Origin of the sequence: Petroclostridium sp. X23, from assembly GCF_030013905.1 — a bacterium.
Taxonomy (GTDB): Bacteria; Bacillota; Clostridia; order SK-Y3; family SK-Y3; genus X23.
In genome coordinates this window covers 3,114,257-3,344,942 of sequence record NZ_CP124862.1, presented here as the reverse complement: position 1 = coordinate 3,344,942, position 230,686 = coordinate 3,114,257, and the positions used below count along the sequence as shown (strand labels likewise).

The following is a 230,686-nucleotide window of genomic DNA, read 5'->3' as shown; positions in this document are numbered from 1 at the left end:
ACCCGCTCATGTGTCAAGCCATGCGGAAGCTTTAATGTTAATCTAAGTAGTATCTCACTCTCATCTGCCGCATCATCACTTATAAACTCAATATTTTTAATATAAATATCATATTTGCCAAGCAGCAATCCGATCTCTCCAATTTTCCCAGGCGTATTTTCCATCTCGACGATAAGGTTTAACTGCGATGCTTTACTTTGCAGCATTTTCCCGAATCTGCTAAGAAAAATTAATGTCAGATATATTATAATTGCACCTGCGATAGCACCTTCATAAAAACCTATCCCCGCTGCCAGTCCTACACATGCAATTGCCCACAAACTCGCGGCTGTCGTAAGGCCTTTTACATTTAACCCCTGTCTGATGATTGTACCTGCTCCCAGAAACCCGATACCGCTAACAACCTGCGATCCCATCCTCCCCGGGTCCATATTGGTAATACCTCTATATTTATAAAAAATGAATTCAGAAGTGATCATGACAAGGGCAGAACCGACGCATACCAAGATATGTGTCCTAAAACCGGCCGGACGGTTTTTATCTTCCCGCTCTATGCCTATTAGTCCACTTAATACTACCGCTAATAAAAGTCTCATAATCACTGTTTGTATATCCAAGCTTATGCCTCCCATAGATCATCTTATTATTCTTATTTTGTTTTTATCCTTTTTATGCTTATACAGTCTATTATATCTTATTCCGGGACTTTTAAATAGATATTTGGGCAATAAAAAAGTGCCCTTATTTAGAGCACTTCTATTTTGTTCTATTAAATGCTGTTTGTACTTTTATTTTGGACTTCTGCCATAATTCCACGACCTTAAACTTGATTTGAACCGGAATCTGATCATCTCCATCTGCAGTAGTAATAATTTTATACTCTTCTTCAGAAAGTACGTTTTTTAATCTTTGTTTTGCGCTATCCGGCATTACACCATGGGTAGCATCTACAAAACATAATGGCGGAAAGAGAACACACCACCAATTTTCTCCTTGCCCTTCACCGATCACCACCCTAAGTGCTTCATAATTCCCTGCCGGCAATGTTACATCCCCGTAAACTTTCGTAGGAAATGGATATATATTCAGTGTAGCTTTCACATCGTATTCTTTATTCCACTTTTTTATCTCATCTTTAGCAATCTCTTCTATATGTGGTATACTGGCTTGAATCAATTCTTTCGTCACATCGATATTTGCCGATTCATCAAATTGTTCTTCCATTTCATTAATAATTCTATCTCTGACACGATACTTTAATTCTTGGTCTTCTTTCGAATCACTATTCGCGATCACATGAAACCGTACAAGACTATTCGCTAAATCAGCCTGTACCGTATTTGAATAATTGCTGACAATCATTGTGAATATCATACCTATAAATACCGCTAATATTACTTTCTTCATAAAAAAATTCCCCCTATTCTTGTCTCTACTAAAAGTATTAACATAAATAAGGGAAATCATACATGTATTTCAATACATATTCATTATTAGTAACAATCGATAAACGTGAACAAGTAATTCATTCATAATTTTCCAATAAATACTTTTGAACGAAAAGCAGGTCTGAGGGCTTGTCAACATCATTCGCCAACTCGGGATAATTACTTATAATTGCTTTTGCTCTAATACCGAAAATTTCTGAAAACCGCTGTTCAGCTTGTCGAACGCTCAATCTCCTTGTAAACAGCAATAGCAGTGTTTTCCAACCCAATATTTTTGCCATTTTCAAAGCATTTTTTCTATTATCAATGAGCTGCTGCGCTTTATCACAGCATTTGTTTACTATCAATGGATTAATATAAAAAAGGTTCCCTCCGGTAAATGTACCTTCTTTTATGACTGTATATGTGCGTTCTATTCCCATGAATTTCAATTCATTTACTTTTTTATCTACAATAGGATAACATAAATCTGCATTGGATTGCTGCGCTTGCTTGATAAAATCACATATGCATTCTACCGTCAGCATAGGAATATCCGAAGTACTTACAATCACTTCTTTCTTTGCTCCCAAATACTGTATACCTTCTAAAACATTATCTATTATGGAATGTTCTCCATCAACAATATAGTCTACCTCTTCATGAAATAACTCATATAATTTTTCCTGAGGACCTACCATTGCTATTTTATCTATTATATCACTTTTCTTAAGAGCATCAATAATATATTTTACCATTGGCTTTCCATGTATATCTATAAGTGCCTTTACACTAGTTCCCAGTTTATCTGTGTCATGGTCTTCCCCCGCAAGAATAAGTGCATTCACCAATACGTCATTCCTCCGTCTTTAATGAGCTAATCATTGCTTTCTCCTGGTGTCTGATATGAATAAGAGCTAACTCTTCGGCAAGCTTCTCATCGCCGCTTTCAATCGCATGATAGATTTCATTATGTTCTCTCATAAGCTCCTTTGGACTGCTGTAATCTTTAAGGTAAACTACTCTGAATCGATGAATCTGCTCTTTCAGATTCGTAGCAATTTGACCCAATTTCTCATTTCTTGAAGCCTTATAGATCAGTTCATGGAACTCTACGTCTTTTTTAATCAGTCCTTGTACATTATTTTTCTCCAGATACTGTGCAAATTGATCCACAATGTTCCCCAGTTCTCTTAATTCGTCTTTATTGATTCTCTTGGCGGCGAGAGCTGATGCCAAGCCATCCAAAGAACTTCTTACCTCAAGAACATCTTTAATATCTTTTACGGAAAGTTCTGCAACATGGGCTCCTTTGCGTGGAATCATTACAACCAGACCCTCCAGCTCCAACTTTCTTATTGCTTCCCGTACCGGCGTTCTGCTTACACCCATTTTTTCCGCAAGCTGTATTTCCATCAAACGTTCGCCTGGCTTCAATTCACCCATAATAATTGCTTCTCTTAGAGAATCAAATATTACTTCTCTCAGGGGTTTATAATCGTTTAGGTTTATTTTTGACAATTTACCTGCCATAGCAATTTACCTCTCTCCATAATTACTATTATATGTATTTACTACGAAAATATCACTAACAATTGTGCGTAACTTATTGACTGCTTTTCTGGCACTAACTTCATGATCAAAAACACCAAATACCGTAGGTCCGCTACCGCTCATCATCGCATTGAGTGCACCGCTTCCCAACATGATATTTTTAATCCGATTTATAATTCGATGTTCTTTTGTAGTAACAGCTTCCAGCACATTATACATTCCTTTTGTAATTCCCATGAGATCTTTATTATATATTGCATTAATAACCGCTTCAGTATCAGGCCGTATAGTGATACCCTCTACATTTAACTTACCGTATACATACGCAGTCGAAACACTGACAGGAGGTTTAGCCAGTACAATAATTGTATTTGGCATAGGGGGAAGAAGTGTAATGACGTCCCCTATTCCCTCGGCTAATGCGGTACCGCCCAGTATGCAGTAGGGAACATCCGCTCCAAGTCTTCCACCCAAAACTTTCAACTCATCGGTTGTGAGCTCGGTTTTAAAGATCTTATTCAAACCGATTAATACTGCCGCCGCATCCGTACTCCCTCCTGCAAGTCCTGCCGCTACCGGTATTCTCTTATGAATATTAATTTTAATCCCCGCAGTATCAATATTTAAAGTACTAAAAAAAAGCTGCGCCGCTTTATAAGCAATATTCCTTTTATCAGTAGGCAAGTAGGGCAGATTTGTACTTACAGTTATTCCGCTGTCTGTCTTCTCCAAATGCAGCGTGTCATATAAATCTACTGTCTGCATAATCATTTTAACATTATGATAACCATCTTCTCTTTTACTAAGTACATCCAACGTAATATTGATTTTTGCCCTGGCTTTTATCTCCATTTTATTCATTTTTTCACCGCCCTATCTGAAGAATATTATATACAAAATACTGTATACTTTCAAATACTTTTTATAGATTAAGGGTTTGAACATAAAGGAAGGTTGGAATATCTATCCTCCAAGCCATTTCAAAATTTCTTCCATTAAGCAGTTAATGTGAAATTCAGGAGATGTATTCCAACCCTTTGTACATCATGAACTTATCAAAACATATTCATCTCTTTTTCAGGAGAGTTTTTGAGCCAGTTTTACAGCACTGTGCGCATCTTCCGAATATCCATCCGCTCCTATCTCCTGCGCAAACTGTTCATTTACAACGGCTCCCCCAATCATAAATTTAGAGCGCAATCCTTCTTTTTTTGCGAGCTGGATGACTTCCTTCATTTCCACCATGGTTGTCGTCATTAATGCTGATAAGCCAATAATCTGCGCATCTATTTCCCTCGCTTTATCTATAATATCTTGAGCGCTTACATCCTTCCCCAAGTCATGTACTTCAAACCCGTAGTTTTTTAGCATGAGTCCTACGATATTTTTCCCTATGTCATGAATATCTCCACGTACTGTAGCCAATACCAACTTTGTTTTGTTTTTTGGTGCCGTGTCCTGCTGGGTTTTCAATAACGGCTCTACACGTTCAAACGCCTTTTTCATTGCCTCCGCACTCTGGATTAACTGGGGAAGAAAGTATTTCTTTTGATCATATAATTCACCTACATGTGTAATTGCCGGTATAAGTACTTCATTCACCAATTTGTCAGGTGCAGCATTTTGTTTTAATGCTGTATTAATAAGTTCACTGACACTGTCCTTACTTCCTTTTACAACAGCATCATAGATTTGCTCTAATATGTTGACAGAAGCTTTTTTATTTTTCTCATCCGATCGTTCCGATGTACCACCGGCAAAATGTGTGATATAATTGGCTGCATTCGCATCCCTTGAAGTAAGTACATCACATGCCTTCTTCATATTCATAATTAGATTAACGGAAGGATTTGCTATAGCGGAAGTTAAACCCTTTCCCATCGCCATTGCCAAAAACGCTCCATTGACCCAGCTCCGTTCCGGCAATCCAAAAGAAACATTGGATAATCCCATCACAGTACCACATCCGAAATGGTTTGTACACCAATCCACCACTTTTAATGTTTCGGCTGCAGCTTTCTGGTCGGCTGATACCGTCATCACCAAGCCGTCTACAATAATATCTTTCTTTTCAAATCCATATTTTTGTGCTTCACTATATACTCTCTCTATAACCTTATACCTTTCTTCTGCTGTTTCGGGAATTCCCGTATCATCTAACGGCAATAGTATAAACATCGCACCATATTTTGCTGCGATAGGCAATAATCTTTCAAGTTTCTCTTTTTCGGCAGAAATAGAGTTTATCAATGCCCTCCCCGGATAAATACGCAATGCCGCCTCAATTACTTCGTGAGAAGAGGAATCAATACATAGTGGTGCATGAACCCTGGTACATAATGATTGAATCACCTCAATCATCGTCTCTTTTTCGTTAATTCCCGGCATACCGACATTCACATCTAAAACTTCCGCTCCTTGGTCCAACTGATTCATTGCGAGGTCAAGTACTTCCTCCATCTTCCCTTCTTTTAGCTGCTGTTGAAGTACTTTTTTCCCGGTGGGGTTGATTCTTTCACCGATCACTACCAAGGGCCTATTTCCTCCCATATAAACGGTTTTCCCGGATGAAGCCAGTACACTGATATTGTTGTTTTTTTGAATGATCGGTTTCACACCTGAAATATTGGTTTGGATTTGCTCAATATATGATGGGGAAGTCCCACAACAACCGCCAATTAAACCTACTCCCAATTCTATAAAACTTTTTACATAGGTGCCGAATTCTCCGGCATTCATCGTAAATACCGTTTCACCATCTACCAATTTAGGCAACCCGGCATTGGGTTTGGCGAGAAGAGGCACGGCAGCATGTGAGCTCATGGCTGCGATGATATCCAGCATCTGCTCGGGACCGGTGGAGCAATTGCATCCCACCGCATCGGCACCAAGGCTCTGCAATGTAATTAATGCAGTTGTAGGATCGGTACCGGTTAAGGTTCTTCCATCCTCATTAAAAGTCATACTTATGCAAACCGGCAAATCACAGGATTCTTTCACTGCCAGCAATGCAGCCCTTGCTTCCTGAATATCCATCATTGTTTCCACAATAAAAAAATCTACTCCGCCTTCCAGCAACCCCCGAACCTGTTCTTTGTAAACACCCACCATCTCTTCAAAGGATAATTCACCTATAGGATGTATAAACTGTCCGGTAGGCGCTAAATCCCCCGCTACAAAAGCCTTATCCACAACAGCTTGTCTTGAAAGCTGCGCAAGCTTCTTATTTATTTCAAATACTTGATCGCCTAATCCGAATTCCTCAAGCTTAATCCGATTCCCTCCGAATGTACAGGTATATACGGCGGTAGACCCTGCCTCAACATATTCTCTCTGTACTTCCATAATGACTTCCGGGTGCTCTACTACCCATTGTTCCGGACATACTCCCCGGGGCATTCCTTTTTTCTGAAGCTGTGTTCCGGTAGCTCCATCCAGTATCATAATATTATTTTTGAGATATTCTCTGAATTCTCCTCTATTCATATGCTTCAATCCTTTCTATCCCTGCGATGGCCAATACTGACTTTTCAGGTACCAGCATGTATTTTTCCGTAAGCTCGACACCATACTTGCTTAGTTCGAGCATATCATATATGATTTTCTGATTGATGAGCAGGAGATCACCATAACCGGGACTGTATCTATGCTTTGTTAATTTACATCCTTCTCTGCGAATGGTTTTATTGATAAACTCCATCAACCAACCTAATGCCGCATCTGCTGCTTGGGATGCTGTGGAATCCATAATAACTCCTAATGCTGCATTCCCTGTACTTACTTCTGAACGTATCCTGTCTACGATGGTCTTTCCTGCGGTAGAAGCCATCAGCATCACTTCATCACTGTTAGACAAAAGCTTTGCAAGGCTGGCGCTCTCAAACTTTTTACCATTCTCCAGCTTTATATGGCTTTCGCTTCGCTCAACGATTGCAAACCGCCCATATACCCCGCTGAGTCTGCACAAGGATAACGCTGATCTTATACCGCTTTCCAAAAATTTTTCCTGCTCTTCACTGAGTGTGGTAGTATTCTTTTTATATCCTAATCTTAAAAGAATCATCTCTCGTTTCGGTACCGACGGAATTGATCCTATATAATGAATATTTTTAATGATCATCACACCTTGCTTTTTTGTATAAATAGTATTATATCAATTATAATATTATTTTGATAGTAGTCAATAATGTTTAGGATGCGGCTTTTCTTTGCCTTCTCTATCAAATGCCAATGTGGCGTTAAATTCTCCCCCTATAAGCATCACTTCGGCACTGAGAAACAGCCATATCAAAAGTACAATTACTCCTCCGATACTTCCATAGATCCTGGAGTAATTCACAAAATGATTTACATAATACGCAAATCCTAATGATATGAGAATCCAGCTCGCTGTGGTAAAAACTGCGCCGGGCATAACCTCCCGCCACAGAAGCCTTCGATTGGGTATACTGCGATATAATACCGCAAAGACAATCGTCATAATAAACAGCATAAAACCATATCTTATCCAATCCCATAAAGCATGAAAAACATTCGGCATTCCCAGCCAAACAGATAGATAGAAGCCCGCCTGTTCGCCGAAAATCAATAAGATAAAAGAAAGTAAAATAATGATTGCAAGTATGATAGTAAATAGAATAGCCATACCTTTTATCATCCAAAAAGGCCGCTTTTCCTCTTCATCGTAAGCTCTATTAAGACCTCTTACCAGAGAGCCTACACCATTGGACGCTGCCCATAACGTCGTAATGATACCAAAAGACAATAGGCCTTTATTCTTGCTTCCCGCAACCACAGGTATGATTTGCTGAATCAATACATACGCATTTTCAGGCAAAATATTTAACAACTCTTTCAATACCTCTCTACTGGATAGAGGAGTATATCCAATCAATGTAATAAGGAAAATAAGAAAAGGAAAAAATGATAACAGAAAATAATACGCAAGCTGTGCCCCTAATGCAGGTATATCATCTTCATAAAAACGAATATATAATTTTTTCAAGCAACCTGCCGCTTTACTGACCTTCATAATCGTACTCCTATATAAATAATTTCTAAAATAGTTCACGGCTAACAATGTATATTGCTAACCGTGAACTTAAAATTCGTTATATAGTCTGAACATTATTCACTATAATCATGCATGACCTACCATCTTATCGGCAAAGCTAGTTTTTAGCCGGCACCAGAATCGTTTGCCCTGATTTTAAATCACTCGGACTGCTAAACCCATTGATCTGCATAAGTTCATTACTTTTCTGTCCATTTCCGAAAAACTTTACACTAAGACTCCACAGCGTATCACCTTTTTGAACGGTATACTTCATGTATTTCCCGCCTTGCGAAGATGTGCCGGTTGTAGTACTTGATACTGCCGGGGTAGTACTTGATACTGCAGGGGTAGTATTTGACGAGCTTACATCTCCCCAATCAAACTGTTCTATCACTGTATCAACCTTTTCCTCTACCTGTGACAGCTTGTTTTCCAGTGCTGCGATTCTGGTATCCTGCTGCTTGACACTGCCGCTTGCAGGTATACTTTCCTGTGATAGCGACTCGATAATCTTCTGATATTTACTATGCATCTGAAACTGAGAAATAATTAAACCAATAATTAATACTGACATTATCCCCAAAACGCTTAGAAGAACGGTCATGCTCCGAGAGAAATTAATGTTTGGTACAGATGCAGCACTGGGATCTTTTTCACGTTTCCTTCTAGAATGGTGCTTCATTTCATCCTGCTTTTGCTTCATCAATTCCTCCATCACCCGAGTATGCAGTGATGCCCCTGAGCGCCTGTTATGGACTCCCTTTATATCTTCGTCCACAAATCTTCCTGCATCATCAGGCTGGTTCATTTCTCTTTCCATCTTGTCGTCCATGTCCATACACCTCCTGAGATTCCGTATATTTACCTATACTGTTATTATTCGACTTTTACTAGTAAAATCCTGCAAAAAAGTATAAACTTTAACGAAATCTTTGATGCAGCAGGGCAAAACTTAACGCTGTAATAGGAATAGCAAACAGCAGCCCGATGCTTCCTGCAACCGATCTTATGATTTCAGTTGCCACAAAATCGAAATTAAGTACTTCATGCCAAGATGTTTGATATGCGGCAAACAGCATAATCATGCTCAAGGCCCCTCCGGTATAAGCAAGAATAAGTGTATTGGACATAGTACCCATAATATCTTTGCCAATATTCATTCCGTGCTTAAACAATTGGCCAAAAGGAATTTCTTCATCTTTACTCACCAATTCTGTAAGAGCAGATGCGATGGAAATGGAGACGTCCATCGCTGCCCCAAGAGCCCCTATCAGGATTCCGGCAAATAGCAGCCCTTGAAAATTAAATGCTACTTTTTGGGGAATAAACATCAGCATCTGAGCATCTTCAGTGCCTAATCCTGTTAACCTGGCAACAACACTATATATGTATGCGATCATTCCACCGGCAGTGATTCCCCCTACAGTTCCTATGATCGCTGAAACGGCTTTTCTATTCCAACCTGCTATAATCAGCATGGTTGCTATGGTAGATACCCCACACACACCTACTGCCAGTAAAATCGGGTTTGTTCCTTTTAACAGCAATGGAATCATTACATATAAAACCAGAAAAACCGTAATTCCTAATGAAACGATAGATTTAAATCCTTTCCATCCTCCAAACAGAATAAGCAATACAAGAAAGATTCCGATAATTTGAAAAATATAGTTTATCCTTTCATAACTGCTTACATAAAAGACAGGTTCTTCTCCTTCATACTTTTCCATATGCACCGCAACAACCACTTCGGGTTCTAAATTTATATCATGCGCCGGATTTCCCATTAAAGTGTTTTCTACTTCTACAATCTTACCTTTTAAATCTTTATTAAGAATCCGTAAGCTTGCGATTTGGGTAATTACCTTCATATTCCCTTCTTGAAATTCTTCTTCAATGGTATCTTTTATCTCTACTACTTTTGCCTTATATATTGCTGTTTGCGGTTCTTCTATCCCCTCTTCGGCAGTACCTATACCAGGTATAAGCGTAAATATAAATATTGCTGTCAAGAACATACATATATTTTTTGATATACAACTTACCACATGATTATATCGCTTTAAACATCCCATTCTCATCATTTAAATCCTTTCTATATCTTTTTTTTGCATAACTAAAGGAACGTTATAATAACGTTCCTATTTTATCATATCCTTTTGCATGGTAAAAGGACCAATTAAATAAATAGCAAAAGACTAACCGCCATTACCATCATTCCTGCAATGACACCATAAATGGATAAATGATGTTCTTCATACTCCCTCGCCGTAGGCAGAAGCTCATCCAGAGAAATAAATACCATAATGCCTGCCACTGAAGCAAATAATAATCCGAATACTACGTCATTAAAAAACGGAAGCAATATCAAATATCCTACCAGAGCGCCCACCGGTTCGGAAAATCCCGAAATGAAAGATAGTAAGAATGCTTTCTTTCTATCACCGGTTGCATAATAAACGGGCACTGATACCGCAATTCCTTCAGGGATATTATGTATGGCAATGGCGACCGCAATGGCAATACCTAGCGAAGGGTCCTTTAATGCAGCCGTAAACGTTGCAAGTCCTTCCGGAAAGTTATGAATACCAATGGCCAAGGCAGTTAAAAAACCCATTCTTAATAACTTCTTATTATGTTCTTGGCGGTCATCAGCCCTCATCTCTTCAACTTTTTTAACCTCATGAGGATTTTCATCCGAAGGAATAAGTTTATCAATACCTGCAATCAAAAACATCCCTGCAAAGAAAGCCCCAACAGTAGCCCATGACCCTCCTACCGTTCCAAGTTCTTCCACAAGTGCGTCTTTTGCCTTAAAAAAGATTTCAATCATAGAGACATAAATCATTACCCCTCCGGAGAAACCCAGAGCGATTGATAAAAACTTGGTATTGGTTCGTTTAGTGAAAAAAGCTAGAACACTTCCGACACCTGTAGCCAATCCTGCAAATAACGTTAATCCGAAAGCAAATAATACCGTGTTCCATTCCATTTACAACACTCCTTAGTCAGGCTTAAATAAATCCAAAATAATATTTACCCAATATAAATATTTGTAAACATTATACCGTTTATTAATTCACGAAAAATCACTTTAAGCATGTGGAATTTGACAAATATTTTAAAAAAAGTTATTATTTCTATAAACCATTTTATAAAACAAGAGAGATGGGAGGAAATTTTATAAATACGAAACATAACGCCTTGATTAAAAATACCGTTCATAAATCAATCATCCCAATAATAATATTTTTACTCATCACCGCCCTCTTTACTACTATTTTGATATCGCTAAACAGAAAAACAATTTCTGTTAATGTTGACGGGCAGCATATACAGTTTGTCACAAATAGAAGTACGGTAGAGGAAGCATTAAATGAGCAAAATATAGAATTAGGTCCTAAAGATAAAACACAGCCAACTTTAGATACAAGCTTAAAGAATCATGATATAATCACTATTAAACGTGCTGTCAATGTTACAATTGACTTGTATGGCAAAAAACTCGTTGTACAATCTGCAGAGAATGATATTAAATCTATGCTTACCTCAGAGGAAATCGTATTAAACCCGACAGATAAGATCAACCCAGGTATGGAAACCCTACTATATGATGGTATACATATTGATATTATTAATGTTGAAAAAAAGACGGTTATAGAATCGGTGCCTCTAAAATATAATACCATTGTAAAAAAAGATCGCAGCCTGGCAAATACTAAGAAAAAAACTGTCCAAGAGGGTAAGGCGGGCGAAAAACAGATCAGCATGAATGTTGTTTATGAAAATAACAAAGAAGTTTCCAGAAAAGTGATTGAAGAGAAAGTCATTAAAAGTCCTGTTGATGAAATCATTACACAAGGCACGTATCCCGTAAAGCCTGTTTCAGAAAGCGGCGAAGCGCTAGCTTACAGCAGAAAGTTTACAGCAAAGGCTACCGCATACTGGGCTATACGAGGTGTAGGTAAAACTTATACTGCTTCGGGTAGAAAAGCCGTATATAATCCTGATGGGTATAGTACCATTGCAGTTGACCCCAAAGTAATTCCTTATGGAACAAAGTTGTTTGTTGAAGGTTATGGATTTGCCATCGCAGCCGATACCGGCACCAGTATAAAAGGAGATACCGTTGATGTTTATTTTAATACTTATAAGGAAGCCTGCAATTGGGGATTAAAGTACGTAGATGTATACGTATTAAAATAATGTTTATGGCAAAGGGCTGGTTCATCTGTTTGCTCAGCACAAGCAAAACGGAAGAATCAGCCCTATATTTCACATCTGTTTGGCTGTTTTAGCAATTGAGATTTACCCTTTTTTCTTCTTTATGGCTTCCTCTATTTGTTGTGATGTAGTCACTTTTTCTTTTTTAAAATCCAATCCTACCCCTACCGGGCCTCCCTTTTCAATAGAATCTGTTCCTTTTCCCACAACACCTTTCATATTCTTTCTGGTCATCTAAAACATCTCCTGCCACGCTAATATTTTTTACTTTGCTTTCTATTTGGTAGTATAGAGATATTGTGAGCTTTTTATGCATTCCGCCCATTTAAAAGATTATATGCTAGCTGTATTTCTTTTTATTTCAACACATAAAAAGGATGCAGTCTAATTGTCACTACATCCTTTTATTACTTTAATACAATGTATTAATAAGTTTCTACAAACACCTCAAAGTATGCTTTTGGATGGATGCATGCCGGGCATTTATCCGGTGCGCTTGTTCCTTCATGAACGTATCCGCAATTCCCGCATTTCCAAAGAATTTTTTCGTCTTTTTTGAATACTTTATCATTTTCAATATTCTCTGCCAGCTTTTTATATCTTGTTTCATGTCTTTTTTCTGCTGAAGCGATAAATCTGTATGCCGCCGCTATCTCCGGGAATCCTTCTTCATCTGCCACATCTGCGAAAGCAGGATACAAATCGGTCCATTCTTCATTCTCGCCTTCAGCTGCTGCTTTTAAGTTATCAAGGGTAGTTCCTTGTGCTACAGGATATGATGCTGTAATTTCAATCATTGCCGGCAGTTCTTCCGCTAGTCCTTCTAATAAAAATTTATAGAACCTTTTTGCATGCTCCTTTTCATTATCCGCAGTTTCAATAAAAATACTTTTAATTTGCTTATAGCCTTCTTTATCCGCTATCGAAGCATAATAAGTGTATCGATTACGTGCCTGTGATTCTCCTGCAAAGGATTTCAATAAATTTTCTGCTGTTTTGGTTCCTTTTAAAGATTTCATTTTTTATAACCCCCGTGTTTAATTTTTTATATTTGTATATATACCATGATCTGTTACTCTTAAACAATTTAATAACTCATATATAAATATTGAGTAGACGAAATACTTATAAAAATTTTTCCTTTTATATATATAACTTATTCTACATTTTCAGAAGTTTACATATTTCCTTTTCAGCCTGATCAATATTGATGGGTATATTGATATCTATACCTTTTTCCTTTAAATTATTAAATAATTGCGTTAATATTGGCGGTTCAAGGTTTGCTTCTTCGAGCAATCCCACTTGTTTAAATATCTCTTGAGGTGTTCCCATACTCACAATGTTGCCTTTATTAAGAATATAAATTGTATCTGCAATATGAGGGACAATATTGATATCGTGGGTAGTAATAATGGTAGTAACCCCCATATCCCTATTAAGGTTATTTATAAGCTCAATCATTTCTCTTTTTGACTTTGGATCTAATCCATCAAAAGGCTCGTCCAATATTAAAAGCTCGGGTGACATGGTCATCGCCCCTGCTAATGCAACTTTCTTCTTTTGGCCTCCGCTCAAATAATGAGGAATTTTATCTAATATATCACTAATTCCAAGAACATCAGCAATTTCTTGCACCTTTAAAGCTGCTGCTTCTTTTCTTATTCCTTCATTTTTTAATGAAAAAGCAATATCATCATAAACCGTCGGTCCAATGATTTGCTCATCTACGTTTTGAAATACTACACCTATTTTCTTTCGTATTTGCTTGAATTCCTTAAATGGACTTACGCCAAAAACCTCAATTTCTCCGTCTACCGGCTTGAGCAGCCCGAGAATATGAGATAATAGCGTTGTCTTTCCGGTCCCATTTGGTCCTAATATGACAACCCGGTCTCCTTTACGTACTACAAAATCCAACCCACAGATACTAACCTCTGTTTTGTCCGGATAAATGTGCTTGATGCACTTTACTCTTACAATTTCACTCAAAAAAACACCACCATTGCTATTATAATCACGCTTATCCCGATAGGAATATAATCTAATCTCTTAAACTTAAACCATTTATTATCTGAAATTATTTTTCCCTCATAGCCTCTTAATGAATATATATTATACATTCTCTCAGACATATCAAAAGCATTTATGAATAATACCCCTATAACACCAGCTAAATTTTTTATATTAAATATGATATTATAAGGTCTAAGTCCTCCTCGGAGTTTAATAATGGTTAGAGATCTCTGAATTTTTTCTAAAAGAATAAAAAATATTCTATAAGTAAAAAACATTCCATCTACGACAATACCAGGCAAAAGCAAGCGGAAAAACGCAAATATTTCCGTATACGGAGTCGTAGTGACTAAAAGAAGCATTGTCATTGCTGCATCTACCGCTTTTAATATCACTATAAATCCTGCTTCCACAGAATACACAAATCTTGTGAACCCAAATACTAAACTGAAGAAAACCGGATATAGCGCAAAGTGCAAAATTCGCCGCAACGGAAGCTTATTGACTATATTTAATAAGATAAGTAACATCAATATAGATATAAGCTTTAATAAATTATCCGATACTATGATGGATACTATCATACTAATAGTTAGCAGAATTTTAGAGAGGACCGATGATCTATGCAGGTATCCTTCTCCATTATTAGATAATTGATCAATATAGGCTATGTCCATGCTATCCTCCAACACTAATTTTGAATGGTCCCATGCCCAGTCTGCATTATCATTTCCGGACGGACTTTCATGAAAAATGCAATAATTAAAGAAGTAATAAACGCTTCAAGCGCAATACCTAACAGCAATATAACTCCTATCGCACCCCATCCTGATAGTGCAAAAATACGCACTTCCGATAATATATCTTCAAAGTCTTCATCATCATGGTGCCGGTCTACATGATCTTCTTCAACGGCCTCATGTTCATCAGCATGCTCTTGTATACTCCCATGATGACTATGGGGAAGTGCATATGCTAATCCCGCATTTGCTGCTGATACGACACCCACCATCAAGCCCGTTGAAATCAACAGTGTGATAATAACCGTTATTGATACTGCTGCTACCGGCTTCATATATTTCTTTACTATCTTAAATAAAGCATAACCCAAAAGAACTTCCGTACCTATAATCAGCGTATTCAGCCCTACAACTGTAATACCACCATGACCAATGATTGCAAGAATGAGATTTACAATAAACACTGCGATAAATCCTAACCATGGTCCCGCAAGAATCCCTGCTAATACAGTTAAATTAAGATGAAACGGTAAAAATCCAACCGGTACTGACATCGTAATAAGCATCAATGCGCTTATCACGCCAATAAACGGTACCTTTTTAGATAAGTCTTCTTTTTTTACTCTTGTTGCGGCAATTCCTACGATTCCCAAAGTCGCTACATACCCCGCAATCCACCATAATGGTGCAATAATTCCATCTACTAAATGCAAATGGCTCACCAAAAAACACCTCCTAGTTGTCATCCATGTACACGTATTTTCTTCTTCTGATATTATCTACTGGCACTGTGGACAGTATCCATACATCTCCAATCTATGCCCAGTGATTTTAAACTGAGTTTGATTTCTGACATTCTTCTCAAAATCTGATACCGGACATCCTTCTATTTCTATCATCTTTTTGCATCCTATGCAAATAATATGATGCCTGTGAGAATTGGTATTTATTTCATATCTATATTTATTATCACCAAAATCTATCTTTCTTAACATATTTTTAGAAGATAGCAACTCTATTGTCCTGTATACTGTAGTCAGACATGTTGTCGGATTTATTCTTTTTACTTCCATGAATATTTCCTCTGCTGTAAGGCATTTTTTATTTTGTGAAAGTATTTCTAATATGGCCTTTCTCTGCTTTGTAAGTTTGCATTTCTGAGATATTAGAAGTTTTGCTATCCCTCTATCCAAGACTATCCCTCCACCCTATTTGCAAATTATTTGCATTTGCATTAACATTATATTTCTATTCCAAATAAATGTCAATAAAAAAACACTCTAGACTATTCTACAAGCCAGAGTATTTTTTATCGCACATTTGAAAACTGTTTTTTGCTACTGATTATACTAATCCTAGAAGCACTAGCAAGTTATTTTATCTATAAATACATAACAACTAGACATAATTATTTCAAGGACTTTACCGGAGACCCTTATGCGATAATTTCCGTCTCCCAGTATAATCTCTTAAATTATGCTCGTAAAGTTCTCTTGATTACAACTGCTCTTTACGTATTTTATAAATTGCTTCTTGATTACGGTATGACTTTGATACTGTTCTTCAGTAATTTTCCCATCTTCTTTTAGCTTGTCTAATCTCTCAATTACTTTATGACAGAGCTCAGCTAGTTCACTTTCGATGTTCTTTGAATGATTAATCATAGCACCCTCCGTAACTAAACAGAATTAGTTGTGGAATTATATAATAAAATTAAAACTGATTACTAATTGGTTATTATTAACATATTCTATATAAATTAAAAAATTCCTGCTACATATAATAAATTTACAAGGTGTTAAATTATGGAATACGAATACATATATTTATATTATATACCCAAAACAACTGAATATAAACATTATTTTTAAATTAACTTATTTTTTTATAATATTAAATGAGTTAATTTCATAATTTCTAATCCTTGAAAACACAAGGTTAGAAAAAAGCATAAAAAATAGTTTACCCCAATCCGATAAATAATTCGTCCAAACAATCCACAGAAAGGAGTAAACGTTGTACGAATTATGAATCGGCAAACAACATTATTTACTTTAGAGCAAATTATAGAAATTCAACCATTAACAAAATTACAAGCTGTTTTAACATTTATTGATTATTCAATTATGCTTGAAACTTTTAAAATTGATGTCAGCAAACGTGGTCCTAAAGGATTTGCGTATACCAGCTTGCTCAATGCTTTACTTGCAATGCAAATAGATCAAATACCTACTATTAAAGCATTAGTTAAAAGGTTGAAAACAGACCCCGTTTTAAGAGTAACCTGCGGGTTTGATACTATTGGCAAAACGCCTAGTGCTTCAACTTTCTCTAGGTTTATAGAAAAGCTCTCTAAAACCGATGTACTTGAAAAAACTTTTCAGAGAATGGTTCGTAGAGCCAAAACCTTGGGACTTATTAATGGTTCCCATGTCTCAATAGATGCATCGAAAATTGATGCCTTTGAGCATGCTGTACCAAAATCAAAAATACCAGAAAACAATCCAGAGTTTCCTCACTGGGGTGCCAAGCAAGATACCAATGGCAATATGATAAAATGGTTTGGTTGGAAGATGCATGCTGTAGTAGATACAACAAGCGGAATCCCATTAGGGTACATCATAACCCCTGCAAATGTTGCAGATATGGTAATGGCAATACCACTAATGAATAAGCTTAAGGCAGATTATGAAGACTTATTCAAACCATCTTACTACATTATGGATACAGGCTATGATATACCATCTATCTATCAACATGCTGTATCATTTGGTGCTCAAGCTATTATGCCAATTAACTGGAGAAATACGAAAACTCCACCTGAAGGCATTAACTGGGAAGGTCAACTTGTTTGCACCATGAATTATCCGTATGTGAATGGTGGAAATGATAATGGAACCATTCGGTTATTATGTCCCCACGCTTGCGGAAAAGCCAATTGTCCTATGGGTTCAAGTTGGTGTACGAGTACAAAATCAGGATACATTGGCAAAGTTAAAATTAAGGATAATCCACGGTTTATATCTTATCCATTACGAGGAACAGAAGCATGGGACAATCTATATGATGAAAGAACATCCGTTGAACGCTTTTTTGGTGATGGAAAAGAAAACTATGCTTTAAACAATCTGCGTGTAGCAGGGCTAAAAAAAGCAAAAGTATTCATGGATTTAGCCTGCATTGCAATTATTGCTACAAGAATTACAAAAGCAGAACAATCAAAAAATATTGCAGCTTAGTATTTTAATTATCAAGGAACAGGAGATGATATTTCTTAATTTCAAAACTATATAGTTGTGGATAACTATCTATTGTAAGGATAGTCTAACCTTTTTTTGCACAATTTCAAAAATATCAGTAGGAATTATCCACATTCTTGATTTTTGAATTATGAAATATCCTCAAATATATTTTTTAGTAAATATTTACTTATATTATTTTTATATCTGCTTTTTTAAATTGGTTTATTACTACCAAAGTACCTCCAAAGAAAACCATAACCGAAAATAAGGGTTACAACCTAAACAGCTGTAACCCTTTATTTTTGGCGGAGAGAGTGAGATTTGAACTCACGGAACTGTCTCCAGTTCACTCGATTTCGAGTTTCAAGCAGACCATATTATCATTTATTAGGATATTCCAAAAGTCTTTGTATATTTGAACTTGATAGTGTTAATGCATTATTACATATTTATACAAATGAGATGGTTTTAAAATGCTTGTTAGAAGAATGTTAGATATATTAATTCATTGTACCTCAATTATAATATGCTGCAGCTCACGATCAGTGTCTATATACTAAATCAATGAGTTAGAATTATAATATTAACAAATTTCGAATAATTGAATGCCATTATAAAATAAAAAGTAAAACTTTGGGGGCAACCCGACCATGGCGGAGCTGGTCGGGGGACCCCAAAGCTTTATTTATATGAAATGGATTTTTATAATTTTGTCGTGAACTGGCGTACTTTACCAAGAATTTTTATATCGTTTAATTTATATATTAATGGTTCAAATTCGTAGTTATCTGCCGATAAAATAAGCAGATCATTTTTTTTATATAATCTTCTTACTAATACTTCTTTATCAATAATAAATCCGACTATATCGCCATTAGAATAAGTTTCTTTCTTATCAAATGTTACTATGCTGTCTTTATTTATGAAGGGTTTCATAGCATTGTCTTTAACTGTAAATCCAACTGGTTGATTAGTTGAGATGTTTACATTATACATATCATCAATCATTGTAAAATTACATTCATCAAATGACATATCCGATTGGACAAAATTGGTGTTGTTCGCTTCTAGAATAAAACTTGATAACGGTTGTTTATTTGATTGATTAATTATTTCTGTCTCGTATATCTCAAATTGGTCTTTTTCCATTTGTGATTTTATAAATTGTAAAGTTGTGAACAATACTATTTCTTTCATATTATTGATAAAAGTAATTAGTGAGTTCGGAGCTTTATCAAGATAGGCTTCTAATATAAGCTCATTCCCATTTCCATTACATACTTCTGCTATTGCTTTGGAAACTTCGTCTGATGGTGCAGGTATTTTACCAGATTTTAATTGACTGATATATGATGGAGAAATTGAAACCCCTAGTAGTTTACATTTATCAGAAATATCTTTATGAGATAGTCCGCTATTTTCTATAAGATTAGAAAACAATTCATAATAAGCCATATTATCACCTCCAATCACATTATACATTCAATAATTATTAATGTAAAGATAAATAATTATTGAAATACATATTGACAAATGGCGCCAATATGTTAATATAAATTTATCAATTATTATTTAACTATAATAACAATTAATATTAAATTACGTACGGAGGGTATCATGAATCATATTAAACGCTCACGTGTGAATATTAGAATGGAACCATCTTTATGTGACTTCTTCGATGAAATGTCTGCAAAATTAAATGTTCCACGAAACTACCTAATGATTGTAGCTTTAAAAAATTTCCAACAAACGTACTCAAATGTTAATGTCTCTGGCAAAGGGTTAGTCGATTATCTAGATAATCTAAGTCGGAGCACTGAAGAGTATGGTTAAGGCTTTATGCCGCGAAAGCCTATTGATAGTCGAGGGGCCCTGTGTGATAGGCTGATGTTGCCGGCTGGCAATCCGGGGCGGTTTTCCCCGGGTGGCCTGCCGGTGACAGCAGAATATCACATGGGGAGGTGCGACTGTCAATAGGATCGTGGAATAAACCTTAATCATACGAACGATTACTTCTATCTATCGAAAGGTGGTGATTATAGCATGAATAAATTATTAATTTACTTGTAACTCAAATTTTCGTCCGGATCCCTGGCAGCTGCCGGCAAAATGAGTTACATTTGTTCCTGGATTCATCATCCGGGTGCTACTCCTTACTATATGTAGCACCCCATAACACCACTAACAAACCAAAGAAGGGGGTTTAAAAGTGCTTATTCCAATGATTGACACCTTATGTGCTGTAATTGATATTGTAGATTACGAAAAATCAACATATGAACTGCTAAAACTTTTAGAGCAAAAAAAAGAAGAAGCTAAACTAGTTGCAGCTAGTAGCGCTTCCGAAAAGGAAATTATTAAAATTGGAAATCTAAACTTTGAAATTTTGCCTAATGGTTCTAGGCGCTATGCTTTTATTCTACACAATGACGGTTATGAAGTCAAGCTGGCTCAATTCAGAGCAACAAAAGAATGTTTTTACCCTGTATTTATAAAAATAAAATCTGAATATTTATGGTCAAATGGCCCTGAAAACTCGTGGAAGATTATTATTGATTGGGTAAACAATCACGTTGGAAAAGTTAAAGCCAATAAAATTAGCAGACTTGACCCATGCTGTCATACGGATGAATTTAAGCTTAATATTGAAGATCTATATTCATTTAAAGGTCATTTTCAACAGGATTCTATTCATAGAGACAATAGAGAAATAAATGCTATTACTTTTGGATCCAGGAGTGGACGTAATATTTATTCTCGAATATACAATAAAGTACTTGAAGTAAATACGAAAAATCAAAAGCTTTGGTTTTATGATGTTTGGTCTCAAAAAGGATTAGACATTGACAATGTATGGAATATCGAATTTGAGATAAAAAGAGATTTTTTTAGAAATAGAGAAATTGAAACTGTCGAAGATGTTTTTCAAAGAATAAGAGATATTTGGCAGCATTGTACAGGTGAATGGCTTGTAAAAGTAAACTATAACCGATCAAGGATAGAACGGTGCGAAGTTGATGAAAACTGGAGGAAAGTTCAGCAAGCTTTTAATCAATATAATGGCACTGGATTAATATCTAGAGTAAAACAAATTGAAGCTGATGCGTCCATACTTATTCCAGGTGCTATTGGATATATTACTTCTTTCGCTGCTCGCAACGGCATTACAAATATTGATGATGTTTTCAATACTGTATATCAGCAAGGCGTTCAATATTTATCCCATAAGCAACAAGATTTTCAATCAGCAATAACGAAAAAAATGTCTTTATTACATAAGGAGTGTGAAGTTTAGATGGAAAAACTGGTTTATACTGTTCAAGATATTGCTAAAATTCTGGACATTGGAATGAATAAAGCATACGATTTAATACATGAGAAGAAAATCCCATTCATTAAGCTTGGAAGAAAAATACGAATACCTAAGAAAGCTTTTCAAGAATGGCTTGAAAGGTCAGCATGATACGGTGATGTTATGCGTGGATGTATAACGAAAAAAGGAAGCAACTATTCAATAGTTGTAGATATCGGAAGGGTAGATGGCAAACGAAAGCAAAAGTGGTTTAATGGATATCGTACAAAGCGGGAAGCACAAAACGCTTTAACAAAAATACTAAGTCAGTTACAAGATAACACTTTTGTAGATACTGATAAAATCACTGTTAAAGAATACTTACTTCAATGGCTAGAAAATTATGTAGATACAAACCTTTCACCTACTACGGCATATGGTTATAGAGTCAATGTTGAGAAACATATTATTCCTAATCTCGGTAATATACAATTACAAAAGCTGCAGCCACTTCATATACAGCAGCTATACAATGAAAAGTTAAAGAACGGCCGTGTAGATGGTAAAGGTGGTTTATCTGCAAAATCAGTAATTTATATTCATAGGGTATTTAGGAAAGCACTTGCACAGGCTGTTAAATTGCAGATCATAAGCAGAAATGTTGCTGACTTGGTAGAAGTTCCTAAAAAGAAGCCATTTAATGCTAAAATATTAGATAGTGATGAAGTCCCTTCATTACTGGAAGCTTTTAAAAATACTAATCTATATATACCAGTGCTTTTAGGTGTTGCTGTTGGTCTAAGACGAGGCGAAGCTCTCGGCCTGCGCTGGCAGGATATTGATTATAAAAATAAAACTATCACGATAAGTCAGACTATTTTACATTCAAAGGCTGGAATTATAATCAATACACCTAAAACCATTAAAAGCCATAGAACGATTGTAATATCAGATACAATAATTGCAGCGCTAAAGTATCAACAGGAAAGACAACAAGAAAATAAAGATCTACTCGGCGAAGCGTACCAGGATAATGATTTAGTTACCTGCGGAGCTGACGGATCACCTATTAATCCTTCCACTTTTAGCCGTAACTTTTCTGATACATTAGAACGAAATGATCTGACACATATTAGGTTTCATGATCTTAGACATACTAATGCTACATTAATGCTTAAAAGTGATATTCCGGCCAAAATTGCTTCTGAAAGACTAGGTCATTCTACTATAGGTATTACACTAGATTTATACTCTCATGTATTAAAGGAAATGCAGCAGGATGCTGCAAGTCGCTTAGAATCTCTATTATTTGTAAATAAGAGTGAGATATAAATATAAAAGGAGGTATTTTCATAATGAATCAAAAAACTGCATACTACAGGGCTCTATTGGCACTTAATCACTTATTAAGCGATATGAGGTTTAATCAAGATGAAAAAGAGAAACTTCTTGATCGATATTATTACTATTATCAAGGGTTTGAAACATTTAGCCATGAAGTAGTTCAAGAGCTGGGTGAAGAATATGAAAAAATGACGTGTGTAGAAAATTGTAACTCATAGTGCAACTACAGCCGTCACGGATCCGGAGCAACCACTTTGAAATATGAGTTACAAATTAAAATACTAGAGGAGGTTTAAGTCAATGATTGATGACGAATTATATCAAGATTGCAATTGTAAACGCTGCAAGAAAGAACAAAAATGCTGGAAGAAAGATGAAGGTACAGGAGAATTTAAAGCAGAGCTGTTTGATTTCGCTGTATATGGTGATGAAGATAATCTCGAATTCGGCTGTGCAAATTTTAAAGATTTAAATGATAACAGTAAAGATGATGATATTAAGATAATAATGGATGTTTCAACTGGAGAATTCAAAGTGGTTAGAAAAAGGTTAGAAGATTAATCAAAAAAATATTTAAAGGGTTACGGCGTAATCGCTGTAACCCTTTGTTCATGGCGGAGAGAGTGAGATTTGAACTCACGGAACTGTCTCCAGTTCACTCGATTTCGAGTCGAGCGCATTCGACCGGGCTCTGCCATCTCTCCATGTATTAACGATTATTAAATTAATTTCTTTGCCTCAGCTCTCGAAAGAATCGTTTTAATAAATCGGCACATTCTTGTTGAAGAACACCTTGTATTACATCTACCTTGTGATTGAATTGTTCAATACCAAACAAGTTAACTACTGAACCTCCAGCCCCTGCCTTTGGATCCATAGTGCCAATAATCAGTTGTCCTATTCTAGATTGAATAATAGCGCCGGCACACATAGCGCAGGGTTCAAGGGTAACGTACAGATCACAACCGCTCAATCTCCAGCTATGAAGCTTTTTGCAAGCCTTCCGAATAGCTAGTACTTCAGCATGAGCTATCGCATCCTGACTTTTTTCTCTGAGATTATGTGCTTTTGCAATAATTTTATCATTCTTGACAATCACTGCACCAATAGGCACTTCATCTTTTTGATATGCTTTCTCTGCCTCTTTTAATGCATATCTCATATAATATTCGTAACTTCTAATGGTGAATTCCCCATTCTCAATCAAATAGTGGTACGCCCGATTGGAATCGAACCAACGGCACGCAGTTTAGGAAACTACTGCTCTATCCTACTGAGCTACGGGCGCACATTTGATAAATGCTGCTTAAATATTTTACAATAAAGTAATGTTTTTGTCAAATGGAATTTATAGTAAATTTATTGATAGTTATTCACTTCTTTAGGAACGTAATAATATTGTCGTGTATCGTTTGTCTTTCAGGTCCAATGGTACAAACATGTTTTGAATGCTCTAACCAAAGCAATTCTTTATGGGTAGAAGAAATACTATTAAAAATAATTTCCGCACTTTCCGGTTTAACGATTCGATCCATCCGCGACTGTATGATAAATGTCGAACAAGTAATTTTCGATAGATGTTTCTCTGCCATTTTCATTAAATTGTATAGGCTGGCAGCACCATTTACTGGAAGACCTGAGTATGTAATATCGTATTCTGCTGCTTCACCTTTCATTGGCTCAGATTTTTCCCAGCTATTAAATCTTTTAAAATACTTCATAACACGTGCAAAAGGCAATAACTTATCGTATACATGCATAGGAGAAGCTATAGATACCATTTTATCTACCGGATAATTTTCTGCTAAAATTAAAGATAGTATTCCTCCCATAGATAGACCTATTACATAAACTTTACTGCATTTTCTACAAAGCCGGTCATACTCTTCTTTAGTATCATTCAACCAATCTTTCCAATCTGTTTTAGCCATATCTTCTAAACATGTACCATGACCCTTTAATAGTATTCCGCTTACTGTATATTTTTGCTTATGCAATACTTCTCCTAGCAAGCGCATATGAGCAGGAGAACCTGTGAATCCATGGATCAGCAAGCAGCCCTCATCATCTCCTTCTAAGAAGAAAGGCTGTGCATATTCATGTAAGTAGTTCATATTTCCCCTCCTAATCCATATAGATACATCGTTACATAGTATTTCCTTTGCCAATAAAACTATATGTATTCTATTTCATCAATAATAAAATACTATCGCATTCTTCATTTGTATCTGTATTAATATGAGGAAAAGTCATCTCATCATCAGGATTGAATGATACCCAATAGGCCGGAACAATATGAATAAATCCACAAATTGGGCACTTATAAAAATAATTCTCCATTTTTTATTCCTCCATTTAAATTCCACAATATTATTTGTGATTACCTTAATAATTCTTCAGTTTATATATAAGGGGTAAATCTGCCGGAAGAAAATCATACTGATCTAATAGATTAAAAGGAACCCATTTTACTTCCTCATGAACTATTGGATAAATATCCCCCTTCTGCCAGCTAACCCAATAAGCCAATAAATGAATAGTACCAAATTCATACTCATATATACTTTCATCAAAAAATTCTCCCACATTGACTTGTATACCTAATTCTTCATCCATTTCTCTTCTAAGGGACTGCTGAGGTGTTTCACCGTCTTCAATTTTTCCCCCAGGAAACTCCCACTTATTTATAGAAGGATTATCAGATTTTCTTTTAGCTATAAGGATTCGATCATTTTGGGTCAATAGCGCTGCTACTACTTTCTTCATGTATTCTGCTCTCCTTTTACAGTATAGATATTCTACATTTTTCAATGTATGAAGATTACAGTATATTTTATTCTAATGATTAAATTATATCATATTACATTTGAAGTCAACCTTTAAACTATATGGATATAAATACAGATAATTATAAATTGTACTAGAAAAACAATTCTATTCTCTCCCAACTATAGGCTACACAGCGATTGTAATGTAATATTAACCATATGTTAACACTTTGTTCACATATTTTTCGGTGTTTTGTGGTATTATAATAGTACCACAACCAATAGATAAGTTTTTTTCATTATTTCCTCCTTTTTCCAAAAGGCTTTGGCCTTAATAGATGTAAAAGTCGACCTGTAAAAACAGGTCGACTTTTTGTTGCTATATTTAAACTACTCAATTCTTTTGTCTTTGATGCACATTGCTTAACAAAACTGTTAAAAGGGTAATTACGCCGGTAACCGTTCCGCTCCAAAATGCATTGATCCCAAGAAGGTTAATACCGTTTCTTATGCTTTCAACAATCACAGTACCTATTAATGCTCCTAATGCCGTACCGGTACCGCCAAAAAGGCTAGCGCCACCAATAATCGCTGCTGCAATTATATTTAGTTCCAAGCCTTGTCCTGCCGAGCATTCTACAGTCATTAAAAATGATGCATTCATTATTGCTGCAATAGCTGTGAGAAAACCGCAGCATATATAAGCTGAAAATTTTATTTTTCCAGTTGGAATACCTACAAGACGCGCAGCCTCTTCATTGCTTCCGGTTGCGTAAATTTGTCTTCCGAATATTGTTTTTTTCAAAACAAAATGAAACAACACTACTGCAATTATAATATACGTGATGTAGTTAGGTATACCATAAATAAAATGTCCGCGGTCAAACAAAGAAAAAGCCTCATGCTTTAGTGTGATAGAATTTCCATTTGTCGTAACAAAAGCTAAGCTGGCAGCGATAACATACATGGCAAATGTTGCAATAAAAGGTGCTATCCTAACCTTTACAACCAAAAAACCGTTTATAGCACCACAAGCCGCTCCAACAACAAGCGCCGCAATAACAGCCGGAAATATACCATAATGCACCATTACAATTGCACAAACCATACCAGCAAAGGAAAAAACAGATCCTACTGAAAAATCTATTCCACCCGCTATCATCACAAGCAGTTGACCTAAGACAATAAAAAACAGTGGTGCTACCGATTGAAGCACATTTCTTATATTTGCAGCAGAAATAGCTGTTCCTGTAATATTTTCCAAAATTACAAACAAAATGCATAGTATTGCAAATCTCCCTAGTTCCAGCCGATAACGATGTATTATTTTGCGTAAACTCAGCCGTTCATCAGCTGATAGAGTAGTCTTTTTCAGTTTAGAACCTGAACTCATAATATTAAGATGATCGGATGCCGTATCTATATCTTTCTTTCTTTTAATTGTTTCTCTGGTATCTTTCATATTATTTTCCTCCTGGCCTCACTATAAGCGCAGCGATAAGCAGCAACATCATCTTGTCATGTTGCCAATCCCAGTTTTTCAATAGTAAAACTCAGCATATCTCTCCATTTTTAAGTTGTGCCAATCTCCGAGCTTTTCTTTTTAACTATATCTATTATTTTCAAATATAACTTTAATCAACAAGAATATTATAATTTAGTAAGAACCGGCAGACGGAGGATATGCAAGTTGTAATATTTGTTGAATATAAGGTTCATCTATATTCTCTTTGGTTACTAAAGGTTCTTTTAAGACAATTTCTTTTTCAACTTCTTCGCCATTTATCGCTTTAATTAATTGCTCTGTTGCAACTTTACCTTGCCCTACTGCCGGTTGAACAGCGATTCCATTGATATAACCTTTTCTAACATAATTGATAGATTCGGGACTTCCATCAGAAGATACTATCGCAACTTTACCCGTTCTTCCTTGAGTCTCTAAAACACGTACTGCACCAATTCCAGCTTGCTCATACATCCCATATATTCCTTTAATATTTGGGTGAGCAGTGAGCATATCTGCCGCTTGAGTAACAGCTTCCCCTACAGTCAGTCCACGGCTTTGAAGAATCTGCACTATTTTTACCCCTTCCTCTTCGCATGCTTTCTCAAACCCTGCTTTTTTATTAATGGCATTAGTACGGTCTAGCGGTAACGAAAGAACCCCTATTTCAGTTCCTCCTAGTTCTTTTGCACTTTGGGCAAGATATTTTCCGGCTTCATATCCCGCCGTATAATCCTCAGCAGTAATTAAACTTGTATAATTCTCCACATTCGGATCCGGGCCTATTGTAGCAAAAGTCACAGGTATGTTATTTTCTTCAAATAAATTCAGTACAGTTGGGCAGCTTGCCGAGCTAAAGGGCGTTAGTACCACACCTGATACTCCAACAGTAATAGCTGTTTGTGCATTTGCAGCTTGTTGACTCGCAGAATTATGTGAATCATAAGTCACTACTTTATACCCTGCTTGTTGCGCTGCCTGTTCAATTCCATACTTTATCCATTGAAAAAAAAGTATTTCCTGGCTTGGTGCGATAAAGGCAATGATCTTTTTATCTTTCACAACTGCAACGCTGTCACTATCCGGTGTATTATTTTTATTCGAAATGGACGTACAGCCTATGCTTCCAATAACCAATAGCAGGATTACTATTCCTATGACAAATCTCTTCATTTCTTTCCTCCATATAGCCAACTAATATAAACATATTCTATCTATCTAAATATATTCGACAGCAATACGTCATTCTCCTTTGGGTAAGTACTGGAATTGAAACCAAAAATCTAAATCCTCAATATATCGGTATATAATAAAAACCTCCGCTTCCAGTTGTTATTTCTGACAGCGAAGGTTTTCGCAAAAAAACCATCTCAATATCTTTTAATTCTCAATCATAATACCCTTCGGTAGACTTTTTAAGCCCTTCAAACTGCTTAGCATCATGGCCGAACCAAACCCGTGAATTGGTTTGACTTACTAAAGATTTAATTCGTTTAGCGGCTGCTCTCCACCCTACTGTATCATATACAACTCCCGGCTCGCGTAAAGGCTCTCCAAAGTTATCACTTGAATATATCGCATCAGATGTTATAATCACTCCACCGGTGTTTTGAAGCTCGATGTGCAACCCTAGTACTCCCCGGGCATGACCGGAACCCAGATTGAGTATTGTTAATCCCGGTAATAAAGAAATATCTCCATCACTATTGGTTATAAAATTCCAATCCATCTTCTGTCTTGTCCAAGCATCAATATCATGCCAAATATATGAACTCATATAATCATGGGTAGCATATGCATGAACAGCAGCATCAAATTCATCTTTATGAACGATAAACTTAGACTTAGGAAAATATTCTACACAACCCGCATGATCATTATGCATATGGGATAGTATCACCCATTTAATATCGTCAGGAGCAACTCCCAGCTGTTTAAGTCTGTTTAATGTTGAGCATTCCTCGTTGCCGTAGTAAGGTACCTTTTGTTGGAACTCAAGCGGCCAACGTCCATTTGGTCCCATTGACGCAGGATTACATCCTGTATCATAAAGCACATATCCCTCCGAGCTTTCAATAAGAAATGCCTGAACAGGAAATTCGGTATGTTGGGTAACCTTGTTTGGGTTAACGCTGTCAGCAATAATAGACTGACTGACGATCAGGTTTTGGTCCATTCGCATCCGGCCTAAATCCAGCACGTATAACTTCAAATTTTTCATAGCGTCACTCCTCATAACAATGATTAGTAAACTGAATCCATAATTTCAGAGGAAGTTTTTTACCCTTAAGGTAAATCCTCCCCCTAAAACTTGAAAATCTTCTATCCGGAGGCTAATCGTAGCAATTAGCCTTCATATCGTTTTTTGAAAAGATCTATTTGTCGACTTAGAAATCAAATTGATCTACATTATCCTTAGTGAACTCTTTAATCGGAAGCGCTATTTGTAAGCTAATATCATCTTTTGCCGGCGTAAATTCCCCTAGACTTCCTGCTTTAAAAGGCTTATCTGCTTCTACACCTTCAGTAAGCAACTGTAATGCAGAATATACTGTTAAATATCCATGGTCCGGAGCGTTCCAAAGTAAAACATTTTTAATTAATCCTTCTTTTAGATAGTTTTTCATCATATTTGGTGTTGCATTACCAACTACAGCAATCTTATCTGTCATCCCTGCTTGTTTTACTGCATCAACAGCACCTGGAAGATTTGGAGCTCCTAATGCGATGATTCCTTTAAGTGTTGGCATAGTTTTTAGATAGTCCTGAGTAATCTGAAAGGCTTTTTGGGTATCTTCACCGGCAGGGCGTGTATCAAGTATTTTTACTTCAGGATACTTGTCAGCTAGGGTCTTTTTGATTGCTTCAATCCATAATACCTGGTTAGGTGCGGTAAAAGTTGTGGTTACGATCGCGATATCCGCTTTTTCACCTACTTGAGCTACCATTGATTCTGCTAAAGCACTACCAAAGGCATCATAATCTACAAGGTTAACGAAGAAATCACGGGTTTTTGCATCTCCATCCCAGCTAATAACCTTTATACCTTTTTCTTTTGCTTTCTTTAATACAGGCTCAATCGCATCCGGGTCATTGGCAGCAACTGCAATTACATCCGGTTTTGTAGGGATTACAGTCTCAAGCATTTCAATCTGCTTTTCAACCTTAGCTTCTGTTGGACCCATCCAGGTTACTTCAACATTATCTAACTCTTGGTCTGCAAGGTCAACACCTTTTTTTACGGCATTGTAATAATCAATCCCCACTACTTTAGGCATTACCACTACACGAAATTTTTTATCCTTTGCTGTCTCTGCAGCTTGACCATTTTCTGAAGTTTTCTGACCCTTTGGTGCTTTTTCGCTTTCCGGCGCTTTTCCACACGCTGTTGCAGCAAATAACATTGTGCAAGCAAGCATTCCCGCTACTAGGCTTTTTCTGATGTTCATAATAAGTTCCCCCTTTAAAAATTAAAATGTTTTAGAAGTAATAAATTCTTGCTTTATGTATTTTTGAGCTATCACCCCCTATAGATGCTTGGGTTTTAAAACTTTTTTTACTTTGATCTACATTCTCGATGTGATAAAAATAGTCGTTATATTTTTTAATTACACCTCTTTTACTCCGCTTTTCTTACGCATTGCCATTATACTATTGATACTTACTGAACCAATCAGTATTGCGCCAATAAGGATAGACTGTACTTCTGAAGGTACTACCGCTGTTGTCAATCCTAAGCGTAATAATATGACAATGGTAGCGCCAAGAAACGTTCCTACGATACTAACTTTTCCCCCTGCAAGAGAGGCACCCCCAAGTACAGACATGGTGATTGCATCTAGTTCATAACCTGTCCCAAAGTCTGCTTTGGCACTGGTAACACGGCTGGCGAAAATGATTCCTGCTACGGCACTAAAGAATGCTGATAGAATATATACTGTAATCTTTTCTTTATTAATATTTAAGCCGGAAAATTTAGAGGCTTCTTCGTTATAGCCAATGGCTATTAGATTTAATCCTAAATTTGTTTTATGCAAGAGCAGCATAACAAATATAAGTGCAGCAATTAACAGTAGAAATTGCACCGGTAATCCCAGAACATATCCTTGTCCAATAAAAAACAATTTCTCAGAAATCCGGAAAGAGTGTCCGGAAGACATTCCTATAGCGATTCCTCGATATACAGCCATAGTTGCCAAAGTTACTATAATTGGTGGAATTTTCATTTTGCTTACAATAAGACCATTTGCTAATCCCGCCAAAATACTAATTACTAAAGCCATGACAACAGCCATAACTTCATTCATTCCGCTCTGCAAAAACATTCCAAGAGAAACGGCGGATAAAGCGACTACTGACCCTACCGAAAGGTCTATTCCTCCTATAAGTATTACAAGGGTCATTCCCAACGCGATAAAACCTACCTCCGCAATAAACCTTGTCGCATTGACTAAATACGATACAGAGAAAAAGTATGGTGTAATTATCGACATTGCAGCAATAACGACTACTAAAACGAAAAGTAAAGCAAGAATATGGCTATGCTTTATTATTTTGTTTATCATTCCCACTCACCCCTTTTTTAGAAGATAACATTGGTATTTTCATTCCTTTATAACCAAATGCATATAATGACACTGATAATAGAATAATGAGACCTTGTACAGCCTGCTCCCAAAAAGCGCTGATATTAAAGAAGATCAATATTGTCCCGATAGTACTAACAAGCAAAGAACCCAGCAATGTACCTAACGCTGTGCCGGAACCGCCCAAAGTACTAGCTCCTCCAACCACAACTGCTGCGATTACCGTCATTTCAAATCCTTGTCCGGTATTTGACTGAATTCCGCCGAAACGGGTCGCATAGATCAATGCGGCAACACCTACAAGTGCTCCATTTATCATAAATGCGTTTATTTGCGTCCTGCGAACATTTATCCCGCTAAGACGAGCTGCTTTTGAATTTGAGCCTACAGCATAAAAATTTCTGCCAAAGCTTGCATATTTTAATACCAAATACATGATGATAAATACTAGACCTGCAATAATGACCGGAATAGGAATGCCGAAAACTTTCCCCTGCCCGATTGCAAGTATTTCCTGAGGCAGTCCGCTAATCCATTTTCCATTTGTCCATAGTATTAGAAGACCTCGATAGATACTTAGTGTACCTAAAGTTACCACAATAGCATCAAGACCCAAAAGGGCAACAAAACTTCCGTTAATAAGCCCCAGTAGTGCTCCAACAGCTATTGATGCCACTACAACTACCGGAACGGGCAATCCCGCTTTTGCAAGCATACCTGTTACCGCGCAGCAAATCGCAAGAATAGCACCAACGGATACATCAATCTGGCCAATCAGTATTACTGTAATCATACCTAAAGCAACAATCGCAACGGTTGATGAATTAAGTACAATATCAGATAAATTTTGAAGAGTGAAGAATGCAGGAGCTTTAATACTTAATGTAATCAAAATTACTGCAAAAAAAACTAGGAGTGATATAATATTCTTATTTTCTTTATACATTTTCTCACCTCTTTCCAATCGCCGCGCAAAAAATGTCATCAGAGTTTGCTCCGCCATTTAATTCCGCAACAATACGACCATGCTGCATAACAATGATCCTATCAGCAATATGCTCAACTTCAGGCAAATCCGAAGATATCAAAAGAATACCCATTCCTTGACTTACCAGCTCGCTCATAATGCGGTAAATCTCTGATTTAGCGCCTACATCCACACCACACGTAGGCTCATCCAGAATAAGCAGCCGCGGTTCCACAGCCAAGCATCTCCCAATTACTACTTTTTGCTGGTTTCCACCTGAAAAAGCATTTGCAGGCAGCTCCGGATCTGCCGGATGAAGCACAAGATCTTTTGTAAGCTTGCTAATAAGCGTTTTCTCTGTACTCATGTTTCGAACCCCATAATTGGATATTTGAGGCAATGCAGACAAACAAAAGTTATTAGCAGCAGTCATATTCAATATTAAACCCTGTCTTCCACGATCCTCAGGCACCATAGCGATTCCACACTCGATTGCCTCCAATGTGTTTGATTGTAACTCTTTGCCGTCCATGATGATCTTTCCTTCATCATATTGATCAATACCAAAAATCGCTCTAGCTATTTCTGTTCGGCCTGATCCTACTAAACCGGCGAGAGCTACAATTTCTCCCTTATGTACTGTAAAACTGATATTCTCATATGCACCCGTACAAGTAATGTTCTTAACCTGTAATAACGGTTCCCCGGATTGATGGCTTTTTCTTGAGTATAACTGTTCTACACGCCGACCGATCATTGCTTCAACAACCCAATCGTGATCAACTTCTTTTGTATTTACAGTACCGGCAATGATACCATCACGTAAAACGGTAATGCGGTCAGTAATTTCAAATACTTCTTCCAAACGATGTGAGATATAAATAATAGAAGTACCATCGAATTTTAGTTTTTCAATAACTTGAAACAATCGCTCTGTCTCACTTGCTGAAAGTGATGCAGTAGGTTCATCCATAATGAGAATTTTAGCATCGCAAGAAAGCGCTTTTCCGATTTCTATAAGCTGTGCTGTGGCCTTACCCAAATCACCTAATTTAGCGAATGGCGAAATTTTTACTCCCAGCCTTTCAAAAATTTCTTCAGCTCTTTTAATGGTTGTCTTCCAATCTATAAAGCCATATTTATTTCTAATCTCTCTTCCTACAAAAAGATTTTCAGCTACAGACAGGTCCGGGTAAAGACTCGTTTCTTGATAAATAGTCGCTATTCCAAGGTCAAATGCTTCATTAGGGGAAAGCTCGGATAATTCTTTACCACCAAAAGATATTTTCCCAGCGTCAGGTGTAAGCGCTCCTGATAAAATCTTTATAAAGGTGCTCTTTCCTGCACCATTTCCTCCAAGAATCGCATGTACTTCTCCAGCTTGTAATGCAAAGTCTACACCTTTGAGAACATGATTGCCGCCAAAACTTTTCCGTATCCCGGATACTTTAAGTAATTGCGAGCTTTTCTCTGAACAATCTGCTACCGAGTTTTTTTTCATCTATCGTCACCTCTCTTAGACTATGGTCCTTTTTAAAATCAAAAACCTATAATTGTAAAATATAATTTTTTCTAGATCTTTTTATATATTTTAAACATAACCACCACCTTTTAAAAAATGAAATTGTCAATTATTTAACGAAATATTTTGTCATATATCCGCTTAAATTATGAAACATGTTTCATTGATGCTATTATAGAATTGCTTTTTAAAATTTATGATATATATGCACTATATTCCGGGACATAAAAATTTATACTAGCAATGCCTTTTGCTTGTTGCCTTTTCTATGACCAATATAGCTATAATGACCGAACCAATGACTGTTCCTTGCCAAAATGGATTTACTTCTATCAGATTAAGACTGTTCCGAAGAAAGCCCAAGAGTATAACGCCGATAGCTGTCCCAAGAAGAGTACCTCGGCCTCCCATAAAGCTGGTGCCACCAATTACCACAGCAGCAATAGTATCTAGCTCCAACCCATTTCCAAATGTAGGGTCAATCACCATCAATCGCGAAGATTGTACCAATGAAGCAATTCCAACTAAAAAACCAACAACCACATACGGAATAGCTTTATACAAAGAGACGTTTATTCCTGACAGTCTTGTTGCTTCTTCATCACTTCCAATGGCATAGGTATATCTACCAAGCGTCGTATTATTCGTGACCCAAGACCAGATAAAGAATAGAAAGACGACCAAAGTCAAATAATAAGGAATTCCAAATATCTTACCTTTACTTAACATTTCAAATGAACTTGGTAACCCTGTAACAGCATTACCATTTGAAACCACATAAGTCATACTTCTCCCAATAGACAACGTGCTTAATGTCACAATAAATGCGGGTAGCTTCAAATATCCAATCAGTATACCGTTAAGAATGCCAAATACTATTCCTGACAATAAAGCAACCACTACTCCTGCAGCTATTCCATACCTCACCATCGTCATACCCATTAGCATTGAAGTCAATCCTAATAAAGAACCAACGGACAAATCGACTCCGGAAGTGATAATTACGTAAGTTTGGCCAATTGCAATAATCCCTAACACTGCTATTTGAGAAATAACATTCGAGATATTGCTTTTAGTAAAAAAGAATGGAGAAGCTAAGCTCATAACTATAAAAAAAACAATTAAGATGCTTGACATAGCCAGTTCTGAACGATAGTCCCTCCCAACCCCTGAAAACCCAGATAAAAACTTTTTTATATTAAACCAGTTATCTTCTCCTACTATTTTTTCCATATAGAAAATCTCCTTTGCAATACAATGCAACAGATAATAAAACAAAAGCTTATTTCGTTTATTTTCTATTAGTTTCGTTTTGATATTTACAATAATATCACCTATGGTCTTTTTTGTCAATATTCCTATAAATATTTAATCCGTATAATCAATTATTGTAGAAACTATATAACAACCGCCCATGTTAGCCAAATATACATTACTCTTTATTACGTTTCTTATTTTTATACACATTCGTAACGAAAGCTACTTTTGTTTGCTTTCGTTATATGATTAATAAAATAGTCTTTGGATAATAAAATTAGATATACAGCCCATAATTAAAATGATTGTGCAGTTTATACGCTTTGATGACCGTGATTGTATAAGAATAGAAGTATAAGAGTTGCTTAGAATGTAATATTTATGTTAATGAATTTTATTGCGCACCGCATGCGTAATATAAAATTTTTTCTTTTGTTGCTTCTTCTCTAGATAATTGCTTGATAAAGCCTCCGTCATGCATAATCAAAATCCTATCGCACATCCCCATAATCTCTGAAAAATCTGAAGAAATTAAAATAATTCCTTTCCCCTCCCTGGTTAGCTCATTAATGATGTTATAAACTTCCACTTTCCCTGCAATATCTATACTTTTTGTAGGCTCATCGAGCAATAGAATATCTGCATCGGCAAAAACGCACCTTGCAAATAGTACTTTTTGTTGATTTCCACTGCTTAGTGATTTTACTTCCTGCATAATAGAATTTCTTTTAATAGCAAGCCTATTCGCATAGCTTTCTACTCTACTAAATTCATACTTTTCATCAATTACCCATTTTAGAATTTCATTTTCTACTCCTTTAAGACGCGCTATTGTAATATTATTAATGATACTCTCATTTGGAAAAATAGCGGATTTCATACGATTTTCAGGTATAAATGAGATTCTGTTGTTAGAAGCATCTATTGGACCTTTTATACATACCGGCTTACCTTTTATAAAAAATTCACCGGTCTTTATCATTTTCTCTCCAGCTAATGCACTTGAAATTGAAGATTTCCCGGATTTCATTAAACCGGTTACACCTAACACCTCTCCACTCTTTAATGTAAACGATATATCTTTTAATTGATCATCTTTACTGGTAAGGCCTTCTACTTTCAATAACTCTTTACTTTTTGAAGATATTAGCTTCGGATATCTATTCTTAATATCTTTCCCTGCCATACACCTAATAATATCATTAGCTTGAGTATTAATTACCAATTCATCTTTTACAATTTCTCCATCATTAATAATTAATACTCTATCCGCAATTCTATAAACATCGTCAATATTATGCGTGGTAAATATAATAGAAACTCCACTTTTTCTCATTTCCCGAATAATATTAAAAAGTTTTACGATATCGTTTTCAGTCATACCTGAAGTGGGCTCATCCATTATCAATATTTTTGAGTTTTGCGATACCGCTTTTAGAATCTCAACAATGTGTTTCTCGCCAATTCCAATATCCCTAACTTTTGTTTTAACATCAATATTATAGTCATATTGCTCACACAATAAATTTGCACGATGGTATATTTCACGCCAGTTTATTCTTCCCAGCCTCTGAAATACTTTGTTTCTCATCTTTGGATAGCTTCCAAAAAATATGTTTTCTGCTACACTCAAAGATTCAATAAGATTTGGTGTTTCGTGGATCACGCTAATCTCATGTTTCTTTGCCTCTATTGGATTTGTAATAGCCACTCTCCTATCTTCAATAAATATTTCTCCTGAATCTCTTTGAACAGCGCCGGAAATAATATTTACGAGCAAAGTCTTTCCTGTGCCATTTTTGCCGAGAAGCCCAAGAACTTCACCTTTTTCTAACGAAAGGCTAATATTTTTTAGAATAGGAATATCATTATATGATTTGCAAATATTCATTAGTCTTAGATATGAACTCACTCTATTATCCTCCTTTGCTGATATATACTATAAGTTCTTATACATCAAGCTTATACGTAGTGAAAATCTGGACATTATTTTTAAAATAGTACTCCATATATTCTTCAGGCACTAATTCATCAGATATCACTTTATGAGCCATACATAGATCACCTGCTTGGCAAAATGCAATCTTTTCAAATTTAGTATGATCGGCAACAACGATTAATTCATTCGTACATTTAGAAACTCTTGTCGCAGCCAATAAATCGTCCGAATCATGTATGGTATATCCTCTTCTAAAGCTTATTCCATCTACTCCGATGAATGCTTTATCTACATATATGTCAGGAAACGATTCCGTAACTCCGGAACCAACTGTAGCGTGAGTATGTTCTCTTTTTTTTATATCTCCTCCAATGAGTAGTGTTCGTATGCCTTGTATGTTGGAAAGTTCAAGCGCCGCTGTTACATTATTGGTTACTATAGTAATGTTTTTCTTGTCCTTTATATTCTTTGCGATTTGCAAGCATGTAGTCCCTACGCCAATATACACAGCTTCATTATCATTAATCATTTGAGCGGCAATTAACCCGATCATTTTCTTATGTTCAAGCTCGGTAATATCGAGTACATTATAGTTTTCTGTAAGCACATTCTTTTCATTTAAAATGGCTCCGCCATGTGTTCTGGTTAGAAAACCTTCTTGCTCTAACCGCTCAAGATCCTTTCTTATAGTGACCTCTGATACTGTTAATAAGCTGCTGAGGCTATTCACTTCTGCTTTTTTATATTCTGTTAATATTTGTCTTATTTTTTTTAGTCTCTCTGCCGCAAACATTAGTATCCCCTTATTTTTTATAATGAAACGAAACCATACGAATCTCTCCAGAGAAGATAACAATACCTTAATTATAGTATATTTTTCATAGATTGTATACAACATATATAAATAGTTTTAGATGCCTTTATGAATACTCTACACTAATTCTTTCTATCCTTTCTTTTTTCTTTCATAGAATAACAAAAAAGCTAAATTTTTATCATAAGGTTCTGATGTTAAAATTCACTGTTCCGTGATAAAATTATAGCAGTACTCACCCTTTGGATGTTGAGAAGGTGAGCTATTAGTCTTTCTTTTTTACTAAAACCTCTAATCTTAAGATATAAATAAAAATATTCTTAAGTAAGTGAACTTTTTTAGTCATACCCATCCCTTATATTAATGAAAGGTGCACCTTTGGAGAGGAGAATGATATACAAGATGGTCAATTATGACTTGATAAAATGCTGTCAACAAGGACACGAAGATGCTTTTGACGAACTCTTTAGAGTTTATTCTACCAAAGCAAAACGGACAGCTTATTTGCTGGCAGGCCGTATGGGTATCGCCGAAGATATTCTACAGGAAGCTTTTTTGGAATGCTTTAAGGATATTCATAAGCTGCGTAAGCCGGAATTGTTTGAAATATGGTTTCACCGCTTACTGGTTAGAATATGTTGGCGCATGGCCAAAAAGGAAAGGAAATCAGCTTCGGAAAGCCTTGAAGATAATCTAGGAGACATTATCGATGATAGAATCGACACACAAACAACGGTCGAATCCAAAGAGTTGAACACTATGCTCCGTAAAGCTATTGACGGACTTAGACCGCATCTACGTACTACCATAATACTTTATTATTATAATGATATGTCCATCAAGGAAGTTGCCCAAATTTTAAACTGCTTTGAAGGTACAGTCAAATCACGTCTGCATAATGCAAAAAAAATATTGGCAAAACATCTGGAAAAAGAACTGCCTGACCAGCATTTTAATCTAAGAGGCTATTCAAGAAAGGAGTGGATTGTAGATGAATCTTGAAAACCCGTTAGATAAATCTATAAAAGCGGCTCTGGAGCAAAAAGCGCAAGAGGTTGAAATCGGTACTGATTCATTGAAAAAAATAAAATCAAGATTACAGATGGATAAAGAGAGGATTGGATTTGATATGAAAAATTTATTTATGAGAAAATCTGTCGCTGTTTTATGCAGCATTGCGGCTGTCGCTTTAATAATGGGTGTCTATCAGCCGGCAAGGGTCTGGGCACAAGAGGGAGTAAGCAAAGCCGTAGAAATGATTTATATAGTGGTTAAAGGAGATGATGGAAAATATAAGACAGAGCAACTTGCCGCAGATGAGGTGAAAGTGGCAACGACAGCAGTTGTTTCTCAAGAAGAAAGTATGTCAGACGAAGAGATTGCAAAAGAATTCGGTTCAGATGTGAAAACTCCTGTTACACTTAAAGGAGGTTTTAATCTGGACTCACAGACAGTTTTAAATCTCTCCGGCCTTGATGGAAAATCAACAATCAGTCAGGTAACTAAATGGTATTCAAATAAAGACCAAAATCTATTTTTGGAAATAGCATATGAAGACTATGCTTTAATATATAATAGGGAGCAAGCGGATAACCGAAAAGTAATTAAAGTGGGAGAAAAAACCGTATATTATGGTGAATCAGCTTTACCTATCTATCCAATAATTGAAACCGAAGTTAATGGTGAAACCGTTCGAAAGAATGATATCACCCAAAAGCCTGAAAAAATTCAAATAATTCATCAATTTGCCTGGGAACATAATGGCGTATATTATTCATTACAAGATCTCAAGACAGAAGTTCCCTATGATACTCTGAAGAATGCGTTAGACTCTATTATAGAATCTCTCAAATAGCGGAAAGCGTGGATTTTAAGCATAAGAATAAAATATAATAACTGTTATAAAAATCATTGAAATAATAGATAAAATTTGATCCACAAAATATTAGAAGAGTATTTTGTGGATTTTTTTATAGATATAATGCATAGCTCATATCACTTATTTTTTATGTAATAAAATGTAAATATCATAAAAATTTAGGGAACAGAGTTATGACTCCACCAAAAAACTCAGTTTTATTTAACATGGTGGCTAATTTTAAAAACTGAACAATAAAAACCATTCAGAAATTAATAAACTATAATGATAAAGAAACCGTTAATAGAATTTTTATTTTTCTGCGGTTTCTTTTTTATGTATAAATTATTGACGTAACTTTTAAACTAAAGAAATCGCAGTCATTAACTATGCATAAAAAAATAGAAACCCTGATAATTCAAAGCTTCTATTTTTGGCGCGCCGTATAGGAGTCGAACCCATAACCTTATGATCCGTAGTCATACGCTCTATCCAATTGAGCTAACGGCGCATATTTTCTTTTCAAACCGCCCACTATTTTTTTGATAGTCAATTATTTTCAACTACAAAAACCAAGCACGCTTACGGGCAAATATTATATTAACACATATTATAATAAAAATCAAATGTTTTTTCCTTCCATTCTATATTTTATTTTTCTTATTCCATCTCGCCTTATATATAATTCATTTTTATGCTATAATATTAGATACAATAGTTTACCTATTTTTACCGGAGGTATCAGTATGGCTACATATAAATTTTCTAATAATAACCAAATACAGTCTTTTCCCGTTGCAAATATTTTTATTGATAAATATTTGCCCTCAGCCAATGCTACCTTCGTAAAGGTGTATTTGTATGGGCTTCGGCAATGTTTTCAAAACAATAATCAGCTTGCAAACAAAGATATTGCTGCTGCTCTTAATATTTTGGAATCGGATGTAGTAAATGCATGGAGGTATTGGGAATCTGTTGGTGTAGTAAAATTAAATAAACAAATTGAAGGTCATCTGACTGAATTTGATATAGATTTTATTGACCTAACCTCTGAGCCACAGTCAAATACAAATAAAGTGTCTCATATAGAAATCGACTCAAGACCTAATTATACGCCTGAAGAAATATCCATTTATATAGAGCAAGACAAAAATATTCGCTTTTTATATCAGGCTGCTCAAGCTAAATTAGGAAAAATGCTAAGTTCTGCAGATATTAAGACGCTTTATAGTTTTTATGATTGGCTTCGCCTGCCGGTTGAAGTCATCATCATGCTGCTGGAATATTGTGCTTCTTTAAATAAAAAAAGTATGCGATATATTGAAAAAGTGGCTATCAGCTGGGCAGATCAGGGTATTATCAGTATGGACAAGGCTGAGCAATATCTGATGAAAGTTGAGCATAAAAACACCATCCTTTATGATATAAAAAAACAGTTGGGTATTGTAGACCGGGCATTAACTGAAGCAGAAGAAGGATATATTGTAGACTGGACCGATAGAATGAATCTTACAGTTGAACTAATAAAACTTGCGTATGAAATCACTGTGTTAAACACCGGAAAGCTTACATTTCCTTATATGAACTCAATCCTTCAATCTTGGTATGAGCGCGGAATTAGAACCGTAGAAGCAGCTGAAAATGATATAAAGCAGCATAGGGAAAATACTAAAGATAAATATGCTAAAAAGTCCACTAACAGCTCCGGTGCTAAAAATAATAAATTTATTAACTTTACGCAAAGAAAGCATAATTTTAATGAAATTGAACGTCTTTTGCTTGAAAAAAGACTTAACAATCTTAAGGAAGAAAGTAGGTAGTCTTATACATGGCTTACGATAAACAAATATATAGTCAAATCATAAAAAGCTATGAAGTTTTGCAGGACGCACAAAGAGCTGAATTGGAACATAAAAAACAAGAAATTTATAATAAAATTCCACGTATACAGGAAATTGACCGTGAATTATATGAAACCGGCCTTTCACTTACACGGCAATTATTCCATAATGCATCGCAAACTGATGATATTGTGGAAGAAATCCGTCAGAAGAATATTGATTTGAATATGGAAAAAGGTGAGCTGCTTAGTATTAACGGTTACCCTGTTAACTACTTGACTATTAAACATAAATGTAAAGCATGTAAAGACAGCGGATATGTAAATAATCAAATCTGCAGATGCTTTAAACAAAAGCTTATAGATGCTGCCTATGCTCAGTCTAATATGGCCGCTATCTTAGATAGTCAAAATTTCGATAACTTTGATTTTAGCTATTACTCTACTTCTATAGATAGTGAAAATGGAATCTCGCCCAGGCAGAACATCCAGGATATTTTTCAAAAATGTATCGACTTTGTCAATAACTTTGACAAGTATGATCAGAATCTTTTACTTTATGGCGGTACAGGTCTTGGTAAAACTTTTCTATCCAGTTGCATAGCTAAAGATTTGCTCGATAAAGGTAAAACTGTTTTTTATCAAACCGCTTATAAAACATTTAATCTATTGGAAGACTATAAGTTCAACAGATTGGATTCTTCTGCCGGCAAGCGTCAAGTGGACAGATTGTTCGATGTTGACCTTATGATTATTGATGATTTAGGCTCAGAATTTATAAATACCTATACAAGTTCTGCCTTTTTTAATGTTTTGAATACTCGATTGATGGATAAACGTAAAACGATCATAAGTACGAACCTTAATATTAAGGAACTTACTGACCTTTACTCTGAAAGAGTTGTTTCCCGATTACTGGGTCACTATCTCCCTCTGAAATTCTTTGGTGAAGATATACGTCAAATTAAAATGTATAAATAAGATCAGGAGGTACCTCACTAAGGCTACCTCCCTTTTATCTTTTATATTAGTTCAATTTTAATTCTATGTTTGTTTTAATATAATCCCCTTGCAGTTTAAGCTTATAATCATTATTTCTTATTTATCTACTTCTTAATCTTTCTCATTATTTCTACTATCATATTTACTCTATTAAATGGTGCTATAAAATAAAATCCATCTACGAAGTTCTTAATCCTATTTACTATATCTACAGCAATCTCTATACCTTCTTTTTCTGCTTCTTCTCTCGTCATATTTTCATTAAAACGGTTAATATATTTATCCGGAACTACTATTCCCGGAATCTCATTATTTAAAAACTGCGCATTTTTATAGCTAACCATAGGCATGATACCGCCTAGAATTTTTATCCCTTCATCTTTTTTAAGATTAGATAAATATGTTATAGCTTCATCCTCAAAAATAGGCTGAGTAAGAAAGAAACCGGCGCCCGCCTCCGCTTTCTTATACATTCTTAATATCTCAATATCTTTATTTCTGGCATTCAGGTTTAAGGCCCCGCCTATATATAAGATATCATCAGCAAACTGCTCGGTATTCATCTCATTTGCTAACTTCATTAATTTTATTGAATTGAGGTTAAAAACGCTCTTTATTTCATTTTTTTCCGATCCTGCTATTGGATCGCCGGTTACCATTAAAACATTCCTTATACCTTCCATATGTGCCGCTAACAGGTCAGCCTTAAGAGCGATAATATTTCGGTCTCTACAGCAGATATGAGGAATGGTATCTACCCCGACTTCTCTTTTTATTTTTGAAGCCACTACCAATGGATTAATTCTTGCCCGTGCTAACGGTGAGTCTGATATTGTAATAATATCAACACCGCTAGCTTTTAATACTTTAGCGCCTGATATTACTTTATCAATATTACTTCCAAAAGGCGGGTCTAATTCAACTGCTATAGTGAATTGACCGCTGCTCAATTTTTCACGAAAGACATTCCCCTGAATCTTTTTTTGATTGCCTTCTATTAATGTTTTCTTTCTATTAATTTCTTCTTTTTTATTATGAACATTCAATCTCTCAATGATCCTGCTAATATGAACCGGAGTCGTACCACAGCAACCTCCTATTACTTTTACACCAAGATTTTTAATGCCCATCATTACGCTGGCAAAATACTCTTCATTTTGAGGATACACGGTCCTCTCATTAATAATTTCAGGGAATCCCGCGTTTGGCAATATAGAGATAACATCATCTGAAAAATCTATAGATTTTATGGTATTATACAGATGAGTCGGGCCTGTACCGCAATTAAAACCATATACGTCGATATCTTTTATCTTCCTTACTTCTTCAATTATTCTATGCGCACTAATCCCCTTTCTTGTATAACCATCACCCATTACTACAAATTGAGCAATTATAAACGCATTTTTATTCTTTTGTTTTATATATTCTGTTACTTGCTCTAAGTGCTCTACACTGCTAAATGTTTCAAAGACAAAAACATCTGCACCTAGTTCTAAAAAGGTGTCTGCAATAAATATATACTCCTCTATAATATTAGAGTTTTCTACTTCAGCGCTGCTTTTTACTACTTCAGGAATAGGACCTATATCGGCTGCCACAAAAATATTTTGATCATGGGCAGCGTTCTTCGCAATTTCATATCCATTAATAAGAATGCTCTTTAATTCATCTCTTGATATATCTAAAGTCTTCGTATTCGCTGAAAAAGTATTCGTTCTGATAAGCTTGGCACCTGCTTGTATATATTGTTCATGGATCTGTCTGATTATGTCCGGATTATTGATATTTGCCAATTCTGAAAAGGGCGCATTACTCCCGGATACCTGAGCATAATATGTACCCATAGCACCATCTGTAACCAAAATATTATTTTTTAAATATTCTCTAATCATATTACCTCACTCTTTTTTTATTTATCCTAACACAATGCAATATTTTTTTCAATAAAAAAACCTCAGGTATCATTACCTGAGGTTTTTGGCGGAGAAGGAGGGATTCGAACCCTCGCGCCGCTTTCACGACCTACACCCTTAGCAGGGGCGCCTCTTCGGCCAACTTGAGTACTTCTCCATATAGCCAAATTACAAAATCACTTATATTAAATTAATGGCGGAGAGGGTGAGATTCGAACTCACGGCTCTTTCGAGTCACTGGTTTTCAAGACCAGCTCCTTAAACCGCTCGGACACCTCTCCGTCTGAGTGACATATAATAATATAACAAAAATTTGCGACTATGTCAACTATTTTTATCATGTTATTTTATGGATATTTTTCAAAGCGCCCACACGGTTAAAATTTAGTGAGCGCTTTCACCATTTTTTACTTAATCATATCTGTATTTCCCATATATGATCTAAGTATTTCTGGTATAGTAACAGAGCCATCATTATTTTGATAGTTTTCTAGTATACATGCTACTGTTCTTCCTACAGCAACACCCGAGCCATTAAGGGTATGAACAAACTGCGCCTTATCCTTTGCTGTTTTCTTATATTTTATATTTGCTCTTCTTGCCTGGAAATCCTCGAAATTACTACAAGATGAAATCTCAACATATCGATTGTAGCTTGGCATCCATACCTCTATATCGTATTTCATAGCAGCGGTAAATCCTAGATCACCTGTACAAATCTTTACCACTCTATAGGGTATACCTAACAATTGAAGTACAGACTCCGCATCTCTTGTAAGTTTTTCTAATTCTTCGTAGGAGTTTTCAGGTTCTACAAATTTTACAAGTTCGACTTTATTAAACTGATGTTGACGTATCAATCCTCTAGTATCTCTCCCTGCAGATCCAGCTTCAGCCCTGAAGCATGCTGAATACGCTACATGCTGAATAGGCAGTTGATTGGCTTCTAATATCTGCTCTCTGTACATATTGGTAACAGGTACCTCCGCGGTAGGGATTAAGAAATAGTCCGTATCTTTTACTTTAAAAGCATCTTCTTCAAACTTCGGCAGTTGACCGGTACCTACCATACTATTTCTATGTGCCATAAATGGTGGAAATATTTCCATATATCCATTTTTACCAGTGTGGGTGTCTAAAAAGAAATTTATTAGTGCTCTCTCTAATCGTGCTCCTAATCCTTTATAAAAAGTGAATCTGGCTCCGGTTACTTTTGCAGCCGTAGAAAAGTCAAGTATTCCTAAATTTTCCCCAATATCCCAATGTGCTTTAGGTTCAAATTCAAAGTTCCTTGGTTCTCCCCATTTTCTTACTTCTATATTATCCTCATCAGTATCACCTACCGGTACACTTTCATGGGGAATATTAGGAATTGTCAGCATTACTTTCTCAATTTCTTCATCTACTATTCTTATTTCATTATCTAATTCTTTAATTGTATCAGATAATTTTTTCATTTCTTCTAACAGTTCAGTAACGTCTTTTCCTTCCTTCTTCATCGCTGGAATCTGCTTTGATGCTGCATTCTGTTCGCTTTTTAGCTGTTCGGTCTTATAAAGAAGTTCCCTTCTTTTTTCATCAAGTTTTAAAAATTCATTTAAATCAAAATTTTCTTTTCTCTTTTCTAACGCTTTTAGTACTTTTTCAGGTTCATTTCTAAGTAATTTGATATCTAACATATTTATCCCTCTCATTACTATTATTATTTAACACTATATAAAGTATACTAAATCTGTTACAATCAAAGAGCCAGTATAAGCATGCTAACTGACACTTTAATGATGTAAGTTATTTTAGTATGATTTATATGTTATACGCCACAAAAGCTAAAATACTTATTATTATGTAATTATTATACTATAATTTTCTAATTATTCAACCTATTTAACTGCATTGCTTTCTTAACTTGATACTTTTATTTTTATTGTATATTTGCCTACATATTTGGAAAATATTTAAATATACTTATATATTAAGGAGAACGGCTATGAATGATGATATTAAAATTTACAGTCATATTGCAGATTTGAAAGAAACCGACTATAAAAACACACTTGCTATTGCTTCAATTATAGAGATTTTAATTGAGAAAGGGATCATAAGTAAAGAGGACCTTTCTAAAAAGGTCCTCGAGCTAGATAGTTAATTCTTTTCACTCATAGCTTCCAAAAAATATTTGATATCTTTTTTATATGTATTATTTGGATACTTATCTCTAAGTTGTATAAGCATCTCTTTTGCTTCCGCATACTTCTCTAATTTGTAATAACTCCTAAACAAAAAATACGTTGCATCATCAGAACAATACACATTGGGATTGTATTGCAGTGAGAATTTAAATGATTCAATCCCTTCATCTAATTCATTTGCTAAATATTTTTTCTTGCCTTCTAAATAATGTGACACTGCGGCTTTCTCAAACGCCACCGAACTAAGCTTATTATATGCTTCTTTACTGCTTTCAGGTAACAAACTCTGATCAACACTATATAAATGAGCTGCGCTTTCTTTATAATTTCCTTCTTCAGAATATCTTTTGCCTTCAAAAAAATGATCGATACTTTGTTTAAGTTTATAGTTTTGCATATCTATCTGATTTAATTGCTCTTTGGTTTTTTTTAGTTCCTCTTCTAATTCTTTATTCCTGACACTAGCTACTTGGAGGTTTTCTTTTAGTTTTTCATTTTCAGAAGACAAACTACTAAGATTTTGCTGTACGCCTTGAAACATACCTTTTTGCTTATTTAATTGCTCTTTGTAGGTTTCTATATCTTGACTTAATCTACTTTGGCTTACTGCAGACATAAGTATTAAAACAAATGCAGCAGTAAATAGCACTGTAGAATATAACCATAAAAATTTTGATTTATTTTTCACCTGCTATCCAACCCTCTTTTCTTATGTTTTTACAAATAAAATTATCATCTTAGTTAATTTTTAACTAGTCTCATATTTTCTTTCATTGTAATTTCTTTTTGCTAAATCTAATGCCTGCATCTCTTCTGCAGATAGAGTATATTTCGCCTTTCCGCTTATTACAGGTTTTGCGTAAGTGGTAGAGCTGTCTCTTGTATACACACCGTTAATAATAAATCCATTATCATTAGAATCGAGCATTGCAATGGCAAAACTTAAATTACTTCCCACATTATCAAATGCATTATACCGGATGACTCCTATCTTTTGTGCACACAACTGAAGCTTTCCTTCAACAATTTTCATCTGTTTTTCAATATCACTATTCTTTTTAACTATTTCTTTTACCATACTATAATAGTCTATAATCACATTTTCTAAATCTTTATCTTTTATTTCATCCGTTAATTTATTATATCTTTTTTTCAATTGTCCAATCCTAGTACTATTTATCATATTCATTATCAATAATAATATATTAATGATTATTAAAGACAAAATAATGTAAACCGAATATGTACTTATCAGATTACTAATTCCATCCATAAAACTGCTCCTTCTATATTGTTTCACGTGAAACATTTTGTATAATCGCTATACCCAGAAAAATTATTAAAAAATTATTTTTTAGTAGTTATATAAATATTGAACTATCCACAAGACCTATATTAGTCTATTTTTTTGTTTTATCTATAAATTTCATTTATCAGGCGCGTTTATTTTCCCTGTATTCAAAATATCACCCTTACCTATATCTGTATATTGCTTTCTGTGTAAAAATTGAATATAACTAAAATATTAAAGAGGATATTTTCGTATGATTATAATAATTTTCTCTTTACGTTAATTTTAGTAGACCGATTAGCCTTTCTAAGTCATCATCAGAATAATATTCAATTTCTATTTTGCTCTTACTTTTACCAGGACATATCTTAACTTTTGTACCTAAATCTTTTGATAATCGCTCTTGCAAATCAATATAGATATGTGACAGTTCATTTTTTTTATCACTTATATTTTTCTTTCTTTTATTAGAAATATAGTCTTTCACCAATTTCTCTGTTTGCCTGACACTTAGTCCTTCTTCTATTACTTTCTGAGCTATTTTTTCCTGTTCACTATTATCTTCAACACTTAATATTGCCCTTGCATGTCCATTTGATAATTTATCTTCAATCACAAATTGTTTTAATAAGTCCGGAAGATTAAGCAATCTTAGGGCATTAGCAATCGCCGATCGACTTTTGCCTACTCTTTGACTGATTTCTTCCTGTTTAATGTGAAACTCTTCTATCAGGTTTTTATATGCCTCTGCTTCTTCGATCGGATTCAAATCTTCTCTTTGAAGATTTTCGATCAATGCTATTTCCATTGTTTCTTTCTTTTCATAATCTCTAACAATGACAGGGATAGTTTTTAGTCCAGCTAATTTTGCGGCACGCCATCTTCTCTCCCCTGCTATAATTTGATAGAAACCGTTATCAAGTTTTTTAACAATAATAGGCTGTATCACACCATGTATCTTAATGGACTCAGAAAGTACTTCCAGCTTTTCTAAGTCAAAATCTTTTCTTGGTTGTTTTTTATTTGGCTCAATTTCTATTAATTTTATTTCCTTTACAGAATTATCTTCATCTGTTTCAACACCAGGTAGTAGAGCTCCCAAACCTTTTCCTAGTCCTCTTTTCACCAACTATATCACCTCTTTAGTGTACTCAATCACTTCATTAGCAAGCTCTAAGTAACATTCAGCACCTCTTGACTTTGGATCATAAAAAATGATCGGTTGGCCAAAGCTAGGGGCCTCACTTAATCTGATATTTCTAGGTATCACCGTTTTATAAACTTTTTTAGGAAAATACTTTTTCACTTCTTCAACAACTTGTATAGAAAGATTTGTTCTAGCATCAAACATAGTAAGTAGCACACCTTCAATATCAAGATTTGAATTCAGATACTTTTTCACCTGCTTTACTGTATTTGTTAACTGACTAAGTCCTTCTAATGCATAATATTCACATTGTATAGGAACAAGTATTGAATGCGCGCATGTCAGTGCATTAATTGTTAATAAACCAAGCGAAGGAGGACAATCCATGATAATATAATCATATGTATCTTCAATTGATTCAACTGATTTTTTTAATCGATATTCTCTAGACATGATTGCAACAAGTTCAATCTCAGCCCCTGCCAATTCAATATTTGATGGGCATATGTATAAATTTTCATATGCGGTCTTTAAAATCACCTGATTGATGTCATCATCATTGATTAATACATCATATATAGACTTTTTCAGCAGCTTTTTATTTATACCTACACCACTAGTACTATTACCCTGCGGATCTATATCTATCATCAAAACTCTTTCACCTTTTGCAGCAAGGCATGCACTCAAATTAACGGAGGTTGTAGTTTTCCCTACGCCCCCTTTCTGGTTGGCAACTGCTATCACCTTACTCAAAACACCACCATCTCTCTATACATTCATTATTTTCATATATACCTTCATATTATAGCATAGATTATTCTGTTTTTAAAACAAGAAAATGTTTCACGTGAAACATTTTCTTGTACTTTTTATAATAACTATACTATTTTATATTCCATCCAACTTTCTAAAAAAATAATATCAGCAAGTGCTTCTTTAAATACTCTTCGACATTTACCATAATCCAGTAATGTGAACACAATTGTGTAATTGTTGTAGAATATATAACATTTTCGTGAATATAATATAATAAATTGCGAGGTGAATTTAATGAAATTTGAAAAATTTATACGTTCAAAGATGGTATGTCTTAGTATAATATGTTGTTATTGTTCATGGGCCGTTTATCTTAATTTCTATGGTAATTCAAAATTGATTGATTCATTATCTTTCATACCATCTTTGGCAATGAATATCGGTTATAATATTTCAGATATAAGTGTTAAGACATTTTCAGATATGAATAATAATTATCCAAATATTGAAACTACTGCATTTATTCTTAGTTTACTCCTATGTATAACTACTGCTTTAATTATTTCGAGTTTTATCCATATTTTAATAAAAAAAATACTAATAAAAAAAAATTCTTATTAATATAATTATTATGATATTTTTCAGGAGGATTATTAATATATGTGGAAAATAATTTTTACTACATTTTGGATTGTTTTTCTTGCCGAGCTGGGAGATAAAACCCAGCTCTCCACCATGCTGCTTGCTTCAAAAACAAAAAGTGGACTATCTGTATTTATTGGTGCAGCTTCAGCACTAATTCTATCATCGGTAATTGGAGTGTTATGTGGAGAAATTTTAAGCAGATATATACCCCAAAATTATATACAAATTGGTGCAGGAATTTCTTTTATAGCCATAGGTCTATTACTATTGTTCGGAAAATTTTAATCAAAATCACATGCTAGACATATAAAAAATCGATATATCCTTTATATCGATTTTTTCTCCTAACAATTTATAATTTTTTACTACTCTTTTGGAATTCTCACAATATATTCTACATAATCTTCATTATCACTCTGTGTAACTTTAGCATTTACGCCTGATTGCTTCATCATATCAACGGCCTGTTTTAATGTATTAATGAATATTCTAACATCTCTAAACGCTCTAATTTGCTTTTTAACAGTCGGTTTTTCTGCATTATTCGTATATTTTTCTATAGTTTTCTGAATTAATTCTTCAGTTTTCTTTACATTTAAACCCTTTTCACATACTTGCTTTAAAATTTTCAACTGCAGCTGTTCATCAGGTAATTTTAATAAAGCTCTAGCATGTCTTTCAGTCAAATTGTTGTCACCAATCATTTTTTTTACTAACGGAGGCAATTTTAACAATCTAAGCTTATTAGCAACGGTAGATTGATTTTTTCCAACCTTTATTGCCAGCTCCTCTTGTGTAAATCCATGCTCAGATATTAAATGAAAATATCCTTCAGCTTCTTCCATAAAACTAAGATCTTCTCTTTGTAAATTCTCTATTAATGCCACAACTGCAGAATCATTATCATTCATTTCCACAACAATAGCAGGTATCTCTTTTATATCCGCAATTTTGGATGCTCTTAGTCTTCTTTCACCCGCCACTAGTTCATAGCTTCCCGACCCTAGTTTTCGAACATTTATTGGTTGCAATATACCATATTGCTTTATAGATATACTAAGCTCTTCTAGTGCTGCTTTATCAAAATGTTTCCGGGGCTGGTATGGGTTAGGCTTTATTTTATCAATAGGTATGTTTACTACCTTCCCTTTTTCATCATTATTATTCTTAAACATTGACATAACCTCCATCATACACAATGCCTCCTTTTTTACCCTCAGCTTGTCCATATCATATAAATATATATTTATATGACTTTTTTATTTTTATATCTAGTATTATAACATAATCTTATAAATTTTGGTAAAAAATCGTTCGTCACATTACTACACCAATTATCAAAATAATATTTATTTTATCGGATCCTTTGAGGGTTTTCCAGCCTTTCTGGGATATTTTGTCGGACATTGTCTTACCTTTTTTATAACAATAATCGAATGTTGTATTTGCGTGTGGGGCAATAGGATTTTCTTAATATCTACAATTTCTCCGCCTAACACATGAATAGCATTTTTTGACTCATTCATTTCTTCTGTTACATCCGGACCTTTCATACTTATAAAATATCCGCCAACTTTTGAAAGAGGGAGACAGTACTCTGCCAGCACCGATAGATTTGCTACCGCGCGTGATATTGAAACATCGAATTCTTCTCGATATTGCTTATTATTACCTATATCTTCTGCTCTACCGTGCATAGTAACAATATTATCGAATTTTAACTCTTTAATAACTTCATCCAAAAAATTTAGTCTTTTATTTAAAGAATCCAATAATGTAATATTTAAATTACAATTCACAATTTTTAATGGAATTGCGGGAAACCCAGCTCCTGTACCCACATCAATAATCTTAGAGCCTGTTTCAAATACATTAGTAAAAATACATGAAATAGAATCTAGAAAATGCTTTATGATAATCTCTTTTTCATCCTCAATGGCAGTAAGATTCATTTTCTTATTCCACTCTAAAAGCATATTCTTATATATAACAAACTTTTCTATTTTTTCATCAGTAAGATCAATATTAAATTGTCTGGCACCCTCCCTTAATAGATCAACAGATTCCATTTTTTCACCTCTACTCAATTAAGAATCTTTATTGGTATTTCCTCTCCGTATTTGTTCCAAATAAATCATAAGAACAGATATATCAGCAGGTGACACACCTGAAATTCTTGAAGCTTGACCCATTGATTCAGGCTTGATATTGGTAAGTTTTTGTCTTGCTTCTATTCTCAATCCTTGAATAGCATTGTAATCGAGATCTTTGGGTAGCTTTTTATTCTCTAACTTTTTGAATTGCTCTATCTGCATCAGCTGTCTTTTTATATATCCTTCATATTTTATCTGAATAGATACCTGTTCTGCAACATCAAAAGATAATCCAGGACGGCTTTTATCAATAGCACCTAAAGCATCGTAGCTCAGTTCCGGTCTTTTCAACAGTTCAATCATGCGGATTCCTGATTTTATTCTTGTGCTATTGTGATGATCTAAAAATGTATTTACTTCGTCGGTTGGGGTTATAATGGTTTCTTCCAGTCTTTTGATTTCTTGTTCTATCTGTAACTTTTTATTCAAAAACTTTTGATATCTTTCTTCAGAGATTAATCCTACCTTATATCCTATCGGAGTCAATCTCAAATCAGCATTGTCCTGACGCAGCAACAGTCTGTACTCGGAACGTGATGTCATCATTCTATATGGCTCCGATGTACCCTTTGTTACTAAGTCATCTATTAAAGTACCTATATATGCCTCAGAACGGTCCAATACTAATGGCTCCTTGTCCAAAATTTTCAAAGAAGCATTTGTACCCGCTATCAATCCCTGTGCAGCAGCCTCTTCATATCCTGAACTACCATTAAATTGACCTGCGCCGTATAATCCGTTTATATTTTTAAATTCTAATGTTAATTTCAATTGTGTAGGATTAACACAATCATATTCTATCGCATATGCCGTTCTCATCATTTTGACATTTTCTAATCCTTTAATGGTCCTTAACATCTCTAATTGAACATCTTCCGGCAAACTACTTGACATACCCTGAACATACATTTCTTCCGTATTTAGACCCATCGGCTCTATAAACAACTGATGTCTTTCTTTATCTGCAAAACGGACTACCTTATCTTCAATAGACGGGCAGTATCTTGGACCGACACCTTCAATGACTCCACCGTATAATGGAGAACGATGCAAATTATCTTTAATCACTTGATGTGTTTTTTCATTTGTATATGTAAGCCAGCACGATACCTTATTTTTTCCCACATCTTCTGTCTCAAAAGAAAATGGCGTAATAAGGTCATCACCATTCTGTTCTTCCATCTTGGAGAAATCTACGGACCTTGAGTTTATTCTTGCAGGAGTCCCAGTTTTGAATCTCATTAATTCTACTCCCTGCTCTTTCAATGCATCAGAAAGCTTATTTGCCGGAAACAAACCATCTGGTCCGCCACTATAGTTCACATCGCCAACTATAATTCTTCCTTTTAAAAATGTTCCTGTTGCCAGAATTACAGCTTTTACATGATATATTGCGCCGGTATGTGTTTTAATGCATTTTACCGTTTTATTTTCAACTAATATATCTACTACTTCTGCCTGTTTTATATCAAGATTTTCCTGCTTTTCAAGAGTATGTTTCATTTCCATTTGATATGCTCTGCGGTCTGACTGAGCACGTAACGAATAAACGGCAGGGCCTTTTCCTTTATTCAATATTCTGGATTGTATAAATGTTTTATCCGCATTTTTACCCATTTCTCCGCCTAAAGCGTCTATTTCCCTCACGAGATGTCCTTTAGCCGTCCCACCTATACTGGGATTACAAGGCATATTCGCAATACTATCAAGATTTATAGCGAACATAATGGTTGAACATCCCAGACGCGCTGACGCTAAAGCAGCTTCACAACCGGCATGTCCGCCTCCAATTACAGCAACATCATATTCACCGGCATAATACTCCATTCTATCACCTCATTTTCCCAAACAAAATTCTCTAAAAATCTGATCAACAATCTCTTCAGAAACAGTAAATCCTATAATTTCACCTAAACTCTCAATAGCGTTACTTAAATCTATAAAGATCATATCTAACGGCATCCCGTTATCTATTGCTTCAATACATTCACTAATACTCTTTTTTGCTCTTACCAATGAATCTTTATGTCTTACATTAGTAATCATAACATCACTGTTAATATTTATATTTCCGCTCATAAAAAGGTGATGAATGGTGTTTTCAAGTTCTTGAACTCCTATTCCTTTTTTTGCAGATACATTTATTATAGGATGACCCTCAAATAAATTCCTTATATACTCCATATCAATTCTAATATCTAAATCCACTTTATTAACCAATACGATAAGCTTTTTATTTTTTACAAGATCAATGATCTTTTTATCATTCTCATTTATGATTTCGCTGCCATCTAATATTAAAATTACTAAGTCAGCCTTATTTATAAATTCTCTGGATTTTTCCACACCTATTCTTTCCACAATATCATCGGTTTCTCTAATGCCGGCAGTATCAATAACCTTTAATGGGATACCTTTTAAATTGATATATTCTTCAATAATATCTCGTGTAGTTCCCGGGACCTCAGTAACAATTGCTCTATTTTCTTTTAAAAGGTTATTTAAAAGAGAAGATTTACCTACATTTGGTTTTCCAATAATCACTGTACTTAACCCATCTCTTATGATTTTACCCATATCAGCAGTCTCGAGTAAATTTTTCATCTCATCCTTTATATTTTTTAAAAAAGCAATTAAATTCTCTTCACTCAATTCTTCAATATCATCTTCAGGAAAATCGACTGCAGCTTGCAGATGAGCAGCTATTCTAAGCATTTTACTTCGTATATCGAATATTCTACTTGATAAACTTCCTTCAAGCTGATCTACCGCAGATTGCAAGCCAACATTTGTTTTTGAATTTATAATATCAATAATCGCTTCTGCTTGTACTAAATCTATTCTACCATTCAGAAAAGCACGTTTTGTGAACTCACCTGCATCAGCAATTCTCGCTCCGGCGTAAATCACTTCTTCCAATATTCTTTTTGTGGATATAACGCCGCCATGACAATTGATTTCAACGATATCTTCCTTTGTAAAAGTGTGGGGTTTTTTCATCACAGATACTAAAACTTCATCTATGGTCTGTTTTTTTTCTAAGTCAATGATAAAACCATAGTGTATGGTATGCGACTTTACATCAACCAGCTTTTTATTTTTATGGCTCCTAAATATGCGTTCTACAATATTTACCGCATCTTTCCCACTCACTCTTATGATAGCGATTCCGCCTATACCGGGAGGAGTAGAAATAGCAGCAATGGTATCTTCCAGGTACATCCTTCTCCATCTCCTTAAAAACTATACGGTCTTTCTGTGTTATTGCACAAAAAAAGCTGCGCTGTAGACTGTATTATATTACAAGCCTTCAGCTACAGCTTGATATATTGCATCAAAAACTATAAACTAAACTTCTATTTTTTTCCGGCTATTTAAAGCAATAACAACTTTTCTGTTTGGTTCGTCACCGACACTATATGTGGTAACCATTTTATTATTCTGCAAAGTAGAATGAATTATTCTTCTTTCATATGGATTCATTGGCTCAAGCGTAATACTTCTTCTATACTTCAATACCCTGTCCGCTAATCTTTTTGCAAGTCTGATCAATGTCTCTTCACGTTTTTTACGATAATTCTCTGTATCCATTGAAACCCGAATATATTCGTGGTCGCCTCTATTTACCACAAGACTTGTTAAATATTGAAGTGAGTCAAGAGTTTCTCCTCTTCTGCCAATAAGAATTCCCATATCATCTCCCTCAAGAATAATCTTAAGAGAACTTTCCTTTTCTAGAAAATGAATAGTGACTTTCAAGTTCATTTTCTCAAATACATTTTCTAAGAATTCTTTTGCTCTGGATTGAGCAGTATCTTTCTCAGTGACTACCACTTTTGCAACTTTTGAACCAATAATACCAAAAAGACCTTTTGCACCCTCATCAATGATTTGTATCTCTGCTTTCTCACGTTCCAAACCCAATTCTTCAAGGGCAAGATTAATAGCCTCTTCAACAGTTTTTCCTGATTTTTCTACTGATTTTCTCATTGACTACGCTTTTCCCTCCTTTATTGCCGGGGCAAATAATTTATTTAATGCTACTTGCTGCAGCATCTGTATCAAATTACTGATAACCCAATATAACCCTACCCCTGCCGGTAACGAAAAACATATAAACCCTGTCATAAATGGAAAAATTGTCATCATACTGCTCGTCATCTGCGCAGCTTGGGCATTTTGAGATCCGGAAGTTGCTGTAGAAGTCAACTTACTTGATAAATATGTAGTCAATGCAGCTAGAACAGGAATAATCCATATCACACTAGGTGCATTAAACTGAGGTGTTTGCGCCAAATTAAGTCCTAAAAATTCTAAATTTATATTTTTCATTTGCTCTGCAATTTTTATCTCATCACGTACATTAATACTCAGTTCCGCTGCTATTTTTGCAATTTCTTCTTTACTCATTTTAAGAATGTATGTAAGTGGTTGATAAATAACCCTATATAGCCCGAAAATAATAGGAAGCTGTATAAGCAAAGGTAAGCAACTTCCCGCAGGATTCACCTTATGCTCCTGATATATTTTCATCGTTTCAACCTGTAGTTTTTCTTTATCATTTTTGTACTTCTTTTGTATATCAGTAAGAAGTGGCTGAATCTTTTGCATTTCCGCCATGGATTTCTGCTGCTTAATAGCAAGAGGGAGCAAAATAAGCTTAATAAAGATTGTAAATAACACTATAGCAAAACCATAACTATTAGTAAACGAATAAATAAAACTTAATACCGAGCCAAGAGGACCAGTAATAAGCAGTCCAAAAATATCTCCCATCGTTTTTTAACCTCCTTTTACTCTACCGGGTCATACCCTCCAGGGTTAAATGGATTACATCTTAATATCCTTTTTATTGATAAATATCCACCTTTAAATACGCCGTATTTCATAACAGCATCTAACGCATACCTGGAACAGGTAGGGTAAAAACGACAGCTTGGCCTTTTTAAAGGTGAAATGAGTTTTCGATATATCATAATACATACTATAACTATTTTACACAAAATAAATTGTACTACCTTAACGACTCCCCAGATTGTTTTCTTTATCATTTTATTAAATCAACTCTTTTCAAGAGATTATGCATTGCACCACTAACTTCTCTATATGACGCTTCTCTTGATCTCACCCTGGCTACAAATATAATATCATAACCTTCTTTTATAGTACTTTCTTTTAATCTGTAGCTTTCTTTAATTAATCTTCTGACTCTATTTCTTGCCACTGCTTTTCCAATCTTCTTATTTACAGTAATCCCCAATCTATTGATATTTAAACCATTTGCTATAAAATAAATAACCAGAAGATTATTTGCTATAGAATTTCCTTTTGCATAAATTCTTTTAAATGTTCTATTTTCATTTAACGAAATAGTTGTCTGCATATAATCTATCCTTTTGTCATAAAGCAAAAAAGATACCCTATCACACATCAAAAAATTAATACAAAAAGACCACTTTAAAGTGGCCCTTATGCTGACAGTCTTTTTCTGCCTTTTAGTCTTCTTCTAGCCAATACTTTCCGTCCATTTTTAGTGCTCATTCTTTTTCTGAACCCATGTTCTTTTTTTCTTTGTCTCTTTTTCGGTTGATATGTTCTCAGCACAGTTTACACCCCCTTCTCAAGCTACAGATGAATACTGGTTCATTATCACTGTTACGATTGATAATACACCACTATTCACCTAAAGTAAAATAATAATTTATTTAATTTTTCAATTCAATCGCTGCAATTTTTAAGACACTGTTTCAATTATATCCTAATCAATAAACAAATGTCAAGAAAGAACAAATAAAAATCATTATTTACCTTGTGGATAATTCTTTAGTACTATTTTGCATTTTTTGATTGAATATTCACAATAATTTTGATATATTATAAATTGCCTGTTGATAACTTTGAAATTTTACATAACAACTTGCTATTTACTCACAACTTGTGGATAATATTGTGAATAACCTTTATTTTTTTTTAAAAGCTATGTATTTTATCGCCTTAAAGCTGTTAATAATTTTATTAATACGATGTTAACAACTTAAAATATTGCTATTTTTTATTATTAGCACATAAATTTATTTTATACTCATTAACATTATCAACATCTAGTTATAATTTTATCCACAGTTGTTAATAATTTTGTTGATAACATATTATTTTATGTATATATTTTTTTTATTATTCATTTTAGGAGGAACACGATGAGCAATTATTTAACTGAGATATGGAATAAAACTCAAAACATGATCAAATCGGAAATTACAGAGGTAGGATTTAATACTTGGATTAAAACCATCGTGCCTATTTCTATATCAGATCGTGAAATTACATTAGGTGTTCCCAATGACTTCAACAAAAATATTATTATGGGGAGATACTACCCCCTTATTCAGAATGCTCTAACAGCAGCAGCATCTAAAGAATACAATATAATCGTTACTATTATAGGAGAAAATGATGATAAAAAGAATAATGATAACAATGATAATTCTATAAATAATCCTATAATTACTGAAAAAATCCAACCTGATGAACCTAATAATCCGCTAAATCCAAAATACACATTTGATACCTTTGTTGTCGGTAATAGCAACCGTTTCGCGCACGCTGCGTCACTTGCAGTCGCAGAATCCCCCGCTAAAGCTTATAACCCGCTGTTTTTATATGGTGGCGTTGGTCTTGGAAAAACACATTTAATGCATGCAATCGGCCACTATATATTAAATCAAACACCATCAACAAAAGTTGTATATGTTTCATCAGAAAAGTTTACAAATGAACTTATTAATTCTATAAAAGATGATAGGAATGAAGAATTTAGAAGTAAGTATAGACATATAGATGTGTTAATGGTAGATGATATTCAGTTCATTGCAGGTAAAGAACGGACCCAGGAAGAGTTTTTCCATACCTTTAATGCTTTACACGAGGCAAACAAACAAATTATCCTAACAAGTGACAGACCACCGAAAGAGATTAATACTTTGGAAGAAAGGCTTCGTTCCAGGTTTGAATGGGGATTGATCGGAGATATCCAGCCTCCTGACTTTGAAACAAGAATAGCGATATTAAAAAAGAAAGCTCAACTTGAAAAGCTAACAGTTCCGGATGAAATATTAGTGCATATCGCAAGTAAAGTGAAATCAAATATTAGAGAATTGGAAGGAGCACTTAACCGCATTATCGCGTTTAGCGCTTTAGTCAAACAAGAAATCAATCAAGAGCTGGCTGATGAAGCTTTAAAAGATTATCTATCAACCAATAGCACCAGAATTATCACTCCATCGGTTATCCAAGAAATTGTAGGGAAATATTTTAATATAAGATTAGAAGATTTTAAGTCATCTAAGAGAACAAAGAATGTTGCGTATCCGAGACAAATAGCGATGTATCTCTCCAGAGAATTAACAGAGTTATCCTTACCTAAAATCGGAGAAGAATTTGGAGGAAGAGACCATACTACTGTTATACATGCTGTAAGTAAAATAGATGATGATATAAAAAAAGATTCTGAAATAAAAAGAATCATTACAGAATTAACTAAAAATATTAAAGGAAAATAATCCACATTCTATTGTTTATTGTATGTTATCTTTCTGTGGATAATTTTTTTCTCTGAAATACTTGTGAACTGTGTGAATAAAAAGAGAAATATTGTCAACATGATATGAACACGCTCTAAAACAGCTTGCCACTAATATTTAAGGCTTATCCACAGAAATAACAGTACTTATTACTAATACTACTAAAATTTTTATATTTATTTATATATAAATAAGAAAAGGAGTTATTCACAGATGAAGCTATCTTGCCAAAAAAATACTTTGCTTGATGCAATAAGTGTTGCACAAAAAGCAGTTTCCACAAAATCTACTTTGCAAATTTTAGAAGGAATTTTGCTGGAAGCTTCGGATAATATTCTAAAACTGACAGGTAACGATCTTGAACTTGGGATAGAGTGCAGCATACAAGCAGATATTCAACAAACGGGCGCTATTGTTTTAAACTCAAGGATATTTGGGGATATCGTAAGAAAACTTCCCAATGATACAGTTTTTCTTGAAGTGCAGGATAACAATAATGTATATATAAAATGCGGAAATTCGGAATTTAATATTATGGGAATATCATCAGTGGAATTTCCTGAACTTCCTTCGGTACAAAAGGAAAACCCATTTACTATATCACAGGAAAAACTAAGAAGTATGATTAAACAAACAATTTTCGCAGTAGGAACAAATGAGAATAAAATTATTCTAACAGGATCCTGTCTTGAAGTTGATGAAGGCTATTTAAATATGGTTTCAGTAGATGGATATCGGCTCGCAATGAGAAAAGAACCTATTCATTCATTAGAAAATAAACTATCATTTGTCATTCCGGGAAAAACTTTAAATGAATTATCTAAGATTATTAAAGAAGAAGAACAAGATATAAATATATACATCACAGCTAAACATGTATTGTTCGAATTTGATAACTGCCGGATGGTATCACGATTGCTGGAAGGAGAATTTTTGAATTATAAACAAATAATACCTAAAGAGAATCATTTACGATTAAAAACTTCCGTAAAGCCATTAATAGAAAGTATTGAGAGAGCCGCACTTTTAATCGTATCAGATAATCAGAAATATCCTGTAAGGCTGAATATAAAGACAGATAAAATCATTATTAGCTGTATGACACAAACAGGAAAAGTTCAAGATTCCGTAAAGGTAGAAACTGAAGGTAATGACTTGGAAATAGGTTTTAATCATAAATACTTGTTAGATGCGCTTAAAGCATGTGAATGTGATGAAGTTTATATGGAGTTTAATACCGCATTAAGCCCATGTATTATTAAAGCGGTTGATAATGAAAAGTTCATTTATTTAGTACTTCCGGTAAGATTAAGAAGCGAATAATATATATAAAATCACTAAGATGTAAAAAATAAGCCTGAGAATGATGACTCAGGCTTATTAAAAGTTATTTGATAATTATTTTAATAATGATATAATATTAACAACTAATTTATAAAGGTTAGGCGGACATACTTATGGATAGAATAAAGATAGACACTGAATACATTAAACTTGACCAATTACTCAAGTGGGCTGGTATTATTGGGTCAGGCTCAGATGCCAAAATGTTGATATATGATGGATTGGTGGAAGTAAACGGAATAGTCGTAGAGCAAAGGGGTAAAAAAGTGTTTCCAGGAGACCGTATCATCATACATATGGAGAAAGATATTGAATTTATTGTAGAATAGAGGATATTTTCATGTATGTTGGAAATTTAAAACTCTATAATTATAGGAACTATACCAGCGTTGATATAGATTTTTCTAAAAGTATTAATATTATCTACGGTAATAACGCACAAGGTAAAACAAATATCCTTGAGGCTATATATTTATTTGCTACAGGAAGGTCTCACCGAACCAGCAAAGAAAAAGAACTGATACGATTTGGCCAAGATTTTGCAAATATAAAACTGAGTTTTTTAAATGAAGATCAATTGAATTGTGGTGAAATGATTCTTTCTCAAAATCAAAAAAAGAAAATAAAAATAAATGAGGTACCCATTAATAAAATAGGAGAATTAATGGGATTTTTCAATGCAGTTATGTTCTCACCTGAAGATCTGAATTTAATAAAAGAGGGTCCCTCACAAAGAAGAAGGTTTTTAGATATATGTATCAGCCAAATGCGGCCGGCTTATTTTTATAATTTACAACAATATATTAAAGTACTGGACCAAAGGAATAACTTACTAAAAAAAATTAATAAAAATAAATCACTATACGAAACGCTATTTATTTGGGATGAAAAATTAATTGAGTATGGCTCAAAGATTATATTATATAGAGTATCTTTTATAAACAAGCTTAAAGAAGTAGCACGTAAAATCCATGAAAACATTACCAGGGATATGGAAGATTTAGATATTGAGTATATGCCTAATGTTAGGATTGAAAACGCTGCCCAGATTAGTGATATCAAGAAAATATTTAAAGAATCCCTTAATAAAAATATAAGTAGGGAAATAGATATGGGAATAACGCTGACAGGTCCTCATAGAGATGATATAAATTTTAAAATTAATAGTGTTACGGTTAAAAATTTTGGATCGCAGGGCCAGCAAAGGACGGTAGTGCTTTCATTGAAAATGGCGGAAATGGAGTTTATGAAAGAGGATAAAGGTGAATACCCGGTCCTTTTATTAGATGATATCATGTCAGAATTGGATATTCATAGACAAGATTATATTATTCGTAATATTTCAGATAAGCAGGTTATCATAACGTGTACAGATATAGATAGATTTAATATCAATAATCATACGGCAGTTTATAAAATTGAAAATGGTAATGTGTTGAAAGGAGAGCATTGAAATGTTTTTACATTTGGGTGGAGACGTAGTGGTAAGACTAAAAAATGTTATAGCCATTATGGATTTGGAAACTACTACAATTTCAAAAATAAGTAAAGAATTCTTAACAATTGCTGAGGAAGAAGGTTTTATTGAAAATATTTCTGATGATTTACCAAAATCTTTTATCATTACAGAAGTGGATAAAAAAAGTAAAATATATCTTTCTCCCATTTCATCAGTAACTCTTTTTAAAAGAGCAGGTTATATTGATGATATCGCAAATGTGTAAATTACTATTTAATGTTTCAAAAATTTTGGATAACAGACGGAGGGAGTTATGGCTGTAAATAGAATAGAAAATAACTATGATGAAAATCAGATTCAGGTATTGGAAGGGTTAGAGGCCGTAAGGAAAAGGCCGGGTATGTATATTGGCACCACATCATCACGAGGTTTGCACCACTTGGTATATGAAATTGTTGATAACAGTATTGATGAAGCCTTAGCAGGATATTGTGATAATATATATATTTTCATAAACGAAGATAATTCTATCACTGTTGAAGATGATGGAAGAGGTATCCCGGTTGGTATACATCCTAAGATGGGAATACCTGCGGTAGAAGTAGTTTTTACAGTACTTCATGCAGGTGGAAAATTCGGTGGTGAAGGATATAAAGTATCCGGAGGATTACATGGAGTAGGTGCATCAGTAGTAAACGCACTTTCAGAATGGTTGGAAGTAGAAGTATATGATGGTAAAAATATTCACTATCAAAGATATGAAAGAGGTAAAACGCTGGCGCCTCTTAAAATTGTAGGGGAGACTGAAAAAAGAGGAACAAAAATTTCTTTTAAACCCGATCACGAAATATTTGAAGATTTGGTCTATGAATACGATATACTTCTTAATAGATTAAGAGAACTGGCGTTTTTAAATGGCGGTATCAGTATTATTTTAACTGATAAAAGAGAAGAAGAAAAGCAGAAAGTTCTCAAATATGATGGTGGAATTAAATCATTTGTCGAGTATATCAATAAAAATAAAGAAGTGATCCATAGACAAGTGGTTTTTATTGAGGGTGAAAAAGATGGATCGCAGGTTGAAGTCGCTATGCAGTACAGCGATAATTATGTAGAGAATATATATAGTTTTGCCAATAACATTCATACTACAGAGGGCGGCACACATGAAACAGGATTTAAAGCATCGTTGACCAAAGTTTTAAACGATTATGCGAGAAAGTATAATATATTAAAAGAAAACGATAAAAATCTTTCAGGAGAAGATGTAAGGGAAGGACTTACTGCTGTAATCAGCGTAAAATTAAGGGAGCCGCAGTTCGAAGGTCAGACAAAAACAAAATTAGGAAACAGTGAGGTCAGAGGACTGGTTGAAGGTGCAATGAATGAGAAGTTATCATCATTCTTAGAAGAAAATCCTTCTATCGGAAAATCTATTTTAGAAAAGAGTCTCACTGCGGCAAGAGCCAGAGAAGCTGCTCGTAAAGCAAGAGAGCTGACCAGAAGGAAAAGTGCGCTTGAGAGTACATCATTACCGGGAAAACTTGCCGATTGCTCTGAGAGAGATCCGGCAGTTACTGAAATATATATTGTTGAAGGTGACTCTGCGGGAGGATCAGCAAAGCAAGGCAGAGACAGAAGGTTTCAGGCTATTCTTCCATTATGGGGAAAAATGCTGAATGTTGAAAAAGCGCGAATAGATAAAGTATACGGAAATGATAAGCTTATGCCGGTGATTACTGCATTAGGTGCAGGAATAGGTGATGAGTTTGATACATCAAAATTAAGATATGGTAAAGTGATTATTATGGCCGATGCAGATGTAGACGGATCACATATTAGAACACTATTATTAACTTTCTTCTTTAGGTTTATGAAGCCTCTTGTAGAAAAGGGGCATGTCTATATTGCCCAGCCTCCGCTGTATAAGATCGCTAAAGGAAAAAATGTTACATATGCTTATACTGATAGAGAATTGGACAAGGCATTATCAGAAATAGGAAGAGACGCGAATATTCAAAGATATAAGGGTTTGGGTGAAATGAATCCTAATCAGTTATGGGACACTACTATGAATCCTGAAACAAGAACCATTCTTAGGGTTGAGCTTGAGGATGCCGTAGCTGCAGATGAGATTTTTACTATCTTAATGGGAGACAAGGTAGAACCTAGAAGAGAATTTATTGAAGCACATGCTAAAATGGTAAGTAATTTAGATGTTTAGTCAGTAGGGAGTGAATAGTGGGGAGCGGGGAGAGATCCTACATAAACCACTATTAAATCCTATTTATGATAAATTTGTTCAAATATTATAGAATGATTCATCAATATCTAAATATACAAATTTTAATACCATATATATTTGTTTAAGGAATTATATTGAATGTGGGAACTAGCTGATGGCAGTAGGTTTTTGATATACGGAGAACTTCTCCCCACTCCTCACTTTCCACTCCCCACTATTCAAATAAGGGAGGACAGTAAGAAATGATAGATAATTCAGCACAGAAGATTATACCGGTTGATATTCAAGCGGAAATGAAAAAGTCATATATAGACTATGCAATGAGCGTTATTGTTGGAAGAGCATTGCCTGATGTAAGGGATGGTCTTAAGCCTGTTCATAGAAGAATATTATATACGATGTATGAAGCCGGGTTTACTCCGGATAAACCCCATAGAAAGTGTGCAACCACTGTCGGCGATGTTCTAGGTAAATATCATCCCCATGGAGATGCTGCCGTATATGATAGTTTGGTTCGAATGGCACAGGACTTTTCTCTAAGATATCCGCTTATTGATGGTCATGGTAATTTTGGATCTGTAGACGGTGATCCGGCAGCTGCATATCGTTATACAGAAGCCAGAATGTCTAAGCTTGCAATGGAAATGCTTACTGATATAGAGAAAGAAACAGTAGATTTCGTTCCTAACTATGATGACCGTTTAAAAGAGCCATCAGTACTTCCGTCAAAATTTCCAAACTTATTGGTAAATGGTTCATCAGGGATAGCAGTAGGAATGGCAACCAATATTCCTCCGCATAATTTAACAGAAGTAATAAATGGAGTTGTTGCACTCATTGATGATCCAAATATGACAATAGAAGATCTCTTAGCTTATATTAAGGGTCCGGACTTTCCTACTGCCGGTATTATTATGGGGCGGCAGGGAATCAAAGACGCTTATATGACAGGAAGAGGCAGGGTTATTGTCAGGTCAAAAGCGGATATTGAGCAAGTTAGCAGTAATAAGCAAAGAATTATTGTCACTGAAATACCCTATCAGGTTAATAAAGCAAGATTAATAGAAAAGATCGCTGAATTGGTAAGAGATAAAAGGATTGAAGGTATTTCCGATTTAAGAGATGAATCTGATAGAGATGGTATGAGAATAGTCATTGAGCTTAAAAGAGATGCCAATGCAAATGTGGTTTTAAATCAACTCTATAAATATACTCAAATGCAGGATACTTTTAGTATCAACATGTTGGCATTGGTTGATAATGAGCCTAAAGTACTTAATTTAAGAGAAATACTGGACCATTATATAAACTTTCAAAAGCAGGTTATTGTCAGAAGGACAAAATATGACCTTAATAAAGCAGAAGCTAGGGCACATATTCTTGAAGGATTACGAATCGCTTTAGATCATATTGATGAAATTATTAATATTATTCGAGGCTCTAGAACAACAGCTATGGCCAAAGAGAGATTGATGGAAGAATTCAGTCTGAGTGATGTTCAGTCTCAAGCTATATTAGATATGAGACTTGCGAGATTAACAGGACTGGAAAGAGATAAAATAGAAGAAGAATATAAACAGCTGTTAGAAACAATAAAATATTTAAAAGATATTTTGGCAAGTGAAAGTATGGTGCTTGGTATTATTAAAGAAGAACTATTAGTGATAAAAGAAAAATTCGGAGATGAAAGAAGATCGGCTATTACTATTGCGGAAGATGAAATTAATATAGAAGATCTAATAGAAGAAGAGGATAATGTAATTACTTTAACACATTTCGGTTATATTAAGAGACTGCCTGTACATACGTATAAAAGTCAGCGTAGAGGCGGTAAGGGGATTATAGGGTTAAGTACAAGAGAAGAAGATTTTGTTGAAACACTCTTCGTAACTTCTACGCATCATCATATATTGTTCTTCACCGATAAAGGAAAGATGTATAGATTAAAGACTTATGAGATACCTGAAGCCGGAAGACAGGCAAAGGGAACCGCCATTGTTAATTTATTGGAGGTCCAGCCTGATGAAAAAGTCACCGCAGTGATTCCGGTAAAAGAATTTAAAGAAGGGCAATACCTGCTGATGACCACAAGAAATGGAGTCATCAAGAAGACTGACTTAATGGAATATGATACGGCAAGAAAGAGTGGTTTAGCTGCGATTACATTAAGGGAAGATGATGAATTAATCAGAGTAAAGCTTACCGATGGTAATCAGCAGGTTATATTAGGTACACGACATGGTCAATCTATCAGATTTAATGAATCGGATGTAAGACCAATGGGAAGAACAGCACAAGGAGTAAAAGCAATAGAACTAAATGAAGAAGATTATGTAGTAGGAATGTCTTTGATAAGAGAAAATGCAGACCTTCTTGTAGTGACTGAAAATGGATTTGGTAAAAGAACCGATTTGGAAGAATACCGAATGCAGTCAAGGGGAGGAAAGGGAATATTCACATATAGATTAACAGAAAAAACAGGGTGTGTTGCAGGAATAAAAGTTGTTGGTGATACAGATGATATAATACTGATCACTTCGGATGGAACAATTATCAGATTATCCACTAAAGATATCAGTAAAATGGGTAGAACCACACAAGGTGTTACCTTAATAAGAATGGAACAAGATGTAAAGGTGGTTGCAATAGCAAGAATTGAAGAAGAAGTGGAAGAAGAAATTAAAGAAGAAGTAGAAGAAGAAGTAGAAGAAGAGAAATAGGGGCTGAGAGCCCCTATTTCTCTTCTTCATTATTATCACTATTTCCTTGTTCACTAATGTCAGATTGAAAACTTTTACTTAATACATCAGTTGGTGTAACACTATAAAGATTGCCATCACCAAGAACATTGGCTTCTAAAATTCTTTGGACTAATGGCTTTTTAATATTCTTTTGTACCATGATAAATCCTCTTTTCCAAGTTTATTTATTATATTTTCTCGCTCGATGAATAAAATATACACCTTAATTTAGTGAATAGTGAATAGTGAATAATGAATAATGAATAATGAATAATGAATAGCTTAAAAGCTATCAAATGAAACTATTGACGAGGGCTAAATTGATACAGAAAAGTTACATTGATTATATGGATAAAACTTCCCTAAAAAAGGTGTTGACAGACATAAGAGATTATGTTAAGATAGCTCTTGTCGCTTTAAAATAGTTCACAGTTGACGGTTCACAGTTCACAGCGGTGGATGGTGAAAGTTAAGGAAGTGAGCTGATATGAGAAAACTTTTGTTGTATAGAGCGATAAAGTAATTACCAGTAAAAAGTTGTTGACAGGTAAGCTTGATTATGTTAAGATACTTTTTGTCGCTTCGAAAGAGCGATGAAGAAATTACCAAAGAAAAAGCTATTGACAAACACAGTTGATCATGGTAAGATAGCTTTTGTCGCTTCACAGAGGCGATGAAGAAATTACCAAGAAAAAAGCTGTTGACAAACGAACTAAAGTTTGATATAATAGCAAAGCTGCTTCAGTCAGCAGCACTGATAAAGACTTCGGTCTTTAGAATTGGTCTTTGAAAATTGGATAGCGTAAGAGGTTCTCGTTTAATATAGTTAATAATTAATAACGAATAGTTAATAATTATTGATGATTTGAGAAAACTTTAGCGTACTTTATAACAAAGTAAAGCTAGTGATAATTTTGAGCTAATTAAACGTTCAATAAATTTTTATTGAGAGTTTGATCCTGGCTCAGGACGAACGCTGGCGGCGTGCCTAACACATGCAAGTCGAGCGGAGATTGGTTGAAGATTTATCGGATGCCAATTTTAGCGGCGGACGGGTGAGTAACGCGTGAGTAACCTGCCTTATACAGGGGGATAACACATCGAAAGATGTGCTAATACCGCATGATATCAGATAGTCGCATGGCTGTTTGATCAAAGGAGCAATCCGGTATAAGATGGACTCGCGTCTGATTAGCTGGTTGGTGAGGTAAAAGCTCACCAAGGCGACGATCAGTAGCCGACCTGAGAGGGTGATCGGCCACATTGGGACTGAGACACGGCCCAGACTCCTACGGGAGGCAGCAGTGGGGAATATTGCGCAATGGGGGAAACCCTGACGCAGCAACGCCGCGTGAAGGAAGAAGGCTTTCGGGTCGTAAACTTTTGTCTTCTGGGAAGAAACATGACGGTACCAGAGGAGGAAGCCACGGCTAACTACGTGCCAGCAGCCGCGGTAATACGTAGGTGGCGAGCGTTGTCCGGAATTACTGGGTGTAAAGGGCGTGTAGGCGGGACTGCAAGTCAGATGTGAAATACCGGGGCTCAACCCCGGGGCTGCATTTGAAACTGTAGTTCTTGAGTGCAGGAGAGGAAAGCGGAATTCCTAGTGTAGCGGTGAAATGCGTAGATATTAGGAGGAACACCAGTGGCGAAGGCGGCTTTCTGGACTGTAACTGACGCTGAGGCGCGAAAGCGTGGGGAGCGAACAGGATTAGATACCCTGGTAGTCCACGCCGTAAACGATGGATACTAGGTGTTGGGGGTATCGACCCCTCCAGTGCCGGAGTTAACACAATAAGTATCCCACCTGGGGAGTACGGCCGCAAGGTTGAAACTCAAAGGAATTGACGGGGGCCCGCACAAGCAGTGGAGTATGTGGTTTAATTCGAAGCAACGCGAAGAACCTTACCAGGGCTTGACATCTACAGAATCCCAAAGAGATTTGGGAGTGCCTTCGGGAACTGTAAGACAGGTGGTGCATGGTTGTCGTCAGCTCGTGTCGTGAGATGTTGGGTTAAGTCCCGCAACGAGCGCAACCCCTATTGTTAGTTGCCATCATTAAGTTGGGCACTCTAGCGAGACTGCCGGTGACAAATCGGAGGAAGGTGGGGACGACGTCAAATCATCATGCCCCTTATGTCCTGGGCTACACACGTACTACAATGGCCATTAACAGAGCGAAGCAAGACGGTGACGTGGAGCAAATCGCCAAAAATGGTCCCAGTTCAGATTGTAGGCTGAAACTCGCCTACATGAAGTCGGAATTGCTAGTAATCGCGGATCAGCATGCCGCGGTGAATACGTTCCCGGGCCTTGTACACACCGCCCGTCACACCATGAGAGTCGGTAACACCCGAAGCCTGTGAGCTAACCGTAAGGAGGCAGCAGTCGAAGGTGGGGCTGATGATTGGGGTGAAGTCGTAACAAGGTAGCCGTATCGGAAGGTGCGGCTGGATCACCTCCTTTCTAAGGAGCAGAGCTCCAGTTAATAGTGAATAACGAATAGTTAATAATTATTAACGGATGGAGCCAATCCTATGGTCGATAGATCATATTAGTATGATCTTCACGAGAACTCTTACGCTATTTAATTTTGAAAGACCAAGTTCTTTTTAGTGAATAGTTAATAGTGAATAATGAATAGTTTAAAAGCTATGAATGGAAGCTGTTAGCAGTCACTAAGAAAATGATCTTTCAAAAGTTAATAGAAGATAACTGTTCATTATTAGTTATTCACTATTAACTAAACCTGATGTGGGGGTGTAGCTCAGTTGGGAGAGCACCTGCCTTGCAAGCAGGGGGTCAGGAGTTCGACTCTCCTCATCTCCACCATATATGGGCTTATAGCTCAGCCGGTTAGAGCGCACGCCTGATAAGCGTGAGGTCGGTGGTTCGAGTCCACTTAAGCCCACCATTTAATTAATGTACAATGGACAATGATCCAATGTACAATTAGTTAAGTACAAATGTACCTTGAAAACTAAACAATGTAAAGACATGAGGAAAAGATTAAAAAAGGGTAATCGCAGTGGAACCACTGTATTACACTACAATTTTAAAGGAAAACTTTACTCATATAATTCTTAAGGAGAACACCAGACTGTTGAGGTGAAAAGCAGTAGGAAGATGAATAACACTATTCATTATTCACTACTAACTATTCACTAAACAAAGGTCAAGCTAATAAGAGCACAGGGTGGATGCCTTGGCATTAGGAGCCGAAGAAGGACGCGATAAGCTGCGAAAAGCTGCGGTAAGGCGCAAATAGCCATTGACCCGCAGATATCCGAATGGGGAAACCCGGCTGGAGCAATATCCAGTCACCATGCAGTGAATTCATAGCTGTATGGAGGAATACCCGCTGAACTGAAACATCTAAGTAGGCGGAGGAAGAGAAAGAAACATCGATTCCCTAAGTAGTGGCGAGCGAACGGGGAAGAGGCCAAACCTGAAGTAGCAATACTTTAGGGGTTGCGGACTGCAATATGTATCATGAAGGTTAGCAAAACTACCTGGAAAGGTAGACCATAGAGGGTAAGAGTCCCGTATGTGAAAACCGAAGTGAGCTAGCAGGATCCAGAGTACCATGGGACACGAGAAATCCTGTGGGAAGCAGGAGGGACCACCCTCCAAGCCTAAATACTACCTAATGACCGATAGCGCATAGTACCGTGAGGGAAAGGTGAAAAGAACCCCGGGAGGGGAGTGAAATAGAACCTGAAACCCTGTGTTTACAAGCAGACAAAGCACATTAAGGTGCGATGTCGTACTTTTTGTAGAACGGTCCGGCGAGTGTATGTAACGAGCAAGGTTAAGGTGTTAAGCACCGCAGCCGAAGGGAAACCGAGTCTTAAAAGGGCGCGCAGTTCGTTGTATACGACCCGAAACCGGGTGACCTACCCATGGACAGGTTGAAGCGGAAGTAAAATTTCGTGGAGGACCGAACCCACCAATGTTGAAAAATTGGGGGATGAGCTGTGGGTAGCGGAGAAATTCCAATCGAACTCGGAGATAGCTGGTTCTCCCCGAAATAGCTTTAGGGCTAGCCTCGGATTAATTTAGCGGAGGTAAAGCACTGAATGGGCTAGGGGCCTTATCCGGTTACCGAACCCTATCAAACTCTGAATGCCGCATAAATGATGTCCGGGAGTCAGACTATGGGAGATAAGTTTCATAGTCAAAAGGGAAACAGCCCAGATCAACAGCTAAGGTCCCTAAATAGATTTAAGTGGAAAAGGATGTGGAGTTGCTAAAACAACCAGGATGTTGGCTTAGAAGCAGCCACTCATTTAAAGAGTGCGTAATAGCTCACTGGTCGAGTGATTCTGCGCCGAAAATGTAACGGGGCTAAAATCTATACCGAAGCTTTGGCAGTAGCAATACTGGGTAGGGGAGCTTTCTATGACAGGTTGAAGCATGACCGCAAGGACATGTGGACGAGATAGAAGAGAGAATGCCGGAATGAGTAGCGAGAATTATGTGAGAATCATAATCGTCGAAAACCTAAGGTTTCCTGAGGAAGGTTCGTCCGCTCAGGGTTAGTCGGGAGCTAAGGCGAGGCCGAGAGGCGTAGTCGATGCACATACGGTTGAAATTCCGTAACCACCGAAGCCGATAAGTATATAAGGGACGCAGGAAGATAGTCTGACCGCACCGTTGGTTGAGTGCGGCGAAAGGGAGCGAAAACAAGTAGCGAAGCAGACGATTCTACACTGACGAGAAAAGCTTATATATTGGTTAGGTGCCCGTACCGCAAACCGACACAGGTGGGTGAGGAGAGAATCCTAAGACGAACGGGAGAAGCGTTGTTAAGGAACTCGGCAAATTGACCCCGTAACTTCGGGAGAAGGGGTGCCAGGGTGACCTGGCCGCAGAGAATAGGCCCAAGCGACTGTTTAGCAAAAACACAGGTCTCTGCTAAGTCGAAAGACGACGTATAGGGGCTGACGCCTGCCCGGTGCTGGAAGGTTAAGGGGAATGCTTAGCGCAAGCGAAGGTGTGAACTTAAGCCCCAGTAAACGGCGGCCGTAACTATAACGGTCCTAAGGTAGCGAAATTCCTTGTCAGGTAAGTTCTGACCCGCACGAATGGCGTAACGACTTGGGCACTGTCTCAACAACGTACCCGGCGAAATTGTAGTACCGGTGAAGATGCCGGTTACCCGCGACAAGACGGAAAGACCCCATGGAGCTTTACTGTAGCCTGATATTGGATTTTGGTATTTCATGTACAGGATAGGTGGGAGACTGAGAAGATAGCACGCCAGTGTTGTCGGAGTCGACGTTGGGATACCACTCTTGAGATACTGAAATTCTAACCAGTACCCGTAATCCGGGTATGGGACACTGTCAGGTGGGCAGTTTGACTGGGGCGGTCGCCTCCAAAAGAGTAACGGAGGCGCTCAAAGGTTAGCTCAGCGCGGTCGGAAATCGCGCAAAGAGTGCAAACGCATAAGCTAGCCTAACTGTGAGAGAGACACCTCGAACAGTAACGAAAGTTGGAGTTAGTGATCCGGCGGTATGAGAGTGGAATTGCCGTCGCTCAACGGATAAAAGCTACCCTGGGGATAACAGGCTTATCTCCCCCAAGAGTCCACATCGACGGGGAGGTTTGGCACCTCGATGTCGGCTCATCGCATCCTGGAGCTGTAGTAGGTTCCAAGGGTTGGGCTGTTCGCCCATTAAAGCGGTACGCGAGCTGGGTTCAGAACGTCGTGAGACAGTTCGGTCCCTATCTGTCGCGGGCGCAGGAGATTTGAAGGGAGCTGTCCTTAGTACGAGAGGACCGGGATGGACGCACCTCTGGTGCACCAGTTGTCATGCCAATGGCACAGCTGGGTAGCTAAGTGCGGAAGGGATAAACGCTGAAGGCATCTAAGCGTGAAGCCCCCCCTAAGATAAGATTTCCCATAGCGTAAGCTAGTAAGGTCCCACGTAGACTATGTGGTAGATAGGTCGGAGGTGGAAGTGCAGTAATGTATGGAGCTAACCGATACTAATAGACCGAGGGCTTGACCAAAAGGAATTTACAATGGACAATGTACAATGTACAATGACCATTAGTAAACAAAGAGAGATATATATGAAGTAGGTTTTTCCAAAGAAGTACTCATGATTTACATTGTATAGTTTTGAAGGTACATTAAAAAATGTACAATGGACAATGATCCAATGTACAATGAAGTACCAGAAAAGAGCAATAAAATTGTACATTGTTCATTGAAACATTGTACAATCATTCAAACAAAGTTTGAATGGCATTCCGGTGATTTTAACGTGGAGGCTACACCCGTTCCCATTCCGAACACGGTAGTTAAGCTCCACAGTGCCGATGATACTTGGAGGGTGACTTCCTGGGAAAGTAGGTCGTTGCCGGAACTGATGAGGGACATTTCTATATAGAAGTGTCCTTTTTACATGCATCTATGCATTTTATAGAGAATGAGAAGCTAAAAAAACAAACATAAAGTGTTCGAAACATCTTTGTTAATTGAAATTAACAAAGATGTTGAATATGAGATAAAAGCATATGGGTATTTTGTTTAAAAAGTTGATTTATATTTATTCTATTGTCTTTTTGTTGACAATTTATACTATAAGGGTTAATATAAATACATAAATAAATTCGGGTAATGGGTGTGTAAAAGGGTATGAGACTTATAAGTTCTATAGCATATAAATGGGCACTAGCCGTAGCAGATAGATTTAACGCTAATCATGATTGGAAAAGGTTTTATTACTACTGGATACGTTTAATATTAGGCACTTTATTTAAAATGACGATTATATTTGGAATAGCATATTTACTTGATGTTTTTTTACCTACATTTTATTGTGCAGTGACATATGGGTTTGTAAAACTGATTTCAGGAGGAATGCATTACAGGTCTTTTGGAAGGTCGATATTGCTTTCGGTAATGTTATTTATAACCATGGGAGTTGTAGCTGATACATTTAATTATATCTATAAGCCATTTGATGATACTTTGACGAAGGGTCCTTTTATTTATTCTTGGGTAATGTTTATATTCTCAATGGTATGTGCTATAACATTTGTTCCGGTAAAAGTCAAGCATAAAGTAAAATTGTGGGGTTTTAGAAAAATTTTATATAAGGTATTGACTATTGCTTTTATTGGATATGCAATGTATTATTCATTAGGTTTATTGAACTCACCAAATGTAGAAGAAGTAATAAATGTTTATATGCCTGGCGTTATATCGGTTTGGACAGCTGTTGCATTCGAGCTTGCCGCATCTATACCATTTATTTATTACGGTGTAACGAGATTAAATCAAATATTGAATTATAAATAGAAAACAATATAAATTAAAAAGAATGCAGTTTTAAAGCTGCATTCTTTTTAATTTATTATAAAATGGATAAAATAGAAAAGGAGAGTGAATATATATGGAGCCTATATCAAGAAGAGAAAAAATTGTAGAGATATTAATAAAAAATAAGAATGCGGTGAGTGGATCGGATTTAGCGTCTATGCTAAATGTGAGCCGTCAAGTCATTGTACAGGATATAGCTTTATTAAGAGCAGCAGGAACTGGAGTTATAGCAACCCCGCAGGGATATGTTCTAATATCTCCTTTTAGTCATAAGCTGAGAAAAACTATTGCATGCAGACATAGGAAGGAAAATATTAGGGATGAGTTAACAACGATTGTAGATGAAGGCGGTACTATTTTAGATGTTATTGTAGAACACAGTATATATGGACAAATATCCGGTAATATTATGGTAAGCTCAAGGAGAGATATAGATGAATTTATAAAAAAAATTGATAATAGAAATATAAAGCCTCTCAGTGACCTAACCAGTGGAATTCATTTGCATACTATAGAATATAGGAATGAAGAAGACATTAATAGAATAGAGAAAGCGCTTTTAGAGAAAAGATACTTGTTAATCGAATAAAAATATGATATATTTTTACTGGATATGACAAGACAGATATCAAGACATGGAGGATGCATATGAATGTAAACAACAATGACAGCCAGCAAAAAATCGGATTTTTAAAAAGGAAAAACATAGAGTTTTCAGTAAAACGATATGGTATTGAAGCATTGGGTGCGATGGCGCTAGGCTTATTTGCGTCATTAATCGTTGGATTAATATTGGAGCAGATAGGGAAAGCATTTAATATTACAATGCTGATTTCATTAGCAAAGATTGCAAAAATAATGATGGGTCCTGCGATTGGTGCAGCAGTTGCTGCAGGGCTAAAAGCGCCGAACCTGGTTATTTATTCATCTATCATTACTGGCGCAATAGGGGCTCAGGCGACATATTTACTTACGGGTAACCCTGCTTTATTTACACTGCCCGGAGAACCTGTAAGCGCTTTTATTGCTGCTGCAGTAGGAGCTGAATTTGGAAAATTGATTGCCGGTGAAACAAAAGTAGATATTGTGCTGGTGCCATCTACTACCATTATTACAGGGGGTATGGCAGGAATTTTTATTGGACCTTTTATGGCTTCACTTATGGCTCAAATAGGAAGTTTTATCAATTTTGCCACTACTCAAGAACCGTTTATCATGGGTATATTAGTATCTACAGTGATGGGGATCATTCTAACTTTGCCTATCAGCAGTGCTGCGTTGGCCATTTCACTTAAAATTACAGGATTGGCAGCTGGAGCCGCTACAGCAGGATGCGCGTCACACATGATCGGTTTTGCGGTAGCAAGTTTCCGGGAGAATGGATTTGGAGGATTAATTGCACAAGGATTAGGAACCTCAATGCTTCAAGTTCCCAACACTATTAGAAATCCAAGAATATGGCTGCCGGCTGTGCTTACCAGTATAGTTCTAGGGCCAATTAGTACAATGATATTTAAAATGAAAAACGTTCCTGCCGGAGCTGGGATGGGAACATCCGGTCTAGTGGGGCAGATTACAACATTAAGTAGTGAGGCTATGGGTGGAGGAGCAGATGTATTAATAAAAATTGCTCTAATGCATTTTATTTTACCTTCCATATTGTCTCTAATTTTTTCTGAAGCACTTCGAAAAATGAATTGGATAAAGTCTGGAGATATGAAGTTGGACTTATAAGGGTTGTGAATTGTTGTGGAAAACTTAATAAGTTATCCACAAGCCTGTTGATATTGTTGATAATAGAAATGTATGCTAAGCTTAAAAGAGTTATGTATCAACAAGTTAAGCATTATGTTACTCTAATAAAAATATTTTGAGTTATCCACAAACAATCCTTAATTATAATAAAAACTATGATGATAAGACTGCAGTGTTTTTAAAACAGCTGCAGTTTTTAATTTCATAAAATATAGATTAAAATGTTGAAAGTTAGGTATATATACAATATAATCATTTAAGTGACAAACATAGAAGGAGAATATGTGTGAAAAATATATTTGATCAGAGAGAGTTTGAAATATTAAAGGATCATTATGGAATAAATGCAGTAGAAAAAGAAGTAACTTTACATATTACAAACCGGAAGTTTTTTGAAGAGATTAAGTATAATGTTATAAATGACAGAAGAGGAGAAGTTGCTTTTGCGGTTGAGCGAATGAATCAAAAAATTATCGTGATAAGAACAGATTCTTATCCTGAAGGTATTTATAGAGTCCCTACAGGAGGTATTAATTATGGTGAAGATATTATTGATGCATTGAATAGGGAAATCAAGGAAGAATTAGGACTGGTCACTGACAGACCTCAATTCTTAGGTGTTATTAAATATTGTTTCTGTTGTGAGGGTGAAGAAATAAATTTTTATTCTTATATATTCCGGTTAAAAGAAACAGGAGGTAACATACTTGAGGACGCATTAGAAGATGAAATAAGCGAGTATATGGAAGCGGATAAAAATCAAATGAAGGATGTTGTTAAAAAACTAAGAGGTTTTCAAGGAGAATGGAAAGATTGGTGTGTTTTTAGAGCGTGTACGACAGAGTTTTATAATACAATGGATGTAAGCTATTATTATAAGACCTGATAAAAAAAGCTCCTTATTGCGTAGAATAAGGAGGCTTAGTATGAAAAAAGTATTAAAAGTAGTTTCGTGAATATTTTAACATACATTAATATGTTTATCAACTTTAAAAATATATAAAGATACGTATTAAATTTGATAATTTTATATACACACTGATGGATTTACGTAATTATTCATTTAATATTTCTTTTTAATAAGAATAAGAATAAGATGAAATCAATTATCGTATAGATATAATAAAACCTATGGAAATAATTTCTTATAGATATTTAATATTTTAGAAACATTTTTATAGTATTCTAGAGCTAATAGAATATAACATTATAGTTACAATTCTAAATAAATCTTGTATACTATGCATATTTAACGTTAGAATGGTAGTATGCATGTCTAATGAAAGGGGCAAGGCTATGGACGAACATATAAAAGAGAAACCAATACAACAGCAAGATAGCCGGCAAACAAATTCGAATATTATAAAATATGGACTGATATATTTTGTTGTAATTTTTTCTATAACTTCCATATTGATAAGCATTGGGGCATATAACTTGCTTAATTATCCAAAGGTATATACAGGAGTTCATGTTAATGATATTTATGTAGGCGGTGAAAGTAAAGAATCTGCTATTAATAAACTTACAGAAAAATATCAATCAGCATTGGATGAACAAAATATAACAATATCAAGCAAAGGAAAGAGTCTAGAGATAAAATATAAGGACATTGATGCAGAGTATGATATAGAAGATGCTGTATTAAAAGCATTTAATGTTGGCAGAGAAGGCAGTTTTATTAATAAATTAATTACAATAGTGACTGCTAAAAAAAATAGCATTATCATACCATTAGAAATACAAGTCGATTTAGTAAAATTAGAAAAAAAAATTAAAGAGCTAGCAAATGAAACAGATATACCTGTAAAAGAAAATGATATATCTGTTGTTGATGACCGTCTAATTATAAAAAATGGAATGCAGGGTCAAATGATAAATATAGATGAAGCAGTAAATCAGGTTAATGAAGCAATTCAGGTTAATCATACTGAAGTTGTAGAAATAGACCCACGGGTAGTATATCCTAAACAGATGAGCGTAGAAGAGTTGTATAATAAGGTTTATTCTAAACCGGTTAACGCAGACTATGAAATAAAAGATTATCGTATACACATCCGCGAGCATAAAGCAGGTATATCGTTTGATAAAGAGAAAGCAAAGGAAATCATGTCAAGTGATAATCAACAAGGAAAAGAATATGAGATTCCACTTAAAATTGCCCAGCCGGAAATAACAAAGGAAGCATTGGAACGACTGCTATTTAGAGATAAATTAGCTTCATATACTACGACATTTAATGTAAATCAGATACAAAGAAGTCATAACGTAATATTGGCAGCATCAAAAATAAATGAAGTGGCATTAGGACCAGGAGATATTTTCTCTTATAATGATATTGTAGGAGTACGGTCTGAAGATACAGGTTTTCAGAATGCTAAAGTATATGAAAACGGCAGGATTGTAGACGGTATTGGAGGAGGTATTTGTCAGATATCTTCTACATTGTATAATGCTGTACTTTATTCTGATTTGGAAGTGCTAGACCGTTTAAATCATTCGATGACGGTATCTTATGTTCCAATGGGGCAGGATGCGACAGTAGTGTACGGATTGATAGATTTTAAATTTAAGAATAATACGGCATGGCCTATAAAGGTGATGTCCACATTAAAAAACGGTCATGTAACATTTGATATACTAGGTACGAATGACCATCCTGGTAGAACTATAGAGATTGAAAATCAAGTGATTCAGACCATACCATTTACAACAAAGGCTATTGAAGACCCTAATCTAGAAGAGGGGAAAACCGTGATAGAGCAAAAAGGTGGCAACGGATATGTCGTTGACACATACAAGATTGTAAAACAAGATGGAAAAGTAATTAAAAAAGAGTTAATAACAAGGAGCACGTACAGACCTATTGAAAATATAGAAAAAATAGGCACGAAAAAGGCTGCAGTACAGCTCGGCAAAGAAACTGAGCAGACAGTACAGCAAAAACAAGAAGGAGTTGTTGTCCCTGCAGCAGAGCCAGAGAAGGAGGTAGTAGTGCCTGACGTAACAGTAGGGGAACAAGAATCGGGGGTACCTGTAGAAACAACAGAACCAGTTCCCGCTGCGCCTGTTGAGCAAACAGAGAATACGCCGCCGGCAGCGATATAAATGTTAAATTCATATAAAAGGATCCTTGGACTTTAGAGTTTGAAGGATCTTTTTTATTTTGTCCCCATGTATTGCCTCTGGAATAATAGTTTACATAATGTTAATATATAAATAGTGTGTCTCTTACACTTGGAAATCAAAAAAATAAGGGGGATGGCAGTGAAGAGACAAATAATGCAGAAAAGTATCATGGCTTTATCTATTATAGTTATTGTATTCTTATTTATACCAATGAGCGTTTTAGCTTTTCAGATCAGTGATAGTTTTTTTATGAAAGATATTTCAGGGCACTGGGCAGAAGAGGATATAAAAAATCTATCTTATATGGGAATTATTAAAGGAAATAGTGGACAAGCAAATCCCGATAGCTTGATTAGTCGAGCTGAGTTTATAGCACTACTGGTTAGAGCATTAGGTTATGATAGCCAGGTATCTGAAGGTTTATCTCCATTTAAAGATGTCAAAACCGATGATTGGTATTATAATGTGCTGATAGTTGCAAAAGAGACAGGTATTACTAAAGGAAATCCGGATGGTACTTTTTCACCAAATAGATTCATTAGTAGGGAAGAAATAGTCCTTTTACTGGTCAGAGCGATGGATTTGGAGAAAGAAGCTGTGTCAACAACAAGAAGTTTTAAGGATATTAAAAGTGGATATAAATATAAGTCGGAGTTGAATGCAGCGATAAATACCGGTATTATCAACGGATATGCGGATAATACGTTTAGGCCCGGAAGCAATGCGTTAAGAGCAGAAGCAGCAGTAATGATAAAGAGAATGTTGAGTGCCAAGGAGGGTATCGGTGAAGAGGTCAAAGCAAAAAATGCTGTACAAAATCTTTTGAGAGAATATATGGATAAGTATATAGAGAAAAAAAATAATAAAGATAGCAATATTGAATTTAATTTAAGTCATTCCATGGGCAAGGAAAATGACAGTAATAAGACAAAGGCGGAAATCATTAAATTATACAAACAAAAAAAAATCAATGTAAAAGAATACTTGAATAATATCAATATAAAAGTTATTGAGATAAGAAAAAATACAGCTACAGCCGTGATCACATATGACGTTAGATATTCCAGATCCTATCAAGACGGGTCTAATAGAACAAAAACATATAAGGCTGAAAAGAAATTCAGTCTAAGAAAGATGAAGGATGGCTGGAAAGTTTATAATGTGGATGAAAGACTATTACAGGATAAAAAAATCAATCTTGTGTGGGAACAAATAGCGGTAAAAACACCGGATATGTCAAATGTTGATGCTATGGAAGGACTAAATGTAACTGCTCCTACATGGTTTGAACTTCGTAAGGATACGCATAAACTCGGCGTAAAACCGAGTGACCCTGTTGTCTATAAGAACTGGCAAGGCAGCATTCATATGATGGACATGGGTGATAATAAGTTTATCGAGTGGGCTCATAATAAAGGTTATGATGTGTGGGGGCTTTTTAGAAATGAGTTTGATTTGGATGCTTCCAATAAGGTTCTGAACAGTGAGCAGGCACGCAAAAAAAGTATAGAGCTTTTACTTGAATACACTAATAAATATAAGCTGGATGGAATTAATGTGGATTTTGAAAATGTTAACTATAGTGATAGACACGTATTGTCTCAGTTTGTGAGGGAGCTTGCAATGGTTTTAAGAGAGCAGGGTCTCATTACTTCAGTGGATGTTACAAAGATTGAGCCTACCAGCTGGACATGGTCAATGTGTTATGATAGGAATGCGCTCGGTGAAGCTGCAGACTATATTGTTTTGATGGCATACGATCAGAATGGAAGTTGGAGCAAAAAAAGCGGCTCGGTTGCTCAATACAGCTGGGTTGAAAAAGGTTTGCAAGGAGTGTTGGAACAAGTTCCTGCCGATAAAATGCTGCTAGGATTGCCGTTTTATACACGACTATGGGAGGAGCAAAATGGAAGAGTGTTAAATACTTTTCCGATTTCCATGCAAAAGGCGAATGATCTAATTAATGATAATCACGGAAAGGTTATATGGGATCAGCCGAGTGGGCAGCGTCTTGCAACTTATATAAAAGGAAATAAGACTTATAAGATCTGGATAGAGGATACGGATTCAATAAATCTTAAAACTTCGTTGGTGCATAAATATGGATTAGCAGGAGTGGCGTCATGGAGAAGAGGATATGAAACGCCGGATATTTGGCCGGCACTTAATAAAGCTTTAAACGATTACAGCAGCTATCAAGAATGGTTAATTGCAAATCAAGGCAAATATATATATTGAAAAGTCGATAATAAAAAAACGTGTTTATGAATAAGCACGTTTTTTTATGTCATTATGAAAATTGTCACTGAATTAACATAAGTCCATATAATGATAATAAGAGACAAATCAATGATCATTAGAAAGGAGATATAAGTATGAATTATGGTTGTTATCAGGACTATATGCATCAGTGTTATCCCGATATGATGGACTATGAGCCAATGAAATATCCGGATATATACTACATCGTTTATCCTGTGGTAAAGAGGAAATGTGATATGATGGATACTCATTACAATCCGTCGATGTGTATGTATCCAAGCTATGAAGCTATAGAAAAAATGACAGATGAAATAATGGAAGAATGCAGTATGGACCATCCGGAGATGTATAAGGAATATGGCATACGTTCTGACAGTGAAACAAATCAGTATTATGGCCCCAGGGGATTGCTTAGAGGGTTAGCCGGGATACTTTTGATTCGTGAATTACTAAGAAGAAGAGGATATGGCTATGGTCGGGGATATGGATACGGTCCGGGATACGGATACGGCCCGGGCTATGGTCCTTATGGAGGATATGGATTGTTTTAATCATAAATAAAGCCGGTTTCTTAGATTCAAAGCAGGAGTTCTCCCTTTAAGAGATCTCTCCTGCTTTTTATTTCTAGCAATATTAGAATCTATCATAAAATGTTCTCATCAACACTTCTTGCTGCTGGCATCGGCTTAGCTTGTTAAAGTGAACCGCGTATCCGGATACTCTGATAGTAAGTTGCGGATACTTTTCGGGATGATCCATTGCATCTGTTAACATTTCCTTATCCAGTATATTAATATTGATATGATGGCCTTTGTTAAAGAAATACCCGTCAATTATGGCGCTCAGATTATTCATTTTTATGTCGGATGTATGACCCAATGCTTTAGGAACGATGGTGGCAGTGACTGAAATCCCATCACGACAGTTTTCATACGGTAATTTGCTGCAGCTGTTCAGAACCGCAAGCAATCCTTTTCGGTCTCTGCCATGTAACGGGTTGGCACCAGGTGCAAATGGTTCACCTTTTTTTCTACCATCGGGCGTAGATCCGGTTTTTTTTCCATATACCACGTTAGAGGTAATGGTAAGAATGGAAAGCGTATGTTTTGCATTTCTATAGGCAGCATACTGTTTAAGATTATGATAAAAACCTTGAACTGCTTCAACAGCAATCTTATCTACATCACTATCATTATTTCCGTATTTGGGGAAATCACCTTCTATTAAAAAATCGGTAATAAGTCCATTTTCATTTCTAACCGGTTTTACCTTAGCATACTTTATGGCACTAAGAGAATCGGCAATAACCGATAGACCGGCAATTCCGAAGGCCATATTTCTGTTAATCTGCGTATCAATGAGTGCCATTTGCAGTTTTTCGTAAGCATACTTATCATGCATATAATGAATGGTATTCATTATATTTACATACAGTTCACACAACCATTGTTGATAGCTGCCGAAAATGTTAATAACTTTATCATAATCAAGTGTCTCATGGGGATAAATTTCGCTCACCGGGCCGACTTGTTTGCCGGTAAGTTCATCTTTTCCTCCGTTTAACGCTAAAAGAAGCAGTTTGGGGAGATTACAACGGGCCCCAAAAAACTGCATATCTTTGCCTAATCTTGTAGCAGATACACAACATGCAATACCATAGTCATCCCCATATTCAGGACGCATTAAATCATCATTTTCATATTGAATAGAACTGGTTTCCATAGAAACTTTTGCACAGTATTTTTTAAAGTTTGGTGGTAGAGAAACCGACCAAAGTATAGTTAGGTTAGGCTCAGGGGAAGGCCCTAGGTTATATAGTGTGTGCAGTATGCGGTAAGCAGTTTTGGTAATGAGGTGCTTACCGTCACAATTTATGCCGCCAATGGCCTCGGTAATCCAAACCGGGTCTCCGGCAAATAATTCGTTATATTCAGGTGTTCTTAGATGTCTTACCATCCTGAGCTTTATTACGAATTGGTCAATCAATTCCTGGGCCTCTTGTTCAGTAAGTATTCCTTTTGAAAGGTCACGTTCTATATAGATATCAAAAAAAGTATTGACTCTACCTAGTGACATTGCTGCGCCATTTTGCTCCTTGACTGCGCCCAGATAAGCAAAATAAGTCCATTGTACGGCTTCAAGCGCGTTGGAGGCAGGTAATGAAATATCATATCCGTAATCCAGAGCCATTTGTTTGAGTTCCTTAAGGGACATGATTTGAAAGAGTACTTCTTCACGGATACGGATACGTTCATCATTGGCAGGTTTTTGTTCTAATTGCTTCAAATCCAGTATTTTATGTTGTATCAGATAATCTACACCGTATAATGCTACCCGGCGATAGTCACCTATAATTCTGCCTCGTCCGTATGCATCGGGTAATCCTGTAATGATTCCTGATTTTCTTGCTTTCCTCATTTCATCGGTATAAGCGTGAAAGACACCTTCATTATGTGTTGTACGGTATTGTGTAAAAATTTCTTCAATTTGCGGTGAAAGTGTATACCCATAAGACTCACATGCTTGTTTGGCCATACGTATCCCCCCATAAGGATTAATGGCTCTCTTTAAAGGTGCATTTGTCTGGAGACCTACAATTGTTTCAAGACCTTTAGCAATATATCCGGATTTATGAGATACAATAGAGGTTACAGTATTTGTGTCTATATCCAATACGCCACCCTTTTGTTGCTCAAGCTCCATTAGCCGCAGGCATTCTGTCCAGAGCTGTTTTGTCTTTTCGGTAGCAGGTTGTAGGAACGTTTCATCTCCGTTATAAGGTGTGTAATTGGGTTGAATAAAATTTGATACATCGATAGAATGCTGCCATGCTCCTGCGTAGAACCCTTTCCATGCGTCAAATAACATAGAAATCCCTCCTAAACAATTATTTTAGTATGATCAGGAGGGGCAGTTTCAAAGTATAGAAAAGAATTGCCGACCGCCTGAACAGAACAATTGTTGTGCCCAGGCGGTCGGCAATTCTTTTAAAATCATACTCCCTGTGGTTAACTCCACTTCCGCCAGTCGTATGATTTAGTATTTTATTGTTAATTTTATTATATCTCTCAAGCGGATAGCTGTCAATGTTAAGATTTTAATATTTTAAAAAGTCTTGAACGGCAAAAGATATTGTGATACCATAAGAATGTAACGAATATATGGAGAGTGTTTTATGATAGTAGGAGTTCTTAACTAACCTAAATGAATATTGGTGTTTAAGAGAAGGATGAAATTTTGGCAGATTTCAGGTGTGTTCGTCATGTTCTTCTTTTAGGCCTTATTTAGTTAAGAACACTGGAAAAATTTAACCTTTTTATAGTCTTTAAATCCATGCTTCTTAAGCGTGGTTTTTTTATTTAAACTTAGCAGATCGATCATGCTATATATGATTCTACGCATATATCAGTATGGCTTCGAGTTTAAATGAATAGTAATAGTTAAGGGTTGCAGATGGACTTGTGTTCATTTGCAGCCCTTTTTTGTTGTAAATTAAAAAACGTATAGGAGGTAAACACATTGAATCAAACAGCTATTGAATTACTGGAATATCAAAAAATAAAAGAGGACATAATGGAATATGCGATCTCAGAGGAGGGAAAGGCACAAATAAAAAATTTATGCCCGTCTATTGATATTAATATCATAGAGGGATGGCTCAATGAAACAACAGAAGCAAGGGCAGTGATTGATAAAAGTGCAAGTATCCCATTGCATAATCTTGAAGGTACTTCAAAGATACTAGGCAAACTTGGCAAAGGTATGCCTTTGCTTCCTGAAGAATTAACTATTATAGCGCGGCTGCTAAAAGATGTTGGCAAAATGATAAGGTTTATGGATGACAAAAAAAACATTGCGCCACGGATCAGTAGTTATATATTATCCACTCATCCGTTGGAAGATTTGATGTCTGAAATCCAACGATGCATTGAGAACGGAAGAATATGTGACCAATCAAGTGCCGGACTTCTAAAAATCAGAAAAAAGATAGCTACCATAGAAGAAAGAATTAAGTCAAAACTGGATAGCATCCTGAAATCTTCGGCTTATCGTGAGTGTTTGCAAGACAATTTGGTAAGTATAAAAGATGGAAGATATGTAATACCTATAAAAAATGAGTATAGAAAAAATATAGAGGGTACCATAGTGGGCAGCTCTGCGACAGGGTCTACCGTATTCATTCAACCTATGGCAGTTAAGAAGCTTCAAGATGAGCTATATGAGTTAAAGGCAGAAGAGGAAAAGGAAGAATATAAGATTCTTTATTTCTTAACCGGATTAGTAGAAACTTATCAGCAAGAGCTTTCAATAGATATTGAGACGATGATTCACTATGACTTTTTATTTGCGAAAGCCAAATACAGTAAAGTCATAGGGGGGATGACCGTCAGTTTTAATACAGATAACTATATTGATATTCAAGGAGGAAAGCATCCGTTGATCGGCAAGGCAGCCGTACCGTTGTATTTTACAATCGGTAAAGGGTATAAAGCTCTGGCTGTTACAGGACCTAATACCGGAGGGAAAACAGTGGTGTTAAAGACGGTAGGCCTGTTGACTATGATGGCTCAATCAGGATTACATGTTCCGGTTGAAAAAGAAAGTGAACTGGCTGTTTTTGTTGATATTCTTGCTGATATTGGTGATGGCCAGAGCATACAACAATCTCTCAGCACATTTTCATCCCACATCCGCAATATTATTAGTATTATGGAGTGTGCAGGACCGCATACGCTGGTAATATTGGATGAGCTGGGCGCAGGTACCGACCCTGGGGAAGGTATGGGACTCGCAATTGCCGTATTGGAGGAGATATATCGGAAAGGATCGACCATCATTGCTACTACGCACTACAGCGAAATAAAAAGCTTTGCCGATGAAAGTGAGGGATTTGAAAATGGATGTATGGAGTTTGATATCCAAACACTAAAGCCCTTGTATCGTCTGACTATTGGGAAAGCAGGTCAGAGTAACGCATTTTTGATTGCGTTACGATTGGGAATGGACTTAAATATTATTCAAAGAGCGCATGAAGTCACGTATTATGAGAAGAAAGATTATACTTATATTGTAGCGGATATGAAAAAAGAAAATCTAAAGAATATAGAAGTCATTCAATCCCATGGGGAGCAATTGAGACAGCACCAAGAAAGGGAGCATATAAGAAAAACAGCAGCAAACCAAAAAAAACAATATACTTTCAAAATCGGTGACTGCGTTTTTGTTAGCAGTATGAATCGTAGGGGGATCGTTTGCGAGGTGGAGAACTCTCGAGGTGAGATTGGAATAATGATTGAAAAGAAGAAGTTTAGAGTAAATCGAAAGAGACTGTCATTATATATTGACGGCAAAGAACTTTATCCTGAGGATTATGATATGGATACCATATTTGAGAGCAAAGAGAACAGAAAAAAAAGAAAGCTGATAAGCAGGAAATATGTGAAAGATGTTGAAATAGAAATATAAATTGACTGAAAGAATTTTGACATATTTAATATCGTTTTAGTGAAAAATGATAATCTAAAAGGGAAAAACTAAAAATTTTATAGGTTTTATCCCTTTTTTAATGTATAATAATGAGTTGTTAGATTATTACAACCAGACGAAGAATAAAAACTTGACACAAACATATGTTTGGTGTATTGTTTTAGTGTTACGTAAAGTAAATAATATGTACCATATGTAGATGACAGAAGGTGGAATATAAAATGCCAAAGAATATAAAAGGCAATGAATACGGAAATGAAAGTATATCGTCATTGAAAGGTGCTGACAGGGTTAGGCTGCGGCCGGGTGTAATTTTTGGTTCTGATGGTATTGAAGGATGCCAGCATTCTGTATTTGAGATATTATCAAATTCTATAGATGAAGCAAGAGAAGGTTACGGCAGTATTATTGAAGTGGTAAGGTATAAAGACCGGTCCATTCAGGTAATTGACAGAGGAAGAGGTATTCCTCTGGATTATAATGCGAAGGAAGAAAGATATAATTGGGAACTGGTTTTCTGTGAGCTTTATGCCGGAGGTAAGTATAAAAATAATACGGGAGAAAACTATGAATTCAGTTTAGGGTTAAATGGCTTAGGCAGCTGTGCTACCCAGTATAGTTCTGAGTATATGGATGTCATGGTATACCGTGATGGTTTTAAATATGAACTTCACTTTGAAAAGGGAGAAAATATCGGAGGACTAAAAAAAGAAGCTTGTAAATATGAGCGAACCGGAACCATTATAAAATGGAGACCGGATATTGAAGTGTTTACGGATATAGATATTCCTCTTGAATATTTTCAAAACATACTGAAAAAGCAGGCTGTTGTTAATGCAGGACTGCTGTTCAGCTTATACGACGAAGAAACCGATACAACTTATGAGTACAAATATGATAATGGTATTATTGATTATATAAAAGAAGTGAGTGCAGATAAATCTTTTACGGATATACAATGTTATGAAGCGGAAAAAAAAGGTAAAGACCGGGAAGACAAGCAGGAATATAAAGTAAAGATGCAGACCGGATTTTGTTTTAATAATGAGATAAATTTACTGGAGTATTATCATAATTCCAGCTTTTTGGAATACGGCGGTTCTCCTGATAAAGCAGTTAAAAACGCATTTATCTATGTAATAGATCAATATCTTAAGAGCAACGGTAAATATAATAAGAATGAAGGAAAAGTAACATTTACTGATATCCAAGACAGTTTGATTTTAGTCAGTAATTCTTTTTCAACCGTAACAAGCTATGAGAACCAAACCAAAAAAGCGATCACCAATAAGTTTATTCAAGAAGCCATGACAGATTTTTTAAAACAGCAGTTGGAGATATATTTTATCGAAAATAAGGTAGAAGCGGATAAAATCGCAGAGCAGATTTTAATCAATAAAAGAAGCAGAGAGACCGCTGAAAAAGCTAGAATTAATATTAAGAAGAAGTTGGGCGGAAGTCTGGATATGACAAATAGAGTACAAAAATTTGTTGACTGCCGTACCAAGGATCTTGAAAGAAGAGAGTTGTATATTGTGGAAGGAGATTCTGCATTGGGAGCATGTAAACTAGCCCGGGATGGGGAATTTCAAGCGATTATACCCGTACGGGGCAAGATTCTTAACTGTTTAAAAGCGGACTATGATAAGATCTTTAAGAATGATATTATTATAGATCTTTTAAAGGTTCTAGGATGCGGGGTAGAGATTAAATCCAAGCATAATAAAGACTTGCACTCTTTTGAGTATGATAACCTAAGATGGAATAAGATTATTATATGCACTGATGCCGATGTGGATGGATTTCAAATTAGGACGTTAATATTGACCATGCTGTATAGACTGGTTCCTACCCTTATTGATAAAGGCAAGGTATATATTGCTGAATCTCCTTTGTATGAAATTAGTACGAAAAACAAGACATATTTTGCATATACCGATAGAGAAAAGGATGCCGTAATATCAAAATTGAAAGACAAATATACCATTCAACGTTCGAAGGGACTAGGGGAAAATGAACCTGAAATGATGTGGCAGACCACCATGTGCCCTGATACAAGGAAGTTAATCCAAGTATTGCCTGAGAATATTGAAAAGACGCAGGATGTCTTCGAACTGCTTTTAGGTGATAATTTGCAGGGAAGAAAAGATTTTATTGCGGAGCATGGATATAAATATATCGATCTGGCAGATGTAAGTTAATGGTTCATAGTTCATATAGATATAGATAACGAACTCTAGACTTTAATTTTCCAAGGTATATATGGTAATATCAATTAGGATTTCGTAGGGGCGGACGACTCTGTCCACCCGAAAATATTACAGTAAGGCACCGGGCGGACAGGGTCGTCCGCCCCTAATATAAAAAATACCTAGGTATATTTTAAAGGATAAATTACCACATTGGTTAAACATAACTTTAAAGTTTTTTATCTATAGTTCACCGATTTCTTTCTGTGAACTATGAACTTCTCTTAAATTATTAGAAGGGTGAACGATCATGGCAGCTAAAAACTTACTTGAACAAAAAATTACAGAAACACTTGAAAATAATTATATGCCTTATGCAATGAGCGTAATTATTTCCCGGGCAATCCCGGAGATTGATGGTTTCAAGCCTTCACACCGGAAGCTTCTTTACACAATGTATAAGATGGGTTTATTAACCGGTAATAGGACAAAATCAGCGAATATTGTAGGTCAAACCATGAAGTTGAACCCTCATGGAGATATGGCCATTTATCAGACGATGGTAAGAATGACGCGAGGAAATGATGCCTTGCTGCATCCTTTTGTTGATTCAAAAGGGAACTTTGGAAAACATTATTCCAGAGATATGGCTTTTGCAGCACCCAGATATACCGAAGCAAAGCTTGATAAGATTTGTGGTGAGTTATTTACGGATATCGATAAAAATACCGTTGATTTTATAGATAATTATGATGGTTCTTTAAAAGAGCCAACGTTATTACCTACCACATATCCCAATGTACTGGTCAACAGCAATCAGGGTATAGCTGTAGGGATGGCAAGCAGCATATGCAGCTTTAATCTTAAAGAAGTATGCGATTCGGCCATTGCATACTTGAAAAATGAAAATGCGGATATTGCTAAAACGCTTATAGCACCGGATGTATCTTCAGGAGGGCAGTTAATTTATAATGAGAAGGAAATACAGACTATATATAATACAGGAAGAGGAAGCTTCAAGCTGCGTGCCAAATACAGGTATGATAAAAAGAATAGCTGTATAGAAATATATGAGACCCCATACACTACCACCACTGAAGCGGTGATTGATAAAGTCATCGAATTAGTGAAGAGTGGCAAGATTAGAGATATCACGGATATTCGGGATGAAACTGATTTAAGCGGACTAAAGATTACACTGGACATCAAGCGTAACACCGAACCGGATAAGTTGATGAACAAGCTTTTTCAATTGACACCGTTGCAGGATACTTATAGCTGCAATTTCAATATTTTGGTTAATGGTCATCCGCAAGTACTCGGAGTAAAAGCTATCCTTAGAGAATGGACAATATTTAGGATTAACTGTATTAAGAGGCGGATTTCGTTTGATATAGATAAAAAGACCGATAAGCTTCATTTGTTGAAAGGTTTAAAGAGAATCCTGCTGGATATTGATAAAGCCATAAAAATCATTAGAGAGACAGAGCATGATGCTAATGTTATCCCTAATTTGATGAGCGGTTTTGGTATTGATGAAAGACAAGCGGAATATATTGCCGAAATAAAGTTGAGAAATTTAAATAAGGAATATATTCTTAAGCGTACCAATGAGATTGATAATCTTGAAAAAGAGCTGGAAGAGTTAAAGTTTACACTTGAAGATGAAGATAAAATTAAAAAAATCATTATAAAAGAGCTTAAGGAGATTTCTAAGAAATATGGTCAGCCAAGAAGGACAGAAATCATTCATGAGCAGCATATAGAAGAAATTAAAGAAGAACACTTGATTGAAGATTATAATCTGAAAGTATTTATTACTCAGGAGAATTATTTAAAGAAGATCTCACTGATTTCATTGCGGTCAAGCGGTGAGCATAAGTTAAAGGATGATGATGCCATCGCACAGGAGATTGAGACAAATAATAAAGCGGACTTATTGTTATTTAGTAATAAGCAAACTGTTTACAAGCTTAAGATCCATGAGATTGCAGATTGCAAGGCCAGCAGTCTTGGTGAATATTTACCAAATCTTCTCGGGTTGGATCAAGATGAGAACATTATATTTATCGCTGCCACCAATGATTATACAGGGTGTATGCTTTTTGGTTATGAAAGCGGAAAAATGGCTAAAGTGGACTTGAGCAGTTATGCCACAAAAACAAATAGGAAAAAGCTTGCGAATGCGTATTCAAGCTCATCAAAGCTGATATATATTGACTATCTTGAACAGGGAACAGATAAGGAATTGGTTGCTTTTAGCAGCATTAATAAGGTTTTAATATTTGATACTTCAAATATCAGTCCTAAGACCACGAGAGATTCACAGGGAGTTCAAGTGTTGAATGCTAAGAAAGGGAGCTCGACGGTTAAAATTGTTTCTATAAAACATGTGGACTTTGGAGATTTAAACTATTATAGAACAAAGAATATCCCGGCAACAGGAAGATATTTAAAGTCGGAAGACGGCATGGATAAGCAAATGACATTGCTGGATTAAGAAAAACCATATAGGAAACAGAGCTTCCTATATGGTTTTTCAATAGAATGTCTATAGTTTATTTAATTTCTTTTGTAACTTTAAGCCGTGTTAATGCTCTTCTTACTGCTGCTTGCGTATGAAGATGCTCCATGCGGCTTTCTTTTTGTCTTGATCTTTCTTCTGCACGTTCTTTCGCAGCTTTAGCCCTATTGATGTCGATTTCTTCCGGCCATTCAACAGAGTCGGCTAGAATGATTACATAGGAAGGCATGACTTCCATAAATCCGTTAGAAATTGCAGCCATCTTCCATTCATCATTTACTTTGATCTTTAATTCACCAATACCGATGGCAGTAACCAGAGCGTCGTGTCCCGGCAGGATACCAAGACTTCCGTCAACACCGGGTACGGTAATCATTTGAGCATTACCACCAAAGAATATTCTTTCAGGTGTAACGACCTCAAGATAAAAAGTAGAAGGCATGATTAACCCTCTCCTTTCATGGCCTTTGCTTTTTCTATAACTTCATCGATAGTACCTGCCATATAGAATGCAGCCTCAGGATATTCATCCATATTTCCGTTGATGATTTCGCTAAAGCCTCTAATGGTCTCAGCAAGAGGGACATATTTACCTTTCATGCCGGTAAAGGTTTCAGCCACAAAGAATGGCTGAGACAGAAATCTTTGTATTTTTCTTGCTCTATATACAGTAAGCTTATCATCTTCGGACAACTCTTCCATTCCTAGAATGGCAATGATATCTTGGAGTTCCTTGTATCGCTGCAGCAATTCCTGTGTATTTCTGGCAACACGGTAATGTTCTTCACCGACAATAGAGGGCTCAAGAATCCTTGATGTGGAATCAAGCGGGTCAACAGCCGGGTAAATTCCGAGCTCCACAATTCTTCTTGAAAGTACCGTTGTGGCATCCAAATGGGCGAAGGTTGTCGCAGGAGCAGGATCAGTCAAATCATCAGCCGGTACATAAACAGCCTGTACGGATGTAATAGACCCTTTCTTAGTAGAGGTAATACGCTCTTGCAGCATACCTACTTCCGTTGCCAGGGTAGGTTGATAGCCAACAGCGGAAGGCATTCTTCCTAACAAAGCGGAAATCTCCGAGCCTGCCTGAATATAGCGGAAGATGTTATCTATAAATAAGAGAACATCCTGGCCTTCGCTGTCACGGAAATATTCTGCCATGGTTAAACCGGTAAGTGCGACTCTCATTCTGGAACCCGGAGGCTCATTCATTTGTCCGAAAACAAGGGCGGTCTTATCAATAACCCCTGATTCCTGCATTTCATTCCACAGGTCATTACCTTCCCTTGTTCTTTCTCCTACACCTGTAAAGATGGAGTACCCTCCGTGTTCGGTAGCAATATTTCTGATTAATTCCATGATCAGTACGGTTTTACCAACACCTGCGCCGCCGAAAAGACCGATCTTACCTCCCTTAGCATAAGGGGCAAGCAGGTCAACGACTTTAATGCCTGTTTCAAGCACTTCTGTTACCGGGCTCTGTTGATCAAAGCCAGGCGCTTCACGATGTATTTCCCACTTTTCACTTGTGTTTACATCGCCTTTATTATCAATAGGTTCACCTAATACATTAAACAATCTTCCTAAAGTCTCCTTGCCCACAGGGACTTTAATAGGTGCGCCGGTATCAACTACTTTCATGCCTCTTACCAAACCTTCACTTGAGCTGAGGGAGATACAGCGAATGGTATCGTTACCCAAATGCTGTGCAGCCTCAACAACGATATTCTTATCTTCTGCAGTGATGATGAGAGCATTATTAATAGAAGGAAGATGGCCTTTTTCAAACTGAACATCGATGACCGGCCCAATAATCTGCGTAATCTTTCCTTTATTTTGTTCGTTCATTTCATTACACCTCCAAATTCACGATAATTTATATTCCGAACCATTCAGCTTTAAATCACAATCGTGAATTGCAACTTATTTCAGTGCTTCCGCCCCGCCTACAATCTCAGACAATTCCTGTGTGATTGCAGCTTGCCGTGCTTGATTATATTGTAGCGTTAATTGTTTAATCAGATCTTTAGCACTATTTGTAGCAGCATCCATTGCCGTCATTCTAGAAGTCTGCTCACTGCAGAACGCTTCTACCAAACCGCCAAAGATAAGTCCTTTTACATAGTTAGGTACCAAAATATCCATAACTTTTTTAGGAGATGGTTCGTACACCATATACTCTTTGTACCGTTCTCCCGGGTTGGTTGGCACATCAAATTCCGATTTTTCAAGAGGTAGAAGCTTTAACACTTCCGGTTCTTGTTTAACGGCAGAATGCATTTTAGTATATACCACATAGATTTCATCCAACAAAGTGTTTTCATACAAGGAAATCAGTGCTTCCGCGATTTCTCTTGCACGGATAACATTAGGATTTTGAGCGGTATATAAGAATTCAATGTCGATCTTATAGCCTTTCTGCCGGAAATAGTCCCTCCCCATATGGCCGATTACCAAAAGATACTTCTCTTGTTTATCTTTCATATGTTCTTCCGCAAGTTTTATCACGTTATGGTTATATGATCCGCATAATCCTTTATCTGCTGTGATGACGACATAACCCGTTCTTTTTACGCCGGCATCTTTCCGTTGATCAAAATATTTATGCTCAATATCCGGACTATGCGCAATAATATCATTGAGTGTTGATTGAATTTTCTCGAAGTAAGGGAGGGCATCGTTTAACTGCTTGCGTGCCTTTTTCAGCTTGGCTGAAGCAATTAAATTCATCGCGTTGGTAATTTGCATGGTTTCCCTTACACTTTTAATTCTGGTGCGAATATCTCTCATACTGGGCATAACTAATCACCTGTTCCGTTATACTGGCGTTTAAATTCCTCAATAGCAGTTTTTAAATCTTCTTGCGTTTTATCATCAAAGTTCTTTGTAGTTTCAATGGTTTCGGAAATCTGAGGATACTGGCTATCAATAAAGTTTAATAGTTGTTCTTCAAAATCCTTTACCTTTGCTACGGGAATATCGGTTAGATATTTATTAGTAACAGTAAATATAATCATTACCTGGTGATGCATTGGGATAGGATTATAAAGAGGCTGTTTTAGAGTCTGTACGATCCTTACACCTTGTTCCAGCATTTCTTTAGTGGACTTATCCAACTCAGAGCTGAACTGTGTGAATACTTCAAGTTCTCTATACTGTGCCAAATCCAATCTTAATCTTCCGGACACCTTTTTCATCGCTTTGGTTTGTGCTGCGCCGCCTACCCTCGAAACCGACAAACCGACATTTACCGCCGGACGGATCCCGGAGAAAAAGAGTTCGCTTTCAAGGTAAATCTGTCCATCGGTTATAGAAATAACATTGGTTGGTATATAAGCAGAAACATCACCGGCAAGCGTTTCTATGATAGGTAAAGCTGTCATGGAACCTCCGCCCAACTCATCGCTCAACCGGGCAGAGCGTTCCAATAATCTGGAATGCAAGTAGAAAACATCGCCCGGATACGCTTCTCTGCCCGGGGGTCTGCGAAGAAGCAGTGACATGGCTCTGTAAGCCACTGCGTGTTTGGATAAATCATCATATACAATTAACGTGTCCCGTCCGTTATACATAAAATATTCAGCCATTGCGCAGCCGGCATAAGGTGCTATATACTGCAATGGGGCCGGTTCACTGGCAGTTGCGGAAACAATGATCGTATAGTCCATCGCGCCATGCTGTTCCAATACCGAAACAAGTTTGGCGAGAGAAGATGATTTCTGACCGATGGCTACATAGACGCAGATCACATCTTTCCCCTTCTGATTAATAATCGTATCCAGAGCAATGGACGATTTTCCTGTCTGACGGTCACCTATGATCAGCTCTCTTTGTCCACGGCCAATAGGAAACATGGAGTCAATGGACATAATGCCGGTCTGCAGCGGTACATTAACAGATTTTCTTCCGGAAACCCCCGGTGCTTCATACTCAATGGGGCGGGTCTGGGTCGCATTTGCAGAACCTTTGCCGTCCACCGGTTCACCTAATGCATTTACAACTCTTCCGATAAGTCCTTCACCTACCGGAACGTCTGCTTGTTTATGTGTTCTTTTAACGATATCACCTTCATGAATGCCGCTTTCCGAGCCGAGCAAAACACAACCGACATTGTCCTCTTCCAGATTGAGTGCGATTCCCATCGTGCCATTGGAGAATTCAAGCAATTCACCATACATACAATGATCGAGACCGTATATTCTTGCGATACCATCACCAACTTGGGTGATATATCCGGTCTCGTTAATCTCTGTCTTTATGTTATAAGTCTCTATCTGTTGCTTAATAATAGAGGTAATTTCGTCCGGTCTTAAGTTCATATTATTATCACCTCGATATCACCTGATTTTTAATCTTATCCATCATTGCTTTTATGCTGCTGTCAATTACCGTATTGCCAATCAGAAGTTGAAAACCTCCAAGGAGGTTTTTATCTATTTCAAAAGATAGGCTGACTTCTTCAACGCTATACATCTTTTTTAGTTTTGATTTAATACCGGTTACCTCATCTTCTGAAAGAGGAAAGGCTGACACAACAATAGCTTGTAATGACTTCAATAGGGTTTGCATTTCGTTTTGATATTCAATAAGTATATCTTTAAGTAGATCTAATCTGTGTTTTTCAATCAACAGCGTAAGGAAGTGTAGAACTTCTTTATTTACACTCGTACTAAACAAGCGGTCTATAAGATTTGCCTTCACTTTAAAGCTGTTTTCAGGGTTGATTAATATTGCGTATATAGTTTGATTACTATGAATAATATCTGCACATGCTTTTAATTGCTGCTCAAATAAAGCCACATGATTCATTTCTATGGCAATCTGAACGAGTGCTTGTGCATATCTTGAAGCAATACGTCTCATCAAGCAACACCCTTTTCATTTAAAAAGTTTTCTACAACTTTTCTATTTTCATCAGTATCCATATTTTTTTGTATGAGTTTCGATGCTGCTGAGAATGCGAGACTGCTAATCTCATTTCTCAGTTCTTTCATCACTCTTTGGCGTTCTAATTCAATGGAATGGTTAGCGCGGTCAGTGATTGCTTGCGCATCACTGTGTGCTTGTGAAATTATATTTTCATATTCCTTATTTGCCCGATCTTTAGCTGCTTTAACGATTTCATCAGCTTTCGCATGAGCGGATTTAAGCAGTTCTTCATATTGTTTTTTTGTATCTTCCGCTTCTTTTAATTTATTTTCCGCATTATCGATTTGTTCTTTAATACTATTGGTTCTGTTTTCCATAAATTCTGTCACCGGTTTAAAGAGAAACTTTTTAAGCAGAAAATAAAGTATTAAGATATTTCCTATCGTAAATAGAAATCCAGCGTTAAGTTCTACCACTTTTTATCACTCCCTATTATTTAAAGAAGAGTATAATCAATATTGCAATAACCAGACCGTAAATAGCAGTTGCTTCAGCTAGTGCACTACCTAACAAGAGTGTCTTATTAATTTCACCGCTTGCTTCCGGTTGTCTGGCTACAGCCTCTGTTGCTTTTGATGTTGCTATTCCGATACCGATTCCGGCGCCAATTCCTGTTAATACAGCAATACCTGCTGCCAATGCTACAATTCCCATATAAATACCTCCTAAATTATTTTTAAATTATAGTGATTAAATTGATGATAAAAATTAATTATTCAATGCCTTCTTTGATGAATAAAGCCGATAAGAATACAAATATAATCATCTGTATCAAGCCGTCAAAAATATCAAAATAAAGGCTCAATATGGCCGGTATACCAAGTGGAATCACTTCCATTAGTAACTCCATGATGACATAACTCCCTAATACATTTCCAAATAACCGCATGGATAGCGATAGCGGCCTGATAAATAATTCAAGTATATTCATAGGCATTATCAATAGTAAGGGTTCTTTAAAACCTTTCAGCCATCCCTTAAAGCCTTTGAAACGTACTCCGGCACCCACTACAAGGGCAATGGTCATAACCGATAGTGCGGCAGTAACATTAAGATCCTTGGTTGGCGGAGTGAAGCCAAAGACAGCAGCAATATTGGCAATACTCAGGAATAAGGCTACAGTACCTAAATAGGGCGCAAATATTTTCCATTCATGTCCTATTATTCCTTTAATAAAGCTATTTATGCCATCTACCAATGCTTCAATAATATTCTGTTTACCTGTGGGTATTGCTTTAAGACTGCCAGTCATTAAAATGGATGCAAAGACTAAAATAAACATGATAATCCATGTTACTACAACTGAAGACGTTACGGGTATACCACCAAAGATAGGTAGGGTAAACACCACTTCCGGCTGGAGCTTTTCCATAAGTGCTTCTTGCAGATTATGCTCCATAATAAGTCACTTCCTTTTTACTAAAGTAGAAGCTGCTAAACTGTAATAGAACATGTTGGAGATAGTTAGTTTCTAACTAGTAGGTGGACTCCAATGTGTAAATCATGTTGCTACAGCTATTTGGTATTTATTATGCTCCCCCTGTTAATTTGATATTACTACAAAAAGAGTAATAAACTAATTATATATTTCAAACAATCATGCGATTGTGAATTTTTATAGTAATTTTTTATGATTAACGTATATAAGGGTGCCCATGTGACACCCTTACAGGATTAGTTGGTCGATATTCAAAACGATATAATTACATCTTACAACTTTGTGAACAGTATGTCAAAATGAATTATTGACAAATACGTATATGGAAAAGATTTTTTTTTGTGAATTATTCACAAATGCATTGGCTTATAACATAAGAAATTTTTTACTATTATGGGTAATAAAATTATATTCTTGTTATCTATATAGTGTAAGGCATAATGTAAGGAAGGAGGTGAAAAAAATGCCGGTATCAGCCAATTCGCTGGATAGTCGTGTACAAATCAAATTTAATACAGGAACTGATGAGAATGGAAATCCAATTATAAGAACTAAAACATTAAGCAGCGTTAAATCCTCAGCTGCCAATCAGGATGTGATGGATGTTGTGCAGGGATTAACTACTCTCCAACAGCATCCCATATCTACAATTATAAGAATAAATGAGGAAGAATTACGAAACGTATAAAAGCTATTTTTATAAGGAACGGTATCAAACCGCGCCTAGAAGAAAGGAGGTGGGAATGTGGCACAAGCATTGGAAATGGTTTTTAAAAATGAAGGGCAGAAAAACTTTAGTATTTCTTTAAACGATCCTAGAGCAGATTTAACGCCTGAGGAAGTAAAAACCGCAATGGAAATGATTTTGACGAAAAATATTTTTAAGACCGGCGGAGGAGATGTAATAGAAGTAACCAGTGCCAGAATTGTAGATAAGACAATTACCGAATTGGAATTAGTGTAACACCTTAGAAGCTTCTCTCATATAATATTTATGTATGGCTCTAATTGCATAATTAGTCCGGATGCTGCCACAAAGATGTTGTAGTGTCCGGATGTGAGGGGAGATGTTATAATGCATGTACCAAAAAAATACATTAAAATGACAGATTTAGGTGCTAAGCCACAATATGATGCCGCAATGATGGAAGAAGGGTTATACGAGTCACTTATTTTAAATAACTACCAATTTAGAAGAAACAGCCTTCTGAAAATACTGCTGGTGAAAGTAAATCTTGGTTGTAAAGAAGCTGAACTTCACTATAATACAGGCCAACGGTATGAATTTGTGATAAAAGACCGGATGAATACAGAAAAGTGGAAATGGTCGGTAGGTAAGGAGTTTGTTCCTATTGATGAGAGCCTGGCGTTAGAAGTAGGAAAAAGCAAAGTATATTCTGCATTATGGCGTATTCCAAAAGACTCTGAGCCGGGGATTTATATGCTGGAAGGATGGAACACTGCTGAACAGTTAAAAGACAAAAAACTTAAAGTAAGGTTTAATGTAATACCCTAGTGTTTAACGACATTAGGGTATTATTTACATGACTTATAAATAGAAATTGAAAATATTAGGTGATCTAAGGCTATAATTATGTTTAAACTTGTAGCAGTTTGGCTTTTTTTGTTGATAATACGCGTATAAAATGGTAAAGTAAAAGGAGGACAACCATAGCAGCAAATCGAAAGGAGAATAATATTGAAAAAGGTTTTTGAAATACTGAAAAAACATATTATTATTGTTTTTCTTCATATGATCTATTCTTCTGCTGTGTTCATTGCTCTGTTTAAAGGACGAAAACCCATCAAACTTGATATAAATAATTTGACAGATGTTTCATTCTTAAAGAGTGTTGTTTTCAGCGAATCCCAAAGATTAGTCATCGTTTGTATTATTAGTGCCTTGTTCCTATCTATAACTTATTACTTTATTGCCGCAGGCGTCCGGAAAAATAAAATATACATAAAGGATTTTGTGAGAGGAGTTATGCAGTATAGTATAATAAATATTTTTAGTTATATGTTATCCGCAGTATACTATTTTATTTTTGCAGTGTGTATGGGGATCATATCGATACCTTCGGGGTTAATCATTTTTCCATTATTGGATGGAAAAGAAGATTTTTTCATTCCTGCAATTATATTATGGCTCATAACATTTCTTCTTATTATGTTTGGGTTCTTGCTTTTTAATTTATATATGACCTTCTGGTATCCCGGTATTTTTTTGACTACTAAAAATTTACTTTCCGCCTTTAAGCGTTCTAAAAAGATGGTGAATGATAACTTCTGGAGATTACTGCTGTTTTCAATTATATCTATACTGAACATCGGGTCATTTTTATTTCTTATCGGCTTTGGGCTTAGCCTCCTATACAAATCCCAGAATCCTATTACACATGTTGGTCTATGGATTGGTGTTATAATGGTTAGTCTATTTGGCATATTTATTAAAACTTATGCATTTTCATTCTTATATAACAATCTCATGAGTTTGAACCGGGTTAAATCAGTTGAGCAAGGAATCGCTATATAAGATAAAAAAATAAGATTCAGATTTGGGGCATATTGTTAATCTGAATCTTATTTTTGTTTATGCTGACACTTTGCTTCCTATTAAAATAGGGAGATTGATTTCCCCGCGTATGTATCTGCCTTTGCTTAAAGTAACCTCATTATCAAGGATCGCATTTGAAATGATTGTGTCTTGAGATATTACAGAATCATGTATTACGATACTGTTTTTAATCACAGCGCCTTTTTCTACAATTACTCTACCGAATATAATGCTGTTTTCAACTGTTCCTTTGATGATACTGCCGTTTCCGATAAGACTATTATATATTTTTGCCCCTTTATGGTATTGCGCAGGCGGTTCATCTGTCTTTCTTGTATATACCCATCCATTTTGCATGAAAAGTTCATGCTGGATATGGGGATTTAAAAAATCCATATTGCATTTATAATATGTATCTACAGAATTTAGACACTGCCAATATTCCTTAAACTGATAACCGTAGATATTTAAGTAATTTACTTTTTTAATGATAATATCTTTTATTAAATCATGACTTTCCGTTTCGGCAGACTCTTCTAAGAATTGAGTGAGCAAAGTTTTATTGATAATATAGATGCCTATCGTAGCATTAGAGGTTTTTGGCTTAAACGGTTTTTGCTGATAGTCTAAAACTCTCCTGTCTGATTGCGTTTCAATCACGCCCAAATGCGATAGCTGGTGAGAAGGACAAGTATTCATTTCCTTGTAGGCTACAGTAATGTCGGCATTCTTTTCTATATGATACTTCAACATATCCTGGTACTGCATTTTATAAATAGCATTGCCCTCACATATTAATATGTGCTCATGATCACTTTTCTTGATGGATTCCAAATTTTGAAAAAGGGCATCTGCGCTTCCTTTATAGTGTTTAGGTCCGGTTGTACCAATATCGGGTGTAAGGATATGAAAGTTAGCATTTTTTTTGTTGAGGTTCCAATCATTTCCTGATTTAACATGTTTAATGAGGGAGTGAGGGTTATGCTGGGTAATGATGCTGACATTGCTAATTCCACTATTGACCATATTGGAAAGTATGAAATCCACTATACGATATTTTGCACCTATTGGAAGGGCTGATATACATCGATATTGTGTCAGTTCTTTTAACATAGGATATTGGTGATCTGCTAAAATAATTCCTGTCATGCTGCTCATAATATTTCTCCTTTTTTACTTTATTAACTAACAATTGAAGTGGATAAAGTGTAGTTCATGGTTTTTTTAGACAGACTAGTATATTCAACATAATCATAAATATTTACATGATTATCTAATATTAATAATTTTCATGAAAATTATACATACGACGGTTTAAATGCAAAAAGAATATTATCTATTTTTTTAGCAGTTAATTGCAATAAAAATTTATTAAATGCGTATGAAAGATAGAGTGAGTATGATATACTTTATTTGTAAATAAAATCCATTACATTAGCTGATAATAGTGTGATGTAATCAATAAAGCTAAGACAAATCATTGATGGGGAGTGAACAGTATGGGATATACGACAGATAAAAATGATATTTATCAGATAATAAGTGCTAATCATAGTAATCCGTTCGGTGTACTTGGTATGCATCGTATAGAAAAAGGAATGGTTGTCAGAGCATTTTTACCTTGTGTAAAATCAGTAAGTGTAATAGATTTTCAGGATCAGGAAAAAAAGTATGTAATGGAACGAGTGCATGAAGATGGCTTTTATGAAACAGTCATAGAGGATAGACAGAAGTTTTTTGAATACCAGCTAGAGATTTCCGATTATGATGATCACCAACGGGTCATCCATGACCCTTATAGCTTTTTGCCTATATTGAGCGATTATGATCTTTATCTTTTCAATAAAGGAGATCATCGGCATGTTTATAATAAGTTAGGTGCACATTCTAACGTGATTAATAACGTACAGGGGATTTTTTTCGCAGTTTGGGCACCTTGCGCAGCAAGAGTAAGTGTGATAGGGGACTTTAACCAATGGGATGGACGGCGGAATCCTATGCGCAGCTTAGGGAGTTCGGGAGTATGGGAAATTTTTATTCCCAGTGTCAGGGAAGGTGCTTTATATAAGTATGAGATTAAGGCGCAGAATGGAGATATATTGAAAAAAGCAGATCCCTACGCCTTTTATTCAGAGCTGCGGCCGAATACGGCATCCATTGTTTATAATATCGATCAGTATGACTGGAAAGATGAGCAATGGATGGAAAAAAGGAAGAATACGAATCAAATGGAAGAGCCTATTGCGATTTATGAAGTACATATGGGTTCGTGGATGAGGGTATCACAGGATGAGAACGGATTCATATCCTATAGGGACGCTGCCGATCTGCTGGTGGAATACGTAAAAGAAATGGGTTATACGCACATAGAGTTTCTGCCTCTATCGGAGCACCCGTTTGACGGTTCATGGGGGTATCAGGTAACAGGATATTATGCTGTAACTCCACGGTATGGAAGTCCTGAGGATTTTATGTATCTAATAGACGTTTGTCACCAAAATAATATAGGTATCATCATGGATTGGGTACCTGCTCATTTTCCGAAAGATGAGCATGGTTTGCGGTATTTTGATGGAAGTGCGGTATATGAGCATGAAGACCCCAGACAAGGTGAACAGCCTGACTGGGGTACGATGGTATTCAATTACGGACGCAATGAAGTAAAGAATTTTTTGCTATCTAACGCGTTTTTTTGGTTTGATAAATATCATATAGATGGTCTTAGGGTAGATGCAGTAGCCTCAATGCTGTATTTAGACTATGGAAAAGAAAGCGGGCAATGGATTCGGAACCGTTACGGAGGAAGGGAGAATATTGAAGCCATTGAGTTTTTAAAACATCTGAACAGCGCAGTATATGGGCAGTATCCTGGGATTATCATAAGTGCGGAAGAGTCAACTTCATGGCCGCTGGTCACAAAACCTCCTTATTTAGGGGGATTAGGTTTCGGAATGAAATGGAATATGGGATGGATGAATGATTTTCTAAAATATATGAGTATGGACTCTATATATAGAAAATATCATCATAGCCTGATTACATTCAGTTTGATGTACGCGTTCTCAGAGAACTTTATTCTACCGCTATCTCATGATGAGGTGGTACATGGGAAGCATTCTATGCTTGATAAAATGCCAGGAGATTACTGGCAGAAGTTTGCAGGATTAAGAGCCGCGTATGGATATCAGTATGGTCATCCCGGCAAGAAGCTGCTGTTTATGGGAGGAGAATTCGGACAGTTTATAGAGTGGAAATATTATGATAGCTTGGATTGGAATCTGTTGGATTATGAACTGCATAAAAAGATGCAGGATTACGTAAAAGACCTAAATAATTTATATCGCTCAGAAAAAGCACTATATGAAGTGGATTTCAGCTATGAAGGATTTGAATGGATTAGCTGCGATGATGCGGACCATAGTATTGTTTCTTTTATCCGCAAAGGCAAGGAACGGGAGGATATGCTCATCTTCGTATGCAACTTTACACCGGTGGTACATGAACACTACAGGATAGGAGCTCCCTTCAATTTATATTATAAAGAAATATTCAATAGCGACTCAGAACTTTATGGTGGAAGCAATGTAGGAAACTGCGGAGGTCTCCACGCGGAAGATATTACTTGCAACAACAGACCCTATTCGCTTGCAATTCGTATTCCTCCGTTAGCGGTGATGGTGTTTAAGCCTATCTTTGAAGAAAAGGCCGAAAGGGTTGACATTGAAAGCCCGCAGAAATAATATTATAGTAAAAACTAAAAAAAGATCATGGAGGAATATATGGAAATAGCGGTGATAGATGGACAAGGTGGAGGATTAGGTAAAGCTATTATAGAAAAATTGAGCAGGGAAATAGGAGATAGCGCAACCATTATAGCATTAGGGACTAATTCTATGGCGACGACCTCCATGCTTAAAGCCGGTGCGCATATTGGGGCTACCGGTGAAAATGCGATTGTAGTAACTGCACATAAAGTAGATGTGATTATAGGTTCGGTGGGTATATTAGCTGCAAACTCGATGTTGGGAGAATGCACACCACGTATCGCAGAAGCCATTGGCAGCAGCAGCGCGAAAAAAATACTGGTGCCGCTAAATAGATGCGGACTGGAGATTATAGGAACAAATGGGCAGCCGTTACCCGTTTTGATTGATGCATTGGTTACAAAAATAAGAGATATGATAAAAGAATAAAAGAGTAGTTTAAAGTTTAAATATTAGACGTTAGGATTGTCTGAGAAGCACCTAAGTAAGAATCTAAAATAATGATGAGCCGTCAAGTTTATAATTTGATGGTTTTTTTTCAATTTTTAGATTTTTTATCTATACATAGCAGTAGATGTTGATTATGCAATGGCGGTTAAGGATTTATTTGTTCCGGTTTGAAATTTAGTCTCTAGGGTAAAGATAAGCTAAGGAACAGTGAAATAATAAATTCCGAAATTTTTAGGAGTGATAACAATGGCAAACATACAGCCTTTTACATTTGTCATATTTGGTGGTACCGGAGATCTGGCAGCCAGAAAATTGATACCTGCACTTTATAATCATTTTATCGAAAAGAATTTGGAAGTACCGTTTTCTGTTGTAGGTATCTCCAGGAAGCCTATGACACATCGTCAATTTGGTGAATTTTTCATAGAAAGTGTAAAAAAGTATTCCAGGAATCAATATGATGAGAAGCTCTTTGATAAAATGATAAGTTCTTTTTATTATATTTCCGGTGATCTGCAGCAGGACAGCACTTATGAGAATTTGACAGGCATTTTGAACAATATAGAAGGGGAACAAAAAAACCGGCTTTTCTATCTTGCAACCACACCGGAATATTTCCCTATTGTGTTGGAGAATCTTACCCATTACCGTATTCTTGAGAAAGGAGCGGAAAATCCCTGGCACCGCGTTATTATTGAAAAACCTTTTGGTTCCGATTTAGCGACGGCAAGGATGCTCAACAAGCGGTTGGAGCGCTTGGTAAATCAACAGCAGATGTATAGAATAGATCATTATCTTGGAAAGGAAGCGGTACAAAATTTTATGGTACTGCGGTTTGCCAACGGTATTTTTGAACCTCTCTGGAATAATAAGCATATAGATCATATTCAAATTACTGTTTCCGAGACAGTGGGGGTAGGAACCCGGGGGCGCTATTATGAACACGCCGGAGCGGTAAAGGATATGCTTCAAAACCATATTATCCAGCTTTTATCCCTCATTGCGATGGAACCTCCCGTGGACTTTGATGCTGATTCTATTTCTACGGAAAAAGTAAAAGTAATCAGATCGTTGAGATTATTTAATGATGAAGCCATAGTAAGAGGCCAATATGAAGGATATACATCTGAAAAAGAAGTCCATCCTCAATCTAAAGTAGAGACATTTATAGCTGCAAAGTTGGAGATACATAATTGGAGATGGGCGGGGGTTCCGATGTATGTTCGGACAGGAAAATATCTGAAAGAGAAGAAAACAGAAGTAGTGATTCAATTTAAAAATACTCCATATAATTTATATAAAAATAATGATATAGATGCAAATCGCCTGGTCATATCAGTTGATCCTAAAACAGGATTTGATCTGCAGTTTAATGTGAAGGAACCGCATGGGGCAAATGTTAAAATCAGAGGTGTAAAAATGAATTTCTGCCATGAATGTGAGTTCGGAGACAATACTCCTGAAGCATATGAACGGCTCCTAATGGACGGAATCATAGGAGATGCTACGTTATTTACAAGTTGGAGAGAAATTGAATATTCATGGAAATTGGCAGAAGAAGTGTTGAGGGTACATGCGGGTGAACAACCGGAGCTCTATCAGAAAGGGGCATGGGGGCCGCAGAAAGCAGATAAACTATTAAAAAGTGAGGGAAGGAAGTGGTATCATGAAGATATACGACGTAACAATGCCAATCCGTGTGGGGATGGTTGCATACAAAAATAGACAGGAACATCAGCCGTGTATTGAAAAAGTGAGGACTATCAAAGAGGGAAGCAATGAAACAAGGGTATGCCTGTATTCGCATGCCGGTACCCATGTGGATGCGCCATATCACATACTGGAGAAAGGATATACGTTAGAGGATATCCCTCTTGACAAGATGTATGGGAAGTGTAAAGTTCTAGATCTAACCGATGTGGAAGACTGCATTCAATTAGCACATATACAGAAATATGAGATACACCCGGGGGACTTTATCTTCTTAAAAACAAAAAATTCTTTGGAAGATACTTTTAACGCCCAATTTATATATTTATCAGCTGAAGCGGCTCAGTATCTTGTGGAAAGAGATGTGGAGGTCGTTGGAGCAGACGCGCTCAGCATAGAGAGAAATAGTCCCGGTCATGCTACCCACCATGTTTTGCTGGAAAATGGTATTCTTGTTGTGGAAGGGCTTCGCTTAAAGGAAGTCCCGGAAGGTGAATACACTTCTGTGATAGCACCTCTGCCCATTGTAGGCGGTGATGGAAGCCCTGCGAGAGTATTGCTGATAGAAGAGGAGAAAAGTAGTTCACGGTTCACGGTTCACAGTTCACAGACTTTATAAAGACAGAATATATAGTATCTTAATATATTGTAAAAGCAGATATGTTTACTAAATTTTGTTTTGGGGTAGATTATTTACTTATCGTAATAATAATTGTGGAAAGCACATAAAAGCGATGACAATAAAACGGATTTATTGTATAATATATCCATATAATTAAGGTGAGGAAGTGAAAGCGATGGGGGGAGCACAGACGCCGTTATATGATGTAAGAAAGATTACCGATTTGAAAGATATGCTATGTCAAAGCGTAGAGATCTACCAGGATAAGCCGGCATTTCTTGTAAAGACAAAGGATGGAGGAGAATACTATCCGAAAAGCTACCGGCAGTATAAAAGCGATGTAGATGCGCTAGGGACAGCACTTGTTAGCCTCGGATTAAAAGATAAGCGCATTGCGATAATAGGTGAAAACAGATATGAATGGGCTGTAACGTATCTTGCGGTATTATGCGGGGTAGGAACCATTGTGCCTTTAGATAAGGATCTCCCGGTTCACGAGATTGAAAACCTTCTGAATACTTCCCAAGCAAGCGGCATTATCTACTCAGGAAAGTTTGAAAAAAATATTACGGATATCAGGCCAGAGCTACAGGGAGTAGAAATATATATCAACATGAGTGCAGATGCAGATAGTAATGACATATTTTCATTTTCTGCACTGATAGAGAAGGGAAGAAAAATGATAGAACAGGGGGATATGACATATATCAATCAAAATATTGATGCAGCAGAAATGCGTATCCTTCTATTTACATCCGGAACCACAGGGTTGGCAAAAGGAGTGGTGCTTTCACATAAGAATATATGTACTAATTTAATGGCAATGTGCTCAATGCTTTATATCGGAGACAAGGACATATTCCTTTCGGTCCTCCCGCTTCATCATACGTATGAATGCACCTGCGGATTTTTATGCCCTATTTATCGTGGAAGTACGATTGCATACTGTGAAGGACTGCGTCATATTACTAAAAACATGCAGGAAGCAAAAGCTACAATGATGTTGGCGGTACCTTTACTGTATGAATCAATGTATAAAAAGATATGGCAGCAGGCGGAGAAAAGCGGGATGACAGCAAAATTAAGAACTGCAATTAAAGTAAACAATCTTCTTAAGCATGTCGGTATAGATTTGTCAAAAAAGTTATTCAAGAAGATTCATGATAATTTAGGAGGACACATACGTATATTTATCAGTGGAGGTGCAGGGATAGACCCGGAGGTTTCAAAAGGTTTTCGTGATCTCGGGCTGCTAACGGTTCAAGGCTATGGACTCACTGAATGCGCTCCTATTGTCGCGTTAAATAGGGATTGCTATTATAAAGATGATGCAGCAGGACTGCCGCTTCCTGGGATAGAGGTAAAGATTGATAATCCGGGAGAGGAAGGTGTAGGAGAAATCATATGCAAAAGCGAAAGTATAATGCTTGGTTATTTCCAAAATGAGCTCGCCACCGAAAAAGTATTAAAAGATGGATGGTTTTATACCGGAGATTTGGGCTTTGTTGACCAGGAAGGGTTTGTGCATATTACGGGAAGGCAAAAAAATGTCATTGTCACCAAGAATGGCAAAAATATATTCCCTGAAGAAGTGGAAGCATATTTAAATAGAAGTGAGTATATTATGGAAAGTCTGGTTTGGGGTAAATATGATGAGGAAAGTGGAGAAACCTATGTGAATGTTCAAATTATACCGAATTTAGAGGCGGCAGAAGAGAAGCTGGGGAAAGAATATAACGACGAACAGCTAAAAGAACTTATTCATATGCAGGTAAAAGAAGTAAATCATAAGATGCCATTATATAAGAGAATTAGTGATTTTACAGTTAGGAAAGAAGAGTTTGCAAAGACTACAACAAAAAAGATAAAGAGGTTTGTAGAAAATCCAAATGAATAACATAAAAAATGCCGGGGATTGACCGGCATTATATTTTTTTAATGTACTTCTACATTTGAAGCACCACAGGTTCTCAATATATTAGAGATTCTGTCGACATTGTCCTCTTCAGTTCTCATACTCCAAAGGATTTTTCCCCGTCTTACTTCACGTTCATATTCACGCCCTGCTTCTTCAGGTATACCCAGATCAACCAAGCCGCCTACGATGCCGCCTGTTAAGGCGCCCGAAAGAAGGCCCGCGATAGGTCCCGCAGCTGCAATTACACCTAAGCCGGGAATTACCATTGTACCCATGCCGAGCAGCAATCCCGCCAATCCTCCCAGGACGCCCCCGGTGACAGTTCCATCTGAAACATTATCATTTACGGAACGATTATCATTTGTAAATGTTCCTGTTGTTGCCCCATCCTGCTGATTACCATCTTTTGCTACAATGGATATGTCATCAGTCCGTAAGCCTTCATCTTTCACTTGTCTTGCTGCTTTTTCAGCAAGATCATGAGAATCAAAAATACCTACTATAGTTTTTGGCATAAAAATACACTCCTTTACAGATATTCATATTAAGGAATGACGAAATAATAATTTCCCATTTTTCAAGCGGTTATTTTTCGATATTGCTTCGTTGTCGTCGGCTAGATATTTAAGCCTTCTCCGCCTTGCACTATCAAAAAATCCCTCGCTTGAAAATCGGACATTATTATTCCGCCATTCCTTAATATTTCAAATATATTAAATTTTTATTCAATATCCGTACAACAGCTCATTTAAGGTTTACAAACAGATGGTATAATGATAACATATTTAGTATATCGGGTTATTTTTCTAAAGGGGAGAAATATTTTGAAAAATTTTAGAATAAGAATGTTTATAACAGCAATAATTTTTATATCAATCATGTTTTCAGTTTCACTAGCTCAGACAGGCGAAGCGGCACAATCTTCTAGTTTACAGACACAAGCAGCGGAGAAATTGGTGGCACTTAATCTGCTAAAAGGTTATGACGATGGAACCCTAGGGTTGGAAAGACCTATCAGAAGAGTTGAATTTAGTGCCATTGTAACGCGGATGCTGGGATATGAAGGCAATGTTCTACTTACTGAAGAAGTACCCTTCAAGGATGTTACAAAAGAGTATTGGGGCTATCCGTATATAGCCAATGCGTATAGCTTGAAGATTATATCGGGTTTTCCCGAAGACGGCACTTTTAAGCCGGATAACCAAATAACCTACGGGCAGGCAGTTACAATACTTTTGAATGCAATGGGATATGCGAAAGATGTGCAAGGGAAAAAATGGCCGGACAATTATATGGAGGTTGGAATGAATTTGGGAATCACCAAGAACTTGGCGGTAGATTTTAATAAACCTCTTACAAGAGGTGAAATTGCCATTCTGGTAAGTGATTCATTGGAAGTTGAACTCAAGTAGATTGGATGTGAGGTCATGTCAGTAAAAAACCTTTTTATGATGATTTTCATGGTTATCCTTTTTCCAATCATGATTATCTTTTGCAATATAGATGCGTTTTTTCTAATAATGTCTATCATATTGGTGTTCATATCTCTAGGAAGTCTGCATACATTAGTTATTTCAAGCAATGTTGATGAGGAAGATGAAGATGAAGAAGAGCTGGAAAATGAAGAAGTTGAGGAATCTTTTTTGGAGATAGGAGATACTTTAGGGATTAATGCGCGAAAGTTGAATTATGGTTTTATCATCTCTATGGATTTAATGATTATTGTATACTTTATTTTTACATTTTTTATTTTAGATGTATTACTTTTAAAAGTTTTAGCAATAATCCTTATTGCTAATTGGGTATATGATATTATTGGTGTCATTGATAATATGATAAATACTGGGGCTACCGGTACCGTTGATGAAGAAGATGAATTTACATGGAAAGATAGATTATATGAGTTGTATTTATGGCTGCATAATATTACAACCATAGGTTTTATTGCAGTTACATTTTTCGTTATATATTTGACGTAAATTATACATTTATTACTTTTATCATAAGGGAGTTGATATAGTGGGCAGTATTGATTGGGGACAAGTTAAAAAGGAAGTTACTAGTTTTGTTATAGATCATCAGGACCAGGTTCTTTCTGTTGCGGGGAGAATAATGAAAACAGCAATAATCGTGGTATTGTCTTTAATGGTAATAAAATTCGGTACTTTGCTCATCCAGAAATTCTTTGATAAGCAAAAAGAATTTAAATATAAGTTAGATACAAAGAGAACCGATACGTTGGCTACATTATGTATCAGTATCCTTCGTTATTCAGTATATTTTGTGGCATTTGTGACCATACTGCAAGCGGCTTTTGACATCGTGCCTACAACCATTATTACTGCTGCCGGAGTCGGAGGATTGGCTATCGGGTTCGGAGCACAAAATCTGGTGAAGGATGTAATCACAGGGTTTTTTATTTTATTGGAAGATCAGTTCTCTGTAGGTGATATGATTACTGTAGATGGTATGATGGGAACTGTAGAAGAAATGGGACTGCGGATTACCAAGGTTCGGCATTATGCCGGTGATCTCTATATCATACCCAATAGTCAGATTCAAAGCTTAACCAATCATACAAGGGGTAGCAAGGGTGCAATTGTAGATGTGGCTATCGCGTATGAAGAGAAGATTGATAAGGCTTTAGATGCTTTAAACATTATTTCTGAACGTGCGGCAAAAGAAATCGATTCAATTGTAGAAGGCCCTACTGTGCTGGGGGTTAAAGATCTTGGTGACTCAGGTGTAGTCATTAGGGTATTTGCAAAAACAATTGCCGGAATGCAATGGGAAGTTGAGCGCCAGTTGAGGAAAAGAATCAAAGATGGATTTGATGAGAGGGGTATCGAAATTCCATATAACAGGCTTGTTGTAATTAACAAAGGTGAAGGTGATAGTTGATGCCGATAAACTTAAAAGTAGGGGATATTGTAGAATTAAAAAAGCAGCATCCCTGTGGAAGCAAGCAGTGGGAAATTCTCCGAGCGGGTATGGATTTTCGTATTAAATGTGTGGGGTGCGGTCACCAAGTCATGTTGGCTCGACCTAAATTAGAAAAAAGCATAAAAAAAGTCTTTTACTCAGCCCAAGATGCTACAGGGTCAAATGGTGGCAATGATTAGACTGCAATATGAAGATGATTTCTATCGGTGGTAAAAGTTTGAATTTTCATGGATAAAAAAATGAAATTTATATAGTTGTTACTCATGATTTCTATTTAGATTAATATTTATTGGATGCAATCAATGTTTAAGCAGTTTGCAGTTAAATATACCGATGGACAAAACCAGCTTTTAAATAATAAAACAGAGAACGTGAAAAAATCACTGTTGACAAATGCCTAATGGCTTGGTAAAATGTTAAACAATTATACTTAAATACGTTATTAAAAGCGATGAAAGAGAGAAAAATATACTGTACCCTATAAGAGAGCCGATGGTTGGTGTGAATCGGTGGGAAGGTATATATAATAGACTCACTCTTGAGCTGTATGTCTGAAATTTAGTAGGATATACCGGACTGCACCGTTATTGTATGAGTATTTTATACTCACTGAGGCTGTTGCTGAGAAGTAACAGTGAAGTAGGGTGGTAAAGCGATGAAGCATTCCTCGCCCCTTGTACTTATTGTACTAGGTGCGGGGTTTTTTTATACCCAAATGGGTATAAATATCATAATACGGCATGAAAAAGAGATAATATCATTATAAACCATAAATTGTTTTGGAGGTGATCGATATGAAGATGACTGGGGCTGAAGCAGTCATTAAGGCACTGGAAGAAGAGAAGGTTACTGTAATATTCGGATATCCCGGTGCTGCTAATGCACCTATCTATGAGGCATTAAGTAAATCGCACATAAAACATATCCTTACCCGTCATGAACAGGGAGCCGCCCATGCAGCAAGCGGGTATGCCAGAGTAACAAAAAAAGTAGGGGTATGTATGGCTACTTCCGGGCCTGGGGCTACTAATCTGATCACCGGTATTGCTACAGCGTATATGGATTCTATTCCGATTGTAGCTATTACAGGCCAGGTTTCATCTGAGATGATTGGCAGAGATGTGTTTCAGGAAGTAGATATTACAGGTGCCACAGCGCCATTTTGTAAGCATAGCTATTTAGTTAAAAATGAAAAAGATCTTCCGAGAATATTGAGTGAAGCTTTTCATATTGCAGCAACCGGCAGACCCGGGCCGGTTCTCATAGATGTACCTATTGATGTACAGATACGGGAATTGGATTTTAAATACCCAAAGAACCCGGATATCCGAGGGTATAAACCTACTTATAAGGGTAACGGATTGCAGTTAAAGAAAATTGCAGAAGCGATAGAGAAATCAGAACATCCGGTAATTTGTGCAGGCGGGGGTATCATTCATTCAGGAGCCTCTGAAGAGTTAATAACAATTGTTGAGGAGTTAGGAATACCGGTAGTGACGACTTTAATGGGAATAGGTGCAATCCCTTCCTCACATCCTTTAAATTTAGGGATGTTAGGGTCCCATGGTGTGTATGCGGCGAATCAGGCAGTTAGCAACTCGGATTTGCTGATTGTGATGGGAGCAAGGGCAGGAGATAGAGCAATCGGAAAAACCGATAAATTTGCCCGGCATGCACAAGTTATTCATATAGATATTGATCCTGCGGAGATTGGTAAAAACCTGGGAACTAAGATTCCTATCGTAGGAGACGTAAAACTTATTTTGCAGCACCTAATGAAGTATCTGCATTCCGGTTATAAGCAGGAATGGGTGAATACCGTCACCCAATGGAAAGATTCCCGAATGCAAAAAACGGTAAAAGAATATGAAGATAGTGACTATGTCAATCCCAAGTATGTGCTGAAAGAATTATCGGAGCTTACGGAAGGGAATGCTGTTGTGGCTACAGAAGTAGGACAGAACCAGATATGGGCCGCAAATCACTACAAGACAGTATATCCCGGAACTTTTCTGACTTCAGGCGGGTTAGGTACCATGGGATATGGACTTCCGGCAGCTATTGGTGCTAAGGTTGGAACCCCTGATAAGACGGTATTTGTTATTGCCGGAGACGGAAGCTTCCAGATGTCTATGCAAGAGCTGGGCACGATGAAACAATGGGATATTGATGTAAAAATAATATTGTTTAATAACCAGCGGTTGGGAATGGTGCGAGAACTGCAAAAAATGCATTATAAGAGCAATTATTTTTCAGTCACGCTGGATAAGAACCCTGATTTTATAAAAATTGCAGCTGCTTATGACATACCGGGAGAAAAAGTTCTGCTGAATAGTAAGGTGAAAGCAGCGCTGGAGAATGCATTGAAGTACGAAGGGGCTTATATCTTAGAATTTCAAGTAGATCCTGAAGAAAGTACACTGTAGTCAACAGGGAATGAAAACAGAGGATGTAGAATTAATAGATTTCATTCTATTAATCATTCTCTATTAAAAAATGGGGAGGGTTTTAGATGGCAAAACATACGCTATCAGTTCTAGTGGAGAACCATGCAGGAGTATTGTCTAGGGTAGCGGGACTGTTCAGTCGCAGAGGATTCAATATAGATAGCCTGGCGGTTGGAGTGACAGAAGATCCCAACGTATCGAGGATGACCATAGTGGTTGACGGGGATGAGTATACTGTTGAACAGGTGACAAAACAGTTGAATAAACTGATTGATGTTATAAAAATAAGAGAGCTCGATCCGAATGACTCGGTTACCAGAGAGTTAGCACTTATTAAGGTAAATGCAAACTCATCTACGAGATCAGAAATCATTCAGATTGTAGATATATTTAGAGCTAAAATAGTAGATGTATCAAAAAATACACTTACAATTGAGATGACAGGTTCAGCGGATAAGATCGCTGCCTTCGAAGAAATGCTGAGGCAGTTTGGTATTAAAGAAATGGTTAGAACCGGGGTTGTTGCAATTGAAAGAGGGAATCAAGTAATTAAAGTAACCAGTACTGAAGAGAATGAAGAATAAACTAGGAGGTTGTTAACATGGCAAAAATGTATTATGACAGTGATTGTAATTTAGATCTATTGAAAGGAAAGACTGTTGCAATAATAGGTTATGGAAGTCAGGGACATGCGCATGCATTGAACTTGCACGAAAGCGGCGTAGATGTAGTCGTTGGTTTGTATGTTGGAAGTAAATCATGGAAGCTGGCAGAGGAAGCAGGTCTTAAAGTAGCTACAGCCTATGATGCTGCAGCACAAGCTGATATCATCATGATCCTCATTAATGATGAAACGCAGGCAAAGCTTTACCAAGAAAGCATAAAGCCAAACCTGAAAGCTGGAAAGGCAATGGTTTTTGCTCATGGATTTAATATTCATTTTGGCCAGATTGTACCACCGGCAGATGTGGATGTATTCATGGTTGCACCAAAAGGTCCGGGACATACCGTAAGAAGCCAGTACCAAGAAGGAAAAGGAGTTCCATGCCTTATCGCAGTACATCAGGATGCTACAGGAAAAGCAAAAGATCTGGCATTGGCTTATGCAAAAGGAATCGGCGGTGCCAGAGCAGGTATTCTTGAAACAACTTTCAAAGAAGAAACCGAAACAGATTTATTCGGTGAACAGGCTGTATTATGCGGCGGTGTATCTGAGTTAATGAAAGCAGGCTTTGAAGTATTAGTTGAAGCAGGATACCAGCCGGAAAGCGCATACTTTGAATGTATGCATGAAATGAAGCTGATTGTAGATATGGTTAATCAGGGTGGACTAAACTATATGAGATATTCCATCAGTGATACTGCGGAATATGGTGATTACTGTATAGGAAAGAGAATTATTACAGAGCAGACAAAAGAAGAAATGAGAAAAGTACTTCGTGAAGTACAGGAAGGAACTTTCGCTAAGAATTGGATTTTGGAAAATCAGGCGAATAAAGCATCTTTCTATGCCAGAAGAAGAATAGAACAAGAGCATCAAATTGAAGTCGTAGGTAAAGAGTTAAGAAAAATGATGAGTTGGTTGAAGAAATAATATAGCTGAAGTTAGATATGGGAGCGCGCACCTATCTACCTTTCAATAACAGGAAATGAGGAGATTGAAGTAAAAAGCGAATACCCTTTACTGCAATACGCTCTTCTATCCGCTTTATTAGCCAATATATTATCGTTTAGAAGAAATCTATACAAATGATAGATTGATAAATGTTTTTGTCTAATAAAAAGTCAGAATAATAGTCAGCAGGTGAGTGGATGATGGATTCAAGTATGGATATTCACTTCCGCTGCCCACTGTTTTCTAAATTTGAAAGGGGATTTATATGTCAAAAATTATTAAAATATTCGATACGACATTAAGAGATGGGGAGCAAACTCCGGGAGTAAATCTTAATATACAAGAAAAGCTGGAAATTGCACGACAGTTGGAAAAGTTGGGGGTAGACGTCATTGAAGCAGGCTTTGCTATTGCGTCTCCCGGTGACTTTGAAGCAGTGCAGGCAGTTGCGACAGAACTGAAAAATGTAACAGTAGCTAGTCTTTGCCGTGCAGTTGAAAAAGATATCGATAGAGCATGGGAAGCAGTTAAGAATGCTGTAAGCCCAAGGATTCACACATTTATTGCGACTTCCGATATTCATATGCAGCATAAGCTGAAGATGAGTGAGGATGCAGTATTGGAGCGAGCTGTAGCCATGGTGAAATATGCGAAAAGGTATTGCAGCGATATAGAATTCTCTGCTGAAGATGCAGGAAGAAGCAGGCCGGAATTCTTGTACAAAATATTTGAAGCAGTGATTGCGGCTGGAGCAACGTGTATTAATATTCCTGACACTGTTGGATATACCGCTCCGAAGGAATTCGGCGGTCTTATCAAAGGTGTGATGGAGAATGTTAAAAATATTGAAAATACAGACGTTAGCGTACACTGTCATAATGACCTTGGGATGGCTGTTGCGAATACACTTGCAGCCATAGAGAACGGAGCTACTCAAGTAGAATGTACCATCAATGGCTTGGGTGAGAGAGCCGGAAATGCTGCCTTAGAAGAAATCGTTATGGCATTAACCACCCGTAAAAATTACTATAACGTTCAGCATAATATTGATACAACGCAAATATCCAGAACCAGCAAGCTGGTAACAAGCTTAACCGGTGTGCAAGTACAACCCAATAAAGCAGTTGTAGGTGCAAATGCATTTGCTCATGAATCAGGTATTCATCAGCATGGTGTATTAAGTGAAAAAAGTACTTATGAGATCATGACACCGGAGTCAGTAGGCTTATCGCAGAATAAAATGGTGTTGGGTAAGCTCTCAGGACGCCATGCTTTTGAAGATAAATTAAAAGATATGGGCTATACACTGGAACAGGACGCTATTAATAAAGCGTTTGAAAAATTTAAAGAATTAGCGGATAAGAAAAAAGTTGTACTGGATGATGATATTCATGTATTGGTGGAAGAAAGAGTTTCGCAGATACCTGAGATATATCAACTGAAAAGTTTCCAGACTAATAGTGGGAACAAGGTAATAGCTACTGCAATGGTAGAGCTAACTAAAGAAGATCAAACGGTAACAGAAGCTGCTACAGGAGATGGACCCATTGATGCCGCATTTAACGCGATAGAAAGAGCAGTAGGTATAGAAATTAAACTGGCAGACTATAACCTTAGGGCAGTTACCGGTGGCAAAGATGCTTTAGGTGAAGTATCCGTAAAGATTGCAAAGGAAGATAAAACCTTCATGGGCAGAGGCGTGAGTACCGATATCATTGAAGCCAGTGTGAAAGCATATTTGAATGCGATAAACAGGATGTTGAGCGAAATTGCTTAATCAGCTTTGCAATAAAACGAAATTTTAGAACAGATCCTTTGAGTTCACAGTATAGTATTGTCCGTACGGGGTATAAACTGTGGACTCATTTTATATCAACATGTCTAGTGAAAGGAGGTTTTTGAATGAATAAAGTATATATTTATGATTCAACATTGCGTGATGGAGCGCAAGCAGAAGGAATATCCTTTTCCGTGGAGGATAAGCTTAAAATTGTGGAAAGACTGGATAAATTAGGTGTGGATTATATTGAAGCAGGTAATCCTGGCTCTAACCCTAAAGATCTGGAGTTTTTTGAAAGAGTCAAAAAGATGAAGCTTTCCAATATAAAGCTGGCTGCATTTGGAAGTACACGCAGAGTAGGAATAAAGGTTGAAGATGATAATAATGTACAGTCTATGCTCCAGGCCGATACTCCTGCTGTCGCAATATTCGGAAAGAGTTGGGACTTGCATGTCATAGATATCTTGAAAACTTCTCCGGAAGAAAATCTTCACATGATTAGAGATACCGTTGCGTTTTTCAAGGATAACGGAAAAGAAATTATTTATGACGCTGAACATTTCTTTGACGGATACAAGGCAAACAGTAAATATGCGATGCAGACGCTAAGTGCGGCAGTAGAAGGAGGCGCCCATTGCCTGGTACTGTGTGATACTAACGGAGGTTGTTTTCCACTTGAGATTTACGAGATCACAAAGAAAGTATGTGAAATGTTTGAAGGGGTGCAGGTAGGCATTCACTGTCATAATGATACCGGAATGGCTATTGCAAACTCTATACTGGCGGTACAGGCAGGTGCTGTTCATGTTCAGGGGACATTTAACGGTTTTGGAGAAAGATGCGGCAACGCTAATCTTTGTACGATTATCCCTGATTTGCAGGTGAAACTGGGAATAGAATGTATTCCGGCAGATAATATGTCAAAACTAACTCCTGTTGCGAGGTTCGTCAGTGAGATCGCAAATGTCGCGCATGATGAGAGAGCTCCATATGTTGGAAATGCAGCTTTCGCTCATAAAGGAGGCATGCATATCGATGGAGTCACAAAAAACCCTAAAACCTTCGAGCATATTAATCCCGAGGTAGTGGGAAATGAGAGAAGATTTCTTATGTCTGAGGTGGCGGGCAGATCCAGTATCCTCTCAAAAATTAATCAGGTTGCACCGGAGCTTACTAAGGATTCTCCTGAAACCAAACAGATTATTGATAGATTGAAGGCACTAGAGCATGAAGGATATCAATTTGAAGGTGCTGAAAGCTCTTTCGAATTGGTTATTCGAAAAGAATTAGGAAAATATACACCTTTCTTTGAGCTTGAACACTTTAAAGCCATTGTTAACGAGCCTAGTGGGGACACCCATAGTTCATCTGCGCTGATTAAGATTGTGGTAGATGGAGAAGAAGAAATCACAGCGGCAGAAGGGGACGGTCCGGTTAATGCATTGGATAAAGCATTGAGAAAAGCATTGGAAAGATTTTACCCGCAGCTTAAGGATATGCATCTTACCGACTTTAAGGTTAGGGTATTAGATTCCAAGACAGCAACAGCTGCAAAGGTAAGGGTATTAATTGAATCTACAGATGGAGAACGTATATGGAGTACTGTTGGAGTTTCAACCGACATTATTGAGGCAAGCTGGAAAGCGTTGGTTGACTCACTAGTATATAAACTTCAGAAAGATAAAGATAGCAGCCTTTCATAATGATTTTGACTCCTATTGAAAACTCAATAGGGGTTTCATTTGTCCTAGAACAAATTCACTATAGTGAATTTGTTCTTTTTTCTTTCAAAATCGGACAAAAAATGATACTATTATTATAAAGTTTAGTTAAAGAAATATATGGAAAAAATCATAATATAGATAATAGAATTTAAGGGGTTGGTTCTCATTAATAAAATAGGAATTTTTGTGGGATTGGTTTTCTTCTTGGTACCGTTTACAATTGCATGGTCAGCAGGTACAACGAAGGTTGATGCTGTTGACGATACATCTTCATATATAGAAAGCGTAGAAAAATCTGCTTGGCAGCAGCCGAGTATCGATACGTCTAATGGCAGCATAGATGAAATAAACCAGCAAGAGGTTGAAATACCCGCGCATAAGATACTAGGGATATTAGATGCTAGTGCCCATGCTGAACAAAGTTCGTATATACAAGATCATCAGAAGATAGGTTACATAAATAAAGATACTAGCAGTAACAGCGGGGATCTTATTTTAGTCAATAAGTGGACAAGTCTTCCTGAAAATTTTACGCCTAACGGACTAGTGAGGGTAGATGATAAAAGCAATGAAATAAAGCTTGAATGTACATATTCAGGACTTACCATAAAGAAAGAAGTGCGTTCTGCGGTTATTAACATGTTTAAAGCGGCGAGGGACAGCAATGTAAGCAGCATTATTATTTCAAGTACTTATCGCTCCTATGACTTTCAAAATACATTATTTAAAAAGAAGGTTAAGTCTCTGATAAAGGAGTTTGGGAAGCAAGCAGCATATGAACAAGCATCCGAAATTGTTGCACCGCCAGGAACCAGTGAGCATCAAACAGGTTTAGCGATAGATATTACCACACCGGAGTTACTAAAAACTGCTGATCCATTGGTGACTGCGTTTGGTAACACTATACAAGGGAAATGGATCTATGAAAATTCGTGGAAATACGGATTTATCATAAGGTATCAGCCGGATAAAAAGGATATTACCGGAATAGTATATGAACCATGGCATCTAAGATATGTGGGGACCCCTCATGCAGAGATCATGTATAAAAACAACTGGTGCCTTGAAGAATATCACCGACAATTAAAGAATTCAAAGCATATGACGTTCAATGGTGAAGATAAAAGCTATGATATTTTCTATACCTCTTTACCATTCAGCCAACAAGTTTTTGATGAAGTGTATGAAGATCAGATAGGATATCGGATATCAGGTGATGGGAAAGACGGGTATATTATTACTGTTGAGAAGAATAAAGATAGTAAATAACTAGATCTGAATAGGTATTAATATATACCTGATAACATAAATATACAACTGGATGTCAATAATTACTTGAATAAATTTTAAAATATCTCTTGCTTTTTTGTAATACCCATTGTATACTATATAGGTGTCACACGACATAATTAAATAATTATATGGAGAGATGGCTGAGCTGGTCTAAGGCGCACGATTGGAAATCGTGTGAACTCTAACAGGTTCCGAGGGTTCGAATCCCTCTCTCTCCGCCAATATCAAGGGTTTAGAAGGACTGTATGATATCAAAATCATACAGTCCTTTCACTGTTTTTAACTAATTTGATAACATTTTGATAACTTTTTTCTGTGATATAGGGTTTGATAACATGATATACGATGAAAAGATGTTTTGTAGTTATATTTCTAATAAAGCGGTAAATGTAACTGCTTCCCTTCGATTTTATTCTAGTATTTGCCTTAATAGCAATAGTTAAGGTGCTTTATATATTACTGGATAAAATAAAAGGAAGCTTTTAAGATATTAAAAACTCCCACTAAAAATATTTGTCAGTTCTTTGATGTTTTATTATCTATTTCATTAAGTAAGTTCGCATCATATTCTCCAAACCAGTCTTTTAATTTAGCTTTAGCCTTTGCTTTTACTTCCTCATCTATATACATGGCAACAGCTCCAAGTGCAAGCATAATAGCACCAAAATCATCAGAATACCCAACAACAGGCGCTATATCTGCGATTGCATCTAATGGAACTATAAAGTATCCTAATGCCCCAACAATAGTACCTTTTGCCCATAGAGGAGTAGCAGCTTTTTCTAAAGTAAAATACAAAAGTAGCCCAGCGTAAATTACAGAAATTCCAGCACTTGACGCAACATCTTTTATTTTTTCAAATAACGACTTTTCAGAATACTCCTTTGAATATTTATTTTGGGTTTCGGTATTTTGTTGTTTTTCAGTAGTTTCTTTATTGTCGATTGACATAGTCATCAGCTCCTTTGTGAAATAGTTGTTACATACATAAATATTCTATATAAGAAGAGAAATTCCTTCAAATCTTTATAAAATAAAATGTATATTTTAGCTTATTTATTTAATATTGTAGTAATTTTTTGTAATCCTATAAGATACTCACTGATAACTCTTTGAATTGGATACTAAAATTGCTATGCTACAAAATATAATAAAGCTTCTTCTTTTATCATATTGTTATTAGAATCATTAGCGTATATAGTCGTTTTTGACATATATTTTTCAATATCTGCGTCAAGTTTTTCAACAGCTTCTACTTGCATCTCATCCATGACATGAGAATAAATATCAAGTGTAATAGTAACAGAAGAATGCCCTAGCATTTTTGAAACAGTATTAATTGGTACGCCCAAACGGATCATATTTGTTGCAAATGAGTGCCTCATATCATGGAACCTGATAGGTTCAATACCTTGGTGTTTGATGATGCTTTCAAACCTTTTACTAAAGTTGGAAGGAGGTATAATACTTCCGTCCTCTTCACAGCATATAAAACCATTGTCGTGATACTCATCGTCGAGTAGGTCCTTCTGTTTATCCTGGAGCTCTTTGTGACGTTTCAGGATATCCAATAGAGTTTGAGTTATTCGGATACATCGCAAGCTGTCAATGGTCTTTACTTCGCTTCGCTTTGTGCTGTTTTTACTCCCGGTTCGTTGTTTCCTTATAGAGATGATTCCCTGATCAAAATCACAATCTGACCATTTTAAACCAGCTACTTCCCCTCTGCGGAGCCCTGAAAGCCCAGCAAGAGCGATTGGAAGCTCCATAGTAGTATCTTTTACTGAAGCAAGAAGTTTCATTATTGTTTTCTGATCATACACATTTCCTAGGTACTTCTTTACTGAAGGAAGCTCAACATCTTTGGCTGGGTTTCTTAATATTAGTCTATCCTTCACTGCCCAGTCTAATGCTTTACTTAGATTACGATGAATATAGATAATTGTCTTAGCAGAAAGACCAGTACTTTCTTCATCATCCTCATCTTTAAGTATATCGTCATAGAAGTTCTGAATATTTCTGGTTGTCAGCTGTTGTAAAGGAATCCATCCTATATTTGGATTGATATGCTTCTGAATATTTACTTTGTAACCTCGGATAGTATTTTCAGCTAATCTACCTTCAACAAACTTGCTGTACCACTCATTCATAAGTTCACGGAGAGTTATTTTCTTGGCATCAACATAGTTGTTGTTTTCAATTTGTCCAAGTACTTCATTAAGAAACTTCTGGGCATCACCTTTCTTTGTGAAGCCACGTTTAATCCTTTGCTTCTTCTTTCCTGTCTTCAGGTCTAGAACCCGATACATTACATCATATACCTTTTTGCTTTTGGCATTAAGTCTTTCTTGAATTGATCCATCCATAATCTAATCTCCTTTGATTATTTGATTTGCTTACTAGTTTCATCAGTCGGACTAAGTAGATGACCTTATTTTTAATACTAGGTCATGCAGTGTTTATTAGGGAGGTTCTCTTTTCTTGTTATGCTGGAGTAAAATTAAAATGCTGGTATTCATAACATATTAGTTCCTTTCATGAGTTTCTAATGTATTAAATTGACTTATGCTTATGTTAGTTTATCGTAACGTGCTAGAGTCTTTATTTACTACTTGGTCTTTTAAATAATCTTCGAAGAGGCTGGTTATTACTCTGATCGATCTGCCAATGCGAATAACGGGTATGGAACCATTTTTCGCTAATTCATAGGCTTTGGTGCGGCTTATGTTCATCTGATCAGCAAATTCAGAAATTGTTAGTGTTAACTTTGACATAAATATTATCATCCTTTCAATTAGAAATTCAAATTATTGACACTAGCCTACAAAAGAGATATAATTAGTTTGTGGACTAATTAGGTCAACGGCAATATCATTATATATCTGTGGACTAAATAAGTCAACAAAAATTTGAAGAAAAATAATACCGGAGGAATTCTTATGGCAGAGAAGTTGGGTGAATATCTTCAAGGATATAGGATGCAAGCCGATTATACGTTACGAAGGTTAGGTGAGATAATAGGGGTTGATCATTCATATCTTGGGAAGATTGAAACAGGTAAGAAGAAACCATCTAAAGAGGTATTAGATAAACTTATTAGCATACTTGGGATAGATGAAACAGAAGTTCTAAGATTGATGGGCCAACATGTTGAGACTACAGGAGTGAAGTTAGAAAAGGAAAATCCAGAGGGAGTTGATATTCTTTATAAACTTACCAAATCTCTTGATGATGAAGGAAGAACGATATTGAACAATATTTTGATTCAAGTAAAGTTAGGACTTGATGGCGATAATGTTGATGCACAAAAGATTGCTGAAAGTTTAGCTAAATTAAAAAACAACACTAAGATGGTAGATGAAGGATAGAGATTATTCTTATAACATGTCGAAGTTAGAGTAAATTTTTCGTTAGAAAAATGACCTCTAACGTAGTTATTATAAGGCTTACGGTGTAATTGAATATGATGAATATTTTAGCGGATAGCACCTTGAAATTATAAGTACGCATGAAGCACAGCAGATTGATGATTGGGAAGGAGGTGAAATAGTGGCGTTTGATCGTGTTGTACTCTCTACACATGTAAAACATACAGATATTAATATTACTGACTGGAGATATATTGATGTTAAAGATATTCCAGTGCTTAAAGGAGCTAAGTCAATTAAGGTAGATGACTGCTTGCATTTGAGTTATTATCCTTACCTACCTTACGGTGGCTCGTATCCATATTTATTGCGAGGGACTTTGTTCTTAAGTTTTAGCATTCCAAAGCTACTTAAGGGTGATAATATCGCATCTATCTGGGCTTTCAATTTTCAGGTGTTATGGGAAATACTTTGCATGCGATTATCTAATATATTACCAAAGATATATGAACTTTCTCATATTAGATTCTGGTCTATATCAAAGATTGAGATCAACTTTGATTTAATTGATAGTGCAGAAAATATCAAGAGATATTACGAAGTGATAGGAAAGATGAATGTTCCAAGATATAACAAACTCGATGAATATGAAGAAGATGGTACAGTTTATAATGTTAGCGGAAAAGATATCGGTGCTAGCAACGCTATTGAGAGAATATACCTTAAGAAGAAGGAACGTTTAGATAGAAAGTATATACAACGACCGTCTGCATATTGTTGGCGTAGAGATCTGGTGAATATAGATCTTGGGGATGCGATGCTTAGGTTTGAAATGGAATTGCATAGGCCTAAGATTAAATATGATTTGATACATTCAAAAGGGCTACCACGTTATAATCCTTATACGTGTATATCAGTTCCTGATGATCGTAAAAAGCCAACGCATATATTAGAGCAAATGTTCGAAGAGAGCAAAAAACAGCGATTCATGAAACGGAAGGATCCGAGTATCCTATTTGAGAAATATAATCCGGACAATAATGTGGCGTATATCCCTTACGATTCGCCATTAATGCCTTCGGGGATTGGTACTTTTCAGGATGTATGTAATTATGAGATAGGTATTTATTATGTGAAAAGTTTCATCTCTAAGTATCATTTTGATAAAATTATTACCACCAGGAAGAAGTTGTTTTCATTTATTAATAATAGTACGGAGTTTTCAATGACAGAAAAGAATAGGCTCAAAATGGTTATCGACCACTTAAATGACAGAGAAAAAGCTAATTGTATTCTAAGCGATAAGAGCATCAATAAATACAAACACAAGATACTGGCTATGGGATATCACTACATATATAGCGATGAAGAACTTAAGCCTATAACCATTGAGCGTATTCTTGATAGTCTTCCAGATGAGCAGAAAAGAGCGATTGAAGTAAACATAGACTCAGACTTTTTCAAAGATTTGCAGTACAAAATTTAATTAGATAATAATGCGGTGATTGAACATAGGATAAACAAATAGCTAATTACAAACAAATAAACTTGGTCGGTATATATTTATACGGTAGCAAATAGTTTCTTTACAAACTTAATGAGGATTATAACTTGATAGAATCACTAAACACCATCAATTTTGCTACAAACTTATACATTCCACATAGAGAATTCATCATTCTTATACTATAGACCGGGTACTGCCTGCAACGCTTGCATACAATGGAAGTAAGTCTAATACGGATTGCTCCTCACGGCTTAACTTCTTCGAGAAGATGAATTCGTAGTCATCAGACAGCCCTTCTTCATCTGTTTTAATACCTCCCTGCCGTAGTATCCGACCTATATTGTGACCAACACTAATCGGTAGAAAGCCAAGGGCTTCTGCTTCTCTTGCCGCGATGTCATTGGTAAACAATCTAGAATTCTCTCCATACAATTCAGTGAAAGCTCTTGCCCAGACATATGGATTGTTGCTGTACATCGAAGCATAGAACTCAATATGCCTATCACGCTCCTGATGCGGTTTTATGGCTTGCTGGAGAAAGATTTTTATGAGTTCAATGTTGTTTATATCCTCCCAGATATCTCTGACCTTGTAACCGATGCCAGAATAAGAGATAGCGTCACGATCCTGGTTTATATTTTCTAGACATAAACTATAAGAGAACATACCGTGCAGGTCTTTGACATATACACCCTTATTGTAAAGTTTTGATATTCCATTATTTATGAATATGCCGCCTCAGATTTGACACTTTGACCGCATAGATTGAACAGTGCAATCGTTCCGATTGGACACCCAATTCTGTTTGTAAGAATATGAATCTCAAGATATGAAATATGAGGGCTCTGCCCTCAAACTCCCGAGGTTTAACGCATTAGTTTTCTAAGGTGGCAATATGTATCATATGTTTCATAAACTTCCGAAGAATTGCTGTGTACAGTCATAGCGGGCACGCTGTTCATTTTAAGCGGTTAAGGTGTTCAACTTATAATGGTCAAGGTGTTTTTTCGAAACGTTATATTCAATTTAAAGGGTAAATGCCGTTAGACTGATTTCCGGACAGGCATTGCTCCTTGGAGTAATGGAGGAAATAGTCATGAAGATTATTAATAACCTCAGTGATGGCTTCTATTGTTTCTATTATAACCAGACTGCCATTCATAGGTTGTCCAGTGCAATAAATATCATAAAATAGTACTTGATGACCTTCTGATTCAACTAATTTAGGAACAATTAGCCAATCCATGCTGGCAAGCATGACTTTGATGTTTTTACGGATACAGGTTAGTAGGCTCATTTTAAAACCTTCACCAAACATTCCGATAGTAGAGGAGTCATCTTTTTTGCTCGTAGCTCCGATACGTTTGGCATACACCAGTGGATAACCATCTCCATCATCTTTGATATGGATAGATTTATTATAATTTGTGATTTGGACCTTATCGATATCCATATTTACACAGTCTAAAGCGTTGGATACAAACTCTCGGATGATGTGCCATTCACTCGAGGAGTTATTTTCATATGCAAGAGTAAGATTCACATCAAATTCTTCTTGCCATTTATAAACTAATCCATTAATTGTAATATCATTTATCATAGTAATTCTCCTCTCAAAACATAAGGATTGTTAGATATCTAACAATCCTCGAAGTTAATCTGTACACATAATTATTTTTTTGTGGATAACAGTTGAAATAATAAGCATGTCTGTGGATATCATTGTGTGTGTTGACATACAATCGTTGATATCAAACTTAATCAATATCTACCAGTGCAGAATCCTTATTCAATGAGTATATGCTTGAGTTTATAGCTGTTTATTTATTAATTGGTAAGAGAGATAGGGCATAAAACTACTATCTCTCTTACTGAACTGCCATCTATGGCACTAATATAGATATCTTTGATATTTAATAATTCGTCTTTAAAATTATTGATAGATAAGATATAATTAATCTAGAGAAAAGGTTGGTGGAAGTGGTTTTTCATAACCAAACTTTGTATTGGCTGCTTAGCAATAGGCAGCTTTTTTATATAATCAGAAATCTGAAATTGCAGCCAAGATAACTATTTCGGCCTATGCCTGTAATGCAGTCAAACTTTACAACTGCCATTTTCCCAGCATCTAATAGTGGTGCAAGCTCTGCAGCGAGTTGCTTTGACAAATAACCAATACAGACTTTACCTCTGTTCTGTACACTTGCCCATACCTGTACAGCAGAAGCGTCAGCGGGATTATTTGGTTCTCTTACAAAAGATAAGATTATGTCTTTAGCATCATACATAGATAATCGTTTTAGCAATGTTTGCCGGTTTCCAAAAGTAGTTCCACGTACTTTGGAATAATGATATCTCATATAACTTCGAACTGTATTCCAGGCTATCTTCAAGGCAGTTCCGATACCATAGATAAATATGACTGTTTGTTTCTTAAGATACCATGCTTCTACAAACACAGCACGGGCAATTTTACGTCTTTTAATTTCTTTATCAGACATCATGAATATCCTCCTTTCATTTGAGTTGCTTGATTGAATAGTAATATTTACAGCTGTTCTCCATAAAGCGGTGTAGAATACTGATAACTTTTGTATCATCTTTACTTGACGCAGTATTAAGATAGTTGCAGTTAAATGGATAATAGACACAACTAAAGCATTTGAAATTCTTTTCCTCAAGCATAATAAAACCTCCTATAGACAATTGAGTCGAATGAAGTGATTAATTAACTACATTCCATTGTTGAATGGAATATTAAGAATGTCAGATAAGGATGCCCAATTTCTGGAGGCGTCCTTAAATTGGTTAAGGATGTGATGAAAAGTTGCCAAAATGATATGGCATTCTTTTGGAATTTAGATTACTTTCTTTGATATTTGTAAATAGATGCACCATTATTACTTTCAGATAAAGTGTTTTCTTTCTTCAAATTGGAAATATCTTTATACTTTTGCTTTAAATTTTCAATAACAGCAGCGTCATTTGACTGTAATCTGAGGACAACTTCATTAGATCCTTTCTTATATACAGTGACACATACAAGCTTATTTGTATCATCATAAACTGCCCAATACCGAGCATCATATTTCTCAATCCTCATTGTAAGCACTCTCCTTCCTATATCAATCCTTTTTCGGCAAAACTTATATACTGCCCATCTGCCACTATAACATGGTCGATGATTTTGATATTAATGGGATCTAGGGCCTGTTTAATCTTTTGTGTAACATCAATATCAGCCTTCGATGGAGATTGACTACCACCGGGATGGTTGTGGGAAAGGATAACACTATTTGCCCGGTATGCAAGGGCATGTTCAACAATCAGTCTTGGATACACAGGAGCTTCATTGATGGTGCCTTCATGAACAAGAGTCGCTTTGTTGACCCGGTTTTGAGAGTCAAGACATATAATGTAAAAGCACTCATATACTTTGTCTGTAAATAGTGTAAGTGCAAACTCGCCAGCTTTAATTGAGCTGTTTAAAATTGGCTTCTCTTTATGAGTAGATGTGAGCATACGCTTATGATAAAGATACAGAAGTTCTAGTTTCCTTCGTTGTGCCTTACTCAAGTTCATGGAATTTAGGTATTTCATGAGGTCAAGCATCCCAAAATCGTCAAGAGCTTTCTTTATGATTTCAATGCTGATTCCGGTGAGTAAACTCAATATTTCAGCATCCATTAGTCCATCAACACCATATTCCTCCATACGTTCTTTCAAGATGTAGGAGTAGGATTTCTCAAACTCTTTTACAGCATTGAAATTGGTTTCTATAAGGCATATTTGTCCCTTTACATGAGTTGACTTCATTAGTAATTCCTCCAATCAATTTAATGTTTTGGATTATAGGTTGATACATTGGCTGAAAACGCAATCGTAATGGGTACAGGACTCGCACAAATATGCAGCACAGTCGCCGTTAGAAAATCCATCCCAAGCGGCAATTGGCGTACAAGTCTCAAGAAAGAGAGAGCACTGCCAGCACATAGATATGTCCATAGGTGTGCAATCTTTGTAAAAGCAAGTTTGGCACATGATAAACACCTCCTTTCAATGTGAAAATGACAATAGGAAAAGGGTCAGAAGACTAACCTTCTAACCCTTGTCTACAGATTTTAATTAGCAGTTTTTAGGGATCGAAACAATTACTACTTGGTAACTTCAGAATTAGATTTTTATAAATGAAAGTTCTCCGCAGCATTGCAGAGACATCTGTGTAAGCGACTGATTGATTTACACGAGATGTACTATTCTGGTATCTATACAGCAGTTTTTTGGCTACTGCTACTGCAATGTAATCTTTTGCGTGTTCCAGAATTCTTTGTAATCTATGTTTTATAATAAGTTGCTCAACTTGTTTCTCTGATTTTGAACAAAAAATAAGAAGCAGTTTAATGTCATGCTAAGGACAGGAAATGCTCTTACATTAATTAACGGTATTGCACTGAATTAATAAAGTAAATGTAGTATTAATTTTACCGTAGAAGTATAATTGACACAATCAATTATAAGCTTATTAAGTAAAATTATGAAAATAAAGGTACTGGGGATACGATTGTACTTCTACCATTATTAGTGCATCTAAAAATAAAGTATACGGGTAAATAAGTGTCGTCTATATTATTCTCAGGCACTAGTCCAATATATATGCCAAACAGACCATCACTCACTAATGATTCAGCGATGTCTATAGTTGCGTTTAATGCATTGATTAGCTCTCTAACATATGAAAATTCGCTGCCAAAAAGAAAAGTTTCAAACTCAGATGATATTCCTCTTTTCCACGTCATGATGAGATTGTTAAAATTACTTTCGCCAATTTCATCTTTTACATTTTTTAATACATTATAGTTATCAATAGTATTTGAATCATAAACGTACATAGTAGTTAACCTCCTTTCCTAAAATAATTGTTAGTAATGATTAATATATATGTTACTAATATTTAACATAATGAATTACCAGCAGTAAAACCTATAGTTTTAGCGTTTAGATTTTTAGAATAGATTTTACGGAGGCAGTATATTTCGCTTGTGACATACTTGAGTAATCAACTATATATTGTTTTAATTGATTATGATTGTCATCACTAGTATTCATTCTATGTACTATATTTCCAGCAAAATTTGTAATTATATGTTTAGATATATTTAAAATTTCATTTGCAATCATTGTATATTGCTCTTGATGTTCCTTTTGTAGATTGTTTACGGTTCTATTAATCTCCCTTTCAAATTCCAATGCAATACATGAAATAAAGTCTTTATTATCTAACGGTAGTCTATCATATTCATTGATGCTATTGGGATGAAGGTCTCTAATATTAAGTGGCTTTGAAAATTTCTCTTTTCCCTCAATGCCAGTAACTAATTCATTATCTTCATATATTAGATGATGAATGGGTACATTTAATACTTTTGAAATTTTAAACAGTAACTTCAAATCAACAGAATCTTTGCTTTCGACTCTTGAGATTGCCCCTCTTGTCATATTTAAAGGTTTTGCAATATCATCAAGAGTTTTGTTTTTTCGTAGTCTTATTTCTCTAATTCTGTTACCTACGTTCATAATTATACCTCCTTACTTTTAGTATTACCTAACAAGTTGAAATTTATACAACTAAAACGTATATTTTATTTACAATATAGCAACAATAGATAATGATACGGATGCATTTATTTTATATGTATCGTATAATAATTGTTTATTGCGGAGGGAAACGGAATGAAAAAACGCTCAATTATGAAGAATGTAGCGAAGAAATTCTTTAGTCTTGCTAGAAAGGAGGGAAGAGGCCTATATGCAGAATTCAGTAGATTGCCGAATGAATCGGACAAAGACTATGGAAAAGCAGTCCAGTTAGGAGCTGCGGTTTTTGATACTCTAAGAATATTGAATGAACTAGAGTGCCGATTTTCCAAACATGAGGTTTGTGATTTATTTAATATTGATTATGAAGTAATAGAGCAATGTTATTCTAAAGAATATCAGATTGATCTATTAGATGCACTTTTTGTAAAACAATTATCTGCAGAACCTGAAGTGAAATGTATTAGCCTCTATATGCTTGAAATGTACAGATACAATCAAAATGTGAAGAATGAAATGGATTCCTTTATAAATATGTTGCAGGATTGTACATATAGTGAATATGTTCATTAAATAAAACATAATCCTTATTGGATAGTCCATATAATATGATCAGATAGAAGGATTTTTTGTAGAAAATAGCTTTCTATCTGGGTCGTATCAATATATTCATTTCTCATTAGCTCCTTATCACTCATATTTTTAAAATTGATCATTTTACATGCATAATATCAACGCCTCTCTAAAAATAAACAATGACATGATTTTTATCTGGCAACAATTCATAATACTTTATTTTTATGGTTTTCAATAACAAGGGCAATTCTGTTATATCTTCTATTGATGTTTTAATAATGAGTGAACCTTTTAACTCTTTAATTTCAACAATCATACATTCACTTCCTTAAATAAAATGAGCTGGATAGCGTAGAACCAGCCATCCAGCATTAGTGATTAATAGTCTCCGGGTAATAAAACAGTCACAATGTGGACATCATCAATCATCCAGAACTTTATGCATTCATATGTTAATACTTGAAGATAATCAGCACCGTTATCACTTTTTACACGCTCATTTATAATTCTTTCAAGAGCATTTATTGCAATAATAGTGGCTTGTTTTCCAAATTCTGCAGCGAACCCTGCTGTTATGACCAATTGTGAATCAAATTTGAACAGACCTCCGCACTCTTGAGGAAGCAGGTTCAAGTGTTTTAGGTCAAAGCTATTCATATATGATAACCTCCATTCTTTTGGTATTGGACATAAAGAAAGCCCAACACACTATTCAGCATGTTAGGCTGATCATGGGCAGGAATTTATATTCTTTGTAGTGAAATACTAAAGTAGATGGTTTATAATAGACCTCATGTATGGGTTCAAAAAGAATAGTTAGCAGCTGGGATTCACAATATCCTACATAGGGATTACCGAAGAATAAGGTATGGGCGTTTGAAGCTTCAATATATTGCTTGAGCTCCATATTTACGAATGGATCAACGCTATTATAGATTTTACCATTACAAAGCAAATAAAACGTTAAGTTATTTAAATCAATTTGCTTTTTTACGTCCTTACATCGTAATCGGACATCAAACACGGCATATTTACTTAAGGGGGATGGGTACTCTGCTGGATTCATTAAAGTTACATCAATAGTCAATAATTCATCCGAATATCTTCCGAATGAATACGAACAACAAGTCATAGTTATCAAACTCCTTTCGAATTGTGATGTGATTGTACTAGTACGCAAATAGAACCTAATATCCGTGTGGAATCCAATAATTGAGCATAAAGTCGACCTCCTTTTAGGAATAAAAAATAGGCAGTTTATAACGTCATACCAAGGACGGAAAGCAGCTTAGAATTAGGGAAGGGAATAATAGAGTCGATTGTATAGAACGTGAATATTAGGCGGTTAAAAGTACCCTGGGGCATTAAACGGCGAATCATTTTAGAATATGTAACGGTGGAGCTTTCAGAAAATATATATGAATTTTTACAGCATATTGACTTCCAATTTATTCCTTTATCTATGGGGGAGTGAGGTAGTAGTTTTAAAGATTAAAATGAATGGTTGAATCCAAAAAATATATATGTATAATTTTTTGCATATATACCGCATGAATATTTTTCAAATAACGTAAAAATAAGCACCTACATGAATAACATGTTAAGTGCTTATAAACATAAACTAGTATGATATTACTCCTCAAATTTATAATTACAGAATCTACAGATTTTGGCTTTTGCTTTAACAGTTTCTGCACATTGAGGACATTCTTTCGTATCTTTTGCTTCGTTTGAATAATTACTTATTGCATGTACTTCCTTTTCCAGCAGCTCTTGTTGATTGGTCATATGAGTAAAATATTTTTCTTTTTCTACATTCATATCCTGCTCTTTTTGAAAGATAGTAGCCTTTAGCTCATTTATCTCTCTAGTAAGCTTTTGTATATGAGAAGATAATTTGCGTCTTCTTTCTTCTGCTTCTAGTCTTTCAGTCTGAGCCACACCAAATAAGTATGTAGACTTCTTTTTACATTTAATGCTTAAAAACAGAAGTCCTAGCATAGCAGCAGTTAAAGGAATAATCTCAGGCAGGAATCCCATATTCCTATATACAACCCATAAGGAAAGAAAACATACCACAGAACCAAATAAGCATAGACGTCCGAATAGCTTATAAGTTTTGGCAGAAAGTTCTTCATTATTTCCGGAATATTTAATGGACTCATATTCTTTTACAGTATTATTAAGATACTTTGTTTTATCTTCAAGTTTGTCATTACAATTTTTTAACTCATTTTCCATAACAGAGATTTTAAATTTAAATGCTTCAATTGTATCAACTGTTCTGATGAATTCCTGCATATATACCCCCCATATTATCTTAAAATACACCTATAACAATTGATTAAGATTTGATTGCTGCAGAACATAGTTAGCGCCATAAGATTTTTGTTGTTTTGTATCGATTGCTTATCATCAGTAAATCTATAATAGCTTATATAACCCAACTATTGCTTTCTTAAAATTACCTGTCAACTTCATTTTTTCTACCATTGCTTGAAAACAATGACTGCCTGCAGAATAGTAATTACATAGCATTAAAAATGTTATTCCGGCTACAACATGGACATTGCCGGGGTTATTAGGACTCAGTCCATTTTCTTTTATAATACTATTAGCAATTGCATCATACTTTTGCATAAACACTTGTTTGCTATCACCTATAAATCTATGGGCATGTTTAGCAAGTCTGTCGGCTTCTTCTATAAAGATATTTGCATCATTACTGTTAAGAGAGAAACAATGCATAAGATATTCTCTTAATAGCTTGGTATTTAGTAATGATGGAATGTTCACACTATCATTACGCATTGCAGACATTATCGTGTCCCAATTTTTTTTCATATCGCTCACTTTAAATCTCCCCTTTATTTTTAATTAAAGCTAATGAAATGGATTAGTATATTACCATTAGTAAGGATTTAACATTTACTATATATGAAAGCCGGCCTCCTTTCTTTGCAATGGATCTTGCCCATACTTATTAGATCCATGTGTTCCTCTCTTAAACAATAGAACCAATGTCAAATAAATATTGTAAATAGGAATGAGCAGTAACCAATAGTGTTTACCTGGTCTATCCAAGTCATGTAGCCGTTTAACCGTTTGAAATATCTGAAAAATACCCACAGAAATTAATAGTATCCATACAAGAGTAGTACTTATTGATTCAAGAATTTCTCCACCTACGATAATTACAAGGATACTTATTATGTAATTTAACAAGAAGTACTTTGCTCGATTCATCCTTCCTTTCATAGAAAAAAGTGCTGAAGAAGTATTAATTCTGTCAATATATCCACTGTTTGAATTCGCAGCACAAAAATGTGTTTCTCCAACTAGTTTTGAACCACATTTTGAACAGAAAGTGGCTGAATTAGAATTATCTTGGCCACAATTAGTACAAGATTTTACAAGAGATGTTCCGCAGATTGAGCAGAATTTAGATGCATGGTCGTGCTCCTGACCACATTTAGCACATGTTATCATGTTGTAACCTCACCTTTCTATACAGAATTTGATTATTTATATGTATATCTGTGTCAATAATAAATCTAAGGATTTTACTGAATATAGCTTATTTAATAGCTTGGTTATCGCTGCCATCAGATTTTATTTTATATAGTTTATAATTGTCACTGCCGTTAATATAATAAATCCAATTGTCTACCACATTGATTGATTCTGAATAATCGTTATTTAACTTAGCACGATTGCTACCGTTAATATCAGCTTTATAAAGAGTATAGTTGTCACTAGCATTAACATAATAAATCCAATTATCTGATACATTTATAGATTCGACGATATCATTACTTAACTTTATTTTATTAGAGCCATCTGTTTGTGCCTTATAGAGTTTATTACTGTCACTCTCATTAATATAATAAATCCACCCATCATTTACATTAAGGTACTTTGCACTATCGTCAATTAACCTAATACGCTTGCTACCATCCGTTTTCATTTTATATGATTTGTTCTCATCATCTGTATTCGTATAATAAATCCATTCTTCAATAATATTGATGTACTGAATATTTCCATCACCCAGGTCGATAGGTAGCTCTGTATTACCCAGTTCTCCTTTTCTAAGTGTGTCGCCTTCAATGCCGTAGTATGTACTGTTTACTATAGAAAAATAACGTGGAGCTTTATTATTTATTTCGGTTCTATTAGAACCGTCAGTCTTCATCATATAAAAAGCAGAGTTACCTCTTCTGCCGGAATAGGCTGTATAGTAAATCCAGTCCCCTGCCACATTTATAAATTCCGCCCAATCATCGCTTAACTTAACTCTATTCGTCCCATCAATCCTTTCTTTGTAGAGTCCCTCTCCATCACTGCAGTAATAAATCCAATCCCCCTGTTTTGCAACTAATCCATTATTCATTATATTCCCAGGAGTATTTCCGGTTTGGGTATTAGCTGTGACTTCTAATTCCTGAACACCTAATTGAAGTGAAAGATCTTCTGATTGTTTTCGTGTAGAGTCTTTATCTACAGCTTGCTGTTCATTTCCTTCTGATAAAAAAAGTACTGTATCTATCCAGGATTCCAGTTGTTTTTGCTTATTAGGAAATGTCAATACATTCTTGCTATGAATGTCCAAAAACGCTTTATCGGACTTTATTTTATTTACCTTCCACCTTCCACTCATTTCTTTAATAGCCCCATAATTCCTAAGGATACGATAAGTGCCTCCGAGTATTTGATTACCACTAGATAGATTCCCTATAAGTTCAATATAAGTATTTCCAGCATCCTCTAGAGTTGTTGATAATTTAATAATAGTTTCATGTGTACTAATTTCAATCTTTTTAGATCTAAAGCCTTCCAAAAAAGTGTCAGAGTAGAAGGTAAGCGTTTCATCATCATTTATCACAAACACAAAAGGGAATTCTATAGGATTATTTTTGTTTGTCAATACGGAAGTACTACACTCTTCAAGCTCTTTTTCATTTAATTCAATTTTTTCAATAGCCCGTATTCCAGCCCAATACCCCTTAAGGTTATTAGTCAACTTGTTCATTTCTCTTGCTTTGCGTTGTTCTGGTGAAGTTATAAATATACTACGGTTGGTATCGTTATAACCCAGCTTGTCTACTACAAGTACAAAGATAGTTGCCAGGATAATACTTACTACTACAACAACACCAGCAATAATTACCATAGAATCAATAATACGGTTATTTGTTATTGAGATTTTACTTCTAAGATTTGGTAGTTGTTTGCTGGTACTAGCTGTTTGAGGTGCGTTTAATAGCTCTATGTGGCTTTCATTATGCTGTTGAGCTGATTCATCATCTGCAAGGGTTTTACTATTTGGATCTTGCTGACTGGTACTTGCCGAACCTTCTAGAATATCCAGCAGTTGAATGCCACATCTAGTACAGAATTTATATGAATCAGGATTGGACTCACCACAGATACTGCATATTTTTGAACTCATGTTTATGTCTCCTTTGCTGCGATTACTGCTTTAGAGCAGATATTAATATAATGGTTTTTAAGAATAATGAGCGAATAAGAGTAGATTTATCTAATATTCAGCTTTTCTGTATATTGCCAATATTTTTTCAATAATTTCGGCCTTGTAAAGACAGAAACATCTGATTCTGTAGCAACAGATATTTCTTCTCCAAAGTTATATACAGCTATTTTGTTATTATCCGTTTCTTTAAGATAGAACATGGTAGGGTCTACCTTGTAGTTAAGCCCCTCATCCTTTGCTATTTTTTCAAAGAAACCAAAGGTAGTATAGAATTGTTCCTTAAAGACTTGCTTTCCAAGATGTTTTGCAGCAAGATTATATTCAAATACAGTAATATGCCGTTCTTTCACCGTACTCTTTAAATCTTCCAGCAAAAAGTACGCGGTATTACTTTTAAAGTTACTCATTATTAATCTTGGATGTACAGCTTTAGCTGCATAATTATAGAGAGTTTCGTAAGTATAGGCTTCTCCGTTATCAAATGCTTCAGCATCTTCACTAAACTCTGACTTAAATACTGCATCATATCTATCACCTGCCGGACAATACGCTTCAATCAGCCCCTCTTGATTAAACGTATTGTATGAAAGAACAACTGTATAGGGCATACCTACCTTTATAGCCTGGTTTTTATAGCTTGAGGTATCATCCGGGTCTCCCTGATCCACTTTAAACACTAATCCAACAGCGTAGATCATTGTATTTCCATTCACATCTGCATTTGCCAGATCAGTTATTATAAGAGTCTTGGCAAGTTCTTTATTAAAGGTAAATTTCTCACCTGTGTATTCTAAATACGAAAAGTTACATACTGCTTTATCGTCTCTATATAGTACGGCTCCTTTCATATAATACCGTTTCCCGTCAACGGTCGTATAAACCTTAGAATTATCATAGTATTGCGTTTCTTGATTGCTTGATTCTCCTGAATTTATAGCCTCATCTTGTATAACTTGTTGGTCGGAGGTAGCCGGAGCACCAGATGGAGGGATATTCTTAGCTTGTTCTTTATGCTCTTTGATAGGCTCAACATCTAGTGGTTCTAAATCATCATTATAAATAAATGCCCTCCAGAGTATTGCAGCAGCTTCTGCACGAGTAACAGAGGCTGTAGGCTTAAAGGAACCATCAGGAAATCCTGACATCAAGCCATTCTTTACTGCTATAGTAACATACTCTCTCGAAGCTTCTGGTATAAACTCATAGTCAATAAACATATCTTGGATAAGACTTTTATCTGAAAGACTCGTATCATATCCTTTTATTTTAACAATTGCAGTAGCAACATCTACTCGTTGGATATCCATCTTAGGAAGATATGTGCTAATCTCATCATCAATTTTGTAGCCTTCAAGATAGTCTTTTGAAGCCTCTATATAGGGGCAGTACCAATCTGTAGTTTGTACATCTACAAATGAAGAAGAGGCGACTTTCTTAGGTTGAAGTCCTGCTGCACTAACAATAAGCTTTGCAAATTCCCCTCTTGAGATAACATCATTTGGTTTAAAAGTACCATCAGCGTATCCGGTAATAATATTTCTTCTAACCATTTCAGAGACAGAATGAAAAGCCCAATGGTCTATACCAAGATCACTAAAAACTATGGTAGGTGATGAGGTGTTCTCTGAGTAATTAGAGTTATTGTTACCAGGGGTAGCGGCATATGTAATACTTACTGAATTTAATAGCAGAAGAGCAATAATTACTATACTGCAAAATCTTTTGTCCATAAATTTGACCTCCTGTTTTTACGACATCTTTTTCCATAATTGTATTTCTATTTTATATTACATAAACTATAATTACAATATGTAATTATAGTTTATGTAAATTTTTATTATAACCTGTTAGATTATAGTCAGGTGATAATATGGATTATAGTGTGAATTATAAAAAGCTAGGTAAGAGAATTAAAGAAGAACGGCTGAAGAGCAAGATGACACAAGAAGAACTTGCCGAAAAAATAGCCCTATCTTCAGTTTATATCAGTCATATGGAATGTGGAACAGCAAAACCAAGTCTTGAAACCTTGGTGAAGGTTTGCAACGCTTTAGATGTGACAATTGACTATGTGCTAATGGACTCTCTCCATCAAGCTAAGGAATATATACATGATGAGATAGCAGGACTCATTAAGGATTGTTCAGATGAACAGTTACGTGTGATTGCACGGCTTATAAAAGCTTATATTCAATAAAATTAGTATATAACGCATTAAAGTTTTTACATTGGTAAATGGTTTTGAGGTAGAGTATGTGTCCTTCAGAGACGCGCCCAAACCCACTTTGTTCAAACAGTGGACGGTCTCTTATGGAAACATACACCACCCCAAACCTACTGTTACTGTAATTTCTTTAATGCGTTATATAGATAGAAATAATATATTATAAATCTGCGTTTAATATAATCAGAAAAATAGGCCGTTCCTAGCATTCATCATGTTTTTATCTATACTCATCAATATATTATACTTTCATAATTTTCCAAAAACAATTTGTATAGCCTTTTTAATTATTAACATCATAATTACATTTTTTGTAAATTATCATATACATTTTTCATTAACAATAAAAAGTACTTCAACCGAAAGTTAAGAAATAACTCTTTATTAAAACCTTCATTAAGGATTCATAGGACTTATGAGATATTTTTTATGAAACATAGAATAAACAAGAAAAGATTAGACTACTTATGTTCGATTTATTAGAGAAATAGTTAATAATAGTATTCGCATATGAATCAAGTATTGAATTCCTCTTTTTTCTTATTATAACATTTTTACATAATATGTAAGGAAGCCTGTTTTATATTCTCTTTAGGATTATAAAGGGTGTATTTATTCCATGGAAACGCACTTTCCCCATATTCTTCATATTCACTTATCCAGCGGTATAGGCTATTGAAGTGGATAGATAATTCTTTCTCCACTTTAGAAACGGATATATTATCTTCAGAGACTAATTTTACTGTAGACATCTTTAAATTAACAGTCATAACTTCTTGTACTCATAAACGGTCACTTTTTTCTCTTAACTTAGTGTCCAGTTTATTATTAAAACTGCTTACTATAAGGGGAGTATATCATAAACTATGTACTTTATTTTCCTAAACTATTTAAAATAATGTGAATTTTAACTTTGCGTTCAAATAATTGGATAATGGAAGACATTAGTTATATATGATATACTATTATCACGTGGTGCAATGCATATGTGAGAATAATCAAAAAGCATATTTAAAAGCTTTATGGAGGATTTCAATGAGAATAAGTTATAAAAAACTATAGAAATTACTAATTGATCGTGACATGATTAAAAAGATTTACGTGAAAAGGCTCAAATTAGTTCTGCTTCTATAGCAAAACTTTGGCGTAATGAAAATTTCAATACAGAAATGTTAGTGAAAATCTGTAATGCCTTAGAATATGACGTATCAGATATTATGGAACAGGTAGACAAGTGAGTACTGATCAAGGGATTAATTTAAAGTTATAGTAAAGTCACGAAACGCAAGTTAAAAGGTGGAGATAGTTAAATGAGTGCAATAACAGAATTTGAGTCATTGCCAAATGCAAAAATGCTATTGGCTTCTTTAAGATCGGTAGGATATACTGAAGAAACTGCAATTGCGGATATTATTGATAACAGCATTTCGGCGGACGCTTCAAAAATTAAAATGTTTTTTGATTGGGATGAAAAGAGAATATTAATTGCTGATAATGGTAAAGGAATGTCAAAAGAAGAACTTCTGGAATCTATGAAAATTGGTTCTACTGATCCCAATGATTATCGTAGTGAAAAAGATTTAGGTCGATTTGGAATGGGTATGAAAACGGCTTCGTTTTCGCTAGCTAAGAAGTTATTAGTAATAACAAAAAATGGAGACTGCTACTATAATGCAGAATGGGATTTGGAATATGTTGAGAATGAAGATAAATGGAATATTCTGATAAAAAACGAGTCGGAAATAAAAGAATTGATTGAAGATACCAAAGATAAGCTGGCTTTTGATGAATATGATACAGGGACTTTAATTGTTATTAGTAATCTAGATAGAATGATTGACTCAAATAATATACAAAAATCTAAAGATAGATTTTATAAAACAATCAAGAAAGTAAAGAGACATCTATCTATGATTTTTCATAGATTTATGGAAGAAGATGATTTGGAAATATATGTTAATAGTAATTTTTTAACTCCTTGGAACCCATATGTAAGATATAATGTTGCAACACAAGAATTGCTTGTGGAAGAATGTTTTGATGGTAAGCGCCAGGTGATAATTGAACCATATATACTTCCTCATAAAACAAAATTTGCTAACGAAGATGAATTTGGACTGGCATCAGGTCCAAAAGGTTGGCTAAACCATCAAGGATTTTATGTATATAGAAATAGACGGTTAATTGTTTATGGAACTTGGTTTGGAAAATTTAGGAAAGAACCAGCCTATAATTTGGCTAGAATTAAGTTGGACATGTATTCAGATAGCGATTTTGAATGGGGAATTGATATAAAAAAATCTAAGGCTATTCCACCAGTTGGAATAGAAGAGACTATAACACAAATTGCATATTTGGCGATAGAAAGGTCTGTTGCTGTTTATAATTCTAGAGGAACTTATAATAAGAAAAATGCAGATAGCAATGCGAGCCTGAAATATGTATGGGAGCAAAGAAAAAATGCATGTGGTAATTATATGTTTTATTTAAATAAAAAACATCCAATGTTAATGAGAATCATGCAGGAGATTAGCCAGGAATTAAGAGCGGAGTTGAAAACTTATTTATCATTAATTGAAAACTATTCGCCATCTATGTTGAGTGGAGTTATTGACAATGGAAATTTACGGATAGCTGTGGATGAAGATCAAGAACAAAAAGATATTCTTTTAATAAAGGAAAAAATAGCTATACTGAAAAAATTGCATTATGAAAATGAAGAGATATATGATGTTTTAACTGAATCGCCAGAGTATGCGTATTTAAAAGAAAAACTAATGGGCATTGTCGAGGAGGCATAAGAGTGGACGATAACAAAGAACTTGAAATGTACCAAATAGCTTATATGCTATGCGATAAAAAAATAAAAAAATCTTTTTTAGAAGATGCAAATGAAGCAATTAAAAATGCAATACACGATACCGTAGAAAGATTTAAAGAAGAAGTTGATAATATAGAGGGTTTAATTGCTTATTTAAATGAACGAATAAGTATAGAAAGAGAAGAGGAAGATCCAGTTATATTGCTTGGTGAAGATGCTGAAAATGATACATGGTGGAAAGAGTTTAGAAAGGAAAATGATCCCAAATTAAAGTTTTGGCAAAGATATTTTAAATATTTATACGAGAATAAGCATTGGGAAAGAAGTGCCATAAAAAAAAGTATTGATAACACAACAGACACATTGTTAAATTCAATAGCTAATCCGCAGGCAGGTATAGCAATTGAAAGAAGAGCTATGGTGGTTGGTTATGTTCAATCGGGTAAAACAGCTAATTACATAGGATTAATTAATAAAGCGCTTGATGCAGGATATAAATATATAATAGTTTTAGCAGGCCTTCACAACAATCTTCGTAGCCAAACACAGTCGAGAATTGATGAGGAAGTATTGGGTTACGAAACAGATTCAGCAGCTAGGCAGAAACAAAGAGAACGAGCAGAAAAGAATAAAATTGGGGTAGGTATGCTTATAAATGCAGGTTTTGTTCAAACCTTAACATTTAGAGATGAAAAAGGTGATTTTTCAAAGGCAAGATCTGGGATATCAACATCCCCAGATGTTTCTACCATTATCGTAACAAAGAAAACAAAATCTACACTTACTAATCTTATTGAAAATATAGAGAGTAATAGTGAAATATCTGAAGATTCAGAAACTAGTAGACTGTATATGCGTGCAAAGTATCCATTATTACTTATTGATGATGAAGCCGATCAAGCATCAGTTAATACAGGATATGATTATGATGAGAACGGAAATGTTACTGATGAGTATGATGTAAAAACTATTAATAAGTTAATTAGGTCTTTATTGAACCATTTTGACTGTAAGTCATATGTGGGATATACTGCAACTCCGTATGCTAATATATTTATCCCCAATGACATAGAACACGATGAATTAGGAAATGATTTATTTCCAGCTGATTGTATTATAAGTCTTCCGAAACCATACAGGTATATTGGAGCAAATGAATTTTTTGGATATGGAAGTGGGGATGATTATATTGAGCCAATGCCATTAACTAGAAAAATTAAAGAGATAAACTTTATTGATGTAAGGAATAAGAAGGTTGGAGAGTTACCTATAAGCTTGAGGGAAGCAATACTTTGCTTTATTATTACAGTTGCAATTCGAAATTGTAGAGGCGATAAATATAAGCCTAATACTATGTTAATTCATGTAGCTCGTATTAAGAATATGCATGCATCGTTGCAAAGAAAGGTCAAAGAATATTTTGATGTTTTGCAAAGTATGATTATTGATAGAGATACAGAGACAATAAAAGAAATTGGAAGAATTTGGGATGAGGATTATTTACCGACGACATGTAAGATGAATAAGAAATTTTCCAAATATATGGAAGGTGTTGAAGATGTTGAGTTTAAAAAAGTCTTTTCTGAAATAGTACGCTTAATGGATGAGGATAAGGTAAAAATACATGTGATCAATGGTGATAGCAAGGACGTTTTATGCTATAAAGAAAATGAGGGGAAAGAATATAATGTTATTGCAATTGGTGGAGATAAATTTTCAAGAGGGTTAACACTGGAAGGGTTATCTATTAGCTATTTTACGCGTGAATCTAAATATTACGATTCATTAATGCAGATGGGAAGGTGGTTTGGATTTAGGCATAAATATGCTGATTTATGTAGAGTGTATATACCTAATACTCTATATAACTGGTTTGCAAGAATAGCATTTGCTACAGATAATCTGCGGGATCAAATAGCGTATATGTGTGAAGAAAATGCGAAGCCCAAGGATTTTGGATTGAGAGTTGCTACACATCCCGATTTAAAAATATCAAGTCCGAAAAAAGTTAAATCAGGAAATATTCAAAAGCTTGATTTTAGTAATACGTTAACTGTAACAAGAGATATTGATGTTGACTCGTTACAGTATGAGAAAAATTTTAAGGCAGTTGAAAACTTATTGTTGTCAGCAGGTAAAATGTATACGTCAGAAGAACATTTTTTAAGATTAAATAGAGAAACAATGAGCAACAATCATTATTTCTGGGAAAATGTATCGGGAGCTTTAGTAGCAGAATTTTTCGAGCAATATCAAACATCTAAATATGCAAGTAAAGTGAATGGACATAATATTTCTTTATACATTAAAGAACAGATGAAAGATAATTTATTAATTGACTGGACAGTTTGCTTAATTAATGTAGGAAAGGCTCATCCAGGGATTGATATTGCTGGGGTGAAGATAGGACATGGGATTATTAGAACTGGTCAAAATAGTGTAGTTCCTTTTCCGGAAGATAACCCTAAAGTATGTTCAATCCATATGTTAAAGTCCAAAAGGCATGAATATTTTGGATTAAATAGTGTTGATTATAAGAAAGCATTGAGCGTTGAAAAAAAATCTGAAAAAGGAAATGAAGCAACAGTAGCTGCAAACATTAGGTCAAAAATGGACCCTAAACATGCTTTATTATTAATTTATCCTATAAATTTTAGAGATGAAAATTCAGAAACTAGATATTTCAAGATTTCAGGAATTGATCATAAGACTCCATTAGGATTGGTAGTTGTTTTTCCTAAGGGTAATGGGAAATCAATATCATACCAACTTAATCCTGTAGCAACAAGGGAGGAAGATTATGCTTTTGACTAATATTTTTGAAGATATTTCTCAAGACTTTGATAAACTGCAATATCAAAATGCAAAAGTATTGTCTAGGCGTTTTGTATTTCAAAACGGCTGTGCCATATTAGTTAATCTTCATAAAGAAAGTAAATTGGGAGAAGTCGGATATCTTTTACCAGATTCTTATAATATAACTGAGTTAAAAGAAATGCCAAAATGGAAAGGTATGGAACAAAGAATAAGTACAATCGCAGAGAATGGTAATAGCAAACAATATTTATTTTTTTCCCAGCTTCAAGGTTATGAACCACGTATTTTTTTAATATTAATGCAGGATATAATTGATATAATTGATGAATGCGAAGACTTTAGTAAACTTGTATTGAGTATGCGTTTAGTACTAAATAAGTGGAATAGCTTTTTTCAAGATAAAAAAGAGCTTGTATTATCAGAAAATAAGCAACAAGGGCTATATGGTGAATTGTATGTATTAGAAAAACTTATTGCTTTAAAAGGTAATGGGGCGCTGAAATGTTGGACAGGGTTTAATGCTGAGGCACATGATTTTTACATAAAATCAAATGCATTAGAAGTAAAGAGTTCTAGTGCAAAAGGCCCTGATAACATATCTATAAGTAGTGAATATCAATTAGATGATAGTGGATTGTTAGGAAGACTTTTTTTAATATATTTAAAGCTTAAGAAAAGTACTCAGGATGGTGAAACTCTACCAGTAATAGTAGAGCGTATTGTTAGTAGGTTAGGCATAACGGATAAGACAGATTTGATTGATAAATTATTTAAAGTTGGTTACATATATCAATTTCCTGAATTATACAATTTCCACTTTGTGCTGAGAGATGAAAGTTGTTATGAGGTTAAAGAAGGATTCCCTAGAATCATACCTAAGACATTAAGTAAAGGTATCGGATGCGTAGATTACGTAGTAAGTCTAGATGCATGTAGTCAATATCAAATTGCAATAGAATCATTTTACAAGGAGGTGAAATAAAATGATAACAGAGCAAATGAAACAGTTTAATGAAGAACTGTTAGAGGAGATTAGAGAATACAAAGAGGCTGCTAAATGTGGAACAGAAGATGCTTTTACGAATGTTTTTGCCTCATATGTAATTGATGCAGGTGAATCGTTTATGGCTAATTGCAATATTCTAAGTTATAAAAAGGATTTTGAAAAAGCAAAAGTAAATGGATATGTATATGATGAATATTTTCAAACATTAACGCTTCTTGTTAGTGTATTTGAAAATCGAGTTGAAGTATCACGCATGGGTAAGGGAGATATAATTAAATACTTGAGACAAGCAACTAAGTTTTATAGGATGTGCAAATTAGGGTATTTCGATGATGTTGAAGAAATTGACCCAGGATATATTATTTGTGACTATATAAAGCAGTATGAAAGAAGTATAGAGAATTTAAAGATTATTCTTTTGACTAATAAGGAGACAGCACCAGATATACCACAAAGTATAAAAATTGATAATATATCAGTTAAGTTTGATGTTTGGGATTTAGAGCGGTTATGTCAATATTTGTATCAGAAAAAAACACATGAGGACTTAGTTATTAGATTTCAAAATAAATATAATTACCCATTAAAGATGATAAAGGTTAAGCCAGATAATAGTATATATGATTGTTATATTGGAGTAATTTCAGGTCAGTGTTTGGCAGAAATATATCGTGATGAAGGCCAAAAACTTATTGAGAAAAATGTTAGATCTTATTTACAAGCAACAGGTAAGATTAATAAAGGACTTAAAAGTACCTTAGCCAATGAATCAGAAATGTTTATGACATATAATAACGGAATATCAACAACTGCAAAAAGTATTTTGATTGATGAAGAAACGAGTGATGACACATTTGTTACAATTAATGAGATTGTTGATTGGCAAATAGTTAATGGTGGACAAACAACTGCTTCAATTTATAATGCCCTTCAGTCTAATATCGATATTAGTAATGTAAATGTTCAAATGAAGTTGACAGTCATCAGAAATCAGGACAAAGCTGAAGAAATGATAGGATATATTTCAAAATATGCTAACAGCCAAAATAAGATAAATATGTCTGACTTTAGTGCAAATGATTCATATCATATAGAGATGGAACGGCTTTCAAGAAAAATATATGTACCATCAGAAGAAGGAAAATCAACTTTAAGATGGTATTATGAGAGAGCTAGAGGTCAGTATATGGTTGATGTTAACAGACAGCCAACACCAGCAACTAAGAAAAAGTTTAAAGAGCAAAATCCAAAATCTATGTGTATATCAAAAACGGTAGCTGCAAAATGTATTATGGCGTGGATGAAATATCCGGACATTGTAAGTAAGGGCTTGGAGACTAATTTTATTGAATTCTCATCTATGATTAGAAAAAGAGATATAGACAAGCCTAAAGAAGAAGCATATATTAGTATGATTTCAAAGGTTATACTATTTAAAGAATGCGATAAAATAGTTTCAAAACAAAATTTTGGTGGATACAAGGCTCAATTAAATTATTATACAATAGCACTCTTATCAGAATTTTATCATGATAAAGTTGACGATAATGAGATATGGAAAAGACAAGCAATTACACCAGAGTTAGCAGTACTACTTGAGGATTTGGTGTTTAAAGTTTGGAATCATTTTATGAATCCAGAAGTCAAAGGTATTAATATAACACAATGGTGTAAAAAAGTAGATTGTTGGAATCTCCTAAAGACAAGATATAAGAACAAGTTAATATAATTACAAAATAGAAGAGGTAACTATGTATAAAATCGTTGATTTATTCGCAGGAGCAGGTGGTTTAAGTCTTGGTTTTGAAATGACAAAACAATTTGATATTGTTGCAATTGTAGAAAATAATAAAAATGCAACACAAACATACATAAAAAACCATCCTGGCCTTAAGAATTATGATGATATAATGCAAATTAATTTTAAAGATATTTTAAAGGAACACGGCAAGATAGATGTTGTAATAGGTGGACCACCTTGTCAGGGATTTTCAAATGCAAATAGACAGAAAAGAAGACTGATCAATGAAAGTAATGAGTTAGTAAAGAGATATGTTGTTGCTATCAAGGAATTGGAACCAGATGTATTTGTTATGGAGAATGTTAAAACTATTGCTTCAAACAAGCATTCTTTTTGTTTAACATATAATGACCAACATCATATACGAAATCGATTGGGATGCAAAATATACAACAGAGATGTGATTCTTTACGAAGGAATGAGAGTAAGAGAGCTTACACAATTAATCAAGAGCAATGAGTTTGTAAATATGGTGTTGTTAAATGAAGAACAATTATATTATTTATATAATATTTACAAAAAGAAAAATAAAATTGGCAAGTATTTAGAGAAATCTATAAATGAAAGAATTGCGAAGGAAATATTGAATTGTATTGGTAAAAATGTGATATTTCCAGACTGGTATAATAATATTATTCGAAATACTAGCGAGGCGTTGCAAGGACTTATTAACACTAAAGAGTGTAATTCAGATATGAGCAATAGGCTTAAATTGTTTTGGGATGTACAGAGGCTATTTCAAGGAATATTGGAGTTGAACGCACAAGCAGCGGTGTATGAAGTATTGCCTGGTAATGATCAGATACAAGTACGGATGCAGTCATATATAGTAATAGATTTTATTAAGAAGTCTTTTGAACACCTAGGATATAAAATTAACGGAAATATTTTAAATGCAGCTGATTTCGGAGTCCCACAATGTAGAGAAAGATATATAATGATTGGAATCAAAAAATCTAGCATTAAAAATAAAAACGTTGATTTACCGAGTCCTTTGATAGCAAACCCTAAGAATTATGTAACTGTAAAAAAAGCTATTGCTGATTTGGAAAGATATCCACCATCTGTAGGAAGTATGGATGAGGTAATAAAAAAGAATTATATTCCTGTGATAAATAGTTTTTACAGAGAACTTGTAATTGAGGAAAATAGCAAGATTATTAGAAATCATGTCTGTACTGATACAAGTGAGACTGCATTAAAAAGGTTTGAAGTTATTAAACAGGGAGAAAATTTCCACTCATTGCCAAATAAATATAAAACAAACTATGAGGATCCAGGAAGGACACAGAACACAATATATAAAAGATTGATGTATGATCAACCTTCAGATACTGTTGTTAATGTGCGTAAGTCAATGTGGATTCATCCGACATTAGATAGAGCAATAAGTGCTAGAGAGGCAGCTAGATTACAGAGTTTTCCTGATAAATATGAATTTGTTGGAACTAAAGATTCGGTATATCAACAAATTGGAAATGCTGTACCGCCAATTCTAGGAAGAGCTGTAGCTGAAGTTGTGTTAGATTTATTGGATTGTAAGCAAGATTTTACTAGACTTGCTGAAATTTATGATAAGTATGACAAGAAAAAGTAAATATGATTGTGAAGTGGTTGAATGGATAATTTAACAAAAGAACAACGTCGTAAGAATATGCAAAATATTACATACAAGGACACTAATATTGAACTAAAATTGCGTAAGGTATTATGGAATAAAGGGTATCGTTATAGAAAAAATTATAGTAAATTGCCAGGAAAGCCTGATATAGTCCTTACGAAGTATAAAATAGCGATTTTTTGTGACAGTGAATTTTTTCATGGTAAAAATTGGGGTGAACTGAAGCTTAGATTGGAAAAAGGAAATAATCCACAGTATTGGATTAAGAAAATTGAAAAAAATATCGAACGAGATAATGAAATTAATAAACAACTTATATTTATAGGATGGACTGTTATTCGTTTCTGGGGGAAGGATATTCTAAAAAATACTGATGAATGCATCAAGGTAATAGAAAAGGTAATATTTGATATGAAGATTCAGGATTGCAATGAAATATGCATAGATCCTATTATAGTAAAAAAATAGAAAGTTTTATTGATAAAGATAGGATGAAGTTTATTGAGATATATATTATAAAATCCAGTGAAAGCAAGGTTAACTGGTAATGCTACTATAAAAGCAGGGGAAATGCTGGAGTAAAATTAGGGTAACTTAATTAAGTTATCCTGTATTAAGATGTTTCGCAGACAATTTCATACAGGACGAAGGGTATGGTGAGGGTAAGATGGCTCAATTAGAGTATATAGGAAAAATATACTTTTTAGATGGGTTAACAAATTTAAATAGGTAAGTAAGTTATCAGTTTATAAAAAATAAAATTATACTCTTACAGATAGATTACTTACATATTATGTTATAGCATCACATAAAACGCTGAAAAACTGATAACATTTTGATAACTTTACTGCAAAATATCCCATGATAACAGGTTGTACAGAATAACACTAAAAAGCATATTAAGCCATTGATATAAGCGGATTTGAGAGTATTATATGATACTCTGTGATATACTGTGAAATAACCAAATTTCAATTGGAAATCGTGTGAACTCTAACAGGTTCCGAGGGTTCGAATCCCTCTCTCTCCGCCAAAATAAAGGGTTTCAGAGATAGTCTCTGAAACCCTTTATTTTCGAAATGCTTCGTGGTACCCAAAAGGTACCAAACTAATTAGAAATAGATAATACAGAGCAATATTATCTATAAAAAAGTGTGGTTAAAAAAATAATGCCATATGTACGCACTATGAGTAAAACAAGGGCCAAAGTGCTAAAATAAAATTTTAAAGAGAAGATCTATATACTATCTCATCTCTAAAGTATAGTACTAAGGTTCTATATTGTCTTTAGATAAGACATATTCAATTAATGCTTATATCTTATTTATGTCTACTCTCAGACGATATATAATAAAAATAGTCAGATAGAATAAATATCATTCTTTTAATAGCGATATGTCATCGAGGGTCAGGAAAATGATGATTCAAGAGGTATCGGAATAGTAGTCTGATTTACTATTAGATTGTATTTTATCAAATAAGATTATAAGGATGAGATAGAATACGGTGGTAACTTTAGAAGTTTTAGATTTTAAAATACAAAAAGTAAGAATATTAAGGTGGGCATCAGGAACAGGTACTTACTATATACCGCAATTGTTATTTCTTTATTATTTGTATTTCTAGAGCTAAAATACCCATACTATTTTTTACAAGATGACAACAGGGATTTCTTCTTACCAGCGTATATTCATGTTTATAGGAGTCTTTTAGGCGGTGAATTTGCACTCTATAATTTTCATCAATACTTAGGATATTCAATGTTTTCCGGCGGACAGTCGGGGGCGTTATATCCATTGACCTATTTAGCGGTTTTTTTTAGCAAAATTCTTTTAGGGCATTATTTTGCAGCGATTGATATATATGTATTTTTGCACTTGATTATTGGAAGTATTAGCTTTATGCTTTTTCTAAAAAATTGAAAGTAAATAAACTCAGTGCTTTTGGGGGTTCAATTACATGGTCAATGAGCAGTTTTATTATATATATGAGCAATTCTTGGGTAATTATATCAAGTGTCTCTGCAATATATCCATGGATTGCAGGTTACAGTATAAATTTGTTCCGAAATCATTGCTCTAAGGACTTTATTATTCTGTTTATTGCAAAAATATTATTGGTTTATACAGGATTTTATCAATATTTCATATATATAATGATTTTTGATTTTTTAATGCTGCTGTTACTTGCACATAAAAATACTATTATAAAAAGGGAAGAAGTAATAAAAGCAGTAAAAGTATATGTACTTAATATAATTACTGTATTTCTTTTAATTTTACCTTTGTTCCTTCCGGTATGGCATAGTACAAAAGTATCAGCTGCAAGATCATCAAAATTAAATTTTAATCAGTTTTTCCAGTATAGAAATAAAAAACACCTTCTAGCCTACATTATCATAGGCTTAAAGGCGTTGTCAATAACCCCGTCCAAAGCCGCTGAAAAAGTGGTTGTCGTTCAGAAATCGGTCTTTTTTAGTAGTCTCACCCCGTTCCGTTGACACTTCGTCACAGCATTCCGTATAGCTTGGAGGCAGTAAACTATATACTCTATCTGATAAAAATGGCCTCCCATATCCAAAAGGACCAAAGTCTTTAGGAGTTGTCTCTTCTAAACATTGAAATTTGTACAGAATTAATTAAAATATAAGATATAAATCATGATAATGGTTTTACATAGTAAAACTACTTGTCAGAGGTAGGTGGCCTTACTGCACACACTATTAAAACATATATTAGAAAGTATTAACAGCAAGGTTTCAATGAATTGGTCAGGAGACATAGCTCTGGGACACCAAAACGGTTGTCTGATGAACAAGAGCAACAATTATTTACTGTGATTTGAACCCAAACACTCGATGAAGTTGCTTTTCCATATTCCTTTTCAAGATGAATCAATGATTCGTGATTATCAAGCAATTACAAAAACTTAGTTCCCTAAGGTGCAACAGCGCATTATCCCTACTTGCGGCAAATACTATGATGTAAAACTATTGCGCAGATTAGGCTATGAAACTGGTAAGATATACTATATGAAAGCAGAAAGATACGATGAAAAATATTCTTAAAATCCCTACATAAAGTGCTGGAAGTATGCCCTACAGGTAAAATTGTACTTATCTTGGATAGTGCCCGTGTTCACCATACTAAGCTATTAAAACTATTTTTGCAAGAATAAGCTGATACATTTCAATTAGTGCTCTTATTATCTTACAAAACAGACCTTAAGTTGATTGATGGGCTTTGGGTATAGTTAAAACATTTAATTATATACAACTCTTTTTTTAGATACCGTGCAAGAAATTCGTGAAGTAGTTAGCGGCTCCATCGAAAGCATTAATGCAACGACTTCGATGGTTCGAATCCATCTCCCTACCTGAGAAAGTAATTGATTGCTTTTGTGTGTGGATGTAAAATCTTTATCATGATTTATATAATAAGAAGTTAATTGTATAAAATGCATATAGAAAGAGAGGATTTCTATGCAGCTATGTTATAATGTGCAAACATGCTCAGAAACTTCCACATTGGAACAAGACATTGAGATTTGTGCAAAGACAGGATTTCAATACATTGAAATCAATTTCGCCAAAGCCAAAGCTTATCTAAAAAACCGATCCATGGATGAACTTGCATCTCTGCTTGCCGGCAGCGGACTTATCTGCGCCACGATCAATGCTATTTTCGATCTTAGTTTTTGTACACCCAAGCGTTGGAAACAAATCTGTTCACAATTTGACTTTGCCTGTGAGCTCGGAAAAGCCTGCAACACAGACAAGATAATTGTGCTTTCCAGTGAACGTGCTGACCTGCCGAAAGGCGTAACGGACAAAGAAATTTTTTGCGATACCGTTGCGATTTTGAACAAGCTTGCCGACAGAGGGAGCCCCTTCAGCATGAAGATTGCCTTTGAGCCCGTCGGTACGATGGCGGTAGGAGATATTCGTACCGGCTGGGAAATCGTCCGCACAGTCAACCGTTCGGAAGTCGGTCTTGTGGTGGACGATTTCAACATGTTTCTGTGGGACCTATGCTCCGACTTAGATGACATTTGCCAGATCGATCCCGATAAAATTTTTATGGCGCATATCAACGACGCAGAAAAACTGCCATTCGCTCGTATCGACCAAATGCATCGCTGCATGCCGGGCGATGGCCGGATTGATGTGGTCCGGTACATTGAATGCCTTCGTAGTGCAGGCTATGACGGGCTAGTATCTGTAGAAGTGCTCAATCCAACCATCTGGGCCAAGGGCCCGGAAATTGTTATTCCAGAAGCCTACGAGAAAACCCAAAAAATTGTCGGCTGAAAAGAGAAAATTCGATTCGGCCGTCCAATAGGGAAAACAGAATTGTAAAAAGGGGGGATCTTCATAACGAAGTCAAGCAGTGCTCCACAAGCGGTCATGTTCCATCTGTAAGAAGATTATAAAGATGAAGGGAGTAATTGTAACATGAGTACATTGCAAGAAGAGAGTAGTTGTAACATGAGCACATTGCAAGATGAGAGTAAACGGTATTATGTAAAAATCGGTATGGGTGAGAGACTGGCCTATGGTTTCTGGGGTTTTGGCAGTGACCTTGTGTTTCAGACTATCACTATCTATCTGACCTTCTTCTACACAGACATTTTTGGCATTTCGCCGGTACAAGTTACGGCGCTGTTCCTGGCTGCCCGTGTATGGGATGCCATCAACGATCCGCTGATGGGTGCTATCGTAGAAAAATGTCACTTCAAACGCGGCAAATACATCCCCTGGTTTGTCGGCCTGTGTATCCCCTACGGAATTTCAACAATCCTTGTATTTACCACACCAGAAAGTATCTCAAAGGTTGCCTATGCCTGGTTTACATATATCCTCTTTGGAATGCTGTTTACCGGGATCATCATTCCAGTTACTTCCCTTTCCTCTTCGATGACGCAGGATCCCATTGAGCGCGCCAAACTCAATTCCTTCCGAATGTTTTGTTCCGGTATCGGCGGCGTTGTGTGCGCAGTCATGGTTCCAAAGCTATCAGAGTTGATGGGCACTTCTCCTCAAAACGGCTATCAGCGCGCAATGATCGTGTTGTCTGCCGTTATGGTAATCTCGTTCCTGGTTGCCGGTAAGGTCTGCAAGGAGCGGGTCCCTGAGTCCGCGCACGATAAAGAAGAGCCTTTCCATTGGCGTGACATCGGCTCGCAGTTTACCACCAACAAGCCATTGCTTATCTTGTTCGTGATGTACCTAGCTGCTTATACTTACAACATTTTGGTTTCTTCTGTAGGAACCTACTTTGTTACTTATAACATCGGCGGCACTATTTCAATGGCAGACTGGTCACTGCTGCAGACACTGCCATCCATCATACCAATGCTCTTTGTTCCTGCCATTGCAAAGAAAGTCGGCAAGAAGATGACCGTTATCTATGGCTGCCTCATCTCTACAATCGGTATGCTGCTGTTTTTCTTTATGCCGGATGGAGCGATTGTCGGCTTCTGCATGGGTAAGGCGCTAGGCTCCTTTGGTTATGGCATAACGCTGGCGATGATCTGGTCTACGCTACCTGACTGTGTGGAATACGGCGAGTATGTCACAGGAAGACGTTGCGGCGGATTGGTTTTCTCGCTGGCATCTTTCTCCATTAAAATCTCGCTGACTATTGCCGGAATCCTGCCTACTATTGTTTTCAGCTTCGTGGACTATGTTCCCAACGGCGTGCAAAACGCAGCCTGCCTGACCGCTATCAAGGCCATGAACTCGCTGATCCCTGCTATTGTACTGATTATCGGTATTCTGGTTTTTTCTCGATACAGTCTGACCGAGCAAAAGTTCGAGTCCATCGTGAAAGAACTAACCAAGCGTCGGCTGGGTGCGCAATCCTCGTCTGTCTAATAAAGAGTTCGCTGTCCGGTTTGATGCAAAAAAATTTGTTATTTCATTCGGATTTATGGAATTACATCCGAATGAATCCCTTCAAGGAGGTTTTTTAAATGAAAGTTGTATGTGGTGTAAAAGTTGGTAATATGAAGGACCGCGATGAAGAAAAGCGCGGCAAAGTGGATATCGTTGATTTCCCGGTTAAGCAGGTCGGCCCGGAAGATGTAAAGATTAAGGTGGGTTACTGTTCCATTTGCGGGTCCGACCCCCACATTGTAGGTGGCGCATTCGGCCTGGAGCCACCGTTCGGATTGGGTCACGAAATGTCGGGCGTTATTGTAGAATTGGGCGAGCGTGCCAAGATCCGCGGTCTGAAAGTTGGTGACCGTGTGGGTGGAAACTTTCTGCGTTACTGTGGCACGTGCTATAACTGCGTTACGGGCAATCAGCAATTTTGCGAACATGTCGGAAACGAGCCCTGCATGGCAGAATATGTCGTTTGGCATGAATCCCAGGTTGTGAAACTGCCGGAAGGAATCAGCCTGCTTAGGGGCTGTATGCTTGAGCCATTATCCATCGGCGTACGCGTCATGGATAAAGCAAACATGAAGGTGGGCAGCCGTGTACTAGTTTCAGGAGGTGGTCCAATCGGTCTGATTATTTGTCAGCTGTTCAAGAAGTTTGGTGCCACCGTGCTGACATTGAGCGAGCCTAACGAAGAGCGCTGTAAAATCGCAGAGAGTCTGGGCGTGGATTACACTATCAATCCCATCACTGAGGATCTTGTTCAGCGAGGCATGGAAATTACGCGCGGTCTTGGTTACGATGTCATCATTGAGGTCTCCGGTGTGCCGAGCGCAGCGGAATCAGTAATTAAGCTAGCCGCTAAATATGCAACGGTTTTATATACTGCTATGTTTCCCACCGGTTATAATCTACCTCTGAACCTGTACGAATATTGCTACAGCAAGGAAGTGACAATCACCGGTACTTATTGTTCGCATTATAATTTTGAGCGTGCGGCACAGTTGCTGCCCGAGATGGATTTTGGCGCATTCATCGGAGAGGAACAAATTTTTGACATTGATGACTGCGAAGCTGCGTTTGCCGCACATCTGAGCGGCAAATATCCAAAGATCGTCATTCGCTGTAACAGGATTGAGGGCGAGTAAGTTTCGCTTTGAAGAAAGGAGTTCAATTATGAGCCAAAATAAACTTCAGACGATAGCAGAACTGGAAGAGAAATGCGTTGATATCCGCACTAATCTTCTCAGTTTTATCTATCGAATCGGTATGGGTCATCTAGGTGGTGAGCTATCCATTGTTGAGATGACTGTAAGCCTGTACTATAAGTATTTGAATTTCGACGTAATGAATCCGCACAAGGAGGGTCGAGACCGTTTCATCCTATCCAAAGGGCACTGTTCTGAAACCTTGTACACGATTTTTTCGGATCAGGGAGCGTATACGCAGGACTACATGGTTCAGTATTTTGAGTCGCTGGATACTTATAAATTTGGGATGCACTCAAATCGTAAAAAATGTCCGCAGATCGAAGTTTCCACCGGCTCTTTGGGCCACGGTTTGCCCATCTCCGTAGGGTATGCGTTAGGTGCCCGCTATCTTGGAAAAAACTATCGTATCTTCTGCATGATTGGCGATGGCGAGTTTGACGAAGGCAGCAACTGGGAGGCGCTGATGTCCGGCGGACACTACAAGCTGAACAATCTGGTGTGCATTCTGGACAAAAACCGGCTTCAGATGACCGGCACCACGGAACAGGTCATGGACATCGACCCTGTAGCTGACAAGGTAAAGGCTTTTGGCTGGAATGTCATTGAAATTGAGAATGGAAACGATATGGCACAGGTATGTGCTGTGCTTGACCAGTTGCCTGAACGGGATTGCAAAAAGCTTTCCAAGCCCACCTTTATCATTAGCAACACGGTCAAGGGTAAAGGCGTAAGCTTTATGGAAGGTAACTGCAAGTGGCACGGCGGTGGCATCAGCGAAGAAGACCTAAAGGTGGCGCTCGCCGACGTGGCACAGATGAGAAAGGGATGATAGATTTATGGCAGTGAAAACAACTTACAACTTCGATCAGATGCTCTCCAATGCCCGCGAGGCATACGGAGAGGAATTGTACAAAATGGCCAAGGAAGGGCTGGATTTTGTATTTACCTTTAGTGACAATGTAGCGCCCTCTTCCTCTGCCGGCAAGTTGCTGAAGGAATTTCCCGAACGCTGCTTTAACTTTGGTATCGCAGAGCCTAACCAGGTCGGGGCTTCCGCCGGTCTGGCGCTATCCGGCTGTACGGTGTTCTCACAGGTATTCGGTCCCTTCCTGCCGCTGCGCGCCGCCGATCAAATTCATACCGACATCGCCTATAATGATGTCAAGGTGCGGCTCATCGGTACGCATTCGGGTGTTACTGCCGGTGGCGGACCCACTCATAACGACATCGCTGATCTGGCGCTGTACCGCGCAATTCCCAACTTGATGGTGGTGGTGCCTGCGGATGCTAACCAGTGCTGCAAATTTATCCGCGCTTCTATGGATTATGAGGGGCCGATGATTATCCGCATAGACCGTGCCGGTTCGCCCAATGTTTATGCGGAGGATTATGACCTTGAGATCGGAAAGGCTATTGAGACTCTCGAAGGTACCGACGCTTACATCGTCTCCTGCGGCTCGAATATCTATGAATGCCTGATGGCAGCCAAGATGCTCATGGAGGAACAGGGGTTAAGCATTGGCGTTTTGGATATGCACACCATCAAGCCGCTGGATAGCGACGCGATCCTGCGCGTGGCTCAAAAGACCGGGGTAGTTGTCACTGTAGAGGACCACTCCATCAATGGGGGACTCGGCGGTGCGGTGGCCGAAGTGCTCTGCGAAGCTGAATACAAGGGTAAGTTTAAGCGTATCGGCATGCCGGATGAATTTGCCGTGCTTGGCTCTCCCGACGATATTTACCACTATTATGGAATGGACCGTCATGGTATCGTAACCAAACTGAAACAATTGTTGGGCAGATAGAGACGGTCTTGATGAGAAAGTGAGTGAAAAAGCGATGAAAACACAGATTCTGGGTTGCTGCGGACGCTATATCCAAGGGTATGGTGAAATCCGCAACCTGAAAAAATATGTAGACTGGATGGGAGAAAACTTTCTGGTGATTGCCAGCAAAAACCGGCTGCGTGATCTTCAGGGTCGTATCACCATAGCGCTTGAGGGAAAGAACGTAACCTTCGTGCAGTTTGATAAACAGATCACTTGGGAACAGATTCACCACATTGAGGATGTGGCAAGGAAAGCCAAAGCCTGCACCATCCTCGGCGTCGGCGGGGGTAAAATTGCCGACACCGCTAAGGTCGTAGCGCATGATATCGGTGCCCATGTGGTCATTATTCCTACCGTTTCTGCAAGTGATGCTTCCACCAGCGCTACTTCGCTAGTATATAATGACGATGGCACGATCGCTGATGTGATCTGTTTTCCAAAGAGTCCGGACATTGTTCTGGCAGATACAGAGATTTTAATCAACGCGCCGGTTCGTCTGTTCGTATCCGGTATGGGTGATGCTCTTTCTACTTACGTTGGCGGTGCGGTATGCCAGGCGCACTATTTTGACAACCATTTCGGCGGTGTCGGTACAGCGACTGCGCTTGCCGTTGCCAAGCTGTCATACGATATGCTGTTTCAGTATGGCCGGCAAGCTAAAAAGGCCGCTGAGCAAAAGGTCTTGACCGATGCGTTTAACATCATAACGGAGGTCAATATCCTAATGAGCGGAATGGGCTTTGAAAATAACGGCTCAGCCTCTGACCACTGCTTCTATTTCGGTACGTTGGCATTGACAAACCGCCCGGAGTATGTATACCATGGTGAGGGGGTTGCTTTTTCAACCTGCTGCCAGTTAGTGATGCAGGGCGCATCAAATGAGCAACTCGATCAGGTATACCGCTTTTGTCGGGATGTGGGATTGCCCATCACCTTTGACGATATGCACCTAAGGGGTCTGACCGATGAAGAATATGACACGATGACAAGAGCAGTTTTGAAGGAAGCATTCATTCACCATCACCCGTTTCCAGTTACCTATGAACTGGTCCTGGGAGCATATAAAACCGCGGACGCGATCGGACATATGTATCACGAAGGCGGTACGCTTCTTTGATCTTGCTTTTCATGGATACTTAGTTAGTATTTTCACAGGGAAGCGCCTTTTAAGGCGCTTCCCTGCAACTGTTTCGAAGGGAGATATAGCATGCATAGTCAAGAACGATATTATATGAAAAATATTACGGCACTGAATTTTTCTGGATATAAATTCATTCTATATTATGCTGAAATCTTGGATGAGCGGATTGCAGAGTTCCCACATAACCATGCGATGTATGAGATCTATTATGTGTTGGATGGTAGTATCAAGATAAATCTGGCAGGTAAGGTGGAGTGTATCGGCAAGGAGCAGGCCTGCTTTCTGGCTAAGGATATCAAGCATCACCTGTTTTATGAACCAGATGTACAGAAAAGCTATTTTGCAATCATTTTCGATGTGGTCCCCTGCAACCAGGATAACCTAAACGGGCCGGACGGTCTACTCGAATGCCAAGATATCTTTGATGCGATGGAGCTGTTCAACTCGTGCGGTTACTATGTTTCCGAGCTTTATGAGAGGCAGGAAATCCCAAAGGCATTGATGAGGGAAATCAAAGAGCGTAAGCTGGGCTGGAACACTCAGGCCATAATGCTTTGCTACCAATTCTTTATCTATTTGCTGCGCCATATCAGTGAAAAACCGGTAACAGATACCCAATTCTCCGGCAAGGAGAACCTTGCCATGTCAGTCTCTAAATATATACATAAACACTATTCGGACGATATGTCAGTGGAAAGCGTGGCAGAAGCGTTAAATGTTTCTCCTCGCCATATCAATCGGGCTTATAAGGCTATGTTTTCCACCACATTCATGAAAAATGCCAACCTGCTTCGTATTGCTTATGCGAAATACTACCTATGTACTACAGATCAGTCTATTGAAGAGATTGCAGAAAAGGTTGGATTTAGCTCGCCGCGAATATTATATAAATTGTTCCAACAGTATGAAGGCCTCTCTATTTCACAGTATCGGGAGCGCCACAGGCAGAAGCAACCCGATTGATCATTAGGATGAGTTAACCTCGGTACTGACGGACGATTAGTTTACCTGTATCAAAAACATTTTACAAAATCAAATTAGGAAAAACATTGTTACTACTGTTAGTAGTTTTTTGTAGCAGCATGTTGATATTCAAAGTAATATAGGGGCATTTTTAAGGTATATAAATTATTTTATAGTTGACACGCCTGGAAAAATCATGTAAGATATAATTGTTAATTGAATATTTCGGATGAAGAATTTGAGAGAGAATGTAGTCGTGAGGTTAGAAAAGACATACATCGCCGAAGGGGAAGCGCGGAAACTCTCAGGCAAAAGTATCAAATTCGGATGAAACTCTGGAGAACAGTAATGTACCGAAGAAGTAACATGTAGATTGTTTACATGGAATCTTTCAGGTTAAAGGACAGAGGCGCAGACAGGATAGATAATTATATTATCTAGTACATGTTTGCGTCTTTTTTTGTTGTCTAAAAACAGAAAAGTATGGGGGGATGTTGAGCAAGTAGATGATCGGAACTTAATAAAAAATAGGGGAAGAGAAAGGAATGGGAGTATGGTACAGCAAGTAATGGAGTACATATTAAAGTATGATCCTGAAGTGGGCAAAGCACTTTTAGCAGAAAGTGAAAGGCAGAAACGGAATTTGGAGCTGATTGCATCTGAAAATATAATCTCACCGGCGGTGATGCTGGCGATGGCGACGGTTCCGACCAATAAATACGCGGAAGGCTATCCTGGGAAACGGTATTATGGTGGATGTGAAGAAGTAGATGTACTAGAACAGATTGCAATCGACAGAACTAAATTATTATTCCAATGTGATCATGCGTGTGTGCAGCCGCATTCGGGTGCAAGTGCAAATATGGCAGTATATATGGCGACGTTGAAGCCGGGCGATACTGTACTTGGTTTGAATCTTGCGCATGGAGGCCATTTGACCCATGGAAGTCCGGTAAATATGTCGGGTATGCTGTATAATTTTGTACCCTATAGCATTGATGCGGCTAAAGGAACCATTGATTATGATGCCGTACGTGAATTAGCTAAAATACATAAACCCAAGATGATTGTGGCTGGAGCATCAGCATATCCCAGAGAGATCAGATTTGATATATTCGCAGATATTGCTAAAGAGGTGGGCGCTCTCTTGTTTGTGGATATGGCGCATATCGCGGGTTTGGTAGCAGCCAATCTTCATCAAAGTCCCATTCCATATGCGGATATTGTAACAACCACTACCCATAAAACCTTGAGAGGACCCAGAGGCGGAATTATTATGTGCAAAGAGGAGTATGCAGCACAGATTAACAAATCCATCTTTCCGGGGACGCAGGGAGGGCCGTTAATGCATATTATCGGTGCAAAGGCGGTGTGCTTGGGGGAAGCGTTAAAACCGGAATTCAAAACATATCAGCAGCAGGTTGTAAAAAATGCAAAAGTATTGGCGGATACTTTGATGGAGGAAGGCTTTGACTTGATCAGCGGAGGCACCGATAACCATTTGATGTTGGTAGACTTGAGAAACATGGATCTAACCGGAAAGGAGCTTCAAATCAGGTTAGATGAGGTTTATATCACCGTTAATAAGAATGCGGTGCCTAATGACCCTAAGAGTCCGTTTGTAACAAGTGGTGTCAGAATCGGCACTCCTGCGGTAACCACCAGGGGGTTGCTGGAGGACGATATGAAGGTAATTGCAAAGTTGATTAAGCTTGCTGCAGCGGATTTCGAAAACCAAGCAGACTTTATCAGAAAGTCCGTGACAGAGATCTGTTCGAAGTATCCTCTGTATGAATAAATCATGATAGGAGATAGTAACATGTCATTAAAAACATCATTGTATGATACGCATATTAAATACAAAGGAAAGATGGTACCGTTTGCCGGATATATGCTGCCGGTTCAGTATGAACACGGTGTTGCAGAGGAGCATATGGCGGTACGTACCAGGGCAGGACTTTTTGATGTTTCGCATATGGGAGAGATCCTATGTAAAGGGAAAGATGCATTAGCAAATTTACAAATGATGCTTACAAATGATTTTACCAATATGGTAGATGGTCAGGCAAGGTACAGTCCCATGTGCAACGAGCAAGGAGGTACGGTAGATGACCTGATTGTTTATAAGTATAAGGAAAATGAGTACTTTATCGTGGTGAATGCAGCCAATAAGGATAAAGACTACGCGTGGATGAAAACATATCAGTTTGGAGAAGTCACTTTTGAGGATATCTCTTCCACAGTATCCCAGATTGCATTGCAAGGTCCGAAAGCTCCCGAAATTTTAAAGGAGCTGGCAAAAAAAGAATATATTCCCCAAAAATACTATCACTGTATCTTTGATGCCGAGGTAGACGGTATAAAATGCATGGTCTCCCAAACAGGTTATACCGGAGAAGACGGTTATGAAATTTATATGAGCAACGAAGATGCGCCTAATATGTGGGAGAAGCTCATGGAAGCAGGTAAAGAATTCGGTTTGATTCCATGTGGATTGGGCGCACGGGATACGCTTCGGTTGGAAGCATCCATGCCCCTTTACGGACATGAGATGGACGATACGGTGGATCCGCTGGAAACAGGCTTGGGCTTCGCAGTAAAGATGCAAAAAGATGATTTTATTGGAAAAAAGGCCATTGAAGCCAAGGGGGATTTTACCAGAAAGAGAATAGGATTAAAGGTGACGGGCAGAGGCATTATCCGTGAACATGAAGATGTATTTTCAGGGGAACAGCTTATTGGACATACCACTTCAGGTACTTACTGTCCGTATCTTGGATATCCCGTTGCGATGGCATTATTAGACATAGCTTATACCGGGATAGGCACAAAGGTAGAGGTTGTGGTCCGGGGAAGAAAAGTGGAAGCGGAAGTTGTAAAAATGCCGTTTTATAAAAAAGGGCAGGTAAAATAAGATAAGTGAATAAGTTATATTAGTCAATTATTGTTTGAGTATTTTTAAACTAACACAATCTATGGTAAAGCAATTAGGATGTGATTCCCCAACAAAGCATTAATAATAAAATTATTTTTAGGAGGCATTTATCATGAATTATCCGGAAAATATTATGTATGCAAAATCTCACGAGTGGATCAAGTTTGAAGATGATACAACAGCCATTGTAGGATTGACAGATTATGCGCAGAGTGAACTTGGAAGTATTGTATTCGTAAATCTTCCGCAGGTTGGCGACGAGGTCAATGCGGGCACCATCTTTGCAGATGTAGAGTCCATCAAAGCTGTTTCGGACATTTATTGCCCGGTAAGCGGGGTAGTGAGTGAGATCAATGAAGCATTGCTGGATGCACCTGAGTCTATCAATGATTCGCCCTATGACTCATGGCTTGTTAAAATCGCAGATATTACCGAAAAAAGCGAACTGTTAGATGTAGAAGCATATAAAGCATTTATAGAAGAAGAGGAAAAAAACAAATAAGAAAGCAGTATATTTGTAGAAGGGGGATACCTTATGGGTACTTATATACCGACAACAGCGCAAGAGCAGAAAGAAATGTTATCTGCCATCGGATGTGAAACCTTAGATGATCTTTTTGGCTGTATTCCCGAGAATGTAAAACTCAAGGGAGAGCTTAATCTGCCTAAAGGGATGTCAGAACTGGAAGTACGCAGAAAAATAGAAGGAATTGCAGAAAAGAATACTATCTTTTCCTCCATATTCAGAGGAGCCGGCGCGTATCACCACTTTATTCCGGCTATTGTAAGAAGTGTTGTTTCCAAAGAGGAGTTTTTAACAGCATACACCCCATATCAAGCAGAAATAAGCCAAGGTATTTTACAGTCCATATTTGAATATCAGTCTATGGTTTGTGCATTGACCGGAATGGATTGTTCCAATGCGTCTGTTTATGATGGAGCAACGGCAGCCACCGAAGCCATCTTTATGTGCAAAGAGCGAAAACGCGAGAAAGTGTATGTTTCAAGTGCTGCCAACCCTCAGGTGATAGAAACCATCAAGACCTATTGTTTTGGAAACGGAATGGAAGTGGTGATGGTGCCTGAAAAAGAAGGAGTGACGGACCTGAATTATCTGACCGGCCATTTGGGTGCAGAAGCGGCTTGTTTATATATTCAGCAGCCAAACTTTTATGGCATTATAGAAGATGCGGAGGCTTTGGGAGAAGCAATTCACAAAGTAGGCGGCAAATATGTGATGGGAGTCAATCCTATTTCACTTGGATTGTTAAAGACACCCAGGGAATGCGGGGCTGATATTGCAGTAGGAGAAGGGCAGCCGCTTGGAATGCCGTTAGCCTTTGGCGGACCTTATCTCGGATTTATGGCATGTGTAACGTCTATGACCAGAAAAATGCCGGGCAGAATTGTGGGTGAGACCACCGATTTAGATGGAAAGAGAGCCTACGCATTAACCCTTCAGGCAAGAGAGCAGCATATCCGTAGGGAAAAAGCCTCCAGCAATATATGCTCCAATCAGGCACTCTGTGCTACCACTGCTGCTGTTTACATGGCAGCGATGGGTAGTGAGGGAATCCGGCAAGCCGCAGTACAAAGCATGTCAAAAGCAAAATACATGGCGGAGCAGCTGGACGGAATAGGTTATAAGCTGGTATATCATAAAGACTTCTTCCATGAGTTTATTACAATATCTAAGGCACCTATAGCAAAAGTGCTGAAAACTCTAGAAAAAGAAGGAATTCTCGGAGGATATCCGCTTAGTGGGGATAAAGAAGGAATGATCTTATGGTGCTGTACCGAAATGAATACAAAAGAAGAAATTGACAAGGTGATCAATATACTGAGGGAGGCGTAAAAGCGATGGAGTTAATATTTGAAAAAAGCCGCAGTGGCAGAGGATGCAGTATATTGCCGGAGTGTGACGTGCCGGTTGCTTCCTTAAATAACCAGTATAAAAGAGAGATTCCTTTAAACCTTCCTGAAATGTCCGAAAATGATTTGAGCAGGCATTATACCGAATTGATCAAAAGAACGCACGGGGTGAATGATGGATTTTATCCTTTAGGTTCATGTACGATGAAATACAATCCTAAAATCAACGAGGAAATGGCGTCTTTGCCGGGGTTTGCAAAGATACATCCGCTTCAGTCGGAAGAGAGTGTTCAGGGTTGTCTTGAAGTATTAAAACTATCAGAACAATATTTGTGTGAAATCACCGGGATGGATGCGATGTCCTTTCAACCGGCAGCCGGAGCCCACGGGGAATTAACAGGTTTGCTGCTGATGAAAGCATACCATGAAAGCAGAGGAGAAAAAAACAGAACGAAAGTCATCGTACCTGATTCAGCGCATGGTACCAATCCGGCCAGCGCAACCATGGTAGGCTATGAAGTCGTTACCATTCCGTCAACAGAGGATGGATGCGTTGATCTGGAAAAGCTGAAAGAAGCAGTGGGAGACGATACCGCGGGACTCATGCTGACCAATCCCAATACCGTGGGTCTATTTGATAAAAATATCTTGGAAATTACCGAAATCATTCATCAAAGCGGAGGACTGGCATACTATGACGGGGCAAATCTCAATGCGGTAATGGGTGTGGTAAGACCTGGAGATATGGGATTTGATATTATTCATATTAATCTGCATAAAACATTTTCAACACCCCATGGAGGAGGCGGACCGGGAAGCGGGCCTGTAGGCTGCAAGAAAATACTGGCGAAATTCTTGCCTGCACCCACCGTTTGTATCGGCGATAAACTTTCTTTCGAGACAAACCCCGAAAGCATCGGTCGGGTAAAGAGCTTTTATGGTAATTTTTTGGTTGTTGTGCGGGCGTTGACTTACATATGTACGCTGGGAAAAGAAGGCATACCACAAGCAAGCAAAAATGCAGTATTAAATGCTAATTATATGATGGCAAAATTATCGGATTTATACCAAATGGCATATGAAGGAAGATGTATGCATGAATTTGTAATGACATTGGAGAACTTAAAAAGGGATACCGGTGTTTCGGCAATGGACATTGCAAAAGGACTTCTGGACCATGGTATGCATCCGCCTACAATGTATTTCCCTTTGATTGTTCATGAAGCACTGATGGTGGAACCTACCGAAACCGAATCAAAGGAAACGTTGGATAAAGCCATCCAAGTGTTCAGGGAACTGTATCAAACAGCCAAACAAGATCCCCAGTCACTGCATGAGGCACCGGTTAAGACGCCGGTCAGAAGGCTTGATGAAGTCGGAGCGGCAAGGAAACCCAAATTAAAATTTGAAAGATAACCAAAGTATAGCATTTTTAAATAGGGAGAGAGCATGTATGGAAAACATCTTTGACTTAATTGTGATAGGAGCCGGACCCGGTGGGTATGTGTCCGCGATAAAAGCCGCCAAGTTAGGCATGAAAGTAGCAGTAATAGAAAACCGGGAAGTAGGCGGAACCTGCTTAAATCGTGGGTGTATTCCAACAAAAGCACTGATTCATGCTACTGAATTATATCGGCAAATGCAGCATTGTGAGTGCTTCGGGCTTACGGCAGAAAATATTGGCTTCGATATAGGGAAAGTATTTGCTTATAAAAATGGGGTCACAGCACAATTGAAAACCGGCATTGAGCAGCTGCTGAAGGCCAATGGCGTTACTGTTATAAGAGGAAAGGGAACCATTGAAAAAAATCGGATGGTAAAGGTAACATATGATGGAAATACGCTGGTCTATTCCGGAAAGCATATCCTTATCGCCGCAGGATCAAAGCCGGCTGTTCCGGCAATTAAGGGTGTTGACTTGCCTAATGTTTTGACAAGCGATGATATATTAAATAACACCGATAAAATCTATAAAAAACTGGTGATTATTGGCGGGGGCATCATCAGTGTAGAGTTCGCTACCATTTTCCGTTCGCTTGGCAGTGAAGTTAGCGTTATAGAAGCGATGCCCTCCATTTTACCGAATATGGATAAAGAAATATCGCAAAATCTTAAAATGATTTTGAAGAAGCGAGGCATTGAGATTCATGTGGATGCGCAGGTGGAAGAAATCACAAAAGAGAAAGAACTGGTATGCCATTTCAAGGTGAAGGAGCAAAGTTTTAGCATACCTGCGGACGCGATCTTAGTTGCAGTAGGACGAGAACCCAATATAACCGGTTTGTTTGGAGAAGGAATCACCCCAGAGATTGAAAGGAACAGGATATTAACAGATGATTCTTTTGAAACGAGTATAAAAGATATCTATGCGGTTGGTGATGTCATTAAAGGCATGCAGCTTGCCCATGTGGCGTCCGCACAGGGTGTTTATGTCGTAGAAAAGATAAACGGTGAGGAACCCACGACGGATCTTTCCATCATACCAAGCTGTGTTTATACTGATCCTGAAATCGCTTGCGTAGGAATCACAGCCGATGAAGCAAAGAAGCAGAATATTGCGGTGCGCGTAGGGAAATTTATTACCAGTGCAAACGGAAAATCCCTGATTTCTATGGAAGAGAGAGGGTTTATTAAAGTAGTATTTGATGAAAAAACCGATGTAATTTTAGGTGCTCAGATGATGTGTGCCAGAGCTACCGATATGATTGGAGAAATGGCAACCGCTATAGCAAATAAATTAACTTCTAAGCAATTGCTCACGGCGATGAGATCACACCCTACATTTAATGAATCTGTAACAGAAGCGATAGAAGACTGCCTCGGGGGTGCGATTCATGCACTGCCAAAGAGGAAAAGATGATCTGTTATATCTCAAAATAAATACTTTTGGCAAATGGAATTAGGAGGGTTCATGTGAATGTTTTTGATATTATAGGACCTGTGATGATCGGCCCCTCGAGTTCGCACACGGCAGGCGCAGTTAGAATAGGCAATGTGGCACGGAATCTGTTGTGCGAAGAGCCTGCGCAAATTGAAGTGCTTTTTTCCGGCTCTTTTGCGCAGACATACATAGGCCATGGAACTGATAAAGCGACCGTAGCCGGTATATTAGGTATGAAAACGGATGATGAACGCATCCCGGATAGTTTGAATATCGCAAATGAAAGGAATATTTCTGTTATATTCAGAACAGGGGAAATTGAAGAGGCGCATCCGAATACTATGAGAATCATACTCAAAGGGGTTACATCCAAAACCGTCAATATCTGCGGTTCATCCATCGGAGGCGGGAATATCATTATTACTGAGGTAGACGGTATGAAAATCGAGTTTACCGGTCAATACACCACACTCATTATTGTGCATCACGATGTACCGGGCCTTATTGCATGCGTAACCAATCTAATTGCCGGCAGCGGCGTCAACATTGCAAACATGAAAGATAACCGCTTATATCCAAACGGCGATGCAAAGATGCTCATAGAAACCGATCAGGAAGTCAGTAAGAACACTATTGAAGCAATATATCGGATTCCTTCTGTACATAATATGCTGGTGATCAAACCGGTATATGATACGGTAGATTAAGCGGACCCCGACTGGATACTGGTCTGCTGTCAGGCTTGCTTTTTAGCCGGACTGTAGACCCAGGTTCCGCCTTTATCAGACTCCCTATATATTTCCTGATATAGAAATAATAGAATATTTTCAAAAAGAGGGAAAACTATGATTCAATATACTTCATTGAAAGAATTAGCGGATGAGGCTGACCGCAAAGGGTGTACAATATCGGAGATTGTACTAAACGAGCAATGCATCAGTCTCAACTCTGATATGCAAAAGATCTATGAAAAGATGAAAAATCATCTGGACATCATGCGTGAATCTGTGAAAAAGGGAATTGCATCCTCACAATGCTCTAACAGTGGGTTGAGTGGAGGGGATGCCCAAAAGCTTTATGGTATATTACAAGAGGGAAAGCCGGTTACCGACTCACTGATGTGCAAGGCTATTTGTACGGCCATTGCTGTTGCAGAAGTAAATGCCTGCATGGGTAAAATTGTGGCTGCCCCCACAGCAGGTTCGTGTGGCATTCTTCCATCCGTCTTACTGACACTGGGTGAGCAGCATGCGGTTGATGAAAGAAAACTTGTCATGAGCTTATTTACTGCTGCCGGTATAGGGATGGTTATTGCCAAATGCGCATCTATTTCCGGTTCGCAGGGGGGGTGTCAAGCCGAATGCGGTAGTGCCTCAGCCATGGCGGCAGCGGCAGCCGTCGAAATGCTGGGAGGCAGTCCCCAAACATGTTTATCTGCTGCGGCATTTGCGCTTCAGAACATGCTGGGTCTGGTTTGCGATCCGGTAGGAGGACTTGTTGAGATTCCATGTATAAAGCGTAATGTGGTTGGTGCTGTAAATGCGATGGCTGCTGCAGAAATGGCGTTGGCCGGATTGCCTTGTATCATTCCTGCTGATGAGGTAGTGAGTGCCATGAAAGAGGTTGGAGATGCGATGCATATCAAGCTGAAGGAAACAGCCCTCGGAGGATTAGCAGCAACAAAAACAGCCAGAACGCTATTTACACAAAATGATACTTAAATGTATAGAAGAAGATTATCGTTTTGCTCCTGAACGAGTTTGTGGAATATAGTAAAACATTTATCGTGACAGGAAGGTAAGCTTAAATATTATAAAACCAGCATCCATAAAAAGATCATTTTATGGATGCTGGTTTTTTGTAGGAGGCAGAAAAATAATTCTGCCTGTTAACTTATTGTTTCAGGATGAAATTTATAAGTATATCTATTGCCGGCATAATATGTTTCAGTGTACTCGAAAAAAGGTATATTTTCTGCTGAACTGCAATGGCAGACCTTTAATAAGGCGCAGGAGTCTATCTGAAGTAATTCCTTCTGCTGCTTGTTTGGGAGAACGGAGCTGAAGGAATAGTCAAATGATACCGGATGGAGGTTGAATTCTTTATCCAAATATTCATAAATAGAACCCTCTAGAATATTAACATCCAAAGCCGGGAGATATTTACACGGAATAAAGGTATTGCTTAATGCAATACGTATTCCGTCACTTGTTCTGATTCGTGATATGGAATGTATTAATTCATCTGAATTAAGCGTTAGTTTTTTCGAAACATAAATATCTGATGAAGCTCGGATCACCCGATAATCTAATAATATGGCTCCTGGAGTTTTATTTATGGAACGGATATCATTTGTGAAGCTTGTATTTTTCCCGATTATTTTTGTAACTTTGGGTTCTGACACAAAAGTTCCTTTTCCTGGAGTCCTGTTTATAAATCCTTTATTGGCCAATGAAGCAAGTGCTTTGTTAACGGTCATACGGCTAACCTTGTAAATACCGCATAATTGGGATTCTGTCAATATTTGATCCCCTGGCATGAGGGTACCTGACTGAATTTGATTAATAATATCCTGTTCAATTAGCAAATAGTTTGGAAGTTTCTTTTTCACGATAATCCCCTTAACAATTTTTATAAATTTAGTTTAATTATATATCAAATTCAAACTTGTGTAAAGAAATGTATATACATATATAGATTTTTTGTAAAAATATATAGAATCAGTATATAAATTCATGCTAAAAGGTATTGACTAAAACAAATGTATATATTATTATATTATATGTATATACAATTTCTAAGAAAGGAAGGTAGTATGAAAAATATAATTTTGTTAACCCATGGGGAATTTTCAAAAGGTATGGCACAAAGCTGCAGGTACATCCTTGGAAATGTTGAAAATATTCAGGCCGTAAGCATTACACTAAATGAAAGTATTGAGCAAATCTGCGATATGCTAGATAATGCCTGGCGCAATTTTGGCAACACCAATCCTGTGGTTGTGGTAACTGATCTACCGGGAGGAAGCACTACTCAGGCAGCCATAAAATTTTTATCAGTGCATAAGAATTTTTATCTGATTACCGGATTAAATCTTGGCCTGCTCTTAGAACTTATTATGGCCGAATTAACAGAGGATTATAACTCTAATCTGGTTATCTTGGGGAAAATAGTTGAAGAATCAAAACAAACAGTTTCTTTAATTAATGGTATTCATATTGAGGCTGAGGAAGATGTTGAAGGTGAGCTTTGAAAGGCGGAATAAATAGTAAAATAGCTTTATTATAAATTCTGCAGCAGAAAATTTATAATAATTATTAATATTAAAAATCCGTTTAAAAAGTGAAGCGGACTAAGGGAGGTTTAGTGATTAAATATGATCAAAGTATTGCGAGTTGACGATCGATTATTGCATGGGCAGGTTGCAGTTGCATGGACCAATTTTTTTAAGGTAGATACCATTTTAGTTGCAAATGACAAGCTCATTACTGATGAAGCAATGAAAATTGCATTCAAACTGGCTGCACCTCCGGAAATTACGCTTTCTATGAAGTCTCTTGATGGAGCTGTGGCAGTTATTAACAATCCAAAGCACGAGTCTAGGACGATTATGGTAATTGTAAAAAATTTGAAAGATGCGGAAATTTTATGTCAACGCACTAATTCTTCAATTAAGGATATCCTTATTGGTGGCTTGAGAAGTGGTGAGGGTAAAAAGCAGGTTGATATGAACTCTTATTTGGACGACTCAGATATGAATACTTTATCTAATATACACCAGATGGGAGTATCTATCAGCATGCAGGCGGATCCGACTTCAAAAAAAATGTCTTATAGTGATATTGTAAAAAAATACAATAAATAATGCCGATTAAGAAGGGGGATTAACAGATGAGTTTTTTACAGGCTGTATTACTTGGTATTCTTGGTGGGGTTGGAATATGGGACAGTCGTGTTATGGGGATGTTCATGATTGACAGGCCTTTGGTTCTTGGACCGCTGGTTGGATTAATTCTTGGAGATATCCAGACGGGGATTATTATGGGGGCATCTTTGGAGCTAGTTATGATGGGTATTGTAGGAATTGGTTCTGCAACACCTCCGGACACAGTATCAGGCAGTATATTGGCAACAGCATTTGCCATTACTTCAGGTCTTGATATAAGTGCTGCTATAGCTTTAGCATTACCAATTGCTACGCTGGGGCAAATTGTTGGAACACTGGTAAGAACCTTCAACGGATATTTTGTACACATGGCAGATAAAGCAGCAGAAGAAGGAAATTACAAAGGTGTTGAGAAGGCTTTATGGGGTGGTGCATTTCTGTTTTTTGCGGCATATTTTGCGTTGGTATTTTCCGGTGCTTATTTAGGATCAAGCGTTATCAGCGCTTTTGTTAGTAAAATACCTCCTCAGATAATTGCCGGTTTTAAAGTTGCAAGCGGAATGCTTCCTGCACTTGGTATTGCAATTTTGATGCAGCTTTTGACAAATAAAAAAAATGCGGCATATTTCTTTGTTGGGTGGACTTTGACTGCGCTGCTTGGGGTAAGTACCGTAGGAGCCGCATTAATCGGTACAATCATTGCTTATGTACTATACCAGAATTATTTAAACAAACCCGTGGCTGCTTTTGCATCCGATAATACTATTTCAGATGATTTGGAGGGGGAACTGTGATGAAAGGTATTGAAAACAAAAAAGCATCAGAAGGATCAGTGATGAGTCCGGAGGTTTTTAAGAAAACGTTTTTAAGATCGTTTCCGCTACAGGGTTGTTTCTGTTATGAAAGAATGCAAAATGTAGGTTTTGCATATCAAATGATACCTGCTTTAAGAAAAATATATACAAATAAAGAGGAATTATCGGCGGCTCTAAAAAGACATCTTGCTATTTTTAATACAACACCTGCAATAGTAACTTTCATAACCGGTGCAGCAATAGCTCTGGAAGAAAAATTTAAAAGGGAAAAGGATGCAGGGATTGAATGCGATGAAGAGTCCATAAACGCAGTGAAAACTGCTTTAATGGGTCCGTTGGCAGGAATCGGGGATTCGTTCTTTTGGGGAACCTTTAGAATTATTGCCGCAGGGATTGGCGCAAGCCTTGCAGCAAACGGCAGCATACTGGGAGCACTGCTTTTTCTGCTCATCTATAATGCACCTCATCTTCTTGTGAGATTTCATGGCTTGAAGATCGGATATAAGAGCGGAGTAACTTTTCTTTCAAGTATTTCAAATGGAGGCTTAATTGCCAAGTTGACCGAAGTTGCCAAGATACTTGGTTTAGTGGTTGTGGGTTCAATGTGTGCTTCCATGGTTAAGCTTGTAACACCTCTTGTTATTAAGTATGCAGGAGCAGAAGTTGCTGTTCAGTCAATATTTGACAGCATCTTAACCGGTATTTTACCGCTTGGTTTGACGTTTGGCATTTATAAATTACTACAGAAAGGATTTAAGACAACAACCATGCTATGGGGAATGATAGCGCTAGGTATTATTGGTTCTGTCTTGGGGATTTTATAATGGAAATTAATTCGAAGATGTATGATTATATAATTGAAACACCAGTTGTTCTGAAAGATATAATCGAGAGAAGGAAAGAAATTTCAAAAAGTTTTATAGAGTATTATAAGAATATTAATATTGAGCAAATATATATATTGGGATCCGGTACCAGCTACCATGCAGGATTAGCGGCGAAAGCCTATCTTGAAGAAATTATGAATATGAAAATATTCAATATGTATCCGACTCAGTTTGAAGCCAACGAAAAGGTATTTAATAAAAATACATTGGTAATCGGTATTTCTCAGGGAGGACAGAGTCTTTCTACTGTTGCGGGACTTGACTCTGCAAAATCAAGAGGATTTTATACGGCTGCGGTTTCAGAAAATCCTACCGCACTTGTATTTAAGCATGCTGATACCTCCACAAGAATTGAAGTCGGTAATGAGAAATGCGGTGCAAAAACCAAAGGGTATTCAGGCTCAATAGCGACCTTGATGATGATGCTGACGGAGCTTGCAATTGCAAAAGGAATTCTAGCAGAAGAGTCTGCAGAAAAGTATTTTATGCGTATGCAGAAAGTGATAGCCAACCTGAATAGAGTTATTGAAGCTTCCACTGAATGGTTCGGCAGAATAAAAGAAGAGTTTCTGCCCGCAGAAAGAATTATTGTAGTCGGATATGACAATATATATGCCAATGTACTTGAAGGAGCGCTTAAGATTCTGGAAACGGTTAGACAAGGGGTAACAGGGTACGATATTGAAGAGTTTTTTCACGGAATTTATAACTCGATAACAGACAGTGCGCATATTTTTTATCTGGCATCTCAGGGCAGCTATAAGCCAAGAACCTTGAAACTGATTGAGATATTAAGCCAGTGGACTCCACATAACTATTTGATAGCTTCTCCGGAAGGGATAAATATTCCAACAGATAAGGATTTGATTTGTGATTTTGTAGAAGACAAACTTTTTTCTGCATGGGAGTATATTATACCGTTACAGATTGTTGCTTGTATGGCACCAATTAGCTTGGGAATCAATCCTGAAATACCTAAGGATCCGCAGTTTCATAGAAGAATAGGCAGCAAACAGTTGGATGGCATTCGGGATCATTATGCCTCCGAAGAAAAAAATGTGTAAAGCTGTTATTTTCGATATGGATGGCCTTATGTTCGACACAGAAAAGATTTATTCCAGAGCCTGGGCATATGCCGGAGAAAAGATAGGATATAAAATTGATGATGAGTTTTTAAATCCTCTAAGAGGGGCAAACAGGAAAATGTGTGTTGAATATTTCAGGGAGCGGCTTGGAAGCAGTTTTGACTACGAATATGCAAGGCGGATCAGAAGTGAATATGTACAAAAGTACCTTGAAAAGGAAGGGATTCCGTGTAAACCCGGACTATATGAGTTAATGAATTTTCTGAAAGAGAAAAACTTCAAAATTGCCCTTGCAACTTCAACTTTTAAGAAAGAAGCTGAAAGGTATCTTCATATGGCGGATGTTTATAAATATTTTGATGTTTTAGTTTATGGAGATATGGTAGCTAGAGGAAAACCTCACCCGGATATATACCTGAAAGCTTCAGAGTATATAAACGAATCTCCCGGAAACTGCTTTGTTCTTGAAGATTCCTGTAACGGGGTGTTGAGTGCTGCTTCTGCAGGATGCAGGGTAATCATGGTACCTGATGAAGTTGAACCGGATTACGAAATATCATGCCTGTTATATAAAAAATGCAATTCTTTGAATGATGTTATAGAATGCATTAAAGCTGAATTTATTTGCTAAACAAAAGGGATTGCGGCCTATGCTAAAGCTGGCAATCCCTTTTATTTGAAGTATACATCATGAATAAAGGGTATTATACAGAGTTTGTATAATCAATTAAGTTCAAGTGAAATAAAAATTATTATTCCAAAAAAACAACTATTTTATGAAAGGAGATCTGAAATGAATTCATTTGAATATGTAATTAAAGAAAAGATAGGAATACATGCAAGACCGGCAGGACTTCTGGTAAAGGAGGCAAAAAGGTTTTCGTCGGATTTTACCTTGGAACACAATGGAAAAAAAGCCGACATGAAAAAACTAATTATGCTTATGGCTTTAGGTGTAAAATATAATGATAAGGTTACAGTTTATGCAGAAGGAGATAAAGCTGAAGAAGAAATAAAATATATGCAAAAGTTTTTTGAAGATAATCTGTAAGCTGATGTAAATTTATTTAACCAAAGGAGAAAGACGCATGGAGATTTCAGCAGGAAAATCCGTATTAAACGGAATTGCAATTGGAAAAATTAAGTTATATAAAAAAAAATCTGATGAAATTATTAGAAAAGAAAGAAATGATTATCAGCAGGAATTTAGCCGCTTTAAATTAGCTAAGCAAACTGCAATGGACCAGCTGAAAGCCCTTGTTGATAAAGCTGCTGAAGAATTTGGTGACGAAAATGCAGCGATTTTTGAAGTCCATATGATGCTATTGGATGACGATGATTTTAATGAATCTGTTGAAGAAATTATTAGAAGCGAAAGGGTAAATGCTGAGTATGCGATTTCCGTTACATGTGACAAAATATGTGAAATGTTTTCAGTTATGACGGATGAATACTTCAGAGCAAGAACTGTTGACATAAAAGATATATCAGAAAGATTAATAAATATTTTAAGCAATAACGTCAATATGGAATTTGTCTTAGATGAGCCATCAATTATTTTGGCTGAGGAATTGACTCCCAGCGATACTCTTCAGATTGATAAGAATAAAATTCTTGGAATTATAAACAGATTGGGATCTGTAAACTCACATACCGCGATTATAGCAAGAGCATTAGGAATACCGGCCCTGCTAGGTGTTGATATAAAGGATGAGTGGGATGGACAATTGGGTATTATTGATGGATCTGATTCAATGCTGTATATAAATCCCGATCGTGAGATATTAAGTGCATTTAAAGAAAAACATAAGGAGGAGCTCAGTAGGAAGGAATTGCTGCTTAAGCTGAAGGGGAAAGAAACAGTTACACCTTCAGGTAAAAGAATTAATCTTTTTGCAAACATTGGAAGCTTAACGGAGCTGGAAACTGCTATAGATAACGATGCTGAAGGTATAGGATTATTCAGGAGTGAGTTTTTATATATGGAATCTAAGAATTTTCCTTCAGAAGAAGAGCAGTTTAAGGCTTATAGAAAGGCTGCCGAAGCGATGAAAGGAAAAAAGGTAATAATTCGTACGCTTGATTTGGGGGCGGATAAGCAGTTAGATTACTTTGATCTGGGGAAGGAAGACAATCCTGCACTTGGGTACAGAGCTATACGGATATGCTTAACACAGCCTGATATATTTAAAACACAGCTTAGAGCAATTTATCGTGCAAGCGTGTACGGTAATATTTCAGTTATGTTTCCTATGATTACATCATTGGAGGAACTTTATAAAATAAAGGAAGTTATATCTGAAGTTAAAAAAGAGCTAAGAGATGAAGGGTATTTATACCATGATGTTGAGCTGGGGATAATGGTTGAAACACCTGCCGCAGCTGTAATAAGCGACTTGTTGGCTGAAGAGGTTGATTTTTTAAGTATTGGCACAAACGATTTAACGCAGTATACTCTTGCTGTTGACCGACAAAACTCAAAACTGGATGATTTCTGCAACACGCATCACATCGCTATACTCAGATTAATAAAAACTGTAATTGATAATGGACACAAAAAAGGCTGCTGGGTGGGTATCTGCGGGGAACTTGCAGCAGATCTCTCACTCACGGAAAAATTTATTGAGATGGAGATAGATGAATTATCTGTGTCACCTTTATGCATACTTTCTGTAAGAGAAAGAATATGTATGGCTGACACCAGTATCATATAAGTATAAGGAGATCTGAAATTTGAAAAGAATACTTATGATTGCTACAGGAGGTACCATAGCATCAAGTGAAGGTGGAAACGGGCTTGCCCCGGTATTTGGTGTTGAAGCATTTATTGAAATGATTCCTGAAGCCAGAAAAATGTGTAAAATTACGGGTAAAACCATTATGAATATTGACAGCAGTGAAATGACTGTTGAAATGATCAAGAAAATTGCTGAAACAATATATGAAAGTTATTTTGATTTTGACGGCTTTATAGTCACTCATGGGACAGATACAATGAGCTATACTGCAGCAGCATTAACATATATGCTTCAAAACATTAAAAAGCCTGTTGTAATAACCGGTTCACAAAAAGCAATTGGAGCTTCTGCTTCTGATGCACAAAAAAATATTATTGATGCAGTCAGATTTGCGCTTGAAGCAGTAAATGGAGTCTTTATTTCTTTTGGCGGGAAGATAATATTGGGGACAAGAGCTAAAAAAATAAGAACCAGAAGCATTAATGCTTTTGAAAGCATTAATTTTCCTTGTGCTGCTGTATTTGAGTCAGATAAAATTAATATTTCCAAGGAATTTCAGGAAATAATGTCGGAATCCTTGGAGAAACCTTTTGAATTTTTGGGATCGTTATGTGCAGATATAATGGCAATTAAGCTTTTTACTGGTATAAAACCGGATATTTTTGATTATATAAAAGAAAACTACAGAGGCGTAATTATTGAAAGCTTTGGAATCGGAGGAATTCCTTCTGAAGAAAATAACATTCTTGCCAAGGTTGATGAATTAATTGAAGCTGGAGTTGCAGTAGTTATTACTACCCAATGCCTTGAAGAAGGTATTGATCTGGGGATATATCAGGTAGGAAGAAAGCTGTCCGAGAAAGCAATAATACGCTCGGGTGATATGAATTTTGAAGCGACGGCAGCCAAACTGATGTGGACTTTAGCAAATCTTAAAAGCAATGAGGATATAAAGGCTTTTATTGAGACACCTTTTTTTGGAGACATCAGTAAAGTTAACCGGGAAATTTCATAAGTAAAAGAAGAAATAAAGGTAAGTACAACAGACCCTAATAGTGGGTACATGTACAGAGAATGACAACACGTGAAGGTTATTAAAAGAATATGTATATGAATCGGATAATATACGCAATATATTGCGTATATTTATTTTTATTGTTAAGATGTTTGTATAAAAATTGTAAATTTATGCTATTGTAAATTTATACTATAGATAAAAAATTCTAAAAGTTAGAATTATCCTAACCCTAAATCCTATGTAACAAGAACTCAAGCGATTATCCGTAAGGGCGGACGACCCTGTCCGCCCGGTGCATTACTGCACGATCTACGGGTGGACAGAGCCGTTCACCCCTACGGAATCTTAGCTAATGATATCCATATGTGACTTGGTAAATTACAGGTCTAGAGTTTTTTATCTATAAGGCAGTAATACAAAGAGCTAGCCTCTATAAAACTAAACGTTTTAAAAGAAAAATCACGAATATTGAGAGGGTTTTTATACAAAATTGTCGAATAAAATAGATATAATAAACTTTAAATATTTTATTCAAGAGAGTAAATTTGCGATAAACAATAAAATTAAATATATAAATATGTTCAATACATTGTGAGGTTTTAATATTGGAAAGTGAGAAGGAGAAAGATAGAATAATCACTTATTTAGCGGAATTTACAGATAGCAATCTTGAAAGAGAATACATGAATCAGGAAATTGAAAAAGCTGTGAAATATATTAAGCCTATTGTACTTACTTTAGGCATATTATATTTTCTTTTTCTTATTCCTGATTATTTTCTTATTAAAAGTGGACGTGAGTTTGACTTTATAGTACTCAACAGAATATCTTTCATGATTTTAGTTGTGATACTTTATATTAGAATAAAAACCGCGCAAAATTATTATGCACTGGTTTATTGGATAACAGGGTATGAATTCATAGTATTTCTTCTATTTTTAATGGTATTTTATCAGTATGAGACGCCTAATTTTTTAATTCAGGCTTTTGGTGTGATGGTAATATTGCTTGGAGTGTTTATGGTCCCAAATCGTTGGATTTATATGATTATAGTTTCTTTATTTATCAGTGCAGGTTTCTTTTTATTTTCGCTGTTTCATCTAAAATATATTAAAATATCTGAGCTGTCGGCAGCTATCGTATATACGTTAATAGTTATTGCGCTTAGCAGTATTTCTGCATTTCGAACGAATTATTTAAAGAGAGTTCAATATATAAGTAGTCAAGAGTTAAAGAGAATGGTTATGATTGATCCGTTGACAGGGATATATAACAGATTCAAATTTAATGAAGAGTTAGACAAGTGGATTAATTATACTAAGAGATATAACAGCAATTTATCCTTGATTATTTTCGACTTAGATGATTTTAAAAGAATAAATGATAGCTATGGGCATCTTATTGGAGACCAAGTAATATTGGATATCGTAAAACTGGTTCAACATACTATTCGAGAAACCGATATTTTTGCTCGATGGGGAGGAGAAGAATTTGTTATATTGCTCCCCAATACCCACAAATTAGACGCAGCAAATTTAAGTGAAAGAATACGTTTGGCAGTCGAAAGCCATTTGTTTGACAGCGTAGGAAAAGTAACGTGTAGTTTTGGTGCAGCAACGTTCAGTTTTGAAGAAGACGCCCAATCTTTATTACATCGTGCAGACTCGTTACTTTACAAAGCAAAAAAACAAGGTAAGAATACAGTTATGTATTAACTTTATAAAATACAGTTATGAAATAACTTGCGGTACTACCACTTTTTGTATCTATATACATGTTTACTGAGCGAGGGGGCGGTATAGGTCCTTTGTCAGATTAGTTAGAGATCTCCTTGTAATCGATTATTTTTGCAAGACCCATACCCTAAGTTCGGATAGTACTGCCCCCACCACAGGTTCGCCAGTACTTGAGGGATTTGCCCATATGCTATTCCTTGGACATCGATTCAATCTAAAGCGTTCCAATTATCTCTAAGGGATTTACGTAAAAAAGCACTAGGAATAATGAATCGGTAGGGGTTATGAGATCTTTAAAGACCCATTCAGGCTTTTCAGTATATCCAATATTTCAGCAACATCATCTATTAGATAAGTTGCATTCGATTGGTTAAAACCGAAGCGTGTATCCCTTATGGCTGCTACATCCAAGTGGGCTGCTTTGGCAGCTGCAATACCATATACGGAGTCTTCAACCACAATACATTCATGTGAAGGCAGAGACAGCTGGCAAATGGTGTATAAGTAGATTTCAGGATTTGGTTTGCTTTCTTTAAACATTTCTCCGCTGACGATAACATCGAAATAATCCGAGGTATCTGTAGCGGAAAGTGCAGCGTGGATTACCGAAAAAGATGAAGAAGAAGCAAGGGCGATTCGATAGTTTTGTTTTTTCAGTAATTGGAGTGTCTTTATTACATTTGGAAAAAGTATATCTTTATAAGATATTGAAAAACGATCGGAGAGAAAATAAAACATTTCTCTTAACCTGGATACTGAAATATCTTCAGGCCATAGTTTGCGAATAATATCCCAGGTTGCCTTGGAAGAGGCACCAACTGTTTTTTTTAGATCATTCTTATTTACCGGGATATGATGGTGGTCAAAAAAGATTTCAAACCGGTTTAGATAAACAGGCTCGCTGTCGATCAGCACACCATCCATGTCAAATATAACTGCCTTTTTCATGAGATCCTCCTTTTAATGCAACATTGATGAATAATAAAACGAAACCAATTCTACTGCGATGCCTTTTTTACGCAACTTACCCACTATAGTACCGGGCAATTCTTTTCCTACAATGATTCTATCAATACAATCTAAGGGTTCAACATGAATAAAGGCGATGGATTCAAATTTTGAGTGGCCGCAAAGCAAAATAACTTCATTTGCGGATGCGATAAACTGTTTCTTTATATTCACGTCATCCATAGTATAGCTCATGATCCCTTGATTTAAATTAACGGCATCTGCTGATAAAAATATTTTGTTTACCGATATGCTTTGAAGCATGTGTTCTGCAAAATATCCATAGGAAGAATAAAAGGATTTTCTTAGCATTCCTCCTAAAAACAATAAATCCAACGGACGGTGGCCTTTGAAACACCTAATTCATTCATGATATTCTCAATCGTAATAATATGGTGCTGGTTGGTTATCTCTACAATTTTATCCAAACGTTCGGCTCGAAGCATGATCGGTCTCCTTAATATTTATATATTTATTTTATCAGTATAGGAATATCACGTCAATGTGATGATTTCTATAAAATGGATGAATTAGTGCTTTATAAGGTATGGGTCAAGTTTATTCCTTGTGAAATTTTCAATTAAAGAACTTCAATGTTATTAAATTTATTATCATGACACTGGGAAGTCCATTCCAAAAAGAATGTAAATATAGTAATATGAACGCTTTAGAAGAAGTTTTCTGCAATATGTAGATGTAATGCCTGAGAAATAGTATAATAAAAGCGTTGGTCAAATATTGGATGATACTAATTCAATCGACAAACCAAAGAAGAAAAATTGTATTTTCCCGTGCCAATGAATCAAATCAGCTAAGGCATTTAGTCTTGTTGAATATTAACATGGAATATATTAATGGAGGTGTACGAAATTGATATTAAATAGATACATACCCATTCAGGTCAAGCTTTTAACTACTTATCTTATGATATTCATTATACCTCTTTTATTAATTGCTACTATTACATATTCCGTGTTTTCCAACGCTATGGAAAAAGCTGCTGTAGATAAGGCACTTACAATCAACGAGCAAATGCTGAATAGATTAGACAGCTATTTATACGATATAGAGAAAGCAGCTTCCAGGTTATCTGCCAATAATCAAATTGTAGAACTTATGAGAGAAGGAGGATATTACTTCTCTGAGAGTCAAAAGTTCAAGGATACACTTTTGCTATATCAGAATCTAAAAAATATCGTAAATTTAAAGGATGACATACAGGGGATTTTATTGGTAGCTGAAAATAATAGCATATATCATTGGTCTGAGCATCAAATGGATGTGGGTGATGATATAATATATGATGATTGGGTAAAAATGATGAGTGATTACCATATATCCAAGCTTATATTGGGACAGGATCATAAAAATTATTTCAGGGATAAAAATAAGAAGGTGTTTTCCACTATTTTTAAGATTTATTACTCACCAAATGGCGGCAGTAAAACAAGTATCTTAGGAATTGTAAGGGTGGATTCCGGCATAAAAGTGCTTCAAGACCTATATAGTAAAGAGTTATTCAATTACCAGAAGGAGTTTAAAACATCTATTTTAGATGGAAATCTCAATGTAATCTTTGATACAAATGAAGAATCAATAGGAAGAAAGTTAGATGGAGAAATTGCGCGGAAACTCAACACGGTTGTCAATGGAAGCTTCTATCTTAAAGGAAGCGGACAGGGAGAATTCTATATTGTAAATACATCCACATATACAGGGTGTAAGATTTTAACAAGCATACCGCTAAGTGTTCTTCTCAAGGATGTCAACTATATAAGGAAGTTAACGCTCATTATCAGCATTTTATTCTTGATACTTGCTATTGCTGTGTCGACATTAATCTCGTACACCATAACCAAGCCAATCAAAGTATTGAAAGAAAGAATGAAGAACGTAGAGAAAGGGAACATGCAAACTTGGGGACAAACCGTGGCTACCGATGAGATCGGAGATCTTACAAACAGCTTTAACAATATGGTTTACAAGCTTGACAATACGATTAAGAACGAATATGCTCTTAAATTAAAGGAGAAAGAAGCCCAACTGAATGCGCTGCAATCACAGATCACACCGCATTTTTTATATAATACGCTCGAAACTGTCAGTTGTATAGCCTTTAACAAAAATGTACAGGAAATATGCGTAATAGCAAAATCACTTGGAAAAATGTTCAGGTACAGCATAAAGGGAGGTCGGATATCCACTGTGAAAAGTGAAATTGAACATGTGAAGGCATATCTTGAAATACAGAAGATCAGGATGCCTAACAGGTTCGATACGCTTATAAAAGTAGATGGAGAACTTTGGGAACATATTATTATAAAGCTGGTACTTCAACCACTTGTTGAAAATGCAGTAATGCATGGTTTGAGTGGGAAACAAGAAGACGGGTATGTGGCTGTACTGGTAGGTAAGAATGTTGATAAGATAGAGATTAAGATCATTGACAATGGCGTGGGGCTCGAACAGGCTGAGGTGGATGCATTGAATCAATCTCTTTTAGGCGAAAATAGAAGTTTTATGAAGTACAGCAATGATAAATACAGTATAGGGATACAAAATGTGAATGCAAGAATAAAGCTTTTTTATGGTGAAAGATATGGATTAAGATATGAGAGTATGAAGGGTGTAGGAACAACGGTTTATGTTTCTTTACCAATAATCCAAACGGGGGATGAAGATGATTCTAAAAGCTTTGATTGTTGATGATGAAGAGCACATAAGGAATGGAATATCACAGATGGTAGCATCTTTGGAACTGGATATCGAAGTGATTGGAAAAGCGAGAGATACTGGTGAAGGGATAGAGATTACTAGCAGAGAAAAACCTGACATAGTGATTACAGATATTCGTATGCCAGGTGAAGACGGCCTTAGTTTCTGTGAAAAGCTTACAAAAATACGGCCGCAAACGCGTGTCGTTATTATAAGTGGATATGATGATTTTGAATATACTAAAAGAGCCATAAGGACAGGGATAAAAGAATATATCCTAAAACCGGTCAATATAACCGAGCTTAAAAGTGTATTGTCAAGAATTAAAAAGGAAATTGAAGAGGAACACATTTTAAAATGCAGAAACCTTGAGATAAATAGAAAGCTGTCAAAAAGCTATGACTATGCAAAAGTTAAGTTTTTTGAAAGTATAATAAATGGCACAATAATGGATGAGGCTGAACTTAGAGAAAAAGAAAGCCTTTTCGAAATTAGTTTGGAAGATGTAGAGCTTGGGCTGGTTTTGGCTCATGTGCAAGCGTCTGATGATATACTTGAAACTAAATGGGATGGTGATAAGGGGCTTTTAAAGTATGCGTTTATTAATTTTGCGGAAGATATATTAGTTGCTGGACAAAGTAAAATTGCTATTTCACCGTCAGATTATGAAGTGCTTATATTATATGCACTAGATAATAATCAAGAGTACCTTGATCTTCTTCAAATGTGCTATGAACTTAAAGAAGCTTCGGATAGGCTGCTCGGTACCCAAGTTTTAATAACCGTAGGGAGGTCGAAAGGAATAAGAACTTTGAGTCAAGCTTACAAAAGGTTAAGGGTGCTGCTACTTAACAAGTTTTTATTGAGGGAATGTATATTTGATAGTGAGAGCTTTAGTTCTTCCAAGTCAAGTGATATACAGTTTCAATGGGAAAAAAAGCTTAGGACTTATTTGGAAATTTGTGATTCTCAAAAAGTGTGCAGCTTAATTGAAAGTATATTCAATTTGGGAAATGGTATAGAATTCAAGTCGGCAGAAGAGATATACAGTGTATGCAAAAAAATTTATATGACTCTAAATAGCTTTACAAACTATGGCGATAACGAAGAAGATGACGCATTTGATCTTATTGGAAATCTTCTGGTGAAGTCAGATATCAACGAACTCTCAGACGAGCTTAATGAAGAAGTCCGATTATTTATAGATAACAGATCGTCTTTGAATGAGCATGGCAGCAAAATGCTCATCAGGCTTGCAATTCAGTATATCAATCAGCATTACACAGAAAGTATTTCACAGAATGAAATTGCAGAATACTTAAATATAACCCCCCAGTATTTCAGCAGAATATTTAAAGAACACACCGGAAGCAATTTTATAAAATATATCACTAATATCAAGATAGAAAGAGCCAAGCAGCTGCTCATAGAAGAGAATAAAAAAATATATGAGATTGGAGAAAATTTAGGGTATGCAGATACAAAACACTTCATCAAGGTGTTTAAAAAAATATCCGGTGTGACCCCAAGTGAATATAGGGAAAAGTTTATAGACGAACAACATTTAAATACTAATCCATGAAACACCTATTAAAAATAAATTGTAAAATATTTTATGTGCGAGTAAAACAATACTCCTGCCTTAGGAACAATGAGTGATATTGACCGAGGGGGGAGTATTTTTTATGAGTGCTTTACCAAAAAACATACGAAAAGAGATTATTAAGACAAAAAATTATTTGCGTACGCATTAAAAATTGACACCAAACATTAAAAACAGAGAATTTTATTTTCAGTAGTTCTCAATTATAATTAGATTAGAAATTAGACATCAGCACTAAAATAAAAAACTTTATACATCGTCCATTATGATATTTTTACTTTTTCGAACATAAGCATTCCTGATTGGGATCCTGAACGAAATACAGGACTTTTAAGTTCCCTATCTTGAAATATTTTTTACTAGTTGGTACCTGTTATCCAAGTAACTCTAACAGCATTCATGAATTCTTATAGTATATACTTGTATACTATGAAACTTAATTATTTACCTCCACAATAACTATTAAGTTGTAAAGACCAAATTATTGGAGGTGTAATTGGCATGCCAGTTGAAATTTTTAGAGAGGAGTGTGATAGACTTTAATTAATTCAGGCTATAGAAAATCAAGCAAAGATCATAACAAAATTATAATTGGAGGAAAAGAGAATGAAAACAAAAAAAATTTTAATTTCAGCCACATGTATGGCTTTAACCATGATGCTCGCATTTAGCGGATGCGGCACTAAGAAAAATTCCGAGGAACAGACGGATAATTCTAACAATGCTCCTACTGTAACGAAAGCGGAAGAGCCGCCTAAGACAGAGGAAAAAGATATGGAGTTAAAGCTGGCTTACCCATTTGCACCAGGGGGACCGTATCATGATACGGCGGAGAAATATGCCGAACTTGTTAAGACAAAATCAAATGGAAAGCTAACTATAAAGCTGTTCCCAAGCGGCCAGCTTGGAAATGAAAGAGAGTTATGTGAAGCTGTTAGTATGGGCAGTCTTGATATGACACTGGTAGGTTCAGCGGCAATTGCATGGTATGCGCCACAGTACGGGGCAATAGATGTACCATTTACTTTTAACGACTATGACCATTTAGATAGAGTGTTTAAAGGAGATATTGGCAAAGAAATAAATGACGTTATGGTTAAATCCAAGCAGTTAAAGGTGCTGGATTACTGGCATAGAGGTCCTCGTTACCTTACTACAAACAAGGAAATCAAGTCGGTAGCAGACCTGAAAGGGTTAAAAATCAGGGTGCCCGAGATGCCTGTGTTTGTTGAAACATGGAAAACATTAGGAGCTAATCCAACTCCCATTGCGTTAACAGAAGTTTTCATGGCTTTAAAGCAGGGCGTTGCTGAGGGGCAGGAAAATCCTTTAGAAATGATATATACAAACAGCCTATTTGAAGTTCAAAAGTATGTTACAAAAACAGAGCACGTATTATCTTTTAATATGCTGATGATTAATGACAAACTATATAATGGATTATCTCCGGAGATGCAAAAAGTGCTTTCTGAATCCGCCATAGAAGCAGGACAATTTGGCCATGAAGCGATGATGCAGTATGAAGATAAATTCGCTGCGATGTTAAAAGAAAAAGGTATGATATTCAATGATATTGACAAAGAAGAGTTTAAAGCATTGATTAGCAAAGAATTACCCCAGAAGTTTGAAAAGTCTTGGGCGCCAAACATTTATCAGAGAATTGTTGATGCAAAATAAAAAGGTTTTTGTGTATAGTTCGAGAAGCCCGTATAGGCTTCTCGGTTTATTTATAGGGGGATTGAATATGAATGAAAATAAAAAGATGTCAGTATTTGATTACATTTTAGCAGTATTATTTGGAGGAGTTACTGTTGTTTTAGCCTTGCAGGTAGTGATGCGATATGTTTTTAATAATTCTTTAGTATGGTCGGAAGAAATATCCCGGTTTGTATTTACGTGGATTATTCTACTAGGGGCGGCATTAGCGTTAAAGGAAGGAACGCATATCCGAATTGACTTTCTAACTGAAAAACTATCACCAAATATTCAGAGATTTTTGAATTATTTTAATAATGTATTATTGTTGGGGTTTGTTGTCTTAATGATTCCTATGGGTATTAAACTTGTGCATGTTACCAAGAATACATCCAGTGCTGCCCTTGGTTTGCCGATGGACTATGTGTTTTACGGGGCATTGCCGGTATTTGCCGTGATAGCAACATACTTTGCGGTATGTAACTTGATTTCGATGTTTAGACAAAATAAGCAGTAGAGGGGGCTGTTAGAGGTGTTAATTTTACTAGGGACATTATTCGTATTACTGGCTATAGGAATGCCGGTTGCATTTTCAATTGTAATTGGTACCCTTGCTTATATACTTTTTGTTGGTGAGAATTTTCCCATCGTAGTACTTGCACAAAGGATGGTGACCGGTACAGACTCTTATGTGTTATTATCCATTCCGTTATTTATGTTTGCCGGGGAGCTTTTGAACACAGGCGGGCTTACTAAAAGGCTTGTAACATTTTCACAGTCAATTATTGGAAGCATTCGAGGGGGATTATCCTATGTTGTTATCATTGTAAACATGATCATGGCCGGAGTTTCAGGTGCGGCGATCGCTGATGCGGCTGCAGTAGGTTCGGTGATGATTCCCAGCATGGTTAAGAGCGGTTACAGTAAAAATTTTGCGTGTGCCGTGAATGCTTCAGCTGCAACGATGGGACCAGTCATTCCACCTAGTGTAAGCTTTATCGTATATGGAACGCTTGCGAACGTTTCAATAGGAAAGCTATTTCTTGCAGGTGCAGTACCTGGTGTGCTGATGGGAATTTATATGATGGCAGTCTGTTATATTGTTGCAGTAAGAAAAAATCTTCCTCGAGGAGAAAAAACCTCCATCAAGAGATTTATTACAAGCACGAAAGAGGCATCTTTTGCATTGATGATGCCTGTAATTATCCTTGGAGGGATCATGACAGGGATTGTTACTCCTACTGAAGCTGCTGTGATCGCGGTGGCCTACGGATTAATGATTGGATTATTTGTTTATAAAGAAATTAAATGGAGTAACATTCCGTATATGCTTGCTAAAGCAGCAAAGGAATCAGCGGTGATTATGTTCATTATTGCATGTGCGCAGGCTTTTGGATGGGTACTTGCGCGAGAAGGCGTGCCAGCCATGTTGGTTGAAATATTTAGTTCGATATCCAGCCAATCATGGGTTTTCTTAATCATTATCAATATTGTTGTGCTTATTCTTGGATGCTTTATGGAAGGAACAAGCATTTTGATTATCCTTACACCGCTGCTGATACCGGTGTTGCAAAACTATGGTATAGATTTATTACAATTTGGTGTTGTAATTACACTAAACATTATGATCGGACTATTGACTCCACCGGTCGGCCTGCTGTTATACGTAATCACAGGTATAGGCAATGTTTCTATGAAGGACGTAGTGAAGGACCTATTTCCATTCCTTGTTGCTTTATTTCTTGTGTTGGCAATGATCACGTATATACCCCAAATTACTCTATTCTTACCCTCAATATTTTCTTAGTAAATAATCATTGGCTACCCATGAAAAATTATGATCTATGACAAGCAGAACGTTATTTATATACTTCTGGTCATCAAATTCTTAAATTCAAAGTCATTTAAACTTATTTAGGAGGTTGACAGCATGAAAAAAATACTTGTTTCTCAATGTGTGCCGGAGGAGTGTTTGGTTCCGTTTAGAAATCATTATGAATTTACGATGCCTAAAACTAAATTTACATATGAAGAAGTATTAGAAAAAATTGCAGAATATAATGCGTATTTTATTGTAGGGAATAGAGCAGACAAGAAATTACTGGATGCAGGCAAGAAGCTTAAAGTAGTCGCAAATTTTGGTGTTGGCTATGATAATATTGACTGGCAATATGCTACAGAAAAAGGAATAGCAGTAGTGAATACGCCTAATAAAGTTACGGAGGCAACAGCTGAACATGCGGTTGTGCTAATTGCTTCTTCCATGCGTGGGGTTGCTCGTTATGATAGAGAAGTAAGAGCAGGCATTTGGAATGCCCCTATGTTTTCGGATATCGATACGGAAATAGCAGGCAGAACTTTAGGGATTATAGGATTTGGCCGTATCGGAAAAACGGTCTGTCAAAAAGCACAGGGATTGGGAATGAATGTGGTGTACTATGATAAATTTAGGGCATCTGAAGAGATAGAGAAAGAATATGGAGTTGAATACTATCCCTTTGATAAGGTTTTGGAAATTAGCGATTGTATAACCTTACATATGCCTGCTATCCCGCAAAACTATAAATTATTTGAGAAAGGTGTATTTAAAAAAATGAAAAAGGGTGCTTATCTGGTAAATACCGCCAGGGGATCCATTGTAGATGAAATAGCACTTGCTGAGGCACTGAAAACGGGAACTATCAAAGGGGCCGGGCTGGATGTGTTCGAAAATGAACCGGAAGTTAATCCTGAATTGTTAAAACTTGATAATGTTATATTGACGCCACATATTGCGAGTTGTACAATGAAGGCACGTTTAGGCATGGCGCATGAAGCTTTGGATGGAATCGTAGGTGTGTTGGAAGGGAGAAAGCCTAGTAACGTAGTGAACTCCCCGGTGCTTTAAGCGAGTAGTCCTTTATATATTAATGTAAATGTATTATAAAAAGAGGAGTATTTAAAGAAGATGGAAAAAAGCAGAAGAATGCATTAAGGAAAACATACAGGATACCATACAATATGTGCAAAAAGAATACGGAACGGATATATTCTTCTTTGATTTGCAGATAAAAAGATATGAACTAAAAGTATGGGAGCAAGTGAAGGATAACTGGCGTGAGGTTTTTAAGGAACTTGAAGTTGACATTATGGTAAAAGCAAGCATAAAGCAGATAGGGACTATGAAATGATTATTTGATCTTTGATTTAAGAGATGATAGAATTCACACCTATCATCTCTTAAACTATAATATATTTTAGAGGTAATATATTTTATGTCAAATCTTTATCAATAGTGTAAATGTTTTTTTGTTCCAATTACTGTAATTTATTCAAGGTATCAACTTGTCCGTCTCCTGCGATATTGCCTTTTTGGTTAATTAAATGCTCCATTCCTCTTACTAGGGTATCATCTTCTAATATGCTATACAGATGGTAGCCCAAATCTTCCCGGTCTACCAGTACTTTCTGTAATACCTCTGCAGTTCCATAATCTTTTAGCTCATGGGAGCGGTCTATGGTTTTGCGAAGCATTTCCTGAAGTTTTAGTTCATGCTCTAAATCATTACGTATAAAATCCCGCATTGTATAGCGGCCTTCAACTTCGTGCTTTATATAAGAGAGTTCATGTTGGGTAACCGGATGTGCAGTAGGGACGCCACCGAGTCTGGCAACTCTTTCTCCTACCATATCGATATGCTCTACTGTCTTATTGCGATGTTCCTCTAATAAATGGTGTAAGCTTAAAAATGCCTCTGCTCCTTCTGTTAACCAATGATGTTTATTGTATTGATGTAATGCGATGGTTAATGCACACTGATGGTCATCAAGCTGAAGAGCCATTTCTTTTCTTACGTCAATGGGCAACCCAATGCCCGCGTTAGCCTGTTTTACAGTACGGGGTTCCTGTCGGAATATCATGTTGTGATTACTGGTATGACCGGGCATACTGGTATTAAAGCCGGATTTGTTCATATTAAAGTCTCCAGCAAAGTTGGTCATGTTCTCACTCACCATATTCATATCTTTTTGTGTTTGAGTTGTTATTTGCATAAACATCCCTCCTAAGAGTATTCTATATTTTCCGTCTATATTATTATCAATAAGTAGGGTTTGTATGCAAAATTCTCAAGGTACCCAATAGCATTCTTAATCTTCAACATCTAGGAATTTGGCATAAAATTTTGTACAAGGAGGGATATCATACGCCATTCGGATTCAGAACAATTTTACAGGGAATTGTTCATTAACTCAGCGAATTGGTCAATGGTTTCTTCACAAATCAACGAGATGTCTTTTTTAGTATCCAATGGAGGAAGTGTGGCATCTTTTTTAGCTGCCATTTTTGATACCATCTTGGTTATAAATTTTTCGCCAAAGCTCATAACACTAAATTTCATTTCCCCTCCAAAGCATTCCTTGGCACAAGCAGCGTTTAAAAGTTCCTCCGGAAAAGAATTTTTTAATTGTGCTTCCGCATTGTCTTTAAACATGGCGCATATGAATAGACCCATCTTTTTGTTTTTGAATGCATTAAGGTTTTGTGTGCAAAATTGGCTTATTTCCTTTTGAATTCTTCCTGCGTAAATCGAACCGCCAATAATGACTTTATCATATGGAGCAATATCTGGGATTCCAGCTGTCTTTAGGTTATGCAGATCTACCTTTCCATTAAGTTTTTTTGAAAGAAGAGAAGCGCACTTTTCTGTTGTACCATGCTTAGTCCCATAAACTATTAACGTATTCATTTTCATACCCCCAATTATTAGATAGAAGATGACTCCTATTTTATTAATTTTTTACACCTTATAAAAACCATTACATATTATATTGATCTTTGTCAAGATGTTTATATAAAAACTGTTAATTATAATAGGAGAAGAATATCGTTATGTGGTAACTTTATAAAATACAATTGTGAAATAACTTGTGGTATTACCACTTTTTGTATCTGCAATTCTGTCTGAATTGCTATGTCCAAGCACTTCCATTTCGTCTACACCTGCTATGTCCATCGCTGAAAGCAGGGTAATGATGGATGCAGGTGAGTCCATGTAGTCATTGCTTAAATGTTGGATTAGGTTGAGATTTCTATTTTCTATTGCTTGGATAGAAACCTTATCCATTTCATCTGCTTCTTCAAGAGGAAGATAATGAGAAAAATCCACAGATGCCAATATCAGAGTTTTCTTATTTTCAAGCTTTTTCTGAAGATTTTGTCCCAACTGTTGGGCCTCTTTTAAACTATAATTCCCATGCAGCAAAATCGGGATGATTTTACTATCAGGCATATAGTATTTAATATAAGGGACTAAGCCGGCAATGGAATGGTCACTTTCCAGTAAATCGAAATTCATATCCGCAGTTTTGGAGTCGGCTAATACACTTATAGTTTCTTGGTCTGCCTCCAGTATGCCAAAAGGAGTTTGCCAGTCCCAGTTGCCGGTATGAACCTTATTGACTCCTAAACCTTTATGGTTGGGGGCTATTACTACGATGATTTCAGGCTGTTCTACCGATAAGGTTTTGAAAAAAGAAGAAATGAGCCCGCTTGCCAATAGGTGATGAGGGACAATTCCCCCTTTTATTTCTCCTGCGGGAGTATGTATGCTTTGTGCGGTACTTACCGACTTTAAAAAATCTTTTTCATCATAGTATTTGCATGCAATATTTTTTTTGCCAACCAAGAAACTATTTTGCGTATATGCGTGTTCGCTGAGCGGAGAAGAAGGTATAGGCTCTTTGTTAAACCGGTTATACGATGGAATGGCAAAGAGCAGTACCGTACATAGTCCCGTCAGTACACTAAATATAATTTTATGCTTCATTATTTATCACCTGACCTAGGTTAATCTCTTGTTGTGATTAAATATCCCTTCACCTGCTAGAACTCATAAATTATTTAGAGATTTCTACTTGTACCTTTTCGGCAAATCCAAACACATCACTATCACTGTGTTTAGCAAATGTATAATCCGCTGTAAACAGCCCCGGTGTTACTGAACGTGCATAGTAGGTGATGCTTTTTAACGGGTGGGTACTGTTTTTATCGTAGTAGAAGCCAAAGCGGATTTTTTGCCCATCTCTTTCGTTTGGATGCCATCTTTGGTCAAAAAGATTAACTGCTGATACATAACGCAGTCCTGCCGGAAGAATATCAGTAATCTCGTAATAGCCGTCAGGTGCAGTTTCAGCAAATTCAAACGCCAGTACGATTTGAAGCAGATCTGATTGTTTAAAGCGCTGTCCACTTTTTCCGTCTACATTATAAGTTCTTTTCACAGTGACCAGTTTATTTTCATCTTCCACTAAATCCTTCACCGGACCGATAAAGCTTGAAGAGACAGCGATATCACCCATGATATCGGAAAATTTAATATTTTGTAACGCTTGGGGCGTAAGCACCAGTTTGAATATCTCATTCTTATCTAGTGTCACATGCTTTTTATCACCGTTCACTTCCACAGTAAAGCTGCCCTTTTGGACTGTATCCGGAGAAATATGTGTGATGTATAGTAGTCTTTCCATATTTGTAAGGATATCGCGGGTGGAGTTCTCCTGTACATATTTGAAAAGACCGTCTTTTTCAGATGCATCTATCTTTGCAGCGAGTACAGCACATAGGGAAGTAAGTGCAATAGTATCATCTCGAGTGGTCTTGATATCCAGATATACATAAGGATTATTCGTAACGCCATACTGCTTTAAAATACCATTATATACATCTAAGGCACCTTTATAGTCGCCCATTTCTGCAAGACCCAACCCGAGATACAATTTTTCTTTCGTGCCTATGGCGGTTGATGGCAGTAAGTTTCTGATATCAATCAATACCGGCTCGTTTAAGGCTGCCAATCCCCATAAAGAGGCTGCAACATCTTCCGGAGCAGCAGTATTATTCTCCAGCGTCTTATAAAAATACCATTTCATTGCCGTAGAATCAAACAAATCCTTCGCCAATGAGGAGACTTTAGCAGTTACTTCAGGGTTGCTGCTGCCGTAGGTTAGCTGTGCGATACCGCCATCATTCTGCTGATATGCATCCAGCGGATCATCTTCCCGCCAGCCTATCTCTTCTCCAAAATGCTTTTTAATTAATTCTGATGCTATTTTTCTTGAAAGCTTTTGGTCAACCCGTTCTCCCCATGTATATGCCAACGAAAGAAGCGTGTTATAATAAGTAGATATTTCTTCGTTATAAAATGAAAGCGTGGTAAGGGAGGTTCCGCCTTCAAGATTTAAATGCTCAGATAGCTTGTAATAGTTTAGTTTTCCCGCTTCCAGCATACTTTGTACTACCTTGAAATCTCTTTTTATTCCATCGTTATAGCCGTCTTGTTTTGCGGTTACTGTGACTGAATAATCTCCTTCTTCCAGTTTGCCCAGTTCTATGTTGACGAGTTTGCCACCATTGCCTTGAGCTGAGAAAGCCTTTTTTTCACCATCTTTCCGGTTAAGCGATACGGTATATTCCACATTTTTATCATTTTCCAATTTGGTACCAAAGCTTCTGGCTGATATGCAGACCGTATCTCCATCTATAAAGATATTATTAAACATTACATCTACGAAGAAGGGAAGCGTTACAGGAACGTTTAATCTGCCGCTTCCGGCTTTTAGATCAGCGGTGATCCCCTGGTAAGTCACTCTCCATGATGTCAGGTCATCCGGGAGTTTAAAAGTTGCTTTTGCGTTGCCCGAACCATCTGTTTTGACGGTATCAAAAAAGGCGTTATCCTTGAATGCAGATCTGATGGATTCATCTCCTCCTTCCCCGCCCTGTTCAGGGAAGCCCATATTCAAGCTTAAAGGTTTATATGATACATATTCCGAAAGAATTCCTGGATCAAAGCAATAGCGGTATAATGAAGCCAGGGTATCTACATGCTGATCATGTACAGCGAAAAATGCTTCGTCCACAACACTAAGGTTTATTTCAGCACTGCAGGGAATTCCCTGCATATCTTCCACATGGATATCCATCTGCACGGTATCACCCGGTTTATACGCTTGTTTATCGGGTTTAATATCGATTTTGAGATTTCCCTCATTATAATCATAGTTAATCTGCTTGCTTTCCACATTAAATACATTTGTTCCGTCAAAATAGACGGCTTTTACATGAACATTAGGTACATCTTGTTTTGTAAAGATAAAAGAATAATCCGGGTCAGTTTTTATTTCATAAGAAAGCAGCCCACTTTTAAGGATCATATACAGGAAGCGGTCTTGGGTGTTTTCAGATAAATCGGTATTATTCTTTTTAACAACCAAAGATACTTTATCTCCAAGTTTAAAGCTGTCTCTATTGTTCTCATCAGTAATAGAATATCTGTCGAGGTCCTGACCGGAAGGCTCTGGGTACCTATATAAATATGCGCTTTCGATGATGGTGCTATTCCGAGAATCTACACCCTGGACTTCCACGTAGTAGTTTTGTTTTTCTTCTAATGGAAACTCATAAGAGCATTTGCCTTCTATGGTGTTGGCATCAAACTCCTGTAGCAGATTTTTAACTTCAAAGTAGCGGTAGGTTTTTTCTTTCTTTTTATTGATAAAATCGTAATACTCTCCTGTTTCCTCACGGTTCCAATGACATTGGTAAAGGCGTATTTTTACAGAGGCGTCCACAGTATTGCCTCGGTAGTCATTTGTCTCGTGCCACCAGCCTGAAAGGGTTTTGAGTTTTGTCAGATTAATAAGATTTGTGTTAATTTCTACTTTTCCCCTATCGTCTTTTGAAGAAGTTTCCACCTCTATCATGGTATCTCTTGGAAATACCATTACGCTGCCGGAGGTATATATCTGCTCCTCTTCTGCTTTCGCATTCGTTAGATAAAGATTCAAGCTAAACGGATGCCATGAATTTTGCGAAGATTGTGGTGAAATTTCAAGATTGGTTTTGCCATCTTCATTACAGACGATATTTCCTTGTTTGCGGGTATCCCATGTCGTGTAGTAGTCATAGCTTAGTTGGAGACCCGGAACCGGTGAGCCTTCAAAAAAGTTTGCATGGATATCCATGTTGACTTTTTCCCATTCGAACATCACTTTTTTATCAGGAGTAATATCTACATTATAAGCCGGTTTGATATACTGACGCACATCAAAATATCTCTGTATAACCGTATTGTCACCCAGCTTAAGCTGAATGAAATAACTGCCTGCATTAAAGTTGGATAATTCCAGCTCACTTTTGAAAGTACCCAGCTCTGAAATATCTATTTCTTTAGAGAGGATTTCCGCTAAATTTGTATTACGGTCATAATAATAATCTGCCCGGAGCAAGGATAGTGTTGCTTTTGAAGATAAATTGCCATTGTTTCTCGGTTTTACCATGCCCCATATCTGAATTGTATCGGTGGGGAGATACAGGTCACGGTCAAAATACAAGTAAGTCCAGTACTTTTGTGCATTTTTATCCGCATAATATTGGTTGCCTCCGTCAAACAGAGGGGCTAATAAGGATGGTCCCTGATCTTTGGAAATCTTCAAAAAAAGCTGGTGATTTTTTTGAAGATCCAATGTTTTTTTGGAGATTATGGCGACACCATCTTTGGTGGTTTTTACCGGTTGAATGCCGTCAGCAGAGATTACTGCTTGTTCAACAGGCTCACCGGTACTTGAGCGGTTTACCCAAACAAGATTCTCTTGCGTACCGGCCATGGCATAGACCGATAAATCATTCACCTGTACATGGGTTTGATACGTTGTATCTTTTGACTTTACATTAATAAGATAATGACCTTCCGGGAGACAGGAAGGAAAAACGACATAGCTTGAACCCCAGTAGTCATTATTATAATTCATGACTTTAGTACTGAACTCATGTACTTTTTGCAGTTTATCGGTATCAAACTTAATACTGTTATCTCTGCCGAATGCCCGGTAGGCGGGATTATCATACTGCTTTAGATTTTCCAGTAGAGCGTCTTCGCTTTCATATTTATAAACTTCAACCATAGTTTGAATATCCTTGAAGTGTTGGCTTGCATACACCTCCAGGGCAGGTATTGCTTGTGGGGTAAAGGTATTTAGGACATCGGTAAAGTTTAGATATTCGGGGAGACTCTGTTCCTGTTCAGGAGATTTGCGTGTCTCAAATGTAAAAGTATAATCTTCAGAAAGGGTTTGTTCGCTTCCGGTAATACCCAGACCCTTTTTGAGGATAACCGTATAGATGGTGTCATAGGCCAGTTGCTCCGGTATAAAAACAACTGTTTTATAATGGAATTCAAACCTTCCGGTGACCTTGGGAGTAATTCGGAAGTATTTTTCAATCTCTTTTACACCTTCATGACTGAAGGAAATTTCAATTCCCGAGTTTACAGGAACATATGCACTTCGGTCTCCCGGCAGTGTCCGGACTACAGTAAATGCTTTTTTGGTCTGAAAAGCCCATGAGTAAGAAGGGGAAGCAGCGTTATCTTTTAGATCGATTTTATAAATGCTATGCGCTTTTAGCGTATCAATAAAATTCAAATGAAATTCTTTATCAGAAATTTTCTTAATTTGATAGTTTTGTTGAGGGGAAACGGTAAGCGCTTGTTTGAGAAAAGATTCGCTTTGCTTCTCTTTACAAAGGATTTTAAATCCGGAGTTTAAATCTACTCCCGTGCTATCTGCAGATAGCGCCGTAATATCAAAGAGGCCGTCTTTTTTGAGATCGGAAGCAGCGTGGTCAATAGAAGAAACATCGCCCTTATCCGACGAAGCAACCTTTCCTGACAGCATATTTGATACTAGCAGTGAAATTATTGCGAATACAAGAATGGCAGCCACTGTTGTAATACTGATTATCACTTTTTTATTTTTAATTAAATCTTTTAGATTCATAATAAAGAGTCCCCTTTCTCAAATACCTAGTCTATATTGTAATCATACTATTATTTAGACAGCACTTCAATGAATTTTGTTCCAAATATTAGATACTAATGAGAAAAGTTCCTTGCATTCCAAAAATAATATATAAAAATATCTTAAAAACACTTGACTTATTTTGAAATTGTTATATTATAATAAGGAACCTTAATTCAAAAGTAAATGATTTATTATTAAAGTATTTTTCGGATTGTTTAAGATTAGTAATAACTTAAAGTATAGACTTCGAAATTTTTATCAATAATTTATATTTACAAAGGATTAAAGGAATAAAAATTTTCGGAGGTAATAGATATGACAGGTACAGTAAAATGGTTTAATGGAGAAAAAGGATTTGGATTCATTACTACAGAAGAAGGAAATGATGTATTTGCACATTTCTCACAAATCAAAAAAGATGGGTTCAAAACTTTAGAAGAAGGCCAAAGAGTATCTTTTGATGTTGCTCAGGGAGCAAAAGGCCTTCAAGCTGAAAACATTACATTACTATAATTTCATAAAAGTTAGTACGGAAACCTGAAGATTTGTCTTCAGGTTTTTTATTTTTATTTACGAAACATCTTGTGAAAAGTTCTGCGGGTAATATGATTGCAGGACGGCCAGCGGCCGTCCTCATTGACAATCTGTGATGATCGCGGACGACCACGGGTCGGTACTACAGTATTTACCCGTCAGAGCGAATTTTTTGCTTTCCTGATTTTTGAGCCGGCTGTTTTATAATCAGAAGCTGCTTTACATTTTCAAGTATTGCAGTATTCTCAATTGCAAGCATAAGCCAAAGTGTCCCGTTAAAGGGTTTTGCATTTTTAATGGTTTCTCGGACCCCTGCTTCAAATTCGTATGAGATCCCTTCGATATATGGTAATAGATCAATGGTTATTACAACCAGTGCGATGAATCGGTTTTTTTCCGGATAAAGAGTGCATATGGACTTTCCTGACTTTTGATATTTGAGATTCCAGCCGGGTTTACCTGAACATTTACTATAAGTAATTTTAGAGCGTGCGTTATATTTTTGCTGAATAAACATATTTAAATCTATCCAGAGTTCGCGTGCAGGTTGATTGATATATTCTGTCAGATCGTCCATTTCAGGCACATAACCGGCATCCAGTATCAAATCCATTTTGCTCATACCATTAAACCTCAGCTTATTTTAAAGGAAACACAATCTTTGTTAAAAGTTCGCTTTCCGGAACATCCGCCGGAGCATTATAATAGAACTCATAGGCTACTCCTGAAGGAACATAACCGTTTTGATGGATCCATTGTGTCATCGCTTCATAGACCGGACCCATCTCTTTATACGGTCCTTTATACATACAAGAAACCTTCTTGCCGGCGGGGATAGCATTTGGCTTAATTTCGCCTTTTCCCGAAATGTTTTTTGATACAGGAAAGCCCATCTCAACATCAAGGTTGTCCATATCCAGATTATAATACGCAACAAAAGGCACGTCGGATGGTTCTTCGCCGATCTCATTCAAATACGCCATGATTGCGTGATAAGCTTTCCCGATTTCCTGTGGCAGCTTGTCCACAGAAGTATTTGTGCGTATTGACAATGTGGGTTGTAAAGGTTGTTCGGTTAATTCAAATTGATTATTCATGTTTTAAAACCCCTTTCGCATTTTTCTCCATTATATCATTTGATCAAGACAACAGTATGTCATGTTTTGGGCAAATATTTTTTATATATTTGCTCAGCAATGTTTGCCAATGTGGAACGGATATGAGGAGGATGTATAACCTCAATGCCATTGCCGAAGCTTAGCAAAAATCCGTAAAGCCAGTTATTTTCAGGGAGTACCGTTTTAACCATGATCTGACCCGATCCGTTTTCTATACCTTCTTCTCCAAACCAGTCTTGAACAATGGTTTCCATCTCTTTTTCAAATACAAGTTCAAGGCAAACCAAGTTTTCGGATTTCTGCCATTCGTTATTTAGCAAGACGTTCTCTTCAGGGATCTTCCGGGGATTAAAAATGCGGGTTGTAACCTGCAAATCCTTTATTCTTGATAGCTTGAAGATGCGGAAATCTTTTCTGATAAGGCACCACGCATAAAGATACCAGTTTTGCCCTTTCATAATCAATGAGTAAGGCTCAACGGTCCTTGCAGTTTTATTACCGGAACTATCCCAGTAGTTAAATCGGATTTCCTTAAAATCTTCAACAGCCTTCCTAATAATCATGGTTTTTTCTTTGATATATCCTGTTCCATACCATGGAGATGGGTCAATAATCAGTTGGCTGGTTTTTAAATCCAAGGCTTCCAGTTGAGACAGGCTCATAATATTTTTTAGCTTTTCAAGTAAAATTTCGTGCTTGCTTCCGGGGATCACACCACCAACTCCTTTTAGAGATGTAATGATTGAAGCCATATCATCGGAAGATAATATGGTTCTATCCAGGCGGTACCCTTCTGCAATTCCTATGCCGCCGTTTAAACCTTGATAGGTTACAATTGGTATTCCTGCCAGGTTGATAGCGTCAACATCGCGAAGAATGGTTCTTACTGAAACGCCAAAAGTTTCAGCAAGTTCTTTGGCTTGTACTCTATCTTTACGTAAAAGCAAAACCAAAATAGATATTAATCTGTCAAGTTTCATGTTACACCACCATCAATCAATATTTCTAGAATTTTATCAATAATATTTCATTAAATGCCGGTTTTGTCAATAATTTGGGGAAAATTTTTTGTAAAGCAATGAACTTTTCTCATAATATGATACTCTTATATATGAAGGGGAGGTGCTAAGGTAGTGACAGCAGATTTAGTTATAAAAGCAAAACAAGGGGATGAAGAGTCATTAGTGCAGTTGATCATGCTCCAAAAGCAGGATTACTATAAACTTGCTTATGTATATATGAAAAATGAGGAAGATGCCCTTGATGCTATAGAAGATATGATTGTTACATTGTATGAGAATATATACCGTTTAAAAAATAATGAAGCGTTTTACAGCTGGAGCAAAACCATCCTGATCAATCGTTGTAAAGCATTATTGAAGAAGAAGAAAAAAGTGATGTCGATAGAATGCATTCAAGAAGAGAGGTACGAAGAGAATCTGTACCAAAAAGACGATCAAATTGTTTTAGAACAGCATTTGTCCCGATTAAACGGTAAGCATCAGGAGGTGCTCAAACTCAGGTATTTTCTGGACTTAGATTATCAATCTATCGCACAAATTTTAAAAGTCCCGTTGGGCACAGTTAAATCACGTATTTATATTGGATTGAAAAAGCTAAGAGAAAGCATTGGAGGTGAAAGATCATGAAGAAAGCAGAAGATATGCTGAAAAATAAGAAAAAGGAATTAGACCTGATGGAGGTGCCGGAGAATTTGGAAGCACGGTTACGGGATGCTCTCAAAAGTAGAAGAATGTGGTATAAGAAAGGCGGCAGATGGAAGTCGTGGATTGCAGTTGCAGTGATAGCAATTTTGTTAGCAGGTTATAATTTTGATACTTTAGCGTATTATGGAAAAAGACTTATAGGATATGATCAGATTATGAATATTACTTTAAAAGAACTGAATGAATTGGGAAAAGGACAGGTGGTAGATAAAAGTTACACTTTCAGTAATGGTGTATCCGTTACGCTGGATGGAATTATGTTGGATGAAAACCGTCTTATAGCTTTTTACACGCTAAAGAATTCTAATGGAGATGTGGATGATATAAATTTTAATCCTTATATATCCACAACAGGGTTCCTAGGGAATTACAATATGCAAGGAGGACAGGGAGAAATAAATGAAGATAAGACAGAAATAAGATGGATGATGGATTTTGATCCCCCGTATTTCTTTGAAAAGACATTGCATTTTAAGTTTGCTATCAATGACAAGGATTTTCATGAAGAAGGAAAGATCACGTTTACTTTAGACCGAAGCAAAGCGATGGGGTATACATTGAAAAAAGCCATAAATAAAAATATCCATATAGATGAAACCAAAATCCATTTTGAAGATATTCTGGCATCACCGACCCGCACAGTTATAAAAGGAAGCATTCAAAACATCGTCGGTTTGGCAGTAGACCAGATAAAAGGAGAGAGATTCAGACCTAATTATTTGGATGTAAGTTTGATGGCCGATGGCAAGGAAATACAGAAACAAGGCAGCGGTATGAGCACTGACTTAAAGGGAATGACTTTCCACTTTGATTATGATGCATTACCGTTGAATTTAGAAACATTGCAATTAAAGATTGAACGTTTCTCAGCAGACCATGATGTACATCAACAAATTGATTTAGATTATGAAGACCCCCACGCACCCATCATGATTCTTGATCAAAGAATAGATATTAATAAAGTTTACCAGTCCAATGGAAACACATATATTACTATTGCTAGTGAAGAAAGTACTATACTAACAAGAGTACATCTATCAATAGATGGTAAAATAGTTAGCTTGGAAAAAACGACGACAGATGGGTATGAAAAGCTGCTAGATGGAACAATTCTTCATACCCGGACGTTAGAGTTTGCAGGATGTGGTAAAAAATTAATACTAAATGTACAAAGGATTAGCTTTGAGCAAGAACTTGATAAAGTAATTAATATTCCTACTAATTAATCCAATGGGGTATATCGGTTTTTATTCGATAAGAAGAGTAACTATTTAAGATATAGTTACTTTCTTTGTTATTATACCGTGACGTATATGTGTACATGTAAATAATCAGTATTATATTTTACAGTTGTCACAGTGGCTATTATATATGTGAATTAAACAATATGAAGATTAATGTTCATACTTATGATAATATCCTTCCACTCTGCGCTCAATCCGGAATCTGTTATGATTTCATCGATTTCATTTAGTTGAGCAAAATATGCAGTACGTACTTTGCCAAACTTGCTTGAATCAGCTACTAGTATTTTTGTCTGTGCCGACTGCAAGGCAGTACGTTTCGTCAATACTTCATAGGTTTGAGAACAGGTGAGTCCCAATTTTTGATGTATACCGGAGGTGGAAACGAACATTTTGGTTGCGCGGATATTTTCAATCAGATTGATCCCTTGTGGTGACTCGAATATTTGATCTTTGGGATGAAAATAACCGCCACCAAAGATTAGCTTTATATCATGCTTTCTTATTAGCTGGGCAAGAATATTAAAATTATAGCAGAGTACAGTAATGCCTAATCCTTCCGAAATGTGTTTTGCAAGGTTGTCTGTTGTAGTTCCGGTATCAAGAATAAGCACATCACCTGCTTCTATTAATCCTGCTGCATATTTTCCGATTTTGTCTTTTTCGCTATTCATAATATTTTGCTCATAATGCAATTCATAATCATCATTGCTAGCATCATGAGCAGAGTTCTCTACATACGTTGCCTTTCCATAGCTTCGGTGAACGATGTCATTACTTTTCAATAGATCTAAATCACGACGTATGGTCATTTCAGATACCTCTAAAATTTGGGAAAGCTCTTTGACCGAAATACTTTTGTTATCTTTAAGAATAGCAACTAATTTATTCAATCTTATATTTTTATTATTCATACTCGACCTCCTTAAACAATATTTGGTATGAGCTCTTGTTTTATCAATCGCACATATCTGTGTTATTATTAAATATTATATGTTAGTATTGTTAGTTTGTAAATTATATGTGTTTATTTTCGGATAAAAATATTTATCAAATAAAAAAGTTTCAAATATTTAGCATTAATTATAGAATGACACCAAGAAAGCTCATGTGAGAATTAACAAATAATTGTTCGATTTGATATAATGATGTGATAAAATTATAAAAACAACAAATAATGTTCGAGTTAATATAAAATTTGTTTAAAATCACATAAATCGAACACAAAAGCATTGACAAATTTGATCGTTTGTTATAAAATAGCATCAGTCAAACTATTAATGTCTATATGGGGGGTAAATATGAATACCATTGTAATTGGATGTGATAATGCAGCGGTAAGTATAAAAAACATATTAATTGAATTTTTGCAATCAAAACGCATGGTTATTGAGGATGTTGGATGTGATACAGCGGATGATTTAGTCAATTATCCTACCATTGCTCAACGTGTCTGCGAAAGAATTATTGAAAGCGGATATTCAAAAAGAGGCATCTTGCTTTGTGGAACAGGGATAGGAATGGCTATATCAGCAAATAAGTTTAAGGGGATACGTGCGGCAGTATGTCACGATAGTTATTCTGCAGAACGGTCTGTTCTTAGTAATAACGGTAATGTACTCTGTATGGGAGCACGTGTAATTGGCCATGAGTTAGCAAAAAAAATAGTCGGAGAATGGATCACGCTCGAATTTAAAGATGGAAGCTCTACTCCAAAGGTGAAAGAAATCGTTGATATTGAAAAGAAAAATTTAAAATAAGATTAGACAGCAAAATCACAATACAATGAGTTAAGGTGAAATAAAAAATGTCGAAAACAAACAAAGTTTATTTAGGAACAAATACTAAAATGTATAAAAACATTTCTGATACACTGGCTTTCCTTACACAATTGCATGAATTAACAGAAGATATTTCAAGAGATCTAATGGAGCTATTTGTAATACCGTCTTTTACCGCTTTAGATCAGGCAAGAAAAGCAGTACCTCAAAATAGCATATCAATTGGTGCGCAAAACATGCATTGGCAGGAAAAGGGGCAGTTTACCGGAGAGATATCGCCGCTGATGTTAAAAGAAGTCGGAGTAAAGATTATTGAAATCGGACATTCTGAGCGCAGACAATTATTTAAGGAAACGGATATTGAGTTGAATCACAAAGTGATTTCTGCTCTTGAGCATGGATTTACTGCGTTGCTTTGTGTTGGTGAAACTGAGGAACAGAAAGAGAATGGTTATGCTGATAAGATACTAAGGATGCAATTAAAAATTGGATTAGATGGTGTGAACCCATTACGGGTAAATAACATATGGGTTGCATATGAGCCTGTTTGGGCTATAGGAATAAATGGGAAGCCGGCATCAAAAGAATATGCTGCACAGAAGCACTTAGTTATAAAAGATACACTTATTGGAATTTTTGGTACAAAAATAGGAGCGAGCATTCCGGTACTATATGGAGGCAGTGTCAATAATCAAAACGCACCGGAGCTAATAGAAATGAAAAACATTGATGGTTTGTTTATTGGTAGAAGTGCTTGGGAAGCAAGTAATTTTAACAAGATCATCCGTAATGTACTACCTTTATTTGCAAAGAAAACAGATGAAGATATATAAATTGCAATAAATTTTCAAGAAGGGATAAGTTAACAATGAAATTAGATCAATTATTTTGCTTAAATGAAGAAATACGTCAAAAGGAATATGTTTTGGCGACATATTACATTGAATTGGATAAGGATAGCGATATTATTGCAAAAGCTTCATCTATGGCAGTTGGTCAAACCGTTGGAACATGGGTTCCGGTACCGGGAATTACTGATGAAATGCGCGATAACCATATGGGAAGAGTGGTGAATGTGATTGATTTGCCTCCGTATGAACTATCATCGCAGGTAGCGGACATTAAATGCACATATCTAATTCAAATTGCTTTTCCTGCGGTTAATTTCGGGGCGCAGTTTCCAATGATGCTTACAACCTTATTAGGCAATGATGCATCCACCTCAGCCCAAGTCAAGCTAGTAGATTTGCAACTTACGGAAAGTTTCGCATCGCAGTTTGGAGGTCCCAATTTTGGTATTGAAGGCATAAGAAACTTAGCAGGGGAAAAGAGCCGTCCGCTTATTTTGAATATGATTAAGCCGTGTATAGGATTTTCACCTGAAGTTGGGGCAAAAATTTTTTATGAAACGGCTATGGGTGGTGTCGATCTTATTAAAGACGACGAATTATTGGGCAATCCCGATTTTTGTCCGGTTGTAGAACGTGTAAAAGCATATAATTCAGCTTCAAAAGCCGCGTATGAGAAAACCGGGAAGAGGGTAATATATATTCCGAATATCACTGATAGCGTAGACCGTGTTTTGGACCATGCAAAGAGAGCAGTGGAAGCTGGTGCAAAAGTACTAATGATAAACTTTGCTACGGTTGGATATAGTATGCTTCATACATTGGCAAAAACTGTGAATGTTCCGATTTTAGGACATTATGCAGGAGCCGGGATGTTTTATGAGGGGATACATTCCGGTATGAGTTCTCCGTTAGCGGTAGGAAAGCTTCCAAGACTAGCTGGGGCTGATATCGTAATGATCAATACCCCTTATGGTGGTTATCCTCTGAGATACCAGAAATATATTCAGACTGTACAGGCATTATCGCTTCCGTATTATAAAATCAAGCCTACAATGCCATCCGTAGGTGGCGGTGTACATCCGGGCATAACAGAGCGATATATAAAAGAACTTGGCACGGATATTATCTTATCACCAGGTGGTGCAATTCATGGACATCCTGAAGGGGCTGCAGCAGGTGTACGAGCGATGAGACAAGCTATTGACGCCGTAATGAACGGGATTGCATTGGATGAAGCTGCAAAAGAGCACTCCGAGCTATTTGCTGCCATTAAGCTATGGGGTTATAAAAAATAATTTTTCAGGAGATAAAGTCATGTTGATTGATATGCACACACATCTTTGGCCATCTGAGAAAACGCCCGACTATCTTAGGGATTACTTCAAGAACCAAGAAAAAGAAAATAAATGCTGTCAACTCACTTATGAAGGACTTCTAAATTCGATGGACAGAGCAGGAATAGAAAAGGCTGTTGTTTTAGCCCTATCTTTTTCACCGGACTGGGCGAATGAAGAGCTTGGGGATATAAATAAATATGTAATACAGCAGACAAAAAAAACGGAAGGCCGATTAATCCCGTTCTGTACCATTAATCCATTTGAGCGCAATTCAGTAGATTATTTACGTAAGATGATTGAAATAGATGGATTCTTTGGTCTTAAACTTCATTGCAATATCCAACAATTTTATCCAAATGATGATAGACTTTATCCTATCTATACATTAATGCAGCAGTATAACAAACCGATTTTATTTCACAGTGGGGGAATAGGTATAAGGCCTATCAAAGATAGATTTGGACAACCGATTCATTTTGACGATGTTGCATGCGATTTTCCGGAATTGCCTATGATCTTAGGACATGCCGGACGAATCTGGTATCATGAGACCGCAATGTTATTAAGAAAGCATAAAAATGTTTTTGCGGATATCAGTACAAATTTTGGTAGAACAGAAAAATTTAGAAATTACCCTATGGAGCAATTATTGCATCAGGTAAAAGGGTGGACAGGGACAGTAGATAAATTACTTTTCGGATCGGATTATCCGTTTTATAGTCAGAGTGGTACTGTAGAGGCTTTAGAAGAAATGCTGCAGACGAGATCCGATCATGAGCTGGTAGCAGCGACTGACATTAAAAACATTTTCACAGCTAATTCTCAAGTTTTTTGTAAGCAATACAATTTAATTAAATAAATATTATGTAAAAAAGGGGGATATTCTTATGGCAAAGCGTTATACCGAAAAAGAAGTTATTGAAAGGCTCCAAACCCAGATCAAACTAGGGAGTCCGCTATTCATGCCAAACTGTGGTTGTGGTCTCACCGCAAAGCTTCAAGAAAAAGGAGGATCAGATCTTATTTGTGTATCAAGTACAAGTTACTGGAGATTGAAAGGGCAAGGGTCGCTTGCACCACTCATGCCTTACAGCGATATTAATGAAATTGTTTTTAAGCTTGCGCCGGAAATTGTTGCAAATGTTAAAGAGGCGCCAATACTTTCATTGTCCGGTGCGACCAATCCTTTATTACCCCATAAGGAGCATTTGAAACGTTTATGGGATGCGGGGATATCAGGTATTAATCCATTTATGATGAAAATATACGGTGATGAAGTTTGTGAGCAGATGGAGAATATCGGGATGGGATGGTCGAAAGAAGTAGAGATGGTCAAGACTGCACATGAAATGGATATGTTTACTTTAGCGTACGCTTTTACACCTGAAGAGGCAACCATATTGGCAGAAGCCGGTGCATCAGCAGTTTCATCTCATGTAGGGTCAACGAAAGGTGGATTGATGGGAGCCAAAACAGGCTTATCATTGGAGCAATCTGCAGAACTCAGCCAGAGAATTTTTGATGCTGCACGGAAAGTTAACCCCGATATTATCCTATTTGCACATGGTGGACCCATCGAAGGACCAAAAGAAGTTGAGTATATCTATAAGAATACAAATGCACAAGGATTTATAGGTGGCTCGGCTGCTGAAAGAGTTCCCATTGAAAAGGCAGTCTATGCTGCAACATTAGAATATAAACAAATCCCTATAAAGTATTAAAGATAAAGGAGAAGAGTGCTATGAATAAAAAGCCAAATATCATTTGTACAGGGATACTCAATACAAAGTTTACTGAAATCAAGTTTCTGGCGGAACAGGTGAAAAAGTACGGCGGAAATCCTATCGTTATGGATTTGAGCTTAGGGAAAGAAGTTGGTTGGGCAGATATTTCGCTTGATGAAGTGCTTGCGTCTACTGGAACTCAAAAGGAGGATGTTTTTGCGGCACCTCGTTCTACAGCCATTGAAATGGTGGGGAAAGCAGGTGAAATAAAAATACAGGAGCTCTATAATGAAGGAAAAGTGGATGGTATTATTTCTTGGGCAGGGTCTGTGGGAACAACGACTGTTACGCATGTAATGAGAGCACTTCCATTTGGGGTACCCAAAATTATGCTTACAGATATGGCATCAAGTGATGTTAGCATGTGGCTTGGGAATAAAGATATATATATAGTAAATCCAACTGCAGAACAGGGGATTAATGTTGTAACAAGAAAAATGGTTGCGAACGCAGCTGCTGCAGTTGTTGCGATGGCCAAAACCGGCGATGTATCCGGAGAATCGCGGCCGCTAGCTGCAATTACCGCGTATGGAACCACTACGCCAACGGTAAAACGTTGTACGGAATATATGGAAAGCAGGGGATGGGATACGATTATTATCCATCAGGTTGGCACTGGAGCAACCATGGAAGATTTGATACGTTCCGGGCAGATTACGGCAATTATCGATTTGACAACAGGAGAGCTTACCAATAATATGTATAACAGCCCATATGCCGTTCCAAAGACTTGGGAAGGCAAGCGCTTAACGGCTGCGAGTGATATGGGCATACCCCAGATTGTGGTGCCGGGAGGATTAGATCAATCAGCATGCGGGCCTCTTTCATCAATACCGCAAAAATATCTGGATGATTTTAAAACAGGAAAAAGAAGACCGTATAAAGACACACAGCTGCCATATAAGCACAACGAAGGTGTTACGATTATGGTACCGACACTCGAAGAGATAGAAGAGTTATCTCTATACATGGCAGGTTGCCTGAATAGCACCAAAGGACCTACGGTTGTTATGATTCCTATGTGCGGATGGTCTGCATATGACCAAAGTAAAGAGCTGGCAACCAACGAAAGAGGTTGGGCCAAAGGTAATGGAGATGGACCTGTATGGGAACCGGATGACCAGAATGATAGGTGGTCCAGACGTGCAACGCTCATGAGGAAAGTACTTAATGAGCACTTAAATAAGGATAGCGATAATTTGGATTTAATTATTTGTGATATGCATATTCTTGACGAGGAATTCGCAGATTTATGTAATAGATGTATGGGTGATATGCTTGATAAAACATGGAAAAAAGGAATGTATACGGATATTCCCAAAATTATAGAATAGCTAATTCATCATATAAGACTGGTTTCACATCAAAAGCAAAGCACAAATTGTAAAAAGCCATCTAAAAGGTGTTTTAAGATATGTTTTAAAATATGTCCTTCTCTAGAGTCTATATTTCACTGTATATTTTAATTTGAAAGGATTGGTAAAAATGGATATAGTGGTTGGGATAGGAATTTCAGCGGGTATATTAGCGGGTCTTTTTGGAGAGATCGGGGGTGCTTTGGGGATAATCACCTGGGTTTCCTTTATTGCATGGTTATGCTTTTTTGCAGCAGGGGCCGGAAAAACAGGACTTGCAAAAGCGGTTGCTTCTAATATATTTGGGCTGACAGGAGGCTTTGTAATTGTGAAGCTTGCCGGGATTTTGCCGGTTCCATATTCTTTAGGCATTTCTATAGTATTGGTTGTGTTTATTATGGTTGTTGCTTCCAAATGGAGTGTTCTCTCATTCATTCCCGGCTCATTTGCAGGCTGTTCCAGTTACTTTGGCGCTAACTCCAGTTATACAAAGGTACTGCTTGCGCTGCTAATTGGTGCAATTCTTGGCTATCTTTCAGAGCAAGGCGGGATCATGCTCACAAAGATATTTAAAAAGAAAGAAGCTAATGTTAAAGTATAGCAAATGAAAGATACCTTCACTATAAGTGGAGGAGTTATTTAAAAAAGCAGGAGTGAAAAGTAGTGGAAAAAATAATTGTACTGGGAACAGGCCATGCACTTGCAACAAGATACTATAACACCTGTTTTGTGCTATGTAATGATAATGACTATCTATTAGTTGACGGTGGAGGAGGAAGCGGCATATTATCTCGTATTTCAGAAGCAAAGATTGAATGGAGCAATCTTCATAATATTTTTGTAACACATGAACACACCGATCATCTTTTTGGTGCAATATGGGCAATTAGGAAAATCGCGCTACTCATGCTGAATAAAGAATATAGTGGAGTATTATCCGTATATTGCCACCAAAGGTTATTAGATATCATTGAAATTATATGCGGACTAACCTTGAGACCGGTTGAAACACAGTTAATAGGAGATAGGATTCTACTTATTCCTGTAAAAGATGGAGACATCAAAAAGATTATTGGTTATAACTGTACTTTTTTTGATATTCATTCAAAAAAGGCCTTACAGTTTGGTTGTAATATAATATTGAATAGCAAAAAGAAATTAGCGTGCATTGGGGATGAACCATTTAATAAGGCATGTCTTCCATATGTTAAAGGAGTGGACTGGCTGCTTACTGAGGCTTTCTGCTTATATGAACATAGAAATATATATAACCCTTACCAATACTATCACAGCACAGTTAAAGAGGCTTGCGAAGCAGCGGGATTGGTAGGGGCAAAAAATATCGTGTTATGGCACACAGAGGATGATACACTAAGTAAAAGAAAAATCCTTTATACCGAAGAAGGGAAACAATATTTTGACGGTAATATTATTGTTCCGGATGACTTGGAACAAATTATGCTATAATATGATATATAAGTTAAACTAAACGATTGTGTGGTTTATTCAGATATACCTTATGATACTTTTATAAAGGATAAAGATTATTATGAGAGCATCACAGGAAGAGTTAAATTTAATCAAAGTAGTCATGGATTTATAGAAGAAAGTTAGAGCTTTTAGAAGATATCAGGCACTCTATCTATTTCTATCCGGTAAAACACATGAAGAAGTAGCAGAAATTGTTGGGATATCGCCGATCACGGTTAGCAATACACACAGCATACAAAGTCGAAGGCTTGAAAGGTATTCCGAATAAGCCAGTGTCTGGAGGATCTGCCAGGCTTCCGTTAGAGCAGCAATCCGAATTAAATGGGTCATACTTAACAAGGTTCCTTCGGATGCAAAATTATATTGGAATCTGAACAACTACAAATATTTAGTTCAACTTATATAGTATAAAATATGATAGGAAAAAAGTAATTTGATACCTACTAGTTTATTATAGAGAGGCTCTAGATCTAGAGCCTCTCTATAGTTTTATTATGATAAAGAATAATTTTTATGAGTTTGCCTGTGAAGTGTTAAATAAAAACTTTAAATTTTTCTATAAATATTGGAGCAAATGATTTACGTATTTTGCTTGAATTCTTAGGGGCGGCGGATGAGGTATCAAATCAGTACGGAGATTATAATAAAGTATTTTTAGAATGGTAGAATACTTTTTTGATTATCATTTATATAAAATACATAGTTTATTTATAGATATAAGACTATTTTTGGTGAAGATTCCATATATAAAAAGCAGGAAAAACAAAAAATATGTCGAAAAATATAATATAATGTCGAATATTTTGTTTTGTAGGAGGATACAGTGTGCTCAAAAATATGAAAGTTCAGACAAGAATAAGCATCTTTGTAGCCGCAATATTATTACTATCATTTGTTGTAATATTTTCCACTGTTTTAGCAAAGACATATACCATCAGTTTATCTCAAGCCGAGAGCCTTGCCCAAGAAGTATCAAGATCCTATGCGCAAGAAATAAATTCAAAATTTGTGAACATCGAAACTATTGCCAAAGGACTTGTGATGAGTATCGAAAACTATAAGGATGCCGGTATCGTAGATAGAAATGTTATTATCCAAATTCAAAAAGAGATATTGCACAAAAATCCGGAGATTTATGGAATTGCCGTTGCATATGAGCCTAACATGTTTGATAATATGGATAGTGAATATGCGGGGAACCCTCAATATGGACAAAAAGGTATGTTTATTCCATATGTTACACGTGACGGCAGCGGATATCATGTGGAAGCCGCATACAATGAAGAAACGGATATGACATGGTATAATGAGCCGAAGTCATTGAAAAAGACGTATATTACCGAACCTACGGTCTATGAGGTGAATGGGAAAGATATATCCATGGCATCTATTGTTGTGCCTATCCTTAGCGATAAGGGGAGTTTTGAAGGTGTTGTTTCAATTGACTATGAACTTGCGACTTTTCAACATATAATAGAGCAGATTAAGCCAATGGAGGGGACTGCTCACTTGTTATCAAAAAATGGAATATATGTCGCGAATGGGATTGATATGAAGAAACTCATGACCAATGCTGTTGACAATAGTAGTGACTGGAGTTCCATTATACAAAAGACCTCCGCAGGACAAACTGCGAAAGAGTATGGCGTTTCCGGCTCTACCGGAGAAGAAGTGCTGCGTGTGGCTTATCCTATTAATCCTGAAGGAACAGATACCAACTGGGCTTTTTGCAGTGTGATTCCTAAGAGCAACATTTTAAAAGATTTTAATCAGCTATTTAGTATCATCATCATCATAGCAATTGTTTCATTAATTTTTATTATATTATGTATCATTTTTGTTTCAAAACATATTGTAAAAGGATTGCAATATGCGGAAACACATTTAGGAGTGCTGGCATCCGGGAACTTAGATACGAATATTGATACAAAATATTTAAACACAAAAGATGAAGTTGGTAATATGATCAGATCTATTGATAAAATGCAGCAGTCATTTAAAGAATTGATTACAGCAGTCATCAGGGAATCATCCAATGTTGCGGGCACTGTTGGCAATACCACCGGAAATATTAATGAACTCAATGCATTAATAGAAGAAATATCAGCGACTACCCAGCAGTTGTCGGCAGGAATGGAGGAAACAGCTGCATCAACGCAAGAGATGAATGCTACATCCGAGGAAATTGAACATGCGGTTGAAAGCATCTCTTTAAAAGCCCAAGAGGGAGCAAGTGCCGTAGCGGAAATCAGTAAAAGAGCAAGAGAATTAAAAGAAACGGCAGTGCAATCTCAGCAGACTGCCCATGAAATCAGGGTGGATGTCAATGAAGATTTAAAAGATGCAATAGAGCAATCGAAAGCTGTAGAGCAGATAAAAGTGTTATCGGATACTATATTACAGATTACCGATCAAACAAACCTTCTTGCATTAAATGCAGCTATCGAAGCGGCAAGAGCAGGGGAAGCAGGAAAGGGATTTGCCGTTGTAGCCGAGGAGATACGAAAGCTTGCGGAGAATTCAAAAGAGACTGTAAATGAGATTCAAAATACTACCAAAACGGTTGTTGATGCGGTGCACCAGTTAACAAACAGTTCTCAGAAGGTTTTAGAGTTCATTGAAAACAGGGTGGTGGCAGACTATCAAAAACTTGTTTTAACGGGCAAGCAGTACAGTCAAGATGCGATGTTCGTGGAAGAGCTAGTAACGGATTTTAGTGCGACTTCACAACAAATCTCGGCATCTCTTGAAAATATGATAAAAGCGATTAATGAAATATCCATTGCGATGAATGAAGGTGCTAACGGTACTTCGGATATTGCACAAAAGACATCGTTTATTGCGGATAAATCAAATCAAGTTATGAAACAAACCGTTCATATCAAGGGTAGTATGGACGTACTTGTAAACATTATATCCAAGTTCAAAGTTTAATCATTCGTTGGGATTGGAAAAAGAATAAAACCCATGATTGTATCCATAGACAATCATGGGTTTTATTCTTTACTGTGTTATAATATAGGATATAATATTTTTGGTGGAAATTATAATTATTGGAATGGTAAATAAAGATAAATAGGAGGTTTCTATGAAGTTTAGGGTAAGGGCAGCGGCCATCATACTGAATGATAACAAGGAACTGTTAATGGTTCATCACAGACATCCTAAAACAGGAGAAGAATGGTTGACGCTTCCGGGAGGCGGATTGGAAGGCAGTGAGAGTGCTACCGAAGCTATTATACGTGAAGTAAAAGAAGAGTGCAGAATTGATTGCACACCGGAAAAACTGGTATATGTAAGAGAATTTCTGGATTTCGAAAGTCAGGTTCATCATGTAGAGTTATTTTTTACTGCTCATGTAGAAAATTTCGAGATACAGAAGGGCATAGATCCGGAATTTGAAGAGCAGTTTATTATAAATGTTGAATTTTTATCGCAAAATAAGATAAAAGAAGTTGAAACAGCGGTTTTTCCCGAGGTATTGCGGGATACATTCTGGGTAGATTTACAAAATGGTTTTAGTGCGCATACAACTTACCTTGGAAAGCGGCGGTGGAAGTAACTCTATAAAATAAGGTTAATTGCCGACCTAAGTGTTTAGAAATTTTCTATAGGGGTATTAAATAGTCATAATCAAAATAAAACGATCCAAGGAGGCAATAAATATGTCAAGTGAATTAAGAGCGAATGCGGTAACACTTCATGGTAATCCTTTTACCCTTAGAGGTAAAGAAATCAAGGTGGGTGATAAGGCGCCTGATTTTAAAGCTGTTAAGCAGGATTTAAGCCAGTTTGGTTTTTATAGCGATACGAACGGCAAAATAAGAGTAATCAGTGCTGTGCCTTCTATAGATACCGGAGTTTGCGCATTGCAGACAAAAAGATTTAATCAGGAAGCTGAAAACCTATCTGACGATGTTGAGATTGTAACCATTAGTGTTGATTTGCCTTTTGCACAAGGCAGGTTCTGCGGTGCTGAGGGAATAAAAAATATTCAGGTGGTTTCGGATCATAAAGATCTGGATTTTGGTGAAAAATACGGTTTTGCTATTGATGAGCTAAGGCTTTTGGCCCGGGGAATTGTATTGGTGGATAAAGATAATATCGTAAAATATGTAGAGTATGTAAGTGAAGTATCGGAACATCCGGACTATGACAAGGTACTTGAAGAATTGAAAAAATTATTATAATTTTATAATCATTATAGAACCATTATGATATATGTTAAGTCGTATATTATAATGGTTTTATTACTTACAGGAGATGCAGTATCTGCACTGTCAAGAAATTAATTTCAATAGAAATAAAAGATCTTATGTTGTCATAGATTTCTTACGATGGTATAATTAGCATAAATGTATTCAATAATTGTTAGTTATTCAATTGGTCAAAATTATTCAAGGCCTGCACTAGAGATACTACTAGAAGATTTAATAATTATAACAGATAGTGAGTGAAGACCGTGAGAATAAGATCTATTAAATATAAAGTCTGCATAACGATAATACTGCTATTGACAATATCCATAGGTGTTATCCTTCTAATGACACTTTTTCTGGGAGAACTGAATCAGGGATATATCGTATTTTCCAGTGAATCTGTAAAAAATGTTGATAATGAAGACATTGATGCTTTATATCAGGCTATTCAAGAAGGATCGTTTGATCTCCCCATATCCTACTCTACATCCCAAGGAAGCCGGATTGGAGTGGTTCAGCAATCAGAATTGTTTGATTGTAAGATATTTAACATCTCAGTTTCAGGCGAAAATCCGTATATATATAATAAAAAGGTCAGTAAATATATAGTTTTTCTTGTATCATGGATTATAGCTGTTTTTGCTATATCTATACTGGTTTCTCAACGTATCACCAAACCAACCATTGCATTGCTTGAGGGTATTAAAGCCATTGAGAAAGGGAATATGGAACACTGCATAAAGGCTGGTTCATCAGATGAAATAGGACAGTTGGCGGAAGGCATCAATTTAATGTCTCAAAGCCTTAAAAATTCTTTTAATGAGATGGAAAAGCAGAAAGGTGAACTGTTTGACAAAAATTGTGCTCTACAGGAAATCAATATGGAATTAGAGGCTTCATATGAACAGTTGACAGCCACGATTGAACAGCTGGAAGAAACAGAAAATAAATACTACACATTAGTGCATAATATGCCGGAGATTGTTTGCGTGATCAAGGACTTCGGGGAAATTGTATTTGTAAACCGTAAAGTGAAAAATATCTTAGGATATGATAAAGATGAATTGATAGGTAGAAATGTATTGCAGGGGATAGATGCGGACAACCCTGCTGCTTTATTAAACCAAATTATTAATGAATTAAAACATAAGCGTAGTATAACATTGGAACTAAATCTGATAAAGAAAAACGGCAACAACGTATTGGTAGAGGCTACCGTAACCAGATACGTACTTAAGGGACATGTGACGGGTATACAGGTAATTGCCAGAGATATAATGATAAGAAAAGAAATGGAGCGGCAAATACTTCGGAGGAATAAAGAGCTGGGAGTATTGAATTATCTAAGTAAATCTTTAAATTCCACCATCGATCTGAACAAGGTGTTGAATCTGGTAGCGCAAGAGGTTTCGACGATCTTGGATGCACCTATGTGTGTTGTAAGGCTGCTGGATAACAGTGGAGTGTTTCTAAAAGCGAGAGCATTTGCAGGGACATTTTTTAAAAATGAATTTACGCTTGAATTATTTCCCGTAATTAATATATATAATGATGTTATGGGAAAAGTTATACTGGATTCTGAAATGCATAGTACGGATATTATTGAAGAGGAATGGTTGGTTTACGAGCTGAATCAATTAAAAGAGGAGCATGAAAGAATTACGAATATTGTCTTGATTCCGTTGATCAATAAAAGTAAGAAGCTTGGACTTATAGCGGTCGGAGCACATCGAAAAATGGCGGAATCAGATGTCAGTTTACTATGGTCCATTGCAAATAATGCATCGGTGGCAATCGACAATGCGATATTATATGATAACTCCAAGAAATATTTCATTAAAACAATTGATGCATTGATTGCAACGGTAGAAGCCAAAGATAAATATACTGAAGGTCACTCTCAAAGAGTTGCCCAGTATGCGGTAGAAATTGCGAAAAGCTTGAAATTTGATAAAGAGCGTATTGAAGATTTAAAGATTGCCGGTATTTTACATGATATAGGAAAGATAGGAATTAGTGATAGTATTTTGCTTAAATCCGGCGCGCTAACCGATTTTGAGTTTGAGCAAATCAAACAGCACCCGATTATCAGCAAAAAGATACTCTATCCGGTTGGACTATCGGACAGAATTATAGATACAATAACCTATCATCATGAAAGATACGATGGAAAAGGATATCCTCTGGGATTGTCAGGACACGAACTACAGCTGGAAGCACAAATCATTGCTGTGGCAGATACTTTTGATGCGATCACTTCCAATCGATCTTATAGAAAGGCAAAATCACCGGATTTTGCAATCAGTGAGCTGCTGCGGAACCGGGGAACGCAATTGGCTCCTGATGTAGTAGATGCAATGGTTGAACTGTATACAAAAAGAAAAGATTTGATAAGCCAGATTATGCATGACGAGGAGGAAGCCACTGGTTAAAGGCCGTATATTAAGAATATTATGTCTTTTAGAGTAGCATTCCTACTTCCGTGCTCCAATTTTTACTTTTAGAGTTTTTTATCTATAGAGGGGTTTTGATCTAAAACTTTATCCAACTCAGCTTTATGTACATACGAATCAAAAGATAGAAAACTATCTAGTGATAATACGCTTTTCTTCAATAATTGAACCACATCTTGTGAGATACCACCAAACTTTGAAAGATTATCCTCCAGTAGATTAGAATTTCCGAACACCTCCAAAAAAATAAACGACATTAATTGGGTAAAATTACCATAAAATCAACGCCGTCGCTGACAATTTATTGTTTAATTACAACAGTTATAATACCATAGCAAATTTTGCAATATAAATGCCATTAATAATTCATTGCTGTTTTAAAATCTAAACGTAATTTTTTTGTTGGTTAATCACCAATTTGTTTCATTATCATATATTACTAGTAGAGAAAATTAATAATTGAAAATGAGTATTAAACAGGAATTTCTGAGAGCAATGACGTTCTCTGGATAATTTGAATGCAAATTACTGGGGGCGTCTATTTTTTGTGAAGGGGGAGTAATAGCTTAGGATAGTAATAAAATCCTAAGGTGGCCCACTGCTCTCGGCAGTATGATATGCAAGTAAGTTCATTTTATATTAAAAAAGTAGAGATGGGGGATCACCGGTCATCTACAACTCAATAATAAAGGAGAGAGTTTTTTATGTGTGGTATTGCAGGATGGATAGATTGGCAGACAAATCTAAAAGAGCGGCAATCTGTTTTGGAAACAATGGGCGAAACCTTAAAGTATCGGGGGCCTGACGCTTCAGGCATATGGACTTCAGAAAGCGCGGGAATGGTCCACCGTAGATTAATTGTGGTAGATCCGGAGAATGGAAAACAGCCAATGATTAGGCAACGCGGACAAGAGACTTATGTAATTACATACAACGGAGAGCTATATAACACGCCTGAGATTAGAGATGCGTTAAAAGCAAGAGGCTATACATTTGAGGGGCATTCGGATACAGAGGTATTACTGCTTTCGTATATGGAATGGAAAGAAAAATGTGTGGATTATTTAAATGGGATTTATGCTTTTGGGATATGGAATGAAGATGAACAGAGCTTGTTCATGGCACGTGACCGTATGGGTGTAAAACCATTATTTTTTACACAAAGAGGTTCATCTTTAATATTTGGTTCCGAGCTAAAAACGATTCTGGCTCATCCTGATGTACAACCCGAAATAGATGCCGAAGGTGTGGCAGAGGTATTTTTATTGGGGCCATCGAGGACACCGGGACACGGTGTGCTTAGAAATATAAAAGAGCTAAGGCCGGGAGAATATATGGTGTATAATCGTAACGGCCTTAGAATCAATAAGTATTGGAGTCTTGAAAGTCATGATCATGAAGATGATTGGGATACTACCGTTAAGAAAGTAAGAGAATTACTGCTGGATGCCATAGAGAAACAATTAGTATCTGATGTGCCATTATGCACGTTCTTATCCGGAGGTCTGGATTCTGGCGCTATTACTGCGGTTGCCACTGAAATCTATAAGAAGAACGGGATGGCGCCGCTAGGTTCGTATTCTATTGACTATGTGGATAATGATAAATATTTCAGACCCAGTGTGTTTCAGCCTAATTCCGATGCGTCATGGATAAAAAAGGTTTCAGATTTTTTAGGGACCACGCATCATAATATCGTGATAGACACGCCGCAGTTAGTAGAAGCATTAAAGAGAGCCGTTACTGCACGTGATTTACCGGGAATGGCTGATGTGGATTCATCATTATACCTGTTTTCCTGTGAAGTGAAAAAAGATGCTACCGTTGCACTCTCCGGTGAATGTGCCGATGAAATATTCGGGGGGTATCCATGGTTTTATCGGGAAGAACTGCTTAATTCAGACGTTTTTCCATGGATGCGCTCTACCAATGAAAGATTAGGCATATTGATGCCTGGAATATTAGGCAATATGAATGGTGCGGAATATGTACGGCAAAGATATCAGGATACCCTGGCAGAAGTACCTGCTTTGCCAGGTGAAGCAACCCAGGAGCACCGCAGACGTGAGATGATGTATCTAAATTTAAAGTGGTTTATGACTACCCTTTTGGACCGTAAAGACAGGATGAGTATGGCGACAGGCTTGGAAGTACGTGTACCTTTCTGTGATCATCGCATTGTGGAATATGTATGGAATATTCCCTGGGAAATGAAGTTTTATAAAGAACGGGAAAAAGGATTAGTGCGGGAGGCATTAACCGGGATTTTGCCCGATGATGTATTATGGCGTAAGAAGAGCCCATATCCAAAGACGCATAACCCCAATTATATGAAGGCAGTAAAGAATTGGCTGCAGCAGATACTAGATGATACAAGCTCTCCATTACTGCAGTTGATTAATAAACAGCGGGTGCAGGAGATTGTAGATTCCGAGGGTGCAGCTTTCGGAGTGCCGTGGTTCGGACAGTTGATGACAGGGCCGCAGTTAATGGCTTATTTAATTCAGGCGGATGTATGGATGAAAAAATATAAAGTAAAATTAATATGATAAAGCATGACGGAAATTATTGACAAAAACGAACAGTGTAGAATATACTAGTAAAAAACAAGTGAATAATTACTCTAGATAGAGCAGGCGATGCATTTCTATGGAATGCGTGGGGCCGGGCCTTATTTGGCAGCAGGATGGAATACCTGTGGGACTATAATACATCTAAATATAGTTTCACAGGTTTTTTGTTGCTATAGAAAATATATCAATATTTTGTAAGAAAGGAAGATTTTTGTGAGTAATAATAGCTATAAGAAAGTTAAGCAAGTACTATGGATCATTCTTTTTGCGAATCTGGCTGTGGCAGGGCTGAAAATTATTGTCGGCACTATGATTAAAAGTACCAGTATGACTGCCGATGGTTTTCATTCACTAACAGATGGCTCATCAAATATAGTTGGACTAATTGGTCTTCAGTTTGCTGCTAAGCCTGTGGACGAAGATCATCCCTATGGGCATAGAAAATTTGAGATGCTTGCCGGATTGTTTATTGCCGGTATGTTGTTTGTAATAGGCGGTAAAATTATTATGGATGCAGTCAATAGATTGATGAACCCTGTTCTACCGGATATAACGCTGGAAAGTCTTATTGCACTTCTGACAACACTTTGCGTTAATATCTTGGTTTGTGTATTCGAATATAAAAAAGGGAAGAAACTGAACAGCCAGATTCTTATATCTGATTCTATGCATACAAAAAGTGATATCTATGTTTCGATTGGGGTGTTAGCAACTCTTGTATGTATCAAGTTAGGGCTGCCGGCGGTAGTTGACCCCATAGCATCATTTATTGTAGTAGGTTTTATTTTTCATGCGGCCTATGAAATCTTTAAAGATAATAGCGGCATACTGGTTGATAGAGTGGCAGTTGATACTGAGAAAATAAGAAATATTGCATTAAGTTTTGAACAGGTCAAAGATACACACAATATTCGAAGCAGAGGAAGTCAAAATGACTTGCATATTGATATGCACATTATGACTGAACCTGACTTAAGCGTCGAAAAGTCCCATGAGCTGATTCATAATATCGAGGAAAGAATCAGGAAGGACATCAATAAAAATGTACAAGTAATCGCCCATCTGGAACCTTTTGTTAAATAGGGTGATGAGAATAGGATATGAACCATTTTTTAGGCTGCGGCTATCGTTATAAATTTCAGCAGTTTAAGATATTGTGAGTATCTGCAAGTAAAGATGTTCTTTGTGTTTCTTAACATAAAAGAAGAATACTATTCCTGTTGAGTGAGATAATATTTCTAATACTATTCTTATAAGGATGATTGTGTATATAATGGGGAATTTTAGATCACTCAAAAAATTAAAAAAGCTATGAAAGCTACACAGGGAGCAATTTTTATCATCTGGCTTTTTGGGATTGTCATTATTCAAACGCTTACTGTAGGGATATTAGGAGCAGATGTGGTAACCACTCGTTTAATGCCGCCCATTAAAATAATATAGAAGTAGAAAAGTTCTTTGAGTTTTTGACACCATTGGGTATTACGGTATTAGTATTTATCTCTTTATTCTTATATATCATAGCGCTGATTAGAGGTGTTAAGGAGAGCTGAACGGACATTTCTTTGATTCATTATATCACCCTATTCATAATTCGTATTGGAACTGTAACAATTCCTGAGGACAGAAATATTATATAAGTAAGAATTTAAATGAATAGGGTGATACTATGGAAACATTGCGATTAGGTTCAAGAGGTCCGAATGTTAAACTGATACAGAGTCTGCTGGCGCGTATAGGATATAATCCCGGACCGGTAGACGGAATATTCGGACAGCAGACAAGACAGGCTGTGCTGATGTTCCAACGGGATAATGGACTGATCCCCGATGGAATCGTCGGACCTGCTACGTGGAACATATTTGAAAAATTCTTAAGAGGTTACGATACATATGCTATTCGGCCGGGAGATACATTGTACAATATAGCCCGCAGATATTATACTACCGTTAACGCAATATTGACGGCTAATCCGGGGATCAATCCTATGAATTTAAGGGTCGGTCAGATCATTACAGTACCCTATGGTTTGGATGTGGTTTTTACCGATATCGATTATACCTATGGAATCATGCAAAGAGATATTCAAGGACTTAAGGCGAGGTATCCCTTTATTGAAGTAGGCATTGCCGGGAAAAGTGTGCTGGGTAAGAATCTATATTATATAAGATTAGGAAGAGGTCCTGTAGAGGTATTCTATAATGGAGCCCATCACGCCCTTGAATGGATTACGACTCCGTTGCTTATGAAGTTCATTGAAAATTTTTCGCGCGCCTATTCCGCCGGATCGCGGATTAGGGGATATGATGTCCGGGACATTTGGAATAGAAGCAGTATCTATATTATGCCTATGGTAAATCCTGATGGCGTGGATTTGGTACTTGAAGGACTTAAACCTGACAACCCGTATTATGAGGAACTTTTGCAGTGGAATGATACAGGATTACCATTTTCACAAGTATGGCAGGCTAATATCAGAGGTACGGATTTAAACCGTAATTATCCGGCTAGCTGGGAAGAAGCCAAAGCACAAGAACCCCAATTAGGGGTAGATGGTCCCGGGCCTACAAGGTATGGCGGGCCATCTCCTCTTTCAGAGCCGGAAACACAGGCTGTTGCAGATTTCACAAGACGTCATGATTTTAAATTAGTGATTGCATACCATTCTCAAGGAAGGGTCATATACTGGTTGTATCAAAACATCCGGCCGCCCAGAGCCTTTGAGATCGCGCAGATTTTCTCGCGTGCCAGCGGATATGCGGTTTCAGATGTTCCTTATGCCGCTGCCTATGCCGGATACAAAGATTGGTTTGTAGAAGAATATGAGCGCCCCGGGTATACCTTTGAAGTGGGAATCGGAAGGAATCCTTTACCTATTACACAATTCGATACTATCTATCAAAATAATGAAGAAGTGATGCTGCTGGCACCTATTGTATAGAAAGCAGTGTATAAGATATCGTTATATTTTGCATTAGTGCTAAATAGCATGATCGTACGATATACCATAGGAAAAGTTGAACAAACTTATTCTATGGTATATATTTATTATGGACTAGTATATAGATAAGCAAATTGAAACTTATAAATATGTTACATCCGCTACGCCACGGGGACAGTTCCTCAGGCACATAAAAAACATATGTGCCAGACGAACCGTCCCCATGACTCCATGTAGTATAAATAGATAAGCAAGTTGAAACTTAGAGTTTGTCAAGCGATATATCCTACGGGCTTTGGTAGAGATGGATGATTCTGCCCGCCTTCAGATAGCGCAATAATACATTATATATCGAAAATAAAGATGTTATTTAAAACCAAGGAGGAAGTGGATTGATGGACAACAGACCTATAGCACTAAAAGTATTACTTGAGAAAGCACAACAGCAGCGTTATGCGGTAGGTGCTTTTAATTGCAGATACCTGCCTATGATAAAATCTGTACTAAAAGCTGCGCAGAGCTGCGAATCACCTGTCTGTATACAAATTTCTCAGCGAGAAGCAAAACTCTATGAAATCGACTTGTATCAATTTGTCCGTAAAATTAAAGAGGAGGTTAAGTATGACAGCATAACCATCCCCTATGTGATACATCTTGACCATACATCCGAATTTGATATTATAAAGACAGCCATTGACGCAGGCTTTACATCGGTAATGATAGATGCTTCCCAATATGAGCTGTTTGAAAATATAGCAAGAACAAAAGAAGTAGTACAATATGCACACGCCAAAGATATTTCGGTAGAAGCAGAACTCGGGAAAATATCATCGACCGATAAGTTGGAAACGGATAGTGATGAAATGCTGTACACTTCTCCTGAAGAAGCCAGGATATTTATAGAAAAAACAAAAGTTGATGCGTTGGCCATATCCATTGGGACTGCTCATGGCGTATACGCAGTAAAAAATCCCAGAATTGATTTTGGTCGGTTAAAAAGAATCAGAGCGCTTGTAGATATCCCTTTAGTACTTCATGGGGGAACGGGTGTTCCTGAACAAAGTATTAAAAAGGCGATTTCTATTGAAGGTGGAGGAATTAGTAAATTAAATATTGCTACAGAGCTAGAGATGGAGTTTTTAGCAGCTATTCATAGAGATCAAAGAATGACTGTCGGGGAAATCAACGCCCTTGATGATCAAATGATTCAAGAAGGAAGAGCTGCAGTAGAAAAAACGGTGCAGGAAAAGATGCGTTTTTTCCTTGGAAGTATCGGACAAGCGTAAACTTCCAGTATTTTAGTAATACTACTATAGTCCTATGTTGCATAGGGCCATAAGGACTATGGTGAATTAAGACCTTCCCTTCATTTACATTATATTACAGACAAGATATAATAAAATAAAAGGGTTGTTTTGTGAGGCTGGGAGGGGTTATTCTATGCTAGAGATTAGAAATTGCCGAAGATGTGGAAAAATATTTCAAACAAATGGTATTTTGAAGATGTGTCCTTCATGTAAAGAACAGGATGAGCATCAGTTTGACAGAATCAGAGAATATCTTAGCCTGCACCCAAGAGCAAATATGTATGAAGTTGCATACGATCTTGATATATCTGTAAGTGAGATCAGAAGGTATCTAAAGGAACACCGTCTGGTAATCGTAGAAAATGACAATGGCTTTCTTAGTTGCGAGCGCTGTGGAAAGTCTATACAATCGGGGCAGTATTGTGATGAATGTGTTCAAAAACTCTCGCATGGTTTTAAGGTTGCTTTTAAGCCACAGGAAAAAATCGAGCGAAGAGCCAGGTTTCACTATACTCCACATTACAGATAATATTAAAAAGGATAAATTTATCAGTTGAATTATTTTGAATAATGTATTATAATATGATTTGTGGCACTTATAAGTGCCTTTTGATTTTTTATATTGTTAAAATTTCATTCGAAGATTTGTAACGTATAGAATTTCTTCAGATAGCAGATTCTATAATCATTACACATTTTTGTAATGAAATAAATTTTGGTCGTACTAGCCGGGGAGGTAGCGGTGCCCTGTACTTGCAACCCGCTGTAGCAAGGGCGAATCCCTTTCAAGGGTTATTATCTGTATGGTCTGGCTTTTGTAAGTGGTGATGAAGATTGGGTCTCACGCAACGGAAACTCGTGAACCTCGTCAGGTCGGGAACGAAGCAGCGATAAGCGGATCCTTTCGTGTGCCGTGGGGTTGCCTGGTCCGAGCTAACTGCAGGAGTAACGCATGTAGGAATAATTCGAAAAAGGGTGTACGACCTCTAATAATATAGTGAATAGTGGAGAGTGAGGAGTGGGGAGTAGTTATACTTCGTATTCCTGACTCTTGTTTTGTTTTTGGAATATAATGTGTTTCTACGAGCAATATGAAGATAAAGAACTCTAAAATTATTTATTGGAGCACGGAAGAAGGAATGCTGCATGGGGACGGTTCGTCGGTAGCATATGTTTTTGATGCTGATGATGAACCGTCTCCATGTGGCCATTGTGGTTTAAAGTACTTATTAGAATCTAAGGATTGTTTTTTATTGAATAAAAATATGCTATGATAAATACAGGATAGTGATCGTGGAGTTTGTGGAAAAATCTCCCCGCTCCCCACTTTTCACTCCACACTAAAATATGGAAGGTGTAGATATGTCATATCAGGCTCTATATAGGAAATGGAGGCCACAGGTTTTTGAAGATGTTATTGGTCAAAAACATATAACCGAAACACTGAGGAACCAAATTGCGTCCCAAAGGACGGCGCATGCCTACCTGTTTTGCGGAACAAGGGGCACCGGAAAAACTTCTACCGCCAAAATATTCAGTAGGGCAGTTAATTGCATAAATAGTAGTGATGGCAATCCGTGCAATATATGTGAGATATGTACAGGGATTATAAATGGCAGTATTATGGATGTTGTAGAAATTGATGCGGCATCAAACAACGGTGTAGACAATGTTCGTGAAATTCGTGATGAAGTTGCTTATTCACCTGCCAGAGGAAGGTATAAGGTCTATATTATAGATGAAGTGCATATGTTATCAACAGGTGCATTTAACGCGCTTCTTAAGACACTTGAAGAACCGCCCGCCCATGTAATGTTTATATTAGCAACCACAGAGCCCCATAAAATTCCTGCTACCATTCTGTCGCGTTGCCAGCGGTTTGATTTTAAAAGGATTACTACAGAAGATACCGTCATACGCCTTAAACAGGTGATTGCAGAGGATAATATCAGTGTGGACGAACAGGGGTTGAGATTGGTAGCCAGAGTCTCCGACGGTTCAATGAGGGATGCTTTGAGTATCTTGGACCAATGTATTGCTTTTTGTAAAGAGGTTATTACTTATGATGATATATCGGCTATTTTGGGTACGGTAGATAATTCGCTTCTTTTTGATATGGCACAGAATATAGTGGACAAGCGAACGGATAAAGCAATACAACTGATTGATCGGTTAATCATGGATGGGCGTGATATCACTCATTTTATGGGTGATTTGGTTGAACACTTTAGAAATTTGCTTTTGTGTAAAGTAATGGAAAATGCTGAGGCGATTTTGGATATGTCCAAGGATGCAGCCTTAAGGTTAAAAGAACAAAGTATAAATTTTACTCAGGAGAAAATAATAAATTGCATAAAACTGCTATCGGAAGCATATTCAAATATCAAGTGGGCTGTAAATCCGAGGGTTATTCTTGAAATAACCGTTATTAAGTTGTGTCGTCCAAATCTGGACTTATCCGCAGAAGCGTTGCTGGATAGAGTTTCAGACCTTGAACAAAAGCTTGCCAATGGGGTAGTGGTATCTGCGGTCTCTATTGAAGTACAGCAAGAGAATAAAAAACATGATGAGAAAGTTAGAGAAGCCGCACAGCAAAAAAAGGTATCTGTAAAGGAGAATAGTACTATCGCTAGGAAAACTCCTTTAGATATGGATGCAAAGAAAGCAGCAGACTTATGGCCGGAAATTATCGCAGAAATTAGGAAAGTGGGTAAACTGGCATTATTCGGACACTTGGCAGATGTTCGAGTAGAGCCCGTCAACGGAGGGTTGAGGGTGATATTCAAAGATTCTTATGCCACAAATAAATTAATGGTATCAAGGGTGGAGAATATTGAACTGCTTGAGGATATTATTTCAAAGCTGTCTGGATGCAAGGTTAAAGTCAAATGCCTTCTAGAAAAAGAATTAGATAGCAATAAAGTTAAAGAGGAAGATCCGTTAGAGCAGATTATTCAGTTGAAGAATCAACTGGGAGATACGATGCAGGTGTTTGAGGAATGAGATGTGTAATTGACAATGTAGGCCGTACAATGTACAATTATATAAGATCATGGATGAATACGTATAATTATCCATTACAAGACAGGAGGGTTATGAATGGCTAAAGGCGGATTCCCAGGTATGGGAAATATGAATAATATGATAAAGCAAGCTCAAAAAATGCAGAAAGATATGGCAAAAATGCAGGAAGAGCTTGAGAAAAGGACCGTGGAAGCCTCTGCGGGAGGAGGAGCTGTTACAGTAATAGCAAGCGGTAAAAAGCAAATTGAAGAAATAAAAATAGATCCCGAAGTTGTAGATGCCGATGATGTAGAAATGCTGCAGGATTTGATTATGGCAGCAGTTAATGAAGCAATGAGAAAAGCAGATGAAATGGTAGCGTCAGAAATGGGTAAAATCACCGGAGGAATGAACTTGCCGGGAATGTTTTAAAGGCAGTGAATAGTGAACAATTAACAGAAAAATAGTTAAGCCGGGGTCATGATCCTCGGCTTACTGCAATCATAAAAGAAATAATATTATGTTTTTTACCATATTAAATGCATTAAAGATTTTATACGGAATATATTGCTTTAGTGAGGAGTGGGGAGTGGATAGTGAGGAGAGCGTAAAGACTCTCCACTATCCACTCCTCACTAAATGATTGGTGATGTAAATTCTTTATCGCAATTTTTATAGTATAGATAATATTATGATATTAATACTAATCAACGTTAATTATTAACTATTCACTATTAATTATTAATTGCAGTGGGGTGGTTTGGGTGAATCATTATGTGGCGCCTTTAGCGCGCTTAATAGAAGAATTTGAAAAGATGCCGGGGATAGGCCATAAGACGGCACAGCGATTGGCATTCCATGTATTGAATCTATCTCCTAATGCAGTATCCGGTCTCATAAACGCTATTCAAGGAGCAAAAAGCAAAATTACGTATTGTTCCGTATGTCAGAATCTTACGGATGTTAATCCGTGTGTATTTTGTCAAAGTACAAAAAGGGATGCCGGTACTATTTGTGTTGTAGAGAATCCAAGGGATGTTATTGCGATGGAAAAAACAAGGGAATATAAGGGTTTATATCATGTACTACATGGTGCGATTTCTCCCATGGAAGGTATA

Annotated in this window: 204 protein-coding genes, 9 tRNA genes, 3 rRNA genes, 1 other RNA gene, 3 pseudogenes, 3 riboswitches and 1 other annotated feature (2 of these 224 cut by a window edge); of the genes and pseudogenes, 122 read left to right on the top strand and 98 right to left on the bottom strand. The window is 36.6% G+C overall.

Annotation, left to right across the window (positions count from 1 at the left end):
* The 11 genes from QKW49_RS15895 to zupT form a co-directional block, all read right to left on the bottom strand.
* A protein-coding gene (locus QKW49_RS15895) for an MgtC/SapB family protein (protein WP_282863647.1) crosses the window boundary here: on the bottom strand, positions 1-617 show its 5' portion. Its footprint begins 52 nt before the window's first position; the window shows 617 of its 669 coding nt (coding positions 1-617); it begins with the start codon at positions 615-617; its stop codon lies off the left edge, out of view.
* Between the two features lie 139 nt (positions 618-756).
* On the bottom strand, positions 757-1,407 hold the full coding sequence (gene spoIIR / locus QKW49_RS15890) for a stage II sporulation protein R (protein WP_282863646.1): 651 nt from the start codon (positions 1,405-1,407) through the stop codon (positions 757-759).
* 118 nt (positions 1,408-1,525) lie between these two features.
* The gene (locus QKW49_RS15885; RefSeq protein WP_282868159.1) at positions 1,526-2,275 is read right to left on the bottom strand and encodes a nucleotidyltransferase family protein; all 750 of its coding nucleotides are present in this window, start codon (positions 2,273-2,275) and stop codon (positions 1,526-1,528) included.
* Between the two features lie 7 nt (positions 2,276-2,282).
* Positions 2,283-2,960 (bottom strand): GntR family transcriptional regulator, encoded by a 678-nt coding sequence (locus QKW49_RS15880; RefSeq protein ID WP_282863645.1) that lies wholly within the window; start codon positions 2,958-2,960, stop codon positions 2,283-2,285.
* Positions 2,961-2,966: 6 nt separating this feature from the next.
* Positions 2,967-3,833 (bottom strand): 4-(cytidine 5'-diphospho)-2-C-methyl-D-erythritol kinase, encoded by an 867-nt coding sequence (gene ispE / locus QKW49_RS15875; protein WP_282868158.1) that lies wholly within the window; start codon positions 3,831-3,833, stop codon positions 2,967-2,969.
* A gap of 225 nt (positions 3,834-4,058) precedes the next feature.
* Positions 4,059-6,467 (bottom strand): homocysteine S-methyltransferase family protein, encoded by a 2,409-nt coding sequence (locus tag QKW49_RS15870; protein ID WP_282863644.1) that lies wholly within the window; start codon positions 6,465-6,467, stop codon positions 4,059-4,061.
* Positions 6,460-7,101 carry a methionine synthase gene (locus QKW49_RS15865; protein ID WP_282863643.1) on the bottom strand — a complete coding sequence of 214 codons (642 nt, stop codon included), beginning with the start codon at positions 7,099-7,101 and terminating at the stop codon, positions 6,460-6,462. The genes QKW49_RS15870 and QKW49_RS15865 overlap by 8 nt, the downstream gene beginning before the upstream one ends.
* Positions 7,102-7,161: 60 nt before the next feature.
* Positions 7,162-8,013: a YihY/virulence factor BrkB family protein gene (locus QKW49_RS15860; RefSeq protein ID WP_282863642.1), complete on the bottom strand. Its 852-nt coding sequence runs from the start codon at positions 8,011-8,013 to the stop codon at positions 7,162-7,164.
* Positions 8,014-8,152: 139 nt separating this feature from the next.
* On the bottom strand, positions 8,153-8,869 hold the full coding sequence (locus QKW49_RS15855) for a LysM peptidoglycan-binding domain-containing protein (RefSeq protein ID WP_282863641.1): 717 nt from the start codon (positions 8,867-8,869) through the stop codon (positions 8,153-8,155).
* 88 nt (positions 8,870-8,957) lie between these two features.
* Positions 8,958-10,121 carry a YibE/F family protein gene (locus tag QKW49_RS15850; protein ID WP_282863640.1) on the bottom strand — a complete coding sequence of 388 codons (1,164 nt, stop codon included), beginning with the start codon at positions 10,119-10,121 and terminating at the stop codon, positions 8,958-8,960.
* Between the two features lie 95 nt (positions 10,122-10,216).
* On the bottom strand, positions 10,217-11,029 hold the full coding sequence (zupT, locus tag QKW49_RS15845; protein WP_282863639.1) for a zinc transporter ZupT: 813 nt from the start codon (positions 11,027-11,029) through the stop codon (positions 10,217-10,219).
* A gap of 176 nt (positions 11,030-11,205) precedes the next feature.
* On the opposite strand from zupT, the gene QKW49_RS15840 reads away from it, so the two are divergent.
* Entirely contained in the window at positions 11,206-12,243 is a 1,038-nt protein-coding gene (locus tag QKW49_RS15840; RefSeq protein WP_282863638.1) for a 3D domain-containing protein, read from the top strand.
* A gap of 102 nt (positions 12,244-12,345) precedes the next feature.
* Here the strand turns inward: QKW49_RS15840 and QKW49_RS15835 are convergent, their stop codons facing one another.
* The 7 genes from QKW49_RS15835 to QKW49_RS15805 form a co-directional block, all read right to left on the bottom strand.
* Positions 12,346-12,495: a hypothetical protein gene (locus QKW49_RS15835; protein ID WP_282863637.1), complete on the bottom strand. Its 150-nt coding sequence runs from the start codon at positions 12,493-12,495 to the stop codon at positions 12,346-12,348.
* A 191-nt stretch (positions 12,496-12,686) separates the two neighbouring features.
* A complete protein-coding gene (rbr, locus tag QKW49_RS15830) occupies positions 12,687-13,280 on the bottom strand; it encodes a rubrerythrin (protein ID WP_282863636.1) in 594 nt (197 codons plus the stop codon).
* A 142-nt stretch (positions 13,281-13,422) separates the two neighbouring features.
* Positions 13,423-14,253, bottom strand: a complete 831-nt coding sequence (locus tag QKW49_RS15825; protein WP_282863635.1) for an ATP-binding cassette domain-containing protein — start codon at positions 14,251-14,253, stop codon at positions 13,423-13,425.
* Entirely contained in the window at positions 14,250-14,807 is a 558-nt protein-coding gene (locus tag QKW49_RS15820; protein ID WP_349239135.1) for an energy-coupling factor transporter transmembrane component T, read from the bottom strand. Before QKW49_RS15820 ends, QKW49_RS15825 begins: the two co-directional genes overlap by 4 nt.
* Before the next feature lie 161 nt (positions 14,808-14,968).
* The gene (locus QKW49_RS15815; RefSeq protein ID WP_282863633.1) at positions 14,969-15,739 is read right to left on the bottom strand and encodes an energy-coupling factor ABC transporter permease; all 771 of its coding nucleotides are present in this window, start codon (positions 15,737-15,739) and stop codon (positions 14,969-14,971) included.
* A 57-nt stretch (positions 15,740-15,796) separates the two neighbouring features.
* Positions 15,797-16,210 (bottom strand): transcriptional repressor, encoded by a 414-nt coding sequence (locus tag QKW49_RS15810; RefSeq protein WP_282863632.1) that lies wholly within the window; start codon positions 16,208-16,210, stop codon positions 15,797-15,799.
* 276 nt (positions 16,211-16,486) lie between these two features.
* Positions 16,487-16,681, bottom strand: coding sequence for a hypothetical protein (locus QKW49_RS15805; protein ID WP_282863631.1), 195 nt, complete (start codon positions 16,679-16,681; stop codon positions 16,487-16,489).
* Between the two features lie 363 nt (positions 16,682-17,044).
* Between QKW49_RS15805 and QKW49_RS15800 the strand changes: the two genes are divergently transcribed.
* Entirely contained in the window at positions 17,045-18,256 is a 1,212-nt protein-coding gene (locus QKW49_RS15800) for a transposase (RefSeq protein WP_282863267.1), read from the top strand.
* Between the two features lie 306 nt (positions 18,257-18,562).
* On the opposite strand, the gene QKW49_RS15795 is transcribed toward QKW49_RS15800, so the two are convergent.
* Positions 18,563-18,658: transfer RNA gene (locus tag QKW49_RS15795), tRNA-OTHER, on the bottom strand.
* A gap of 303 nt (positions 18,659-18,961) precedes the next feature.
* Positions 18,962-19,714, bottom strand: a complete 753-nt coding sequence (locus QKW49_RS15790) for a LexA family transcriptional regulator (protein ID WP_282863630.1) — start codon at positions 19,712-19,714, stop codon at positions 18,962-18,964.
* Between the two features lie 162 nt (positions 19,715-19,876).
* Here QKW49_RS15790 and QKW49_RS15785 point away from each other — a divergent pair, with 162 nt between their 5' ends.
* From QKW49_RS15785 to QKW49_RS15760, 6 genes are all read left to right on the top strand, one after another.
* Complete coding sequence (locus QKW49_RS15785; RefSeq protein WP_282863629.1) at positions 19,877-20,095, top strand: hypothetical protein; 219 nt, start codon at positions 19,877-19,879, stop codon at positions 20,093-20,095.
* A gap of 376 nt (positions 20,096-20,471) precedes the next feature.
* Positions 20,472-21,557 (top strand): hypothetical protein, encoded by a 1,086-nt coding sequence (locus QKW49_RS15780; protein WP_282863628.1) that lies wholly within the window; start codon positions 20,472-20,474, stop codon positions 21,555-21,557.
* On the top strand, positions 21,558-21,725 hold the full coding sequence (locus tag QKW49_RS15775) for a helix-turn-helix domain-containing protein (RefSeq protein WP_282863627.1): 168 nt from the start codon (positions 21,558-21,560) through the stop codon (positions 21,723-21,725). It begins immediately after the preceding gene.
* 12 nt (positions 21,726-21,737) lie between these two features.
* Entirely contained in the window at positions 21,738-22,886 is a 1,149-nt protein-coding gene (locus QKW49_RS15770; RefSeq protein WP_282863626.1) for a tyrosine-type recombinase/integrase, read from the top strand.
* A gap of 23 nt (positions 22,887-22,909) precedes the next feature.
* On the top strand, positions 22,910-23,116 hold the full coding sequence (locus tag QKW49_RS15765) for a hypothetical protein (protein WP_282863625.1): 207 nt from the start codon (positions 22,910-22,912) through the stop codon (positions 23,114-23,116).
* A gap of 82 nt (positions 23,117-23,198) precedes the next feature.
* Positions 23,199-23,459: a hypothetical protein gene (locus tag QKW49_RS15760; protein WP_282863624.1), complete on the top strand. Its 261-nt coding sequence runs from the start codon at positions 23,199-23,201 to the stop codon at positions 23,457-23,459.
* A 51-nt stretch (positions 23,460-23,510) separates the two neighbouring features.
* Here the strand turns inward: QKW49_RS15760 and QKW49_RS15755 are convergent.
* From QKW49_RS15755 to QKW49_RS15680, 16 genes are all read right to left on the bottom strand, one after another.
* Positions 23,511-23,602 (bottom strand) — tRNA-Ser (locus tag QKW49_RS15755).
* Positions 23,603-23,622: 20 nt separating this feature from the next.
* A complete protein-coding gene (gene tadA / locus QKW49_RS15750; protein WP_282863623.1) occupies positions 23,623-24,105 on the bottom strand; it encodes a tRNA adenosine(34) deaminase TadA in 483 nt (160 codons plus the stop codon).
* A gap of 4 nt (positions 24,106-24,109) precedes the next feature.
* A tRNA-Arg gene (locus QKW49_RS15745) sits at positions 24,110-24,186 on the bottom strand.
* Between the two features lie 85 nt (positions 24,187-24,271).
* On the bottom strand, positions 24,272-25,012 hold the full coding sequence (locus QKW49_RS15740; RefSeq protein ID WP_282863622.1) for an alpha/beta fold hydrolase: 741 nt from the start codon (positions 25,010-25,012) through the stop codon (positions 24,272-24,274).
* A gap of 70 nt (positions 25,013-25,082) precedes the next feature.
* Entirely contained in the window at positions 25,083-25,238 is a 156-nt protein-coding gene (locus QKW49_RS15735) for a hypothetical protein (protein ID WP_282863621.1), read from the bottom strand.
* A 45-nt stretch (positions 25,239-25,283) separates the two neighbouring features.
* Entirely contained in the window at positions 25,284-25,664 is a 381-nt protein-coding gene (locus QKW49_RS15730) for a (deoxy)nucleoside triphosphate pyrophosphohydrolase (RefSeq protein WP_282863620.1), read from the bottom strand.
* Positions 25,665-26,060: 396 nt separating this feature from the next.
* On the bottom strand, positions 26,061-27,128 hold the full coding sequence (locus QKW49_RS15725; RefSeq protein WP_282863619.1) for an ABC transporter permease: 1,068 nt from the start codon (positions 27,126-27,128) through the stop codon (positions 26,061-26,063).
* A gap of 195 nt (positions 27,129-27,323) precedes the next feature.
* Positions 27,324-28,343, bottom strand: coding sequence for a substrate-binding domain-containing protein (locus QKW49_RS15720; protein ID WP_282863618.1), 1,020 nt, complete (start codon positions 28,341-28,343; stop codon positions 27,324-27,326).
* Positions 28,344-28,557: 214 nt separating this feature from the next.
* Positions 28,558-29,391: an N-acyl homoserine lactonase family protein gene (locus QKW49_RS15715; protein WP_282863617.1), complete on the bottom strand. Its 834-nt coding sequence runs from the start codon at positions 29,389-29,391 to the stop codon at positions 28,558-28,560.
* Positions 29,392-29,557: 166 nt separating this feature from the next.
* Entirely contained in the window at positions 29,558-30,619 is a 1,062-nt protein-coding gene (locus QKW49_RS15710; RefSeq protein WP_282863616.1) for a substrate-binding domain-containing protein, read from the bottom strand.
* A 159-nt stretch (positions 30,620-30,778) separates the two neighbouring features.
* Positions 30,779-31,735: an ABC transporter permease gene (locus QKW49_RS15705; RefSeq protein WP_282863615.1), complete on the bottom strand. Its 957-nt coding sequence runs from the start codon at positions 31,733-31,735 to the stop codon at positions 30,779-30,781.
* Positions 31,710-32,741: an ABC transporter permease gene (locus QKW49_RS15700; protein WP_282863614.1), complete on the bottom strand. Its 1,032-nt coding sequence runs from the start codon at positions 32,739-32,741 to the stop codon at positions 31,710-31,712. The genes QKW49_RS15705 and QKW49_RS15700 overlap by 26 nt, the downstream gene beginning before the upstream one ends.
* On the bottom strand, positions 32,707-34,224 hold the full coding sequence (locus QKW49_RS15695; RefSeq protein WP_282863613.1) for a sugar ABC transporter ATP-binding protein: 1,518 nt from the start codon (positions 34,222-34,224) through the stop codon (positions 32,707-32,709). The genes QKW49_RS15700 and QKW49_RS15695 overlap by 35 nt, the downstream gene beginning before the upstream one ends.
* 258 nt (positions 34,225-34,482) lie before the next feature.
* Positions 34,483-35,478, bottom strand: coding sequence for an ABC transporter permease (locus QKW49_RS15690; RefSeq protein WP_282863612.1), 996 nt, complete (start codon positions 35,476-35,478; stop codon positions 34,483-34,485).
* Between the two features lie 418 nt (positions 35,479-35,896).
* The gene (locus QKW49_RS15685; protein WP_282863611.1) at positions 35,897-37,414 is read right to left on the bottom strand and encodes a sugar ABC transporter ATP-binding protein; all 1,518 of its coding nucleotides are present in this window, start codon (positions 37,412-37,414) and stop codon (positions 35,897-35,899) included.
* 37 nt (positions 37,415-37,451) lie between these two features.
* Positions 37,452-38,234, bottom strand: a complete 783-nt coding sequence (locus QKW49_RS15680; RefSeq protein WP_282863610.1) for a DeoR/GlpR family DNA-binding transcription regulator — start codon at positions 38,232-38,234, stop codon at positions 37,452-37,454.
* 411 nt (positions 38,235-38,645) lie between these two features.
* Between QKW49_RS15680 and QKW49_RS15675 the strand changes: the two genes are divergently transcribed.
* Both QKW49_RS15675 and QKW49_RS15670 read left to right on the top strand, forming a co-directional pair.
* Positions 38,646-39,257: an RNA polymerase sigma factor gene (locus tag QKW49_RS15675; RefSeq protein WP_282863609.1), complete on the top strand. Its 612-nt coding sequence runs from the start codon at positions 38,646-38,648 to the stop codon at positions 39,255-39,257.
* Complete coding sequence (locus QKW49_RS15670) at positions 39,247-40,110, top strand: hypothetical protein (protein ID WP_282863608.1); 864 nt, start codon at positions 39,247-39,249, stop codon at positions 40,108-40,110. The genes QKW49_RS15675 and QKW49_RS15670 overlap by 11 nt, the downstream gene beginning before the upstream one ends.
* 437 nt (positions 40,111-40,547) lie before the next feature.
* On the opposite strand, the gene QKW49_RS15665 is transcribed toward QKW49_RS15670, so the two are convergent.
* Positions 40,548-40,624 (bottom strand) — tRNA-Arg (locus QKW49_RS15665).
* 235 nt (positions 40,625-40,859) lie between these two features.
* Between QKW49_RS15665 and QKW49_RS15660 the strand changes: the two genes are divergently transcribed.
* Entirely contained in the window at positions 40,860-41,933 is a 1,074-nt protein-coding gene (locus QKW49_RS15660) for a DnaD domain protein (protein ID WP_282863607.1), read from the top strand.
* 8 nt (positions 41,934-41,941) lie between these two features.
* Complete coding sequence (locus QKW49_RS15655) at positions 41,942-42,934, top strand: ATP-binding protein (RefSeq protein ID WP_282863606.1); 993 nt, start codon at positions 41,942-41,944, stop codon at positions 42,932-42,934.
* Positions 42,935-43,059: 125 nt separating this feature from the next.
* Here the strand turns inward: QKW49_RS15655 and QKW49_RS15650 are convergent, their stop codons facing one another.
* From QKW49_RS15650 to serS, 4 genes are all read right to left on the bottom strand, one after another.
* Positions 43,060-44,850: a bifunctional homocysteine S-methyltransferase/methylenetetrahydrofolate reductase gene (locus tag QKW49_RS15650; RefSeq protein ID WP_282863605.1), complete on the bottom strand. Its 1,791-nt coding sequence runs from the start codon at positions 44,848-44,850 to the stop codon at positions 43,060-43,062.
* A gap of 86 nt (positions 44,851-44,936) precedes the next feature.
* Positions 44,937-45,028: transfer RNA gene (locus QKW49_RS15645), tRNA-Ser, on the bottom strand.
* A 37-nt stretch (positions 45,029-45,065) separates the two neighbouring features.
* A tRNA-Ser gene (locus tag QKW49_RS15640) sits at positions 45,066-45,152 on the bottom strand.
* 126 nt (positions 45,153-45,278) lie between these two features.
* Positions 45,279-46,550, bottom strand: coding sequence for a serine--tRNA ligase (gene serS / locus QKW49_RS15635; protein ID WP_282863604.1), 1,272 nt, complete (start codon positions 46,548-46,550; stop codon positions 45,279-45,281).
* Between the two features lie 308 nt (positions 46,551-46,858).
* Here serS and QKW49_RS15630 point away from each other — a divergent pair, with 308 nt between their 5' ends.
* Positions 46,859-47,017 (top strand): hypothetical protein, encoded by a 159-nt coding sequence (locus QKW49_RS15630; protein ID WP_282863603.1) that lies wholly within the window; start codon positions 46,859-46,861, stop codon positions 47,015-47,017.
* On the opposite strand, the gene QKW49_RS15625 is transcribed toward QKW49_RS15630, so the two are convergent.
* The 4 genes from QKW49_RS15625 to QKW49_RS15610 form a co-directional block, all read right to left on the bottom strand.
* Positions 47,014-47,748, bottom strand: a complete 735-nt coding sequence (locus QKW49_RS15625) for a tetratricopeptide repeat protein (protein ID WP_282863602.1) — start codon at positions 47,746-47,748, stop codon at positions 47,014-47,016. The genes QKW49_RS15630 and QKW49_RS15625 overlap by 4 nt on opposite strands.
* 60 nt (positions 47,749-47,808) lie before the next feature.
* Positions 47,809-48,333 (bottom strand): DUF4446 family protein, encoded by a 525-nt coding sequence (locus QKW49_RS15620; RefSeq protein WP_282863601.1) that lies wholly within the window; start codon positions 48,331-48,333, stop codon positions 47,809-47,811.
* Positions 48,334-48,625: 292 nt separating this feature from the next.
* Positions 48,626-49,480 (bottom strand): ParB/RepB/Spo0J family partition protein, encoded by an 855-nt coding sequence (locus tag QKW49_RS15615; RefSeq protein WP_282863600.1) that lies wholly within the window; start codon positions 49,478-49,480, stop codon positions 48,626-48,628.
* A complete protein-coding gene (locus QKW49_RS15610; protein ID WP_282863599.1) occupies positions 49,481-50,254 on the bottom strand; it encodes an AAA family ATPase in 774 nt (257 codons plus the stop codon).
* 663 nt (positions 50,255-50,917) lie between these two features.
* Here QKW49_RS15610 and QKW49_RS15605 point away from each other — a divergent pair.
* Entirely contained in the window at positions 50,918-51,187 is a 270-nt protein-coding gene (locus QKW49_RS15605) for a TMEM165/GDT1 family protein (protein WP_282863598.1), read from the top strand.
* 80 nt (positions 51,188-51,267) lie between these two features.
* Here the strand turns inward: QKW49_RS15605 and noc are convergent, their stop codons facing one another.
* The 9 genes from noc to rpmH all read right to left on the bottom strand — a co-directional run bounded on the left by noc (position 51,268) and on the right by rpmH (position 58,659).
* A complete protein-coding gene (gene noc / locus QKW49_RS15600) occupies positions 51,268-52,095 on the bottom strand; it encodes a nucleoid occlusion protein (RefSeq protein WP_282863597.1) in 828 nt (275 codons plus the stop codon).
* A 156-nt stretch (positions 52,096-52,251) separates the two neighbouring features.
* Positions 52,252-52,971 (bottom strand): 16S rRNA (guanine(527)-N(7))-methyltransferase RsmG, encoded by a 720-nt coding sequence (gene rsmG, locus QKW49_RS15595; protein WP_282863596.1) that lies wholly within the window; start codon positions 52,969-52,971, stop codon positions 52,252-52,254.
* Positions 52,972-52,989: 18 nt separating this feature from the next.
* The gene (gene mnmG / locus QKW49_RS15590) at positions 52,990-54,882 is read right to left on the bottom strand and encodes a tRNA uridine-5-carboxymethylaminomethyl(34) synthesis enzyme MnmG (protein WP_282863595.1); all 1,893 of its coding nucleotides are present in this window, start codon (positions 54,880-54,882) and stop codon (positions 52,990-52,992) included.
* Between the two features lie 9 nt (positions 54,883-54,891).
* On the bottom strand, positions 54,892-56,277 hold the full coding sequence (mnmE, locus tag QKW49_RS15585) for a tRNA uridine-5-carboxymethylaminomethyl(34) synthesis GTPase MnmE (RefSeq protein ID WP_282863594.1): 1,386 nt from the start codon (positions 56,275-56,277) through the stop codon (positions 54,892-54,894).
* A gap of 126 nt (positions 56,278-56,403) precedes the next feature.
* Positions 56,404-57,045, bottom strand: coding sequence for an RNA-binding cell elongation regulator Jag/EloR (jag, locus tag QKW49_RS15580; RefSeq protein ID WP_282863593.1), 642 nt, complete (start codon positions 57,043-57,045; stop codon positions 56,404-56,406).
* 3 nt (positions 57,046-57,048) lie between these two features.
* A complete protein-coding gene (locus QKW49_RS15575) occupies positions 57,049-57,831 on the bottom strand; it encodes a YidC/Oxa1 family membrane protein insertase (RefSeq protein ID WP_282863592.1) in 783 nt (260 codons plus the stop codon).
* 17 nt (positions 57,832-57,848) lie between these two features.
* Positions 57,849-58,058, bottom strand: a complete 210-nt coding sequence (yidD, locus tag QKW49_RS15570; protein WP_282868157.1) for a membrane protein insertion efficiency factor YidD — start codon at positions 58,056-58,058, stop codon at positions 57,849-57,851.
* A 44-nt stretch (positions 58,059-58,102) separates the two neighbouring features.
* On the bottom strand, positions 58,103-58,438 hold the full coding sequence (gene rnpA / locus QKW49_RS15565) for a ribonuclease P protein component (protein ID WP_282863591.1): 336 nt from the start codon (positions 58,436-58,438) through the stop codon (positions 58,103-58,105).
* 86 nt (positions 58,439-58,524) lie between these two features.
* Positions 58,525-58,659: a 50S ribosomal protein L34 gene (gene rpmH / locus QKW49_RS15560; RefSeq protein WP_282863590.1), complete on the bottom strand. Its 135-nt coding sequence runs from the start codon at positions 58,657-58,659 to the stop codon at positions 58,525-58,527.
* Between the two features lie 593 nt (positions 58,660-59,252).
* Between rpmH and dnaA the strand changes: the two genes are divergently transcribed.
* The 7 genes from dnaA (at position 59,253) to gyrA (ending at position 68,403) form a co-directional block, all read left to right on the top strand.
* Positions 59,253-60,614: a chromosomal replication initiator protein DnaA gene (gene dnaA, locus QKW49_RS15555; protein WP_282863589.1), complete on the top strand. Its 1,362-nt coding sequence runs from the start codon at positions 59,253-59,255 to the stop codon at positions 60,612-60,614.
* 234 nt (positions 60,615-60,848) lie between these two features.
* Positions 60,849-61,958 carry a DNA polymerase III subunit beta gene (gene dnaN, locus QKW49_RS15550; RefSeq protein ID WP_282863588.1) on the top strand — a complete coding sequence of 370 codons (1,110 nt, stop codon included), beginning with the start codon at positions 60,849-60,851 and terminating at the stop codon, positions 61,956-61,958.
* Positions 61,959-62,092: 134 nt separating this feature from the next.
* The gene (locus tag QKW49_RS15545; protein ID WP_282863587.1) at positions 62,093-62,308 is read left to right on the top strand and encodes an RNA-binding S4 domain-containing protein; all 216 of its coding nucleotides are present in this window, start codon (positions 62,093-62,095) and stop codon (positions 62,306-62,308) included.
* 11 nt (positions 62,309-62,319) lie between these two features.
* The gene (recF, locus tag QKW49_RS15540; RefSeq protein ID WP_282863586.1) at positions 62,320-63,432 is read left to right on the top strand and encodes a DNA replication/repair protein RecF; all 1,113 of its coding nucleotides are present in this window, start codon (positions 62,320-62,322) and stop codon (positions 63,430-63,432) included.
* Position 63,433: 1 nt separating this feature from the next.
* Positions 63,434-63,703, top strand: coding sequence for an extracellular matrix/biofilm biosynthesis regulator RemA family protein (locus tag QKW49_RS15535; protein WP_282863585.1), 270 nt, complete (start codon positions 63,434-63,436; stop codon positions 63,701-63,703).
* A gap of 48 nt (positions 63,704-63,751) precedes the next feature.
* Positions 63,752-65,662: a DNA topoisomerase (ATP-hydrolyzing) subunit B gene (gene gyrB, locus QKW49_RS15530; RefSeq protein WP_282863584.1), complete on the top strand. Its 1,911-nt coding sequence runs from the start codon at positions 63,752-63,754 to the stop codon at positions 65,660-65,662.
* 263 nt (positions 65,663-65,925) lie between these two features.
* Complete coding sequence (gene gyrA, locus QKW49_RS15525; RefSeq protein WP_282863583.1) at positions 65,926-68,403, top strand: DNA gyrase subunit A; 2,478 nt, start codon at positions 65,926-65,928, stop codon at positions 68,401-68,403.
* 13 nt (positions 68,404-68,416) lie between these two features.
* Here gyrA and QKW49_RS15520 read toward each other — a convergent pair whose 3' ends face one another.
* The gene (locus QKW49_RS15520) at positions 68,417-68,584 is read right to left on the bottom strand and encodes a hypothetical protein (RefSeq protein ID WP_282863582.1); all 168 of its coding nucleotides are present in this window, start codon (positions 68,582-68,584) and stop codon (positions 68,417-68,419) included.
* Positions 68,585-69,365: 781 nt separating this feature from the next.
* Between QKW49_RS15520 and QKW49_RS15515 the strand changes: the two genes are divergently transcribed.
* The 12 genes from QKW49_RS15515 (at position 69,366) to QKW49_RS15460 (ending at position 83,457) form a co-directional block, all read left to right on the top strand.
* Positions 69,366-70,890, top strand: a 16S ribosomal RNA gene (locus tag QKW49_RS15515).
* Between the two features lie 290 nt (positions 70,891-71,180).
* Positions 71,181-71,256, top strand: a tRNA-Ala gene (locus tag QKW49_RS15510).
* 5 nt (positions 71,257-71,261) lie between these two features.
* A tRNA-Ile gene (locus QKW49_RS15505) sits at positions 71,262-71,338 on the top strand.
* 259 nt (positions 71,339-71,597) lie between these two features.
* Positions 71,598-74,442 (top strand): 23S ribosomal RNA (locus QKW49_RS15500).
* Positions 74,443-74,684: 242 nt separating this feature from the next.
* Positions 74,685-74,801, top strand: a 5S ribosomal RNA gene (rrf, locus tag QKW49_RS15495).
* The 16S, 23S and 5S rRNA genes sit together here with 2 tRNA genes alongside, the layout of an rRNA operon.
* A gap of 272 nt (positions 74,802-75,073) precedes the next feature.
* The gene (locus QKW49_RS15490) at positions 75,074-75,739 is read left to right on the top strand and encodes an accessory gene regulator B family protein (RefSeq protein ID WP_282863581.1); all 666 of its coding nucleotides are present in this window, start codon (positions 75,074-75,076) and stop codon (positions 75,737-75,739) included.
* Positions 75,740-75,833: 94 nt separating this feature from the next.
* Positions 75,834-76,349, top strand: coding sequence for a transcription repressor NadR (locus QKW49_RS15485; protein WP_282863580.1), 516 nt, complete (start codon positions 75,834-75,836; stop codon positions 76,347-76,349).
* Between the two features lie 59 nt (positions 76,350-76,408).
* The gene (locus tag QKW49_RS15480; RefSeq protein ID WP_282863579.1) at positions 76,409-77,494 is read left to right on the top strand and encodes a PTS sugar transporter subunit IIC; all 1,086 of its coding nucleotides are present in this window, start codon (positions 76,409-76,411) and stop codon (positions 77,492-77,494) included.
* A gap of 307 nt (positions 77,495-77,801) precedes the next feature.
* On the top strand, positions 77,802-78,401 hold the full coding sequence (locus tag QKW49_RS15475; RefSeq protein ID WP_282863578.1) for an NUDIX hydrolase: 600 nt from the start codon (positions 77,802-77,804) through the stop codon (positions 78,399-78,401).
* A 410-nt stretch (positions 78,402-78,811) separates the two neighbouring features.
* Positions 78,812-80,623, top strand: a complete 1,812-nt coding sequence (locus tag QKW49_RS15470; RefSeq protein WP_282863577.1) for a VanW family protein — start codon at positions 78,812-78,814, stop codon at positions 80,621-80,623.
* Between the two features lie 159 nt (positions 80,624-80,782).
* Positions 80,783-82,882: an S-layer homology domain-containing protein gene (locus tag QKW49_RS15465; protein ID WP_282863576.1), complete on the top strand. Its 2,100-nt coding sequence runs from the start codon at positions 80,783-80,785 to the stop codon at positions 82,880-82,882.
* Positions 82,883-83,019: 137 nt separating this feature from the next.
* Complete coding sequence (locus QKW49_RS15460; RefSeq protein WP_282863575.1) at positions 83,020-83,457, top strand: hypothetical protein; 438 nt, start codon at positions 83,020-83,022, stop codon at positions 83,455-83,457.
* Between the two features lie 82 nt (positions 83,458-83,539).
* Here the strand turns inward: QKW49_RS15460 and pflB are convergent, their stop codons facing one another.
* Complete coding sequence (gene pflB / locus QKW49_RS15455; RefSeq protein ID WP_282863574.1) at positions 83,540-85,774, bottom strand: formate C-acetyltransferase; 2,235 nt, start codon at positions 85,772-85,774, stop codon at positions 83,540-83,542.
* Between the two features lie 90 nt (positions 85,775-85,864).
* Positions 85,865-85,947: riboswitch (ZMP/ZTP riboswitch) on the bottom strand.
* A 478-nt stretch (positions 85,948-86,425) separates the two neighbouring features.
* On the opposite strand from pflB, the gene QKW49_RS15450 reads away from it, so the two are divergent.
* The 3 genes from QKW49_RS15450 to QKW49_RS15440 all read left to right on the top strand — a co-directional run bounded on the left by QKW49_RS15450 (position 86,426) and on the right by QKW49_RS15440 (position 93,082).
* Positions 86,426-88,372 (top strand): hypothetical protein, encoded by a 1,947-nt coding sequence (locus QKW49_RS15450; protein ID WP_282863573.1) that lies wholly within the window; start codon positions 86,426-86,428, stop codon positions 88,370-88,372.
* Between the two features lie 242 nt (positions 88,373-88,614).
* Complete coding sequence (locus tag QKW49_RS15445; protein ID WP_282863572.1) at positions 88,615-90,594, top strand: toprim domain-containing protein; 1,980 nt, start codon at positions 88,615-88,617, stop codon at positions 90,592-90,594.
* 298 nt (positions 90,595-90,892) lie between these two features.
* Positions 90,893-93,082 (top strand): DNA topoisomerase (ATP-hydrolyzing) subunit A, encoded by a 2,190-nt coding sequence (locus tag QKW49_RS15440; RefSeq protein WP_282863571.1) that lies wholly within the window; start codon positions 90,893-90,895, stop codon positions 93,080-93,082.
* Positions 93,083-93,140: 58 nt separating this feature from the next.
* On the opposite strand, the gene QKW49_RS15435 is transcribed toward QKW49_RS15440, so the two are convergent.
* The 8 genes from QKW49_RS15435 to QKW49_RS15400 all read right to left on the bottom strand — a co-directional run bounded on the left by QKW49_RS15435 (position 93,141) and on the right by QKW49_RS15400 (position 99,437).
* A complete protein-coding gene (locus QKW49_RS15435; protein WP_282863570.1) occupies positions 93,141-93,548 on the bottom strand; it encodes a F0F1 ATP synthase subunit epsilon in 408 nt (135 codons plus the stop codon).
* A 2-nt stretch (positions 93,549-93,550) separates the two neighbouring features.
* Positions 93,551-94,957, bottom strand: a complete 1,407-nt coding sequence (gene atpD, locus QKW49_RS15430) for a F0F1 ATP synthase subunit beta (RefSeq protein WP_282863569.1) — start codon at positions 94,955-94,957, stop codon at positions 93,551-93,553.
* A gap of 75 nt (positions 94,958-95,032) precedes the next feature.
* A complete protein-coding gene (gene atpG, locus QKW49_RS15425; protein WP_282863568.1) occupies positions 95,033-95,908 on the bottom strand; it encodes an ATP synthase F1 subunit gamma in 876 nt (291 codons plus the stop codon).
* A gap of 2 nt (positions 95,909-95,910) precedes the next feature.
* Positions 95,911-97,428: a F0F1 ATP synthase subunit alpha gene (atpA, locus tag QKW49_RS15420; protein WP_282863567.1), complete on the bottom strand. Its 1,518-nt coding sequence runs from the start codon at positions 97,426-97,428 to the stop codon at positions 95,911-95,913.
* A 7-nt stretch (positions 97,429-97,435) separates the two neighbouring features.
* Positions 97,436-97,972, bottom strand: a complete 537-nt coding sequence (atpH, locus tag QKW49_RS15415; protein ID WP_282863566.1) for an ATP synthase F1 subunit delta — start codon at positions 97,970-97,972, stop codon at positions 97,436-97,438.
* Positions 97,972-98,454 (bottom strand): F0F1 ATP synthase subunit B, encoded by a 483-nt coding sequence (gene atpF / locus QKW49_RS15410; RefSeq protein WP_282863565.1) that lies wholly within the window; start codon positions 98,452-98,454, stop codon positions 97,972-97,974. Before atpF ends, atpH begins: the two co-directional genes overlap by 1 nt.
* Positions 98,455-98,470: 16 nt before the next feature.
* Positions 98,471-98,692 carry an ATP synthase F0 subunit C gene (gene atpE, locus QKW49_RS15405; protein ID WP_282863564.1) on the bottom strand — a complete coding sequence of 74 codons (222 nt, stop codon included), beginning with the start codon at positions 98,690-98,692 and terminating at the stop codon, positions 98,471-98,473.
* A 58-nt stretch (positions 98,693-98,750) separates the two neighbouring features.
* Positions 98,751-99,437: a F0F1 ATP synthase subunit A gene (locus QKW49_RS15400; protein ID WP_282863563.1), complete on the bottom strand. Its 687-nt coding sequence runs from the start codon at positions 99,435-99,437 to the stop codon at positions 98,751-98,753.
* A 502-nt stretch (positions 99,438-99,939) separates the two neighbouring features.
* Here QKW49_RS15400 and QKW49_RS15395 point away from each other — a divergent pair.
* The 3 genes from QKW49_RS15395 (at position 99,940) to QKW49_RS15385 (ending at position 100,992) form a co-directional block, all read left to right on the top strand.
* On the top strand, positions 99,940-100,164 hold the full coding sequence (locus tag QKW49_RS15395) for a DUF1659 domain-containing protein (RefSeq protein ID WP_282863562.1): 225 nt from the start codon (positions 99,940-99,942) through the stop codon (positions 100,162-100,164).
* 57 nt (positions 100,165-100,221) lie between these two features.
* On the top strand, positions 100,222-100,440 hold the full coding sequence (locus QKW49_RS15390; protein ID WP_282863561.1) for a DUF2922 domain-containing protein: 219 nt from the start codon (positions 100,222-100,224) through the stop codon (positions 100,438-100,440).
* 111 nt (positions 100,441-100,551) lie between these two features.
* Positions 100,552-100,992, top strand: a complete 441-nt coding sequence (locus QKW49_RS15385) for a BsuPI-related putative proteinase inhibitor (protein ID WP_282863560.1) — start codon at positions 100,552-100,554, stop codon at positions 100,990-100,992.
* A gap of 521 nt (positions 100,993-101,513) precedes the next feature.
* Here the strand turns inward: QKW49_RS15385 and QKW49_RS15380 are convergent.
* Both QKW49_RS15380 and glgD read right to left on the bottom strand, forming a co-directional pair.
* Entirely contained in the window at positions 101,514-101,921 is a 408-nt protein-coding gene (locus QKW49_RS15380) for a hypothetical protein (RefSeq protein ID WP_282863559.1), read from the bottom strand.
* A gap of 148 nt (positions 101,922-102,069) precedes the next feature.
* Positions 102,070-103,191, bottom strand: a complete 1,122-nt coding sequence (gene glgD / locus QKW49_RS15375) for a glucose-1-phosphate adenylyltransferase subunit GlgD (protein WP_282863558.1) — start codon at positions 103,189-103,191, stop codon at positions 102,070-102,072.
* Between the two features lie 341 nt (positions 103,192-103,532).
* Between glgD and glgB the strand changes: the two genes are divergently transcribed.
* The 5 genes from glgB (at position 103,533) to QKW49_RS15350 (ending at position 110,476) form a co-directional block, all read left to right on the top strand.
* Positions 103,533-105,773: a 1,4-alpha-glucan branching protein GlgB gene (gene glgB / locus QKW49_RS15370; protein ID WP_282863557.1), complete on the top strand. Its 2,241-nt coding sequence runs from the start codon at positions 103,533-103,535 to the stop codon at positions 105,771-105,773.
* A 39-nt stretch (positions 105,774-105,812) separates the two neighbouring features.
* On the top strand, positions 105,813-106,226 hold the full coding sequence (locus QKW49_RS15365) for a DUF3842 family protein (protein WP_282863556.1): 414 nt from the start codon (positions 105,813-105,815) through the stop codon (positions 106,224-106,226).
* A 267-nt stretch (positions 106,227-106,493) separates the two neighbouring features.
* Positions 106,494-107,972 carry a glucose-6-phosphate dehydrogenase gene (gene zwf / locus QKW49_RS15360; RefSeq protein WP_282863555.1) on the top strand — a complete coding sequence of 493 codons (1,479 nt, stop codon included), beginning with the start codon at positions 106,494-106,496 and terminating at the stop codon, positions 107,970-107,972.
* A complete protein-coding gene (locus QKW49_RS15355; protein ID WP_282863554.1) occupies positions 107,914-108,576 on the top strand; it encodes a cyclase family protein in 663 nt (220 codons plus the stop codon). Before zwf ends, QKW49_RS15355 begins: the two co-directional genes overlap by 59 nt.
* Positions 108,577-108,754: 178 nt before the next feature.
* On the top strand, positions 108,755-110,476 hold the full coding sequence (locus tag QKW49_RS15350; RefSeq protein WP_282863553.1) for an AMP-binding protein: 1,722 nt from the start codon (positions 108,755-108,757) through the stop codon (positions 110,474-110,476).
* Positions 110,477-110,514: 38 nt separating this feature from the next.
* On the opposite strand, the gene QKW49_RS15345 is transcribed toward QKW49_RS15350, so the two are convergent.
* Positions 110,515-111,012: a general stress protein gene (locus QKW49_RS15345; RefSeq protein WP_282863552.1), complete on the bottom strand. Its 498-nt coding sequence runs from the start codon at positions 111,010-111,012 to the stop codon at positions 110,515-110,517.
* 309 nt (positions 111,013-111,321) lie between these two features.
* On the opposite strand from QKW49_RS15345, the gene QKW49_RS15340 reads away from it, so the two are divergent.
* From QKW49_RS15340 to QKW49_RS15290, 11 genes are all read left to right on the top strand, one after another.
* Positions 111,322-111,909 carry an S-layer homology domain-containing protein gene (locus QKW49_RS15340; RefSeq protein WP_282863551.1) on the top strand — a complete coding sequence of 196 codons (588 nt, stop codon included), beginning with the start codon at positions 111,322-111,324 and terminating at the stop codon, positions 111,907-111,909.
* A 15-nt stretch (positions 111,910-111,924) separates the two neighbouring features.
* A complete protein-coding gene (locus QKW49_RS15335) occupies positions 111,925-112,476 on the top strand; it encodes a hypothetical protein (protein ID WP_282863550.1) in 552 nt (183 codons plus the stop codon).
* A 40-nt stretch (positions 112,477-112,516) separates the two neighbouring features.
* Positions 112,517-113,398 (top strand): mechanosensitive ion channel family protein, encoded by an 882-nt coding sequence (locus tag QKW49_RS15330; protein ID WP_282863549.1) that lies wholly within the window; start codon positions 112,517-112,519, stop codon positions 113,396-113,398.
* Positions 113,398-113,619, top strand: coding sequence for a DUF951 domain-containing protein (locus QKW49_RS15325; protein WP_282863548.1), 222 nt, complete (start codon positions 113,398-113,400; stop codon positions 113,617-113,619). The genes QKW49_RS15330 and QKW49_RS15325 overlap by 1 nt, the downstream gene beginning before the upstream one ends.
* 263 nt (positions 113,620-113,882) lie before the next feature.
* Positions 113,883-114,118 (top strand) — a binding site (T-box leader).
* A 116-nt stretch (positions 114,119-114,234) separates the two neighbouring features.
* Positions 114,235-115,866, top strand: coding sequence for a biosynthetic-type acetolactate synthase large subunit (gene ilvB / locus QKW49_RS15320; RefSeq protein ID WP_282863547.1), 1,632 nt, complete (start codon positions 114,235-114,237; stop codon positions 115,864-115,866).
* 86 nt (positions 115,867-115,952) lie between these two features.
* Positions 115,953-116,471 (top strand): acetolactate synthase small subunit, encoded by a 519-nt coding sequence (gene ilvN / locus QKW49_RS15315; RefSeq protein WP_282863546.1) that lies wholly within the window; start codon positions 115,953-115,955, stop codon positions 116,469-116,471.
* Between the two features lie 17 nt (positions 116,472-116,488).
* Positions 116,489-117,481, top strand: a complete 993-nt coding sequence (ilvC, locus tag QKW49_RS15310) for a ketol-acid reductoisomerase (protein ID WP_282863545.1) — start codon at positions 116,489-116,491, stop codon at positions 117,479-117,481.
* Positions 117,482-117,767: 286 nt separating this feature from the next.
* Positions 117,768-119,279: a 2-isopropylmalate synthase gene (locus QKW49_RS15305; protein WP_282863544.1), complete on the top strand. Its 1,512-nt coding sequence runs from the start codon at positions 117,768-117,770 to the stop codon at positions 119,277-119,279.
* A gap of 125 nt (positions 119,280-119,404) precedes the next feature.
* Positions 119,405-120,985 (top strand): citramalate synthase, encoded by a 1,581-nt coding sequence (gene cimA / locus QKW49_RS15300; protein WP_282863543.1) that lies wholly within the window; start codon positions 119,405-119,407, stop codon positions 120,983-120,985.
* 207 nt (positions 120,986-121,192) lie between these two features.
* Positions 121,193-122,275, top strand: coding sequence for a M15 family metallopeptidase (locus QKW49_RS15295; RefSeq protein WP_282863542.1), 1,083 nt, complete (start codon positions 121,193-121,195; stop codon positions 122,273-122,275).
* A gap of 154 nt (positions 122,276-122,429) precedes the next feature.
* A tRNA-Ser gene (locus QKW49_RS15290) sits at positions 122,430-122,520 on the top strand.
* A gap of 295 nt (positions 122,521-122,815) precedes the next feature.
* On the opposite strand, the gene QKW49_RS15285 is transcribed toward QKW49_RS15290, so the two are convergent.
* The 3 genes from QKW49_RS15285 to QKW49_RS15275 form a co-directional block, all read right to left on the bottom strand.
* Complete coding sequence (locus tag QKW49_RS15285) at positions 122,816-123,250, bottom strand: DUF1232 domain-containing protein (RefSeq protein WP_282863541.1); 435 nt, start codon at positions 123,248-123,250, stop codon at positions 122,816-122,818.
* Positions 123,251-123,432: 182 nt separating this feature from the next.
* Positions 123,433-124,665, bottom strand: coding sequence for a tyrosine-type recombinase/integrase (locus QKW49_RS15280; RefSeq protein ID WP_282863540.1), 1,233 nt, complete (start codon positions 124,663-124,665; stop codon positions 123,433-123,435).
* 213 nt (positions 124,666-124,878) lie between these two features.
* Complete coding sequence (locus QKW49_RS15275; RefSeq protein WP_282863539.1) at positions 124,879-125,085, bottom strand: helix-turn-helix domain-containing protein; 207 nt, start codon at positions 125,083-125,085, stop codon at positions 124,879-124,881.
* 153 nt (positions 125,086-125,238) lie between these two features.
* Here QKW49_RS15275 and QKW49_RS15270 point away from each other — a divergent pair, with 153 nt between their 5' ends.
* Entirely contained in the window at positions 125,239-125,667 is a 429-nt protein-coding gene (locus QKW49_RS15270) for a helix-turn-helix transcriptional regulator (RefSeq protein ID WP_282863538.1), read from the top strand.
* Between the two features lie 181 nt (positions 125,668-125,848).
* Entirely contained in the window at positions 125,849-127,153 is a 1,305-nt protein-coding gene (locus tag QKW49_RS15265; RefSeq protein ID WP_282863537.1) for a hypothetical protein, read from the top strand.
* 195 nt (positions 127,154-127,348) lie between these two features.
* Here QKW49_RS15265 and QKW49_RS15260 read toward each other — a convergent pair whose 3' ends face one another.
* The 8 genes from QKW49_RS15260 to QKW49_RS15225 all read right to left on the bottom strand — a co-directional run bounded on the left by QKW49_RS15260 (position 127,349) and on the right by QKW49_RS15225 (position 132,748).
* Complete coding sequence (locus QKW49_RS15260) at positions 127,349-127,585, bottom strand: hypothetical protein (protein WP_282863536.1); 237 nt, start codon at positions 127,583-127,585, stop codon at positions 127,349-127,351.
* 610 nt (positions 127,586-128,195) lie between these two features.
* The gene (locus QKW49_RS15255) at positions 128,196-128,774 is read right to left on the bottom strand and encodes an ATP-binding protein (RefSeq protein WP_282863535.1); all 579 of its coding nucleotides are present in this window, start codon (positions 128,772-128,774) and stop codon (positions 128,196-128,198) included.
* 433 nt (positions 128,775-129,207) lie between these two features.
* Positions 129,208-129,678, bottom strand: coding sequence for an HIRAN domain-containing protein (locus QKW49_RS15250; RefSeq protein WP_282863534.1), 471 nt, complete (start codon positions 129,676-129,678; stop codon positions 129,208-129,210).
* 13 nt (positions 129,679-129,691) lie between these two features.
* A complete protein-coding gene (locus tag QKW49_RS15245) occupies positions 129,692-129,859 on the bottom strand; it encodes a hypothetical protein (RefSeq protein WP_282863533.1) in 168 nt (55 codons plus the stop codon).
* Positions 129,860-130,037: 178 nt separating this feature from the next.
* Positions 130,038-130,277 (bottom strand): hypothetical protein, encoded by a 240-nt coding sequence (locus QKW49_RS15240; protein ID WP_282863532.1) that lies wholly within the window; start codon positions 130,275-130,277, stop codon positions 130,038-130,040.
* 17 nt (positions 130,278-130,294) lie between these two features.
* Positions 130,295-130,990, bottom strand: coding sequence for a DNA repair protein RadC (gene radC, locus QKW49_RS15235; RefSeq protein WP_282863531.1), 696 nt, complete (start codon positions 130,988-130,990; stop codon positions 130,295-130,297).
* A 716-nt stretch (positions 130,991-131,706) separates the two neighbouring features.
* A complete protein-coding gene (locus QKW49_RS15230; protein ID WP_282863530.1) occupies positions 131,707-132,063 on the bottom strand; it encodes a hypothetical protein in 357 nt (118 codons plus the stop codon).
* Between the two features lie 106 nt (positions 132,064-132,169).
* The gene (locus QKW49_RS15225) at positions 132,170-132,748 is read right to left on the bottom strand and encodes a helix-turn-helix transcriptional regulator (protein WP_282863529.1); all 579 of its coding nucleotides are present in this window, start codon (positions 132,746-132,748) and stop codon (positions 132,170-132,172) included.
* Between the two features lie 156 nt (positions 132,749-132,904).
* Between QKW49_RS15225 and QKW49_RS15220 the strand changes: the two genes are divergently transcribed.
* Positions 132,905-133,342: a hypothetical protein gene (locus tag QKW49_RS15220; protein WP_282863528.1), complete on the top strand. Its 438-nt coding sequence runs from the start codon at positions 132,905-132,907 to the stop codon at positions 133,340-133,342.
* A gap of 169 nt (positions 133,343-133,511) precedes the next feature.
* Here QKW49_RS15220 and QKW49_RS15215 read toward each other — a convergent pair whose 3' ends face one another.
* The 7 genes from QKW49_RS15215 to QKW49_RS15185 form a co-directional block, all read right to left on the bottom strand.
* Positions 133,512-133,661: a hypothetical protein gene (locus QKW49_RS15215; RefSeq protein WP_282863527.1), complete on the bottom strand. Its 150-nt coding sequence runs from the start codon at positions 133,659-133,661 to the stop codon at positions 133,512-133,514.
* A 62-nt stretch (positions 133,662-133,723) separates the two neighbouring features.
* Positions 133,724-134,002 (bottom strand): hypothetical protein, encoded by a 279-nt coding sequence (locus QKW49_RS15210; RefSeq protein ID WP_282863526.1) that lies wholly within the window; start codon positions 134,000-134,002, stop codon positions 133,724-133,726.
* 55 nt (positions 134,003-134,057) lie between these two features.
* Complete coding sequence (locus QKW49_RS15205; protein ID WP_282863525.1) at positions 134,058-134,477, bottom strand: hypothetical protein; 420 nt, start codon at positions 134,475-134,477, stop codon at positions 134,058-134,060.
* A 500-nt stretch (positions 134,478-134,977) separates the two neighbouring features.
* Positions 134,978-135,646 carry a zinc ribbon domain-containing protein gene (locus QKW49_RS15200; protein ID WP_282863524.1) on the bottom strand — a complete coding sequence of 223 codons (669 nt, stop codon included), beginning with the start codon at positions 135,644-135,646 and terminating at the stop codon, positions 134,978-134,980.
* Between the two features lie 123 nt (positions 135,647-135,769).
* Entirely contained in the window at positions 135,770-136,198 is a 429-nt protein-coding gene (locus QKW49_RS15195) for a hypothetical protein (protein ID WP_282863523.1), read from the bottom strand.
* A 724-nt stretch (positions 136,199-136,922) separates the two neighbouring features.
* Positions 136,923-138,797 carry a DUF5050 domain-containing protein gene (locus tag QKW49_RS15190; RefSeq protein WP_282863522.1) on the bottom strand — a complete coding sequence of 625 codons (1,875 nt, stop codon included), beginning with the start codon at positions 138,795-138,797 and terminating at the stop codon, positions 136,923-136,925.
* A gap of 86 nt (positions 138,798-138,883) precedes the next feature.
* Positions 138,884-140,569 carry an S-layer homology domain-containing protein gene (locus QKW49_RS15185; protein ID WP_282863521.1) on the bottom strand — a complete coding sequence of 562 codons (1,686 nt, stop codon included), beginning with the start codon at positions 140,567-140,569 and terminating at the stop codon, positions 138,884-138,886.
* A 140-nt stretch (positions 140,570-140,709) separates the two neighbouring features.
* Between QKW49_RS15185 and QKW49_RS15180 the strand changes: the two genes are divergently transcribed.
* Positions 140,710-141,036, top strand: a complete 327-nt coding sequence (locus QKW49_RS15180; RefSeq protein ID WP_282863520.1) for a helix-turn-helix transcriptional regulator — start codon at positions 140,710-140,712, stop codon at positions 141,034-141,036.
* Positions 141,037-141,677: 641 nt separating this feature from the next.
* Here QKW49_RS15180 and QKW49_RS15175 read toward each other — a convergent pair.
* Positions 141,678-141,833 (bottom strand): annotated as a pseudogene (locus tag QKW49_RS15175) (transposase); the annotation flags it as partial.
* Positions 141,834-142,146: 313 nt separating this feature from the next.
* Between QKW49_RS15175 and QKW49_RS15170 the strand changes: the two are divergent.
* The 22 genes and pseudogenes from QKW49_RS15170 to sdaAA all read left to right on the top strand — a co-directional run bounded on the left by QKW49_RS15170 (position 142,147) and on the right by sdaAA (position 171,566).
* Positions 142,147-142,301: pseudogene (locus tag QKW49_RS15170) on the top strand (helix-turn-helix transcriptional regulator).
* A 72-nt stretch (positions 142,302-142,373) separates the two neighbouring features.
* Positions 142,374-143,864: an ATP-binding protein gene (locus QKW49_RS15165; protein ID WP_282863519.1), complete on the top strand. Its 1,491-nt coding sequence runs from the start codon at positions 142,374-142,376 to the stop codon at positions 143,862-143,864.
* Positions 143,865-143,866: 2 nt separating this feature from the next.
* Positions 143,867-146,698, top strand: a complete 2,832-nt coding sequence (locus tag QKW49_RS15160) for a Z1 domain-containing protein (protein ID WP_282863518.1) — start codon at positions 143,867-143,869, stop codon at positions 146,696-146,698.
* The gene (locus QKW49_RS15155) at positions 146,685-147,683 is read left to right on the top strand and encodes a PD-(D/E)XK motif protein (RefSeq protein WP_282863517.1); all 999 of its coding nucleotides are present in this window, start codon (positions 146,685-146,687) and stop codon (positions 147,681-147,683) included. The genes QKW49_RS15160 and QKW49_RS15155 overlap by 14 nt, the downstream gene beginning before the upstream one ends.
* A 1-nt stretch (position 147,684) precedes the next feature.
* Positions 147,685-149,436: an AIPR family protein gene (locus QKW49_RS15150; protein ID WP_282863516.1), complete on the top strand. Its 1,752-nt coding sequence runs from the start codon at positions 147,685-147,687 to the stop codon at positions 149,434-149,436.
* Positions 149,437-149,458: 22 nt separating this feature from the next.
* The gene (locus QKW49_RS15145) at positions 149,459-151,105 is read left to right on the top strand and encodes a DNA cytosine methyltransferase (protein WP_282863515.1); all 1,647 of its coding nucleotides are present in this window, start codon (positions 149,459-149,461) and stop codon (positions 151,103-151,105) included.
* A gap of 21 nt (positions 151,106-151,126) precedes the next feature.
* Positions 151,127-151,597 (top strand): very short patch repair endonuclease, encoded by a 471-nt coding sequence (locus tag QKW49_RS15140; protein ID WP_282863514.1) that lies wholly within the window; start codon positions 151,127-151,129, stop codon positions 151,595-151,597.
* A 3,013-nt stretch (positions 151,598-154,610) separates the two neighbouring features.
* A complete protein-coding gene (locus QKW49_RS15135; RefSeq protein WP_282863513.1) occupies positions 154,611-155,438 on the top strand; it encodes a sugar phosphate isomerase/epimerase in 828 nt (275 codons plus the stop codon).
* 144 nt (positions 155,439-155,582) lie between these two features.
* Positions 155,583-157,004, top strand: coding sequence for an MFS transporter (locus QKW49_RS15130; protein WP_282863512.1), 1,422 nt, complete (start codon positions 155,583-155,585; stop codon positions 157,002-157,004).
* A 98-nt stretch (positions 157,005-157,102) separates the two neighbouring features.
* Positions 157,103-158,161, top strand: a complete 1,059-nt coding sequence (locus tag QKW49_RS15125; protein ID WP_282863511.1) for an alcohol dehydrogenase catalytic domain-containing protein — start codon at positions 157,103-157,105, stop codon at positions 158,159-158,161.
* 28 nt (positions 158,162-158,189) lie between these two features.
* On the top strand, positions 158,190-159,053 hold the full coding sequence (locus QKW49_RS15120) for a transketolase (RefSeq protein WP_282863510.1): 864 nt from the start codon (positions 158,190-158,192) through the stop codon (positions 159,051-159,053).
* Positions 159,054-159,060: 7 nt separating this feature from the next.
* Entirely contained in the window at positions 159,061-160,029 is a 969-nt protein-coding gene (locus tag QKW49_RS15115; RefSeq protein WP_282863509.1) for a transketolase C-terminal domain-containing protein, read from the top strand.
* Positions 160,030-160,063: 34 nt separating this feature from the next.
* Entirely contained in the window at positions 160,064-161,170 is a 1,107-nt protein-coding gene (locus QKW49_RS15110; protein ID WP_282863508.1) for a glycerol dehydrogenase, read from the top strand.
* Between the two features lie 90 nt (positions 161,171-161,260).
* On the top strand, positions 161,261-162,157 hold the full coding sequence (locus QKW49_RS15105) for an AraC family transcriptional regulator (protein WP_282863507.1): 897 nt from the start codon (positions 161,261-161,263) through the stop codon (positions 162,155-162,157).
* Positions 162,158-162,386: 229 nt separating this feature from the next.
* Positions 162,387-162,487, top strand: a riboswitch (glycine riboswitch).
* 223 nt (positions 162,488-162,710) lie between these two features.
* Complete coding sequence (gene glyA, locus QKW49_RS15100) at positions 162,711-163,955, top strand: serine hydroxymethyltransferase (RefSeq protein WP_282863506.1); 1,245 nt, start codon at positions 162,711-162,713, stop codon at positions 163,953-163,955.
* Positions 163,956-163,976: 21 nt separating this feature from the next.
* Complete coding sequence (gene gcvT, locus QKW49_RS15095) at positions 163,977-165,071, top strand: glycine cleavage system aminomethyltransferase GcvT (protein ID WP_282863505.1); 1,095 nt, start codon at positions 163,977-163,979, stop codon at positions 165,069-165,071.
* Positions 165,072-165,204: 133 nt separating this feature from the next.
* Positions 165,205-165,594 (top strand): glycine cleavage system protein GcvH, encoded by a 390-nt coding sequence (gene gcvH, locus QKW49_RS15090; protein ID WP_282863504.1) that lies wholly within the window; start codon positions 165,205-165,207, stop codon positions 165,592-165,594.
* 33 nt (positions 165,595-165,627) lie between these two features.
* Entirely contained in the window at positions 165,628-166,947 is a 1,320-nt protein-coding gene (gene gcvPA, locus QKW49_RS15085) for an aminomethyl-transferring glycine dehydrogenase subunit GcvPA (protein WP_282863503.1), read from the top strand.
* 5 nt (positions 166,948-166,952) lie between these two features.
* Positions 166,953-168,380 carry an aminomethyl-transferring glycine dehydrogenase subunit GcvPB gene (gene gcvPB / locus QKW49_RS15080; RefSeq protein WP_282863502.1) on the top strand — a complete coding sequence of 476 codons (1,428 nt, stop codon included), beginning with the start codon at positions 166,953-166,955 and terminating at the stop codon, positions 168,378-168,380.
* Positions 168,381-168,417: 37 nt separating this feature from the next.
* A complete protein-coding gene (gene lpdA, locus QKW49_RS15075; RefSeq protein ID WP_282863500.1) occupies positions 168,418-169,824 on the top strand; it encodes a dihydrolipoyl dehydrogenase in 1,407 nt (468 codons plus the stop codon).
* A gap of 53 nt (positions 169,825-169,877) precedes the next feature.
* Positions 169,878-170,552, top strand: a complete 675-nt coding sequence (gene sdaAB / locus QKW49_RS15070; protein WP_282863499.1) for an L-serine ammonia-lyase, iron-sulfur-dependent subunit beta — start codon at positions 169,878-169,880, stop codon at positions 170,550-170,552.
* A 138-nt stretch (positions 170,553-170,690) separates the two neighbouring features.
* Positions 170,691-171,566 (top strand): L-serine ammonia-lyase, iron-sulfur-dependent, subunit alpha, encoded by an 876-nt coding sequence (sdaAA, locus tag QKW49_RS15065; protein WP_282863498.1) that lies wholly within the window; start codon positions 170,691-170,693, stop codon positions 171,564-171,566.
* Positions 171,567-171,733: 167 nt separating this feature from the next.
* Here sdaAA and QKW49_RS15060 read toward each other — a convergent pair whose 3' ends face one another.
* Positions 171,734-172,456: a GntR family transcriptional regulator gene (locus QKW49_RS15060; protein WP_282863497.1), complete on the bottom strand. Its 723-nt coding sequence runs from the start codon at positions 172,454-172,456 to the stop codon at positions 171,734-171,736.
* Positions 172,457-172,660: 204 nt separating this feature from the next.
* Here QKW49_RS15060 and QKW49_RS15055 point away from each other — a divergent pair, with 204 nt between their 5' ends.
* The 10 genes from QKW49_RS15055 to QKW49_RS15010 all read left to right on the top strand — a co-directional run bounded on the left by QKW49_RS15055 (position 172,661) and on the right by QKW49_RS15010 (position 181,989).
* Positions 172,661-173,098: a hypothetical protein gene (locus QKW49_RS15055; RefSeq protein WP_282863496.1), complete on the top strand. Its 438-nt coding sequence runs from the start codon at positions 172,661-172,663 to the stop codon at positions 173,096-173,098.
* A 123-nt stretch (positions 173,099-173,221) separates the two neighbouring features.
* Positions 173,222-173,710 (top strand): PTS sugar transporter subunit IIB, encoded by a 489-nt coding sequence (locus tag QKW49_RS15050; protein WP_282863495.1) that lies wholly within the window; start codon positions 173,222-173,224, stop codon positions 173,708-173,710.
* 26 nt (positions 173,711-173,736) lie between these two features.
* The gene (locus QKW49_RS15045) at positions 173,737-174,525 is read left to right on the top strand and encodes a PTS sugar transporter subunit IIC (RefSeq protein ID WP_282863494.1); all 789 of its coding nucleotides are present in this window, start codon (positions 173,737-173,739) and stop codon (positions 174,523-174,525) included.
* Entirely contained in the window at positions 174,525-175,370 is an 846-nt protein-coding gene (locus tag QKW49_RS15040) for a PTS system mannose/fructose/sorbose family transporter subunit IID (protein WP_282868156.1), read from the top strand. Before QKW49_RS15045 ends, QKW49_RS15040 begins: the two co-directional genes overlap by 1 nt.
* Entirely contained in the window at positions 175,370-176,497 is a 1,128-nt protein-coding gene (locus QKW49_RS15035) for an SIS domain-containing protein (RefSeq protein WP_282863493.1), read from the top strand. Before QKW49_RS15040 ends, QKW49_RS15035 begins: the two co-directional genes overlap by 1 nt.
* Entirely contained in the window at positions 176,454-177,149 is a 696-nt protein-coding gene (locus QKW49_RS15030; RefSeq protein WP_349239032.1) for an HAD family phosphatase, read from the top strand. The genes QKW49_RS15035 and QKW49_RS15030 overlap by 44 nt, the downstream gene beginning before the upstream one ends.
* Before the next feature lie 162 nt (positions 177,150-177,311).
* Positions 177,312-177,569: an HPr family phosphocarrier protein gene (locus QKW49_RS15025; RefSeq protein WP_282863491.1), complete on the top strand. Its 258-nt coding sequence runs from the start codon at positions 177,312-177,314 to the stop codon at positions 177,567-177,569.
* Positions 177,570-177,606: 37 nt separating this feature from the next.
* Positions 177,607-179,232: a phosphoenolpyruvate--protein phosphotransferase gene (gene ptsP, locus QKW49_RS15020; RefSeq protein WP_282863490.1), complete on the top strand. Its 1,626-nt coding sequence runs from the start codon at positions 177,607-177,609 to the stop codon at positions 179,230-179,232.
* A 19-nt stretch (positions 179,233-179,251) separates the two neighbouring features.
* A complete protein-coding gene (locus tag QKW49_RS15015; RefSeq protein ID WP_282863489.1) occupies positions 179,252-180,271 on the top strand; it encodes an asparaginase in 1,020 nt (339 codons plus the stop codon).
* Positions 180,272-180,879: 608 nt separating this feature from the next.
* The gene (locus QKW49_RS15010) at positions 180,880-181,989 is read left to right on the top strand and encodes a GGDEF domain-containing protein (protein ID WP_282863487.1); all 1,110 of its coding nucleotides are present in this window, start codon (positions 180,880-180,882) and stop codon (positions 181,987-181,989) included.
* 303 nt (positions 181,990-182,292) lie between these two features.
* Here the strand turns inward: QKW49_RS15010 and QKW49_RS15005 are convergent, their stop codons facing one another.
* The 3 genes from QKW49_RS15005 to QKW49_RS14995 are packed head-to-tail and all read right to left on the bottom strand — an operon-like array spanning position 182,293 to position 183,464.
* On the bottom strand, positions 182,293-182,958 hold the full coding sequence (locus QKW49_RS15005) for an HAD family phosphatase (RefSeq protein WP_282863486.1): 666 nt from the start codon (positions 182,956-182,958) through the stop codon (positions 182,293-182,295).
* 12 nt (positions 182,959-182,970) lie between these two features.
* Positions 182,971-183,330, bottom strand: coding sequence for a hypothetical protein (locus tag QKW49_RS15000; protein WP_282863485.1), 360 nt, complete (start codon positions 183,328-183,330; stop codon positions 182,971-182,973).
* A gap of 5 nt (positions 183,331-183,335) precedes the next feature.
* Positions 183,336-183,464, bottom strand: coding sequence for a DeoR family transcriptional regulator (locus QKW49_RS14995; protein WP_282863484.1), 129 nt, complete (start codon positions 183,462-183,464; stop codon positions 183,336-183,338).
* 424 nt (positions 183,465-183,888) lie between these two features.
* On the opposite strand from QKW49_RS14995, the gene QKW49_RS14990 reads away from it, so the two are divergent.
* The 7 genes and pseudogenes from QKW49_RS14990 to QKW49_RS14960 all read left to right on the top strand — a co-directional run.
* Positions 183,889-185,724 (top strand): histidine kinase, encoded by a 1,836-nt coding sequence (locus QKW49_RS14990; protein ID WP_282863483.1) that lies wholly within the window; start codon positions 183,889-183,891, stop codon positions 185,722-185,724.
* Positions 185,699-187,315 (top strand): response regulator, encoded by a 1,617-nt coding sequence (locus QKW49_RS14985; protein ID WP_282863482.1) that lies wholly within the window; start codon positions 185,699-185,701, stop codon positions 187,313-187,315. Before QKW49_RS14990 ends, QKW49_RS14985 begins: the two co-directional genes overlap by 26 nt.
* 627 nt (positions 187,316-187,942) lie before the next feature.
* Complete coding sequence (locus QKW49_RS14980; protein ID WP_282863481.1) at positions 187,943-189,013, top strand: TRAP transporter substrate-binding protein; 1,071 nt, start codon at positions 187,943-187,945, stop codon at positions 189,011-189,013.
* Positions 189,014-189,080: 67 nt separating this feature from the next.
* Positions 189,081-189,548 carry a TRAP transporter small permease gene (locus tag QKW49_RS14975; protein WP_282863480.1) on the top strand — a complete coding sequence of 156 codons (468 nt, stop codon included), beginning with the start codon at positions 189,081-189,083 and terminating at the stop codon, positions 189,546-189,548.
* A 15-nt stretch (positions 189,549-189,563) separates the two neighbouring features.
* Complete coding sequence (locus QKW49_RS14970; protein WP_282863479.1) at positions 189,564-190,838, top strand: TRAP transporter large permease; 1,275 nt, start codon at positions 189,564-189,566, stop codon at positions 190,836-190,838.
* A 123-nt stretch (positions 190,839-190,961) separates the two neighbouring features.
* Entirely contained in the window at positions 190,962-191,918 is a 957-nt protein-coding gene (locus tag QKW49_RS14965) for an NAD(P)-dependent oxidoreductase (RefSeq protein ID WP_282863478.1), read from the top strand.
* Between the two features lie 76 nt (positions 191,919-191,994).
* A pseudogene (locus tag QKW49_RS14960) lies at positions 191,995-192,201 on the top strand (Ger(x)C family spore germination C-terminal domain-containing protein); the annotation flags it as partial.
* A gap of 127 nt (positions 192,202-192,328) precedes the next feature.
* Here the strand turns inward: QKW49_RS14960 and QKW49_RS14955 are convergent.
* From QKW49_RS14955 to QKW49_RS14940, 4 genes are all read right to left on the bottom strand, one after another.
* Entirely contained in the window at positions 192,329-193,063 is a 735-nt protein-coding gene (locus QKW49_RS14955) for a ferritin-like domain-containing protein (RefSeq protein WP_282863477.1), read from the bottom strand.
* A gap of 176 nt (positions 193,064-193,239) precedes the next feature.
* On the bottom strand, positions 193,240-193,758 hold the full coding sequence (locus tag QKW49_RS14950) for a flavodoxin domain-containing protein (protein ID WP_282863476.1): 519 nt from the start codon (positions 193,756-193,758) through the stop codon (positions 193,240-193,242).
* Positions 193,759-193,899: 141 nt separating this feature from the next.
* Positions 193,900-194,838, bottom strand: a complete 939-nt coding sequence (gene amrB / locus QKW49_RS14945; RefSeq protein WP_282863474.1) for an AmmeMemoRadiSam system protein B — start codon at positions 194,836-194,838, stop codon at positions 193,900-193,902.
* A 70-nt stretch (positions 194,839-194,908) separates the two neighbouring features.
* A complete protein-coding gene (locus QKW49_RS14940) occupies positions 194,909-199,846 on the bottom strand; it encodes an Ig-like domain-containing alpha-2-macroglobulin family protein (RefSeq protein ID WP_282863473.1) in 4,938 nt (1,645 codons plus the stop codon).
* A 339-nt stretch (positions 199,847-200,185) separates the two neighbouring features.
* Between QKW49_RS14940 and QKW49_RS14935 the strand changes: the two genes are divergently transcribed.
* Positions 200,186-200,383, top strand: coding sequence for a cold-shock protein (locus QKW49_RS14935; protein WP_282863472.1), 198 nt, complete (start codon positions 200,186-200,188; stop codon positions 200,381-200,383).
* 172 nt (positions 200,384-200,555) lie between these two features.
* Here the strand turns inward: QKW49_RS14935 and QKW49_RS14930 are convergent, their stop codons facing one another.
* The 3 genes from QKW49_RS14930 to QKW49_RS14920 are packed head-to-tail and all read right to left on the bottom strand — an operon-like array spanning position 200,556 to position 202,502.
* Positions 200,556-201,026, bottom strand: coding sequence for a DUF3788 domain-containing protein (locus QKW49_RS14930; RefSeq protein WP_282863471.1), 471 nt, complete (start codon positions 201,024-201,026; stop codon positions 200,556-200,558).
* Between the two features lie 16 nt (positions 201,027-201,042).
* Positions 201,043-201,501: a GyrI-like domain-containing protein gene (locus tag QKW49_RS14925; protein WP_282863470.1), complete on the bottom strand. Its 459-nt coding sequence runs from the start codon at positions 201,499-201,501 to the stop codon at positions 201,043-201,045.
* 59 nt (positions 201,502-201,560) lie between these two features.
* On the bottom strand, positions 201,561-202,502 hold the full coding sequence (locus QKW49_RS14920; RefSeq protein WP_282863469.1) for a YafY family protein: 942 nt from the start codon (positions 202,500-202,502) through the stop codon (positions 201,561-201,563).
* A 153-nt stretch (positions 202,503-202,655) separates the two neighbouring features.
* On the opposite strand from QKW49_RS14920, the gene QKW49_RS14915 reads away from it, so the two are divergent.
* The gene (locus tag QKW49_RS14915) at positions 202,656-203,171 is read left to right on the top strand and encodes a sigma-70 family RNA polymerase sigma factor (RefSeq protein WP_282863468.1); all 516 of its coding nucleotides are present in this window, start codon (positions 202,656-202,658) and stop codon (positions 203,169-203,171) included.
* Positions 203,168-204,475 (top strand): DUF4179 domain-containing protein, encoded by a 1,308-nt coding sequence (locus tag QKW49_RS14910; RefSeq protein WP_282863467.1) that lies wholly within the window; start codon positions 203,168-203,170, stop codon positions 204,473-204,475. Before QKW49_RS14915 ends, QKW49_RS14910 begins: the two co-directional genes overlap by 4 nt.
* A 152-nt stretch (positions 204,476-204,627) precedes the next feature.
* On the opposite strand, the gene QKW49_RS14905 is transcribed toward QKW49_RS14910, so the two are convergent.
* Positions 204,628-205,407, bottom strand: a complete 780-nt coding sequence (locus QKW49_RS14905; RefSeq protein WP_282863466.1) for a DeoR/GlpR family DNA-binding transcription regulator — start codon at positions 205,405-205,407, stop codon at positions 204,628-204,630.
* Between the two features lie 387 nt (positions 205,408-205,794).
* Here QKW49_RS14905 and rpiB point away from each other — a divergent pair, with 387 nt between their 5' ends.
* From rpiB to recR, 21 genes are all read left to right on the top strand, one after another.
* Positions 205,795-206,253 (top strand): ribose 5-phosphate isomerase B, encoded by a 459-nt coding sequence (gene rpiB, locus QKW49_RS14900; protein WP_282863465.1) that lies wholly within the window; start codon positions 205,795-205,797, stop codon positions 206,251-206,253.
* Between the two features lie 47 nt (positions 206,254-206,300).
* Complete coding sequence (locus tag QKW49_RS14895) at positions 206,301-207,107, top strand: triose-phosphate isomerase (RefSeq protein WP_282863464.1); 807 nt, start codon at positions 206,301-206,303, stop codon at positions 207,105-207,107.
* A 35-nt stretch (positions 207,108-207,142) separates the two neighbouring features.
* On the top strand, positions 207,143-208,420 hold the full coding sequence (locus QKW49_RS14890; RefSeq protein ID WP_282863463.1) for a RuBisCO large subunit C-terminal-like domain-containing protein: 1,278 nt from the start codon (positions 207,143-207,145) through the stop codon (positions 208,418-208,420).
* Positions 208,356-209,321, top strand: a complete 966-nt coding sequence (locus QKW49_RS14885; RefSeq protein WP_282863462.1) for an amidohydrolase family protein — start codon at positions 208,356-208,358, stop codon at positions 209,319-209,321. The genes QKW49_RS14890 and QKW49_RS14885 overlap by 65 nt, the downstream gene beginning before the upstream one ends.
* Positions 209,322-209,349: 28 nt before the next feature.
* On the top strand, positions 209,350-210,183 hold the full coding sequence (locus QKW49_RS14880) for a phosphoenolpyruvate hydrolase family protein (protein ID WP_282863461.1): 834 nt from the start codon (positions 209,350-209,352) through the stop codon (positions 210,181-210,183).
* A 20-nt stretch (positions 210,184-210,203) separates the two neighbouring features.
* Positions 210,204-211,580: a Tm-1-like ATP-binding domain-containing protein gene (locus QKW49_RS14875; RefSeq protein WP_282863460.1), complete on the top strand. Its 1,377-nt coding sequence runs from the start codon at positions 210,204-210,206 to the stop codon at positions 211,578-211,580.
* Positions 211,581-211,731: 151 nt separating this feature from the next.
* The gene (locus tag QKW49_RS14870; protein WP_282863459.1) at positions 211,732-212,202 is read left to right on the top strand and encodes a DUF1097 domain-containing protein; all 471 of its coding nucleotides are present in this window, start codon (positions 211,732-211,734) and stop codon (positions 212,200-212,202) included.
* Positions 212,203-212,264: 62 nt separating this feature from the next.
* On the top strand, positions 212,265-213,068 hold the full coding sequence (locus tag QKW49_RS14865; protein WP_282863458.1) for an MBL fold metallo-hydrolase: 804 nt from the start codon (positions 212,265-212,267) through the stop codon (positions 213,066-213,068).
* An 849-nt stretch (positions 213,069-213,917) separates the two neighbouring features.
* Positions 213,918-216,026 (top strand): methyl-accepting chemotaxis protein, encoded by a 2,109-nt coding sequence (locus QKW49_RS14860; RefSeq protein ID WP_282863457.1) that lies wholly within the window; start codon positions 213,918-213,920, stop codon positions 216,024-216,026.
* Between the two features lie 154 nt (positions 216,027-216,180).
* Entirely contained in the window at positions 216,181-216,654 is a 474-nt protein-coding gene (locus QKW49_RS14855) for an NUDIX hydrolase (RefSeq protein ID WP_282863456.1), read from the top strand.
* Positions 216,655-216,757: 103 nt separating this feature from the next.
* A complete protein-coding gene (gene tpx / locus QKW49_RS14850; RefSeq protein ID WP_282863455.1) occupies positions 216,758-217,282 on the top strand; it encodes a thiol peroxidase in 525 nt (174 codons plus the stop codon).
* 353 nt (positions 217,283-217,635) lie between these two features.
* Entirely contained in the window at positions 217,636-219,723 is a 2,088-nt protein-coding gene (locus QKW49_RS14845) for an HD domain-containing phosphohydrolase (RefSeq protein ID WP_282863454.1), read from the top strand.
* A gap of 725 nt (positions 219,724-220,448) precedes the next feature.
* Positions 220,449-222,293 (top strand): asparagine synthase (glutamine-hydrolyzing), encoded by a 1,845-nt coding sequence (gene asnB / locus QKW49_RS14840; RefSeq protein ID WP_282863453.1) that lies wholly within the window; start codon positions 220,449-220,451, stop codon positions 222,291-222,293.
* A gap of 69 nt (positions 222,294-222,362) precedes the next feature.
* Positions 222,363-222,452: riboswitch (NiCo riboswitch) on the top strand.
* 78 nt (positions 222,453-222,530) lie between these two features.
* The gene (locus QKW49_RS14835) at positions 222,531-223,400 is read left to right on the top strand and encodes a cation diffusion facilitator family transporter (RefSeq protein ID WP_282863452.1); all 870 of its coding nucleotides are present in this window, start codon (positions 222,531-222,533) and stop codon (positions 223,398-223,400) included.
* Between the two features lie 586 nt (positions 223,401-223,986).
* A complete protein-coding gene (locus tag QKW49_RS14830) occupies positions 223,987-225,258 on the top strand; it encodes a M14 family metallopeptidase (protein WP_282863451.1) in 1,272 nt (423 codons plus the stop codon).
* 395 nt (positions 225,259-225,653) lie between these two features.
* Positions 225,654-226,544: a class II fructose-bisphosphate aldolase gene (locus QKW49_RS14825; protein ID WP_282863450.1), complete on the top strand. Its 891-nt coding sequence runs from the start codon at positions 225,654-225,656 to the stop codon at positions 226,542-226,544.
* Positions 226,545-226,698: 154 nt separating this feature from the next.
* Positions 226,699-227,094, top strand: coding sequence for a hypothetical protein (locus QKW49_RS14820; RefSeq protein ID WP_282863449.1), 396 nt, complete (start codon positions 226,699-226,701; stop codon positions 227,092-227,094).
* A 190-nt stretch (positions 227,095-227,284) separates the two neighbouring features.
* Positions 227,285-227,548, top strand: an RNA gene (gene ffs / locus QKW49_RS14815) — signal recognition particle sRNA large type.
* Between the two features lie 379 nt (positions 227,549-227,927).
* Positions 227,928-229,568: a DNA polymerase III subunit gamma/tau gene (gene dnaX, locus QKW49_RS14810; RefSeq protein ID WP_282863448.1), complete on the top strand. Its 1,641-nt coding sequence runs from the start codon at positions 227,928-227,930 to the stop codon at positions 229,566-229,568.
* A gap of 96 nt (positions 229,569-229,664) precedes the next feature.
* Positions 229,665-230,000, top strand: a complete 336-nt coding sequence (locus QKW49_RS14805; protein WP_282863447.1) for a YbaB/EbfC family nucleoid-associated protein — start codon at positions 229,665-229,667, stop codon at positions 229,998-230,000.
* 332 nt (positions 230,001-230,332) lie between these two features.
* Positions 230,333-230,686: the 5' portion of a recombination mediator RecR gene (gene recR, locus QKW49_RS14800; protein WP_282863446.1), read on the top strand. 246 nt of this gene lie beyond the right edge of the window; only the first 354 of its 600 coding nucleotides appear in the window; the start codon lies at positions 230,333-230,335; the stop codon falls past the right edge of the window.

What these genes read in the sequence shown, in the direction of transcription:
- QKW49_RS15365 (WP_282863556.1), top strand. Translation starts at nt 105,813, where the DNA reads ATGGAAATAGCGGTGATAGATGGACAAGGTGGAGGATTAGGTAAAGCT.
- glyA (WP_282863506.1), top strand. Translation starts at nt 162,711, where the DNA reads ATGGTACAGCAAGTAATGGAGTACATATTAAAGTATGATCCTGAAGTG.
- QKW49_RS15335 (WP_282863550.1), top strand. Translation starts at nt 111,925, where the DNA reads ATGTCAGTAAAAAACCTTTTTATGATGATTTTCATGGTTATCCTTTTT.
- serS (WP_282863604.1), bottom strand. Translation starts at nt 46,550, where the DNA reads ATGTTAGATATCAAATTACTTAGAAATGAACCTGAAAAAGTACTAAAA.
- QKW49_RS14830 (WP_282863451.1), top strand. Translation starts at nt 223,987, where the DNA reads ATGGAAACATTGCGATTAGGTTCAAGAGGTCCGAATGTTAAACTGATA.
- QKW49_RS14825 (WP_282863450.1), top strand. Translation starts at nt 225,654, where the DNA reads ATGGACAACAGACCTATAGCACTAAAAGTATTACTTGAGAAAGCACAA.
- QKW49_RS15155 (WP_282863517.1), top strand. Translation starts at nt 146,685, where the DNA reads ATGCTTTTGACTAATATTTTTGAAGATATTTCTCAAGACTTTGATAAA.
- QKW49_RS15355 (WP_282863554.1), top strand. Translation starts at nt 107,914, where the DNA reads ATGAAGATATACGACGTAACAATGCCAATCCGTGTGGGGATGGTTGCA.
- ispE (WP_282868158.1), bottom strand. Translation starts at nt 3,833, where the DNA reads ATGGAGATAAAAGCCAGGGCAAAAATCAATATTACGTTGGATGTACTT.
- QKW49_RS15545 (WP_282863587.1), top strand. Translation starts at nt 62,093, where the DNA reads ATGGATAGAATAAAGATAGACACTGAATACATTAAACTTGACCAATTA.
- atpE (WP_282863564.1), bottom strand. Translation starts at nt 98,692, where the DNA reads ATGGGAATTGTAGCATTGGCAGCAGGTATTGCTGTATTAACAGGAATT.
- QKW49_RS15210 (WP_282863526.1), bottom strand. Translation starts at nt 134,002, where the DNA reads ATGAATAGCTTTGACCTAAAACACTTGAACCTGCTTCCTCAAGAGTGC.
- QKW49_RS14820 (WP_282863449.1), top strand. Translation starts at nt 226,699, where the DNA reads ATGCTAGAGATTAGAAATTGCCGAAGATGTGGAAAAATATTTCAAACA.
- QKW49_RS15650 (WP_282863605.1), bottom strand. Translation starts at nt 44,850, where the DNA reads ATGATTAGAGAATATTTAAAAAATAATATTTTGGTTACAGATGGTGCT.
- QKW49_RS15630 (WP_282863603.1), top strand. Translation starts at nt 46,859, where the DNA reads ATGAATGATGATATTAAAATTTACAGTCATATTGCAGATTTGAAAGAA.
- QKW49_RS14805 (WP_282863447.1), top strand. Translation starts at nt 229,665, where the DNA reads ATGGCTAAAGGCGGATTCCCAGGTATGGGAAATATGAATAATATGATA.
- QKW49_RS15520 (WP_282863582.1), bottom strand. Translation starts at nt 68,584, where the DNA reads ATGGTACAAAAGAATATTAAAAAGCCATTAGTCCAAAGAATTTTAGAA.
- atpG (WP_282863568.1), bottom strand. Translation starts at nt 95,908, where the DNA reads ATGCCCAGTATGAGAGATATTCGCACCAGAATTAAAAGTGTAAGGGAA.
- QKW49_RS15215 (WP_282863527.1), bottom strand. Translation starts at nt 133,661, where the DNA reads ATGATTGTTGAAATTAAAGAGTTAAAAGGTTCACTCATTATTAAAACA.
- radC (WP_282863531.1), bottom strand. Translation starts at nt 130,990, where the DNA reads ATGAAGTCAACTCATGTAAAGGGACAAATATGCCTTATAGAAACCAAT.
- QKW49_RS15835 (WP_282863637.1), bottom strand. Translation starts at nt 12,495, where the DNA reads ATGACCAGAAAGAATATGAAAGGTGTTGTGGGAAAAGGAACAGATTCT.
- atpH (WP_282863566.1), bottom strand. Translation starts at nt 97,972, where the DNA reads ATGAGACGTATTGCTTCAAGATATGCACAAGCACTCGTTCAGATTGCC.
- QKW49_RS15130 (WP_282863512.1), top strand. Translation starts at nt 155,583, where the DNA reads ATGAGTACATTGCAAGAAGAGAGTAGTTGTAACATGAGCACATTGCAA.
- QKW49_RS15485 (WP_282863580.1), top strand. Translation starts at nt 75,834, where the DNA reads ATGGAGCCTATATCAAGAAGAGAAAAAATTGTAGAGATATTAATAAAA.
- QKW49_RS15440 (WP_282863571.1), top strand. Translation starts at nt 90,893, where the DNA reads ATGGCAGCTAAAAACTTACTTGAACAAAAAATTACAGAAACACTTGAA.
- QKW49_RS15245 (WP_282863533.1), bottom strand. Translation starts at nt 129,859, where the DNA reads ATGCTTGAGGAAAAGAATTTCAAATGCTTTAGTTGTGTCTATTATCCA.
- dnaN (WP_282863588.1), top strand. Translation starts at nt 60,849, where the DNA reads ATGAAGCTATCTTGCCAAAAAAATACTTTGCTTGATGCAATAAGTGTT.
- noc (WP_282863597.1), bottom strand. Translation starts at nt 52,095, where the DNA reads ATGATGGAGGTTATGTCAATGTTTAAGAATAATAATGATGAAAAAGGG.
- QKW49_RS15670 (WP_282863608.1), top strand. Translation starts at nt 39,247, where the DNA reads ATGAATCTTGAAAACCCGTTAGATAAATCTATAAAAGCGGCTCTGGAG.
- rbr (WP_282863636.1), bottom strand. Translation starts at nt 13,280, where the DNA reads ATGAAATCTTTAAAAGGAACCAAAACAGCAGAAAATTTATTGAAATCC.
- dnaA (WP_282863589.1), top strand. Translation starts at nt 59,253, where the DNA reads ATGAGCAATTATTTAACTGAGATATGGAATAAAACTCAAAACATGATC.
- QKW49_RS15710 (WP_282863616.1), bottom strand. Translation starts at nt 30,619, where the DNA reads ATGAACATCAGAAAAAGCCTAGTAGCGGGAATGCTTGCTTGCACAATG.
- QKW49_RS14880 (WP_282863461.1), top strand. Translation starts at nt 209,350, where the DNA reads ATGGCAAAGCGTTATACCGAAAAAGAAGTTATTGAAAGGCTCCAAACC.
- tpx (WP_282863455.1), top strand. Translation starts at nt 216,758, where the DNA reads ATGTCAAGTGAATTAAGAGCGAATGCGGTAACACTTCATGGTAATCCT.
- QKW49_RS15150 (WP_282863516.1), top strand. Translation starts at nt 147,685, where the DNA reads ATGATAACAGAGCAAATGAAACAGTTTAATGAAGAACTGTTAGAGGAG.
- QKW49_RS15700 (WP_282863614.1), bottom strand. Translation starts at nt 32,741, where the DNA reads ATGACATTTTTTGCGCGGCGATTGGAAAGAGGTGAGAAAATGTATAAA.
- QKW49_RS15690 (WP_282863612.1), bottom strand. Translation starts at nt 35,478, where the DNA reads ATGGAAAAAATAGTAGGAGAAGATAACTGGTTTAATATAAAAAAGTTT.
- QKW49_RS15720 (WP_282863618.1), bottom strand. Translation starts at nt 28,343, where the DNA reads ATGAAGAGATTTGTCATAGGAATAGTAATCCTGCTATTGGTTATTGGA.
- QKW49_RS14930 (WP_282863471.1), bottom strand. Translation starts at nt 201,026, where the DNA reads ATGAGCAAAATGGATTTGATACTGGATGCCGGTTATGTGCCTGAAATG.
- asnB (WP_282863453.1), top strand. Translation starts at nt 220,449, where the DNA reads ATGTGTGGTATTGCAGGATGGATAGATTGGCAGACAAATCTAAAAGAG.
- ptsP (WP_282863490.1), top strand. Translation starts at nt 177,607, where the DNA reads ATGGAGATTTCAGCAGGAAAATCCGTATTAAACGGAATTGCAATTGGA.
- QKW49_RS15045 (WP_282863494.1), top strand. Translation starts at nt 173,737, where the DNA reads ATGAGTTTTTTACAGGCTGTATTACTTGGTATTCTTGGTGGGGTTGGA.
- QKW49_RS14950 (WP_282863476.1), bottom strand. Translation starts at nt 193,758, where the DNA reads ATGAATACGTTAATAGTTTATGGGACTAAGCATGGTACAACAGAAAAG.
- QKW49_RS15480 (WP_282863579.1), top strand. Translation starts at nt 76,409, where the DNA reads ATGAATGTAAACAACAATGACAGCCAGCAAAAAATCGGATTTTTAAAA.
- QKW49_RS15460 (WP_282863575.1), top strand. Translation starts at nt 83,020, where the DNA reads ATGAATTATGGTTGTTATCAGGACTATATGCATCAGTGTTATCCCGAT.
- amrB (WP_282863474.1), bottom strand. Translation starts at nt 194,838, where the DNA reads ATGAAGCATAAAATTATATTTAGTGTACTGACGGGACTATGTACGGTA.
- QKW49_RS15190 (WP_282863522.1), bottom strand. Translation starts at nt 138,797, where the DNA reads ATGAGTTCAAAAATATGCAGTATCTGTGGTGAGTCCAATCCTGATTCA.
- zupT (WP_282863639.1), bottom strand. Translation starts at nt 11,029, where the DNA reads ATGGAATGGAACACGGTATTATTTGCTTTCGGATTAACGTTATTTGCA.
- QKW49_RS15275 (WP_282863539.1), bottom strand. Translation starts at nt 125,085, where the DNA reads ATGATAATATTTATGTCAAAGTTAACACTAACAATTTCTGAATTTGCT.
- QKW49_RS15715 (WP_282863617.1), bottom strand. Translation starts at nt 29,391, where the DNA reads ATGAAAAATTTGAAGTTATACGTGCTGGATTTAGGCCGGATGCGAATG.
- lpdA (WP_282863500.1), top strand. Translation starts at nt 168,418, where the DNA reads ATGGAAAACATCTTTGACTTAATTGTGATAGGAGCCGGACCCGGTGGG.
- QKW49_RS15680 (WP_282863610.1), bottom strand. Translation starts at nt 38,234, where the DNA reads ATGTTTGCGGCAGAGAGACTAAAAAAAATAAGACAAATATTAACAGAA.
- QKW49_RS15725 (WP_282863619.1), bottom strand. Translation starts at nt 27,128, where the DNA reads ATGAAAGATACCAGAGAAACAATTAAAAGAAAGAAAGATATAGATACG.
- QKW49_RS15660 (WP_282863607.1), top strand. Translation starts at nt 40,860, where the DNA reads ATGGCTACATATAAATTTTCTAATAATAACCAAATACAGTCTTTTCCC.
- recF (WP_282863586.1), top strand. Translation starts at nt 62,320, where the DNA reads ATGTATGTTGGAAATTTAAAACTCTATAATTATAGGAACTATACCAGC.
- QKW49_RS15000 (WP_282863485.1), bottom strand. Translation starts at nt 183,330, where the DNA reads ATGCTAAGAAAATCCTTTTATTCTTCCTATGGATATTTTGCAGAACAC.
- QKW49_RS15400 (WP_282863563.1), bottom strand. Translation starts at nt 99,437, where the DNA reads ATGGAGCATAATCTGCAAGAAGCACTTATGGAAAAGCTCCAGCCGGAA.
- QKW49_RS15220 (WP_282863528.1), top strand. Translation starts at nt 132,905, where the DNA reads ATGAAAAAACGCTCAATTATGAAGAATGTAGCGAAGAAATTCTTTAGT.
- QKW49_RS15385 (WP_282863560.1), top strand. Translation starts at nt 100,552, where the DNA reads ATGCATGTACCAAAAAAATACATTAAAATGACAGATTTAGGTGCTAAG.
- QKW49_RS15025 (WP_282863491.1), top strand. Translation starts at nt 177,312, where the DNA reads ATGAATTCATTTGAATATGTAATTAAAGAAAAGATAGGAATACATGCA.
- QKW49_RS15435 (WP_282863570.1), bottom strand. Translation starts at nt 93,548, where the DNA reads ATGCCTTCTACTTTTTATCTTGAGGTCGTTACACCTGAAAGAATATTC.
- atpA (WP_282863567.1), bottom strand. Translation starts at nt 97,428, where the DNA reads ATGAACTTAAGACCGGACGAAATTACCTCTATTATTAAGCAACAGATA.
- QKW49_RS15135 (WP_282863513.1), top strand. Translation starts at nt 154,611, where the DNA reads ATGCAGCTATGTTATAATGTGCAAACATGCTCAGAAACTTCCACATTG.
- QKW49_RS15620 (WP_282863601.1), bottom strand. Translation starts at nt 48,333, where the DNA reads ATGGATGGAATTAGTAATCTGATAAGTACATATTCGGTTTACATTATT.
- QKW49_RS15675 (WP_282863609.1), top strand. Translation starts at nt 38,646, where the DNA reads ATGATATACAAGATGGTCAATTATGACTTGATAAAATGCTGTCAACAA.
- rnpA (WP_282863591.1), bottom strand. Translation starts at nt 58,438, where the DNA reads ATGCAGACAACTATTTCGTTAAATGAAAATAGAACATTTAAAAGAATT.
- QKW49_RS14845 (WP_282863454.1), top strand. Translation starts at nt 217,636, where the DNA reads ATGACACTTTTTCTGGGAGAACTGAATCAGGGATATATCGTATTTTCC.
- QKW49_RS15285 (WP_282863541.1), bottom strand. Translation starts at nt 123,250, where the DNA reads ATGTCAATCGACAATAAAGAAACTACTGAAAAACAACAAAATACCGAA.
- QKW49_RS15225 (WP_282863529.1), bottom strand. Translation starts at nt 132,748, where the DNA reads ATGAACGTAGGTAACAGAATTAGAGAAATAAGACTACGAAAAAACAAA.
- rsmG (WP_282863596.1), bottom strand. Translation starts at nt 52,971, where the DNA reads ATGGAATCTGTTGATCTATTAAGGGAGGGTGCCAGACAATTTAATATT.
- QKW49_RS15035 (WP_282863493.1), top strand. Translation starts at nt 175,370, where the DNA reads ATGGAAATTAATTCGAAGATGTATGATTATATAATTGAAACACCAGTT.
- QKW49_RS14875 (WP_282863460.1), top strand. Translation starts at nt 210,204, where the DNA reads ATGAATAAAAAGCCAAATATCATTTGTACAGGGATACTCAATACAAAG.
- QKW49_RS15140 (WP_282863514.1), top strand. Translation starts at nt 151,127, where the DNA reads ATGGATAATTTAACAAAAGAACAACGTCGTAAGAATATGCAAAATATT.
- QKW49_RS15200 (WP_282863524.1), bottom strand. Translation starts at nt 135,646, where the DNA reads ATGCAGGAATTCATCAGAACAGTTGATACAATTGAAGCATTTAAATTT.
- QKW49_RS14895 (WP_282863464.1), top strand. Translation starts at nt 206,301, where the DNA reads ATGTCGAAAACAAACAAAGTTTATTTAGGAACAAATACTAAAATGTAT.
- mnmE (WP_282863594.1), bottom strand. Translation starts at nt 56,277, where the DNA reads ATGTACCTGGAAGATACCATTGCTGCTATTTCTACTCCTCCCGGTATA.
- QKW49_RS15695 (WP_282863613.1), bottom strand. Translation starts at nt 34,224, where the DNA reads ATGAAAAAAAACTCGGTAGCAGATTGTTCAGAGAAAAGCTCGCAATTA.
- QKW49_RS15775 (WP_282863627.1), top strand. Translation starts at nt 21,558, where the DNA reads ATGGAAAAACTGGTTTATACTGTTCAAGATATTGCTAAAATTCTGGAC.
- spoIIR (WP_282863646.1), bottom strand. Translation starts at nt 1,407, where the DNA reads ATGAAGAAAGTAATATTAGCGGTATTTATAGGTATGATATTCACAATG.
- pflB (WP_282863574.1), bottom strand. Translation starts at nt 85,774, where the DNA reads ATGTTATTTGACGCATGGAAAGGGTTCTACGCAGGAGCATGGCAGCAT.
- QKW49_RS15270 (WP_282863538.1), top strand. Translation starts at nt 125,239, where the DNA reads ATGGCAGAGAAGTTGGGTGAATATCTTCAAGGATATAGGATGCAAGCC.
- ilvC (WP_282863545.1), top strand. Translation starts at nt 116,489, where the DNA reads ATGGCAAAAATGTATTATGACAGTGATTGTAATTTAGATCTATTGAAA.
- cimA (WP_282863543.1), top strand. Translation starts at nt 119,405, where the DNA reads ATGAATAAAGTATATATTTATGATTCAACATTGCGTGATGGAGCGCAA.
- QKW49_RS15730 (WP_282863620.1), bottom strand. Translation starts at nt 25,664, where the DNA reads ATGAAGAAAGTAGTAGCAGCGCTATTGACCCAAAATGATCGAATCCTT.
- gcvT (WP_282863505.1), top strand. Translation starts at nt 163,977, where the DNA reads ATGTCATTAAAAACATCATTGTATGATACGCATATTAAATACAAAGGA.
- gcvPB (WP_282863502.1), top strand. Translation starts at nt 166,953, where the DNA reads ATGGAGTTAATATTTGAAAAAAGCCGCAGTGGCAGAGGATGCAGTATA.
- QKW49_RS15230 (WP_282863530.1), bottom strand. Translation starts at nt 132,063, where the DNA reads ATGTACGTTTATGATTCAAATACTATTGATAACTATAATGTATTAAAA.
- QKW49_RS14940 (WP_282863473.1), bottom strand. Translation starts at nt 199,846, where the DNA reads ATGAATCTAAAAGATTTAATTAAAAATAAAAAAGTGATAATCAGTATT.
- QKW49_RS14995 (WP_282863484.1), bottom strand. Translation starts at nt 183,464, where the DNA reads ATGCTTCGAGCCGAACGTTTGGATAAAATTGTAGAGATAACCAACCAG.
- QKW49_RS15740 (WP_282863622.1), bottom strand. Translation starts at nt 25,012, where the DNA reads ATGAACTACTTACATGAATATGCACAGCCTTTCTTCTTAGAAGGAGAT.
- QKW49_RS15240 (WP_282863532.1), bottom strand. Translation starts at nt 130,277, where the DNA reads ATGAGGATTGAGAAATATGATGCTCGGTATTGGGCAGTTTATGATGAT.
- QKW49_RS15445 (WP_282863572.1), top strand. Translation starts at nt 88,615, where the DNA reads ATGCCAAAGAATATAAAAGGCAATGAATACGGAAATGAAAGTATATCG.
- QKW49_RS15790 (WP_282863630.1), bottom strand. Translation starts at nt 19,714, where the DNA reads ATGGCTTATTATGAATTGTTTTCTAATCTTATAGAAAATAGCGGACTA.
- QKW49_RS15005 (WP_282863486.1), bottom strand. Translation starts at nt 182,958, where the DNA reads ATGAAAAAGGCAGTTATATTTGACATGGATGGTGTGCTGATCGACAGC.
- glgB (WP_282863557.1), top strand. Translation starts at nt 103,533, where the DNA reads ATGGGATATACGACAGATAAAAATGATATTTATCAGATAATAAGTGCT.
- QKW49_RS14870 (WP_282863459.1), top strand. Translation starts at nt 211,732, where the DNA reads ATGGATATAGTGGTTGGGATAGGAATTTCAGCGGGTATATTAGCGGGT.
- ilvB (WP_282863547.1), top strand. Translation starts at nt 114,235, where the DNA reads ATGAAGATGACTGGGGCTGAAGCAGTCATTAAGGCACTGGAAGAAGAG.
- QKW49_RS14910 (WP_282863467.1), top strand. Translation starts at nt 203,168, where the DNA reads ATGAAGAAAGCAGAAGATATGCTGAAAAATAAGAAAAAGGAATTAGAC.
- QKW49_RS14920 (WP_282863469.1), bottom strand. Translation starts at nt 202,502, where the DNA reads ATGAAACTTGACAGATTAATATCTATTTTGGTTTTGCTTTTACGTAAA.
- QKW49_RS15575 (WP_282863592.1), bottom strand. Translation starts at nt 57,831, where the DNA reads ATGGGAGATATTTTTGGACTGCTTATTACTGGTCCTCTTGGCTCGGTA.
- mnmG (WP_282863595.1), bottom strand. Translation starts at nt 54,882, where the DNA reads ATGGAGTATTATGCCGGTGAATATGATGTTGCTGTAATTGGAGGCGGA.
- QKW49_RS15870 (WP_282863644.1), bottom strand. Translation starts at nt 6,467, where the DNA reads ATGAATAGAGGAGAATTCAGAGAATATCTCAAAAATAATATTATGATA.
- QKW49_RS15115 (WP_282863509.1), top strand. Translation starts at nt 159,061, where the DNA reads ATGGCAGTGAAAACAACTTACAACTTCGATCAGATGCTCTCCAATGCC.
- QKW49_RS14985 (WP_282863482.1), top strand. Translation starts at nt 185,699, where the DNA reads ATGATTCTAAAAGCTTTGATTGTTGATGATGAAGAGCACATAAGGAAT.
- QKW49_RS15165 (WP_282863519.1), top strand. Translation starts at nt 142,374, where the DNA reads ATGAGTGCAATAACAGAATTTGAGTCATTGCCAAATGCAAAAATGCTA.
- QKW49_RS15735 (WP_282863621.1), bottom strand. Translation starts at nt 25,238, where the DNA reads ATGGAGAATTATTTTTATAAGTGCCCAATTTGTGGATTTATTCATATT.
- QKW49_RS15395 (WP_282863562.1), top strand. Translation starts at nt 99,940, where the DNA reads ATGCCGGTATCAGCCAATTCGCTGGATAGTCGTGTACAAATCAAATTT.
- dnaX (WP_282863448.1), top strand. Translation starts at nt 227,928, where the DNA reads ATGTCATATCAGGCTCTATATAGGAAATGGAGGCCACAGGTTTTTGAA.
- QKW49_RS15055 (WP_282863496.1), top strand. Translation starts at nt 172,661, where the DNA reads ATGAAAAATATAATTTTGTTAACCCATGGGGAATTTTCAAAAGGTATG.
- gcvH (WP_282863504.1), top strand. Translation starts at nt 165,205, where the DNA reads ATGAATTATCCGGAAAATATTATGTATGCAAAATCTCACGAGTGGATC.
- sdaAA (WP_282863498.1), top strand. Translation starts at nt 170,691, where the DNA reads ATGATTCAATATACTTCATTGAAAGAATTAGCGGATGAGGCTGACCGC.
- QKW49_RS14965 (WP_282863478.1), top strand. Translation starts at nt 190,962, where the DNA reads ATGAAAAAAATACTTGTTTCTCAATGTGTGCCGGAGGAGTGTTTGGTT.
- gcvPA (WP_282863503.1), top strand. Translation starts at nt 165,628, where the DNA reads ATGGGTACTTATATACCGACAACAGCGCAAGAGCAGAAAGAAATGTTA.
- QKW49_RS15350 (WP_282863553.1), top strand. Translation starts at nt 108,755, where the DNA reads ATGGGGGGAGCACAGACGCCGTTATATGATGTAAGAAAGATTACCGAT.
- QKW49_RS14975 (WP_282863480.1), top strand. Translation starts at nt 189,081, where the DNA reads ATGAATGAAAATAAAAAGATGTCAGTATTTGATTACATTTTAGCAGTA.
- QKW49_RS15180 (WP_282863520.1), top strand. Translation starts at nt 140,710, where the DNA reads ATGGATTATAGTGTGAATTATAAAAAGCTAGGTAAGAGAATTAAAGAA.
- QKW49_RS14855 (WP_282863456.1), top strand. Translation starts at nt 216,181, where the DNA reads ATGAAGTTTAGGGTAAGGGCAGCGGCCATCATACTGAATGATAACAAG.
- QKW49_RS15765 (WP_282863625.1), top strand. Translation starts at nt 22,910, where the DNA reads ATGAATCAAAAAACTGCATACTACAGGGCTCTATTGGCACTTAATCAC.
- QKW49_RS15820 (WP_349239135.1), bottom strand. Translation starts at nt 14,807, where the DNA reads ATGTTACTTATCTTATTAAATATAGTCAATAAGCTTCCGTTGCGGCGA.
- QKW49_RS15105 (WP_282863507.1), top strand. Translation starts at nt 161,261, where the DNA reads ATGCATAGTCAAGAACGATATTATATGAAAAATATTACGGCACTGAAT.
- QKW49_RS15470 (WP_282863577.1), top strand. Translation starts at nt 78,812, where the DNA reads ATGGACGAACATATAAAAGAGAAACCAATACAACAGCAAGATAGCCGG.
- zwf (WP_282863555.1), top strand. Translation starts at nt 106,494, where the DNA reads ATGGCAAACATACAGCCTTTTACATTTGTCATATTTGGTGGTACCGGA.
- QKW49_RS14885 (WP_282863462.1), top strand. Translation starts at nt 208,356, where the DNA reads ATGAAGCTGCAAAAGAGCACTCCGAGCTATTTGCTGCCATTAAGCTAT.
- QKW49_RS15050 (WP_282863495.1), top strand. Translation starts at nt 173,222, where the DNA reads ATGATCAAAGTATTGCGAGTTGACGATCGATTATTGCATGGGCAGGTT.
- QKW49_RS15535 (WP_282863585.1), top strand. Translation starts at nt 63,434, where the DNA reads ATGTTTTTACATTTGGGTGGAGACGTAGTGGTAAGACTAAAAAATGTT.
- QKW49_RS15250 (WP_282863534.1), bottom strand. Translation starts at nt 129,678, where the DNA reads ATGATGTCTGATAAAGAAATTAAAAGACGTAAAATTGCCCGTGCTGTG.
- QKW49_RS15280 (WP_282863540.1), bottom strand. Translation starts at nt 124,665, where the DNA reads ATGGATGGATCAATTCAAGAAAGACTTAATGCCAAAAGCAAAAAGGTA.
- QKW49_RS14935 (WP_282863472.1), top strand. Translation starts at nt 200,186, where the DNA reads ATGACAGGTACAGTAAAATGGTTTAATGGAGAAAAAGGATTTGGATTC.
- QKW49_RS15860 (WP_282863642.1), bottom strand. Translation starts at nt 8,013, where the DNA reads ATGAAGGTCAGTAAAGCGGCAGGTTGCTTGAAAAAATTATATATTCGT.
- QKW49_RS15030 (WP_349239032.1), top strand. Translation starts at nt 176,454, where the DNA reads ATGGCATTCGGGATCATTATGCCTCCGAAGAAAAAAATGTGTAAAGCT.
- QKW49_RS14905 (WP_282863466.1), bottom strand. Translation starts at nt 205,407, where the DNA reads ATGAATAATAAAAATATAAGATTGAATAAATTAGTTGCTATTCTTAAA.
- QKW49_RS15805 (WP_282863631.1), bottom strand. Translation starts at nt 16,681, where the DNA reads ATGATTAATCATTCAAAGAACATCGAAAGTGAACTAGCTGAGCTCTGT.
- gyrB (WP_282863584.1), top strand. Translation starts at nt 63,752, where the DNA reads ATGGCTGTAAATAGAATAGAAAATAACTATGATGAAAATCAGATTCAG.
- QKW49_RS14955 (WP_282863477.1), bottom strand. Translation starts at nt 193,063, where the DNA reads ATGCAAATAACAACTCAAACACAAAAAGATATGAATATGGTGAGTGAG.
- jag (WP_282863593.1), bottom strand. Translation starts at nt 57,045, where the DNA reads ATGAGAAAATCAGTAGAAAAATCAGGAAAAACTGTTGAAGAGGCTATT.
- QKW49_RS15040 (WP_282868156.1), top strand. Translation starts at nt 174,525, where the DNA reads ATGAAAGGTATTGAAAACAAAAAAGCATCAGAAGGATCAGTGATGAGT.
- QKW49_RS15655 (WP_282863606.1), top strand. Translation starts at nt 41,942, where the DNA reads ATGGCTTACGATAAACAAATATATAGTCAAATCATAAAAAGCTATGAA.
- glgD (WP_282863558.1), bottom strand. Translation starts at nt 103,191, where the DNA reads ATGAGCAGCATGACAGGAATTATTTTAGCAGATCACCAATATCCTATG.
- ilvN (WP_282863546.1), top strand. Translation starts at nt 115,953, where the DNA reads ATGGCAAAACATACGCTATCAGTTCTAGTGGAGAACCATGCAGGAGTA.
- atpD (WP_282863569.1), bottom strand. Translation starts at nt 94,957, where the DNA reads ATGAACGAACAAAATAAAGGAAAGATTACGCAGATTATTGGGCCGGTC.
- QKW49_RS15490 (WP_282863581.1), top strand. Translation starts at nt 75,074, where the DNA reads ATGAGACTTATAAGTTCTATAGCATATAAATGGGCACTAGCCGTAGCA.
- QKW49_RS15865 (WP_282863643.1), bottom strand. Translation starts at nt 7,101, where the DNA reads ATGATCATTAAAAATATTCATTATATAGGATCAATTCCGTCGGTACCG.
- QKW49_RS15840 (WP_282863638.1), top strand. Translation starts at nt 11,206, where the DNA reads ATGGGAGGAAATTTTATAAATACGAAACATAACGCCTTGATTAAAAAT.
- QKW49_RS15305 (WP_282863544.1), top strand. Translation starts at nt 117,768, where the DNA reads ATGTCAAAAATTATTAAAATATTCGATACGACATTAAGAGATGGGGAG.
- QKW49_RS15880 (WP_282863645.1), bottom strand. Translation starts at nt 2,960, where the DNA reads ATGGCAGGTAAATTGTCAAAAATAAACCTAAACGATTATAAACCCCTG.
- QKW49_RS15800 (WP_282863267.1), top strand. Translation starts at nt 17,045, where the DNA reads ATGAATCGGCAAACAACATTATTTACTTTAGAGCAAATTATAGAAATT.
- QKW49_RS15125 (WP_282863511.1), top strand. Translation starts at nt 157,103, where the DNA reads ATGAAAGTTGTATGTGGTGTAAAAGTTGGTAATATGAAGGACCGCGAT.
- QKW49_RS15380 (WP_282863559.1), bottom strand. Translation starts at nt 101,921, where the DNA reads ATGCCAAATAGACTAACCATTATAACACCAATCCATAGACCAACATGT.
- QKW49_RS15185 (WP_282863521.1), bottom strand. Translation starts at nt 140,569, where the DNA reads ATGGACAAAAGATTTTGCAGTATAGTAATTATTGCTCTTCTGCTATTA.
- QKW49_RS14925 (WP_282863470.1), bottom strand. Translation starts at nt 201,501, where the DNA reads ATGAATAATCAATTTGAATTAACCGAACAACCTTTACAACCCACATTG.
- QKW49_RS15325 (WP_282863548.1), top strand. Translation starts at nt 113,398, where the DNA reads ATGCCGATAAACTTAAAAGTAGGGGATATTGTAGAATTAAAAAAGCAG.
- QKW49_RS15770 (WP_282863626.1), top strand. Translation starts at nt 21,738, where the DNA reads ATGCGTGGATGTATAACGAAAAAAGGAAGCAACTATTCAATAGTTGTA.
- QKW49_RS15785 (WP_282863629.1), top strand. Translation starts at nt 19,877, where the DNA reads ATGAATCATATTAAACGCTCACGTGTGAATATTAGAATGGAACCATCT.
- QKW49_RS15705 (WP_282863615.1), bottom strand. Translation starts at nt 31,735, where the DNA reads ATGATAAACAAAATAATAAAGCATAGCCATATTCTTGCTTTACTTTTC.
- QKW49_RS15760 (WP_282863624.1), top strand. Translation starts at nt 23,199, where the DNA reads ATGATTGATGACGAATTATATCAAGATTGCAATTGTAAACGCTGCAAG.
- QKW49_RS15145 (WP_282863515.1), top strand. Translation starts at nt 149,459, where the DNA reads ATGTATAAAATCGTTGATTTATTCGCAGGAGCAGGTGGTTTAAGTCTT.
- QKW49_RS15605 (WP_282863598.1), top strand. Translation starts at nt 50,918, where the DNA reads ATGTGGAAAATAATTTTTACTACATTTTGGATTGTTTTTCTTGCCGAG.
- QKW49_RS14980 (WP_282863481.1), top strand. Translation starts at nt 187,943, where the DNA reads ATGAAAACAAAAAAAATTTTAATTTCAGCCACATGTATGGCTTTAACC.
- rpiB (WP_282863465.1), top strand. Translation starts at nt 205,795, where the DNA reads ATGAATACCATTGTAATTGGATGTGATAATGCAGCGGTAAGTATAAAA.
- QKW49_RS14890 (WP_282863463.1), top strand. Translation starts at nt 207,143, where the DNA reads ATGAAATTAGATCAATTATTTTGCTTAAATGAAGAAATACGTCAAAAG.
- QKW49_RS15120 (WP_282863510.1), top strand. Translation starts at nt 158,190, where the DNA reads ATGAGCCAAAATAAACTTCAGACGATAGCAGAACTGGAAGAGAAATGC.
- gyrA (WP_282863583.1), top strand. Translation starts at nt 65,926, where the DNA reads ATGATAGATAATTCAGCACAGAAGATTATACCGGTTGATATTCAAGCG.
- QKW49_RS15205 (WP_282863525.1), bottom strand. Translation starts at nt 134,477, where the DNA reads ATGACTTGTTGTTCGTATTCATTCGGAAGATATTCGGATGAATTATTG.
- QKW49_RS15855 (WP_282863641.1), bottom strand. Translation starts at nt 8,869, where the DNA reads ATGGACGACAAGATGGAAAGAGAAATGAACCAGCCTGATGATGCAGGA.
- QKW49_RS15850 (WP_282863640.1), bottom strand. Translation starts at nt 10,121, where the DNA reads ATGATGAGAATGGGATGTTTAAAGCGATATAATCATGTGGTAAGTTGT.
- QKW49_RS15255 (WP_282863535.1), bottom strand. Translation starts at nt 128,774, where the DNA reads ATGATAAATGATATTACAATTAATGGATTAGTTTATAAATGGCAAGAA.
- QKW49_RS15110 (WP_282863508.1), top strand. Translation starts at nt 160,064, where the DNA reads ATGAAAACACAGATTCTGGGTTGCTGCGGACGCTATATCCAAGGGTAT.
- QKW49_RS15345 (WP_282863552.1), bottom strand. Translation starts at nt 111,012, where the DNA reads ATGCCAAAAACTATAGTAGGTATTTTTGATTCTCATGATCTTGCTGAA.